Origin of the sequence: Vibrio sp. La 4.2.2 (genome assembly GCF_027586995.1) — a bacterium.
GTDB lineage: Bacteria > Pseudomonadota > Gammaproteobacteria > Enterobacterales > Vibrionaceae > Vibrio > Vibrio mediterranei.
Window position 1 is genome coordinate 345,612 of record NZ_JAPPTJ010000005.1, and the last position, 214,584, is coordinate 560,195.

Here is a 214,584-nt window from a genome sequence, read left to right on the forward strand (position 1 = left end):
TATCGAGCGATTTTTGCGCCTTTACATCACGAATATCGCCTTGGATTTTATTTACGATATGCTGTCTTGTAAAGAATGGAAGCCGATTAAATATCCACTGCAGCCAAGGCATATGAACCTTGGCTCTGAATGCTTGATACTTGTGATCTTCAGTGCATAACGTATCGCCGTGAAGGATCACGGTTTTGCGACCATAAAGATCGATCACGCTATGTTCATCGAGTAGTTTTATCCCTGTTTCTTTGCAAAAACGTCTGTTAAGCAAAAAATCACGATTTCCCTGGATGAAATAGCAGGAGACACCTGATTGAGTGAGAGTTTTGAATTCGGCTTTGATCGCTTGAGCAAAATCAGAGGGGTCATCATCGCCAATCCAAAATTCAAACAGATCGCCTAACACATAGAGTGCTTCTGCGTGAACTGCTTCTTCGCGCATAAACTTAACGAAACAATCCGTTATTTGGGGCTGAGAGGGAGAAAGATGAAGGTCGGAAATAAATAGTGTAGTCATAGTTGAGTTAGGGAGGGCAATGCCCTCCCTCGAACGATTATTCGTGAATCGTAGTACCAGTGATGATGACCTCTTCTAGTGGTACGTCTTGGTGCATACCCATCGAGCCTGTGCTCACGCCTTTGATCTTGTTGACGATGTCCATGCCCTCAACAACTTCACCAAATACACAGTAACCCCAACCATCTAGGCTTTCTGAGCGGAAGTCTAAGAAAGTGTTGTCGTTTACGTTGATGAAGAATTGAGAACTAGCAGAATGTGGTTCCATTGTACGAGCCATTGCTAAAGTGCCTACTTTGTTGCTCAGGCCATTGTTAGCTTCGTTTTTAATTGGCGCGCGAGTTGCCTTTTCTTTAAGGCCAGACGTCATGCCGCCACCTTGAATCATGAAACCATCGATAACACGGTGAAATAGTGTGTTGTCGTAAAAACCATCGCGGCAGTACTGAGCAAAGTTAGCACTCGTTTCTGGTGCTTTTTCTTCATTTAGCTGAATCTTAACGTCGCCGAAATTAGTATGAAGGGTGATCATGATGAATACCTATTCTGTGTTTTTATGTTAGAGACAACGATTCTAGCCTAACTGCTGTCACAAGCAAACGTCGAAATCCGGTTATCTGGCATTATTGAGCTCGTTTTTATGCTGACTCGATTGGAGTTAGCTCATTCTTCACGCAAAATGCAAGATTTATTCGCTTAATGACTCCATTATGACAAGGATTATGGTTATAATCGCCGTTACTTTTTAAACGTAATAATCCAGATAGAGATCATGTTAAAAATATACAACACACTGACGAGACAAAAAGAGGAATTCAAACCTATCCATGCGGGCAAAGTCGGCATGTATGTCTGTGGGGTCACTATTTACGATCTCTGTCATATCGGCCATGGTCGTACTTTTGTATCTTTCGATGTGGTTTCACGTTACCTTCGTTACGTTGGTTACGATTTGAAATTCGTGCGTAATATCACGGATATCGATGATAAAATTATCAAACGTGCTAACGAAAATGGTGAATCGTGCGAGTCGTTGACTGAACGCCTTATCGGTGAAATGCACGCGGACTTTGATGCGTTAAATATGAAGCGTCCAGATGTGGAGCCTCGCGCTACTGAATTCATTGCGGAAATCATTGAGCTGGTTGAAAAACTGATCGAACGCGGCTTTGCTTACGTTGCCGATAACGGTGACGTTATGTTTGAAGTATCGAAGTTCGATGAATACGGTAAGCTTTCAAAGCAAGATCTTGACCAGCTTCAAGCAGGTGCTCGTGTAGATGTTGAGAGTGCGAAGCGTAGCCCACTGGATTTCGTACTTTGGAAGATGTCTAAGCCAGGTGAACCTACGTGGGAGTCGCCATGGGGACCTGGACGCCCAGGTTGGCACATTGAATGCTCGGCAATGAACTCATCGATTCTAGGTAATCATTTTGACATTCATGGCGGTGGTTCAGACCTTCAATTCCCACACCATGAGAATGAAATTGCTCAATCTTGCTGCGCACACGACACTCAATATGTGAACACTTGGATGCACAGCGGTATGGTGATGGTTGATAAAGAGAAAATGTCTAAGTCTCTTGGCAACTTCTTTACGATTCGCGATGTATTGGATCATTACGATCCAGAAACGGTTCGCTATTTCTTAATGTCAGGTCACTACCGTAGTCAACTGAACTACAGTGAAGACAACTTAAATCAAGCTCGTTCAGCACTTGAGCGTCTATACACTTCACTTCGTGGTTTGGATTTAGATGCAGAACCAACGGGTGGCGAAGAGTACGTGACTCGCTTTACCGCAGCCATGAACGATGATTTCAACACACCTGAAGCGTACTCAGTGCTATTTGATATGGCACGTGAAATCAACCGTCTGAAAACGGTGGATTTAGGTCAGGCGAGCCAACTTGGTGCGCTAATGCGTGAATTGGCTGATGTTATCGGTATCCTTCATCAGGATCCAGAAGCTTTCTTGAAAGGTGATGCAGGCGATAACGATGAGGTGGCTGAAATTGAAGCTTTGATTAAGCTACGTAACGATTCTCGTGCATCTAAAGATTGGGCGAATGCTGACATGGCACGCGACAAGCTAACGGAAATGGGCATTGTTCTAGAAGATGGTCCTGAAGGCACTACGTGGCGTCGTAAGTAATTTCTCGTAGCCCTTGCATGCAAGGGCTTCTTTTTAAGTTTTGAATTTGGTGTATCACTTTGGCTCAGATGTACTTCTATTACTCAGCAATGAATGCGGGTAAGTCGACAACTCTCCTTCAGTCTTCTTTCAATTACCAAGAGCGAGGAATGAATCCTCTAATCTTCACTGCCGCACTTGATGATCGCTATGGCATTGGTAAGGTTAGCTCACGTATTGGGCTTCAGTCCGAAGCGCAGCTTTTCCAGCCAGACTCCAATTTGTTTGATGAAATCGCAACGCTGAATGCCGAGACTAAACGACACTGTATCCTCATTGATGAATGTCAGTTCTTGTCAAAGGAACAAGTTTATCAACTTACAGAAGTGGTTGATAAGCTGAATATTCCAGTTCTTTGCTACGGTTTGAGAACAGACTTCTTGGGTGAGTTATTTGAAGGCAGTAAACACCTACTGGCGTGGGCGGATAAATTAGTCGAGCTAAAGACAATTTGCCACTGTGGTCGTAAAGCCAATATGGTAATCCGAACCGATGAAGACGGTAAAGCTATCGCAGAAGGTGACCAAGTAGCGATTGGTGGTAATGATAAATATGTCTCAGTTTGCCGTCAGCATTATAAAGAAGCGCTGGGCAAGTAAAGCACATAATGAAAGTAAAAAAGGAAGCATAATGCTTCCTTTTTTAGTAGTGGACTATTCAGTAATCTATAGCGCATCAAGCGTATGATGGAATTTGAAGTGATAACCCAGACCTTGCAGTTTTTCACTAGAGATGGTTTTGTCTGGCTCTGAGTTCACTAAATTCAACGAGGTATCTAAACCTACCGAACGCAAGGCAGCACGATAAAAGGTCACTTTGTCGCAGGTCTCTGGTGTGGTGGCGTTTACCACGCTCGCATCCACATGTTCTAAACAAAAAATAATTGCGCCAACAGCGTCGTCAAGGTGCAGCATATTTGCGGATGCTTGATCACTCACAGTCTTGAGTTTCGAGGCAAATCGAGATGGATGACGATTTGGACCAAACAAACCACTGCAACGCACGATGACATAATCTAAAGTTGAGTTTCTAACGTGTTCTTCTGCAGTGAGCATAATAATAGACTTAGCGCTAAAGTCTTCTCTGCCTTTTGCTATCGGTAGCCTAGCCATATCTTCAGTCATGATTTCGGCTCGTTCTGGATAAACAGAGCTAGAGCTAATCATGATGATCTTTTCCACACCAATTCGTTTTGCCACTTGAACAAGCTGCGCCCATTGAGAAGCGTAAAGCGCACCGCCTCCTTGCCTAAAGCCTGGAGGAAAGCAGCCAATAATCACATTTATCTGCTTCTTGATGAGTTGATCTGTTAGTGTCAGCTCCTCTTCTTCTGAACGGATAGCATTCAGATCCAAGCAAAGGCTATCCACGCCAGCTTGGGAGATTTCAGCTACGCCTTCAACGCTGGTTCTTGTTGCTATAACCTTATAGCCTCGGCTTTGCAAAGCATGGGCCAGCGGTAGGCCAAGCCAACCTGCCCCTACGACGAGTATTTGCTTTTCTGTCATGTTATACATCCTCGAAACGGTGTCGAAGTAATTCTCGCAGTCGCTTATGACCGGCATCTTTACTCTTACTTGAGTGTTGGATTAGATCGATGTTGGTGATTGCGGATATCTTTTCAAATTCTATCGGAACCTGCACTAACTTACCTTGAGCAAGCGCTTCTTTTGCCATATAAGAAGGAGCATAGGTCCATCCAAATCCTGCAAGGCACCATTCTATAATCATAGCGTAGCTATCAGAGTACCAAACATCAGGACTAAGCACTTGATGAAAGCTACTCTTTTGAGAACTTCTCGAGCTGACGACAAGCTGTCGGTGCAAACTCAACATTTCAAGGTGGGGAGTGATAGTTTTAGCGAGCGGGTGCTCTGAAGACACAAAAATGTCGAACTCGAAATCCCCAACATGTTCAAAGTCTAATGAGAAGGGGATAACGTGCTCGCCATAGACTAAACCTGAGGTTGCTCTGCCTGATTGAACCATTTCTATAATATCGACACTGGAGGCAAGCAAACATTCCAATTGTAGAGAGGGGAACTCTTCCGAGAGTGTTTTGAGTATTGGAGTGATTCTTTCCAGTGGAATACCTTCATCTACTGCTAAAACGATAGGTTGTATCTCATCATGTCCTAGTGTGTCGACTAAATCCGCAAGTCGCTGGTGTTGGGTAATTGCTGCGCGAGCATAGGGAAGTAGTTTATTACCAGCATCGGTAAGAACTGGATAACGACCGCTTCGGTCAAAAACATCAACACCACAATCGATCTCAAGATTCATGATGTTCTGACTAACAGCAGATTGGACCTTGCCAAGCTTTCGTGCTGCAGCGGAAAAAGAACCGGTTTCAACCGTAGTAATAAATGCTTCTAATTGTTCGATACTAAACATATCAGGTTTCCTGATGTTATCTCGTTTCCGTCTTTCTAAAGCATAACGGATAATTACTTTATTGGTAAACGATGTTTCATATTTACAAGGTAACTTTATGAATAATAAAGAAAGAATGTTTCATGCCGTTCTGTTTGAGGCGTTAGCATTAGCTATCATAATTCCTATTGCATCTATAGCTACAAGTAGTAAATCAATGGAACTAATGGTTGTAGGTGTCGGTATGAGCTTATTCACCGTAGTATGGAACTATCTCTATAATGTATTGTTTGATAGATATATTCCTGGTGAGAGGAGCAAGCGTTCCTTGCTTTTGCGTATCGGTCATGCAGTAGGATTTGAAGCAGGGTTGATTGTCATGACCATACCGGCCATAGCATGGTTCTTGCAGGTTTCACTACTGACAGCCTTGATTATTGAGGCTGGTTTCCTAGTGTTCTTTTTCTTTTATACGACGGGATTTAACTGGGTGTATGACAGATGGCAACCCTATCGTCGACTTTTTGTAGCCTAAAAGGTAGGAGTATATTGCAGCGGCAATGAGGTGCCGCTGCTAGAGACATTTCACGTTAGCGCTAAGACGTTAAGACACGAAGAACTCTATCTGCGTGTTCTGCCACTTCAATTCCCTCATCCGTTAGGTAGCCACCGTCAGGTAGGGTACATAGTCCTTTGTCAAATAATCTTTGGACTGCTTCTTGCATCTCTTTACTTGCATCGTGATGGACCTTGATGCCTGTTGCCGCACTGCTTAAGTCAAATTGCAATAACAGGTTCATTTCAGAAAGATGCGTTGGAGTGAATTTCATAGATTTGCCTCTTGGTTGAGATTCTCCACTCAACATAGTGGGGATTGAATGAGTTGACAATCACACAGTTAATAAAGTGTTAGCTTGCGCCGCCTTCTAAAGGAAAACGGTAAATTTTTGTTATTAAGTGGATGAAATATAATCACTTAGGGCTCTATGTGATGTATTTTAGTGAGTAATTTGAATATAGTTCGTAGGTTATGGCCTGTCGATTCGATAGGACGATTTTTCTTGGTTCATATGATGAAACCAGGTTATTAGGAGAGTAGATGTCTACACGCAATTTGGCTGTTGTATTAATGTGTGTTTTGGGGCTTGCATCGTGTGCGAGTACCCCAACGGCTAATGAGTCCCATGCCAATTTGACGCCGGAAGAGGTTCGTCAAACAAGAAGTAGGGTATTTAGCGAGATTTCAGGCACCTATGCCGTATGGTCGAAGAAATTGGAAGGTGCGGATGCACTTCGAATTTATGCGCCAGAAAACTACCGCGATATGATGTCATCTTGGAAAAGTGCGCATGATCTATTCATAGAAATGCGTAAAGACCCGACGCAAGTCGATGCGAAGCATTCCGTCTTTTCTAGTGAGACGTATGCGGTTGGTTTCCGAGATCGCATTAATTCTGTGGAGTATAATTATAAGGCAATTCAAGGACTCAAAAAGCAAGCGGATGTCTTGCTCGCACCTGCGATGAGTCAAATGGCCTACCTTAATAAAATAGAAGCAGGCAAGTATTTCAGACATGCGATGAACAATTTAAATCGTGATTATCAGCGCTTGTTTGAGTATCTAGTCGTATCTGAAACTGAGCATGCTGAAAGCTATCAAGAGACATTCCTCAATAACGCTGTGGCACTTGAAGTTCGCGTTATTGATGCCATGTACGTCAAGCCATTGGAGCAGCGACTGTCAGATCTAAGTCGGTTAAAATACAATACATTGGCACCAGTGAGCTATGGCTATGTAGAGCAGGGGACCGCTGAATTGGCGAAGTATGTTGCCAAGTCACCACGAAGTTTTTCCGAGATAGAACATCAAGTCGATCAGATCAACTTTCAGTTCCGACGTCTCGAGGCGGTTGTCGCTGAAGTAAACAAGTTGATTAATGTCGAGAAATCTCAATTTGAACCCATGGTGCTAGAGGCTGAATCACGTTTGCACAAGATATCTTCGGTGGCAAAGGGTAACGATTATCGAGATCAATCTCTTACAGCACAGTCTGAACGTATTGCTCATGATGTTGAGCAATTGAGGAAGGCGGATCGTTCTGAAGCGCTACAGAAAGAAAATCAACTACTGAAACAGCAAATAGCTCTGTTACAAGAGCAAAATACCGAAGGACATTCAGAGGATACTCAAGTAGCACTAGACCGAGCCGAGCAGAATCAGGCAGACATTGAAGCCTTGAAGAAATTGGTGTCCGCACTTCAAGAGAAATCAGACAAATCTTAATGGCTTGTTTTAAAGTCTCGCATCTTTCAAACCAACGCCGCTTCATGCGGCGTTTTTTTATCAGTTATCTTTATTACCGATATTCAAGTTCAACATTTTCAATAGTGAAATATAAACACTTATTTTTGAAAATCGACGAGTGATCCTTGTCACATAAACCTTAATGCGGATTCATTTTCCACCTGTCAAGAAAAACGCGATTAAAGTGATAAATAGATCTTGCTTTATCTATTGATTGGAGCGATTATCCGCGCCCAGTTGACATGTAACCAAATATGTATAGAGCAAAATGGAAATGAATCAGTTTGATGCCTTACTGCCACCACAAATGGCAGAACGTGCGGCCGAGGCCGGTGTAGGTAAAGCAACAAAAGACCCAATGAAGTCTTTTCTTTTGGCGATTACTGCAGGTCTGCACATAGGTATCGCATTTATATTTTATACAACCATTACAACGGGTGCTGGTGATCTCCCTTGGGGTATCACTCGCTTTCTTGGTGGACTGGCGTTCAGTTTAGGTTTAGTACTGGTCATTATCACTGGTGGAGAACTCTTTACCAGTTCGGTACTGACGTTAGTTGCTCGTGCCAGTGGCAAGATTACATGGCGTTCATTGTTCAAGAACTGGTTCGTTGTTTATTTTGGCAATATGCTAGGGGCGCTACTTCTTGTTGGAATCATGCTTACAGCAAAACAATATATGTTTGATGCAGGGCAGGTGGGACTGAACACCATGCATATCGCTCAGCACAAACTGCATCATGGTTTCTGGCAAGCGGTTGCACTTGGTATTATGTGTAACGTACTGGTGTGCGTAGCTGTCTGGATGACATTCAGTGGTAGAACCTTAACTGACAAAATCATTGTGATGGTTTTGCCAGTGGCGATGTTTGTCTCTGCGGGCTTTGAGCACTGTATTGCGAACTTATTTCAAGTACCAATGGCGATCGGTATTAAGAACTTTGCGTCACCAGAGTTTTGGCAAATGATTGGCGCAAATCCTTCCGACTTTGCAGATTTGAATGTTGCTACGTTTGTCGTCAACAATTTAATTCCGGTAACACTGGGCAACATTATCGGCGGTGGTGTTTTCGTCGGTATGCTTTACTGGTTGATCTACCTAAGAGATTAAATAACGGACTCATTGTAGAAAAGCGCCTTTTGGCGCTTTTTTTGTGTCGGTCTAAATGGCTTTAAGATATAACCACTCTTTTGGTACTGCTGCCTTCCATAAAAAAGGGAATGTCAGCCATTATGTCCTTAAGCTCTTCAGGTTCGTGAATGAGCCAGTTTTTAGCCTCGTTATCTATACCGTCTTCAAAATCCATGTTATTCGGCATGGGTTCCTTCCTCTCTCGATAATACGAGCTGGGTTAAGCCACTGCCCGTGTGTGTTTCTATATAGTAGGAGTGACTGTTTAGAACACAAAATAACCAGAAGGTATGACAATAAGATGAAGAAATCTGATCCAGTATGATCAGCACACCATATGTAGTAGTGATAACCAATAATTATACTAAACTCAATAGCTTGGTTATCCACATAAGCTGTGGATAACTTGGTTTAAATTTGGTGAGTAACAATGAAAGTTGAAGATCTATTGAGGATCAATAAATCGAATTTTCGGCTTGCCGGCTTCGTTGAAACTTCGGCGTACTACTAAGTTAAGACTGATGGTTATTGAGATCGTCATCATTACAAAAATCGCAATCATAATGACAAGCTGATATTTGATCGCTATCAGCGGGCTAGCACCGCCTAAAATTTGACCAGTCATCATGCCAGGGAGAGAGACTAACCCGGTTGTCGCCATAGTCGCTAAAATAGGAGCTAAGGACTTCTGGAGTGCGACCTTAATAAAAGGCAGGGTCGCTAGAGGAATCGGTGCTCCTAACGCGATAGAGGCTTCATATTCGCTCCATCGGTTTTCTAGAGAGCCAAAAAAGTTTTGTAACGCGACGATATTGCCACTTAGGCTGTTTCCTAACAGCATACCCGCCAAAGGAATGACGTATTGAGCACTGTAAAATGGTTCTGGTTGGATGATGGCAATGCACAGTAATCCGACAATAGGAAATAGACCGACTACTAGACCAATGCTGACGAAGCCCATTAATGGATATTTAGGCAGCTTTGCTTTATTAACGATAGCGTTTGAGCCTACCACTATCATCACCGCTAACCATATAAGATTGATGACTAAACTATTTAAATAAAACAAGTATTCAAGGTAGAGGCCGACTAATGCCAGCTGTACCGTCATTCTCACCAAACCGATAATGGCATCGCGTCCAATGTTGATTTTGTAGTAGCTATTGATAGAAAACGGGATCAGCAGAGTGAGTGAAAACAAGAGTATTTGCCACCAACTTATATCGACGACTTGCTGCATATTGACCCTATTTAGTGGTGTTTGAGAGGCTAAATTCTACCGCAAACTGAATGCTTAACCACCTATTTTTAAATGAGAAAAGATACATTTCATTAACAAATGTGTTGTTTAAATCTAAAAATATCACGTCAAAAATCGAATTTCCGAGCTTACTCTAAAGGGTTAAAGTTGCAAAGTTGTAATGTGTTTTACATACTTATAACGATATTATTTTTTCATAACTGTTAACAAAATTACACATCGATTTTTAATTAAATACAACTCTGGATGAACTCAAAAAACGGTTGATTAATAAGGTATGAATGGTCGGAATTGATTGAACCACACGGTTAGTATGGTTTAGCATTTTCCAATAGAGATATTAAATAATTGAGTTGCAAACTAGTGCAATTCGCAAACTATACACGATACAAAATAGGCAAATGTATGAGTGATGTTAACAAAGTTGAGAGTGCTGAAAAGCATGGTATGGAGTGGAAATCATTTTTCTTCATCTGCGCCGTCTTCTTCCCTCTTTTGAGTGTAGCTATCGTAGGTGGTTACGGATTTATCGTTTGGATGCTTCAAATCTTCGTATTTGGTCCTCCTGGTGTACACGGCTAATTCCATAGCCCTTTATTCATTTACGATATTCAAGAGAGTTAGTCATGAAATCCTTTTTAATCAAACTTTGGCGTACTATCAGTCGCCCAGCAGTTCACATCAGCTTGGGTGTGTTGACTGCTGGTGGTTTTATCGCAGGTGTTATTTTCTGGGGTGGTTTTAACACTGCGCTAGAAGCAACAAACACAGAAGAATTCTGTATTAGTTGTCACACAATGCGTGACAACGTTTACGTAGAGCTGCAAGAAACCGTTCACTGGAAAAACCACTCTGGTGTTCGTGCTACTTGTCCAGACTGTCACGTTCCTCATAACTGGACGGACAAAATTGCACGTAAGATGCAGGCTTCTAAAGAAGTATTCGCGCAAGTATTTGGCGACCTAGATACACCAGAGAAATTCGAAGCGCGTCGTTTCGAACTTGCTCGCCACGAGTGGGATCGTTTCTCTGCCAACAAATCTTTAGAATGTAAAAACTGTCACAACTATGAGTCAATGGACTTTGAGCAAATGTCTCCAACGGCTCGTATCCAAATGAAATCAGCGGCTGAACGTGACCAAAGCTGCGTTGACTGTCACAAAGGTATTGCGCACAACTTGCCTAAAGATATGGCTAAAGCAAGCGGTATTGTGGGTGACCTAGAGCAAGTTGCAAATAGCACGTCTTACTCTAAAGGCGGTGAAGTGGTGTCCATTCGTCACTTACCTCTTTATACAGACGAAACGGGTACAACTGAAGCGGGTCTACTAAGCCCTGCAAGTAAAGTTGAAATCCTAGATGTGAAAGGTGACATGATTAAAGTTGAAATTGATGGCTGGCGTAAGGCGAAAGGCTTCGGTCGCGTTATTCAAGAAGACTTTGGTAAGAACATTTCTACCGCGATTCTAACTCGTGAAGTATCTCAGAGCAGTGACGTTCATGTCGGCGAGAAGAAAGAAGATGAGTTAACGGGTCTTCCTTGGGAGAAAGTTGCTGTGGATCTTTGGATGAAACAAGGTTCTATGGTGTCTGACTTCAATCCAATTTGGGATGCAGCTGGTGAAGCGTATCAAACCAACTGTTCTACATGTCACACACAACCGGATGTTGCGCACTTCAGTGCTAACGGTTGGGTAGGTATGCTAGACGGTATGATCGCATTCGTGAACTTCGACACAGATACAGAAGCGCTTGTTCTTAAGTATCTACAGAAGCACTCTTCAGATTATTCTGAAGGTCACCACTAATAGACGTCAATTGGAGTAATAAAATGGCAATTACAAGAAGAAGCTTCCTTAAAGGCGCAGCTGGCTCAAGTGCAGCAGCACTGATTGGACCAAGTTTGCTGGCTTCGGCGTCTGCAAGTGCAGCGGAAACTGATGGTACTTGGAAGACATCTGGTTCTCACTGGGGCGCGTTTCGCGCCCGTGTATGGGGCGGAAAAGTTCAAGAAATTAAACCGTTAGAACTTGATAAGTACCCAACTGACATGCTTAACGGCATTAAGGGTATTATTTACAGCCCATCACGTGTGCGTTACCCAATGGTTCGCCTTGATTGGTTGAAGAAGCACAAATATGCTGCTGAAACTCGTGGTAACAATCGTTTTGTACGTGTGACGTGGGATGAGGCACTTGACCTGTTCTACCGTGAACTAGAACGTGTACAGAAAGATTACGGTCCATGGGCACTGCACACAGGTCAAACAGGTTGGCGTCAAACAGGTCAGTTCCACAGCTGTACTAACCACATGATGCGTGCCATGGGCCTACACGGCTATTCTGTTAAGAAAGTGGGTGACTACTCAACTGGTGCAGGTCAGACAATCCTACCTTACGTGCTTGGCTCTACAGAAGTTTACGCACAGGGTACGTCTTGGGAACTGATCCTTGAGAATAGTGACAACATTATTCTTTGGGCTAACGATCCAGTGAAAAACCTGCAGGTAGGTTGGACTTGTGAAACACATGAGTCGTTTGCTTACCTAGAACAGCTTAAAGAAAAAGTAGCGAAGAAAGAGATCAATGTTATTTCTGTTGACCCAGTTAAAAACAAGACTCAACGCTATCTAGAAAACGAACACCTATATGTGAACCCGCAAACAGACGTGGCGTTCATGCTAGGTATGGCTCACACTCTTTATAACGAAGACTTGTATGATAAAAAGTTCATCGATACGTATTGCCTAGGTTTCGAAGACTTCATCAAGTACGTTCAGGGTGAGACCAAAGACAAGGTTGAGAAAACTCCAGAGTGGGCTGCAGACATCTGTGGTGTTCCTGCGGACAAGATTCGTGAGTTTGCACGTATGCTGGTTCAAGGGCGCACTCAAATCCTATTTGGTTGGTGTGTACAACGCCAAGAACATGGTGAGCAACCATACTGGATGGGTGCCGTACTTGCCTCAATGATCGGTCAAATCGGTCTGCCAGGCGGCGGTGTATCATACGGTCACCACTACTCAGGTATTGGCGTACCATCAACAGGCTTCGCAGCACCGGGTTCATTCCCATTGAATATCGACCAAGGTCAAAAGCCTAAGTACACCAACCAAGACTTCAACGGTTACAGCCGAGTTATTCCTGTAGCGCGTTGGGTAGACAGTCTTGTGGAGCCGGGTAAGAAGATTAATTCAAACGGTTCTGTTGTGACGCTACCAGATCTTAAGATGATGGTGTTTAGTGGTAACAACCCTTGGCATCACCATCAAGATCGCAACCGCATGAAGAAAGCGTTCCGTAACCTTCACACTGTTGTCGCTGTTGATTTTGCTTGGACGGCAACGTGTCGTTTCTCTGATATCGTATTACCTGCTTGTACTCAGTGGGAACGTAACGATATTGATGGTTATGGTGCATACTCTGGCCGTGGCCTAATCGCGATGCATAAGCTGGTCGACCCGCTATTCCAATCGAAGACAGACTTCGAGATCATGACTGAGCTTACTCGTCGTTGGGGTCGTTCAGACGATTACACTCGTGGTATGTCTGAAATGGAATGGGTTAAGTCGCTTTATAACAACTGTAAAGAGGCGAACAAAGGCAAGTTTGAATTACCAGAGTTTGAAGAGTTCTGGGAAAAAGGCTTCCTTGACTTCGGTACTGGTAAACCTTGGGTTCGCCACGCCGACTTCCGTGAAGATCCAGAGATCAATGCACTGGGTACGCCTTCAGGCTTTATCGAAATTACTAGCCGCACCATCGGCAACATGGGTTACGAATATTGCCAAGAGCACCCAATGTGGTTTGAAAAGTCTGAGCGTTCACATGGCGGTCCTGGTTCTGACAAGCACCCGTACTGGCTACAATCGTGCCACCCGGACAAGCGTCTTCACTCACAAATGTGTGAATCTGAAGAATTCCGCGCGACTTATGCTGTACAGGGGCGTGAGCCAATCTACATCAACCCTCAAGATGCGAAAGCAAAAGGCATTAAAGACGGTGATTTAGTTCGCGTATTCAATGACCGTGGTCAGCTTCTAGCGGGTGCTGTGGTTACTGATAGCTATGCACCTGGTGTGGTTCGTATTGAAGAGGGTGCTTGGTATGGTCCTCTAAACGAAAAAATCGGTGCGATCGATACCTATGGTGATCCAAATACGCTAACTCAAGATATTCCTTCTTCTGAGCTGGCACAGGCGACATCTGCAAATACTTGTCTTGTAAACTTCGAGAAGTTCACAGGCAAAGTGCCGCCAGTGACGTCGTTCGGTGGACCGATCGAAGTAGCTTAATTGCAATTGGTCTCCCATAGTTTTAACTAGTACACAAAACCCATCCATTAGGATGGGTTTTTTTTTACCTAACAATATACTTAATAAGCAACTTCCTAATTTATGGTCGAGGGTTCAATGACCGAATATATCCCTGTATCTCAAGAGCTTGATGCATTGGCTATCAATCCTGAAATTAAGGTAACCAAACAAGGCAAAGAGCTGCATTTTGAAAATGTTAGTCTTCATTTCTCTCCTTTGTCGTCCCGTACCGCATTAGTGCAGTTTGAAAATCAGATCGAATCTGGAGCGTACGTTCTTGGTGATGGTTTCCAAATGCTGTGCCAAACCGCAGGAAAACTTGATGGCTTTATCGATATAGGCCGATGCCCAGACAACAACAGTAGTTATCGAATATATCCTGAAGATGCGCCGCGCCGTTTCTACAATTATCTGGTTGTTGAGCAGTCTACTGGCTTTCACCTATATGGTTTTACCTCATGTCATCGCTTCGCCGGTTATTTTGAACTGCAACATACCGGTCATGGCGTAGACATTGTGGCCTTGATTGATGGTGAGGAAAGCTCTCCGCAGCATTGGGAAAACAACCAATTGGAATCGCTAACGGTCTTGCATGGCGATAGCCTAGAGTCGGTCTACAACGAATACGCTAACCTCATTTCAAATCATCATCCCACTAGAATTGGCGTCTCAGGTGACAGTCCCATCGGTTGGTGTTCTTGGTACGCATACTATGCCGATGTAACTAAGCAAAACGTGCTTGAAAACGTCGAAATCATGGCTGATAAGATGTTTGACTTGGAGTGGGTGCTGCTTGATGACGGTTACCAATCTTTTATGGGAGACTGGTTAACACCGTCGGAAAAATTTGAAGGTGGCGTAAAATCACTGATCAACAATATTCGTGAAAAAGGAAAAAAACCGGCCATATGGATGGCACCATTTATCGCTCAAGCGGAATCGGAAGTATTTAAAAATCACCCTGAATGGTTTCTAAAGCATGACAATGGTGAACTGCTTAAGGCGGAGGATATTACTTATGGAGGTTGGCGCTGTACGCCATGGTACATCCTTGATGCGTCACATCCAGAAGTTCAAGAGCACTTAACTCGTGTTGTTAAAACCATGAGAGAAGAGTGGGGTGTGGAGCTGTTCAAGCTGGATGCCAACTACTGGGGAACCTTAAAAGGTCAACGTTACCAGAAAGGTGTCACTGGTGTTGAAGCTTATCGCCTAGGTATGGCAGCAATAAACGAAGGTGCTGGCGACGCCTTAGTTCTGGGTTGCAACGCACCAATGTGGCCTTCACTTGGGTTGGTTGATGCAATGCGTGTTTCTGATGACGTAGAACGCGATCCACATCGATTTGAACAAATTGCCAAGGAGACGTTCTATCGTAGTTGGCAACATCAGAGGTTGTGGTTGATTGACCCAGATTGTGCCACGTTTACTTCACTACCTAATCAAGGCACCGATAGAGCCAGTTACGAATTCCATCGTAATGTTCTGTTGGCGAGTGGCGGGTTGTTGTTATCGGGAGACCCATTACCAGAACTCACACCATTTGCTGAGGAAACGCTCGCACGTTTGGTGTCACGCCAGCGACACTCGACCAATGCGTCAACATTTACATCACTATCGATGAATCACGCAACGTTGAAGCTGTCAGAAGATCGCAGAGTGCATTGTTTGTTCCACTATGACGATGATGTAACGGAGTACACCCTGACCGCTGAGTTACCTTGTGACTGGTTCGATTACTGGACGGGAGAGAAACTTAATAAAGAACCGGTTCAGATCCAAATTATCCCGGTTAATCGAGGCTTAGACAGTCGTGCAATCGTATCGGTCATGCACTTAATTAATTGACCAAGTTATAGTTCAAACAACCAGTAATACCCGTAGCCGACGATGATTGCGGGTATTGCCGAGTAAAATGTAGCGGCTAACGCAGCTTTAGGAGCGAGTGCAATTGCAGGAAACAGAGCATCCCCATCGTTAGAGATGGCATTCGAAATTTGTGCGGACATTGGCATCGCACCAGTAATATAAAGACTAGTTACCAAAATTTGCGGTCCGCAACCCGGTAGTAGACCAACCAGCATCCCTACAAGAGGCATATAAATGCCATAACCAGATAGCGCAGAACCTAAATCGATATGTGCAAAGTGGACACTTAGCTCAAAAAACAAAAATGCCACTATGACCCAAGCACTCACAAAATGAGTGTCTTGCGCTGCTTTTTGCATTGGGTGTGATGACGCGATTTTAGCGTCTTCCGCGACCGTGCTTTGATAGTCGTTGATTTCTTTGGTGAAGGCCCACAAAAACATCATTACCACGGCTAAGACCGCACCAGTCCACTCAATACTGTTGGCTGGCAAACCAAGTACTTGGTTTATGTCGACCTGAAATGACATAGCAAAGGCAACTATCAAAGCGGGCACAATAATCCACTTCCAGAATAGTCCTTGTAGATTGATCGCTGCTCTTTGAACCCCCGTTGATTCCTGTGTGGCTTTACATGTGCAATCGGTATTATCTGTGTTATTTACTTGTGAGACGCGTTTTGCCGAAGGATTAGCGGATTTCGGGCGCAGGAAATCGGCAGCGTGTATTTTGTTTACAATTAACCCTGAGATCATCCCGACAACGACACCCATCGCGACAAGGCCTAATCCCACGCTAGGTTTACTCGCTAGAATCAAGAATGCGGCATCACCCATTGTTGCCGTTAATACCGCGACGACGGAACCGAAGCCAACTCGACCGGAAACAAACTGCGTCGTAACAATTATCGCGCCACCACAGCCGGGTAGAGCCCCTAACAACGAAGAAAAGACAACTTGATGTGTTGGTGAGTGGTGATAAAGCTCGACGAGTCGGTTTTGACTAGATATCAGTTGAGATATTTGATGATAAACGACTAAGGTAAATACGACATAGCAGGAGACGGCCCAGAAAGCATCGGAAAGCGCATTTATTGTGACTTCTCTTGTAACACTAGAGGCGAGTAGGGCAGCCATAGCATTAGGTAATATTAGACGCTTATACTTTGGTGTGAACTGGTCGATAGTTAATCCATTCACGATAGCGAGGTTCTTTACCTGTTGCATACACTTTACCGATATCAAATGAGAATTATTATCATTATACATATATGAGAATAATTCTCAATGCTATTAATGTGGTTTTCTACGCGAAGAAATAGAACGAATCTGACATCAACCGATGACAAATTTAGAAATTCAGGTAAAGTAACGACCTTTGTGAGATGTAAAGCAGGCGCATGAGCCTGATGATCAGAATTAGTTAGGAAGCAAAATGATTTTAGTTGTCGGTCATAAAAACCCAGATAGTGATAGCATTTGTGGTGCACTCGTTGCAACAGAACTTCTAAAAGCTCGTGGTCTTGAAGCACAGCCAGTTCGCCAAGGTGAAATTAACCGTGAAACTCAACATATCCTTGCAACAGCAGGTGTTGACCAACCAGAACTTCGCACTAGCGTTGCTGGTGAAAAAGTATGGTTAGTTGATTATACCGATTTAGCTCAAGCACCAGATGATATCAATGAAGCTGAAATTCTAGGTATTGTTGACCACCACCGTTTAGGTGACGTCATGACCGTTAACCCTCTTGAAGCTTGGATTTGGCCTGTGGGTTGTACATGTACTATCTTGTTCAATCTATTCAAGATGGAAAACGCTGAGATCACTCGTCCTCTCGCTATCCTAATGATGTCTGCAATTTTGTCTGACACTGTAGGCTTCGCTTCACCAACGTGTACTCAAAAAGATAAAGATGCAGTAGCGGAACTAGCAGAGATCGCTGGTGTTGAAGATCTTGATGCATTTATCAAAGATCTTCTGATTGCAAAAACAAACATTGAGGGCCTGTCTGCTGCTGAGCTAGTAGAAAAAGACCTTAAAGCATACCCATTCAATGGTCGTGACGTGGTTGTTGGCCAAGTTGAACTTGCGACACTTGAGCAAGTAGATAGCATGATTGACGCGCTTGAAGCAGACTTAACTCGTCGTTGTGAAGAACAAGGTCTAGCGTTTGCAGCGGTAATGCTAACGGATATCACAACAGCACAAACTCGCCTAATCTACAAAGGTGAGTGGGCTGAGAAACTGGTTAAGCACGAAGAAAACGGCATGCTTATGATGGAGAATACACTAAGTCGTAAGAAGCAAGGTTGGCCTTGGCTTCAGAACGAGCTGGTGTAATTATTCACTAAGTTTGAAAAAAGCCCTAGTATCTAAGGTACTGGGGTTTTTTAATTTTCGAATCTACATAAAGGTGTTCAGTGATGGCATTAGAGCAACAGCAAATCGATGAAATCTCCAGCTATGACGAAGAGAAACGGCTGAAGTACAGTGTGAAGACTATGGTTCAAGAACGTCAGATTTGGATTCTGACCGATGAACATGGTTGTGTCATGTTAAACACGGAAGATGAAGATTGTGTTCCAGTTTGGCCGCACCAAGAACTAGCTGAGCAATGGGCTACAGGAGAGTGGGATCACTGCAAAGCAGAAGCAATCTCTCTAAATAAATGGCATAGCCGCTGGACCTATGGTTTGGAAGATGACGAATTGGCTGTGGTCGTGTTCCCAAATCAAAATGAAGAAGGGGTTATTTTATTCCCTGATGAGTTTGATTTCGAGCTAAAGAAGCAGGCGACTAAGCTTTCCAGAAAATAAGCTTTCCAGAAAGCAACTGAGTATTGAAATAGTAAATAGACATTGCATGACGTATTCATTTTCCTGAAGTTCAGGTAGACTCTTTGCCAGTTTTCTTACGGTAAGTTTCTGTCATGCAACGTTTCTTTCTATTAATCTTGGGCGTACTTATTAGCTCGCTGGCGTCTGCCTCTAATAAGGATAACTGGGATTTATTCAGCGATATTGGCGCCTATGGATTGGTTGGTTTAGCGGCGGGGTTACCAGCCTACCAAGAAGATTGGGAAGGTGTTTGGCAGGCAGGTTTGAGTATTGGCTCTGCCTCGGCTATCGGTTTGGTAGGAAAACATACGATCGATGCACCGAGACCGGACGGTAGCGATAACAAAAGCTTTCCATCAAACCATACGGCAAATGCATTTGCTTCTGCAACTACCTTACACATAAGGCATGGGTGGCAGGTCGGCTTACCCGCATATGGAGTCGCAACTTTAGTAGGCGTTGGCCGTGTACAAGCGGACAAACACTATTGGCGCGATGTTGCTGCGGGTGCGGCTATCGGTGTCTTTACTGGCTGGATGTTTACCGACAAGTTGGACCCAAATGTTCAACTGTTGCCGTGGGCTTCATCTCAGGGTGCCGGTATTTCTATGACCTATGTTTGGTAGTGATTTATGTCAGTACTCAATACTTAGCGTAAAACAAAAAGCTCAGCGTTTGCTGAGCTTTTTTAATGGATGGAAACCAACGATTAATCGCGCTTCCAAAGGATATGACAGAACTTATTCTCTGGATCACGGCTTACCAATAAGCGCGCGAACACATCATCAAGAACATCGTCTTCTTCGTTTACCAACCCAATACGCACTTCTGCGTAGGTTTCATCAACGTCGAATCCTACCTGTTCAGCCCAATCCAAACCTGTTTCTACAACCTCAGCAGCCCCACGGTCGTCGAACTGTGCGGTGAAAAGAATGACATCTGCAGGTTCAAGATTATCAGGGGCCATCTCTAGGAAGATGTCGTAGGCCGCTTCGATAACGTCATCGTATGAAATCAGTTCTGACATAACTTATGCTCTGTTCATGTATTTACGTTCTGCAGTGTTGATCACTACACGGTCACCTGTTGCGATGTACTCAGGTACTTGTACGGTTAGACCTGTTGACAGACGAGCTGGTTTTGTACGAGCAGATGCTGATGCGCCCTTGATTGACGGGTCAGTTTCTTCGATAACGAGCTCGACAGATGAAGGGAGTTCAAGACCCACAGCACTGCCGTTTACTAGAATAACTTGTACACCTTGAGTGTCTTCATTGATGAACAGTAGATCGTCTTCAATTTCGTTATGTTTGAACGTGAACTGGCTGTAATCTTCGTTATCCATAAAGATATACTCATCACCATCAACGTAAGAGAATGTCACGTTACGCTTGTTCATTTCAACGGTTTCTAGAGTATCATCAGACTTGAAACGCTCATCAACTCTTGAGCCTGTTGCCAAATCAGTACAACGCAATTTATAGATCTTTGCACCGCCACGACCGCCTGGAGTCGTTACTTCGATATCTTTGATTAGCAACGTTTTGCCATTTGACTCAATCGCAAAACCTTTTTTTAGCTCACTTGCCTTAGGCATGGGAATATTTCCTTCGTTTTTTGTTTAGACAGACAATTATACGTCCGAAGTCGGGCTTTGCTCAAGAAACATGTGATGCTGGCTATGATTCATTTGAGCATTGAATCTCGACATTTCGAAACGTAGAATAGTTCTATCCGCAGTACTCTAAATCGATATCGTGCATACTCCGAATTCACTTTCATCGCTGGTAGCTCAACCTCAATATGTTGATGTCGTCCAGGACCTATTAGCTTGTTTGAAAGCTGGGCTTAAAGACAATCTCCACAGCGTTTATATCTATGGTTCCGTGGCGCAGGGGCGAGCCATCCCTAGCATATCCAATCTGGATGTTGTTGTGGTTACTCATCAATCATTCAGTGACAGTCGAACGTCTCTTTTCAACAGTATTAATTGGCGCTTTCAAAAAGAGTTTCCCTTTGTGCGAGGTATCTCGATACGTACTGCGCTCGTAAAGCAAGTGGTATCACTTGATGCATTGTTTACGTGGGGTTTCTTACTTAAGCAGTGCTGTATTAATGTGTATGGTGAAAATTTGGCCGAGTGTTTTGGCGAGTATATTCCTAGCTGGGAAATTTCTAAGCAGTGGAATATGGATATTGCAGAGAGCTCTATCAATCTGCGTAGCGAAATTGCGCAAGCAACAACAAAAGACCAAATGCTAATGGCGCAGCGCCAGATGGCGAAGAAACTCTTACGTGCTGCTTATGGACTTGTTCTACATAAACACAAGAAGTGGATAGATGAACCCAAGGAGTGTGGTTTGCAATTCTTAAACTATTTTCCGGAGCGCCAGCAAACTGTTGAACGTCTTGGGATCTTGTTAGGTAATCGAGTCATTCCCAAACGTTCAGTGGTGGGTATCTTGGATGAATTTGGCACATGGATTGCTAATGAGTACAAGAAAACAGAATTCAAAATTGGCTAACTTTACTATTAGAAGAGCCCCATTTGAGGCGCACTCAAATCATCAAAGCTTTGACCAATAAAAGGTAATATAGCCTCAGCAATCGGCCGCAGTTGCTTATCAATGTAGTGTTGATAATCAATGGGTGAACGCTGATACTCAACCGGCTCGGGTCCATTTAAAGTAATGACATACTCTATTCTTCCCTTGTTTTGGTATTGCAATGGTCGTCCCAATTGTTGGTTGATGTCGTCTGCCATGCGAGCCGCTCGTACTTGAGGGGGAATATTCTTTTGATACTCATGCAGCTTTCTGCGCAGGCGCTTTTGATAGACTAATTGGTCATCAAACTCACCTCGTGAAGTGCTTTCCACAAATGAACGGACATAGTCAGATGGATCTTGGTTTTTGAACACCATCATATAGAGTTTTTGCTGAAACTGTTGCGCCAGTGCAGTCCAGTCGGTTCTGGCACTTTCCAATCCTTTGAAGATCAGTCGTTCCTTGTCACCATCTCCAATTAACCCTGCATAACGCTTTTTAGATCCGGTTTCGGAACCTCTTATTGTTGGCATTAGAAACTTCTGATAGTGGGTTTCATACTCCAATTCCAAAATGGACGTTAAGTTGTACTCGTTCTTGAGATGATCGGCCCACCACGTATTCAGATAGTCGATAAGTTGGTTACCAATATTATCCGCACTTTGAGCATCGAACTTACCATTCAATGAGACAAAGGTTGAATCGGTGTCACCATAAATAACTTGATATCCTTTTTCTTCAATCAAGCGTTTCGATGTTTTCATTATCTCATGGCCACGCATGGTAATTGAGGAGGCTAGACGAGTATCGAAAAATCGACAGCCTGATGAGCCCAAAACACCATAAAACGAGTTCATAATGATCTTGATGGCTTGAGAAAATGCTTTTTCATTGTTGGCTTTTGCGACATCGCGCGCTTTCCATAATTCTTCGATTAAATTTGGAAGAAAATGCTGCGTCCGATGGAATTGACCTCCTCTAAATCCTGCTACAGCTTGGTCGTCATTTTTACCAATTTCCAATTTCAAGCCTTCAATCAGTCCCATAGGATCGATCAAGAAGGAGCGAATAATGGATGGATAAAGGCTTTTAAAATCGAGCACAAGTACTGAATCATACAACCCTGGGATGGAGTCCATGACGTAACCGCCTGGACTTGCTACCCAGTTCTCAGGGTGCAAATTAGGTGCCGCGTAATGAGAGCGATGTAGACGAGGGAGATAAAGATTAGTGAAAGCTGCTACCGACCCGCCTACTCGGTCAAGCTCAACGCCTGTTAATTTGGTACGTTCAATGGCGAATTCTAGCAAGTGGGTGTGTGCAAAGATGCGGTTAACCAACACACAGTCTTGCAGGTTATACTTAGCGAGTGATGGCTTGTCTTGGCGGAACATGGTGTTAATTTCTGCCATTCGGTCATGCACGTTATGAATCGCTTTTCCTTCGCCTAACAGTTCTTGAGAAACCGACTCTAGAGACCAAGAGCGGAAACCGTAAGTGGCGGTTTTTAAGGTATCAATACCGTCTAACACCACACGTCCCGGAATAGTGATAAAGCTTTGCTGACTAGAAGGTAAGGTACGAAAGTATATATTCTGATCGCCTCGACCCAAACTGAGCTTCACATGGTTCAATTCTGCTCGTTTATTAAGTAACTTAAAATCAAAATCAATGACACTCCACCCTACGATGACATCGGGGTCGAACGTTTTAAACCAGTCATTTAACGCTACAAGTAAGGCTTTTTCATCGTTGACCCATTGAACTTGGGTCGCGCACGCCTGCGCTTCACCTACCATAATAACGCGACTATCCCTCGCGCTATCAAGGCCAATGGAATACAACTGGCCTTTCTCAGAGCACTCTATATCCAGAGAAACTACTTTTAATTCAGGCGTGTAGTCGTAGGCTTTGCACTTGGCATTAGTGATTCGAATGTACTGGTTGCAAGTGTTGGCATTGATCACTTCACAGTTACCAGTGACCGCTAAACTGCCTTGGATAAAACGCTCCATTAGAAAGCGATCTGCTAACTTAATATCTGCTTCAAGAACCAGAATGTCATTATTCAACAAGAGTTCGTGAAGCTTGCGCGCACCGGAAATTGATTGGCTGTAGACCGCGAAGAGGTCTTCACCCTCAAAACTTTTTAGTTCTACAGGCTTGAGGGCAATAGGAAGTCGAGCATCAGATGCTAAGTCATCGACCAGCTCTGCAAAATGTCGTGGCACGAAGAAAACTGGTTTCTGACCCTCAATTAGAATTTGGACGGGCCCATTCACAGTGGAAATCCACAACTCAATCTGTGGTCCTTGACGCGTGTCTCTTGATTGTCGGGTTAATAGAAACCCTTTATGGATGTCCAACTCAGTTTTTTCCTACCGGCATAATGGCTTTGCGTAAATTTTAAGCAAAATATCATTGGTTGATAATCACATGTAAGGAAGTAGTGTAACAAAGGCTTACCAACCGCGAAAATCTATGAATATGCGCTAAACTTTAGTAACGAACAGTATAAATTAGAATAGTGATTTATATCGAGTTTTTGTGATTTTTTGGCATATGATGTGTACTGGGTTTCATAGGTGAACATTGGGAAATAATCGTAGTAAAACGAGGAGTTACGTTTAAGCACTAGGATGAGTGACTAATTTGTAACCTAATGATTTTAAAGTTTTTATGATTGACGACGCTTCATCTTCATCGTAATGTGTTTGCCAAAGTTTGCGCTTGTGCACGATTTGTACGAGAGCAATTTAGTTTCAAATGAGGTAAGATAGCTAGCCATGCTGCTATCCACTAACCTCAAGTGGTCGCAGAGCCAATAGACAAGTGTGGAGATACAAGTTTGATTAATGTTTTCCTTGTAGATGATCACGAACTGGTTCGCACAGGGATACGACGTATTATCGAAGACGTCCGTGGAATGAATGTAGCAGGAGAAGCTGACAGTGGTGAAGAAGCCGTAAAATGGTGTCGTAGCAACCATGTTGACGTCATTTTAATGGACATGAATATGCCTGGTATTGGCGGTTTAGAAGCAACAAAGAAAATTCTACGCCACAATCCAGACATTAAGATCATCGTGTTAACTGTACATACGGAAAATCCGTTTCCGACGAAAGTAATGCAAGCGGGTGCCGCCGGGTACCTAACCAAAGGTGCAGCGCCTGATGAAATGGTCAACGCTATTCGACTCGTCAATAGTGGTCAGAGATACATTTCTCCTGAAATTGCTCAGCAAATGGCACTTAGCCAATTTTCATCAGCGTCTGAAAACCCGTTTAAAGACCTTTCTGAACGTGAACTTCAAATCATGATGATGATCACCAAAGGACAGAAGGTAACAGATATTTCAGAGCAACTGAGCTTGAGCCCGAAAACAGTTAATAGCTACCGATACAGACTTTTTAGTAAGCTGGATATCAATGGTGATGTTGAACTGACTCATTTAGCTATTCGACATGGAATGTTAGATACTGAGACATTGTAGTGTCGGAACACATTTTTGATTCAACATCATTTCTAAAGACTGTAACAAACCAACCCGGCGTCTACCGAATGTACGACGCCGAGTCGGTCGTTATTTATGTCGGTAAAGCCAAAGACCTCAAAAAACGCCTTACTAGCTATTTTCGCAAACGAGTCGATAGCGAAAAGACACGTGCCTTAGTCAGCAATATTGCGAAAATCGATGTAACTGTTACTCATACAGAAACCGAAGCACTGATCCTTGAGCACAATTATATTAAGCAGTACTTGCCCAAATATAATGTACTGCTGAGAGACGATAAGTCTTATCCCTATATTTTCTTATCTGGACACAAACATCCACGGCTCTCGATGCATCGAGGGGCACGTCGTAAGAAAGGGGAGTATTTCGGTCCTTACCCTGACTCTGGCGCTGTTAGGCAAACTCTTCACCTTCTTCAAAAGATCTTTCCGGTTCGTCAGTGTGAAGACTCGGTCTATGCTAACCGTAGCCGTCCATGCCTAATGTATCAAATCGGCCGTTGTGCTGGCCCGTGTGTCAGCAGCATTATCTCCGATGAAGAATATGCAGAATTGGTGGGATTGCTACGTCTCTTCCTGCAAGGCAAAGACAGTAACGTATTGCAAATGCTGGTGGAGAAAATGGATGAGGCAAGCCGTAATCTAAAATTCGAAGATGCGGCTAAATATCGTGACCAGATACAAGCGATTAGACGGGTTCAAGAGCAGCAGTTCGTCTCCGAAGACAGCGATGATGACATGGATGTGCTTGGTTTTGCTCAAGAGAAAGGTGTCGCTTGTGTCCATATTCTAATGATTCGCCAAGGCAAAGTACTCGGTAGCCGCAGTCATTTCCCTAAAATCCCAAGTAACACCGACCGAAAAGAAGTGTTTTATAGTTTCTTAAGCCAATACTATCTGAATCAAACAGAATCTAGAACCATCCCTACGCGAATCATCCTCAATGATGACCTTGTGGAGGATATCAGTACGTTAGGTGAAGCGCTGTCTGAAATTGCTGGAAGGAAAGTTATTTTCCACGTCAACCCGACGGGATCCCGTGGTCGTTACCTTAAACTATCAAACACCAACGCATTAACGGCAATTACCACCAAAATCAATCATAAGATGACAATCAACCAGCGCTTCAAAGCCCTTCAAGAAGAACTTGAGTTGGAGAGCATAACTCGCATGGAATGCTTCGATATCAGTCATACGATGGGTGAAAGTACGATTGCATCTTGCGTGGTGTTTAATCAAGAAGGGCCGTTAAAGCAAGAGTATCGTCGCTACAACATTACTGGTATTACTGGCGGTGACGATTACGCTGCTATGGGACAGGTGCTTGAACGTCGCTACTCTAAGCAAATCGACGTAGATAAAATTCCTGATGTTATTTTTATTGATGGTGGTAAAGGGCAACTCAACCGTGCGGTTGAAATCGTTTCTCAGTATTGGGGAGAGTGGCCTAAGCATCCATTACTAATTGGTATCGCTAAAGGGGTGACTCGTAAACCGGGACTAGAAACTTTAATTACCCCTGAGGGGCGTGAGTTTAACTTACCAAGTGACGCTCCAGCACTTCATCTAATTCAGCATATTCGAGACGAGAGTCATGATCATGCGATAGCAGGCCATCGAGCCAAACGTGCTAAAACAAGACGTACCAGTCCGTTAGAAGGGATTGAAGGAATCGGTCCTAAGCGTCGTCAAGCCTTGCTGAAGTACATGGGTGGTTTGCAAGAACTTAAGCGAGCCAGTGTAGAAGAAATCGCCAAAGTACCCGGAATTAGCAAATCTTTGGCAGAAAACATCTATCAAGCATTGAAACACTAGAGAAAATCCCGCAACATAAAGGCGCAGTAGAAAAGAGCCGATAATAATATGCGTTTAAACATACCTAACATTCTGTCTTTGTTGAGATTATTTCTCATCCCCGTATTCATTGTAGTTTTTTATCTCCCATACAGCTGGGCGCCGTTTGCTGCCGCAATGGTGTTTTGGGTGGCCGGTTTTACCGACTGGTTAGATGGGATGTTAGCAAGGAAGCTGGGTCAAACCTCTCGATTTGGCGCTTTCATCGACCCTGTCGCTGACAAAGTGTTAGTTGCTACTGCGTTGATTCTAATTACTGAACACTACCACAGCATTTGGGTAACTATTCCTGCTGTTACCATGATTGCACGTGAGATTATCATTTCTGCTTTGAGAGAGTGGATGGCTGAAATCGGCAAGCGCGCCAGTGTTGCTGTTTCATGGGTAGGCAAAGTTAAGACGCTGACACAGATGTTTGCTCTATGGGTACTTATCTGGCGCTATGACGATTGGATGGTATGGCTAGGCTTCGGTGCACTTTATGTTGCAACGGTATTAACCTACTGGTCAATGTTCCAATATCTAGCTGCTGCTAAAGATGATTTATTGAATGCAGATGATTAGAGATAATGAATAATAGAAGGCGAGCGATGAGCTCGCCTTTTTTGTCACTATTGAATGCTTTAATACTCGAAGAGAGGCACTTCGGTAAGTGATATCAGAGTTCTTAGGTTTTGTAGATATAAATACAACAACAAAGCAAAACAAGTTTTCTAGTGCTAAATGTGCATGTTTTTGCTAGAAAATTGAGCAAATTAGCGCTTTTTGGATGTTTCTTAGACAAACGATTCAAAATATAAAAAAACGTGTTGACTCATTTCTCTGATTGCGTAAAATGCCTCCCGTACTCAAGAGGAACTGCTTAAAGCAAAGCGATTAAGTTAGAGTCCAGAGTGACAAGACGGCGCCTTGGCAGAGTGGCTATGCAGCGGATTGCAAATCCGTGGACCTCGGTTCGACTCCGGGAGGCGCCTCCATTCTCTCTTAGAGAATATGCGACACTAGCTCAGTTGGTAGAGCGCAACCTTGCCAAGGTTGAGGTCACGAGTTCGAACCTCGTGTGTCGCTCCAAGTTTTAAAGATATGGCGAAAGCGGTATCTAGATGGTGTCTCCATCACAATGAATTTTGTGTGCCCTGGTGGTGGAATTGGTAGACACAAGGGATTTAAAATCCCTCGGCGTTCGCGCTGTGCCGGTTCAAGTCCGGCCCGGGGCACCATCTCAAATTAGTCTTAAAAGACAAATGCGACACTAGCTCAGTTGGTAGAGCGCAACCTTGCCAAGGTTGAGGTCACGAGTTCGAACCTCGTGTGTCGCTCCAAACAAGAAAGCCCAGCAACTATGCTGGGCTTTTTCGTTTTTCCTTTCTACTCTCTTTATCTTCTTGATTCTTTTTGTAATGATGTCTGTACTAAAGGCACTTCACTAGTGAAATGAGGCATCTATGTTTACGGGAATTATCCAATCTGTCGCGACAATCGACAAAATTACTGATCTTAACGGCATTCGTACCTTTGAAATCGATTTTGAATCTGGGTTTTGCGTCGATGTTGAAATTGGAGCCAGTATCGCTGTGGATGGGGTATGTTTAACGGTTACCGCAATTCAAAGTGAAACGCGTCTCTCTTTTGACGTCATGCTTCAGAGCCTGAACATCACCACATTGAGTGCATTTGAAGAAGGCCAGAGAATCAATGTGGAGCGTGCGGCAAAAGATGGCGCAGAGATTGGTGGTCATCCGCTTTCAGGACACGTGGACTTCAAAACGCCATTGGTTGCTATTCATCAACAAGAAGATAACTACCGTATACAATTTCAGTTGCCAAAAGAGTGGAAACCATACGTGTTCCCTAAAGGCTATATCGCTATCAACGGGGCAAGCTTGACGGTTTCAGAAGTAGATAAGCAAGAAGGGTGGTTTGATGTGTGGCTGATTCCAGAAACTCGCCGTATGACGACCTTTGAAGGCAAACTGGTGGGTGATGACGTTAATATAGAGATTGAGCGTGGCACTCAAGTTGTTGTTGATACCGTGCGCGATACAATTGCTGACACTTTAGGCCCACTGTTACCGATGTTTGAAAGATTCTTGGAACAAAATGGTGTTGACGTAGATACCATAGGCCAGGCGACCACCAAACGCCTAAGCGATCAAAAGGATAAGTAGCAAAATAAAATAACGCCGCCTCCCACGAGGCGGTTTTTTTATCTAACCAATTTCATATTTTTGGTAGTTGTTTCCATAAGTTAGACAAAACGTAACTGGAGAAAACGGTTGCGATGATAATGATTTCTATGTTACTTTCCCGCGCAATCTCGGAATGAATCTGGGGGAGACGCGTTGTGACCATTCAAGCTGATTGTGACACAACGTAGGGTAGGTACTGGTTATGCCAATAACCAGTAGACGGGATACTGATGCCTAGAAGGGCATGTTAATGGGAAACCCAACATTGAAACAGATTAACTCACACTCAAAAATCAGCTTTGTACTTCCAAACTGTGTATTGTGCTTAAACCGTAGTATCACAGAGCCTTGATTTCAAAACGCTAATACCTTTCTAAATGAAGCAGTTCATTTAGGCCTTTGTCACATCTGAAATACGGTGGGACTTGTTTTGCTATGCGCGTAGCGAGTGATTTCGCACGCCTAATCTAGGTTACAAAAATGAGTACAGCATTCGAATTTGATTCCAAAGAATTCGCGTCTTCAATTTCGGTACACGTTCCACACGTTGAAGGCACCTATGACCTGACACCTGATCAGGTTCTACTTGATCAAGCGGAGCACGAATCAGAAGTTCGTTCCTATCCACGTCGTCTGCCTATCGCCATCAAGCGTGCGTTTGGTGCTTTGGTGGAAGACACTCGTGGGCAAATCTTTCTTGATTGTCTTGCTGGAGCAGGCACGCTTGCGATGGGTTACAACCATCCTGAAATCAATCAAGCTCTCAAACAGCAGCTTGATTCAGGTTTACCGTACCAAACTCTTGATATTACGACAGAAGCGAAAGATCGTTTTATCAAACGAGTGAAAGCGTTTCTACCGCAAGAATTCGCTGACCAATCGGTGATTCAGTTTTGTGGCCCTTCGGGTGCCGACGCTGTTGAAGCCGCTATCAAATTGGCGAAGCAAACTACGGGTAGAAATACTATGTTTGCTTTCCGCGGTGCATATCATGGTATGACGAATGGCACCATGGGAATGATGGGTAACCTTGGCACCAAAGCGCGTCGTACTGGGCTGATGTCCGATGTTCACTTCATGCCATTTCCTTATAATCTTCGTTGTCCGTTTGGTCTTGGTGGCGATGCGGGCGCAAAACAGAGTATTCGTTATATCGAACGACTATTGAACGATGATGAAGCCGGTATCATGAAACCAGCTGCCATTATTGTTGAGCCAGTTCAAGGAGAAGGGGGCGTTATTCCTGCTCCGGCGTTTTGGCTGAAAGAATTACGCCGACTTTGTGATGAGCATGAGATCTTGCTCATTTTGGATGAAATCCAGTGCGGCGTAGGCAAAACAGGCTACCGTTTTGCATTTGAAGAAGCGGGGATTAGCCCAGATATTCTCTGTTTATCCAAAGCGATTGGCGGCGGCTTGCCGATGTCACTACTGGTATTTAACAAAAAAGTGGATACGTGGAACGCAGGTGAACACACGGGCACATTCCGCGGTAATCAACTGGCCATGGTTTCGGGCGAGAAAGCACTTGAGATCATCGAGCGCGACAATCTTGTTGAGCATGCCAGAGTCGCTGGAGAGTACTTACGTCTTGGCCTCAACAGAATAAAGCAACGTGTAAACTGTATTGCTGAGGTTCGCGGTAAAGGACTGATGCTGGGCGTCGAGATTGTCAAGCCAACGGGTGAACACAACAAGTTTGGTGAACCTGTTGCCGATGGTCAGCTTACCCTAGGCATACAGCGCGCCGCGCTAGAACGCGGTTTGATGGTTGAAAAAGGTGGGCGTGATGGTGCCGTTATTCGCTTTCTTCCACCACTAATCATCAGTTTCGAGCAGATCGATTTTGCATTACGCACCATTGAAGAGGCTATCGTTGTAGCTGGTGGCGGGCAAAAGTCACAGCAAGTTAACAAAGCAAAGTCGTGGAAAAAGTACTTCATCCATACGGGTGTGCAAGGTGCGACCGAATTTTCTCAGGTAATGAATCACACTACTCAAGCGATGAAAGAAGTGTTTGAGGGTGTCTCTAAACCGTATTCGGGGTTAGATCCAAAAGTGCTTGAATCGGCCATTAACAATGTCAATCTTGACGGTCGTCATCATGATCTACAACGTGTTGTTGATGAGACAGCAAGTTTGGTTGCAGAGCATTCAATATTCACTCAACACCCTAATTGTATTGCACATTTGCATACACCACCTTTAATGCCAGCTGTAGCTGCAGAGGCGATGATCGCGGCGTTGAATCAATCTATGGATTCTTGGGACCAAGCATCGGCGGCAACTTATGTTGAGCAGAAAGTACTGGATTGGCTTTGCGAGCGCTATGAGCTTGGTGCGTCAGCAGATGGTATTTTCACCAGTGGTGGCACACAGAGTAATTTAATGGGTCTTCTGTTGGCACGTGACCGAATTGCGGATGTGACGGATGGTCATTCTATCCAAAAGCAAGGTCTTCCGAGTTATGCCGATAGACTTCGTATTGTCTGTTCCGATAAGTCGCATTTTACGGTTCAAAAGTCAGCCTCGTTGTTAGGCTTGGGTGAAAAAGCCGTGCACTGCGTTGCAACCCACGACAACGGTACCATCAAAACGGATGCACTTATCACTGACTTACAAGCGATGAGAGCTGAAGGCTTGATACCTTTTGCTTTAGTCGGAACAGCAGGGACGACAGATCACGGCGCTATTGATGATCTAAACTCTCTCGCCACCATTGCTGCCGAAAACCAGCTTTGGTTCCACGTTGATGGTGCTTACGGTGGCGCCCTTATTCTAAGCAGTCACAAAAACAAGCTTAATGGTATTGAAAAAGCGGACTCTGTCAGCGTCGATTTCCATAAATTGTTCTATCAAACCATCAGTTGTGGCTCGTTGCTGGTAAAAGATCGCAGCAACTTTAAGTACCTGCTTCATCATGCGGATTACCTCAATCGAGAGCACGATGAGCTGCCAAACTTGGTCGATAAATCCATTGCTACAACCAAGCGTTTCGATGCTCTAAAAGTCTTCATGACGATGCAAAACGTTGGTCCACAGGCACTAGGTGATATGTATGACCATCTGATGGAACAAACGCAAGAGGTGGCCAAACTTGTTCAAGCGCATGAACGATTTGAGCTATTGGCACAGCCATCATTATCAACGGTCTTATTGCGCGTTATTAATCATGACGTCAACGATTTGAATGAGCTGAATAAAGCGATCCGTTTACAAGCACTAACACGTGGCGTTGCGGTGTTAGGGGAAACGGTAGTGAACGGTCAGTCAGCACTGAAGTTCACGATTCTAAACCCATGCTTAACGCTCTCAGATTTTGAGAGCCTACTGAATAACATTGATCAGTTAGCACTTGAGCTAGCTAACTCGTACTAACCGATAAACAGAATAAGGAAAGAAAATGGCAGTTTTACAGATTGGCGCTGGTGGTGTTGGTTGGGTAGTCGCTCACAAGGCGGCTCAGAATAACGATGTATTAGGTGATATTACGATTGCGTCACGCACCGTCGCGAAGTGTGAAAAAATCATTGAATCCATTAAAGGCAAAAACAACTTAAAAGACACGACTAAAAAGCTAGACGCTCGTGCCGTTGATGCGGACGATGTTGAAGCGCTGGTTGCCCTGATCAATGAAGTGAAGCCAGACCTAGTGATTAACGCGGGTCCTCCTTGGGTAAACATCACCATCATGGAAGCGTGTCTGCAAGCGAAAGTCTCTTATTTAGATACTTCTGTCGCTGTCGATCTATGCTCGGAAGGTCAGCAAGTTCCTCAAGCTTATGATTGGCAATGGGGTTTCCGTGACAAATTCAAAGAGGCAGGTATCACGGGTATTTTAGGCGCAGGTTTTGATCCTGGTGTTGTAAGCGTATTTGCAGCTTACGCAGTGAAGCATTTATTCGATGAAATCGACACCATCGATGTTATGGATGTCAATGCTGGCGACCACGGTAAAAAGTTTGCCACTAACTTTGATCCAGAAACCAACATGTTAGAAATTCAAGGTGACTCTTTCTATTGGGAAAACGGTGAATGGAAACAAGTTGAATGCCACACTCGTATGCTTGAGTTCGATTTCCCATTAGTCGGCAAACACAAAGTTTACTCAATGGCACATGATGAAGTTCGTTCTATGCAAGAGTTCATTCCTGCAAAGCGCATCGAGTTCTGGATGGGCTTTGGCGATAAATACTTGAACTATTTCAATTGCATGCGTGATATTGGTCTACTTAGCCCTGACCCTCTAACTCTACATGATGGCACTGTGGTTCAGCCACTACATGTGTTAAAAGCACTGCTTCCAGACCCAACTTCTTTGGCACCAGGTTACACAGGTAAAACTTGTATCGGGACTTGGGTTCAAGGTAAGAAAGACGGTAAAGAACGTTCTGTATTTATCTACAATAATGCAGACCATGAAGTGGCGTACGAAGATGTAGAGCATCAAGCCATTTCTTATACAACGGGTGTCCCAGCCATCACGGCGGCACTGCAATACTTCCGTGGTCAATGGGCAGACGCTGGAGTGTTCAATATGGAGCAATTAGACCCTGATCCGTTCCTAGAAACCATGCCTGAAATCGGTTTAGATTGGCATGTTCAAGAGCTGGAAGTCGGTGCTCCGGATATCAAGATTCTTAAATAAAGTGACAGACCCTAGGTAGCTATCTAGGGTCTTTAAACTTAGGTCTACAAAATGATTAAAAACGAACTCAAAACTCCATACTTCATGATTAATGAAGGCAAACTGATTGAGAACCTAGAGAAAGCAAAACACCTCAAAGAGGTCTCTGGCGTAAAGCTAGTGCTGGCGCTTAAGTGTTTCTCAACTTGGGGTGTGTTTGACATTATTAAACCATACTTAGATGGCTCAACCAGCAGTGGTCCATTTGAGGTAAAACTTGGTTACGAGACGTTTGGTGGTGAAACGCACGCATACAGTGTTGGTTATACCGAAGACGACGTACGCGAAGTGGCTGATATTTGTGACAAGATGATCTTCAACTCGCAGTCTCAATTAGCCGCTTATCGTCATATCGTTGAAGGCAAAGTGTCCATTGGTTTACGTCTTAATCCGGGGGTGAGCTATGCGGGACAGGACTTGGCCAACCCTGCTAGACCGTACTCTCGCCTTGGGGTGCAAGCCGATCATATCGACCCAACGATCTTCGATTCTATCGATGGTGTTATGTTTCACATGAACTGTGAAAATAAAGATGTGGATGTATTTATCGGTTTACTTGATGCTATTTCAGAGCGATTTGGTGCTCATCTAGATAAGCTCGATTGGGTTAGTATGGGGGGCGGCGTGTTCTTTACGTGGCCTGGTTATGATATCGATAAACTTGGTGCTGCATTGAGTGCGTTCTCGAAAAAGCATGGTGTGCAGCTCTACCTAGAGCCAGGTGAAGCGATCATAACTAAAACGACTGACCTTGTTGTTACCGTTGTGGACATTGTAGAAAATGAGAAAAAGACGGCGATTGTAAATTCTGCGACGGAAGCGCATCGTCTGGACACGCTCATATACGATGAACCTGCTTCGATTTTAGAAGCCAATTCAGAAGGTGATCATGAATACGTCATTGGCTCATGTTCATGTTTGGCTGGTGACCAATTCTGTGAGGCCAAGTTTGATGAGCCGTTAGAGGTGGGGCAACGACTGCATATTATGGATAGTGCTGGCTATACCATGGTGAAACTCAATTGGTTTAATGGTCTGAAGATGCCGTCAATCTACTGTGAGCGCTCAAGCGGTCAGATCGAAAAGCTTAATGAGTTTGGTTACGATGACTTTAAATGCTCATTGTCACGGTGGTCGATTAGCTAAGTTATTCTGACTAAGTTAACACTTGCCTGTGACACAAAAACACCCTACCTTTTAATAAGATAAAGCAGACTCAAAGGTCTGCTTTATTTTTCTCTTATTCCGATATTCTGAGAGTGCTACCCGTTATGAAAAACAGATTCGCCAAACTCCTCTGGGCTTCATCAGTGCTGTTATTGTCAGGTTGTGTGAGTTACAGCATCACTGAACAAGAAATGACGAATTATCTCAATGACAACCTACAACTCAACCAATCTATTGGTGTTGAAAACGTCATGTATGCCAAGCTTTCAGTCGATGATCTTCAGGTCAAAATTGGACGCTCTGACGCTGATCGTGTAGCGGTATTTGCCAACACCAAGGCTCAACTACAGTTGTTGGATGAACAAGATATTAACCTTGATTTGGATATAGAATTCAGTGCCATACCTAGATATGAACAAGAAAGTGGTGAGATTTTTCTACAATCACTCCGTCTAGAAAAAATTGACCAAGAAGGGCAGCTTCTAACACCAGAAATCAAGAAGCTGATAAAGCCCGCAGTAAGTATGATTGGTGCCGCTGTATCTACCTATCCTGTTTACAAACTCGATAGCAATACGGTTAAAGAGGCGCTACTGAAATCCTCTAATCCAGAAGTTGTGATTAAGAACAACCAGTTAGTAATAGAGTTTTTCGAATAGCTTCCGATAGCTCGTCAAATGATCACTCGTTAAACGACAATCAAATATGGCTGCGCTTTAACTTAGTTTAGGCGCAGTACTGTCTCTTACTTCGAGATGGTAGGGAATAAAGCTTACGTGGTCGGTCAAATCCAGATCGGGCTTTTCAATCAGCATATGCAGTAAATGTGCACTGGTTTTACCTGACTCCTCAAAGTCATAAACCAGCGAGGTAATCTTAGGGTTGTAATAACGAGACATATTACCACCACCAACGCCACACACGCTGACATCCTCTGGGACCTTAAAGCCATGTTCAAGTAAGTAGGTAATCGCACCAATAGCCATTTTATCGTTGGCAGCGAAAATAGCGTCTGGGCGCTGCATTCGCTCTTCATAAAGTTCCTGACAGGCGGTATAACCACTTTCTACAGAGAACTCACCATTGACCATCATATCGGCAGAAATGGGTAATCCATGCTTTTCTAAACTGTTTAAGTAACCTTGCTTTCGTTTCACACCCACAGATACGTCACTTTCAGATACACCGATAAGCGCAATATTACGATGTTGCGACGCTACAAGATAGTCAATGATCTCTTCCACCGCCGTCACTTCGTCGAACAGCACACAAGGTGTTCCATCGGTAGTGGATTGCCCCATAACAACAACGGGTTTGCCTACCTTTCTGATTTTTTCTTTGTGCTCACTCGTAATCGTAGTCGCGATTAGGATGATGCCATCGACTTGCTTTTCTGCAAATAAATCGAGAAATTCTAGCTCGCTTTTTATGCTGTGGTTGGTGTTACCTAAGATGATACTGTAGCCGTTATTGGCAAAGTATTGATCAATGCCAGCGATGTTGTCACCAGAGGAAGTGGCGTTTATTTTTGGAAGAATAACCCCGATAGTCTGACTGCGTTTTGAATGCAGTGCTTTGGCCAAGGCGTTGGGGCGATAGCCCGTTTCATCAAGCACTTTTTGAATGCGCTTTCGAACGGGCTCACTGACATAACCAGAACTGTTCAAGACACGGGAAACACTTGAAATTGAAGTTTCTGCTAACTTGGCTATTTCTTTAATTGTCGCCATTTCCCGTTATTCCTTTGGTCAGTAGTCGTATTTAATAAAGCGCTTGATTATACATGACTTTCCAGTTTCAAGTGTGATTTTTGACTGTTCGGCTTGCGGGAAAACGCGTGATGTAAACACGGCTTCACCATGATTGATGAAGACTTCAACAATAGACTGATCAAAGAAAATCTGCAGATTGAGGGATTGCTCACTGTCTACTTTGCACTGTCGTTTCCCCGGTAAATAGTCGGAGTTTGAACGATCTAAAGTGACTACGCCAGTCTCTGCTTGATAGTTTAATGCCAGCCAACGGTCACCTTCATCAGCTAACTTGATCGTGACATCATCAGTAATATGCTCGATATCAAGATTCAATTCAAAACAGTGGTTGCTGTCCAGAGATAAGTGATTCTGATTGGTAAGTTGCACCTCTTCAAACGAAGACATCGCACCGCGCAAAGATTCATGCTCGCGAGCGGGTTGTTGATACACCTTCCCATCAACGACGGAAAGCTCTCGCACTAAGGATAAAGCGTGAATCCAGTCATTGGTGACGCTAGGTTGTTCATCTTCCTCAGGAATACCAACCCAAGCACTCATCAGGCGGCGTCCATCATTGGACTCGGTGGTTTGCGGAGCATAAAACTCAAACCCATGATCAAGTGGCTCAAAGTCGCCGTGTGTATAGCACGTATTTAGGTAATCCATCTTACCTACAAAATAGCCATTATTATGGCGATTTTGGAAGCTTAATCCGTTGGGCTTAATTCCTTGTGGGCAACCTATCAAAACATCAGTGTTATCTAGGTGGAACAGATCTGGGCATTCGAACATATAACCAAAGTCGTGAAGTCCGTTGATCTGGTTGCCGGCAATTGGGCCGAGAAACGTCCAGTTAGAAGCATCTTTTGAGCTAAAAAGAAGCACCTGACCAAGTTCATCATTTGTCTGAGCACCAAGAACGCAATACCAAGTGCCATCGTGTTGCCAAATTTTAGGGTCGCGAAAGTGCGCCGTATATCCCTCAGGTTGTTTTGGGATAACCGGGCCTATTTTCTCGAAATGAATGTTGCGGTTATCAATAGATTTGGCGAGACATTGAGTAGTAAGACGAACACCGTCGTCGGTTTTTACATTTCCGGTATAGAAAAGATGAAGTCGATCATCCAATACGAACGCGCTGCCTGAGTAGCAGCCGTGGCGATCGTAGCTTTCGTCTGGGACTAATGCTTGACCTTGCAGTGTCCAGTTTACTAGATCCTGACTGGTGCTGTGTCCCCAATATTTTGCCCCGTGCTCACAAGCGTGTGGGTTCCATTGGAAAAACAGATGATACTGTCCATCGTATTCAATAAAGCCGTTTGGGTCATTAATCAGTCCGTACGGTGCAGTTAGGTGAAACCGTGGGCGCAAGTGGTCAGTGTTTGGTTGGTGCGACACTGAAGATTCGCTTTGTGAACACAGTTCTGTTGAAGTCATTGCTATTAATACACTCTGTAGTTGGACTTGTTGCTAACACTGAATTATTCAATGTTTTAAAACGAATCGTGGCGGTGACCCTAAGGTACACCGCCACGAGGGGAAGTTTACTTATCTAAAGCAACCGTCATCTTTGCTTCGTTGCGTGTTGGTTTTACTAGTAATTTAGTTAGCATTGCTGCGCTACCCATACCAATAACAATCATCACTAGGTACATACCAAGACCATTACCTAAGTAGGCAGGAATAGCTGGAATGAAAGTGACACCCATAACAGATGGTGCGATGTGCATGATGGTTGCGAATGCACCCGCAATGGCACCGCCGATGATACCTGATACAAATACACGGCTATTAGTTAGCGTCACACCAAACAGAAGTGGTTCAGTGATGCCGAAGAAACACGGTACGATTGAAGAGTAGTTAAGCGCTTTTTGTTTCTTATCTTTGATCGACATGGTGTAGGCAATCGCTGCGCCTGCTTGACCTGCCATTGATGCAGTAATCAGTGCATTTAATGGGTTGATCTTGATAGTCGATAGGAAGTTAAGCTCTACAACCATTAAGCTGTGGTGAAGACCCGTTACAGTTAGAACCTGTTGTAGACCGCCAAAGATTGCACCGCCGATGCCCATTGGTAAGTTAATAATTGATTCTGTAGAAACCATTACGCCATGTTCAACAATGTTGAATACCGGACCAATAATGAATAGACCTGCTAGCATGCCAATAGTGATCGTCAAAAATGGAGTAAAGATCAGCGAAACCACTGATGGCATCCATGAGTTAATCCAACGCTCTAGGTTAGCGCCCAAGATACCTACAATTAGAGCTGGAATTATGGTGCCTTGGAAGCCTTGAATCTTAAACATACCAATGCTCAGCATTTCTGCGTTACCGCTTGCCACATCCCATGCGTTTGGCAGCATCGGTGCGATAAGCATTAGACCCAGCACCATGCCGATAACAGGCGTACCACCAAAGCGTTTAAAGGCAGACCACACGACAAGCGCTGGTAGGAAGATGAATACCGTATCAGTTACAACTTGCGTCATAGTGAGTAGCTCAGGAGAGAACTCAAAGCCTAGCTGTTGGGCGAATCCGCGTAACCCCATGAACAGACCGGTCGCAACCAGCACGGGAATCAAAGGAATGAATACGTCTGCTAAAGAACGCAGGGCCTTTTGGAATGGGCTCATGTTTTCGTAAGCAGCGCCTTTCGCGCTCTCAAGTTCGCCATCTAGTTCTTGCTGGATAAGGGCGAAGACCTTGTTAACTAAGCCTGTGCCAAGGATGATTTGGTGTTGGCCCGATTGGAAGAAGTAACCAGCTACATTATCTGTTGATTTGATTTGGTCGACATCGATAAGTGCATCATCTTTTACAACAACACGAAGTCTTGTCGCGCAATGTTCTAGGGCTCGAATATTATTTTTTCCGCCGAGAGCCGCAAGCAAGCGGACCGCGATTTTCTTATTCATTTGTTCTATCCTGATACGTTTTAAGAAAAGGTTTTCACATAACATGAAAAGGTTTTCATGTTTCAATGTGGTAAGGTTTTCACATTTGCATCATTCGATCAACTTGATCAGTCGGATTAAGTATAGTTTTTATTTATGGTTTTGAAGTTTGTCACAATTGTTGAGCAGCTCAACGCAGCGTTTGTTATGTCGAATAAGCGCCAGAGTGCTATGCGTATTAATGAGCATCGTTGCTTTTGTTTTAGAGGACAATTGAAAGCATTGCTGTTGTTGGCGGGTCTATATGGCCAGTCTTCTTGATTGGAGGAGAGGCAAATGCAGCTGCGATTAACTCTTTTGGTCTTCATATTGTTGTCGTTTCCGATATCACTATTGGCGAAGGTGCTCAATGGATTCAACATAGACAATGCATCTGTGCCCTCACAATTCATTCAAAAAGGCGGGCCACCTAAAGATGGCATTCCGGCACTCAATCAGCCCGAGTTTATTAAAGGCAACGAGGCAAAATTTATGCATGCACAGGATATCGTATTGGGGTTGCAGGTTGGTGATGTGGTGAAGGCGTATCCTATTCGAATTCTCAACTGGCATGAAATCGTTAATGACCAATTCAGCGGAACACGTTACGTAGTCAGTTATTGTCCATTATGTGGCAGTGGAATGGCATTTCTTAGCCAGCCAACAGGGGAGCGTGAAGCTCTGGACTTTGGGGTTTCAGGTTTGTTATATAACTCAGACGTACTTATGTACGACCGCAAAACCGAATCGTTATGGTCACAAATTCATGGTGAGGCTATAGCTGGAGCATTAGTTGGCCGTAAACTCAAACAAGTGCCGCTTACACTTAGTCGTTGGTCGAATTGGCTAGCTCGTTACCCTGACTCGCTAGTTCTCTCCACCAACACAGGTTATCAACGCGATTACCAGAGAGATCCTTATGCAGGTTATGGAAAAAATGCTGCCATCTACTTTCCTGTAGCAAATCAAGCACCCAATGAGTATCACCCGAAAGAGATGGTATTAGGGTTTAAAGTGGAGCAGTCAACTATCGCGTTTCCATTTAGTGAGATATCTCAGTTAGCAACTCAGCAGCAAAGCTTTGAATTGGGCGGGGATCGCTATTATGTTCACTGGGATAGCAGCAACCAGTCAGCTTGGATAACTGATGAGAAGGGTGAAACCCAACCATCAACGTTATTATTTTGGTTCGCGTGGTACGCTTTTTATCCAGAGACCCAAGTCTATAAATGGCAATAGACAACAATACGTGTCGTGAGAACGTTGCGTTACGTTAACACGACACGAACGGTTACAGCTGTGACAAAAGTTAAGATAAAGCCGCTACGATCGCTTTTCCGACAGCGTGTGCGCTGGTTGGGTTTTGGCCTGTGATTACACGTTCGTCAACAATTACAAACTCTTGCCAAGGTTGTACTTTGCTGTACTGAGCAGCGGTGCGTGCCAGTGATTCCTCAAGTAAGAAAGGAATATCGCCGATAGTGCCGAAGTCGATTTCTTCTTCTCGTGTAAATCCAGTGACTGACTTCGATGCCAGTAATTTGTCGCCATTGCTCAGAGTAATAGGTAGAAGAGCTCCGGGGCCGTGACACACTGCTGCAATTACACCACCTTGCTCATAATGAGTAGCTGCAAGCGCAGCGAAATCCTCGTTACTTGATAGATCAGATAGCAATCCAAACCCTCCCGGGTAAAAAATAGCATCGTAATCATTGATATTGATTTGCGAGACAGGAATGGTGTTGTTAATACGATTCTGAAACGCCTCGTCCGTTAGGATTTCTGTATTGACACTGTCACCCTCGATGTCAGTACCGTAAAGTGGCGCTTTGCCACCTTTAATGGATGCGATGTCATAGTCATAACCTGCCGACTGGAGTTCACGTAAAGCGTGAGTGAGTTCTGGAGCGTAAGTTCCGTTTGCTTGGTCTGTCTCACCTAATGTTGCATGGTTAGTGACGGGAATAAGTACCTTTTTCATCGTTATGTCCTTCTGGCTGATTCGTTGTTGTAATTACCTTAGTTATACTAATTGCTAACTGATTTGGTGATAATATAGCTAAATGACAAAATATTATTGCTATATGACAAAGGTGAGATGTGGATAGCTTTGAAGGAATCAACGAGTTTGTAGCGGTAGCAGAAAGCCACGGTTTTTCTGCGGCAGCTAAGCAACTTGGTTGCAGCACAAGTCATGTGAGTCGACAGGTATCGCGTTTAGAAGAACGCTTGGGCGTCGCTTTGCTTGCCCGCTCCACTCGAATGGTGAATCTCACACAGGCGGGGCAGGTGTATTATCAGCAGTGCAAAGACTTAGTTATTGGACTTCAACAAGCTAACGAGCAGCTTAGTTCCGAGCAAATACAGCTAAATGGCACTTTAAGGGTGAGTGCCGCTGGTGCGTTTGCCGAAAACCACGTTGCTCCTGCATTGATGGAATTTGCGAAAGGGTACCCGGAACTAACGGTTGAGATGGATTTTGATACTCGAATGGTCAATTTCATCGAAGATGGTATCGATTTTGCGATTCGGTACGGCCGATTAAGTGATTCGGGATTAGTTGCCCGGAAGCTGGTGGACAGGCCAATGGCAGCCGCGGCCAGTCCTGAATATCTAGAACGATACGGAGTACCAACTCATCCTGATCAACTTCGACACCATAGTTGTATCATCGCGAATAATGACCATTGGGTATTTGAAGATAATGGCAAACCGATGGGGAGTATTCGAGTAGATGGACGTTGGCGCAGCAATAACTCCAGTGCTGTGGTCAATGCTTGTGAACAGGGGTTAGGCATTGTCTATATGCCAAAAAGCAGTTTTAGTGACGCTTTCCATAACGGGCGACTGGTTCCCGTCTTAATACCCTATTGGGGCAAAGGCTCTAGTAGTTGGATTGTTTATCAGAATCGACGGTTTTTGCCAATGAGGGCTCGTTTAGCGATAGACTACTTGGTTTCGCATTTCGCCAACTGGCAGGAGTGATGGAATCAGGTAGTACCCAGTTAAGGTCTCAAATGATAAACTGCGGGCAATTTCATTTGATATTGATAAAGGTAGTGAAATGAATCCAATAATTGCAATGCTAAAAGAGAACAACATCAGTGATGAGCAAATCAGTGAAATTTTTGAAGTACTGACACAGAACCCTCTTGCAGCAATGGCAACAATCAGCCAGCTTGGTTTGCCACAAGAGCAGCTTCAAGCGCTAATGGGTCAAGTTATGCAAAACCCTGCGTTGATCAAAGAAGCAGTTGAAGAGTTAGGACTTGATTTCGCAAAAGTTGAAGCAGCAAAAGAGCAACTTCAAAAGTAATCGTTTGAGATTCCTCGTCGCCGTTTCAGGGCCTGCAGGCTCTCAAATGGCGGCTTGACTTACAAAGCGCCCACAACATCCTTTTCCTTATCGATCCATTTCGCCAGCGTCATTGTCCATACTTAACAATACAAAATCTCAGTTGCTTCTGTGAAACGAAATTAATACCCTTTTAGGGTTATTTCTTACCCTTGTAGCCACTATGGACTCCATTAAATACTACGTATTGCAGCTCGAATCTCCGATTGTTTTTTATCCAAGCAAAAATAAGCTTGAAGTCGATGGTGCAGAACTGCATTTAGAACCATTGCAATCTCGTTTGTTGAAGTATTTTGTTGAAAACCAAGGGCAAGTCCTGACGACTCAACAAATCGCAGACAATGTTTGGCAGCGTAATCATGTGTCGGACAATTTGGTTCGCCAAGTGATTAGCTCATTAAGAGGCCAGCTTAAAGACAAAACGCGGCCTTACCGTACGATCAAAACTATCCCGAAGAAAGGGTACTTATTTGATCTTGAAGTGATTGCTCACATTGAAAAAGCACCACAAGTCGTCGCGGTTGAAGTCGATGATATTGAGGAGCCACAATTTTCGGAAAAAAGTGGGCGCAAAGGCGGTAACAACAAGCTTTGGGCTACCCTTGCTGGGTGTTTAGCGATATTGGCAATAGCGTCATGGATTGTCACTTATATTGTTGAAGAGAACACAGACATCGTGGCAGAAAATACCAATCCGCTTGGTACTGTGCCGGTTTATATCCATGATATTACTTCAGATTCGATGCAAGACTATCAACTGTCGGAAAGCGTTTACAATTATCTATTCTATGGCCTCAACTCGTCGCGAGCGTTAACCGGCTATCACTTTTCCCAGTTGTCTAAGGAGAGTAAAGCGGCATTAAAGCAACAGGGTATTGAGCTTAAAGGCTGGCTTAAAAAGAGCGGCGAGAGTGAGTTCTTACTTACTTTGATGATTCAGAACAACCAATTACCATCTAAGAATCAGCGTATTGAAAAATCTTTCAACAAAGAAGATTTTTTCACTGCTATTGGCGATGTAGTATTGGAAATTAAGGCGTTGGTAGAACCTAAAGAAGACGGGTATGAAGTGACCAGTCATCGTGTGAGTGCCATTAATAACTACGATGATTGGGAAGTGATTTCAGACGGTATTTCTCAGTTCTACTTAGGTGGCGGAAACGATGCCTTTGTAAAGCTCTCACCTATGCTAGAGAATATTCAGTCTCAAGGTCGCGGTAACTATTTAGTCAGTGCTTTACTCTCTTACTCAGCCTCCGTTGACTATTTGCAATCGGGTGATGCTCAGACACGCCTTGAGGGTCTTAAATTGGGACAAAAAGCGTTCGAACTTAACCCTCGTTGTGATATCGCGAACCTGACGTTAGGGCTTGCCTTGTTGTTAAACCAACGCGCTGACCAAGCCATTCCTTACCTTTTCTATGCTGCAGAGAGCACGCCAACTCCCATTGGCTACTACCTATTAAGTGTAGCTGACAAACAAGTTGGTAATCTAAAAGGTGCCGATTTTAACTACCAACACTATGTCGCGATGAAGAAAGAGAGTGGTGGGCAACTCTATGATTTAATTGAATCTTTACAAAAATCAAATTTAATTCAAACCTTGCCATAGTTCATAGGGCTACGGAGAATGGTTTATTTGAATTTACTTTGTAATTAACGCCGATTGCCTTGCATCAAGCGTCTTTAATAAAGACAAACTCATAATTGTTCTTGTGTTATTTATGCTAACAGGAACAAAAAATGTTAAAGAAGCTCGCCTTTCAAATCATTCCAGTGCAAATCTTTTTATTTGTATTCTGGTTTAAGAATGGCTTTATCGACAAGGTAATGGGCGTACTACTTGGGGCTGTCACTCCTGAGACGGCCTATGCGGGTGATACTTGGGCCGGATGGAAAGGCTATATTGTGGGGACATGGGATAAAAGTCAGGTTGGTCATGCTTTGTTAAGTCCAACATTCGACTTTATGTTTCCGATTCTGATTTTGTTGCAATGCCTACCTTTTATTCTCATTATTCGTTCGGTATTGAATCTAGAATTTATGACTGATAGAGAACGTCCTTGGTTGCTTTATTCGGCAATCGCCTCTCTTTTCGTCGCAGGTTGTATGGCATTTACTCAAACGATTTCGGGTGCTAGTGACGGTCAGTACCTATGGCAATTTATGGGCTTTAGTATGGTCGCAATTATGTATATCCGAAATGAGCAAAAGCGTTAAACTAATCGAATAATGATTTGATAAAGCAGTCAATGCACTGCGGTTTTGAACTCATGGCTTGCCATAACGAAACGTTAGGCAAGCCTTTGTTATTTTGTCAAACCGTTGCATTGGCTAGCGATCAACTCCTGCTTCGTCCTGAACAATGATGTCTTGCTCATGACTTGCTTGTATTAACCACGTTTTTATTGCGTCACTATTTAGCACTTTTTGTTGATACTGCTGCGCTAAAGGTGACAGTTCAATGCCATAGGTTCGGAAACGAAGTGCAACAGGAGCAAACATGGCGTCGGCAATGGACCAATCGCCAAATAACCATTGACCATCGTGTTTTAACATCTGCTCTGCCCATAAGGTGTTAATCCGTTGGATATCTTTTCTAGCTTCTGCAGAAAGTACGACCTGGCGCTTGGCTCGGCAGTTCATTGGTAATTCATTTCGTAGAGCCAAGAATCCAGAGTGCATTTCGCAGGCTACTGCTCTTGCCTTGGCTTTTCTCACGCTGTTATTTGGCCAGCAGCAACCATTGAGATATTGCTCATTCACATATTCTAATATCGCAAGAGAGTCCCAAACTGAGGTTTCGTCATCAATGAGCGTAGGAACCCTGGCTGTTGGCGTCAGCGTTTCAAGTGTTTGATAAAACTCGGTTGAAAACAGTTTGAGTTTTTCTACTTCGACCTCAAGCTGGTAATGCTCAAAGATAAGCCACGCACGTAATGACCAACTCGAGTAATTCTGATTTCCAATATACAGTTTCATATTTGCCTCCTTTGCCTGTTTGATTTTGATACTAATCAATGGTGAGATGAGTGACTAACGCAAAATTTGAATGTATTTCATCAATGAAATCGATGGATTGGGGGCGATATGGATATCGATGCGCTGAGAAGTCTTCTCGCTTTTTCCGAGACGGGGAGCTTTACGCGAGCAGCAAAACAAATAAACCGAACTCAATCTGCGTTTAGCGCGCAGATGAAAAAGTTAGAAGCCGAAACTGGGGCTGTATTGTTTGAGCGTGACGGCCGGAATATGGTGCTAAGTGAAGCTGGACTATCATTGAAGGCACATGCTGAACGCATACTCTCCTTACATGATACCGCCTTGCACCAGGTGAAACGCTATCAAAACAAGACTGCGTTGAGGCTTGGTTGCCCTGAAGACTACAATGACACTGTCCTACCGAAAGTGGTGGCGGCAATTAACGAAGTTGAACCTACTTGTTCAGTTCAAATATTCAGTCAGCCCAGCATTATGCTAAGAGAGTGGTTAGACGAGGGGAAGTTAGACGCAGCGATTGTGACGCGAGCACCTGACAGTGAAGAAGGTTATTGGTTAGAGTCAGACAAAGGCGTTTGGATTGCTGGGCATGATTTTGATACCGCCATCACCCCATTGCCGTTGGTACTGTTTCAAACCGACTGTAAGTACCACGCCGCGGCGTTGGATAGTTTAACCAAGCGTGGGATCGCTCATCGACTACTTGCTTGTTGCAATACTGCTTCAGCTCAGCGAGCATTAGTGGCTAAAGGAATGGGCGTCGGTGCGATGGGGCATCTAAGTACTAACAAAGACGTTAAGATATTAAACGGAATGCCACCACTCCCTAGTGTGGATATTGTACTGTTGACTGGCACTAATCCTCATCCAACGTTGGCGAACGTATTTATTAAACACCATTAAATGGTATTTTTCTTTGAGATCAAATGGTGTTGATATTCATTTATAAAATGGAATGCCTATCAATACGATAATTTGTCTTTCAATTAAATGGCAAATTATTTGTTTATATAAATGAGTGATTTAAAAACATTCCACCAAATGTCAGAGAATTGTCAATCCACTAACCATTAAGTAGTAGTGTTGATTTTTATCAACAGTTTCTAAAGGTTTCGTTAGTAACATTCGCTCGATGATGCATAACTATAATCGAGCATGTCTTTATGAATAATAAACTGAAGCAATTATTGACGCCGTCGCTGACGCGTAGAGGGTTCATAAAATCCTCTTCGGCCATCGGCGGTCTTGCTGCTGCAACCAGCGCCATTTCTCTTCCTTTTAAATCTGCCCAAGCGGAAAGCAAACCACAATCAAACGATGAAAAAGTGGTGTGGAGCGCTTGTACCGTAAACTGCGGCAGTCGATGCCCACTGCGTATGCATGTCGTTGACGGTGAAATAAAGTGGGTAGATGCAGATAATACCGGCAAAGATGATTACGCAAACAAAGATGTCCAGGTGCGCGCTTGCTTACGTGGGCGTTCTATGCGTCGTCGCGTGTACAATCCAGACCGCCTGAAGTACCCAATGAAGCGTATCGGTAAACGTGGCGAAGGCAAGTTTAAGCGTATTACTTGGGATGAAGCTTACACCGAGATCGTAAATAGCCTAGACCACATTAAGAAAGAGTATGGTAATGAAGCGATTTATCTTAACTATGGTACTGGCACATTAGGCGGTACGGTCACCAAGTCATGGCCTCCTGGTAGCACGTTAATCGCGCGTCTGATGAACCTAACGGGTGGTTATCTGAATCACTATGGCGATTATTCGACGGCTCAAATTGCCAAAGGCCTGAGTTATACTTATGGCGGTTGGGCGAACGGTAACTCTTTCTCAGATACCGAAAACAGTAAGCTCATTGTTCAGTTTGGCAATAACCCAGCCGAAACACGTATGTCTGGCGGTGGTTTGATTCATCACTTGATTGAAAGCAAAGAGAAATCCAACGCAAGAATGATCATGATTGATCCACGCTATAACGATACTGCGGCGGGTCGTGAAGATCAGTGGATTCCTATCAAACCGGGTACTGATGCAGCGTTCATAGCAGCAATGGCCCACGTGATGATCAAAGAAGACTTGGTCGACCAAGAGTTCTTAGATACCTACTGTGTTGGTTACGATGAGAAAACCCTGCCAGCATCTGCGCCAGCAAATAGTGATTACAAATCTTATATTTTAGGTTTGGGTGAAGATGGTATTGAGAAAACGCCAGAATGGGCGGCACCAATTACTGGTATTCCAGCGGATATCATTATCAAGACAGCTCGTGAGATTGGTTCAACTAAACCTTGTGCAATCTATCAAGGTTGGGGTCTTCAGCGTACGCAAAATGGTGAAATCGCGTCACGTGCGATTGCCATGCTAGCGCTCTTAACCGGTAACCTAGGCATTCATGGCGGTGGTTCTGGTGCTCGTGAATCGGATTATAACATTCCGTTTGTGCGCTTCCCAACCTTAGAAAACCCAGTGAAAACGTCGATCTCTATGTTCCTGTGGACTGATGCGATTGTTCGTGGTCCTGAGATGACTGCGACACGCGATGGTGTGCGTGGTAAAGACAAACTCGATGTGCCAATCAAGTTCATTTGGAACTATGCGGGCAACTGTGTCATTAACCAGCACTCAGATATCAACCGTACTCACGATATCCTTCAAGATGACAAAGCATGTGAAATGATTGTCGTGATCGATAACCACATGACGTCTTCAGCAAAGTACGCCGACATCATTTTGCCTGACCTCACTACGTCTGAGCAGGCAGATTTCTGTATGGATGGTAAAGCGGCAAACATGCCTTACTTTATCTTTGCTGACAAAGCGATCGAGCCTCAATTTGAAGCACGCAGCATCTATCAAATCTGTTCTGATTTGGCAGAGCGCATGGGTGTGGGTCAAGCATTTACCGAAGGTCGTGACCAAGAAGGTTGGCTGCGTCACTTATATGCTGAAACATTGAAGTTAGACCCGACATTGCCAGATTTCGAGACGGTACGTCAGCAAGGTATCGTCAAACGTAGCGACCCTAATGGTCACTATGTCGCTTACCAAGCTTTCCGTGCAGATCCGGTGAATAACCCGCTTAACACACCTTCAGGTAAAGTAGAGATCTACTCGGAAGAGTTAGCTCGTATTGCCGCTGAGTGGGAGCTGCCAGAAGGTGATGTGATTCATCCACTACCTATTTACGTGAGCACATCAGAAGGCTGGGATTCACCGAAACGCGATAAGTATCCATTACAGTTAACGGGCTTCCACTTTAAAGCACGTTGCCACTCAACTTACGGTAACGTCGATGTGTTGAAGCAGGCCGCACAACAAGAAATGTGGATCAACCCTGTAGATGCTGAACGTCGCGGAATTAACAATGGTGACCGAATTAAGATCTTCAACGACCGTGGTGAAGTTCGAATTAACGCTAAAGTCACGCCAAGAATGATGCCGGGAGTTGTGGCTCTCGGAGAGGGAGCATGGTATGCGCCAGACGGCAACAAGGTTGACCATAATGGTTCGATCAATGTTCTGACGTCTCAACACCCAAGCCCGTTGGCGAAAGGTAACCCTCAACACACTAACTTAGTTGAAGTTCAACTGGCAAATAAGGCGTAAGGACTAACTCATGAAACAATACGGTTTTTATATCGATTCGAGTAAGTGTACTGGTTGCAAAACCTGCCAGTTAGCTTGCAAAGACTTTAAGGATCTTGGTGTTGATCGCAGCTTCCGTCGAGTTTACGAATACGCTGGTGGTAACTGGATCGAAGATAACGGCACTTACCGTCAAGACGTGTTTGCCTATTACACCTCTATTGCATGCAACCACTGTGACGAACCGGCGTGTGCAAAAGTGTGTCCATCGGGTGCAATGCACAAACGTGAAGACGGCTTTGTGGTCGTGGATGAAAAGGTGTGTATTGGCTGTAAACACTGCGCTAACGCTTGCCCTTACGGTGCGCCACAGTACAGCAAAGAAAAGGGTCACATGACGAAATGTGACGGTTGTTTCGAGCGCGTAGCAGAAGGGTTTGAGCCAATCTGCGTCGGTTCTTGCCCACTTCGTGCGTTGGAGTTCGGCCCTATTACTGAGCTTCGTGCCAAGTATGGAACCAACGCTGACGTAGCGCCACTTCCATCATCAACGTTAACGAAACCAAATATCGTGATCAAACCAAATCGTCATGCGCGTCCAACGAATGACACCACTGGTCACCTAGCAAACCCTAAGGAGGTTTAACATGGGATGGCATGAATGGCCTCTGATTTTCTTTACTGTATTTGCTCAAACAGCAGTCGGTGCGTTTATCGTAATGGGCTTAATCACATTATTTGGTAAGGCGGATGCACACGTTAAGACAGCGATAACTCGCAATATGTTCTTTATTTGGGTTTTCATGGGACTTGGCTTTATGGCGTCAACCATGCACTTAGGTAGCCCAATGCGTGCAATCAATGCGTTAAACCAAATTGGAACATCTTGGTTATCGCGTGAGATCCTATTTGGTTCGATGTTCTTTGGCTTAGGTGGTTTATATTGGCTATTGTCTGTCATCAATAAAGGCAGTGAATCGATTCGTAAAGGGTTGATGGTAGCGGCGATGGTGATCGGCGTGGTCTTTATGGTCGCCATGACGAACGTCTACATCATTGATACGGTTCCAACTTGGGATACTCCGTTTACGGGTCAATCATTTACGCTTACGGCTGTCATTTGTGGCGTGATGCTGTCACTTATTTTGATGCGTGGCGCTAAGTTGGAATGTCCACGTTTAGGCAAAGTCACGGCGATTGTGGCAAGTGTAGCCGCAGTGACAATGGCAATGGTCACTATGTCAATGGTCGCCAACTTGCCTAATATTCATTCTGCGATTGTTGCAGCTAGTGAGTTAGTGCCAAATATGGCAGAGATTCAAAACTTACGTTTTGTTCTAGTGTTCGTTGGCCTAGCTGCATGGATGTGGGCGATGCGCTCTGAGTCTCGTTCTATGCCGATTGCCGTCATTGGCTTTGCGATGGTGTTAGTTGCGGAACTCATCGGACGCAGCGTGTTCTTTGGTCTGCACATGACAGCAGGCATGTAGCAAAGATAAGAGCAGGCTGACCGGCCTGCTCTCATTTATTGGTTCAACTTAGTCATTTTTGAAATTTGGTAAATTCATGTCAGAAAATCAATCTATCGATCTACTTAGTCTACAAACCATGGCAAAGGTATTCGGTTCGCTGTTTTATTTCCCGCTTACCGACAACAACAACCAGACCTTATTGACTGCGTTGCTACAAGATGAAAACTTAAAAGACAGTGATCTTCAGGCATGGTGTCATCAGGTTAAAGGAGAAAGCAACGAAGCACTAAATCAAGACTTCTTCTTACTTTTTGAAGGAGGAGAGGCGATGCTGGCACCACCGTGGGGCTCAGTCTATATGGATAGAGAAGAGGTGATTTTTGGTGATACCACAGTAGCGTACCGTCAGTTTCTTCGAGATCACGATATTGCCTTAGATACTGGGATGAGAGAGCCAGAAGATCAAGTTGGCTTAATGTTATTTGCAGTGAGTCAATTGGTTGAGCAAGAACACGACATTGAGTCGGTCAAGGCGCTGTTTTCACAGCACTTACTGACTTGGTGTTACCGTTATTTCGAGTTGGTTGAGAAGCATGCTTCAACTCAAAGCTACAAACAACTAGCTGCCTTGGTATCGCAATGGTGTGAAGCCGTTCAGGAGCTGTTAAATATTACGCCACTTGCCGTGAAACTGTATCGTTAGGGTTGGTAAGCGCTCATGACCAGAGATGAAAAATACTACAAAGCGTATATGGAGCACAAAACCATAAGTCGTCGTGGTCTTTTTCGCGCTTTGGCGAATGGCAGTACGCGGAATTCACCTGTAATGGCCAGTGATGACTCATTAGCTGCTAAGTTAGATTGTCAAGAAGTATCACGAACAATCCCTAGACCACCAAAAGCTGTTGATGAGTTGCTCTATCAACAGATTTGTAATGCTTGTGGAGATTGCGTCAAGGCTTGTCCTGAGCAGGTTATTGCTATTGAAGATGAACTGGCTCGGCTTGTACTTGATTATGGGTACTGTAGCCAATGTGGAGAATGTAGCCAAGTATGCCCAACAGGTGCATTGCATGGACAGGACAACGATACTGGTTTAATTCCGCAGTTCTCGGATGGATGTCAAAATGCACTGTTTAGTGATTGCCACTTATGCCAAGAAGCCTGCCCAAAACAGGCGATAAGTATCAAGTCGTACAGCCTACCGGAGTTGGATAAGAAAGCTTGTGATGGCTGCGGACGTTGTAAGCAGGGATGTCCTTTTTCCGCTATATCTATGGCGTTATCCATGCAGTAGCGAATACAAAAACAGCTCTATGTATTAACGAAGAGCTGTTTTTGATGGAGTTGAAGGTTAAGCTTTGATGATTCGAGCGCGGAAGTTTCGGCCCTTCATCTTGCCATTGGTAATCTTACCTAACGCTTGCTTAGCTATCGCTTTCTCGACAGCCACATAAGCACTCATTGGGAACATATTGATCTTACCAATTTGATTGCCGGAGAGTGTCTTATCACCGGTTAGCGCCCCTAAAATATCACCAGGGCGCAATTTTTGCTTCTTACCGCCTTGAATTTGAATCGTCACCATTTTTGCTTGAAATGGTTGGTTGCTTGACTTTGCAGGCAATTCGCTTGGTTCAATCGGCATATCCATGTACTCATCGATACGCGCTACACGATAGAACTCTTTCTCGCTATAGAAGCTAAAGGCTAAACCTTTATTACCGGCGCGCCCAGTACGACCAATGCGATGTACGTGTACTTCTGGGTCGCGAGACAGATCATAGTTGAATACTGCATCGAGGTTATCGACATCGAGACCACGAGCTGCAACATCCGTTGCCACTAAAATAGAAACACTTTTATTGGCGAACTGTACGAGTGCTTGGTCTCGATCTCTTTGCTCTAAATCACCGTGGATATCGATCACGCTAAAGCCACGATGATGCAGTTCATCCGCAACGTTCTGAACTTCTTTTTTAGTATTACAGAACACCACAGCAGACTCCGGTTGGTGAGTCAGAAGCAAGTTTTCAAGTGTATTATCACGTTCTTTGAGAGTGTTAGTTTGATAGAAGAACTGTTTGATGCTTGAGTGATCGTGCTTACTCTCGACCTTCACCACTTCTGGTTGCTTCATAACTCGAGCTGCAATGGTTTGGATTTGCTCAGGGAATGTAGCGCTGAAAAGCAGCGTTTGTCGCTCCTTTGGAGCTTGGTCGATAATAGCGTCTAAGGCATCTTTGAAACCCATATCTAGCATACGGTCCGCTTCATCAAGTACCAGAGTATTCAGTTCGCTTAGGTTGATACGACCTTTTTCTAGATGATCAAGGATGCGACCAGGCGTTCCCACTAGAATATGCGCACCGTGTTCCAGAGAACCAATTTGTGGTCCCATTGGCATACCGCCACACAGTGTTAGTACTTTGATATTGTGAATACCACGAGCTAGGGTGCGAATCTCTTTAGCAACTTGGTCCGCAAGCTCACGAGTTGGGCAGAGAACAAGAGACTGCACACGGAAGCGCTTTACTCTTAAGTTGCTAAGTACGCCGAGAGAGAAGGCTGCGGTTTTTCCTGAACCTGTTTTTCCTTGGCCGATAACGTCCTTACCCGCCAAAATCTTTGGTAGTGCCTCGGCTTGGATTGGCGTCATAGAAGCGTAACCAAGACTGTCTAATGTGCCGAGTAATTCAGATGGTAAGTTTAAGGTAGAAAAGGCTGGAGTGTTCAAGAGCTGTCCTCAGTCGGTATGCAGAGCGGGTATTATCAACATTCCCGCTCTAGATGCTACTTTTATCTACGCTTTTGTAGATTTAGTAGTGAGGATAGCAGCTGAAGATTATTTTGCCGTTGGTTGTGCTGTACTCATCCAATCGCGATATTCATTGGCGCCATCTTCACCTTCTGCTGGAGACCAAGGTGCGAAATCTTCTTGAGGAGTAGGGATGTATGCGCCTTCCTTGATTTCAAGGCCGACCGTGCCCGATTGCATACAAGCGTAACCATGCCAAGTGCCTGGTGGGATTTCGATAGCACGGTTAGTTTCTGGTGAGAGACTGTGACGCTCTGTGAGGTTGCCTTCATCATCAAAAATCAATAAATCCAGTTGCCCTTTAAGAACAAGGAATAATTCCCATTTGTGCTCTTCACTATGACGGTGAGGGCGCATGTAGGTTTCTGGCTCTGTAGAGATGAACAAACGTTGAACGCCAGCGTCCAATTGCTCGTGTAGGTTATGATGACTGCGTTTGCGTGGCGCTTCTTTTGCGTTTTGCGCAAATGTATCGAAGTCTTGGTTGCTGATGATTTTTAACATGACATTGTTCTTTGAAGTGTAAAGTGTCGATATTCTACCGCCTCGATAAAAAAGTTCAGTAACAAATTGCCGCCTTCGTCCGCTGTGGGATAAAGTTTAGAAAATTCTAGGTAAAAACCAGTTAGATTGTGATGGCAGTTCCAGAAATGTTTGAAAAAGCTGTACGATCTGATCAGAGTGGTATTATCGCATTGTTTAGGAAATAACCCGTAAGTAAGGTGGTACAGCAGTGGAAGCAGTCATCAGCCAACTCAAAAAAGACTTTTATGCACACCTTAAATCTGCCAATGGTGCGAGCTCGGGTGAGTCTTCCCAGACCATCTCTCTATTAACAAAAGAAGAGTTAGCGGAACTGGAAAATGTGTGGGTCCAACTCGCTGTATGGAAACAAAAACAAGCGTAAGACCTATCTTTTTATCGCCTAACTAAATGATTTTTATGGGCCTCGAGTATTGATACTCGGGGCTTTTTTAGTTTCTTATATATAGTAATTGTTATAATATAACAATTACTATATTGATCTTATTGTTGAAAAGTCGAGTACTAGCCCCCATAGTTCACTTTATGGAGAATAGAGCGATGGCTGAGATAAGTTCATTACTAGCCTCAGATAATCTAGTGAGAGAGACTATGGCGGAAGTACGTGCCAGAATACAATTAAAAGTCGGTTCCAGGAGTGATATAGACGCAGAGATGCTGTCGTTTCGTGGACTCAAGACAGATAAAGAACATGTAGCGATTATTTTTAAATCATCTGACAAGACCCAATCTTTACCTTTGGTAAGGATGCATTCAGAGTGTCTTACCGGTGATGTCTTCCACTCGTCACGTTGCGATTGTGGTGAGCAATTGGAAGAAACCATTCAGAAAATGGGCGAAGAAGGCGGCATCATCCTGTATCTACGCCAGGAAGGGCGAGGAATCGGTCTTTACAACAAACTAGACGCCTACAAGCTTCAGTCTGATGGTATGAATACGTATGAAGCCAATAACCATTTAGGGTTTGGCGATGACTTACGTGACTTTACTGAAGCCGCTCAAATGCTTAAAGCGCTGGACGTACACTCTATTCGTCTGGTCACTAACAATCCTAAGAAAGTGCGCGAGCTTCGCGAGCACGGCATCAATATTGAAGAAGTTGTGAATACGCACGCTCATATCAAAGATGGTAATGAAAACTACCTTAAAGCAAAGGTCTCTCACGGTAAGCACTACCTTAAGCTTTAGTCATTAATCTAGGTCACCAATCATAAAATTGTTAGTAAAATGATAGAAAAGCCTCACTTTTGTGAGGCTTTTTTGTATTTATTCTTGAAAATAAATTGTAACTGAGTATTATCGCACTTCGTAGTATAAATGATAATAATTCGCACTACTGATAACTATTAAGCTCAACAAGGATGCTTTTCATGAATGTAACAACCATGGTGAAGGGTGCAGTGGCAGCCTCTCTTGTAATGACTTCAAGCGCTGCATTTTCTGCAGTTACTAAAGACCAAGTGGTAGAACACTATGCTGATCTGGCTCACGCGGTATTCGCAGATGCACTAATTACAGCAAAAGATTTAGACACATCTATTAACACATTCTTGGCAAACCCTTCAGAGAAAGGTCTTGCCGATGTTCAACAAGCATGGCTGGCGTCTCGCGTACCTTATCAGCAAACGGAAGTATTCCGTTTTGGTAATGCTATCGTTGACGATTGGGAAGGACAGCTTAACGCATGGCCACTTGATGAAGGTCTTATCGACTATGTGAGTGCGGATTACCAATATGAGCTAGGTAATGAAGGTGCACAAGCGAACATTGTTGCTAACAAGAGCCTAAAAATCGGCGCGACAACTCTTGACGTTAAAGAAATTACACCTGAAGTCATTGCTAACCTTAATGAAGTTGGTGGCTCTGAAGCAAACGTAGCATCAGGTTATCATGCGATTGAGTTCTTACTGTGGGGACAAGACCTTAACGGAACCAACGCAGGTGCAGGTGAACGTCCTTATACTGACTATGTTGTCGGTGAAGGTTGTACTAACGGTAACTGTGAGCGTCGTGCGCAGTATCTTCAAGCTGCATCAAAACTGTTGATTCAAGATCTTCAATGGATGGAGAAACAATGGTCAGCTTCCGAGAAAGGCAACTACCGCTCTGAACTACTCGCTGACAAAGCTGACAACGGCATTCGTAAGATGCTATTTGGTATGGGTTCACTTTCTCTAGGTGAGCTTGCGGGTGAGCGCATGAAAGTGGCTCTAGAAGCCAACTCTACTGAAGATGAGCACGATTGTTTCTCTGATAACACGCATAACTCTCACTATTACAACGAGCAAGGTATCTATAACGTTTACACGGGCACTTACGTTCGCGTTGATGGAACGTTAGTTGACGGTCCAAGTATCGCTAACCTTGTTGAAGCAAAAGACAAAACAGCAGCGAAAGAGATTCAAAAGCAATTTGATCTTGCACGCGCGCAAGTTGGCAAACTTGTTACCTCGGCAGAAAAAGACAACCAACACTTTGACCAGTTGATCGCGTCTAATAATCCTCAAGGTAACAAACTAGTGAATGAGACCATTGTTGCACTTGTCGCGCAAACTGGTTCAATTGAGCGTGCCGCTGGCATCATCGGTATTGACAGCCTAAATCCAGATACTGCTGACCACGAATTCTAAGCACAATAACCATAATAAATAGGGGGCTACTGCCCCCTTTTGTCGATCTTTTTGTGAGCGCTGTATGTCAAGATCTTATCCTTTTTTAGCCACGCTACTATTTCTTTTTGTCGGCTCGGTGTTTGCCGGGTCTGAGTCTTCTCATCTGTCGGGCGGTAAAACCACAGTAAAAAAAGAGGGGCCTAACGCTTACTCAATGCCTGCAGCCAACTTGCCTATGTCAAAGCGACTAGATTTTAGCGTCGGTAACAGTTTTTTTAGAAACCCCTGGGTTCAAGCTCCCGCTTCCACAGATGCGAGGGATGGACTTGGACCACTATTTAATACCAATGGTTGTCAAAACTGTCATATTAAAGACGGTCGTGGTCATCCTCCTGAAGAAAATGACCAACATGCCGTATCTATGTTGGTTAGGTTGAGTATTCCTGCTGTGACTGCGCAGCAGAAAGCGGCCTATGAGCTTGACGGTGTAATACCTGAGCCGACGTATGGCGGTCAGTTGCAAGATTTTGCTTTGCCGAACATGCAGCCAGAAGGACAAATTGATATTACTTATGATGAGGTTGCGGTAAGTTTTAAAGATGGCACGGTCGTCATGTTACGCAAACCTAATCTCAAGATTGTTGAACTAGCCTACGGCGATATGCACCCCGACGTTTTAATGTCGGCACGAGTTGCTCCGCCAATGATTGGCTTAGGGTTGCTCGAATCGATTCCAGAGTCGACGATTTTAGCATTTGCTGAAGCGCAGAAAGCGGACAGCTCATCAGTAACAGGAAAGCCGAACTATGTAATGGATGTGCGCACCCAAAAGATGGCATTGGGGCGCTTTGGATGGAAAGCAGGCCAGCCTAATTTGATGCAGCAAAACGCGGCCGCTTTCAATGGTGACGTAGGCTTGACAAGTTCGCTGTTTCCGAATGAGAACTGTACCAGTAATCAGGACGTTTGTACGGCACAGCATAGTGGCGGAGACCCTGAGGTGAGCGACAAAATTCTCAACTTCGTCGAGTTCTATACTCAGCATTTAGCGGTGCCTCAACGACGTAATATCGACGACCCTTTGGTTGTCGCAGGTGAGAAGCTATTCAACAATGTTGGTTGCCAAAACTGCCATAGAACAGGCATTCAAACCGGTACACAAGAAGGGTTACCTGCCATTTCGAACCAGACGATTCACCCTTATACCGATATGCTATTACATGACATGGGAGAGGGACTATCAGACAATCGACCAGAATACGCAGCCTCAGGCCGTGAGTGGCGCACAGCACCGCTGTGGGGCATTGGTTACACGGAAGAAGTTAATGGTCACACCTACTTTCTTCATGATGGGCGAGCGAGAAATCTCACCGAAGCGATTTTATGGCACGGTGGCGAAGCAGAAGCCGCAAAACAAAACGTGTTAGCTTTATCTAGATCAGAACGTGATGCGCTATTGGCGTTTCTAAATTCACTGTAAGGAGAGCAACGTGAATTACAAACTTTCATCTATAGCGTTGAGCTTGCTTTTTTTAACGGCTTGTCAATCGAGTAGTGTGACCCAAGCCCCTGAGCCAGAAGCTACAACACACCTTAGCCAAGCAGTATATGAAGTTGAATTTGACTCTGCGTTGAAGTTCAAAACGGCAATGATGAACTTGCAATCGCAAACTGCACATTTTTGCCAAGAGGAATCGGACCTGACGCAGGTGTCTGCAGCATGGCAACAAGGAATGTCTCGTTGGATGTGGTTGCAAGGGCAAGAGCGAGGCCCTGCTATGGCACTGGAGCAGAATTGGAATGTTCAGTTTTGGCCAGATAAGAAGAACACCACCGGTAGGAAGATGTCGCAAGCGGTTAAAACCGACGCGTGGAGCATGGAGTCAGTACAGTTGCAAAGTGTCACCATTCAGGGACTAGGAGCAATTGAATGGCTGCTTTATGATGATGCTTCAACACTAGCAAAGGGCTCACGAGAGCATTGCTCATTGGCGACTGCCATTACCGCTTCTCTTACCGATCGCGCCGACACGATATTCATGGCATGGCAAACCAATCCATGGTCCTCTTTAGACAAAGAGGGGTGGGAGTCAGAATATCTGGCTTTGCTGTCTAACCAGCTGGATTACAGCATGAAAAAACTGTCTCGTCCGTTAGCAAAAATCGGTGCTCCGCGACCTTATTTCTCTGAGTCTTGGCGTTCGAAAACGTCGATGAGCAATTTAAAAACCAACGTAGAAGCTATGCAAGCACTCTATCTGGCGAAAGGAGAAGGGCTAGATAAGCTTTTGCGTGATGAAGGTCATGCACCTTTGGCGGATAGTATCGTTCACCAATTTGAAGATACGTTGGAAACTTGGCCGAGCGAAACCAGCCTATTTGTGCTTTTGCAATCTAAACAAGGCTATCGAACAGTGCTGTCGCAATTCAATAAGCTTGAACAAATTAAGTATCTTATCAATGAAGAGGCTGCGGTTCAGTTGGGAGTAGTAATAGGATTTAATGCGACTGATGGCGATTGATATTTCTAGACGCAACTTCACAAAGTTGGCAGGCATCACGGTGATGTCGCCTTCTTTGCTTACGGCTTGCGCTTCCACGACGAAAATGGCTCAGGAAGCTTTGATAGGCGGTTCGGTTCGCAACAAGGGTGACTACGAAGTTATTGTTTCTACCGAAAATGCTACTGCTATGCATCGACTGCCTTTACCAGACCGTGGCCATGGCATTGCTGTATCGCCGAATACTCATCACGCGGTGATGTTTGCTCGAAGGCCAGGTAGCTATGCCATGGTGTTTGACTATCGTGAAGGAGAAGTAAGAAAGCTCATTTTAGCGCCAAATAACCGACATTTTTACGGGCATGGCGTGTATTCAAATGATGGTCGATGGTTGTACGCTACAGAAGGGGAGCGGTCGAGCAGTCGCGGAATTATTGGCGTTTATGATGTTGCGAATGACTATAAAAAAATAGAAGAGTTTACCGGTTTCGGGTTAGGTCCTCATGAAGTGATCGTGATGGCAGACGATTCGTTAGTCGTTGGAGTCGGTGGCGTACATACCAATGGCAGGCAACCTAAAAATCTTGCAACCATGCAACCTAGCTTGAGTTATCTTTCTCCTCAAGGAAAGCTTCTAGAGCAAGCAACGCTTGGCGACCATCATAAGAGTATTCGCCACCTTGCTCATGATGGTGACACTACGGTGTTAACAGGTCAGCAATATCGGGGTGAAGCAGAGGAATACGTCCCACTCGTAGCCATTCATCAGCGAGGTTCGGTGATGGAAGAATTGGGTGGAGAGCCAGAGCAGTGGGCAAGATTTAATCATTATATTGCCAGTATTGCAGCGACAGAAACGCATATTCTAGCTACATCACCGAGAGGAAGCTGCTACGGTATTTGGGACAAGACAACACGTGAATTACTAGAAATTAATTCGCTCCCAGATGCTTCAGGAGTGGTAGTCAGGAATGGCGACTTTCATGTGAGTTCTGGTGCGGGGCAAGTAATCAAAATTAATCCACAATTGGACAAACAACGCTTTTATTCTGGAATTCAGTGGGATAATCACTGGAGTGCCATCACATAAATGAGACGGTAGCTGGTTTAGTATAAAATTGTCCGGTTGATAGTGTGATTTCTGCCATACTTAAGATCCTTGGTTGAAAGGAGGTTGGTAGATGCGAAACTGGCTACTCTCATTGTGTGTTGGTTTATTCTCTCTAGCTACAACCGGATTGACGGTTGCCGCGCCAGATCAGCTTGTCTCAAATTCGACCGAGCTCACCTCTTATTCTGTAAAACACATCAAGCCAATTCTTCAGCAAGACAATACAAAAGGCTCAACTGAGCTTATAGATAATACCCAAGACGCGCTTCTCTATCCCTCGTTAGTTGACTACTTATATTCCAGACTGGATGCTGAGCGTATATGGAGCGGCAATGAGCTTAACGCTCAGCTAAATCTGCAACTAGATATGATGAAGCTCGCTGGCTTTAGTCCGCTGTTCCAATCAAGAGTCGAACTCCTGCAACAGTATTATCAACAAGGGGAGATGGATCGTTATGATAGAGTGGCTTCGGATACTTTCTTACTTTATTTAAGCTATGTTGCAGCGTCTCAAGAACTTGGTAAAGAGTGGTATTTTACTACCGATTTAATTGAACCTCTTCCGCGTCCTTCAGCAACGGAAGTGGATCTGATGGTAAAAGCTTTCGAAGCACAAGATGCACTGGCTTACATCACCTCGTTTGCGTCGCCAATGTTACAGCAAGATGGATTCGAGAATGCCTACATCGACTTAGTGTCGAAATCGCAAATGACCAAAATAGAGTATCAGCAAGTTGGGCTCACGAGACTCGGTGATACGTTACCTCAAGAAGCATATTTAATTCTTATTGAAAGACTGTCCGAATCCAATGTCTTCATTACCGCTAGGGAAGACCGGTATTTCGACGAACTGCTCGACCTTGCTATTAGAGAATTCCAGACCATTTACGGGTTAAACGATGATGGCATTATAGGTCCCAATACCATCGAATGGTTGAACAAGTCCGCGTCCGATAAACTGCGTATATTGGCACTCAACTCGGAACGTTCTCGTTTGTGGCCACAACAGCGCGAAAACATCATTGTCGTCAATGTGCCGAATTTTCAGCTTGAATATTGGGATGAAGGAGAGGAACGATTTGAGTCTCGCGTAATTGTAGGTAGAGCGTCGCGTCAAACGCCTTTACTGGAAACTAAAATGGACTCGCTTATCCTAAATCCTACTTGGAATGTGCCTTGGAAAATTATGGTTAAAGACATCATTCCTAAAGTAAAACAGAATCCAACTTACCTATTTTCGCAACGAATTGAAATTTTAGAAGGTTGGAACAATCAGGCGCGTATCGACCCTACGATGATTGATTGGCAAGAGGTAAATGCGCGGCGCTTCCCGTATCGTATGCGTCAGCAAGCTGGGGAGTTAAACGCGCTTGGCCAGTACAAGTTCAACACACCCAACGCGCAAGCCATCTTTCTACACGATACACCCAGTAAGCATCTCTTTGATGAGAGTTTACGTGCATTCAGCTCTGGTTGTGTAAGAGTGGAACACGCTGACCAGTTCGCTCAAGTGCTGCTCGAAGCACAAGGGAAAACACTAGAAGATGTCGCAACGGATCGCCCAAATAAAGCGATAGCCCTTAAGCAGCGAATTCCGGTTCATATCATTTATCAAACCGCTTGGATGTCTGATGGGAAGGCACACTTCCGCGGCGACGTATACCAATACGATGCCAAACGAGAAAGTATGAACAGTGCGGCATTTTCAAAAAATTGACACAAATTTGAACAATCTAAAAAACGCTTTCTGCTCAAAGGTTAACCACTAATGGTTGCAAAAATAAGCGCTTTTCGCTCATCTCTGCATTTGAACTGGGCTTGAGAAACACGTATCTTGCGCCGCAATTCCGTAGTTTCCTTTCTTTGAGTAGTATGATCCAAACAAACATTTCTAGACGAGACGCCCTCAAACTTGCTTTGTGTGGTGCAACGGCGTCATTGGTGCCTTCATTATCTTTTGCAATGCCTTCTTCTGCACCAAGAACATTAGCAATGAATAACTTACACACAGGAGAGAGTTTAGACAGTTGTTACTTTGACGGTGCTAAGTATATTCAAGCTGAACTTGCTCGCCTCAATACACTTTGTCGTGATCATCGACGTAATGAAACCCATAGCATGGATAAGCGTTTGTTCGACCAGATATCAGAGATTCAGAGCCTATTAGGCGTTAAATCAGAGGTGTTGATCATTTCTGGCTATCGATCTCCTGAAACCAATGCTTCATTGCGTTCAGGCTCTAATGGAGTAGCGAAAAAAAGTCTTCATATGTTAGGCCAGGCTATCGACTTTAGATTAGATGGAGTAAAACTCAGTCATCTTCACGAGGCGGCGCTAACCATTAAGGCAGGTGGAGTTGGTTATTACCCAAGAAGCCAGTTCGTCCATATTGATACGGGCCCTGTGAGAAACTGGTAACACTTGTCATTCCGCTAGCGTGATGTCATAGTCCCGCTAATTGCAAAATTAATAGGGTTTATGATGAGTCTTCAATATCAAGTAGTGCCTGTCACTTCATTTGCGCAAAACTGTTCTATCGTTTGGTGTGACGAAACCATGAAAGGTGTGGTTGTTGATCCTGGCGGTGATGTAAAACAACTAGAGATGCTGATCAAAGAACTTGGAGTCCAAGTTGAACAGCTGGTACTCACCCATGGGCATTTAGATCACGTTGGCGGAACTGAGCCACTTGCAGAGGCGCTTGATGCCAACATTGTTGGTCCTCATAAAGCTGATAACTTTTGGTTACAAGGGTTAGAAAACCAGAGCCAAATGTTTGGTTTTCCGTTGACTAAAGCGTTTGAACCCAATCAATGGTTAGATGATGGTGATACTGTAGAGTTTGGTAATCAAACTCTTAACGTCATTCATACGCCGGGTCACACTCCAGGTCACGTAGTGCTGTTTAATGATGAATCAAAAGTCGCCTTTGTTGGTGATGTTCTCTTTAATGGTGGTATTGGACGCACAGATTTCCCTCAAGGTGACTACGCTACTTTGATTAACTCGATTAAGACAAAGTTGTGGCCGCTGGGTAATGACGTAACATTTGTACCGGGTCACGGCCCACAGTCTACCTTTGGTCATGAGAGAGCCTCCAATCCGTTTGTTGCCGATGAGATGCCGCTTTACTAACAGGCGCCTAAGAGAAGCGTACTGACAGTAAGCGATTAAAAGTAACGCTTCTCTAGGACAACTCTCTATCCGCCGCAGCTAAATAGCGGCGGGTAAGACCCACAAACTCGTCCGCAGACCTGTCTAAGTCGGCCTCGGCTACAAATACATCGAACCCATAAAACTCTCGCTGATAACGCATTCGATTTGCCAACATGGCGAGAAGTCCTCTGTACTCTTTTCCCTCATTGGTAACGTATGCCTCAGAGTCCAATACTATGTCTTCAAAATTAAGTGCTGGTGAGGTTTGCTGGGCACCCAAATAAAGCAATGCACGTTGGCTTAGCAAAAGGTCGGTGGCCACTCTAGGACAGATGGCATCTAAGTAAGGTTGATAGTGTTTAAGTCTGATTCCAATCCAAGGCAGTGGTTTATGCCAACCTTCTTGGTGATGTGTGCATACGCCGATTCGTTCAATATTACTCCATTTAACGACCCAGCCACCTTTGAATACGTGTTGCTGGAAATGAGTCGCTGTCAGTGTGAAGGTGACACGGCTTTTGATAAGCATAAAGTAAGCAAAGGTCATGACCGCAGCGACGAGCGTAATAAACACCAACGCTTGTTGCCAATTGGGTGACAGTAGAAGAAAACTAAAACAGGCCAACCCTCCGACCGCAGCGACCACTTTAATGGTCGGAGATTGCCAAGTGTAGTTATGATTGCTGAAATGTAGTGTATCCATAATGACGACTGTTTTTTAACCCTATCTGGTTCTTTATACCGATGAAGCGATAATAAAGTTTATTGTTTAAATAATAGCCATAAACGTCCTGGGTCTGCATTTTTGACGCCACTTTGTGTCAATCCTCTACAAAAGCTATCAAAATTTTGGTATAAAACGCGCTTCGAATTTTGACCACTGTCTTGGTGCAGTGAATTGGAGAGAAAACTAAATGAGACTTGCTCATAAGCGCAAAGTGCAATCTAAGTTGCAAAAGCGCGTTAAAGCGGTAGTTGCCAACACAGCAGCTGCAACAAAAACAGAAAAGCCTGTTGTAGCGAAAGCGCCTGTAGTTGAAACCGCAACTGCGACAAAAAAAGTTGATGTAGCCTTAACTCCTAAGCAGCAACAAGTGCTAGACATCGTTGCTAAAAATGCTGACGGTATCAATCCAAAAGGCATCGGCCTAGAAGCTGGCCAAGAAGAAGCGAAAGCAGCATCTTGGGCGACTGGCGCACTTAAGAAGCTTCTAGAAGAAGGCTTAGTGGCTAAAGAACAGCTTGCGGGCAATAAAGTGATCTATAAAGCGCTTTAAGCGTTCACTTTACCCATTCTCAAAAAGACCCCTTATTCAGGGGTCTTTTTGATCCAGAAGACTAAAATGCACTAATGTTAGCGACTGATGTCACAAAAGTAGCGATTGTGTAATTGGTGCCTGATAATAAATGCCTAAGTACTTTTACTATCTCCTTTCTAACCCTGCTCAATTAACTTATTGATTTATCGACATTAAGGTTTTTGTTGTAGTTATTTCTTACGTATTTCTACGTAATACCAAGGTCTGATAACGCTAATTAATGGTTTTATCACTGCGTGCTCTCACTAATACCCGTTATTCAGAATTGCATCCATAGTTGTGTGGAATGTGAAACTTGGAGTCGCGACAGTGACTTCAACAGGGAACCTACTCAAGGAACTGAATAATGAGTCTAATCAAGAAATCAGTAACACGTGTCATGAAGAGCACGGCGATTGTTGCAGCAACGTGTTTAGCGTTTGTTGCAGGTACCGCAAATGCAGCCGATAAAGTTTATCGTTTAAAGTTAGCCGAAACATGGGGGCCAAACTTCCCTATCTTTGGTGACGCAACGAAGAACATGGCGAAAATGGCAGAAGAAATGTCAAACGGTCGTTTACAAATTCGCATTGACTCTTCGAACAAGCACAAAGCGCCTTTCGGTGTGTTTGATATGGTTAAATCTGGTCAATATGACATGGGTCACTCAGCGTCGTATTACTGGAAAGGTAAAGTGCCAAATACCCTCTACTTTACGACAATGCCTTTTGGTATGACGGCACCAGAACAGTACGCTTGGTTCTATCACGGTGGTGGTATGGAACTAATGGAGAAAGTGTATGCACCGCATAACATGATGTCTTTCCCTGGTGGTAACACTGATGTTCAGATGGGCGGATGGTTCCAAAAAGAAATCAATAGTGTAGATGACCTACAAGGTCTGAAAATGCGTATCCCAGGTTTTGCCGGCGAAATCCTAGCAGAGGTTGGTGCTAAGCCAACAAACATCGCTTCAGGTGAGCTGTATACCTCTTTAGAACGTCGTACCATCGATGCACTTGAGTGGGTGGGACCATCACTAGACCTTCGTATGGGCTTCCACAAAATTGCGCCTTATTACTACACCGGTTGGCATGAGCCAGCAACAGAGCTGCAATTCCTAGTAAACAAACGTACTTGGAACAAACTTCCTGACGATTTGAAAGCAATTCTACAAATCGCTATGAAGACAGCTGCGTACGACATGTATATCCAATCGACTCATGAAAGTGGCAAAAACTGGGCAACTATCCAAACAGATTACCCAGATGTGAAAGTTAAAGACTTCCCACGTGAAGTAATGGATGCACTGCGTGATGCGAATGACAAGTTGCTAAAAGAGCACGCAGCTAAAGATGAGATGGCAAAAGAAATCCAAGCTTCTCAAGCCGCTTATCTACAACAAGTGCGCTCTTGGACTGATATTGCGTCTAAAGCTTACCTAAATAAGTTCGACAATTAATACCCCCTTTAAGTGGCGCGGCTCCTGCGCCACTTTTTCCCAAAAAATGGTCATACGCCCTTAACTAAAACAATGAACTAAATATGGCGGATAGGCGGAAAGTTGTATGCGTAGTTTAATTTACATTGAAAGACTGTTTAACAAGGTAGCGGATTTGCTAGGTTGGTTATCCAGTATTTTGTTTTTGCTCTTATTGGTGAATGTTGTTTATGACGTAGTGATGCGCTACGTATTTAATGATGTTTCTATCGCCTTCCAAGAAATGGAATGGCATTTGTTCTCAGCGGTTTTTTTACTAGGCGTCCCATACGCGATTAAGGCGGGTGGACATGTACGAGTAGACGTATTCTACGAGCGTTTATCTATCAAAGCTCAAGCCATCATCGACCTACTAGGCACTTTTGTTTTTCTTTTCCCATTTTGTTTATTGGTCGCTTGGTTTGGTATCGATTTTGCCAAAGAAAGTTACGCGCTAGGAGAAACCTCTGGTGACCCTGGTGGCTTACCTTATCGCTGGATCATCAAAGCGATGATTCCTCTTTCATTCTTCTTTATGGCGATTGCTGGTGTTGGCTTAGTTCTGCACTCATTGAACAAACTGTTCAATCCACACCTCATTTACGCTAAGTCTTCCGGCTCAAACGAATAAGGACATTCTCATGATCGGTATTGTGATGTTTTTTGTAGCCTTATTCGCGCTACTACTTGGCTTTCCTGTTGCTTTCACTTTTGGCGGTATCGCGCTGATCTTCGGTGTGTGGGCTGAAGGGATAGAAATGTTTGCGTTTATGCCATATCGCATACAGTCCATTATGGAAAATACGGTATTAATGGCTGTACCTCTGTTTGTTTTTATGGGGTTAGTTTTACAAAAGACTCGACTAGCTGAACAGCTTCTTGAGTCGATGGGTCGTCTGTTTGGTGGTGTTCGTGGTGGTATCGCTATTTCAACGGTACTCGTGGGTGCATTGCTTGCAGCATCAACGGGAGTTGTAGGGGCATCCGTCGTCGCCATGGGGCTTATCTCACTGCCAGTGATGCTAAAGTACAACTATGATAAAGGGTTGGCCTGCGGCACCATTTGTGCGTCAGGTACTCTAGGGCAAATTATCCCACCATCCATCGTGCTTATTCTTTTGGGTGACGTGTTAGGTGTTCCAGTAGGGGATTTATTCCAAGCTGCGTTATGGCCGGGCTTTGTCCTAGTTGGCGCTTATGTCGCTTACATACTCATTTATGCAAAGTTAAACCCAGAGAGTGCTCAACCGATTCCAAGAGATGAAACTATTTCACGCTCAGAGGAAGTAAAAACGGCGTTGAAAGCGATTATTCCGCCGTTAGCACTAATTGTTGTGGTATTAGGCTCTATCTTTGCCGGTATTGCGACGCCGACGGAGTCTGCTGCTCTCGGTGGAGCGGGTGCAATTGTTCTATCACTTATGTATCGCCAATTCAGTTGGGGCATGCTCTATGATGCGTCTAAAGAAACGGTGAAAGTGACGGCGATGGTATTTGCGATTCTGCTTGGTGCAACAGCGTTCTCAATGGCGTTTACTTACACCGGCGGTGATATGCTGGTAGAGGAATGGATGCTTGAACTGCCTGGTGAGAAATGGGGCTTCCTAATCATTACCATGGTAGTGATTTTGATTCTTGGTTTCTTTATCGACTTCGTAGAAATCTGTTTCATTATCGTACCGATGATTGCCCCTGTGGCAGAGCTAATGGGTATCAATATGACGTGGTTTGCTATTTTAATTGCGATGAACCTGCAAACATCGTTCTTAACCCCACCATTCGGTTTTAGCTTGTTTTATTTGAAAGGCGTAGCCCCTAATGGCGTGACCACAAGAGATATTTACCGAGGCGTAATGCCATTTATCGCGATACAAATAGTCGTCTTAGCGTCGATACTTATGTTCCCAGAATTTTATGGAATGTGATCGAAGCTGCGTTAGCTCGGCATAGTGGTTCATTTCTATTTTAGACATTGCTACTGTTTACAATAGGAAACAATAAGCTACATCCAATGCAGCTTAGAAAAAGGACTTCTATGCCGCTCAAAGCAAAACTTATCTTACTGACACTCATCCCACTTATCATTGTGACGGCGAGTGTTAGTTGGATAACTCTTCACCAAGCAAAAGCCCTCGGAGAAAATGAAATTAACATTTTCCGAGAGAGCCTTATTCGCTCAAAAGAATCTGCTCTTAAAGATAGCGTCGAAATGGCCTTTGATGCCATTGAGCAGGTCTATAACAACTCCTCATTAACTGAAACTGAAGCTCAAAGCCAGGTCAAAGAAACGCTCAATCGTCTACGTTATGGAACCGATGGCTACTTTTTTGCCTACGACAAAAACGGCACCAACCTTGTCCACCCAATTCTTCCGCAGCTTGTCGGTCGAAACTTGTTAAAACTTCAAGACCAAGATGGTGATTACCTGATTGAAGCTCTGTTGTTTCAAGCTCAATCAGGAGGGGGCTATCACCAGTACTTATGGCAAAAACCTTCTACTGGAGAAACGGTCACCAAACTTAGTTATGCAGCTTGGCTGGATAAGTGGGACTGGATGATAGGGACCGGGCTGTATATCGAAGATGTGGCGCAAGAAGTGGCAATATTAAGGGCCGCCATTGATAACAATATCGAGACCACGATATTTTCTATCGTGACAATTTTCGCAGTAACAGTAGCGGTGATTATTGTACTGACCTTAGCGGTTAATTGGCACGAACATAAATTAGCTGATAAAAATCTAAAAGAGCTCGCCCATAAAACGGTGATGTTTCAGGAGGATGAACGTAAGCATTTAGCCAGAGAGCTTCATGATGGGGTAAATCAATTGCTGGTGTCGAGTAAATGTCATCTTGAGTTGATGGACACGAGAAGCGTTGATGATCGTTCTATGGGGCACTTACAGCAATCTCAATCTTCATTGTCAGAAGCAATAATGGAAGTTCGTCGAATTTCCCATCACTTACGTCCTAGTGCTTTGGATGATATAGGTTTGGAAGCAGCGATTACCACTCTCTTGCAAGATTTTAAAACTTACTCCATGGCAAGTACTGAACTGGTTTTAGACTCCAATGCCTCGAAACTCAAATCTGAAGTGGCGACTACACTCTATAGAGTGGTTCAAGAGTCTCTTAATAATATCGAAAAGCATGCTCAGGCGACCAAGGTCACCGTGTTCTTGAAGCAATTTGGCGGTGTACTACAGTTGATCGTCACCGATGATGGAGTTGGATTTGATGTTGGAAATGCGATGAATAGCCGTGGGATTGGATTAAGAAACATGCGCGAACGAGTGGAATTCATCGGGGGAGAGTTCGAGCTGATTAGTGAATATGGAAAGGGAACAGAAATTACCGTGTTGTTAAAGGTAGAGGAGGCAGTGTAATGGATGCCAAGATCCGAGTCGTCATTGTCGATGATCATCAGGTTGTTCTTGAAGGTTTTATGGCTAGGCTAGAGCGGGAACCGGAAATCGATGTGGTTGCAACTGCAAGCAATGGTGTAGAAGCTATTGAGGTCGTCAAAAGCACTTTGCCGGATGTGGTTTTAATGGATGTAAGTATGCCGATAATGAACGGCATTGAGTCCACGCAAGTGCTTAAAGAAGAGCTTCCCAATATCCGAGTTCTAATGTTAACGATGCATGATAATCGTGAATACATTATGAAGGTAATGCAGGCAGGAGCGGTAGGTTACATGCTAAAGGAAATCTCCGCAGAGAAAATGGTGCAGGCAATTAAGACTGTGCATCAAGGGTCGACCTACTTTTGTGAGTCAGTCACCCAAACATTATTCTCTCAAGAGATTACCCCAGTCGTTGCAAAGTCCAACCCATTGAGTCGACGTGAAGAGTCTGTGCTCAAGCTAGTAGCTCAAGGTTGTAGTAGTAAGAAAATAGCTCAGATGTTAGACATCTCCTATCGAACTGTGGAGACTCATCGTCAAAACATCAAACATAAACTGGATCTACATTCGACGGCAGAGTTGGCAAAATACGCTCTAGAAAATGGTTTGTCGTAGGGTGCTTAAACGACTTGGTTTAATATGCTCCTAACGAGCATAAAATAGGCGTGAAGCTAGATTTAGCGAGGGTTTAGGTTGTTTAAGTGGACAAAAGCTGTGATCAATTGAGACTTTTACTAAAATCACGACGCATTCTGTTTCGCGTTCTGTTATAAAGAGCGCGCTAACTCTTTGAAAGACTGGATTGGAAATTGGAAAAACACGAAGAAGTATTGGTGGCGTTACGCCAGATTATCCGCGCGATTGACCTACACTCTAAAAAGCTTAAGAAAGAGTGCGGCTTGACGGGGCCTCAGCTTATTTTGATGAAAGCTATCAAAGATATGGGTGATGTGACAATTCGTGAACTTTCAAACTCAACCAATATCAGCCAAGCCACGGCAACGACGATCATAGACCGCCTTGAAGCTCAAGATTATGTCCAACGTATTCGGAGTCAGCAAGACAAACGCAAAGTGCACGCAACTTTGACTGAGAAGGGGGAGGAAGTATTAAAAGATTCTCCTTTACCACTTCAGGATAGTTTTGTTCAGAAATTTCAGCGTCTAGAAAGTTGGGAGCAAACTTTATTGCTGTCGTCGATCCAGCGTATTTCGTTGATGATGAATGCCGACGATATTGACGCGTCTCCGGTTCTACAACTCGATAGTAATATTTCAAAGAACTAGTATTTTATTGGAATAGTGGCCTCATCAATTTGGGGCCATATGTCTCTTCTATTTTGGCCCTTAAACTCCCGCCCACTCCGATTTAATTCGAGTTCTAATCGTTAATTGTCTCAGTTCCATTTGGTACGAATTGTCTGACTTTCCTAACATTTTGTGAAATTCCGCTTATAATTTGGTAAAATACAGCGTTTGCAAAGCAGATATCGTTAAGGGTCAGCTGTTCGTTGTAGTCCAGCATTCATAGTTTTGACCTAAAATGCTTTGAGTTGAAAGGAATGGGTCATAGAGAGGATTAATGACAAAGGGTATTGATAAGTACAGTATTGATAGTACTGACTACACTATTGGGCAAGATAATGTCCAGAAATGGGGGTTTGATGTTCACAACCCTGTTTTCGGGATTAGTGCGGGATTTATTGCACTACTTCTCTTACTAACCGTCATTGTTGACGCGGATACCGCAAAATCTGCTCTTGATGGTATCAAACTAGCAATCATTGATAAATTTGATTGGCTATTCATGTGGTCTGGGAACATATTTGTTGTTTTCTGCCTAGCATTGATAGTGTCTCCATACGGTAAAATCCGCCTTGGTGGTAAAGATGCGGTCGCGGATTATTCGTTTATGTCATGGCTTGCCATGTTGTTCGCTGCTGGTATGGGTATTGGCTTAATGTTCTGGAGTGTAGCTGAGCCCGTGGCTTACTTTACTGGCTGGTTTGAAACTCCACTAGGTGTAGAGCCAAACACTGCGGCGGCAAGAGAGCTTGCAATGGGTGCTACTATGTTCCATTGGGGTCTACACCCATGGGCAATCTATGGCGTTGTTGCTCTTTCACTTGCCTTTTTTGCCTACAACAAAGGTTTACCTTTGTCGATGCGTTCAATTTTCTATCCGATTCTTGGCGACAGAGCTTGGGGTTGGGCAGGTCACATCGTTGATATTCTTGCGGTATTGGCGACATTGTTCGGCTTAGCTACATCTCTTGGTTTAGGTGCGCAGCAAGCAGCGAGCGGTATTCATCACGTGTTTGGTGTTGAGTCAGGAATGACTTTGCAAATAGTCGTTATTGCGGTCGTAACATTATTAGCGGTTGTTTCCGTATTACGCGGTATTGATGGCGGTGTTAAGGTTATTAGTAATATCAACATGATCATCGCCTTCTTGTTGCTTATATTAGTTGCTTTTATTGGTTATGCCGTTACATTTGCCGCGATTCCTGAGACGTTGTTTGCGTATATTAAGAACATTATTCCACTAAGCAACCCTCATGGACGCGAAGATGAAGTATGGATGCACGGTTGGACTGTGTTCTACTGGGCGTGGTGGATTTCATGGTCCCCATTCGTAGGTATGTTTATCGCGCGTGTATCGAAAGGTCGTACTGTTCGCCAATTTATTACAGCAGTACTTATCGTACCTACCGCAGTGACCGTGGTGTGGATGTCAGTATTTGGTGGCATGGCTATTGATCAAGTGATTAATCAAGTTGGCTCACTGGGTACTAATGGTTTAGGTGATGTTCCATTGGCGATGTTTGAAATGTTCGATGAATTGCCTATGGGTACGATGCTCTCTATCGTTGCTGTTGTGCTTGTTTTGGTGTTCTTTATTACGTCGTCAGACTCAGGCTCTTTGGTAATCGATAGTATTACAGCGGGCGGTAAAGTCGATGCACCAGTTATTCAGCGCGTATTCTGGGCGTTTATGGAAGGTGCTATCGCAGTTGCGCTACTTTGGATTGGTGGTAATGAGGCGATTGCAGCACTGCAAGCCGGTGCGATTTCATCTGCATTACCGTTCACCATCATTTTGCTGATGATGTGTGTGAGCCTATTGCTTGGTATGAGAACTGAAAAATACTGATTGCAATCTGAGCAGATAAGAAAGAGCGGCTAATTAGCCGCTCTTTTTGTTTATCGATGTTCAAATTATGATTGCTATTAACGGCTTTCATAGAGTGTGTGAGCACTTTCAAGTGCATCGATATCGCTGGCGCTAATGAGGTGTCGTAGCGCCTCGAATTTTTCTTCACTCCATTGATAGATATTGAGTGTTAGCAAACGCTTTATGCTGTCGGCATCAAACCTATGCTTAATGACCTTTGCTGGGTTACCGCCAACAATGGAATAAGGCGCTACATCTTTCGTCACCACGCTATTCGCCGCAACTACTGCACCTTCACCAATAGACACTCCTGGCATGATCATCGCTCGCATACCAATCCATGCACCATCAGAAATAATGGTATCGCCTTTCGATTGATAAGCTTGTTCGACATTGTCTAAAAATGGATAGAGTGAAAACCAATCGAGTCGATGAGTGTGGTTGCCACCCATAAGTATTACTGCTTCCGCTCCGATACAGACATAATCGCCTATATATAGTTGGTCAATGTCCCATGGCGGCGACTTATGTCGAGTTTGCTCGTCGCCATGCAGGTAGCGGACGACAGACGACTCGAAACCATTGTCGTAAGCGTCGCTGTAATAACTATGCGTACCTTTAACGTGGATATTAGGGTTAGTCACAGTTTGATGGAGTAGTTCAAACCGAGTCCAATGTTTGGAGTTCATAGTGAACCTCTAAAATTAGCCAAAGTGAATGTTGAGAAATTCTCCCGAGTTTTTGAGTGCTGTCAGAAAAAAAGTCAACATTAGCTAATGAATGTGAGGTTGCTTCAAGTAGGCAATGGCCTCGACAACTGCATATTGTCTTTGGTAGATCTTTAACATGTCGAGCCCTAAAGAAATGGAGTGATCAGCCGATTATAGTGGAGTTGATTAAATCTCCAGCATAATACAAATAAAAACATTGTTTGTAAAATTAGTGGGGTCAATGAAATGTCACTACAAAATGCTTATAAGTCAATATATTGGCGCTCGATTTTGCTGCTGAATATGTATATTATTCGCACGCCACGTAGTGGTTAACAATAAAAATAACAACCAAAATCCGACAAAGACAGAATAATAAACTATGAACTTATCATTAAGACAAAAGCTTATTGCTGCCACACTCAGTGCGGTGGTGCTCATGGCGGTCGCGTTGACCATTCTTGCCGCTAATCAATTATCCTCGCAAACTAATGCTGCAATCAGTGCACGTGCGAACAACGTCTCATACGCTGCTGTAGAAGGCATTAAAAACTGGGTCGATATTCGCAAAACTATCGCCACTGCGTTCAACGGTTTTGTTGATCAAGAGGATAAAGTTCCATATTTACAGCAAGCTCGCATAGCGGGTGGCTTTGACGACATTTTCTTTGGCACTCCGGCTGGTGAAATGTTCCGCTCTCACCCTGAGCGTAATCGTGCTGATTATGATCCTCGTACCCGTCCTTGGTATCAAGAGGCTCAGGCTGCGAATAAACAGATTATCACTGAGGCCTATCAAGATGCCATTACCAACGCACTGTTGGTGACAATTGCAGAGCCAGTAAAACAGCATGGCCAACTTATGGGGGTCGTTGGGGCCGATGTTCTCATTGACCAATTAGTTAACGATGTAATCAGCTTAAACGTCGGTAATAATGCGACAGCAATGCTCATTGATCTGACTAATGGCACTTTCTTAGCGCACCCTAACAAATCGCTACTTCTAAAGCCTGTGACGGCATTGGGTCAGAGTTTTAATATCCAAACAATTCAGCAAAAAGCGTCCGATAACTCAATGCTGGAGCTTAAACTAAACGGTACTGAGAAGCTGATGTTCTTCTCGAAGGTTCCCGGAACAAACTGGGTGTTTGCGGTTGAACTTGATAAAGCGACAGAACTAGCGGGTCACAAAACGGCATTAACTCAACTGATTATTACCTCTCTGATTATTGTTATTCTGGTTGGTATTGTAGCGTCGTGGTTGATGAGTTTCTTAGTGAATGACCTCGCTCGCGTGTCAAAAGCATTGAAAGAGATTGCTTCTGGTGAAGGTGACCTAACTCAGCGTTTAGAACCGCGTAGTAAAGATGAAGTAGGGCAGTTGGCTAGAAACTTCAATACGTTCGTCAGCTATATGCATGAAACGGTCATGCACCTGAAAGATGTATCATTGGCTCTATCGGAGCAAGCTAAAGATACGGCAACGCATGCCCGAGTGCGTAGCCAGCGTATTCAAACACAGCAAGATGAAATCAACATGGTAGCGACAGCGATTAACGAGATGGCTGCGGCCACTCAAGAAATCGCAAGTAATGCCGACATGACAGCATCTAATTCGTCAGAAGCGGTTGGTGCGAGTAATCACGGTGCTGGCCAAGTTTCTCAAACTCAAGGCTCTATTCAAAATCTGGCGGCAGAAGTTCAAGTGGCGACGGGCGTAATTCAAGAGCTTGAGACGCACGGTAATAGCATCAATACCATTCTTTCGACTATTCAAGACATCGCTGAACAAACGAACTTGCTCGCTCTTAATGCAGCAATTGAAGCAGCGCGTGCAGGAGAGCAGGGTCGTGGGTTTGCGGTTGTAGCGGATGAGGTTCGTGTGCTTAGTCAGCGTACTCATGCGTCAACTCAAGAAATTCAAAGTACGATTGAAACCTTGCAAGCAACCACTGCAAAAGCGGTGGGTATTATGAACGATAGTCGAAAACTGGCTGACACTAGTGTTGACGATGCGAACTGTGCAGCAGCGAGCCTAACGCAAATTCATGCGGCTGTTGAACAAATCAGTGATATGGCTGCGCAAATAGCTACGGCAGCGGAAGAACAAGCGTCTGTGACCTCTGAAATCACTCGAAATACCCAAGGTATACGTGATGTGTCTGATGAGTTAGCTGAAGAAGCTCAGGAAGCTGCACAGCAAGCCGTTGACCTATCTAATTTATCTCAGAAACTAGAGAAAGAGATTGGTCGCTTTAAGATCTAATCTTATTTCCCCTCTGACCAAACGTGGTCAGAGGGGAATGCAAAGTTATAGCCAAATCTCGCTAATCGTATGTTTGCCTTCGAAATGATAAGCAAGCTGAGCTTGCAAAAGTTCTGCTGTCGCGATGGCATCGGTCAGCGCATGATGAGGTGGGTAATCAGGTAAACCATATCGACGTCGGCTTTGGCCAAGTCTCACAGAGTCTGCTCGTTTCCCTTTTAGTTTATTAATAATGCCTCCGGTCAGGCGCGATTGATAATCCGATTCGATTTGCATGGTATCGACAACCGGAAACTCAATGCCTTCTCCAATCATTCGCTTAAGCGCACTATTTAGAAAGCCTCTCTCAATGGGTCGATAATGGACAACGATAATTTTTCCCGCTAGCGCTGAAAGGACATCGCCCAATACTTCATCCAATGTTGGGGCATCAAGAATGTCGTTGTGCGTAATCCCGTGAATGACAACGGATTCTTCTTCAAGCTTAGCTTTGGGTCTGATGGTCCAATGCGCTGCTTGCTTGAGACGAATACGAGACGCGTTAAACGGCACTAAACCGATCGAGAGAATTCCGTCTTTGTCCGGATTTAGTCCAGTGGTTTCGAAATCCAATGCAACGAACTCTAACTCATTCAATGGAGTGTCTGCAGCAGGCAGTCCGGCAGAGTAAAATGCGCGTAGGCGCTCATCATTAACTCGTTCTGCCAAGGTCGCAAATTTGTTTGCCCATTGAACGGAAGGGGGCTGAAGTAATTTCTTAATCATTTGAACCTACTTTAACGCGTTATTTGCTTGGTAACGGAATTTGAGGAAATTTTGACCGTTACTTAAGATCTGGAACGCGTCTTTTAAGTTTCGACGCTCAAAGTCAGAAAGATTTTCAGGCTCGATATTGTTATCTGGTTCTATTCCTTGCTCTACGTCGATAGCTTGGTGGCTAATGCGTACCATAGAGATAAACTCAAGCGCGTCTTTGAGATCTCGGGCACGGCCTTTGGGTAATATTCCCGCTTCATGAATGTCGTCCAGTCGTTCAAATGAATTAGTAGAGCGAGAACCTACCGCCAACGCGTGTACTCGAATTAGGTCGACCAAAGGTGCAGTACCACGACGTTTGAGGTTGATGGAGTTGTTATGTTGACCATCTTTTTCCATCACAAAATCTTTAAAGAAACCGAGAGGTGGTTTTCGGTTTAAGGCATTTCGTGCTAAACAAGCAAGGAATCGGTTGTTACGACGGGCACGACGGACAATAAAGCTATTTAGTTGCTCGGCCCATTTCAATTTGCCGTACACACCATCGAGGTCAAAGAAGATCGATGCATTCAACAGGGCTTTCGGGTTAGGATCATCAATCCAATCAGAGAAACACGCTTCCCACTCTTTGCGAGTCATGCGCCATTCCGGATTGGTGGCCATGATGTCACCCGTGCAGTAACTGTACCCACAGTCCGCCAGAGCATCACAAATGAACTTAGCAAAGGCTTCGAAGTACTTCCCATGTTTCTTCTCATCGTAGCTGTCATCAAGAATAATGGCGTTATCCTGGTCTGTGACGACAAGTTGCTCGTCTCGTCCCATTGAGCCAAGTGCTAAGAAGCAGTAAGGGATAGGCGCGCTTCCGAGTTCTTCTTCTGCAAGTTCAATTATGCGCTGCTTAAAGCTTCGGCCAATGACCGACATGGCGGTTCCTACCATGTGAGCATTAGCATCTTCGTTAACTAAACGGACAAAGCTGTCTCCAACTTGTTCGGAGAGCGATTTAAGCTCTTCAACGGACTGTTGTTGAAAAATACTGCTCACCAGTAGTAGCGAGTTCTGCGATTCGTAACGGACGATATCGGTAGTTTCTATGATGCCGATAGGCTGTTTGTTTTTGAGTACCGGCAAGTGATGCACGTTATAACGAAGCATGGTAAGCATGGCTTCGTAAACATAAGCATTGTGGTCGAGAGAAATCACATCTGTAGACATCACGCTACCCACTTCATCTTGTGGGTCAAGGCTCTCTGCTAGCACACGAGTACATAGGTCCCGATCAGTGATTATGCCGAGGACCGGAGAAGTGTCTTCCTCATCATTGTCTACAATTTCTGGGTCAATGATCAGTAACGATGATACTTGTTCGTCCGCCATTAATCGTGCAGCGTTTTGGATGGTACTGGAACGCTCAATAGTTGGAGCGTCACGCGTTAGTAAAGTTCTTACTTTGGATGTGGTCAGGTCATTCTCATTGGTGTTGTTGGATACCGCTTGGCGTAGACGTACCGTATCCTCTACTTCTACAAAATCAGCAAATGAGTCGAAGCCGTCATAGAGCTCCTGGAAGATCTCGGCTGACAAACAGTAAACTAACGTGTCTTCGACAGCTTTTGCAGGAAAACGGACTTTGTTGTTGGTTAGCAGTCCCATCTGTCCAAATAGGTCTCCCTCATCTAGGCGATTGTAGAGCTCTCCTTTTCGACGGTAGATTTCAACCACACCACTGCGAACCATATAAAGGTCGTGAATATCATCACCAAAGTGGATGATGGGTGTATCTTGTCGGTAGTAAGCGATTTCCATATGTTGAGAGACATAAAGTACGGTCTCTTCTGGAAGTTCGTCAAAAGGAGGGTGGGAGGCTAGGAAGTTTTGAATTTCCAAGATTTCTGCGTCCATGTGCGGCCTTAGCTGTCGGTCAATGCTTTAATACTACACGCAGATACAAAAAAGGTCAGCCGAAGCTGACCTATTATTTATGCCTTATAGTTGCATTTGTTCAATGCTAACGTCTTGATTCTATGAGCTAGAGCTTATAGAACTGCGGCGATACCTTTACATAGCGGACCCATGTTTGACTTTGTCATACCAGCAACACTGATACGGCCAGAACCAACGATGTAAATACCGAACTCTTCTTTTAAGCGGTTAACTTGCTCTTTAGACAGGCCTGAGAAAGAGAACATGCCATTTTGGCGTTCGATAAAGCTGAAGTCTGCGTCTACGCCTTTGGCTTTAAGAGTCTCTACGAATAGTTCACGCATTTCTTGGATACGGTCGCGCATTTCTGCCACTTCTTGTTCCCATTCCGCGCGTAGAGCTTGGTCATTTAGAATGTGAGTTACTACTGCAGAACCGTGTGCTGGTGGGTTAGAGTAGATTGAACGGATGATGCTCTTAACTTGAGAGAAAGCCGTAGTTGCCACTTCTTCGGAAGTCGCAACCAATGTGAACGCACCAACACGCTCGTTATATAGACCAAAGTTCTTAGAGAAAGAGCTTGCCACTAGAATCTCTTTGTTGTGTTTAGCAAACGCACGTAGACCTTGAGCGTCTTCTTCTACACCTTTAGCAAAGCCTTGATAAGCAAAGTCAAATAATGGGATTAGGCCTTTCTCTGCAACAAGTTTAGCTAATTGGTCCCACTCATCGGCAGTAGGATCGATGCCTGTTGGGTTATGGCAGCAACCGTGTAGCAACACAATATCGCCAGCCGACGCTTGTTCAAGATCTGCAACCATGCCTGCAAAGTCTTTATCTTTAGTTTCAGCGTCGTAGTAACGATATTGCGCCGTTTCGATACCTGCAGCGCTAAATACGCCGTTATGGTTCGCCCAAGTAGGGTTACTGATCCAAATTTTCACTTCACCAAGCTGACGCTTGATGAACTCACCAGCAACACGAAGTGCGCCAGTACCACCTGGAGCTTGAGCTGTTTTGGCACGTTTTTCGGCAACGATCTCTGAATCAGTGCCGAAAAGCAGTTTTTGAACAGCTAGACCGTATTCAGCTGTCCCTTCAATCGTTAGATAAGATTTGGTTTTCTCAGTCTCCAGCAGTGCCGCTTCTGCTTTCTTAACAGTCGCTAGAACGGGAGTTTCACCTTGTTCATTCTTATAGATACCAACACCTAGGTTAATTTTCTCTGCGCGAGTGTCTTTTTTAAACTCTTCTGTAAGACCAAGGATTGGATCGGCGGGTGCTGCAACAACTTTTTCAAACATATTCTTCATCCATGTTAATTGAAGGGGCAATCAAAACGTTTGTTAACAAACGACAACAGCCTATTTATACCTTTCAAGGCTATAGGAGACAACCACATTAAAGAAGAAAACAGAAAATTATTTTGATTTGAAACAGAAAAGGACTCTAATTCATTATTTTGATGAGTTAAGTGGTCTAAGAGTTGAGGTTAAAGGAAGGGTAACTAACGTTAATGCTGGCTTTCATATAAAGAAGGTACACTTATTGTAGGAAATGTACCTTCTAACTCAGAAGTGATATCTAACTCTATTTATCTACTTTTATTTTCTCTGTTGGAACATCTACGTAGCTGGGTTCACACAGTTCTGTATATGAGATACCTAAAGTACTTTCTGCAATCTGATTCCAGTTGCCACTGAGATAACATGGTTGGCTAAAACATCTTCCCCAACCTTGGTTGATGTATGACTGACCAAAATAATGCATACCGTGTCTAGCAGATTCGCGACTCATAAAACCTCCTGTTAGGGCCACAATGTTCATATCTACTATATATATCCAAAGGTTTGATTTGGAAATTATTCGTAACCTTTATTGATAACATGACATCATATTGATAATCGATAATTTGTGGTGGAAAGAATATTTTGGAGGGGTGGATGGGTAAAGCCTGAATGCAGATTATAGCGACTTGCAATGAAAAGAACGTGTACTTGGATGAGGCCGAGGAGAACTAACATACCGAGTGATATACTTTCATCGATATGTTAGCTGCTTAAGAAGTCGAATTAGTCATCATGACCTTTAAGTTCATGTTCCGATTCAACAGCTTGAGTTTCTAGATCTGGATTTTGCGTTAGCTTGTCTTTTAGCCATTCGTTGAGATGTTTAACAATAGCGGTTGTTGCATGCTCTTTTGTTGCGCTTTCATTGTCATCCACTTCTAGCGCTTGTTTTGGGTGCAATCCGGTTTCATCTTCGGCAACATGTAGCCAATCAGGATGCCAGTAATATGGTTGACCACTTGAAGCTTGCCATTTATGAACGCCGTCTGATTCACCATAGTATTCAATGTCTTTTACTGTAAATTTTCCCATCATGAGACCTCGTTCTATATAAAGTTTACACTCTAAATGTAGTGCTAATAGAATGAATTACCAACTGAATATTCGATTCGAATTTGCAAATTAAGCATTCAGTTATCCGCTCTTGAATTGGCATATGATGAAACAAAAAAGACCACCATAAGCGGTGGTCTTTAAATTGGATTCTATCTCTGCTCGTAAGAGCAAAATGAGTAAGAATTAGAAGTTCGCGCTGCGAGGTGCACGTGGGAACGGAATAACATCGCGGATGTTTGCCATGCCAGTCACGTAAGATACTAGACGTTCAAAGCCTAGACCAAATCCTGAGTGAGGTACTGTGCCATAACGGCGAAGATCGCGGTACCAGCTCATGTGCTCAGGGTCGATACCCATTTCTACCATACGCTTGTCTAGAAGTTCTAGACGTTCTTCACGTTGAGAACCACCGATGATTTCACCAATGCCCGGTGCCAGTACGTCCATAGCCGCTACTGTTTTACCGTCATCGTTCATACGCATGTAGAACGCTTTGATGTCTTTCGGGTAATTCTTAACAACAACTGGTGCGTTGAAGTGCTCTTCCGCTAGGTAGCGCTCATGCTCAGAAGACATATCGATACCCCATTCAACAGGGAACTCGAACTCTTTACCTGAATCAAGCAGGATTTGAATTGCGTCAGTGTAGTCTACCTGCGCGAAGTCAGATTCTACAAACTTCTCTAAACGAGTAATTGCTTCTTTGTTGATGCGTTGAGCAAAGAACTCAAGATCATCACGACGTTCTTCCAATACCGCTTTGAACACATATTTCAGCATGTCTTCAGCCAGTTTCGCTGCGTCATCAAGGTCTGCAAACGCGACTTCAGGCTCAACCATCCAGAATTCCGCTAGGTGACGGCTAGTATTTGAGTTTTCAGCACGGAAAGTTGGGCCGAATGTGTACACTTTGCTTAAAGCACAAGCATATGCTTCAGCGTTAAGTTGACCAGATACCGTCAGGAATGTTTCTTTACCGAAGAAATCTTCGTTGAAGTCTACATCGCCTTGCTCTGTCAATGGCAGGTTAGCCATATCTAGCGTAGAAACGCGGAACATCTCACCGGCACCTTCTGCATCAGAAGCCGTGATAAGTGGTGCAGACATCCAGAAATAGCCTTGCTCGTGATAAAAGCGATGGATAGCTTGAGATAGGCAGTTACGTACACGCGCAACAGCACCAATAACATTGGTACGTGGACGCAGGTGAGCAACTTCACGCAGATACTCGATTGAGTGACGTGTTTTCGCCATCGGATAAGTATCAGCATCTTCAACCCAACCAACAACCTTAACGTCTGTCGCTGCAAGTTCGAAGTCTTGACCTTTTGCTGGAGACTCTACGATGGTACCTGTTACTTCAACAGAACAGCCTGTTGTTAGCTTCAGTACTTCATTCTCGTAATTATTAAGATTATTAGGGACCACGGCCTGAATCGGGTCGAAACAAGAGCCGTCGTAGATGGCAAGGAAAGAGATTCCAGCTTTGGAATCACGACGTGAACGGATCCAGCCGCGTACAGTGACTTCACTGTCAACAGCTAGCTTACCGCTTAGTACGTCAGTTACAGGCGCGTAAGTCATGTTATTAATCTTCTCCATGGAGGTAACAATACAACCCAATGACTTTGGCTAACATTTAGCCAATTCATTGGGTTGCTACTAAATTTCTTTTCAAAGGGACATATTACCTGTCAATTTTTACGGTTCAACCTTTATTGTGGTTATTCAGCATAAATTGATTCAGTAACGTATCGAGTTGGTGGGAGAGTTGCTGCAAATCCATGCTAATTTGGTGAGTTTGAGTCGCCGAGTCCGAGGCTTCATTGGCATGCTCACTAATTACGACGGTTTTTTGACCAACGTTTTCGCTGGTTTCTCGGTTAGCTTGTATTTGCTCTTGCACTTGACTAGCGATGTCAGTCGTAGCCTCAATTTGAGATACAACGGTCTGCATTTTATCTGCCAGTGCTTGAACCTCATCCGCTCTTTGGTGAGCTGTTTCGGAGACGTTTCGAACCGCTTGAACAGAATGGCTACTGCCTTGTTGGAATTTGGCAATGATATCTTCAATATCATTAGTCGCTTGCGTGGTTCTGCTAGCAAGAGAGCGAACTTCATCTGCTACAACCGCAAAACCACGCCCTTGCTCCCCAGCTCGCGCAGCTTCAATAGCAGCGTTGAGTGCAAGCAAGTTTGTTTGGTCTGCGATACCTTTGATTGTCGACAGAATTGCTGAGACTTGCTCTGTCTGTTCATTAAGCTCAGAGATATGAGTGGAGACTTGAGTAATGTCTTGTACCAACGACTCGATATCATTACTTGCAGATTGAGCTTCGGTGCTGCTCGCCTTTGTCAGTTCACACGTCTCTTGCATCAACTGCGATGCACGTTCGGTTGCGTCACTGACTGTAGCCTGTTGCTGTTTCAGCATCTGCATGTTGGATTCTACTGCTGCGGTTTCGTCAAGCTGACGTTTTGCGACAGACTCGTTGCTTTCCGCAATGTCTGTTAGTTTGTCGGCATTTGCGCTGACGGTTTGCGCTGTAGTTTGTACTTTAGTCAGGCTGTCTGAGACTGTGTCCAGAAATGCATTGATGTCATTGGTTAAATCACCGACTTCATCATTTTGTCTTTGCGATAATCTAATGGAGAGATCCTTGCTGCCACTAACACGAGTCATAAATTTGGACGTGGTCTGCACGGGTCCAACAATAAACCGACGAGCAATAAAGATCGTTGCTAAGTAACCAAGAAACGCGATGGCGGCCATAATAGCGACAGCAATAGCGGTTCGCTTATTAATGAATCCATTGACTTGATTCAAGTTGTATTCGATGCGAATGGCACCCAATACTTCGCCTTCTTCTGTCATGTGGCAGGTAATGCAATTAGTACCTCGATAGTTGGTGCTTGCCTCCATTGGTAGGGCAACGACTAGGCCGCTTCCCCAATCTGCTTGGAACGGCTCTATAACCGTTTCGCCATTGAGGGCACGTTTATCGATGTCATCGACCGCCACTTGGTTTTCTAAACCTTGTCCATATAGCTTGGAAACAGCATCTCCTCTAAGAACACGAACGTTTTCAATATTCTCCTGAGCTAGTGCTTTATTTCTCAGCGTTTCCTTTTGAGCCATGGTACCTGTGAGCATCATCATGTTTAAGCTATCGAAATAGTTACTTGCTTTGTCATGAAGTTGTTCACTGAGGACTGAATAGATGAGATCCCTTTGTTGGTTATATTGATAAGTTGTCGAAATAATAACCACTGTTCCAAAGACCAATATAAGCGCTATTAAAAGTTTATTTGTAATTGTTAGACGCATAGTTTTTATTGTTAATGATATGGGCTGACAGAGTGAATATTAAGTTAACTTACCGGTGCTCTGGAAGGCATTTATTGGTAAAACCTCGAAAAGCTCATGGTTTTTTATGCAACTAATCTTGGAATTGAGAAATGAGACAAATATAAGTTGAGTTGGTATTTGTTGGTATGAGTTTAAATCGACGATGAAATACAAGGTGTGGATGAGTGGTGGTTTGTACCCTAAGTTTAATTATCGGTTGATCAAATCTTAATGAGCTTCTGACTAAATGTTGACAGTCTTTCCGTTAGGCAGGAGTAAAACATCATGAAATGTAACTAGTTGTAAATTAATTATGACCGAACAAAATCTCGAAAACACAACGTCTAGAGGCAATGTTAAAGGTAAAGAGTGTCGACTTAGAATAGGTCTAATTGCCATTCTGATTACGTTGTCTGGCTACTATTTGTGGGTTTTATATTTAGCGGCAACACCTAATGTAACGGTGGGCTATCAAACGTATTACATTGATAAAGCCACGCTTTTTTGGGGCAAGGATAATAACAACTTAGTGCTGCCATTGTCAGGGATTATTGAGCCCGGAGAGCAGTCCCCATTTATTAGTCGTGAAGGCTGGAACTACGACTTACACACCGAGCTTGAGCGTAATAAAAATGAAGGTAGGAGACTGGTTCATTCTGGCGGTGTGTATTTTAACTTTGACCAAAACCCAACTCGTTCCGTGTATGTAAAAATTGATCTAGCGAAAAGCATTACTGAGCCCGTTTACGTTTCCATCGATGGTGAACATAAGACACGATTGGAGCCTATCGGTCAGCTGTCTCTTGCAGCTACATTGCCCGCAGCAAATATCGATGCGGCGCGTCCCATCCAATATATGCAATTTGAAACTCCGGCGAGTCTAACGGTCACCAAAATAACGATTAAGGACGGGGCTGATGAAAAGTAGCAACGAGTTTAGTTTATCCATATTAGTTCCTGTGTTTAATGAAGAAGAGTCGATCATACCGTTTATTGATGCGCTGGATAATGCCCTCAATGGAATGCGTCATCAATTAGATATTGTTTTCGTCAATGATGGTAGCTCTGATAGAACTCGCACGGTTATTGAAGAATTGATAGGCAAAGATAAACGGGTCACTTTAGTGAATTTGGCCCGAAATTTCGGTAAAGAAGCGGCGATGACAGCAGGTCTTGATCATGTTAGAGGTGATGCGTGTGTCATTATGGACGTTGACCTTCAAGACCCTCCTGAACTCATATTAGAGTTTGTTAAAGAGTGGCAGACAGGTGAGTGGGACACTGTTTATGGCGTGCGCGAAGATAGAAGCAAAGACACGTGGATGAAACGAGTCTCTGCTGGTGGCTTTTATCGAGTCTTCAACTGGCTCGCATCAGAAACAACCTTGCCGGAAAATGCAGGTGACTTTCGTTTGATTGATCGAGTAGTGATAGAGGCGATGCGTCAACTACCGGAGAGAAATCGCTTTATGAAAGGCTTATTGGCTTGGGGGGCATTTCGTTCTAAAGGGATTACTTTTAAGCGTCCTGAAAGACATGTTGGTGAAACCAAATTTAATTACTGGAAGTTGTGGAATTTTGCAGTAGACGGTTTACTGAGTTTTACTGCATGGCCGTTGCGAATATGGGGATTTGTAGGGTGTGTGATTTCTCTACTCGCTTTTCTGTTTATGCTAAAGATAGTGATTGGCGCAACCTTCTTTGATATTAAGACTCCGGGATATGCCTCGACTATTAGTGTTGTACTTTTCTTAGGTGGCATTCAGTTGATCTCGCTTGGCATTATCGGCGGCTATATCAGCAGAATGTATCGTGAAATGAAACAGAGACCAATTTACCTTGTAGAAGGAATATATGGTCAATATGACAAGAGAAATAACCCAGAACAACCCCCTCTATCCGGGACACAGCAAGTCGAGAAAGTGAGTTCAGTCCATGCATAATCCAAACTCTTCAATAATGTTAACCAAAGACCAATGGATAACACTCTTGCTGGCAGTGATCACTAGTCGTATCGTTTTTGCCGCTTTTGGTTTAATAGGAACGTACTCATTCAACCCTGAAGCGATCAAGGACATCGATATTTGGCATCAAATGTGTCGCTTTGACTGTGTATGGTTTAGGCGAATAGCGGAAGATGGTTACGCGCTAGTGCCTAGCTATATGAGGCAAAGCAACGGAGCTAACTGGGCGTTTATGCCCATGTCCCCTTATCTCGCGAAAACAGTGAATTACGTCGTTAATAACATCAACCTGTCATTGGTCTTAGTGTCTAATGTGACCCTCATTGCTGGCACTGCTGCTTTAGTGATGGCATTGAAACAGATGAAACTCAGCAATAATGCGCAAGATACGGCAATATGGTTAATGTGCTTCTCGCCTTATACGGTTTATTCATTAGCGGGCTATTCTGAGCCGCTGTATATTGCCTTGGTAGCAGGACTCTTCATTGCTTGTTATCGCCAGAATTGGGTATTGGTCGCTGTACTAGGGATGTTAGCTGCAGTGACGCGAAATCTAGGTGTGATGTTAGTATTCTCTGTACTCATTATTGGCATCCAGCACTATGGGCTAAGTAGTTTTTATCGATTTAAAACTCGCGGTTTGGCGGTTATTGCGGCTATTTGGGTCATCCCATTAGGTTTCTTTACTTACATGGCTTATTTGTACTTCCATATGGGAGATGCATTGGCATTCGGTCATATTCAAGTGGCGTGGGGCAGAACCTTTAGTAATCCATTTGTTTGGTTGGAATATGGATTTGAAAGAGGTGGTCCAAAGCTCTATCTCACCATTGTTTCTTTACTTGGCTTCGCACTTAACGGCTATCTAATCTACAAAAAGCGTTATGCTGAAGCGCTATTTATGTTTATCAACTTAGTGATACCTTTATCATCGGGTGTCAATGCGATGCCACGTTATATCTTTGGTTTGTATCCTACTTATCTGGCGATTATCTTGTTGCTTGAATCTTACCCAAGAGCAAAAATGCCAGTACTGTTGTGCGGTGCAGCCATGTCGACATTTATATCTATCGGGTTTTTCTCGTCGTCGTTCTTTACGGTATAGCTTGAGATAGAGCTCGGTTTTCAGTAGGATTGCGTGTCATTTTTTAACAGAGATATCCTATGAAAACTGAGTTGTATAAAGAGTTCATGTTCGAAGCTGCACATCATCTTCCGCATGTGCCAGAGGGCCACAAGTGCGGTCGTCTGCATGGACACTCTTTTTTAGTGCGTCTCTATGTTGAAGGTGAAGTCGATCCGCATACTGGTTGGGTAGTCGATTTTGCAGAGATCAAAGCAGCATTCAAACCAATTTACGATCGTTTAGACCACTACTACTTGAACGATATTGAGGGACTAGAGAACCCTACCAGTGAAGTACTGGCCAAATGGATTTGGGGGCAGCTTAAGCCTAACCTACCGCTATTAAGTAAAGTAGAGATCAAAGAAACGTGTACTGCAGGTTGTATCTACAAAGGCGAATAAACCGCTAGCTGCTAAACGTTACTATGACCATAAAAAAACCGAAGCTCAGGCTTCGGTTTTTTGTTATTGGAATTTACCTATTAGCAAACAACCTTGATTGCCAAACCGCCTTGAGAGGTTTCACGGTATTTAGCATTCATGTCTTTACCCGTTTCAAGCATAGTTTCGATAACTTTATCCAATGACACACGAGGTGCAGAAGCACGACGAAGCGCCATTCGAGTCGAGTTAATTGCCTTAACCGCAGCAATACCATTACGTTCAATACATGGTACTTGAACTTGTCCTGCAACAGGGTCACAAGTTAGACCGAGGTTGTGTTCCATTGCGATTTCAGCTGCCATACAAACTTGCTCAGGGCTTCCACCCATAAGTTCAGCAAGACCTGCCGCCGCCATAGAACATGCAACACCAACTTCACCCTGACAACCTACCTCGGCACCAGAAATCGATGCATTTTGCTTGTACAGTCCACCGATTGCGCCCGACGCAGCAAAGTAGCGGATGTAGTCTTTTTCAGTCACGGTTTGGATAAACTTGTCGTAGTAAGCAAGTACCGCTGGAATGATGCCACAAGCACCATTGGTTGGAGCGGTAACAACGCGACCACCTGCTGCGTTTTCTTCGTTTACAGCAAAAGCAAACATGTTCACCCAGTCAACTACCGACATCGGGTCAGTTGTGGTTTTTTCTGATGTGATCAATTGTTGGCGAAGTGCTGCTGCACGACGTGGAACACGCAGTGGACCAGGCAGAATGCCTTCAGTGCTCATGCCGCGTTCCATACACTCACGCATTGTTTTCCAAATATTAGCGAAGTACGTACGAGTCTCTTCATCTGAGTGTACAGCGTGCTCATTAGCCATAACCAGTGTGCTGATTGATAGGCCATTTTCTTTACACAGTTCTACCAGTTCTTCTGCTGAGTTGAACTCATAAGGAGCTTTTAATGCTGATACTTCTTCTTTTCCGAAGTGCTCTTCATCAACAATAAAGCCGCCGCCAATAGAGTAGTAAGTTTTTGAATACGCTTTTTCGTCATCGATCCAAGCGTGGATCTGCATGCCGTTTTCGTGAAGCTCTAAATTAGTGGAGTGGAAATTCATGCCGCCGTCACGAGGAAATGAAACGGTGTGACAGTGCATGCCAACTGGAAGACGCTCTGTTTCTTCAACACGGGCAATGAAACTTGGGATTGAGTCGATGTCGACTTTTTCTGGTGAGTTACCAGCCAAACCCATAATGATTGCGATATCTGTGTGGTGACCTTTCCCTGTCAGTGATAGTGATCCATAAACATCTACAGTGATCTTGGTGATGTCTCTTAGCTTACCCATTGAACGCAGGTCGTCGATGAACTCTTTACCAGCTTTCATCGGGCCTACGGTGTGAGAGCTTGAAGGTCCAACACCAATTTTGTAGATATCAAAAACACTGATCATACTGATTTACCTCTAGAAAAGCCCCCAAAGTACATGGAGGCTTATATTATCGTTATTGTTTAACCGAGATGTTCAACTGACGAAGTCAATTAAAAAGCGCCGTAGATTACAGAAGTAATCGCTGCAATACCACAGATTGCTGTAAAGATTTGTACAGGTGCTGAAGTTTGGAACTTAGCCATAGCCGGAACTTTCTTCATTGCATATACAGGCATTAGGAATAGGATTGCCGCAATCATTGGCGCACCCATTGTTTCAATCATGCCTAGGATGCTTGGGTTGATGATAGAAACAATCCAAGTAGTAATAACGATGAATAGTAGAGATGCTTTCTCGATCTTAGAAACTGGTGCTTTAGAACGAGACTTACCTAGACCTACAAGACCTTCGTGTGCACCTAGGAAGTGACCAAAGTAGCTTGAAGTGATTGCGGCGAACGCAACAACAGGGCCAAGGATAGAAATCAGTGGAGATTCGTGAACGTTAGCTAAGTAAGAAAGAACAGAGATGTTTTGCTCTTGTGCAATCGCTAGTTGCTCTGGAGATAGAGATAGAACAACAGAGAATACGAAGAACATTACAAAACCCATTAGCATCATCGCTGCACCGCCAGTGATCATGTCAGTCTTCTTAACCGCATCTTCACCGTATACACGACGCTGTTCTTTAGAGAACTGGCTAATAATTGGGCTGTGGTTGAAAGAGAAAACAATGATTGGAATCGCTAGCCAGATAACTGCTGGCATTGAACCCCAGTCAGGGCTAACGCTCATCATTGAAGTATTCCAATCTGGGATTAGGTATACAGATAGAGCAAGTAGGATGAATACTAGTGGGTAAACCATCGCGGAAGTCGCTTTCAGCATAAGCTCTTTCCCGAATACTACACCACAAGTCATCGCTGCAATCAGACAGCCTGAAAGCAACCAGCGTGGGATAGATTCCATACCCATTTGGTTCACTAGGAATGAATCAACTGTGTTTGTGATACCTACACCGTAGATTAGAACGATTGGATAGATAGCGAAGAAGTATGCAAAAGTGATGAGGTTCGCACCAGTTTTACCAAAGTGTTCTTCTACTGTGTCGGTAATATCCGCTTCTGGGTTCTTAGCAGAAAGAACGAAGCGAGCTAAGCTTTTGTGTGCAAACCAAGTCATTGGTGCTGCAATTAGGGCTAGGATAACTAATGGCCAAAAGCCGCCAGCACCTGCTTTAATTGGAAGGAAAAGTACACCAGCACCAACCGCCGTACCGAATAGAGAAAGAGCCCAGGTGAAATCCTTATAGGTCCACTTAGACGAAGAACGGCTCGTTGCCGTAGTAGTTGTGGTAGTCATAGTTTGTTACTCATTTTGGGAACAGGAAATAAGTCGTGGGCATTTTGCATGCTTTTCTCACGTGAAAATTAGATCTAGGTCATGATTTGTAGCGGGATATTGATACTAATGATGGATTCGTTATTTGGGTCACGTTTTTTACGTGCCAGAGATTAGATTGACTATTGCGATGCATTAGTAAAACTAATGAAAAATAACGCAATCGATTGGCTGGTGTTGGTGGTCTGTTAACTAAGTTGCAGCTGTGTTTGTAAACTTTCAATAATTTGTGCGGTCACGCCCCAAATGAAGTGCTCTTTATATGGAATAGAGAGAACGCGGTGTGGTTTTCCACGTACAGTAAATTGCAATGCTGACATGTTTTCTGGATGAGCGAGAAACTCAAGTGGTACCTCAAATAGAAAGTCCACTTCATTAGCATCTATCGAAGGGCGGTAATTACTATCCACAAATGCAAGAACAGGTGTAACGTTAAATTGGGTAACGGTGACCAGACGAGGAAGATGGCCAATGACGGATACTTCATCATAGCGTAAGCCTATTTCCTCTTCAGCCTCGCGAAGAGCAGTGAAGGTTGCGTCTAGGTCATCTTCTTCAACTTTTCCTCCGGGAAAACTAATTTGTCCCGGATGATGCTTCAAATGGCTAGCGCGTTTCGTCAATATGACATGCAGACACTGATTTCTTTCAACTAAACCAATAAGAACGCTCGCTTCCCTGAGCGCTGATTTATCAAGATGTTCCGTCCTTGATTTAGAACCATCATGATAGTCTGCTAACTGATGTAACTGGAATCGTTCTAAAAACTCGTGCTTAGTCATTGGTGCCTTACTGTTTAGTTACACGGCGGAAGCGAGATATTCATTGATTTGCCCCTTGATAACATCGAGCTCTTGAACAACAAACTGAATATCTTCGCTGTTAGGAGCATCACTGTTTCTGGTTGAACCTTCTATAGCTTCGAGTTTTTCGACGGCCTTAGTCTCACCAAAGCTGGCTAGTATGCCTTTTAATGAATGGGCGGTAATAAATAGCTCACTCCAGTTTTGTTCGTTGAACAAGGCTTGGATTTTTTCCGCACCATCCTCGTGTTCTTCCATAAATGCCATGAATACCGCAGCGATGATATCGTCGTCATTATCCATGTAGCCGCGCAATACCTCAAAATCTATCATTGTAGCGTCCCTGTTGTTGTAAAGAGTGAATAAGTAGTGTTCCTAAGTAGATTACCTACCAACTTCAGATAGTTACCAAAATAGTATAGTTCATAGAAAATTAAAATCTGCAGAAACACACGATCTAAACTTGAACGACCATGAAACTAAATTTCTAATACTTTTATACTATTTTTAAGAGAATTTAGCTTATTCGATAGGACTAAATTTTGATGCATAGCATAAACGCGTCTATGCTTATTCGTGCGACTTAGATCACACCAATAATAATTAATTGGCTAGGAGTAGCGCCATACAAAGGAGCTAATGATGAGCACAAGGACAGAAAGGCTTAACAAACAGTATGAAGAGCGTGGTACAGATTTCTATTCAAAGTATATCCATGACGTCGTGGGTATCGACTTGCTATCGCCCGAGCAAGAGTATCATTATGCGACGTTAGCACGCCGGGGTGATAAGGCTGCTCGAGACGTATTAATCGAATCTAACTTACGATTGGTAGTAAAAATCGCCAGAAATTATACGAAGAGAGGGTTGAGTAATCACACGATTCTTGATCTCATCGAAGAAGGGAATTTGGGACTTATTAAAGCGATTGACAAATTCGAACCAGAAAAAGGTTTTCGCTTTAGCACTTACGCAGTTTGGTGGATTCGTGAAAGCATCGAGTCTTCACTAATGAACACGGGACGAACCGTTCGCCTGCCAGTTCATGTTATTAAAGAAATAAACCGATTATCGAAGCAAACTAACGAGATTATTGCTGATCTTCAACGCCCGCCATCTGTTAAGGAAATCGCTGAAAAAACCGCGAAATCTCAAGCTCAAATCAGTGATTTGATCCACATGAGTGGCTTTATTGAGTCGAGTTCATCTGTTGATACTATTGATAAAGAATTTCAAAGTTTAGAAACTTGTAAGTCAGAGGCTATCCCAGAGCCATACGATATATGTCACAACGAGAAGTTATTGCAGAGTCTAGAAAGTGTGGTCTTGTCTCTTCCAGAAAAATACCGTGACATTGTGATTCATCGGTTTGGTTTGTTTGGCAAAGAAGTGCTAACACTGGACAATCTGGGAGAAATGTTTGGGCTATCGAAAGAGCGAGTACGTCAGCTTCAACAGGAAGGGATCAGCAAGTTGCAAAACAAACTTAAATTTGACGGTTGGATCAACTAACCAGGCGAAGTGAGTTAGTGAACTTTTAAGACGTTTTCTACTTGTTCCAGCAGAAGCATTAATCGATCTTTTGAGCTCGATGGCTTCATAGCTGTCATAAGACGTTTGAACGCGGCTCTGTAAACTCGGTTTTTGATAACCAGTAATAGAGTCGCTTCTAATTTCCGTAATCGTGTTGCACTGTCCTCAGCGTCAATCGAAAGTTCGTCAATTTTGTTGGATGAACTCAGTTTGTGTTTTTCAAAACAGGGTACATACCCTGATAAATACCACGCTTCAACCATCTCTCTAACTTCAATTTCCTCAAGTGGAACCTCATTCTCAGTGAAAGTCACTTGATCAGGAAGCGATTGATTATATTCCGTGTCGAATATGTCATTTACATATTTATACATACGTATCTACGGTAGCAGTATGGCTAACGTCCGCTATCTATTGATAATATTAAATATAAGCTAACAGGATGAAAATTAAAAGTAATTGTATTAGTTGCATATCTATTCGTGTGACTCTAATCCAATATGCTTTGTTAGCAAATATTCCAAATATGCTTTCTCGATAGACCCGCGTCGCCATATTGTTGCGACACGCTTTGCAGCAAAATAGTAGGCTTTGTGTTTTAGCAGAGTATTCAAAGTACAGCTAAGCCGTGAGAAGTTATCTGCATGTGTCCAGAAATCCATTTTGATATCTGCAGCGGTTTGAAAAGGAGATAGCCCTGTTTCCATCCAGCAACGTAAAATCTCTCTTATTTCAAGTTCTTCTTCCGGAATATCGCCGCTAACGAGGTTAACTTTAAGGGGAGGTGATATTCGATATCGTTCATCGTATACGTCATCTACATACACATATCGCATGACTCGCTCCTTGCTCCTAAATCTAGTCAACAAGCTAGGAGGGAATCTGAAGTATTCAACTTTAAATTCTCAGCTAAGGTTAACTTGATTTCATATTCCTATTGCCTAGTTTACTTCTGTACACGTTGTTGGCAGATAACTATAAGAAGTGAGAGGCGAATGCTTTCTACCACACATGACGAAAATAAAACATTTTGGTCGGAAGATCTCTCGGAGATTACGTCGGTAATTTCCAAAGGCGAGTTCTGGCGTAATGTGCTGTGTTGTGAGGATAAGTTAATCACAGTTCAACCTCCGTCGATTGATTATGTTAACCAAATCTTGCTGTTGATCCGTGATGTTCAGTTTAACGGTCTACCTGCAGCTGTGCCCATTGCACTTGAAACAACAACCGAAGATCTGTTTATTGTTAAGTTCGAAATCTATCTGATTTTGGACAACAAAGTGAAAGGTAGTGTTGAACTACTGTCACAATCACAGGCTCAGATTAGTGTGTTCTCAATGATTGAACATCTGCTTGATGATCCACATCGTGGTGTTTTAGTGACTAATCATGAACATAATGTGTTATTCACCAACAACCGCTTGTGCTACGAACATAATGTATCGCCCATTAGTGTGTTGGGTAGAAACATTTCTGACATACAATTGCTCCAAAGTGATAGTAGTCATATGGAAGTGTTTAAAAGTATGATTTCTCAGGCTTCACGTTGGCAGGGCGCTGTTATCACGAGAGCTCGCGATTCCCATGCTCGTCTTGAGACGATCAGTGTGAAAAAGATCGAGTTGTCAGACGGCAAGCATATCTTTGTGTACATTTTTTTTGGCGATAATTTTACAGAGAAGAGCACGGATAAATCAGCGCATATCAATTTTAAGCAGGAGACAGCGCAGGATGAAGCCTCTTTTAGAAAAAGTGCCAGTGAGTTATCCAAAAAGAACGGAAAATATATTGTTATCAGCTTCAAGCCGCACTTTTATAGTGAGTTAGAAAAAGAGTCACGTGGCAAAGTCCTTGCTGCACTAAAGTCATCACATGACAAATCCAGCTTTGGGTATTTGGGGCGCAACACGTTCATTGCACTTGTCAAAATTCGACAAAGTGACGTCGAAGATCTGGCGACTATCAATCTATGCATCAAGCAGTTTTTCAAGGGCATGAGAAAATACCTCGATGACCATTTGGTTAATGATATAGCCGACGGTCAGGTTGGTGTTGCACTTCATGGATTCAATGGCTGTGGTATTGATGAAGTTATCTCTCAGTCGGTACAAGCTATGTTCGTTCATGACTCAAGCGGCAGTAGCGTCAATTTTTACGATGAAAAGCTAGTTCAAGGCAATATACGCAGAAAGCGCTTAGAACAGCTTTTGATAGATGCAATACGAAATAAAGCTATCGACGTCAACTTCCAACCAATTGTCGATACGCATACGGGGGAAATAGTAAAGCTTGAGGCGCTTTGCCGATTCCGTTTTCAAGATATGTCGTACACGGTTCAAGAAATGATCCACCTAGCAGAAGAACTCAAACTCATTTCTGCACTGGATCTAATGGTCGCTGAAAGAGCCATTGAGGAGTTTGTTAGCATAAACTCAGGTGTCTCTAAAAAACTATCGTTGTCACTTAATTGCTCAATTGCTGAATCGGGTCAACCTTCGATTCATCTCCTGGATTTATTCGAACTTATTAAACGGTCTCCAGTCGACAATGATGCGGTGACAATTGAAATAACAGAAACGGCCTATTTCGAAAATAATGTGAACAATGCCAACCTGTTAGAGAAAATTCGCTCTGCTGGTATTAAGATTGCGGTTGATGATTTTGGTACCGGTAGTTCGTCCTTTTCTTATTTTAACGACTTCCATTTTGATGAGCTAAAAATCGATCGTAAGTTCATTACCAATATCAATGAGGTTAAACAGAAATATTTTGCCGTAAATATGCTTCGGCAGCTTTCTCACGACTTGAATATTAAAGTCGTCGCTGAAGGGGTAGAGAAAGTCTCTGAGTTGGAAACGCTAAAGTCTATTGATGTCGATTATATCCAAGGCTATTTCTTTTATCGTCCATTGTCCTCTAGTCAGGTTCGTGAAGTTCTTAAGTATGCTTCTGACGCTAAGCGACATTGATTTTATTCAGACGGGTAGAGTATGTGATGAGTGTAGATAGCTATCGACATCAAATCGTTGAATTTCAGTCTGGCTTACTCGTGTTTTCGAGAGATTACCTAATAACTCATATTGAAAAACTCAACGGAATAACACCGGAGCAAGTTCTTTGTGACAGTGGTGTAGGTATCTTTAGAGACTATGGAAATGGTGTCTATGCTTACTTACCGAACAAAGAGTTTGGAGGAACACTGGAGCTCCGCTGCTTGATCGAAGGTGTGCCATTGCGAGTGCAATGTAATCTTCTATCGGTGCCTCACATCGTGGTTCCCGAACAATTTCAATTAGCGCAATCCAAGAGCAGTCCAATTGGTTATTCAGTCCTTTCGGACGGAACCATAGCTATCAGCCGAAGTGCTCTTGTCAAATTTGTGAATAAGAGCGCGGGTCATTCAGATGCCTCGATACAAGGAAGTGAGTTCCAAGTTAGGTCAGTAATGACTGCCACAGCAAATTATCAAAGTAAACTGACGAAAGAGTTTTGTTTTATTTCTCCACCGTATACACATTCCAACAATAGTTTTCAGCCCCTGTCTTGTGAATTGTTAGTTGAGGCGCTCAATCTTCACAGCGAGCAGAGTTTGGACTTAGTTCTGCGTTTTGATTTTACTTTGTTGAAGGACCTAATAGTAAAGACAGAGAACGGTATGTGTTCACGAAAAGCACTTGAACAAAAAGATCTTGTTGGTTCTCCTACACAGTTTGCAAGTCCGATAGTGTATGTTGATGCTGTTTATTCATTTTCAAATCAGAGCTTTTTACGTCGTTTGCCGAATGGTTCTTTCAGTCAACCCAAAACTGAGTCGGAAGGATATATTTACTTATTGTCTGATGCGGTTGACTACATTGCCACTGGAATTTTCATGCCACACATGCAAGCGGCACCGATTCAGACCAGCCTTAAAGCGTCGAACAAGTGGTGTGATATCGAAGTAAATAAAAAAGATCTTATTTCCAACTCGGTTAGCCGGCAATGTGCAAAATCTATTCACCAATTAGCGTTCGAGCATTCTGATTTAGTTCAAGTAAAATCAGAAAGCGAGGGTGACCTAACCTTGTCGTCTGTTAATCGTAGCAAAGGACTCGGAAAACTCTCTTTGTCAGGTGATGATGGAGAAAGTAGTGAAGGCTATTTAACTTTCGATCTGGTCTTTATGCCTAACTTGATTTTCGATAACTGTATTCAAACTAAAAGCGGCAACTATTGGGAAGTTTCGACTCGCGAGATTAAAGCACTGCTGAGCCGAAGAGTTCGCAAGCGTATCGCACATATTGATGTTAATTGCAGTGATGGGTTAGTGACTGCCAACAACATTAATACATTTACGTTATGGTCTGTGAACTGCCAAGCACAAACACAACTGAACTTAACCTTGAGTTTTGATGATGGAACATTGGGCTTTTCATCAATAACCATTTAACTAGGTTATTGATTGTGAACACGTATTAACTTGGATTTAGTGTGAATATTGTTCTAGAACTTAACTAAGAGGATTAATTATTCATCGAGCCTACCAATGATTAGGTTCAATATCGAAAAGAGAGTACCTCAACTCTCAATCTTGGGGAGATTGGCTATGAAAGGAATCATTTTTACCGAGTTTATGGAGCTCGTTGAAGAAAAGTTCGGCTTAGAAGTATTGGACGAAGTTCTTGAAATGTCAGGGGATGAAGGTATCTATACAGCTGTTGGGAGTTACGATCATAGAGACCTTGTGAAGCTAATTGTTAACCTTAGTAAGAAAACCGATATTGCGCCTGATACATTGCAGCAAGTGTTTGGTCAGACCGTGTTTAAAGCACTACTGGCATCTATTCCGGACAGTGCCAGTATTGGCCAAAGCACATCTACATTTCAGTTCATTCGCCACGTAGAAGATTACATTCATGTTGAGGTGAAAAAACTCTACGCGGATGCAGAACCTCCTAAATTTCATTTCATTAGTGAGACAGAAACAGAAATGGTCATGGACTATCAGAGCGCTCGCTGTATGTCTAACGTATGCTTGGGGTTAATAGAAGGGTGCGCAACCCACTTTGGGGAAACCGTAGATGTCAAAATGAGTCCTCAAACAGAAGACGGAAGCGTGGTCAGGTTTAGCTTATCTTTAGTGTGAATTGACTATGACGAGTAGTGCGGCGATTGAAAGGAAACTCAAGCGTGAAATAGCGGCCAGAAAGGCGGCTGAGAGTTTACTCGAAGCTAAAAGCTTAGAATTGTTTAATGCCAATCAACAATTAGAAGTGGCTCTAAAACAAGTAGAGCAGCGCTCAGAGGCTAGCTTTAAACGGCTGGAGTTTCAGCAGCATATTGAGCGAATTCTAATTCAGTTTGGAAGAACCTTTTTACGTAGCAACCTTGATGATGTACTACTTGCGGATTTAGTCAAACAATTAACGGATGCTGCTGAGGGCATCTCTTATAGTATTGAGTTGACTGAAAACCTTATACCTACCCTTAAACATAATCTTTTCAACTCAACTAAGGTAATAAATGAAGCCAGCACGTCTCCGGCCTTACAAGCTTCTATACCAATTCAAGTCGAACAGAAAAACGTTGGGAAATTGGAGGTTAACCTTGTTGGTGAAGATTTTGACTTGGCCTTTATTGAAAGCCAAATGTCATTAGTTTGTGAACTGTTGTCGAGCTCCATAACACGCCAGTTAATCAACTTAAGACTTGTTAAATCGAAAGAGCGCGCAGAAGCGTCGGAACGTTCGACTCGTGAGTTTCTGGCAATGATCAATCATGAATTGAGGACTCCTTTAAATGGATTACTAGGGAGCGTTGAGTTGTTGGCAGATACTGATCTGAAAGGTGCTCAACAAGAGCTTCACAGTAATTTAAGTCAATCTGGTCAACTACTTAGGTCGATTATTAATGACCTCTTGGATTTCAGTAAGATTGATGCAGGAATGTTAGAGTTAATCGAATCAACATTCAAATGGACCAACCTTCAATCAACGTTGTGCAGTATTTTTGAGCACAAAGCGGCGGAGAAGCAAATTGGATTTACAATTTGCGCTGACGGCTTCTCTAACAAGAACTTCAAAGGCGATTTAGAACGTATCACACAAATTTTCGTCAACCTTATTGGTAATGCAATTAAATTCACCGATGAAGGAAGTGTTAAAGTTACGCTAACCTCGCAGGAAGGTGGGATTGGCTTTTCAGTAACAGACACGGGAATTGGTATCAGTCAGACGGCTCAGAAGAAACTGTTTCAACCGTTTATTCAAGCAGACAGGTCTAGTTCACGTAACTACGAGGGAACAGGGCTCGGATTAGCCATCTGTAAAAGACTTGTCGAGCTAATGGGTGGCTCAATTTCGTTAACCAGTGAGTTAGGGCAGGGTACAACGTTTTATGGTTTTTTACCGTTGCAGGTTGAAGATGTTGACGATAACGAACGGATAAAACAGAACCTTGATACTGTGGTACAGGATTTTTCTGCCCTTAAGATTCTGGTCGTTGACGATATCAAAATGAATCAGGTCGTGATTACCAAAATGCTGAGCAAAGTCGGTATCACACCTGATCTTGCTGTTAATGGCCTTGAAGCGGTTGAACATGCGACCAATCAGCAATACGACATCATATTTATGGATTGTAGAATGCCAGTGATGGATGGATTTGAAGCAACGAAACGACTACGAGACGCAAGTTACGCCAAACCCATCGTGGCGCTAACCGCAGGCACAACACGAGAAGAACGACAAACTTGTTATGATGTGGGTATGGACGACATCCTATCCAAACCTTATACCGCAAAAGACTTGACCCTCACACTCTCTAAATGGGGGCCAAGCTCTGGTTTAGATGCGCTCTGACTAGAGGTTGCCAAGGGTTGGCAAAATTCTACCTAATTTATCGAAGGTTTCTTGATACTCTGCATCACATTCGCTATCGGCGACGATACCGCCACCGGCCCAAGCATAGATTTTACCTTGTTTTGCGATGAGTGTTCGAATGGTAATGCTGGTGTCCATAACGCCATGAGCACTGATGTAGCCAATGCTACCGCAATATACACTGCGAGTGTGAGGTTCTAGTTCCTCAATGATTTCCATGGCTCGTATTTTAGGTGCGCCAGTTATTGAACCTCCGGGGAAACAAGCTCTAAGAAGGTCTGTAGCGCAGTATTCTGGAGCTAACTCGCCAGTTACCGTGCTTACCAAGTGATGAACTGCAGGGAAGCTTTCGATATCAAAAAGCTTAGGCACTTTAACACTGCCTGGAGTTGCTACTCGTCCGATATCATTGCGGAGCAAATCCACAATCATCAAATTTTCTGCCTGATCTTTGGTCGCTGCTTTTAGCTCTTCTGCGTACGCTTTATCTTGTTCCACATCGACTGATCTTGGTCGAGTACCTTTAATTGGTTTGGTTTCAATACAGTTTTGATGAAGCTGTAAGAAACGCTCAGGGGAAACACTGATTATCGCGCTATCGTTGGTTCGGATAAAGGCACTAAACGGTGCTTGATTCTGGTTGTCCAATAGATTAAATGCCTGCCACTCACTACCAGTATATTGAGCTTGATGTCGTTGCGCTAAGTTAATCTGATAGCAGTCTCCTGCAGAGAGATAGTCTTGCACCGAAAGAAATTTGTCTTGGTATTGTTGTTTGGTCATGTTGGACTGCCAATTCGACACCAACGTAAACGGATCTTCTTGAGGGGAGACCTTACGTTCTAACCATTGCTTATGAAATTCAGGGTTGTTACCTACGATGGCAGCTCGCTGTTCTTGATGGTCAACGACTAATGCCCAATCATAAATACCGATAGACATATCGGCGGCTTGGATGTCGTTTTCTGCTTTTATTGGCAAACGTTCCACTCTGCGTCCTAGATCGTATGCGAAGTAACCAACCGCACCTCCAATGAATGGCCAGTTGGTAGAATCTTTCCTGAAACCAACTAAGTTCTCTATCAAATCATTAACGATGGCAAATGGATCTTGGTCACTTTCTGACACTTCGTCTCCAACTATAACTTTGGTGATAGCACCAAACGTTTCGACGGTTGCGACTGGTTGAGAGACCAAAATATCAAATCGGCTGTTCTCATGACTGGCGTCTGACGATTTCAGTAGCATCGACCAAGGAAGTTGCTCAATCTCAGCAAACTTGTCTCGGGCTAGGTCTTGGTAATAAGGAAGGTCAACGAATTGAATAGATAGTCTTTCTTTTGTGTTCATTTGCTTAAATTGTGACAGAAACGTTGTCGCACTCATGGCGCATAGTGGAAAGCAAGAGTATCATATTTTCACAATAAAAAGTCGGACAATTATCCCTGAAAATACTGCGGGTTAAGGCGTGGTACAGGTTCAAAGAAAGTTCGTAATTCTGGAAGCTAAAATTATAAAGAGGTATTCAATGGCGGTTATTCGTAAAGAAGATGTGATCAGTAGTGTTGCTGATGCATTGCAATACATCTCGTATTACCATCCCCTCGACTTTGTTCAAGCCCTAGATAAAGCTTATCAAAAGGAAGAAAGCCAAGCGGCAAAAGATGCCATCGCGCAAATTCTCATTAACTCGCGCATGTCCGCAGAAGGTCATCGACCAATTTGCCAAGATACAGGTATCGTTACCTGCTTTGTGAACATTGGTATGAATGTCCAATGGGACTCTGATCTAACTGTTCAAGAGATGATCGATGAAGGCGTTCGTCAAGGTTATACCAACCCTGACAATCCGTTGCGTGCATCTGTGCTAAAAGATCCAGCAGGTAAGCGTATTAACACCAAAGACAATACGCCAGCTGTGGTTCATATCAATATGGTGCCAGGGGATAAAGTTGAAATTCAAATCGCAGCGAAAGGCGGCGGTTCTGAAAACAAAACCAAAATGGTCATGCTTAATCCATCTGACGACATCGCAGAATGGGTAGAGAAAACCTTACCTACTATGGGGGCAGGTTGGTGTCCACCAGGTATGTTGGGTATAGGTATTGGCGGTACGGCTGAGAAAGCGGCAGTACTTGCAAAAGAATCTTTGATGGAGCATATCGATATTCAAGAGCTTATCGAACGTGGTCCTTCTAATGCAGAAGAAGAGCTTCGCCTTGATATCTTTAACCGTGTCAACAAACTGGGCATTGGTGCTCAGGGTTTGGGCGGCTTAACGACCGTCGTCGATGTTAAAATCAAAACCGCACCAACTCACGCAGCTTCTAAGCCTGTGTGTATGATTCCAAACTGTGCGGCAACCCGTCACGTTCACTTCACTCTCGATGGAACCGGCCCAGCAGAGCTTACGCCACCAAAATTGGAAGAGTGGCCAGATATTACATGGGAAGCTGGCGAAAATACTCGTCGAGTGAATCTTGACACTATCACTAAACAAGACGTTCAAGAGTGGAAAACAGGTGAGACTCTATTGCTCTCTGGGAAAATTCTGACAGGTCGTGATGCAGCGCACAAACGTATTCAAGGGATGTTGGAGAGTGGTGAAGGTTTGCCAAAAGGTGTCGACTTTAAAGGCAAATTTATCTACTACGTCGGTCCAGTAGACGCCGTTGGCGATGAAGCAGTAGGACCGGCTGGCCCAACAACATCAACTCGTATGGATAAATTTACTGACATGATGCTGTCTGAAACTGGACTAACTGGCATGATTGGTAAAGCGGAGCGTGGTCCTGCGGCGATTGAGTCTATTAAAGAGCACAAGGCTGTGTACTTAATGGCTGTCGGCGGTGCGGCATATTTGGTAGCTAAGGCGATTAAGAAAGCCAAAGTGGTTGCGTTTGAAGACTTAGGTATGGAAGCTATTTACGAGTTTGAAGTTGAAGATATGCCTGTGACTGTCGCGGTAGATTCAAGCGGAGCGAATGCTCACAAAATTGGTCCAGATACGTGGAAAGTTAAGATAGCGGAAGCAGAAAAAGTTTCTTAATCCGCTTAGAAAAAGTGGGTGTGTGAACGCATACTCACTTTTTTTTATCTATAATTCAGGCGTATACTAAAAAACATACTAGAAAAAGAACCAAGGAGAGAGCAACAATGCCTCGATTCATACAAATATTACAAATTGCGTTATTGCTAGTAGTGGGATTTTTCGTTGGCTACGATTTAATACTGCACGGTATCAGCATCTTTAATGAAAAATACGTCACCATGGCTTGTGTGCTGACGGTTCTGTTGGAAATCGCACTGTTCGTCATTTATAAGTTAATTGAAGACGATTAGGACGCTCTCAAAGTTTCACGTAAACCCCTGAATATTTTCAGGGGTTTTTTGTTCATGTTTCGTTAATCTCGTATAGTGCAAACTTATCCCATTAGTTTTATTGGAGTACGTTAAATGAGCCGAATTGGTCAAGAAGTATCTGATCTTCTGCATCGTAGTATGGACTCTCATGTTCGAATTGCCGTGACGGGTTTGTCGCGAGCAGGTAAAACGGCGTTCATCACTTCACTGGTTAATCAACTGTTGCATACCTCTACGCACGAGAATTTACCTCTGTTGGACTGTGCTAGAGATGGACGATTGATCGGCGCCAAGCGTGTCCCGCAGTCTAACTTAATGGTTCCACGTTTTGCTTATGATGACGCGATGAGTCAACTGCATGCAATGCCACCAAGTTGGCCTGAGCCTACGCGCGATGTAAGTGAAATACGATTAGCGGTTAAGTATAAGCCAGCAAAAGGGGCGAAACGTTTAATCAGCAAAACGTCGACTCTGTATATTGATGTCATTGATTATCCGGGAGAGTGGTTACTCGATTTACCACTACTCGATTTGACCTTTGAGCAGTGGAGTGAGTTGCAGTTTGAGAATCTAACGGGCATTCGCCGCGAATGTGCCCAAGACTGGCTGACTAAACTTGAGCAGTTTGATGCCACTGGAGAAGAAAACGAAAAGCAAATAGCCGACATTTCCGAGAGCTTTACTCAATATCTGTATGCCTGCAAGGAGCGTGGATTACATTGGGTGCAACCAGGGCGCTTTGTTCTTCCGGGTGAATTAAAAGGCGCACCAGTACTGCAGTTTTTCCCTTGTCAGGCTCCGTCAGACAAAGTCACGAAAACGAGCGGCTATGCGATGCTCAAGCGCCGCTATGAAGAGTATCAAACCAAAGTAGTGAAGCAATTCTACAAGAATCACTTTGCGACATTTGATCGTCAGATTGTGCTAGTGGATTGTTTACAGCCACTAATGGCAGGCTCAGAAGCGTTTCATGATATGAAAGATGCGCTGCAACAAATTATGAAGAGTTTCCGTTATGGACAATCTAGCTTACTACGTCGCTTGTTCTCTTCACGAATAGATAAAATTCTGTTTGCCGCCACAAAGGCTGATCATGTCACACCAGATCAGCACAACAACTTAGTGAGCTTGTTACAGCAAATGGTACATCCAGCGTGGCAAGATACTGCGTTCGAAAATATAGAAATGAGCTGCATGAGCGTCGCTTCCATCAGAGCGACCGAAGCAGGATTTGTAGGTAAAGGAAATGAGAGCAGTGCTGCGCTAAGAGGAACGACCTTGGATAATGAAACCATGACCTTGTATCCCGGTGATGTGCCAGCCCGCCTCCCAAAGGCTGAGTATTGGAAAAACAATCAGTTTGAGTTTACCTCATTTAGACCGCTTGAAACGGCGGTTGACGAACCTTGTGGGCATATTCGACTTGATAAAGCACTGCAGTATTTGATTGGAGATAAACTTCGATGAGTGATATCAAAGGTAGAAAAGTCTTCACTGAGGATACTTCCGAAATAGAATCTTCAGTGGATATAAACAGCCAAAAGCTGTTTGAACCAGAACAGGCGTTCATACCTGTTGAACATGAAGCAAATGATCAACAGGACGAGCTAGAGCTTGAAAGAGTAGTCAAAGGAAGCAGCAAAAAAGGCTGGATTGCCACTACTTTATTAACGGCATTTGCAGGCTTAGTTGGTTGGCAAGCGATAGATAACGTCGTGACTGCTGCCAATACCGGAGACTGGTTGTCTTTAGGTTGGTCAGGCTTGATTACCGCAGTAGCGGCAATGGGTATTGGGGCGTTTGGTAAGGAGCTGTATAAGCTTCGCAAACTGAAAGACCACTTTTCGGTTCAAGAACAGGCCGAAGCACTGATTGCCAACGATGGAGTGGGGCAGGGTGAGAAGTTCTGTCAAAAGCTAGCTGATGAGGCGGGGATACAACCTGAAAACCCTTCGTTTGACCGCTGGAAGAACAGTATTCACAGTGCGCATAGTGATGCTGAAGTGCTAAATATGTACCAGTCCATGGTACTGAAAGAGCAGGATAAGCAAGCACTGGCCGCAGTGTCGAAGTTATCGGGGGAAGCGGCAATTTTGGTGGCTCTGAGTCCATTGGCTATTGCTGACATGCTTCTCATCGCATGGCGTAATTTCCGAATGATCGACAAATTATCAGAGGTTTACGGCGTAGAGTTAGGTTACTGGTCAAGACTTAAGTTGTTCAAACTCGTATTAATGAACATTGCATTAGCGGGTGCCAGTGAACTTGCCATTGAATCAAGTGCGGATATATTGTCGATGAACTTGGCAGAAAAACTTTCAGCCCGAGCTGGACAAGGTCTTGGTGTGGGGCTGCTAACAGCTCGTTTGGGTTTGAAAACGATCAGTCTAATGCGACCAATCCCGTTTCCAAATGAGGAGCGTCCAAAACTGGGTTCAATTCGTAAGTCTGTATTGGAAAGTTTGAAGAGCAAGCTTGGTTAAGCGTTTGTTCATTTGAATCAACTAAAATAGTAACGGCAGTTCTTGTCACGAGAACTGCCGTTATTCGTCTTAAAACTCTAAACCCAATTCTCGAAGTACATTCTCCGCTTGTTGTGCGTCGCTGAACTGAATGGCATGCAGTCCACATTGCACTGCGCCGTCGACGTTGTATGGCATGTCATCCAAAAATACGGTCTCTTTCGCGATAAGATTGTTGCTGTTGAGTAGCGACTGATAAATGTCAGCAGAGGGTTTGAGTACACCCAACTCAGCCGATACGGTAGCAGCTTCGAATAGTGGCCAGAAGTCATAACGATGCTTTAAGTGCTCGACAATTTCATGGACGTTGTCCGTTAATGCATAAATGTTATAGCTGGCTTGTTTCAGGCGCTTAATGAGATCGACCGTACCAAAAATCTGAATTTGGGTTTCTTTGATGTAGTAGAAGAGTCTCTCACACTCAGCCTCAGATAGCCCCAATGCAGTTTGATATTCTTCTTGTGCTTGATGTTCGGTCAATAGACCCTTGTTAAGAGCCATCCAAATATCATGTTGAAAAATAGCTTTAGCCTTTTGCTCTGCTTCATGAGCACTATACCCAAATGTTAGTCGAACGATCTCAACGGGAGACCAGCGAACAATCACGTTGCCAACGTCGAAGACCACGTTGCGAATTTTACTTGTGTTCAATTTGATACCTCGTAGTAGGGACAATGTATCCATGAAAAGAACCGCCATCTAGTTATAGCTGCTTGGTTTTTTCTATCAAAAAATCAATCAATACACGGACACGTTTAGCCTTTTGTGTGTTTTTATGAAAGTAGACATAAAGTCCAGAATATGGGTACCAATAGTCTTCTAAAATTGGTACCAGTTGCTTTTGGGCGATATGTGATTGAATCATAGGTTCGACAAGTCTGCCTATTCCCAAACCTTTTATGGCAGCATCTACCATTAAGTTCGTGTCATTAACAACCATGGAGGTAGGCATCTCCACCGAAAGCATCTCTCCCTGTTTGTTTAGCAATAGAGGCGCAATTTTGTTTGATGAGATGAATCGATACTGTATCAGCTTGTGATGTTTCAAATCATCTGGGCATGATGGTTGTCCATAGTGTTCTATATAGGCAGGGGACGCAAAAAAGGCTTCTTTCATAGAAGTCGTAAGTGGTCTAGCGACCATGCCTTCTTCCACTTTATCACCAAAGCGGATGCCAAGATCAAAGTTCTCGTTAAGTATGTCGATTGTGGCGTCAGAAACTGAAATTTCTAGTTGTATATGAGGGTATTGCTGACAGAATTCCGCGTAAATGGGCTCGATTAAATACTGATAGACAAAGCGTGGCATGGTGACGCGAACCGTGCCAGTGGGTTCTCGGCTTAAATCGCTGACACTTTCGAAAGCCAAACTCAACTCGGAAATAGAATGCAAGGTGCGTTCATGCAGTAATCTACCTGCTTCAGTGACTTCAATGCGTCGTGTTGTACGTGTAAACAACGGTAGACCTAATTCTTGCTCTAAAGCTTTCAACGCATTGCTGACTGAAGGAGGTGCCATTTCGAGCTTTTGAGCCGCTCTGGTAATGCTACCTTCCTGAACGATCGTATTAAATACAATCAGTTGGTTGAATATTGTTCCGTTCATGATTAGGACCTAATACTATTATTAGCTTTAAGCTAATAATTATTTAGCTAAAAGTCATCTAAAAATTATCAATGATACTAATTACACTACTCACATGTTAAGTCAGTAACCGATGAGAAAGTCATTATGAGCCAGGTTTTAGTTATTTCAGGTCATCCAAATTTGGACGCGTCAAATACCAATAAAGTTATTTTGAACCAATTAAGTGATCATTTTGATGACATTGAAGTGCGTCAACTAGACCGTTTATACCCTAACTATCAGATCGATGTAGAGGCAGAGCAAGCGGCTTTAGTGAAAGCTGACGTTGTTGTACTGCAGTTTCCGTTCTACTGGTACTCCATTCCTGCATTGCTGAAAAAATGGATTGATGATGTATTCAGCTATAACTTTGCTTATGGCGCTAAAGGCGACAAGTTAAAAGGCAAAGATTTGGTGCTATCGTTCACAATCGGTGGTCCTGAGGAGTCTTATACCCCGCTTGGCTATAACCATTTCTCAATTGAAGAGTTGTTAAAACCTTTAGAGCAAACCGCTTATCTTGCAGGAATGAATTACGTTAAGCCAATTTACACTCATAGCATGGTTTACATTGCAGGCGTGTACAACAAACTGGAGGAGGTAGAAACTCGTGCTAGGAGTCATGCTGACCGCTTGCAAACGAGGATTGAAGACCTTATTCAATCACCAGAAAACCGTATTAGTAAGTTTGTGACTCAATGGTTCGCCCAGTTTGATGAACTTCCTGAGTCGACTGATGACTTTACGCGTTATTTAAGCATGGATATCAAATGGTCAGCGCCAGAAGGAACATTTTCAGGTCATGATGGGTTTAGAGATTGGTATTCTATCGTTAAGCGCACCTTTAAACCGGATTGTCATCATCAAATCGAGCAAATAGAAGTGCGTAGAGAAGACAATAATTACGCAGTCGAACTCAGAATACGCTTACTTGCAGACACCTATCCCGAGTCAACGCTACGTGGTGAAAGCATTAACTTGCTGGTTAACGAAGTTTGGAAAGTAAGCTTGGATGACACCAGAATCACAATTCATGATTATCATGTCGATCCAGTGAGTTAATATAAAAACAATCCAAGTGGAGCAAGGGAAGCTTATCTTAACCCTTGCTCTCTTAGGCGTTTGTACAATGTATTGCGACTGACATTAAGCGCCTTTGCAGTTGCCGAAATATTCCTTCCACATTCCTCATAGATATCAAGCCACTCTTGATTGTTTGATACTTGCTCTGTGACCTGTTCAACCAAATTTGGGGCGGCTGATAAGTCTGATGCGGTAGCGCCCAATATAGGTTGAATCGGCGCACTTTCATAAGGTTTGAAGTCATTTATGAAGTCATCAGGTAAGTGTTCTGAGGTGATGGTTTCATCGCCCGCCATGGCGGCTGCAATTTGAATCACGCTAACCATTTGTCTGATATTGCCAGGCCAAGGGTGTTGTTTGAACATCGCCAATACTTCCACGCTTAGATTTGGTACCTCGTTGCCGTATGCGTATTTTCTTAGAATGAATCGGATCAGAGCCTCTTTATCCGTTCGTTCCCTCAAAGCAGGGAGCGTGATGTTAAGACCTGTTACTCGATAATAGAGATCTTGGCGAAACGTACCGCGCTCTACGTCAGCTTTTAGGTTCCGGTTGGTTGCGGAAACTAACTTAAAATCAACTGGGTAAGAGGTTGTGGAACCAAGTGGCGTCACCTTGCGCTCTTGCAGTACTCGAAGCAGTCGAGCTTGAACATTTATCGGCATGTCGCCAAGTTCATCGAGAAACAGTGTTCCTTTATCGGCTTTTCTAATTAATCCCACATAGCCTTTAGTATGAGCACCGGTAAATGCCCCTTTCTCGTATCCAAACAGCTCGGATTCAACCAGTTCAGAAGGAATAGCGGCACAGTTTACTGCAATGAGTGGGGCGTGACTGCGTCTACTTGATTGGTGCAGTGCGTTAACAAAAACTTCTTTACCCACCCCGGTTTCGCCATGGATCAAAATGGGTATATCGGTATCAAGAATTCGACTTGCTTGATTAATCGCTTTCGCCAATCTTGGGTCACCGGTATTCAACTGTTCTAAATCAAGTGGTCTGTCCGTAGGCGCAGCTATATCTGTGGTTTGTGGTGCCAACCTAAAATCGAGTTGACGACCTTTTGGAATCGTTGGAGGTATGGTCAAGCCAAAATAATTAGACTGGCTGCGAGAAGTTAGAGGAAATGGCGTAAAAGGAGGGTGCGATAGCACTTGCTCCATCTTTACATCGAACAATTGTTCCAAACGCTGCAGCGCAAGATTCTGACCAAGTACCACTTCAGCGCGACGGTTTGCTGAAACAATAATGCCTTCATCGTTAAACACCAACAATGAAGACCATTGACTGTCAATGTTTTCAGGAGAAGTATTGAACCAAAATAGGTGATGGGTCGCTTGAAATCGACTAGCTATTAATTGGTTCTCAATGGCCTGTGACATCAGTTTTACCATACCAAGTGTATGAGAAGAGGGCATATAAGCGTCACTAGATATCGACAAAACGCCCGTCATTCTTCTGTCTGCATCAAACAAAGGTGCTGCGGAACCTGCCATAAATCGGTTTGAACTAAGAAAGTGTTCATCGTGAAAAACTTGCACAATGGAGCCCGTCTCTAAAGCCGTGCCTATGGCGTTCGTGCCAATTAACTGTTCCTTCCATTGCACGCCATTTTGAAAGACTTGTGGTTGATGTTGGGTAAAAAAACGTTGTTCTCCCCAGCTATTCAAGACCTGGCCTTTAGTATTTGCCAAGGTAATGAGGCAGTTACTGTTTGCCAATAAACTGTCGTAAAACGGCAACACTTTTTGTTGTGTAGTTTCTATTAAACCGGAGTGCTCTTCTGTTGTTCTCGCCAGTGAGGAGCCTGTCTCCATCTCTATAATGGGAGCACTGCTGTGTGACAACCCAGCTTCTCTACATCGTTGCCAAGAGTTTTTAATGATCGTGCTGTGTTTACTGTTCATTTCTACGACCAGCCAAATTAGAGTCAAAATACTAAAAGCGCGTTTGCGAACAAAGATTGTTCACCAATTGCTCAATAAACATATCACTGCTCTGAACAGTTTGAACACATTTAGTTAACAAATGTTACTTGGATCATAAAACGTTTTTGTAGGATAAGTGCTTTCTTTATATGGGTTTAGCGTTTAAAACTATGCTCATTCAATAGTTTATCGCATGCATTGTAATTAAATTGTTACAATTTTCGCAAGTTGGCATGACTCTAGCAATCATGAGCAATATCGAAAACGACATTGTTCGAGATGAAAGGAGTTTTTAGTGTCATTAACACTTGAGCAGGTAAGCAAAGTAGTCGACGGCGAGCATCACATATCCGACGTGAACCTCACCTTTGAAGCAGGATCGTTTAACGTTTTGCTTGGGCGAACACTCGCAGGTAAAACCTCATTGATGAGATTGATAGCAGGTTTGGATAAACCTACATCAGGACGAATTCTGGTTAACGGCGTTGATGTAACAGGGGTTTCGGTAAGAGAGCGAAACATCTCGATGGTTTACCAGCAATTTATCAATTATCCCAATCTAACGGTATTTGAAAACGTCGCTTCTCCACTGCGACTTGCTGGTACACCTGAAAAAGAAATCATCGAGCGTGTGCACGCAACAGCAGACATGCTTCGCATTACTGAACATCTAAAAAAGCACCCATTAGAGCTCTCTGGTGGTCAGCAGCAAAGAACCGCAATGGCAAGAGCACTAGTCAAAGATGCTGAAATTATTTTGTTCGACGAGCCTCTCGTGAACTTAGACTACAAGCTTCGCGAGGAACTGCGTCAGGAAATGCGTGAGTTGTTCAAAACACGTCACACGATCGCTATCTACGCCACTACAGAGCCTAACGAAGCGCTAGCCCTTGGCGGAACGACAACCATTCTCCATGAAGGAAAGGTCATTCAGTCAGGCCCGACCGCAGAGGTGTATCACACACCAGATTGCGTGACCTCAGCCACTCTGTTTAGTGAGCCTCCTATTAACTTATTAAAAGGTGACGTTACTGAAAGTGAAGTCACCTTTGATCAAAGTGCTCACTTCCCGCTTAACCAGTCGTTAAGCAAGCTTGAAAAGGGTAGCTACAAGTTTGGTATTCGACCTAGTCATCTTAGCTTGTTACCGAAAAACGACGACGATGTTGAACTGACGGTTCAAGTGGAAGTCGCCGAAATTAGTGGCTCAGAGACATTTCTTCATGTTCGTAATGCGCATTTTGAGTTGGTGCTTCACTTGGCTGGCGTTCACAGCTATGAAGTGGACGAAACCATCAAAATCTACATTCCAATCCACAAATTCTATGTATTCGGTATGGACGAAAAACTGATTCATGCTCCGATTAATGATGTGAGAGGTTAGTCAGTCATGGTCCAAATTACACTCAATTCACTGGCTCATACTTATGACAAACAGCCAAGCGAGTCGTCGCTGTATGCCATTAAAGAAATGAACCACGTTTGGAAACAAGGTGGAGCATACGCGTTATTAGGTCCATCGGGCTGCGGAAAATCGACACTACTCAACATTATTTCTGGGCTCATGAGTCCTTCGCAAGGTGAAGTGCTTTTCGATGACATGAAAGTGAATGAACTGCGCCCTCAGGATAGAAATATTGCTCAGGTTTTCCAGTTTCCGGTGATATACGACACTATGACGGTGTACGACAACTTAGCGTTTCCGCTGCGAAATATGAAGGTACACAAAGCTAAAATTCATTCTAAAGTGACGGAAATTGCCGAAATTCTCGAGCTGACCGCCGTGCTGAACAAAAAAGCAAAACACCTTACTGCGGATGAAAAGCAAAAGGTGTCGATGGGAAGAGGGCTGGTTCGTGATGATGTCTCGGCGATTCTATTTGACGAACCACTAACGGTTATCGACCCGCAGCTGAAGTGGAAACTAAGACGCAAGCTTAAGCAGATCCACCAACAGTTCAATATCACCATGATTTATGTGACCCATGACCAACTGGAAGCGTCGACGTTCGCAGATGAAATTGCGGTTATGTACAACGGGCAAATTGTGCAATTCGGTACACCAAGAGAGCTATTCGAAACCCCAAATCACACCTTTGTCGGTTACTTCATTGGCAGTCCTGGAATGAATCTAATGGAAGTGACACCAACTGAGGTTGGAGTGCGATTTGATGATGTCGATGTGCCGTTGTCGTCAAGTTATCGAGACGCTATTGCAAAGGCATCGAGTAACAATATCAAGATTGGAATAAGACCGGAATTTGTTCATGTATGGGAGAAAGAGAACCCTTCTGCTTTAAAAGCGCAGGTATTGCATGTTGAAGATTTGGGTACTTACAAAATTCTTACTTTAAAGCTGGGTGAACAGCACATCAAAGCACGCCTTCAAGAAGACCAACATGTACCGAAAAGTGTCGCGTACATCAGCTTTCCAGAGCAATGGACAATGCTCTATGTCGATGAATTCTTAGTTAATGTAGGAGGCCACTAATGGACAAGGCAGTCAACAACAAGGCATGGTTTCTAGTTCTTCCGGTTTTCGCCTTGGTGGCCTTCAGTGCCATCGTGCCATTGATGACGGTAGTGAACTACTCGCTACAAGATATCTTTGACGCTAATACCGCCTACTTCGTTGGAACGGAGTGGTATCGAGAAACGTTAAATGATGAACGACTACACGGAGCGTTGCTGCGTCAGTTTGGATTTACGTTTACGGTGCTGATGATTGAAGTTCCCCTTGGGATTATTGTGGCACTCACCATGCCAACCAAAGGCAAGTGGTCGGTGTTTTGCCTAATCGTATTGGCTATTCCATTGCTTATCCCACTTAACGTCGTGGGTACTATCTGGCAGATCTTTGGTCGTGCGGACATTGGCTTATTTGGTTGGGCTCTAAACGGGCTTGGCGTTGATTATAACTATGCAGGTAATCCGGTCGATGCTTGGTTGACTGTGATTCTGATGGATGTATGGCACTGGACGTCACTCATCGCCTTGCTGTGTTATTCAGGTCTGCGCGCTATTCCGGATGCCTACTATCAAGCGGCCAATATTGATCGCGCCTCTACATGGTCAATCATCCGTTACATTCAGCTTCCAAAGTTGAAGAGTGTGTTATTGATTGGCGTGTTAGTGCGCTTCATGGACAGCTTTATGATTTACACCGAACCCTTTGTGCTTACGGGAGGGGGGCCAGGTAACTCAACCACGTTCTTAAGCCAAACCTTAACCAAGATGGCCATCGGACAATTTGATATTGGTCCTGCTGCGGCTTTCTCCATCATTTACTTCTTGATCATATTACTCGTCAGTTGGGTGTTCTATACCGCGATGACGCACGGTGAGAATAAATAAAGGGATTTAACCATGACGAAGTCAAAATACACACGCTATACCCAAATTGTAGGCTTAGCACTTTATATCATCTGCTTGATGTTGCCGATTTATTGGTTGCTCAATATGTCGTTTAAAGAAAACCAAGAGATATTGGGAAGCCTAAGCTTCTGGCCCGAGAACTGGACATTTAAGAACTATCAGACCATTTTCTCCGACCCAAGTTGGTATATGGGATACGTCAATTCCATCATCTATGTGGTCATGAATATGTGTATTACGTTAGCAGTGGCACTGCCTGCAGCGTACGCCTTTTCACGCTACAAATTTGTCGGCGATAAACACTTGTTTTTCTGGCTGCTGACCAACCGAATGTCACCGCCTGCAGTGTTTCTGTTGCCGTTCTTCCAGTTGTATTCATCAGTAGGCCTGTTCGACACCCATATTGCGGTCGCGCTTGCTCACTGCTTGTTTAACGTACCGTTGGCGGTATGGATCCTTGAAGGCTTTATGTCAGGTGTTCCAAGGGAAATCGATGAAACCGCCTATATCGATGGTTACAGCTTTCCAAAGTTCTTTATGAAGATATTTCTGCCAATGATCCGCTCAGGTATTGGTGTGACGGCGTTCTTCTGCTTCATGTTCAGCTGGGTTGAGTTGCTGCTTGCTCGAACACTTACATCAGTTGATGCTAAGCCTATTTCTGCGGTGATGACGCGAACCGTCAGTGCCTCGGGAATAGATTGGGGCGTGTTAGCTGCGGCTGGGGTACTGACTATCGTACCGGGCATTCTTGTCATTTGGTTTGTTCGCAACCACGTTGCGAAAGGTTTTGCACTGGGTCGAGTTTAAGGAGACACATTATGGCTTGGATGGCATGGACGACTCCGTCTGCACTGTTTTTTATTGGCATCGCACTGATTTTGTTAACGATGACCATTGCTGAAATTAAAGCGCCATGTATTGAGCGCAAAGGGTTTCTCCCAATCAGTACAACACGGGGAGACCGACTGTTTATTGGCTTGCTGAGTTCAGCCTATATACACCTTGGGTTTGTGGGACTAACGGAGCTCTCTATTTGGGTGCCGTTTGCGATTTCCACGGTTTGGATTTTGACCGTTTTAAAATGGGGGTAATAACAACTTTCACCGATAAGTGCCTAACCATGCTCAACATGTTGTATTTGGCTTCAATGCCATAGGGCTCGCTTAGGTGTGACTAATAACGTACGAAACAAAACACTCATAATTGGAGTAAAACAATAATGAAAAAGGATATGAAGAAGTCTTATCTTACCCGCTGCGTTGCTTTATCTATTGCATTCGCAGCACTCTCGCCAAACGCGTTTGCCGATATGGACGCGGCTAAAAAGTGGATGAGTGAAGAGTTCACTCCGACGACGTTGACCGCTGATGAGCAAGCGAAAGAGATGCAGTGGTTTATTGATGCTGCCAAACCTTTCAAAGGCATGGAAATCAACGTTGCTTCGGAAACCATCACTACCCACGAATATGAAGCAAAAGTTCTTGCTAAAGCGTTCTATGAGATAACCGGCATCAAAGTGAATCACGATTTGATTCAAGAAGGTGACGTGGTAGAAAAGCTGCAAACGCAAATGCAGACAGGTCGCAATATCTATGATGGCTATATCAATGACTCAGACTTGATCGGTACCCACATTCGATACGGAAAAGTGGTACCAATCTCTGACTTTATTGAAGGTGACGGTAAGAGTGTGACTAACCCATATTTGGATCTTCCCGACTTCATTGGCTTGGATTTCACCACAGGTCCTGACGGTAAGATTTACCAGCTGCCAGATCAGCAGTTTGCGAACCTATATTGGTTCCGTGCAGACTGGTTTGAGCGCGACGATCTTAAAGCCAAGTTTAAGAAGGAATACGGTTACGAGCTAGGAGTGCCACTTAACTGGTCTGCATACGAAGACATTGCAGAATTCTTTAGTGAGAAGGTGAAAATGATCGATGGCGAACGTGTCTACGGTCATATGGACTACGGCAAAAAAGACCCATCACTAGGTTGGCGTTTCACTGACTCGTGGTTCTCCATGGCTGGTGCGGGTGATAAAGGGATTCCTAATGGTTTACCAGTTGATGAGTGGGGGATTCGTGTAGAAGGCTGTAGCCCTGTCGGTTCCGATGTAGCTCGCGGCGGTGCGACAAATGGTCCAGCGGCGGTGTATGCGACCACCAAGTATGTGGATTGGCTAAAACAATATGCGCCACCTGAAGCTCAAGGGATGACGTTTGGCGAAGCAGGTCCGGTTCCCGCACAAGGTTCTATCGCGCAGCAGATCTTTTGGTATACCGCGTTTACTGCTGACATGACCAAGCCAGGGCTACCTGTGGTTAATGAAGATGGCACACCGAAATGGCGTATGGCTCCATCACCTCGTGGCCCATACTGGGAAGATGGCATGAAGCTTGGTTATCAAGATGCGGGCTCGTGGACATTCCTAAACAGTACGCCAGTGGATCGTCGTCAAGCCGCTTGGTTGTATGCTCAGTTTGTCGTGTCTAAGTCTGTGAGCTTGAAGAAAACACTGGTTGGTTTGACGCCAATTCGTGAGTCAGACATTAACTCTCAAGCGATGACAGATGCTGCTCCTAAGCTGGGTGGTTTGGTTGAGTTCTACCGCAGTGATGCACGTAAACAGTGGACCCCAACTGGTACCAACGTGCCAGACTATCCAAAACTTGCACAGCTATGGTGGCAATATGTTTCTGAAGCGGCAAGTGGAGAAAAAACACCACAAGAAGCTCTGGACGGCCTAGCAGCAGCTCAAGACAAAGTGCTTAAGCGTCTAGAAAGAAGTGGTGCTCAGGGTGATTGTGGTCCAAAACTGAATCCTAAGAAGGATCCAGAATATTGGTTATCACAACCAGGAGCACCTAAAGCTAAGCTCGCTAATGAGAAACCTCAAGGCAAGACTATCGCTTACAAAGACTTAATCGCGCAGTAATATCGTTAAGTTGTTCATCAAAAAAGGCGACCTCTGGTCGCCTTTATTTGTTTACTTGCACATTTATTCACAAGGCGGAGCCAAATGAATTAGCGCCAATCCACCTTGCGAGGTTTCACGGTACTTCTTATTCATATCTTTGCCTGTCTGATACATAGTATCGATGACTTTATCTAAAGAGATGAGACACTTACTGGTTCGCTTAAGCGCCATGCGCGAAGCATTGATTGCCTTCATTGCACCCATGGCATTGCGTTCGATACAAGGGACTTGAACCAAACCGCCGATAGGGTCGCAGGTCATACCGAGTGAGTGCTCCATGGCAATCTCTGCCGCGATACACATTTGCTCGTTACTACCACCTCGTAGTGCGGTTAGGCCAGCCGCTGCCATGGATGATGATACGCCTACCTCACCTTGACAGCCCACTTCAGCACCGGAAATGGAGGCGTTGGTTTTGTAGAGGATACCGATGGCTCCGGAAACCGCTAAAAAGTCTTTGAGCTGTTTGGTATCAAGCTCTTTAATAAAACGATGGTAGTACATTAATACGGCTGGAATAACGCCCGCAGCTCCGTTTGTTGGAGAGGTGACCACTTGACCGCCCGCAGCATTCTCTTCACTTACGGCAAAGGCAAACAAGTTGATCCAATCCATAATTTCCATCGGATCATTTTCGATGGCGGCATTTGCTTCCAGCTTTTTCAGTAGATTAGGAGCACGACGGGTGACGTTTAGACCGCCATCCAAGATACCTTCAGTTTCAAAACCGCGCTCCATACAACGTAACATGACTCGCCAAATCTGCTCGGCTTTATCATTGATTTCTTCAAGATCTTTGAACGCCAATTCATTGCGAAGTACCATACCACCGAGGCTCATACCGTGTTCTTCTGCTAGCTCTAACATTTCGTCAGCGCTGCTAAACGGGAATTCGACACTGACGTCTTCTTCGTCTTTACCGTTTTGCAATTCATATTCTGTGGCAATAAAGCCACCGCCGATGGAATAGTAAGTCTCAAAGCCAATGCGTTCACCTTGTTTATCGAATGCAGAAATGGTCATGCCGTTTTCGTGTAAAGGCAGATTGTCTTCATGAAACAGCATGTCTGTTTCGTAGTTAAACGGAATATGGTGAGTGCCTGAGAGAGGTAACACACCATCTTCGATAGCATTTCTCATCGCTTGATTTGCGCTCGAAATCTTAATAGTGTCAGGTTTGTTGCCCAATAAGCCTAAAATAGTGGCACGATCAGTGTGGTGACCGATGCCTGTCAGTGAGAGTGAGCCGTATAAATCAACTTGAACTCGAACCACATTTTCTAGTGAGTCTGCGATCAACTTAGTGAACTGATAGCCAGCAATCATTGGACCATTAGTGTGAGAACTAGATGGGCCGACGCCAACCTTATAAATGTCGAAGATGGACAACATAACCTATTACCTTATTACAGCAGTACTGAACCAAGCCAGTCGGGGATATATATACAAATGACCACTGTGAACGCAGCGAAGGCAAATAGCCCGTAATGACTGGCTTTCGGTTTAGCGATCAAGTGCTTCTGTTTATGAATAAAGTCTAGCTGCTCGGGCGTTACTTCGCCCCATTTATAGCTAGCGGTCAATCCTACGACCAAAAATACCAATGTCCCTATTGGTGCAAACCACGGCCACGCGATGTTCATTCCTTTAGCAGCAAACACTACAACCATGCTAACAATACTTCCGAGAATAATGCCTTTTTCGTTGGCTTTCTTAGACGCTATTCCTAACACAAAAGAGCCTAGACGAATACCTACAAAAATTGAGGTCAGACTAGCGATCGTCTTTAATACGGATTCGTTGGATACCGCCAAAATTGCCGGTACGACCACCGAAGCTGCTGCAACTAAACTCATCTTTCTCGCGGTACTTTCATAATGAGCATCTTCAGCATCGGTTTTAATAAAGCGCTTATAAATATCAAATGTCGCTACGGTTGCCATTGAGTTGTAGGTTGAATCCAGTGTCGACATCGCTGCAGCTGCTAATGCTGAAATGATCAAACCGATAATAATTGGATTGGTGTGGTTGAACACAAAATCTAAGATGACTTCATTTTGGTTATCAAATACTTGACCATCGTAGAACAAGTTAAGAAGCACACCTAAAATGGAGAACAGTAGATAGATAAAAAACGCCCCGTAACCGCAAAGCAGCATCGACTTTTGGGCTGAATTAATGCACTTGGTTGCAAGAGTGCGCTGGATTATCAGTTGATTGGTGCCGTAGACGCTGAGATGTAGAAAGGCAACCGCGACTAGCCCTGCCCAAAGTGTAGTATCGACACTTGGATCCATACTCAGGTTAATGACGTTGAGCATCTCAGGTGTCGATTTCACGCCGCTATCTATGTCGAAAATTAAAATAAAGAAAATAGCGATAGTACCAATAACTAGGATCAGCGACTGAAGCATGTCTGTCCATATGACCGTCGAGATACCGCCCGCATAGGTGTAGATAGCGGTAAATACGCTTATACACAAAATCGCTTGGGTAATGGTGATGGGTAAAACCTGGACCAAAATCAATGACACCGCATACAAAATCACACCTGCAGAGATACATTGCACCACAAGAAAAACGATTGAGTTGATGGTTCTGGCATAGATACCAAAACGCATTTCTAGATACTCATAGATAGAAGTCAGTTTGAGCTTGTAGAAGATAGGAACGAAAAACACCACGGTAAAAAAGATCACCAAAGGGTAGTTGAGGTGGATCGCCATCGCTTCCATCCCTGTTCCATAGACCCAACCTGGCATTCCAATGAAGGTCATTGCACTTATATAAGTCGCGAGAATGGAAACTCCCGCAGTAAACCAACCGAATTGACGTCCACCTGTCGAAAAGTCTCCACCCGTTTTCAGCTTCTTATTTACTAAGTAGCTGATAAATATGGTTGCTGTAATGTATAGGGCGATTACAACGAGGCTTGAGTACGTAACCATTATTGATTGTTCCAAAACATATTTTGCTTCAAATTCGAGTGGATTCTATCGTCATTGTAGGCGAATGATACAGTTCTGAGTCAATAAATGTGAGATTTATCGACTAAATTGACTATAAATACATCGAAGTGGCGAATTTTGCACGTTTGCGTGATCGTTGTCACCAAAATTTGCATAATGGGTGCGTATTCATTGGTTTTTGATATGGATCACGGATCTTTAAACCACAAAAAAAGTAAGATTCATCTCGCAGAACGGGGGCAGTCAAATAAAGTTTAGAAACACTGTGCTCGCCATTAAAAATACTATACCTAATTAAAATAAGGGTTTAACGGCTATGACCGCTAAAAAACACATGAGCGAAGTTCCAATGATCCAAAGGGTGGCTGCCTACTTAGCTATCTTGGTTGGTTACTTCTTTTACTGTTATAACTTTGTAATTATTGACTACGTACGCCCCTATATCGTTGAAGCGTACGACGGAATTAGCTTGTCGGATACGGCTCAGTTCTATACATGGCAGTCAGTTGGTGCCCTGATTGGTGCATTAAGCTGTGCTTGGTTCGCAACCAAGTTTGGTAAAAAGAACACCTTGATTGCTATTACGGCACTAAACGGTGGCGCAACCATCATCAATATGATGTTTACCGACTACGCAACATGGGCTGCAATGCGTTTCATCATCGGTCTATCGTTGGGTGGCTACTTCACGGTTGCTGTTTCATTGATGATTGGTCTATTCACTCCAACAGTGCGCGGTAAGTTGACTGCCTTTGCATCTTCTATGTTCTCTGTCGCTTTGATGGTAATGGGTGCGTATGCGGCATTTATCACAAGCATCGATGCTCCATGGCAAAGCCTCATGTGGGTTGGCGGTGTGCCACCACTAGCGGCAGCTGTGTTAATGATCTTCGTTCTACCAAGTGATAAGAAAGTGATTGCTTATGGTGAAGAAGAGCAAGCGAAGGCTGAGGCTTCAGCAGACTCTAACGTGACAGCGAAGAAAGGTTCTTGGGGCGAGATGCTAAGTAAGCCTTACCGCACTATCACAATTACCTGTTTGCTACTTGCCGGCCTAAACTTCTACGGTTTCCAATTCTTTGGTGGTTTCGTAACGACTTATCTACGTGAAGTGCGCATGTTTGATGGTGCAACAATCGGTCTTATCTTCTCTATCTCAGCATTTGGCTCGCTATTCGGTGCTTGGTTCTGGGGTTGGGCAGCAGATAAGTACGGTCGTAAGGTGAACGCATTTGGTTTTATCCTAGCCGGTATCATGGTGTCAATCTTCTTCATCGCACCGGGTGACAAGGTCATTGGCGGCCTGAACATGCTTGCTATTCTTGGCTTGATTTATAACTTCGGTCTGTCTTCATCAGCAGTATGGGGTGGTTACTTCTCAGAGCTATTCCCAGCACACCTTCGCAGCTACGGTGCAGCATTGTTCCACGGCGGTCGTATCCTAGGTATGTGGGCACCAATGGTACTTATCTTTATCCAAGAGCGTACCGACCTTCAAACGGCAATGTGGGGTTCACCAATCGTATGGATCATCGCAGGTCTTCTATGGCTAACATTGCCTGAGACATTAAAAGGCGGCGTGTTCCATAAAGAGAAGAAAGTAGAAAAAGCGAGCGCTTAATCAAAGAGCCTAGTCTTTAACGAATTTAGTCGACGGGTAAATTCTCTCCGGTATCTGAAGATACCTGTCGACGACCTAACTTAATTACGAGTCCTGTTCCAACAATGACTCATCATTAATAAGAGAGATGATTATGTCTAAATATCAAGAAGCAAAACGCGTTGTACGTGATTACTTCGACGCAATGGAAAACGCAACGCACGAAAACGTTGCTGAAGTACTAAAAGCTCACACTTCAAAAGATTACCTATGGCGTGGTGTTTACCCATTCCGTGAGCAAGAAGGTGCGGAAGCTGCTGCAGAAGTTTTCTGGGCTCCTTTGATGAAATCTATGACTCGCATGCAACGTCGCCAAGATATTTTTATCGGCGGTGAGAACGAAGTAACGTCAGGTGAAATCTGGGTTATGAGCATGGGTCACTTCATGGGTCTATTCGATGCTGAATACCTAGGTATGCGTCCAACAGGCAAAATCATGAACATCCGTTACGCTGAATTCAACTGCGTAGAGAACGGTAAAATTACTAAAACAGGTCTTTTCCTAGACCTACTAGGTGTAATGGATCAAGCGGGTTGCTACCCACTTCCACCATCAACTGGCAAGCACTTTACTTACCCAGGTCCACGTAACCATGACGGTCTTCTATTCGAAGACGCTGCGCCAGAAGAGGGAGTTGCAACACTAGCACTAGTGAACAAGATGGTTGACGATTTATCGGCACTTAACGACAGCGGTGCTATGGGGTGCCCACCAGAAGTACTAGCGAAGAGCTGGTCTGAAGATATGATCTGGTACGGTCCATGTGGTATCGGCGCGTCTTACACAATTCCTCGTTACCAACAGCAGCACCAACTGCCGTTCCGTAACAACCTAAAAGACAAGAAGTTTAACGGCCACGTATGTCGTTTCGCAGAAGGCAGTTTCTCTTGCTTCTTCGGTTGGCCAAACCTATCAAACACGCCAATCGGTGGTTTCCTAGGTATGACTGGCGGTGAAGTTCGTGCGGACATGCAAGTCGTTGACGTTTACTACCGTGACGGCGACAAGCTATCTGAGAACTGGGTACTGATCGACCTACCTTACTGGCTAAAACAGCAAGGTCTAGACGTGTTCGAGCGTACTTCAAGCATCCTTAACCCTTCTCTATAAGAGCAATACATACGGCTTGAGCGTCCTCTCAACCTCAAGCCTGCTCCCAACCGATGCCACAGGGTGTGGCATCGTTTTTCCTGATTATTATTTTTAACGGGCTGTTAGGCACGGAGGCTTTCTATTGCCTGTAAAGTAGGAAGCAAATGAAAAAGTCTGTATTAAGTGTACTAGTGGTAACTGCACTTACTTCTGCCTCTGCAATGGCCGCACACACTTTTACCAATGAAAATGGTGACTCTTTAACTATTGATGGTCGTTTTGAAGTTCGCTACCAAAACAAGGCACGTAATTTTGATGACAACGCTGGTGAGTATGAAGCTCGTACTGATGAGTTCAACAGCGGTAGCTCTCGTTTCGGTTTTAAAGGCGTTAAGCAACTTGAAAATGGTTGGCAAGGCTTTGGTCACGCAGAGTGGGGGTATAACTCTTCTTCGACTGCTAACGACATCTACAGTCGTCTTCTATACGCAGGTATAGAGCACGAAAAATGGGGTAAAATCGCTGCAGGTACTAAGCAGTGGAGTACTTTCTATGATGTGGCTTGGTACACCGACTTAGGTCGTACCTATGGTTCACGTGGTACTGGTTATTACAACCTAGCTGATTGGGGTATTGCATCAGGCACGGGTCGTGCAGAAAACTCCATCACTTATCGCAACAACTTGGGTGGAGACTGGAAATACGGCTTTACTTACCAAACAACACGTAACGATGTTGCTCTATCTGGCAATGCAACAGCAACATTGAAAAACGGTATGGGCGCTTCTACCTCTTACTCTTTTGAAAATGGTCTAACGCTTGGTTTGGCTTATCACCAGAATGAACTTACTGATATCAAGAATGCGTCAAACATCAATGATGGGGACATTCAACGTATCGCGTTGCTTGGTGCGAACTATTCACTAGGCGGTTTCTATGTTGGTGCGACATACAGCGAAGGCTCAAACTGGGAAGTAAACGACAACGCTGAGTTTTATGATTCGCGTGGCGCAGAACTTTACACCTACTACCACTTTGAAAATGGTCTTCGCCCAACCCTTAACGTTAACTATCTGACTAGCACAGATGACAATGGTAGTGGCTACGAGCGTCAAACCATCATTCCAGGTCTAGAATATCACTTTACAAAGAATACCTTCCTTCTTTGGGCTGAATACCAGTTTGACCAAGGTAATGATCAATACGTTCAAGACCACTATGATAACCGCGATAACCAATTCTCTGCGGGTATTCGTTACTACTTCTAGTGGTTTGTTCCCGCAACCTTCAGTAATTTGGGAACAGGTAATTGCCGGAGGTTGATGGGTACAACCCATTTTATATGGTATCTAAGCACTAAAGCCTTACATTTAAACGATGTAAGGCTTTTCTATTTATGCATACGTACCAATTTATGCTACATTTAGCGCAACTGGCTAGATGAATTAAACAAAATAAATGAATATTCCAAAACAGACGGTCACGTCAAAAGATGTCGCTAAACTTGCAGGGGTCTCACAATCGACGGTATCTCGCGTCTTTGTTGAGGGAAGCTCTGTTTCAGAGAAGACCAAACAAAAGGTGTTTGAGGCAGCAAAAGCGCTCAACTACCGCCCCAATGCGTTCGCACGAAGTCTTACGACTAATCAGTCTAAACTTATCGGTCTAGTCTTCCCAGATGCGGATTATCCCATCCACATGAAAACGCTGCAGCTCATCAGTAGCGAGCTGCAAAAAATTGGTTACTCAGCAGTGCTAATACCGTGGCAAGTTGATGGTGAGAATCAACACTCGATTCCTAATATTTTCCAATATCGAGTAGACGGCGTCATTGCCGCATCCGCTACGTTCAACACAGCGCTTTATGAAGAGTGTGAAGAGTTTAATATTCCTATCGTGCAATACGCCCGTGTCGTCGAGGGAACTAAGAGTAGTTATGTGATTAGTGATAACTACTCTGCAGGGCAAATCGCCGCACAGCGCTTTGCGGATAGCAAGTTGTCTGACGTCGTTTATCTAACGGGTGAAGTTCCTACTTTTACGAACCAAGAGCGTGTCAATGGTTTTTGCGATGAGTTTAAATCGCTGACAGGTAAGAATCCAAAAGTCGTTGAAGCCAACTACGATTATGGTGGCGCTCTAGAAGAGATCCGTGCATTGCTGAAGAGTGGGGCAAAGCCACAAGGTGTGTTCTGCGCGACAGACAACCTTGCCATGGCTTTTATGGACATCGCCCGTTTTGAGTTTGATTTGAAGATCCCGGAAGATGTTCAGGTGATTGGTTTTGATGATATTCCACAGGCTACTTGGCTAAGCTATGAGCTGTCGACCTTCCGCCAAGATTTTACACGTCTTGCGAGAGAGTCAGTAAAAATCATTTCAAATCAAATCAAAGAAAAGGACTCAAGTTTGGTTCGCTTGATGGTTCCAGTACGCTTTATTGAGCGAAATAGCACTAACTAACCTCTAATATCTTTAAACTGACTATAATAGTCGTGGTCAGACCTTATCATTTGAGTGAATTTGCCTATCCTTTGGATAGGCAAAACTTATTTTCTTTTTCTCTAGCACGCTGTTAACATTGCGTCCGCTAAACAATTGCCCCCATTGTCTAAGGAAAAAAGATGGTAATACCTGAAAACAGCAGCATCGTGATTTTTGGTGCTTCAGGCGACCTTACTTATCGTAAGTTGATCCCTGCACTTTACCATTTGTATGCTAGCGACCAGCTACCTAAATCTTTCGCAATTCTTGGTGTAAGCCGCACTCAATACAGCGACGAATCATACCGAGAAAAGCTAAAACACTCCCTTCAGGAGATGGAAAAAACAGAACCTGAAAAACTAGAAGCCTTCTGTAATCATCTTCACTATCAAGCCATTGATACTTCTGATACTCAAGACTACGCGAAACTGGCAACCCGCCTTGATGATGTTGCTGACCAATATGGTTTCGAGCAACGTAATACGCTTTTCTATTTGGCGACACCGCCAAGCCTTTATAGCATTATTCCTGCAAGTCTTGCTGCTCACGGTCTCAATGATGAAGCTGATGGCTGGAAGCGTTTGATCATCGAAAAACCATTTGGTTATGACCTAGCGTCTGCGCGCCAATTGGACAAAGAAATTCACGAGCATTTCCAAGAGCATCAAATCTATCGTATCGACCATTATCTGGGTAAAGAAACGGTACAAAACCTATTGGTTTTACGTTTCTCAAATGCCATGTTCGAGCCACTTTGGAATCACCAGTATGTCGACTATGTTGAGATCACAGGTGCCGAGTTCCTTGGTGTGGAGGAGCGCGGTGGCTACTATGATGGTTCTGGCGCGGTACGTGATATGTTCCAAAACCACTTATTGCAAGTGTTAGCAATGGTCGGTATGGAATCTCCAGCTCAAATTAACGCTGACGCTATTCGTAACGAAGTAGTTAAAGTGCTGCAGTGTTTGCGTCCTCTTTCTGATGAAGACCTGCGTAACAACCTTGTACTCGGGCAGTACACAGAATCTAACGTACGTGGTCAATTCCTACCAGGCTATCGCAACGAACATGGTGTTGCTGACGACTCTCGCACAGAGACTTACGTTGGCTTGAAAATGTTTATCGACAACTGGCGTTGGAACGGTGTTCCTTTTTATGTTCGTACAGGTAAACGATTGCCGACACGTGTGACAGAGGTAGTGATTCACTTTAAACAAACGCCGCACCCAGTGTTTGGTAAAGATGCGCCAGAGAATAAGCTGATCATCCGTATTCAACCGGATGAGGGCATTCAAATGAGCTTTGGTTTGAAAGAACCAGGTGCTGGTTTCAATGCAAAAGAAGTAAAAATGAATTTCCATTACGCATCACTGCAAGAGACACAGATGCTTACAGCTTATGAGCGTCTATTACTTGATGCACTTAATGGTGATGCTACGCTGTTCGCACGTAGCGATGCAGTTGAGGCATGTTGGGAATTTGTTCAACCAATTCTGGACTACAAGCAAGATCCGCAATCCCTGTTTGGTTATGCGTGTGGTACTTGGGGTCCACAAGAGTCAGATCAGCTACTACATAATGATGGTCGCGCGTGGCGCTTCCCATGTAAAAACCTGACTGATACCGATTACTGCGAACTGTAATCACAAATAATGTCGAGCTAGGAGAGCTGCACAACTTGGCTCGACGAAAAGATTTCAAAGCAGCAAGTTAAGTTGCCGAATTGATGGAGAGAACAATGAAAGGTGATATTGGTGTAATTGGTCTGGCGGTAATGGGTCAGAACCTTATCCTAAACATGAATGACCACGGCTTTAAAGTAGTGGCTCACAACCGTACTGCTGCAAAAGTTGACGAGTTTCTGGAAGGTCCAGCAAAAGGCACGAACATTGTTGGTGCATACTCGCTAGAAGAACTCGTTGAGAAGCTAGAAACGCCACGCAAAGTGATGCTAATGGTACGTGCTGGTGATGTTGTAGATAAGTTCATCGAAGCGCTAGTACCACTACTAGACAAAGGCGACATCATCATTGATGGCGGTAACACAAACTACCCAGACACAAACCGTCGCGTTGCTGAGCTACGTGAAAAAGGTATCCACTTTATCGGTACTGGCGTTTCTGGTGGTGAAGAAGGCGCTCGTTTCGGACCTTCAATCATGCCAGGCGGCGCAGTTGAAGCTTGGGAAGCAGTTAAGCCTATCTTCCAAGGTATCTCTGCGAAAACTGATGCTGGCGAGCCTTGCTGTGATTGGGTTGGTAACGATGGTGCAGGTCACTTCGTTAAGATGGTTCACAACGGCATCGAATACGGCGACATGCAGTTGATTACTGAAGCGTACCAGTTCATGAAAGACGGTCTAGGTATGTCTGCAGATGAAATGCAGGCTGTATTTGCAGATTGGAACAAGACAGAACTAGACAGCTACCTAGTAGAAATCACCGCTGATATTCTTGGTTACAAAGATGAAGACGGTGAGCCACTAGTAGAGAAGATCCTTGATACTGCTGGCCAAAAAGGTACGGGTAAATGGACAGGTATCAACGCACTTGACCTTGGTATTCCTCTAACGCTTATCTCTGAGTCTGTATTCTCTCGTTGTCTATCTGCTCTTAAAGACCAACGTGTTGAAGCTGAATCTCTATTCGGCAAGACTATTACTCCAGTAGAAGGCGATAAGCAAGAGTGGGTTGATGCACTGCGCCAAGCACTACTTGCATCTAAGATCATTTCTTACGCTCAAGGTTTCATGCTAATGCGTGAAGCGTCAAACGAGAACGGTTGGGATCTAAACTACGGTAACGTAGCATTAATGTGGCGTGGTGGTTGTATCATCCGTTCTGCATTCCTAGGTAATATTCGTGATGCTTACGAAGCGAACCCAGATATCGCATTCCTAGGCTCAGATGATTATTTCAAAAACATCCTGCAAAGCAGCCTAGCGGCATGGCGTAAAGTAGCAGCGAAATCTCTAGAAGCGGGCATCCCAATGCCATGTACGATTTCAGCGCTATCTTTCCTAGACGGTTACACAACAGCACGTCTACCAGCTAACCTGCTTCAAGCTCAACGTGACTACTTTGGTGCTCACACTTATGAGCGCACTGACCGTCCACGTGGTGAGTTCTTCCACACAAACTGGACTGGTACAGGTGGTAACACGGCTTCAACGACTTACGACGTGTAATTCGTTTGTGAAATGACAAAGGCCTCGCTAATTAGCGAGGCCTTTTTGTTTGGTGTGAATTAGAGTGATGTCGGCTCTGGTTTAATGCCAAAGAATAGGGCATAGAATAGAGGAATCACCACCAAGGTTAAGATGGTAGCAAACAGCAAACCAAACATGATGGTTACCGCCATACTCTTGAAGAAAGGATCAACGAGCAGCGGAGCAACACCAAAGATGGTAGTGAGCGCGCCGAGTAGAACCGGTCGTGCACGACTGGTTGCCGCGTCAATAATCGCTTGGTAAGGCTGTTTACCTTGTAAGATCTCCACATCGGCTTGATCTACCAACACAATCGCATTTTTCACCATCATACCTATTAAGCTCAAGAACCCTAGGATTGCCATAAACTCAAACGGAGTTTGGAATGCAATCAGGCCAACGGTCACACCGACGACAGCCAATGGCGCTGTTAACCAAATCACGAGAGGCTGACGTATCGCGTTGAACATAAATATGACCGACAAAATCATCGCAGCAAACCCGTAAGGTGCAGAAATGACAAGACCTTCATTGGCATCTTTAGACGCTTTATATTCACCGTACCAAATCAACTCATAACCCGGTGGCAATTCGATGGTTTCTATTTTTGTACGAATCTGATTGAACGCATCAGAGGTCAAGACGCCCGGAGCTGGGTCCGCTTGAACCAAAATAGTAGGTACTCTATCGATACGGCGCAAAATCGCATCCTGCCATACCAAGTCCACCGAATCGACCAACTGACTGACCGCAATGAAACCATTTACGTTTGAGGCATAAACCTCAGTATTCTCAACGGCTCGCTGGTGGTCACGTTCTGATTCTGGAGAGCGAACCACAATAGGAATTAGATCGTTCCCTTCACGGTACACACCCACATTGCGGCCACTTAGCGTCTGAGCAATCGCTTGGTTAATTTCTTGAGTTGTCAAGCCAAAACGTTGCGCTTTTTCTGCTGAATAAATCGGACTCAACACCGGCACTTGCTGGCGCCAGTCGTCTTGAATCGCGATGAGGTTTCCGTCTTCAAGCATAATCGCCTTTGCCTGTTCGGCTAAAGAACGGAGTACCTGACTATTGGGCCCCTTAAATCCAGCTTCGATTTTCTTACCGCCCCCGCGGCCCAACATAAACTTCCAAACCTTAATCGAAGCGTCTGGGTATTTAGCAGACAGCTCGTCTTGCAGCTCACCAATTAATGGCGCGATTTTTCTATAGTCGTCAACATCGATTAATAACTGCCCATAGCTACCGTTACGTGGCTCAGGGGAGTAGGTCAACATAAAGCGTAAACCGCCACCGCCAATGAAGCTGGTGATATTGGTCACACCGCTTTTCGCTTTCACATCGTGTTCAATATTAGCGACCACACGTTCTGTGCGTGAGATATCCGAACCTTGTGGTAGATATACATCGACAACAAATTGCGGGCGCTGTGAATCCGGCATAAAACCCGGAGGCACATATTTGAGGCTATATATCGCTACCACCATTATTGCTAGCAACATACCAAGACTCATCCAACGATGGCTTAGTACCCAATTAAGTGCCGCTTTGTAGGTCGTCATAATGCGGCCGGGCTTAGCACCTTTTTTACTCGCTTCGGCTTTTAAAAAGTCGAAACACAGCATTGGCGTCACTGTCACAGCGAATACCCAACTCAATAGCATGGAATACAAGATAACCCAAAACAGTGACCCAGCGTATTCACCCATATCTGAAGGAGATAAGCCAATAGCACTAAACGCACAGATACCAACGACAGTGCCTCCTAGCAGTGGCCATTTTGTTGCATCGACCACTTCAGAGACGATCGTTTCTTTATCTTGCTCTGGATTGTTTTGCAGTCGTACCAAGATGCCGTCAGTAACCACAATGGCATTATCGACAAGCATACCTAGAGCAATAATCAGCGCTCCGAGAGAGATACGTTGCATGGCAATGTCATCGATAAACATGATGCAAAGCGTACCCGAAACCGTCAGCAATAGGACAAAGCCGATAATTACGCCGGAGCGCAGCCCCATGAAGACCAACAACACGACAAATACGATGACCACTGCAGCGATAAGGTTGTCGATGAAGTTTGCTACCGATGCGCGCACTGAATCAGACTGCATCGAGATCGTGTGCAGCTCCATACCAATCGGTCGCTGGCTATCAAGCTCTAGTAGCCTTGCTTTAACCGCGTCGCCCATTTCAACGACGTTGCCGCCATTGACGTTAGAAATACCAAATCCGACAGCACGCTGACCGTTATAGCGCATAAGCATACTCGACGGTTCTTGATAGCCTCGAGTCACTGTTGCGATGTCGCCAAGTTGCATGACAGCATTATTTTGCCCAATGCCCACTTGAAGATTGCGCAAGTCATCAAACGAATGAATGTTTGAGCGTGGAATCACTGGGATGCGCATGTCTTTCGTATCGATAGCTCCGGCAACAGTGACTAAATTCTGCTTCTGCAGTACTTGAAACACTTGCTCGGCAGAGAGGCCAAATTTAGCCAGGCGTTCACCTGAAACTTCAACAAAAATGGTCTCTTGTCGCTCAGCTAAGGTTGCGGTTTTTGCAACCCCAGGAACCAGCACGAGCTCACGTCGCAGTTGATCGACATAGTCTTGTAGCTGTTTGTCGGTGTAGCCTTCCCCAGTGACTGCAAAGAATAGAGCATACACGTCTGAGAAGTCATCATTAACCATGGACGCCCCTGCTCCTGGAGGCAGCAAGCGTTGTACGTCGCTAACTTTTCGTCTCAGTTTGTCCCAGACTTGCTGTAGCTCGGCGCTGCTATTAGCGAACTCAAGTTTAATCTCAACGGTCACTTCAGACATGCCTTGTTTTGAGACGGACTTGACTTCCTTCAGTTCCTGTAAGGTTTGTACTGCACCTTCAATCACATCCGTAACTTCGTCGGAAACTTCCTGAGCGGTCGCGCCAGGGTAGGAAGTATTAATCACCGCCTGACGAATGATGAACTCAGGATCTTCAAAGCGACCTAACTTTAGGTAGCTAATGTATCCACCTAGCAACGTCAGAGCGATTAACACCCAAACACTGGTGCGTTTAGCGATGGTGTAACGAACAATGTTCATTGTTGAACCTCTTGACTGCCATTGCCGACAGACAGCACTGGGCGTACTTCCATACCTTCATGCAAGCTAGAAACACCCGCGATGACCACTGACTCACCCACTGTCAGCCCCTGGCTGATTTCCAATCGATCTTGGCTAAGTGCGCCCACTTGAACATAACGACGAGTGATAAGGTTATTGTCGTTCACCAACCACACGAATTGTCTACCTTGGTTATCAGGAACAACAGAGGTGACAGGCAGCGTAATGTATTGGCTTCCTGAGACAACGTGATCGTCAACGGGTCTCACTTTTGCGGTCATACCCGGTAGTAAGCGAAACCCTTTCAAATCATCAAACCGCAAAACCACAGCGTAGCTCTGACTGATAGGGTCAGCTTGAGTAGCGTGGGTCCCTAAGCTTAGATCGAACACTTGTGAGGGGATGGCGGTAATTTCAGCGATGGCTTTGGTACTTTTAAGTCCTGACATCATCACGTTGTCAGGAATATGAATGACCACCTCCATCGTGTCGAGGTCATGTAATGTAAATATGGCCTCATTCGCCTGGATCTGCATGTGGTTGTCGACCCATTTGCGTCCGATTACGCCATCAAAAGGAGCTTCAACTTTGGTGTATTCCACCTGACGAAGCGCTTCATCACGGCGATTTTGTGCCAAGTTGTAGCGGGTCGTTAGCTCATCAAGACTACTCTTAGAAATGGCGTTGCTTTTCTCATAAATAGTCAGAGCTCTTTTGTACTCAGCGGCCAAGTTATCCAATTCTAATTCGGCAGAAGCTAATGCTATTTCTGCGTCTTTTGAATCCAATGTTGCGAGTAATTGACCACGTACAACTCGATCGCCTTCTTCAACCAGTATGTCAGTGAGTCGACCGTTGATACGAAAAGATAAATCTGCACGTTCAGCAGCTCGAACTACACCGTTAAAACTCAGATGATCGTTTTTGTGTGCTGAGACTGATTCAACAAGAGCAGGGCGAACGACAGCCGTCGTTTCGACTGTTTTTGATTGAGAGTTGCAGCCCGTTAAAAGTAATCCTGTTAGAGAGATACCAAAAAGCCATGCCATTGCTTTTGGCTTATTACGAAAAGTGGCAGTGCGCGTATCGTTCACGTTGTGCTCCAAAAAGAAGATAGATAAAAGAGTTCATCAATATAGAGGTAAACTCATGGGTTTATTTTTTGGATTCTATTTGAGGTTTTTTAAAAAGTAAACCTTAAAGTTTACCTGCGATAATTGATTTGTTAGACTCGGTATCAATGAATAGGAGATAACGAATGACTCGCTCAGAACAAAAGCGAAAAGCAATCCTTGATGCAGCAAAAAAAGAGTTTATCGACAACGGTTTTTCAGCTGCGAACATGAATAACGTTTGTACGTCAGCAGAAGTTTCTAAACGAACGTTATATCGACACTTTGAGAGTAAAGAAGTTTTGTTTGAAGCAGTGTTGGCGATCGTACAAGATGGTATCGAGAGAGCGGGGCATTACCCCTACAACGGCGACAGCAGTTTGCATCAACAGTTGATGGCGATTACGGTCAATGAGGTCAATATTTCTTATGATGTTTACGGTATTGCTTTTTCGCGCACCATCATTATGGAGTTTTTCCGTCAGCCAGACTTAGCTAAGAATATCAGTCAACGAATCTATGAAACACGTGCTGTTACTCGTTGGTTCGAGCAAGCGATTGCTGATGGTAAATTGTGTGCTAAAGATGCTCAGACTATTACAAGCTTTTACCTCAGTGTTCTGCAAGGTCTACTGTTTTGGCCGCAAGTGTTAGATTTGGCGTCTAAACCGGATGAAACAGTTCTCCAAGAAAAAATTGAGCTCATTGTTGTTTCAGTACTAAAAACATTTGCACCTGAAAGTTAATCGGCAACACTTGAAAACTTAAATACCTCTAAAACTATATAGTTTTAGAGGTGGCGCACACTTTGTGATTCTGAGTTATAGTAAGTTTTAACTTTGACTCTTGCTGGATAAGAGTGTCCACCGAATATATTCAAGGAAAAACTATGTCTCTTTCTATTCCAACTCTTGGCGCTGGTACTTTTCGTTTAAAAGGCGACGATGCTTATAAGTCTGTTGAAATGGCATTAAATGCTGGCTATCGCCACATTGATACCGCTCAGATTTATGGCAATGAAAAAGAAGTGGGGCAAGCGATAGCAGATTCCGGAATTCCTCGTCAGGAGCTTTATATAACCACCAAAATCTGGATGGATAAACTGGGAAAAGACTCATTTATACCGAGCTTACAAGAGAGCTTAAAAGACCTTCAAGTAGACTATGTGGATTTACTTCTTATTCATTGGCCTCTTAAAGATGAAGCAGTATCAATGGAAGAGTACCTTAAAGAACTTAAACAAGCTCAAGATAGTGGACTCGCTCGTCATATTGGCGTATCTAATTTCACTGTTGCTCAAATGAAACAGGCAATCGAAATCTTGGGCGATAACGTGCTTTATACCAACCAAGTTGAAGTTCATCCTTACCTTCAGAATCAACCAGTAGTGGAGTATTGCCGTCAACAAAATATGATTGTGACTGGTTACATGCCATTTGCGTATGGGGATGTACTTAAAGATGGTTCAATAAAACATATTGCCGACAAACATCGAGCGACGCCTGCTCAAATCGTATTGGCTTGGATGGCGAAATGTGGATTTGTGACTATTCCATCATCGACTAAGCAAGCGAACATCGAAAGTAATTTAGCGTATGTTCACGTTAAATTAGACGATGAAGATATGGAGAGTATCTCGAAACTGGATAGAGGGCATCGATTAGCCAATCCAGACTTCGCTCCTGAGTGGGACTAAGTTTCGAATGGGTGAAACAAACGTCAGGGTAAGCCCTGACGTTTTTCGTTTAACGCGCTTACTTTTTCTTCATCATATTTGCTAAGTCTGCAAACGGATTATGCGTAGCGGCCTGATGGTTATCTTCTCCTGGTTTTACTTCGCTACCGTATAAATCGTGCTCAGTATATTTTGAGTGCTCATGATCATGGCAGTACAAACATAGAAGTTCCCAATTACTTCCGTCATCTGGGTTATTCGTGTGGTCATGATCTTTGTGATGGACCGTTAGCTCTCTCAGGTTTGAATAGACAAACTCCCTAGCGCAGCTTCCACATACCCACGGATAAAGCTTAAGGGCTTTCTCACGGTAATCGCTCTCTTTTCGTGCGTAGGCTGCACTGGTTCCAAAGTAGTCTGAAGACATATCGATCCTTTCATCGTATTAACCGAAACAACTAATGCTGAATGTACCACAACAAAAGTGGGTTCTAACTTGATTTCGGTAGCGTTTATCGCAATGTGTGAAACCCTGAATAAATGCGAGTGAACGTTGTAAACCAGCACGCAGCCCCGAAGACGAACGCAATGGTAGCAAAATGTTCAGGTAATAAGCATAAAAGAACAAAGCAACCGATGGTCTCGGTGCCTTCGGTAAGGCCACTCATATAGTACAAAGATTTATGACGATAAACTGGATTCTCAATACCGCGTTTACCTGCCATCACAGCGAATGCCAAAAAGCTAGTTCCCGTGCCGATAAAAGAGAAAATCAAAAAAGCGCCAGCAATGGCATTCTGCTCCGGGTTGGCAATAACAAAACCAAACGGTATCAGTGAGTAGAATAAGAAATCCAAGCTTATATCTAAAAAACCTCCGGCATCTGAAATCCCTTGAATACGTGCTAGAGCACCATCAAGACCGTCGCAAATTCGGTTTAACAAAATAAACATCAGGGCGATGGAATAATGCTCAAACGCTAAAGCAGGAAAAGCAAGGCAACCCAAAGCGAAGCCAAATAGTGTAGTTTGATTGGCTGTTATCCCTAATCGGTTAAGCACACGTGCCGATTGAGATAACGGCCAGCGAATAACTTTGATACTAATGCTGTCTAACATGCTGCACTCTCCCAAGGCCATTTAAGGACTTGGCTGCCATCCGGAATATCATCCTCATCATGTGTGACCATTAAAGCGGGAATATTGGCACTGCGAAGCTGTTCCACAACCCAATCTCTGAACTGAACCCGCAGCTCTTTATCGAGTTTACTGAATGGCTCATCAAGTAGGGCGGCCTTTGGTTCAGCGAGCAGCATTCGTGTTAAGCTGATACGGGCACGTTGTCCTCCGGATAATTGCTCTGGGTAATGATTAGCCACACCATTGAGTTGAATACTAGCAAGAGCGTTCATTGCATGTTCTTGTCGTTCAGCTCCTTTAATTCGATTAGGCAAGGCGAAGGCAAGGTTCTCCCATACATTGAGATGAGGAAACAGCAGGTCATCTTGAAACAAAATTCCGACTTTTCTCTTGTGTGGTTCTAGCATGTCGATACGTTTGTCTTCGAGTAGAACTTGTCCTTGGTAGACAAACTCTGACGACAGATGACCCGCAACGACGTCAAGCAGCGTGGATTTTCCACAACCACTTGGGCCCATTAGCGTCAATATTTCGCCCTGTTTTACGTTGAAACTGCAGTCAGAAAACAGCACCTCGCCTTCCTTCTTACGGATGGTGAGGTTTGCCAGCGATAGTGTCATTAAATAAAAGTCCTTTGATCTTGATTCGTCGATAACGAGAGTGAATGCGATTAACCAATACGGCAACAGAGAAAAATAGTAGTGGTAAGAAAGCCTGGAAGAGTGCATAGATGGCGGTGACTCTGCGATCGAATCCACTCGATAAGGCTACCGCTTCGGTTGTAATAGTGGCAACTCGACCTGCTCCTAATACCAGCGTAGGTAAGTATTGAGCAAGGCTCACACTAATGCCTACCGCCCATGCAAATACCATTGCAGGGAAAAGAAGCGGCAATTTGACATGCAGCCAAGTATGAATAGGGCTCTTCCCAAGGCTCAGTGATACCTGGGTAAACTTACTATTGAAGCCGCGCCATGGTCCATCTAGTGCAAGGAAGACAAACGGGAAGGCGAAGAATACATGTGACCAACAAACCCAAAGCAAATAACTCGAGTCACTAAGCAATAGCGTGGTAACTTGCAATCCAAACAGGATACTTAATTGCGGCAATAGCATGGGAATCGCAATGACGTAACCTGGTATATGTAAGCGATATTTATTGCGATACTCATGTCCTACAACAGCAAGTATGAGAGCAATCGTTGCCGAGATAAGCCCGATGGTCAAGCTCTGTGCCATCACTTCAAAAATACCGTCCCATTCGTACTCCCAGAAACGCAATGTATAGCGGCTTGGTAAGACGTCCGGAAAACGCCAACGCTGCGCAAATGTCCAAATAACCGTCAGCGGTATCATGGCGGCAACAATGGATACAAGTACGGTGAATATTGGTTTGCCAGGAATGCGCAGCGATGTACGACCTGAATATTGCCATTGATTGCAAATGGCAACGACGAGATGCTCGATGAGACGAGCGATACCAATCAAGATTGAAGCAATAGCAAATAGCACAACAGCACCAGCACTGGCGCGGGGAAGCAAGCTCAGGTCGGGGTCATTGAACCATTGCCAAACTAAGACAGCGAAGGTTGGTGGGTTAGTTGGTCCGATAATTAAAGCAACGTCGACGACAGATAAACTGTAGGCAATCACTGCGAGCATCGGGAATCGAATTTTAGTAAACCATTGTGGCAGTATGATCTTCCACCAAGCTGCACTTTCAGTGTATCCGAGTGATGTAGCGATACGCAGTGACTCACTGACTCTAAGTTGTCGTAGTATTGGGATGCTCATCAGCAGTATAAACGGTACTTCCTTGAGGGCTAGCATCAACGTCAAGCCAACGCCATAAGGGTCCTTGACTAGCCAAGCTGAACTGGCAGAGTTTCCGCTTAGATCCATTCCCAAAAGGTCAACTAAGGCTCTCGCGCCAAATCCGGTAGGAGAAAACAGAAAAGCAAAACCAATAGCAAAGGCGACGTGAGGCAGAGCAAGTAAAGGAGATAGCGATAGTTCGATTCGTTTCCACCAACTACTGTTCCAACAAGAGGCAATAATGGCAAAGGATAAGAAGCAGGCGAGATAGCTGCTCAGTATTGCGGAGCTAAACGTCAGCAAAATAGAAGTTTCTACGCCTTGCCATGCAAAGACCTGATTGAATCCGGCTAAATCAAAATGATGTAGACCTAAAGGGGGGATATAACCCAAAGAGGATATCACCACCCCAAGTAAACCAGGTACTGTAGGGAAAATGCAGACAACGACTAAACAGACGTACAACAGTCTAAGCATAATCTTATTATCTCGTAAGCCGTTAGCTGCCGTAGCGCTTGAGCCACTCTTGCTCAAGGGCGCTCTGCCAGCTTGGGTGAGGTTCGGCGACAGACTTAAATTGTTGAGTTTTCGCTGCACTGCCAGTGAGATATTGCTTGCTGAGTACCGAAGGGTCACCCCAAATTGCGATATCACCTTTTCGCGATTGTGCTTCTGGACTCAGTAGGAAGTTAATAGCGACTAGAGCCCCTGCTTTAGCATTAGCATTCCAAGGGATTGCAAGAAAATGAATGTTGGACAATGCACCACTATCCATTGCATACACGGTAGTGGTATCGCTAAGGTTACCATTCGCTTGAGCAGAGTAGACAGCGTTTGGATTGAAAGTAATAGCTAGATCAAGCTGACCATCGTCTAGTAATTGGATTGTTTCAGCGGTTCCGGCAGGGAATTGCTTACCAGCCCGCCATGCAACCTTATGAAACTCATCCAGATAATCCCAAAGCGGCTTGGTGACGCCTTGAAAGTCAGCTTCTGAAACGGGTTTTGCTAACGCAGGATCGTTATCTGTAAGCTCAATTAACAGAGACTTCAAGAAGCTAGTACCATGAAACTCTGGCGGTTTTGGGTAGCTTAACTTATTCGGAAACGCTTTAGCGTAGTTGAGCATCTCCATATAAGACGTCGGTGGGTTATTGAGAGTTTGTGTATCGTGAATAAACACGAGTTGACCCACTCCCCAAGGTGCTTCAAGCCCTTCCGTTGGTTCTGAGAAGTCGCTGTCAACGGGAAGCGATTTATCGACGTATTGCCAGTTCGGAAGGTTGGATACAAAAGGTCCATAAAGTAGGGCGTTGTCCTTCATGGATTTGAAGTTCTCACCATTAATCCACACCATATCGACACTGCCACCGTCATTTTTTCCTGCTGCTTTTTCAGCGAGTAAACGAGAGCCAGTTTCGGCGATGTCGGTGACTTTTACGTGATTAAAGTTAACGCCATATTGGTCTTTTAGTTCTTTACCTGCCCATTGGAGGTAACGGTTAATTTCTTGGCTACCTCCCCATGCGTGGAAGTATACTGTTTGTCCATTGGCTTGTTCTAATACCGAATTCCATTGAGTCGTGTCGAGTGTTTCGCTAGAGACGTCGAGTGTTTCGCTAGAGACAACGGTTGACCAAGAAGAGACCGTCATTGCGAGAGTGGAAAGCACTGCAGATTTGAACATCTTATTATTCATTATGTTATCCATTTTATACTGTTTGTGGCGAACCTTGCCCTGTTGTTAACAATTGATACTAAAGGTTGAGACACGATAATCAATAGTCTTGAGGCTATCTATTGAGGTCGTCCAAAAAATATCGGTTCAAAGCACTAGACCGCTAGACAAGATATTAAATTTCAAGATGTTGATATTTAATTTGTCAGTAATAGAAGTGGGTAAATCAATAGAAATAGAAAAGGAAGGGAGATTCACATCCGTGTGACAATATTATCGGAAAATACGAGTGATCGTGCTTAGTTAACAAGACCGTTTCGAACCAATCCTCGTCTTACACTAGAACACAACTTTCCAAACCTTCTGAGTTCTTCAAAGTTGGGTGTAATTCCACGTGATAATGCCGATTCCCAGTAGCTTACTTCGGTCTCTACTAATTCCATTAACTTTTTAGGACAGCCGATACAAGAATTATCAGGACCACAAACAAACGTATCCTCGGAGTAAAGAGGTAATTGTTTCTTAACGTCGGAAATGAGTTGCAGAGTAGCATCAGTAAGACTAGGTTTGGAGGTCATTGGCAAAGTACTTGTGGTTTAACTGGGGAGAATAATAAGCCAGTCACTCACGCGATAGAATGCCACTTTATAGGTAGATAAAACGCCTGTACGACAATGTCTCATTTTTGAGTAATTGATTAATAACACCATTCTATCGGGCAAGATTAAGCATATTCTGTTTAAGTTTTGGCTATAGTTTCTGAACAATAATCAAAAGACAGTCAGCATTGGTGATACATATTTTAATGTTCTGGGCTGTGTACAGTAGTGACATGTTGGCTAGCTTTCACGTGTTACGACTATAGAAAAGCGGGGATGGTATGGATAAAAATTCCGCTCAAATGGACAACTCTATTCGTCGGCTATTCGATATAACGCCGATACCAACAGCGATTAGCTTACCAACAGGTAAGTTGGAATATACTAATGCTGCTTTGCGTAAACTGCTCGGCTATTCGGAAGCCGAGTTAATGTCTGACAGTGTTGTTATTACTCACCCGGACGACCTTGCGCTAAATAAGCGGATAAGGGCGCAACTTCTTGAAAACCCAACTGACTCCGTTCAAACCCATAAACGGTATATTCACAAAGACGGCCATTCAATATTAGCTCTACTCAATATGTCTGCTGAATGTGATGATGAAGGAAATATTACCCGTTTAGTTTCGCAAATAATTGATTTGTCTGGGCCAAGACAATCTCAAGCCGCTGAATTATTACTTGACCAACTAGTGCGTAAATCACATGACGCGATTTATGTCGTCGATATGGAATTTGGTCAGATCTTGAACTGCAACGAACTTGGTTATCAACGTCTAGGCTACACCAAAGAGGAGCTGTTACGTCTAACTGTGCCAGATATCAACCCTTTGTTTAATAGAGAAATAACTTGGAAAGACCACGTTGAAAAAATGAAACAAGCTCAAAATCGTTTCGTCGAAGCAACGCACAAACGTAAAGATGGAGTTGAGATCCCTATCGAGGCTAACATCAGTATGGTGGAGTTTAATGGTGAGAACTATTTTTTGGCTATCGTCCGTGATATTTCTGAACGAAAGGCTAGAGAGCAACTCGTCATAGAAAAGCAGAACCTTGATCCTTTGACGAGTCTTCCCAACCGCCGCCTTCTAGACGTGAAACTTCAAGAAATGATCTGCCATTGCTGGAATCGTTCAGAGAAAATCGCGTTTATGTTTCTAGATATCGACAATTTTAAGGTGATCAACGATACCTATGGTCACGTGATAGGAGACGAAATATTGGTAGCGCTTGCCGAGAGATTGCAGGATTTCACTAGACAAACGGACGTGGTATCAAGATTAGGTGGAGATGAGTTCTTGGTCGTATTACCTGGACTTAATAGTCGAGAACATGTTCTAAGTATCGCTAATCATCTATTGCAAGTCTCATCTCACCCCATCGATGTTCATAATGGTGATAAGGTAACGCCAGAGCTCAGTATAGGTACCACACTGTGTTTAAGTGGACATATTGACATTCAGCAAGCAATACATATCGCTGATACTGCAATGTATGAAGCTAAGAAAACTCAAGGTTCCTCTAGCTACTTTATTGATTATAAAAAGAAAAGCCTAATGTAAATTTGCTGAGTTAAGGCCGTTAGCGACTGAAACACCATTCTGTCTCCCTAAACGCGTTTATTTAGGACCACTCTCAAACTCGTCCCACATCCCAGAGTGTCATACTTTGATGGTCAAATTCATTATTACAAATCTGTATAAGTTAATATGAATTTAGCTGGATTATCATAATAAATCGTTCCAATACAATGTCGCCATTCTGTTTGATGTCAGGCGTTGGGTTTGCGCAAACAATTGGTTTTAGAGCGCAATCTAGATTGGTTGTACAGTTATTGGAGCATACGATGTCAAAAGTCGTGGTAGTAGGCGGCGGTGCAGCCGGCCTTGAATTAGTTACTCGTTTAGGAAGAAGTTTTGGCCGTGTAGGTCAACACGAGGTCGTACTGGTGGAGTCCGCTAGTCACCATTATTGGAAGCCGCGTTTACATGAAATTGCTTCTGGTACTTTTGATTCGGAGCTTGATGCGGTGAGCTATTTACAACATAGCTATTGCAATCAATATCAATACGTTCAGGCATCGATGAAATCGCTAAATCGAGGTCAAAAGACCATTGAGATTCAAGATCAACAAGGTATGGTCTCTGAGTTGGCTTACGATTATTTGGTGATCGCCGTTGGTGCGGTGAGTAATGATTTCAAAACAGAAGGTGTTAGTGAACACTGCTTATTTTTAGACTCCGCTTTGCAAGCACAACAAGCATGGGATCAGATAAATCCATTGTTACGTACGCAAGGTGAGCAAAGAATCTCGATCGTCGGTGCTGGAGCAACCGGTGTGGAACTGGCGGCCGAATTGGCAAAAGTCAGTCAGAAACTGACACGTTATCGCCATGACATGAATCTCACCATTACTCTGATTGAAGCGTCAAGTCGAGTCTTGCCTGCTGGCCCAGGATGCATGTCAGAGAAAGTGCGTAAGGCCTTGGTAAGAAATGGTGTCGAAGTGAAAACGGAGACCCGCATTAAACGTGCCGACGCGGGTAAATTGGTGACTGATAGCGGTGAGGTTATTAACGCTAACTTGCAGCTATGGGCGGCTGGTATCAAGTGTGCACCATGGCTGGCAACGCTTGATGGTCTAGAAACCAACGCGCTAAATCAATTAAAAGTAGACGCTAATCTAGTCACCACTCTTGATGATGCCATTTTCGTGATTGGCGATAGCGCGGAATGTCCTCAGCCCAACGGCAGTTTTGTCCCGCCTCGCGCACAGGCAGCTAATCAAGCTGCAGGACATTTAGCGAATCAGATCAAACGACTGCTGAAAGGCAAAACCATTAAGCCGTTTATTTTCAAAGACGGTGGGATGGTTATCGCGGTGGGCCACAACTACGCGGTGGGTACTTTGATGAACAATAAACTGATTTTACGTGGGCGATTAGTTCGCAATCTCTACGATACTATTTTCAGACTTCACCAGCGTATCTTATTTGGGTGGGGTCGAGTCACGGCATTGGTGGTTCTGAAGCGACTAAAAAGTGCTTTGAATCCATTTTATAGAAACAACATCTCTTAATTGTTACTAGCACCAAGGTTCAAAGATGAGAAGGCCAATGAGCCTTCTCGTTACTCGTTTCATCGTTTATGGATATCACCATCATGTGGGCAAAACTGCGTCTTTCTCTACCACTGCAATTGTTGTTTGCTGCGTTTCTCGCTTGGAGTATAGCGACCTTTCTACCGTTACCTAATAACCTGACTCAGACGAGTTGGTATCAGCTGATTATGTTAGGTAAAGTCACCTATATTGGCTTGTTAAAAATGGTTGTAGGTATCGTGGTTATGCTGTCGCTACTACAAGGCATTACGAGTATAGGCTCGACGGTCAAACTGAAGAGCATCGGACGCCACACACTACTGTTTTATACTTCCACAACACTTCTAGCGGTCAGCTTAGGTCTTGGTGCTTCGCTATTGTTACCAGCATGGCAACCGCTCATTAGTCATGTGCCTTTAGAAAGTCATGTCCAACTCATTGACACAGAGTCCACAACGGGGGGCGCCATTGTGGAAAAGCTACTGAATATGGCGTTGGTGAACCCTGTAGCAGCTTTAGCTCAAGGGAATCTGCTAGCAATTGTAACATTCTCATTTTTACTAGGTATTGCATTGCTGGTTTCGTTGCCAGAGAAACACAGTATCTTTGAGTCCTTGTCTGGACTGAACAAAGCCGTCAATACGGTAGTCAGTGGTATCATTAAATTGGCACCAATCGCTGTATTTTCCATCGTGTTTGAGTTTACCACCAACGGCAACAGTGGCTTGTTTCATCAACTGATCTTATTTGCTTTACTCGTGTTCTTATTGACGGTGTTCCACGGTGCAGTTGTTCTGCCAGCAATCGCCAAGTTGGTGACGGGAATCAGTTATAGAACTCTGTTTAAAGCGATCTATGCACCGATGGCGATGGCATTTGCGACGTCATCCAGTTCGGCTACGTTACCACTCTCGATGCAAGTAGCAGAACAAGAGCTTAAAGTATCACAAAGCACGAGCAGTATGGTGTTACCGTTAGGCGCAGTTATGAATATGGATGGAACGGCTTTATTTGAGGGCGTTGCGGCAATCTTCTTAGCACAATTGTTCGGTGTTGATTTAACCACCACGGGCTTGGTGATGATCTTTATTATGGCGATGATTTCATCAATTGGGGCACCCGGTATGCCTTCTGGTTCTATGTCTGGGATGCAGATGGTTTTATTGGCGGCGGGAATCCCGCTCGAAGCAATAGCCATTCTGCTCATTATAGAACGTCCCCTTGATACTTTCAGAACGGCAGTAAATGTAGAGGGTGATTTGATTGCATCACTGGTCGTGGAAAAGTGGCATCAAGCAGATGATGTTAAGGGGGTACGTTCACCTGAAGCGATGTAAAGAAGGGGGGACCGAGCATACTTAATAACATCGGTGCATGACCCAACAGGGCAAACGGCGGCGATTAGATAGGTTTCAGATGGCGCATTGTTACAAAGTATGTACTCAATAATCATAAACTCGATGTTTGAACTTTGATAGAGATGTTTTTGTGTTGCTTTTTACCGTATTACTGACATACCAAAATAAGTAGGTGGCTATAAAACAATATAGTAAACGTGAGGTGAGTAAAGGAGAGAGTTGCGTAAAGTAGGCGATAATTGTAGCGAGCAATACCCCGAAGAGTGATTTCGAGATGCCGTAATAAATCTTACAAAAATTCTGAGCTAACTTGCGAATATTATTCTAGTTTGTGGGTAGGGGGAAAGAAATCTTTCTGCTCCGTGTTGATGCCGATGTTTCAAATGACGAGTTGTAGTCAAGATTCCCTAAATCGGTGGTTCAACGGAGTGCTCACAGAATAAGGAGTCCGTGAGATGAATAAAACTATGTCACTGCTGTTTGCGTCTTTAGCCTTGAGTTCATCGGTGTCTGTCGCGGCGTTGGTGACACCAAACCCACCCACTCTTAATGCCAAAGGCTACGTGCTCATGGACTATCAGTCTGGAGCTATACTCGTGGGAGGCAACCAAGATGCCGCTTTAGCACCTGCTAGTTTAACAAAATTGATGACTGCCTATGTAGTTGGCAAAGAAATCGAAAATGGCCGTACTTCTTGGGATAGTAAAGTAGCGGTCAGTGAGAACGCGTGGTCAGTTAAATTTCCAGATTCTTCCAAAATGTTCATTAAGCCGGGTGACAACGTCACGGTCGCAGACTTGTTGCGTGGTTTGATTGTTCAATCAGGAAATGATGCCGCGGTCGCACTTGCTGAACATGTAGCCGGAACGGAAAGTGGTTTCGTTGCCTTGATGAATCAGTGGGCAGTGAACTTGGGTATGAACAATACTCAGTTCATTAATGCACATGGCTTAGACGGGCAAGGTATTCACACTACGCCAAACGATATGGCAATATTGATGAGAAAGATCATCGAAGATGTGCCAGAGGTTTATGAAATATACTCAGAAAAACGCTTTGTTTGGGCGGATATTAAGCAATACAACCGCAATCGACTGCTATGGGATAACTCTCTTAATGTCGACGGTGGAAAAACTGGATATACCTCAGATGCAGGGTACAGCCTAGTCAGTTCAGCGACACAAGGACAGATGCGTCTGATTTCCGTAGTCATGGGGACACCAAGTACTCAAACTCGCGTGGAAGCATCAAGACAACTTCTCAATTACGGTTTCCGTTTTTATGAAACAGACCAACTTGCCGTAGCGGACGAAAGTGAAGCGACGATTAGAGTTTGGAAAGGGAAAAACGCCAATATTGACGTGGGGTTTGATCATGATGTTTATGCGACTTACCTTCGCGGTAACAGCCGTGGAGTGACAAAGGAAACCGAAATCTACGCACCGTTGGTTGCTCCCGTGAAACAAGGAGATATCATTGGTAATGTCACTTGGAGTGTTGGTAATGATGAAATTGCCTCAGAGCCTCTGATTGCCATGTCTAATGTAGAGCAAGGCTCTATTTTTAAACGAGCATGGGACTCAGTTGTTCTTTGGTTTAAGTCGTTGTTCTCTGATACAAAAGGACTTTGGGAGAGTTAATTCTTTGGGATTAGTTTGAACACAAGTGCCGGTACTTACTCTTTGAATAGGTAGGTACCGGAATGAAATAGGTAGGCAAATAGGTCATTGCTGCCTAAAAAGGGGTTTCCTCAACTTCGGCAAATCCTGGAATCACATACGGAGCTTTCATGTAAGTACACCCCATCCATTTGCTCCCGACCTTTTGGCCTCCAATAACCGTCGCTCCAGCTATCATTGGTGGTAGCAACCCGTTAGGTAGAAGTGATTCTGCTCCAATATACTGTGGCATTGGGTCAGGCGCCATTGTCATCCCTGTATGCATTTGAGCTGGCACAATAACTTTTAGCATCAGTTTTCCCATAGAAGCTCCTAGAATCGTTACTTGATAAGTCATAATGACAATAATGTCACTATGGCGTCTTGTTTAGGATAAGAGAGAAAACACGACTTTTCCTGTCAACTGAGAGAAATGTGAAGTAAACGGGAACAATAAGTTGAAGCCGTGCAATGCACTAGTTGTTACATTGCACGGCTATTTTATTGCTGAGCGTCTAAATTAAGAATGGTGATCGCGTTGGCGACGCTAGTCGCTAGTATGTCTACCGCTCCTGTACGCAAAGCTCCAACAATTGACAGTGGTTTACTGCTTTCTGCAGCAATAGCGATTACCTGTGGGATTTTTTGGTAGTCAGCGATGGTTAGTCCGATTACACGGTTACTCATTTTGGTATCTTGGACGTTGCCTTTAATATCGTAAAAATCATAACCGCCGACTTCACCGACTACACCTTGCTGGATTCGTGCTTCGACCATTTCCTGAACTGAAAACCAGCCTAGGTTCACCATATAGCTACTTTCATTCAAGTCACCAATTCCGACTAATGCCACATCGGCTTTTTTTGCGATGTCCATTGTTTGCTGAACGGTTTCGTCTTCAAGCAAGGCTCTACGAAGATCGGGGTTGCGAACATAAGCAGGAGCGTACAAGGTTTCACTAACGCCACCAAAAGTTTTTGCAAAGCGCCGCGAGATATGGTCCGCATTGAGCATGCCACCACGGGGATGAATACCTCCAATACTAGAAACGAATGTACATTTTTTCGGATTAACGACGCCGATATGCTCAGATACAGACGAGACGTTACGTCCTTGACCGATTGAGACAATCATGCCGTCCTTTAACGTTGAGGAAAGGTAGGTAGAAACGACACCGGCTAATAGTGCGCGTTGCTCATCTTCGGTCGGTTGATCTAGTGCTATTAAAGCTCGCTTTAAACCAAAGCGTTCTTTGAGCTGCTCCTCGAGCTTAGCGCCAAAAACAGGATGGTACTTGACTTTGATTTCGACAATGCCTTGATCTCTAGCACGTTTGAGTAAGCGTCCTATTTTGACACGTGACAGACCAAAACGTTTTGATATTTCTTCTTGTGTTGCACCATCTTGATAATAGGCTACGGCAATCTCAGTCAGAAGGTTAGTTTCTTCTGTTTGTTCTATGTTGGTTAAGTCCATTCTGTTCCTTTAAAGGCGTATCACTGCAAGCAATAGATTGCTAAGCAATAAGCTTAAGTAGTTCTTTATTGGTTTTATTTAGGTCGTGATTAGACTTTATCATTCTAATCGTTCTGTTGTGACCTTGTATAAGTAAGGTTTCAGTTGTGAGGTACGACCCATGTTTTTGAACACCATCAAGGAGGTCACCTTTGGTAATACCCGTTGCGCAGAACACAATGTTATCGGTTTTCACCATGTCGTTGAGCGATAAGATAACATTTTCACTTACCCCCATCTCCTGACAGCGTTGGCGCTCTGATTTGGCATGTTTGATATTGGCTAAGGTTTCGCCTTTGACTACATCACGCGTTAATAATCGAGCCTGCATGTCTCCATCTAATGCACGTATTACCGCTGCTGTTACAACACCTTCAGGTGCTCCACCAATACAGTACATCATATCAACATCACTTTCTGGCATGCATGTGAGTAGGGAAGCGGCGACATCCCCATCTGGGAAAGCATAGACTCTGACACCCATCGATTGCATAGTGTGAATGATGGCATCGTGTCTCGGTTTTGCGAGCGTTGCGACAACAATATCTTGTACTGGTTTATTGAGTTTCTTAGCGACAGCGAGAATGTTCTCTTCAATAGGGAGTGTTAAATCTAACGCACCTTTCGCCTCTGGGCCGACAACTAATTTTTCCATATACATGTCGGGAGCTTGAAGCAATGTACCTTTTTCAGCGGCAGCTAACACCGCGAGGGCATTCGATTGTCCCATAGCCGTCATTCGTGTGCCTTCAATAGGGTCTACAGCAATGTCAATAGCAGCTCCGCCTTTTCCTAACTGTTCACCAATATACAGCATGGGAGCATCGTCGATTTCTCCTTCCCCAATGACAATAGTCGCGTCGACATGTGACTCGTTAAGTTGATGTCGCATTGCAGCTACCGCTGCGTCGTCTGCTTTGTTCTTATCTCCACGCCCAAGCCATTTGTATCCAGCTAGTGCTGCTGATTCAGTTACTTGAGAAAGCGTTAAACCTAATTCGTTATGCATTTTGGCAAGTCCTTTTGTTATAGGTGTTGTTCATATGTTCAGTCAATATAACATCTGAACAATGCATTTAGAATGTTCGCGTTCTCATTTCTTTGTTTGTGTGAACAAACTATCAAACTGGGTGTTTTACAGTTATAGAGTAGAGCTTATGCTCTACTAAGCAAGTGGTGATAATTTTGCTAATTGATTTTAAGTTATTGAATAATTTAAAGATAAATTCTCTTCAAGATCTAAGGTATGTTCTGTTTTATAAAAGCTACAGGCATTTATTAAATTGGAATTTAGGCTAGGTTGATCACGATAATGTTAATAAATTGTATTGTTTTGGTGACTGATATCTCATTTGAAAGATGTTCATCTGTAACTTTTAGGAATAAAAGTTCAATATCATTTGCAATCTCGATGGACAAATGAACATAAGGATAGCGACATGATTGCAATTGGATGTGATGACGCAGCAGTAGATTTGAAGGAGTGCTTGAAAGCTCATTTAGCTGCGAAAGGTATTGAGTATGTCGACTACGGAATCGACCCAGAGAACGCATCACTATATCCGGATATTGCCAAAGAAGTCAGCTTAGCAGTGAGTGCTGGAAAGCATGAACGCGGCATCATTCTTTGTGGTACCGGAATCGGTGTATCTATTGTGGCAAATAAAGTACCAGGTATTAGAGCTGCACTTTGCCACGATACGTTTTCTGCTGAGCGAGCTCGTAAGAGCAACGACGCGCAAATTATCACAATGGGTTCTCGCGTGATCGGTTCTGAGCTCGCAAAAGCGATATTAGATACATGGTTAGATTCAGAGTTTTCTGACGGACCCTCGACCCCTAAGGTAAATAGAATTAAGGAGATAGAGAAAGAATTTATCGGATAACCCTCCCTCAATGTTTAATGGAATAACGTGGAAACTAAAATGAAAAAAACAACACTTACTTTTACTGCACTCGCTGTGTCTGCTGTTCTTTCTTCAGCGGCATTTGCCAAAGACCTAAAAGTGGCGACTAGCGCGCAGGTAGGTTCACTTCAATACAACACGACACAATATTTTACTGAAGTGGCAAACGAAGAATTCAAAAAACAAGGTATTGACTACAACCTTAAGTTCTTTGGTGCAGCTCAATTAGGTAAAGATAAAGATGTGCAGCAGAAGTTGAAGCTTGGCACAGTAGACTTGGCTCTACTCACTTCAACACTACCAACGCATGTATCAGAAATGGCGTTGTTTGAACTACCATTTTTAGTCTCAGATCGTGACCATGTCGCTAAGATCGAGGAGCAAGTATTCTGGCCATATATCGCGCCGGCTGCTGAAAAGAAAGGTTATAAAGTCATCGGTTTTTGGGAAAACGGCTTTAGAAACATCACTAATGCGCAGCGCCCGGTTAACACACCAGAAGATCTTGATGGTTTGAAAATTCGCACACCAAACAGTTCATGGCGCGTGAAGATGTTCAAAAACTGGGGGGCTAACCCAACGCCTATGAGCTTCAGTGAGGTATTCATTGGTCTACAAACTGGTGTTATCGATGGGCAAGAAAACCCGTATACCAACATCTATGCAGCGAAATTACATGAAGTGCAAGGCTACTTGAGTGTGACAAACCACGTGTACACACCAGCATACCTAACTGCAGGTGCACGCCACTATGGGAAATTCCCTGATGAAGTTCGAGCAGTGCTTGAAGACTCTGCTAAGCAAGCACAGCAGTGGGGTTATCAAGAAGCCGCGAAGCTAGAAGGCGAACTGAAAGATAAGCTGGTTGCTGGCGGTATGAAGCTTAACGTAGCGAACCGTCAAGCCTTCGTAGATGCAAGCCAACCTATCTACGACGATTTTGTGAAAAACGTAAACAACGGCGAAGTCATGCTAAATAAAGCAATGGCAACAGCTAACTAAGAAGTTCCTTGGCTGCACCTTGGGTGCAGCCACTCATGTGTTTTTCGCGAGGGTTTATGATGTCTTTTCTAGCTGTGTTAAATAGAGTTTCTAGCGTTCTAGAAAAAGTGTTGATCGCTATTTCAATGACGATCTTACTCGCACTCAGCACCATTATCATTGTTGCGGTTTTTTCACGCTTTAGTGGTGCTTCTCTTTATTGGTACGACGAAGTCTCCGCTATTTTGTTGGCTTGGTTGACCTTCTATGGTTCAGCGCTTTGTGCAATCAAACGATCTCATATGGGCTTTGGCGGTTTAGTGGCGAGCATGACGTTGCCATTACGTAAAGCGCTGTTCTTATTTAGTGAACTGGTGGTGATTGGATTCTTTGCAGTGATTGCTTGGGCCAGTTACTACATTTTGGAGATTTTTGGAGAAGAGACATTAACGAGTCTCGACTTTATTACACTTTCCTTTGCTCAATCCGCGTTACCTATTGGAGCGGTGCTGTTTATCGTGGCACAAATCTGCTCATTGCCAAAAGCATGGAACTTACTCTGTGATGGTTCAACGCAAGAAGACGAAGAAATAAAAGAAGCAATTCGTGATGCCAAAAAGGATATGTCAGAAGCAATGGAGGCTGTGAAATGAGTGCGTTAGTCGTTTTGTTTTGTTTGATCGCTTTAGTAATGATTAATGTACCAATTGGTGTTGCTATCGGAGCGGTTGCTATTGTTGGGATGGTCGCGACGTCAGGCATTGACGCAATTTACAACGCTGCGCTGGCAATGTTTGAGGGTGGCTCTAAATTCACGCTACTGTCTATTCCATTATTTGTCTTCGCTGGTGCACTAATGAACACCGGTGGTATTTCTCTTCGATTGATCAATTTCGTTAACGCTATTGTAGGCTTCGTTCGCGGCGGCCTATCTATGGTAAATGTTGGTGTCTCGATGATTTTTGCTGAGATTTCTGGCTCGGCAGTGGCCGACGTTGCCGCGCTAGGTTCTATCTTGATTCCAGCGATGAAAAAACGTGGTTATTCAGGAAGCTTCTCTGCGGCGGTCACATCGTCTTCAGCTTCTTTAGCGGTGATCATTCCACCATCGTTACCAATGATTATTTACGGTGCGATGGCAGATGTGTCGATTTCACAGCTGTTTGTGGCAGGCATCGTGTCGGGTCTCCTAGGCGCAGCTGGCATGTTTGGAGTGTGTTACTACTACGCGGTCAAATACAACTTGCCAAGAGAAGAGTCGTTTAGCCTTCGTAAGCTTTGGGTAGCATTTAAAGATGCATTTTGGGCGCTAACGCTGCCGTTCGCTATTCTTGGTGGCATCCTTTCAGGCTTTATGACCGCGACCGAAGCAGCGGGCATCGCGGTGTTACTAGCGTTAGTAATCAGTATCTTTATCTACCGTGAGATGGATCTAAAGCTGTTCTATAAAGCGATGATGGAAGGGGTGACAGGTACATCAGTAGTTATGCTTCTTGTCGCAACCTCGGCAGTACTAGGTCTGTTCCTAACCGAGCAAGAAGTACCACAACAAATGGCAGCTGGCATCTTAAGTATCTCTGAAAACAAGTACGTTGTTCTCATGATGCTTAACGTGATGCTTTTAATTGTTGGTGTATTCCTGCACGGCGCTGCGGCCATCATTCTAACTGTACCTATCGTACTCCCACTGATTCATGAATTAGGTATCGACCCAATCCACTTCGGAATTATGCTGGCATTGAACATCTCTATCGGTCAGCAAACGCCGCCCGTGGCAAGTGTACTTATCACGGCCTGCTCTATTGCGAAACGAGACATTTGGCAGGTAACAAAAGTCAACGCACTGTTCATTGGAGTACTGTTCTTTGTACTGCTACTGGCAACGTATGTACCCGCGCTCTCTGTAGGTTTTGTGGACTTCATTTATAAATAACTTTCAAGGAATTAAAACATGACTAAACCGACTATTGCTCTTGTATTAGGTGACCCTTCCGGAATTGGCCCTGAAGTTGCGGTTAAGGTGCTCGCTGACGAGGCAAACAGACAGCAAGCCAATATTCTTATCATTGCTGATGAATACGAACTTCGCAAAGGCATGGATATTGCGCAGGTGACATTTGATTACGATGTGGTGGATTCATTCGAGCAAGCCAATTTTGTCGACAATAAGCCTGTTCTACTGAAATTTAGCAGCTCTCATGCCGAGCCTATTGAGTACGGTAAAGCCACGGCGCAAGGCGGAACTTATGTGCTTGAAACACTCAAGATAGCGGTTGATTTAACCCTAGCCCATAAAACCCACGGTATTTGCTTTGCGCCTTTGAATAAGCAGGCGATGAGCATGGCAGGTTTGGCTCACCGTGATGAACTGTCGTGGTTTGCAGAGCTAACTGGGTATCAAGGATTTGGTTGTGAAGTCAACGTTGTTGACGACATTTGGGCTGGTCGCGTTACCTCTCATATTCCATTCAAGAATGTTGTCGATAACCTCACGGTTGATTCGGTTTTGGAAACCATTGAGCTGATGGACAAAACATTGCGATCTGCAGGTTTTGAGTCGCCACGAATTGCCGTTCAAGCTCTTAACCCACACGGTGGGGAAGGTGGACTGTTCGGTGATGAGGAAATTACCACTATTACACCGGCAATTGAAAAAGCGAAGCAAAAAGGCATCGAAGCATTCGGGCCATTCCCTGGTGACACGACTATGTGGGTTGTAGAGAAAGAATCGATGAATTCGATTGTTTCTATGTACCACGACCAAGGCGCGACAGCGCTGAAAATGATGGGCTTTGATCGCGGTGTAACAGTTCAGGGAGGAATCCCAATTCCAATCGCAACCGCTAACCACGGCTCTGCCTTTGATATTTACGGCAAGAATGTTGCCTCAACGCCTGCAATGGAAAATGCGCTGAAGCTGACCACAAGAATGGCGACTAGTTATCAACTAAAACAACAATAAATCAAATGGTGAACCCCATGAGAAAGCCAAAAAAACTGATTAATGATCCAATGGCGGTGGCAAGAGAGCAATTTGATGGTCTCTTAGTTGCGATGAATGGCAAGCTGGAAGGCTTACCGGGTATTACCGCAGCAATGCGTACCGAATTTCCTCAGGATAAAGTCGCTATCGTGACAGGTGGTGGTGCAGGTCACGAGCCATTATTTGCAGGCTACGTCGGCAAGGGGCTCGCGGATGCCGCGGCTCTGGGCGATATTTTCGCCGCTCCTGCTCCTAACGTGATTTTGCAGACGACTGAAGCGGTCAACAATGGCAAAGGCGTGATTTACATTTACGGTAACTATGCGGGCGACAATATGAATTTCGATATTGCTGCCGAACTTGCGGACGATGATGACATCAAAACTCACACCATTCGTGTTTGGGATGATGTGGCTTCTGCACCGCTAGAAAAAATCGAAGAAAGACGCGGTACAGCGGGTGATTTATACGTGCTAAAAATCGCGGGTGCAGCGTCTGAAAAATACGATGACTTTGACCAAATTGTGGCAGTGACTGAACGCGCTCGCGACTACACCCGCTCAATTGGCGTGGCATTGTCGGCGGGCTCAGTACCACAAACCAATACCTTTAACTTTGAACTGCCAGATGATGAGCTAGAAATTGGTATGGGGTTGCATGGTGAACCGGGCGTATCCCGCGAGAAAATGACCTCTGCTGACGAAGTCGTCACCCGTCTCATTAATGATCTGTGCACTGATCTTCCGTATCAATCTGGCGATGAAGTGTGTCTTTTGGTTAATAACCTAGGCGCATCGACTTATATGGAACTTCTTATTGCTACCAAGCAAGCGCATGCGCTTCTGGCAGAGCGCGGCATCACTGTTCATGACACGTTAGTCGGTAACTACTGTACGTCTCAGGAAATGTCTGGCTACTCAATTACTTTATTAAAACTGGATGATGAGCTGAAAGCGCTCTACGACCTACCTTGTGAATCATTTGCTTTGAGGAAATAACAATGGATGTATTAACAGCGAAAAACATGATGGCTTATGTGGCAAAGAACATGGTCGATAGCGAACCTATGCTGACTAAGTATGATCAAGCGATTGGTGATGGTGACCACGGCATAGGTATGGAGCGAGGCTTTCTAGCCGTTCAGACGCTGCTGACGGACGAATTTCAACCAGAAGATGTCAGTAAGCTGATGCTGAAAATTGGCTCTACTATGATGGCTACCATGGGCGGGGCTTCTGGGGCGATCTTTGGTACCTTGTTCCGTAGCGGTGCTAAGTCCATCAAAGGTGCAGAGCAACTAGATACCGAAACACTGGCGACATTCTTAGCCGGCGGCTTGCAAGGTGTTTATGACCGTGGTGGTGCAAAACCAGGGGACAAGACGATGATTGATGCCCTAGTAGCAGCTGTTGAAGCATCTGAAAAACTTTCTGGTGACTTGACGAAAAACCTACCTGCAATTGCTGCTGCCTCCAAGCAAGGTGTTGAAGCAACTAAAGATATGATTGCCACAACTGGTAAAGCGAAAACTCTTGGCGAGCGTTCACTGGGTCATCCAGACCCAGGCGCGGTTTCTATGTCTCTTATCTTACAGTTCATGTCTGAGTATGCGTGCGAGCAGGTTCCAGCATGAAGAAAATCTGGGTCGGCACAAGCTGGAAAATGAACAAAGACGCTGCCTCGGCAGAGTCATGGGCAGCGGCAGTGGAACAGGCGGTCGAACGGTCAGATGGCCGAATTCAACCTTTTGTTATTCCGCCATTCCCTTACCTTTCTCAAATGGCACAAACGATAAATGCAGATGCGATCAAACTTGGCGCACAGAATATGTGCTGGCAAGACAGCGGAGCATTTACCGGTGAAGTGTCACCATTGATGCTGAAAGATTGTGGTGTCTCTATTGTGGAGATCGGTCATTCTGAGCGACGCGCCATGTTTGGCGAGACGGACAAAACCGTCAATCTTAAAGTACTCGCGGCTTTAAAGCATGGCCTAACGCCACTGGTTTGTGTCGGTGACACCGCAGAGGAAAAGATGTGGGGCGTATCAGTAGAGTCTGTTGTGCGTCAGGTTAAAATTGCGTTGTATGACGTTCCTCTAGATAAAGTAGCCAACGTTGTTCTTGCTTATGAGCCTGTATGGGCAATTGGGGAAGGAGGCACTCCGGCAACCAAAGAAGAAGCCGAAAAGGTACATTGCGCAATCCGTGATGCACTGGTGGAGTGCTATGGTCAAGAGGTCGCGGATAATGTGGTACTTCTATACGGTGGCAGCGTCAATCTAACTAATGCCTCAGAGCTACTAGACCAAGCCAATATTGATGGCGTGTTTGTTGGTCGTACGGCATGGAATGCCGAAGGCTACGTTGAACTGCTCAGTATTGCCAATAGCAAGTTGGAGCACTAACTATGGAGCAAGTGAAGTTACTATCACTCATTGTGTTTGGACTGTTAGTCGCCAAAACGTTACCAATCATGACGAAAAGTCGCATTGATTGGAGTAGAAATGTGGCTTTCAGTTATCTCACGCCTTGTTTGTTCTTTACTTCACTTGTTCAGGCTGACCTCTCTCAACTTCCTTCACCAAAGCTACTAGCTACTTATGGTTTGGGATTGGGAGGTTTATTTTTCGCCGTCCGTTTTTGGCTCTCCGTCAAAGGCAATGACACTGCTGCGGCGGCGACGATCAAATCGATTTCTGCGCTGTACCCTAACGCCGTTGGTATTGGGGGGCCATTGGTGTTCTCACTGTATGGTCCAGAAGCTGAATTGATCTTGATGGGAATTATCGTGACCAATTTGGTCGTGGTGTTGCCCATGGTCAACATACTTATGATTCGTTCGGGGGAGCCGGGTTTCTACTCTTATAAAAAAGTCGTGACCGACCCGATTCTACTCGCAATTGCCACAGGGTTATTGATTAATGTATGGGGCATTACTCTTTATCCGGCAGTTGTTGATGGCCTCGCGCTCATTGGCTGGGCCGCTCTTCCGGTTATTTTATTTATTCTTGGTGCAAGCCTAAGTTGCTATCCGTTCCGCTCATTAATGCAAGAGAAAGTGTTACTTCTTCTTACTGTGAAAATCGTCGTATTTCCACTAACAATGCTGCTCTTCGCAAGCTTGGTATTTGAACTTTCTCAAATTGAAGTTCAAGTCCTGGTGATTCTAGCCAGTCTACCAACGGGTATTAACGTGTACTTATTGTCTGAGCGATACCAGGTGGCAAAAGAAGCAACGGCGAGCGTGATACTGTTCACCACTATGCTCTCGTTGGTGTCGCTAGTGACATGGGAAAAGGTGCTCCAAGTAACATAATTAAGGGATTAATGTGATGGGAATATTAGATAGATTAGCCATCAATACGGCGATTTTTGATGGACATGATTTAAAAACGTCGTTGAAAACAATCAGTCAATTGGGCTTAGGTAAAGTCGAATTTGCCTTCAACCAAGGCTATGTTGGTCAACTTGATAGTGACATGTTCTCCGAGAGCCATGCTCAATACTTATTGTCTCTTTTAGAGAAAGAGCAACTTAAATCAGATGCGCTGGGCTGTACCATGAATTTGGCGGCACCGAGTGCGATAGATGACTTTATGATGAGAATCGATTTTGCTCATCATCTAGGAGTGACTTACCTTAATACCTGTACTGGTCCCATTGCCGATCGTGCAACCATTATCACCAATCTTAAAGTGTTATCGGAATACGCCAAAGACAAGGGCTGTGTCATCTGCATTGAGAATGGTGGTGATCATAACTTTAATGCGTTTGCGACGGCTCACGATGGTGTTCGAATGCTTTCAGAAGTTAATCATGATGCGTTAGCGCTAAATTTCGATCCGGGTAACTCAGTCTCTCTTGTACCCAATTTAAGCCCGAGTGAAGAAGCTAAGATGGCGTTGCCTTTCTGTCAGCATTTCCACATTAAAGATGTGCAAATTCATGATGACAAGTTTACGTTCCCAGCGCTAGGGCAGGGGGTAATTAACTTTGAGCCAATTATCCAGACGCTTGCTAACCGTCAACTGCCATTCAGTATTGAAAAGCCCCTGCGTATGTATCGACGCAAAGACACCTTCCCAATTCGTGGGCGCTCGCCAGAAAGTATGGAAAACATTGTAGCAGCACTACAATCTAGCGTGTCCTACATTCAACAACTTGCCGAACAATAACATAGGTTTTCTTATGCCAATTAGCTGTATCAAAGATGTCATTGAAGACTATAAACAAGGAAAAATGGTCATCCTAATGGATGATGAAGATCGTGAAAATGAAGGCGATATTATGATGGCGGCTGAGTGTATCTCAGCCCAAGATATCAACTTTATGGCAACCCATGGTCGAGGGCTGATTTGTCTCACATTAACGCAGCAGCGTTGCCAAGAGTTAAATTTGTTCCCTATGGTTCAAAATCCTACTGAGCCTTGGGCAACCGCGTTTACCGTATCGATTGAAGCAGCGCAAGGTGTCACGACTGGTATTTCTGCTGAGGACCGAGCAGTGACTGTGCAGGCTGCTGTTGCCAAAGGTGCGCAACCTCAAGACTTAGTACAACCGGGGCATATTTTCCCGTTGGCGGCCAAAGATGGCGGGGTGTTGGTTCGCGCTGGGCATACAGAGGCAGGCTGCGATTTAGCGAGATTAGCTGGTCACGAGCCAGCTTCAGTTATCGTTGAAATCCTCAATGACGACGGCACGATGGCTCGACGTCCGCAATTGGAAGTGTTTGCTGAAAAGCACGGCATTAAACTAGGGACGATTGCCGATCTTATCGAATACCGAAACGCGACAGAAACGACCATTAAACGCGTTGCAAGCTGTCAGATCCCGACAGAATTTGGTGAGTTCTCAATGGTGACTTATAAAGATACCGTGGATAACCAAATTCATCACGCCATGGTGAAGGGGAGTATTGATGAGCAGCCGACTAACGTTCGAGTTCATGTGAAAGACACTTTCCAAGATGTGCTGTTCTCTACTCGCGAATCTCAATCATCATGGACACTAAACAAAGCCATGGCCACCATTGCTGATCGAGGAGGGGTATTGGTGATCCTAGAAGGGCAGGATAGTACCGAGTCGCAGATAGCAAAAGTAAAACGTTATCAGGCGTTAGACCAAGGGGAAAACTACCCACAAAGCAAGAAAACCAGCTCATCACGACAGGTAGGAGTTGGTTCCCAGATCCTTGCTGACCTCGGTGTCTCCAAGATGAATCTCCTGTCTTCGGCAGACAAAAAATACCACTCGCTGTCTGGCTTTGGTCTGGAGGTTGTGGATTATATTGAACCCATTTAATCGTTAACCATGACACTAATAATCAAAAAGCAGCTTTCGGCTGCTTTTTTGCTTGTTGGTTTAGAGCAGTTAGATTGGCAGAACCATCTTATGGCTTTCAAAAAGGGACTTCTATAGAATGGCGACAAACTTAACCTAGGATGCGCTAAAAGCGGATGAATAGTAGTCTCAAATACATTGCGGGGTATCCGCAAAACCTTATTGAACAAGTATCTTCACTAATAGAAAGCGGACGTTTTGTCACGTGGTTTGAAAAGCGTTATCCCGAACGTCATCAAATCCAAAGTGAAAAAGCCTTATTCGACTACACCATGGATATCAAGCAGCGCTACATGAAAAAAACAGCGCCGATTTCAAAAGTCATTTGGGACAACAAAATTCACTTGATAAATAACGCGCTTGGTTTGCACACCTATGTGTCCCGCTCTCATGGCGGCAAGCTAAAATCTAAGAACGAAATTCGCATTGCTAGCGTGTTTAAGCATGCGCCGGAGCCGTTGTTGCGGATGCTAGTGGTGCACGAACTTGCTCATATCAAAGAAAAAGAGCACGACAAATCGTTTTACCAATTATGCTGTCATATGGAGCCTGACTATCACCAGTTAGAGTTCGATGCGCGCCTATTTATGATCTATCAGGAACTTAAGCATGAAGCCCGACAACAATAAACGTGCTCAGAGCAAATCGGGTCACACTAAGAAGAACAAAAAGGTGAGCTCAGAAACCACGCTAGTTAAGCGTCATGCTGAGGGTCTTCACAAAGACAATTTACACCATGGACGCTACGATTTTGTAGAGCTCACGCAGGCACTCCCTGAACTGAAGGACTATGTTATCAGCAATCCTAAAGGGGAGGCGACGATTATGTTCTCTGATCCTGCTTCGGTTAAGCTCCTCAATCGCGCTCTGCTCAAGGCCTACTATGGTATAAACTTTTGGGACATTCCTGAGAGTTACTTGTGTCCTCCTATCCCCGGCAGAGCAGATTATGTACATCGACTTAATGAGTGGCTGCAATATGACTTAATGCGAGAGCAGTCTGAGAAAGCTCGTCTTAAGGTTAAAGCGCTTGATATTGGCACTGGCGCAAACTGCATCTATCCGATTGTTGGTGCGACGCGTCATCACTGGAATTGGATAGGGTCGGATATCGACCCTGTCTCGGTGAGTTGTGCCAAAGAAATCGTCAATAATAACGACAAACTGGCGCGGAAAATTGAGATTCGTCATCAGCAAAACAGCAATCATATCTTTGCTGGTGTGATTGCTCCTGATGATTTCTTCGTCGCGACCACTTGCAATCCGCCTTTCCATAAATCGATGGAAGACGCGCAAAAAGGCACAGAGCGAAAAAACAACAATCTCTCGAAAAACCAAAAGTCGCGTGGTCAGTCCGGTGCAACCAAGTTGAATGGGAAGCTCAATTTTGGCGGACAAAATGCAGAACTGTGGTGTCCCGGAGGAGAGGAAGCATTTGTCCTCAATATGGCTCAGGAAAGTAAAGACTTTGCATCACAAGTGATTTGGTTTAGCACCTTACTGTCCAAAAAAGACAATATCCGCCCACTTAGAAAGCGTCTAGAAAAACTAGGTGTCTCTGAAATTGTGATTCAAGAAATGGCACAAGGGCAGAAGAAAAGTCGTTTCTTGGCATGGACGTTCATGTCGGCAGAAGAAAGACAAGATAGGGTCAAAGCACTACTTTAATACGTTAACTTGCTCAAGCAGCGCTTGGTACTTGTTGACTAACATCCAGTTCTCCGATTTTCGCTCAAGCTCGATTAATAACACGAGGTTGTTTCGCTGATAACCATAACGTTGGCTAAAGTCGAGCAATCTCAATCGAGCTTGATGCAATTGGTCCTGTTCTATTTCTAACGCCGCTAATTGCAAACTAGAGATTGGACGCAGCGGTTGGTGTTCAACTGACTTGCTGAAATAGTATTTGGCTTGATGACTTTTTCGCGCTTTTAGAGCGCATAACCCCGCATTTTCATAGGTTTCGGCGACAGCATAATAATTAGGCTTGTCGATCGCTTGATTAAATAAGACATCAGCCCTTTGAAATTCCCCTTGCTTACACAAAAAAGTACCATAGTTATTGTAAACCTTGCCGTTGTTTGGATGTTCATCAAGTGTTTTCTTGTATAGCTCTGCCGCTCTATCAACTTCTCCGACTACATCGAGATAGTACGCTAAAGACAAACTGCTTTTGTAGTAGTGGGGTGCATATTTCATGGCTTTTTCTAAGCTTTGACGTGCTTTGGAATACTGTTCAAGTTTGACGTAGTTAAGACCCAAAGCAATACGTGTATCAGCCATATCTATGGGGCTGTGTTGAGCATTGCTATTATCCTCATGAACGGTAACACAACCACTTAATGTCATCGATGCGAGCATTACGATATGAGTATGGATTTTCATAGTTCTGTCCCAAATTCCTAAATGTCATACTGTGATTTTGTTTCGATCATCATAAGTAGATGCCGGAACTAACGTAGGAAAACGGGGTAACTGTGCGAGCGAATCGTCAAAACTCAATGATGGTTGTGAAGTGCGTGCAAATCATTTTGCTTATAAAGTAGCCATTTAAGATAGAATAATGACTCTAATCTATATCTATTGTGTGAACTTCGTTAGAGTACTCGAGACAAAATAAATAGGTGTAATAGCAATGAGCACAAATAACAAACCTTGGTTAAAGACGTACCCCGATGATGTTCCTGAGTTTGTCGATATCGACCAATACACCAACATCAATGAGATGTTCGTTAAGCCGTTCGAGCAATTCGCGGACAACACAGCGTTTGTCAACATGGGACATTCACTCACGTATCGCGATTTAAACGAGAAAAGTGATGCCTTTGCTGCCTATCTTCAGAACGAACTTAGGGCGAAAAAGGGCGATAGAATTGCTCTGATGATGCCGAACTTACTGCAATATCCGATCACCATTCTTGGTGCATTGAAGGCAGGACTTGTTGTGGTTAACGTCAACCCACTTTATACGCCAAGAGAACTTGAGCATCAGTTGCGTGACTCGGGTGCAACGATCATTGTGGCAGTGACTAACTTTGGCAACAGCTTACAACAGGTGGTTGCTAAGACCAGCATCAAGCATGTCATCTTGACGAGCATTGGTGATGAACTTGCACCACATAAACGAACGCTAGTGAATTTTGTGGTTAAGTACGTGAAAAAAATGGTGCCTAAGTACCATTTGCCAGGGGCGATTTCATTGAGACGTGCGCTTACTGACGGTAAACGTATGGACTTTAACCCTCCTGTGATTGAAAGCAGTGACCTTGCTTATCTGCAGTACACTGGCGGCACCACAGGTCTTGCGAAAGGCGCAATGCTAACCCACAGAAACATCATTGCGAACGTGCTGCAAGTCTATGGCCATTTCGGTCCTAGAACCTCGAAAGACAAAGAGCGTGCGGTAACTCCTTTACCGCTTTACCACATCTTTGCCAATTCAGTCAGTATGATGTTGATGATGTACATGGGTGGTAGCAATCTTTTGATCACGAATCCTCGTGATTTGAATAGTTTTGTCAATGACTTAAGTAAATATCCGTTCACGATGATATTTGGTCTTAATACGTTATTTGCTGCATTGAACAATCACGCCAAATTTAGAGAGTTGGATTTCTCCAATGCTGAGTTCACCATTGCTGGTGGCATGGCTACTCAAAAACACATCGCAGACGAATGGCAAAAGATTACAGGGATGCCAATCATTGAAGGCTACGGTTTGACGGAATGCTCGCCTGTAGTCGCAGGTGGTGTTCATACGCAGCAGTCCTACGTGCCTGCGGTAGGAGTGCCCTTGCCAAGTACCGAACTGCGTATCGTAGATGAAAACGGTCAGCCACTGGGTGTAAATGAAGTCGGAGAGATTCAAATCCGTGGTGACCAAGTAATGAAAGGCTATTGGAAGCAAGAAGCGGAAACCAACGCTATCTTAACCAAAGATGGCTGGTTGTATTCGGGCGATATTGGTCGTATGGACGAAGACGGTATCTTTTATATCGAAGACCGTAAGAAAGATATGATTTTGGTTTCTGGATTCAATGTGTTCCCAACGGAAATTGAAGAGGTAGCGACGCTACACTCGAAAATTGTTGAGGCTGCAGCGGTAGGCGTGCCTGATGATGTAGCTGGGGAACGCGTCAAGTTAATCGTAGTGACTAGTGGTCCAGTTACCGTTGATGACATTAAAAAGCACTGTCGTCAACACCTCACAGGATACAAGATCCCTAAAGTAATTGAGTTTAGAGATGAGCTGCCAAAAACCAACGTAGGTAAAATTTTACGTCGAGTTCTACGTGATGAATAAGATCGGACAGCTCACGCAATAGTCGGATAAAATTGGCGCTCTGCATATTCATAAGCCACACTTTTAGTGTGGCTTTGTTTATTAGGAGGCAGCGATGAAAAACGAACTGGACCCCGGAAAAGTACTTCAAGCCTACGACAACATAATGGAACATGGCGCTGATACAGAGTTTGGCAAGATCTATGGCGGTGTTGAAGCGTTCTCAGATTATGATGGTTATAACGTGTATATGAGAGGTAATGGTGTAGAGCTGAAAGTGGGCTTTCACAATACCTATCATTTGGAATACGACCAAGAACACTTGCGTGATAGCTTTTTGAAAAAAGTAGCGTTATTGGCGAAGTAAAATCGTAGGAAAGCAGATGATATCTCCCCAATAGCTGGGGAGATAGGTAGATATTGCCGCAATAGGATTTAGAAAGTAGGTCGCAAGACTGCCTTACTCGTCTGTGGTAAACGCATCTGCACTGAAGTGTTCCAAATCGTAAGGCGTTTGCTGGTATACACAGTAGTTGAGCCAGTTGGCAAACAATAAGTGCCCATGACTTCGCCAGCTCGCAATAGGTTTATTATCAGGGTTGTTGTTCGGATAATAATTGACCGGAATTGCGGGCTCCATACCTTCACCAAGGTCACGGACATACTCGCCGTGTAGAGTGTGTGAGTCGTACTCAGGGTGACCTGTCACAAATACATTTCGTTTGTCCTTGGTTGCCGCAAGGTAGACACCTGCTACATCTGAGGTCGCTAGGATATCTAGATCCGTATGTGACTCCAGATACTCGGGCGAGAAATCCGCATAGCGCGAATGGGGGGCAAGGAAAGAATCATCAAAACCACGCAGTAGCGGGTGGTATTGATGCTGAATAGTATGGTGGTAAACACCGGACAATTTCTCTTTGCGAGTTCTTTTCGGCAGGTCGAATAACAGCTTCAGTCCCGCTTGAGCCGCCCAGCACACATACAAGGTAGAGGTCACGTGCTTGTTGGCCCAATTCATAATGGTTTGCAGATGTTCCCAGTAAATCACGTCTTCAAATTGAACTAGACCGAGTGGTGCTCCGGTAATAATAAGTCCATCGAAGTTACGATCTTTGATCGTTTCAAACTGACGGTAGAAGGTATCTAGGTGTTCCGTTGGTGTGTTCTTGCTTGGTCTGTCATCAATGCGCAGCAGCTCGACATCAACTTGTAGTGGACTATTCGAAAGCAATCTTAGGAACTGGGTTTCCGTTTCAATTTTCTTTGGCATCAAATTGAGGATCAGTACTTTGAGTGGTCGAATTTCCTGCGTGGCAGCACGCGTCTCCGACATCACGAAGATATTTTCGTTTCTCAATACGTTGGATGCAGGCAGTTGATCGGGAATCTTAATTGGCACAGCTTTCTCCCTAAGCTAATGTTTGGTCATCTGGACGTCTATACATCTAAAGTTAACGCAAACGTTTTTGCTTGTCGATAGTTAATTTTAGTTCAATTCGAGTATGACCAACGAATCAAACCGTGTACTGAGCCTGAAATTGGGTACAATGCTTGGTTCTATATGTTTGAAGGTACCAGCAATTGAAATTGACGCTAATCCGTGGCTTACCTGGCTCAGGAAAAACAACGTTAGCAAAGACATATGATGCACAACATTTCGAAGCCGACATGTATTTTGTTAATGTTCACGGAGACTACTGCTATGATCCTGACTTGATTGAACAAGCACATTTGTGGTGCCAGAAGCAGGTCGAACTGGCTCTTGCCAAAGGTGAGAATGTAGTAGTGGCAAATACCTTCGTGCGACGTTGGGAAATGAAGGCGTATAAAACGCTAGCGCAGCAATTCAATGCGGATTTGGAAATTATCGTTTGTAACGGTAAATACCAAAATATCCATGGAGTTAGTGATGCTGTCATTGCTAAAATGCGTGCTCGCTGGCAAGACTGAACGCATGAAATGTAGCGCAGTGTCGTGATAATGATGTATCAAATAACGCTGATCAAATTAAAGGCTCAATGGGACAATGGCTAAACGTTCACCCGTCATCGAAATGACGTCTTATGGTATTTATTCCACTTGGGATTCCGGCTCTAAAGAGCTGCCTAAAATTCAAGATTTCACCACCATAGTGCCAGCCGATGAGCACATTGAATTTGGCTTTATTGTTAATATCAAAAAGGCCAAAGGGGAGCGCGTTCGATACTGTATTTACCATCCTGGCATCCTTGGTAAGAAAGGGCAGGTGTTGGAACCTTTTGATGGTGAAGAGCATATCGGCAGTAATGATTGGGACTTCTATCTGGGGGACACCATTCAGCTGTTTCACCCTATCGATGGCTTTGAAAGCAATCTAGGGGAGTGGCGCATGGTACTTGAAATGCAAGGACGTGTGGTTGCGGAGAAGAAGTTCAAAGTAACAGCAAGAGATGAAGGTCAGTTTTGGAAAAATCGCGGCTTTTAATATCAGTTCGTCTTAATAGCTTCGTCCATCGAGTTGAGGATAAAGCACAGGTTATCGCAAGCGCTTCCCAATCCGGATGCACGCTCAAACGCATCCGCCGCTCACGCAATTGGCTCGTTACTGGTCGCAAAGAACAACTGGCGTCGTTCGCATTAGATGCCAGAGTAGGTTGGATATCGGTTGCGATAGAGAAAGTGTTATCGGAGTATAAGTCACCCATTCAACAAGTATTAGAGCGAAACCCTGAAGTAACCATTGCAGAATTGATGCATGAGTCGGGTTGTACTTTAGTGGAAGCTCGTGCAGCCATTGATGAATATGAGGGGCTATAAAAAACGCTGCATTCCACAGGTGTGAAATGCAGCGCTAAGTTCTATTGCTAGATTTAAGCCGTTACGTAGCCAATAACGAAGTCAGTGATTTTCACCATATCGTCAATAGCGATGTACTCTTCAGTAGTATGAACTTTTGCCATACCAGTAGAAAGGTTTACAGTTGTTAGACCTTTACCGTTGAAGTTGTTCGCGTCACTACCACCACCAGTATGTTTTGTGTTGGCTTCGATGCCGTTTGCTTCAAAGACTTGTTTAACCTTCAGAACGTGTGCGTCGTCTTCTGCGATAACAAAAGCGTCGTAGGCACGTGTTGATTCGATCTCGACTTCTGCACCGAATTTCTCAGCCGACGCTTGGAAAGTATCAACCATATGCTTAACTTGAGCGGTTAGCTTGTCGCTGTTTAGTGAACGTGCTTCGGCAACCACAGTTAGCTCTGGCATTACGATGTTAGTTGCTTGGCCACCGTTAACAGAACCGATGTTTGCTGTAGTTTCTGAATCGATGCGAAGCAGCTTCATGTTTGCGATAGCATCTGCGGCAACCATTGCTGCGCTGATGCCTTCTTCGGGAGCTAGACCTGCGTGAGCTGGGCGACCTTTGATTTTAGCAACAATTTTTTGTTGGCCCGGAGCACCCGTTACGATGGTTCCGATTGGGCCACCAGTATCAAGTACTATCGCGTTGTTTGATTGGATGTAGGACATATCGAAGTGTTCCGAACCGAACAGGCCACCTTCTTCGTGAACGGTGAAAGCGACTTCGATAGTTTTATGTTCACGGTTTTGCTCTTTAAGGCAACGTACCGCTTCCATTACTGCTGCAATACCAGACTTGTCGTCTCCACCAAGAATCGTATCGCCCTTTGAGCGAATAATACCGTCTTCAATGATTGGCTCGATGCCAATACCTGGAGTTACTGTGTCCATGTGAGCACTGAATACAATGCTACCGTCAAGCGTACCTTCAAGGCGACCATATACATTAAACCCATTGGTATACTGTTCTGGTACAGGAAGTTTGCTTACGGCGAAACCTAGCTCACCCAGCTGTTCAGCAATAGCTTCAGCAATGGCTTTTTCATTGCCAGATTCGCTGTCGATTTTAACAAGATCAAAGAAGTGGTTAACAAGGCGGTCGGTATTTACTAGTGTCATAGGATTACTTCACGTTATGAAACAGGGACACTCACTTTACACCCTATGTTTACGTGCTAGACCTGAGGTAAATCAAAAAAAGTGCCGCATTTTAGGTAAATCGACTGACATCAAGGCTGTTTGTGCTTAGAAAATTGGTAACAAGCTGCAACAGTGGTGGAAATGATAAGAAAACTACCCAACCATTGAAGGTTTGTAAGTTGCTCTTGCAAGAAAATTGCCGCGAAAATCAACCCAAATAGTGGCTCTGTGCCCATCAAAAGTGATGCTTGACTTGCGTGAAGAAACTTGACGGCGTAGTTCTGCAGGAAAAACGCCATAAGGGTACAACCTAAAGCAAGGTATATTAAGCAACTCGAGGTGACCCAATCAAGTTGCATCATAGTTGTTGTAAACTGGGTAGCCGACCCTTCTTTGAACATTAATAACAAGCTTACGACAGTAACAACCGAGAGTTGAATAAAAGTAATCAGTTCGGTATTCAACTCGTGTCCCGTGAAGGCTTTTCGGCAGGTAACAACCATGATCGCTCTGAGTACGGCTGCGATTAGAACTAATGCGACTCCCAAATTGAAGGTAAAGTCCTGTTGAGTCACGTTGGAAAGCAAAGCGACACCTACCACCCCTATAAAACAGTATCCTACCAAGCCTTTAGGCAATGAAACCTTAAGCCATACCTTTTCCAAGAATGGAGTGAACAGGATACAGAGACTGATGAGGACAGCAACTTGTCCTGCTTGAGCGAGCATCACAGCCCATGTTTCGGTAATGAATATGCAGCTCAAGATAGCACCAGTAAGTAATCCTACTTTTAAATAGCCAATTGCGTTGTTAGTAAATTCAATGAAGAGCTTTTTCTTATATAGGATTACGACTAGTACGGCACAGCTTAAAGCGAAACGGGCGAACAATAGTTGTGGGACACTAAGTGTTTGAAGAACCTGTTTTGACGTTCCGTAACTGGTACCCCAGACGATTGATACCGCGAGTAACCCTATAACCGCCCAATTCACTGTGAAACTTTGTGCGTAATTCCTATCCATTTGTAATTGCTCTTAAATATTTTTTGTGAATAATTCTATCGATATGCTAACTTATGAATAACAAAGTGATAATACTTCCGAAATGCATAGGACTTATGACTGATGGACACAAATAAACTCATGGCACTTTTGCCGGATATTGCTGCGTTTGTGACAGTTGTTGAAGCTGGGAGCTTCACCGCCGCCTCGCAGAGGTTGGGTATGACGCCATCAGGAGTAAGCCGCCAAATAAGTCGACTTGAGGCTGCGCTTAATGCTGATCTACTTGAACGAACAACGAGAAAACAGGTAACAACGGACACTGGCAAGGTAGTGTACGAGTTCAGTAAGAAAATCATGGAGTCTGCTTCTGATATCGCCAATATTGCCAGTCAGGAAGGGGGAGAAGCCCAAGGCGAACTAAGGATTTCAGCTCCCAAAGCTTTCAGTCGCCACATTTTAGAGCCATTAATGCTGCCGTTTCTCGATTTGTACCCGAAGGTAAAACTTCGCCTATTGGTTAGTGATGAGTTCGTTGACCCTTTTGGTCACAACCTAGATATCGTTTTCGAGCTGACACACTTCCCAAGAGAAAATTTGGTAGCAAAAACACTTGGTGAAATCAAAGCCGTGCTGTGTGCGAGCAAATCGTACCTTCAAGAGCATGGTATTCCGTTCCATCCAAATAACTTATTGAATCACAATTGCTTATTTCTCAATGAACAACCAAACGATAATGTATGGCTTTTCAACAAGGATGGAGAAAACGTTAAAGTTCAAGTTGACGGCCGTTACTCAGTTAACCACTCCGAGATGCGGTTAAATGCAGTGAAAAGTGGAATTGGTATTGGTATCTTCCCAGAATTTGTGGTGGAAAAAGCTTTGAGAGAAGGTGACGTCTTACAGGTGTTACCGGAATGGCATATTAATTCTCGGTATCAAGGGGAAATAGTGATGCAATTTCCCCAGTCAAAGTTCATGCCCGCCCGAAGACGAGCATTTATTGACTATATGGTTGCGTCAATGAAGCCCACTAAAGTAAGTTCATAAATCGCTGCGGGTAGTCACTGAAAATTGCATCAACTTGTTGTAAATGCTTAAAAGATTTCGGGTTATTAACGGTATAGCACCAGATCTGTAAGCCACGCTCTCGCAACGTTCTAATGTGCTTTTGGGTAAGCCAACGATAATTGAGATGGCAGCTGAATGCCTCTACCTCATCAATAGTTTTTAAAAGACGGTTATTAAGCCGGTTACCTAGCACACCTAGGCGCACGCCAAGTTTTGCTTGATACAGTGCAAGCATTACCTCACGACTAAAACTTGAGATAAGCAACTGATTTCGGTCTATCTCACAGGCATTGAGCCGTTCTGCAAGTAGAGCAACGACGTGCTCCGCATCATGTTTATCAACCTTGACCTCAATATTGATGCTCAGCTGGTTAGTCTGACAGTAATTGAGTAATTCATCGAAGCTCATCAGTCGCTCACCAGCAAACTGTGGTGCTTTCCATGACCCAAAGTCGAACTGACTAAGTTGTTCGAATGTTAATTCATCGATTCTGCCAGTGCCATTACTGCATCGGTTAATAGTGTGGTCGTGACAAACCACTAGTATGTCATCTTTAGTCGGTTGAACATCCACTTCAACCCAGGTGAGGCCCGCTCTTTTTGCTGCTTGAATACTTGCTAGGGTGTTTTCTGGATGGGTTCCAGCAACACCGCGATGACCCGCAATTAATGTGCTCATAAATATTCCTAGACACTTATCAATTCAACATAGATGAATGATGTTTATGTTGCAAAAATGTTACCTGAAGGCTATCTTGGTGAAAAGACATCAGACCAGTCAGTGAAAGATGAAGATTCATCAAATTAAAGGATATATACAACAAATCTATTTGGTTGAGTACCCAGATAAATTGCTCTTGTTAGACGGTGCAAGCCGAGCTGACGTGGGCACTATACTGCGTTTTATCACCGATGATTTACAGAGGCAAGTTTCTGATTTAAAAGTTATCGTCGTGACCCATATGCACCCAGACCACGCTGGAGCTGCTCATCGGCTCAAAGCTATTACAGGAGCTAAAATTGTCTCTGCGGCGAAAGAGCGTGATTGGTATTCCGGGATAGATGGCTTTTTGATGCATGTTACAGACTTAGTGTTGGCTTGGTATATGGCGAAGCGGTTAGGGCAACCTAGAAAAAACCTATGGTACAACAAGGCATTAAATGCGGATTACCAACTGATTGATGGTGATACTGTACCGTTATTTGCTGACTGGCAAATACTTGACACGCCGGGTCACACAGACCGAGATATCTCGGTCTATAACCCTAATGAGTCGATTGTTTATGTTGCGGACTTAATGGTGCAAGTGAAGCAGCATCTCATCGCACCATTTCCTATATTTCATCCAAATCAATATCGAAGATCAGTGGAGAAAGTGTACAACTTAAACGCTGAGCAGATTCTGTTGGCGCACCGAGGCCCTGTGGTTTTTGATGAGCGTGCAAAAGAGCATATTCTTGACACCGCGCCAATGAGACCAGTGACTCATTGGCGGGTAACGAAAATCAAACTTAAAGGGATGTTTAAGTCCGTGCTGACTGCGCGTTAATTTTGCTTAGGCTTATCGTGTTTAGGGAAGATAAGCGCCGATGTGTCGAATCCGGCTTCATAAGCGATTTTCAAATACTGGTCTAACTTTGCTTCCTTGATGGTAGGTGTTCTCGATAAAATCCAAAAGTAATCGGAATTGTAGCCACTGACTAGTGCAGCAGAATAATCTGGTTCTAAATAATAGACTACATAGCTTCCATAAAAAGGTCCGAAGAAAGACACTTTAAGGTGCGCGATATCGGGTGACGAGACAAATTTTGCTTTGCCTTCCGCTTCCGACCATTCCTGCTCTTTCGTGTCCCAACCACGATTTAGCACTTTTACAGAGCCATCGTCATTCAATGAGTAGGTAGCGGACACATTGTCTAGCCCCCGCTCGAAGCTATGGTCCAGTCGAGCCACCTCATACCATCTGCCAAGATAGCGGTCGAGATCGAAACCTGTAACGGGCTGTACTTTGTCGGGAATGCCAGTACAACCGAGTAACAACAGTGGTAAGCTCACCACAAAATAGCGAAGAATTGTTTTTATCAAGGTAGACTCCTTTTAATACCTAACTGACTCTTTCTAAATAGAATATACGACAAAAATCAGAGTTCAGCTTACAATGATTGCATCTATATCCTATTGCGAATACTCTGGAAACGAACATGTTCATTAATTCTAGGTATTACTGCGTCAATGTTTGAGATATTCATTGTATTAGCGTTACTGGTGGGGTTGTTCCTTGTTGCTCAGAAATACTTTGTAAAGCAGGAAGACACAAGATCGTATCAGTACAAAGTGAAGGGACCAATTCTCTCTTCGGCACAAACAGCTTTCTATAATGCATTAAAAGAAGCTGTAGGGGAGCATGGTGTCATCTTAACTAAGGTCAGCATGGCTAATGTAGTGACTCCTCAGAACATTAGTAATAAGAAGCAATGGTTCATTGCTAATAACGTGATTGCCAAAAGCTACTTCGATTTTGTTATTTGCGATCCGAGAACGATGCAACCCAGAGTCGTGATCGAGTACGACAACGGTCAAAAGTTGGATAAAGGCAAAGTTGAACGTCAAAAGCTGATTATGCAAGTGTGTAAATCTGCAAATATCCCACTCATAGGTGCATCTGTTAAGTTGAGCTACCAAGTCAGTAAGATAAGACGTTTGCTTGCTGCACATATTGATCTTATTGAACCCGAAAAAGAAGTCCGTTTCTGTAAACGCTGTGGTAGCCCTATGACGATAAAGACGGCAACGCAGGGTGATTTCAAAGGACGACGTTTCTTTACTTGTAGTCGTCAACCATTGTGCCAATACACCGAAAACTACAACGTCGTTTTCGATGATGAGGAATAAATACGTAGTACCATTAGGTTCAACAAACTGATGTAATTCACATTTTTACTGGTTAAAAGCATAAAAAAGAGTCGAATTGATGGCTTCTAAGCCAAACGATACCAAAAACACAAAAATCTACTTGCACAGCTTGGTATCTCTCGTTAATATCCATCTCGTTCCAAAGACGATGGGTCCGTAGCTCAGTTGGTTAGAGTACTACCTTGACATGGTAGGGGTCGGCGATTCGAGTTCGCCCGGACCCACCATCCTCACTTTGAATCACGATTCAAAGGGAACACAAAATTTGGGTCCGTAGCTCAGTTGGTTAGAGTACTACCTTGACATGGTAGGGGTCGGCGATTCGAGTTCGCCCGGACCCACCAAATTTTCGAAAGCCCGCTTCTCTGAAGCGGGCTTTTTCGTATGTAAAAAACTCATGTTCCAAATAGTAACTGTTTTAAGCCTAACCGTGATTTATTTGTTATCCCCAAGATAGATAACCATAATTCACATAACTTAGATACTCTTCAAATAACTAACTATGCCGTTCTTTTTTGGCAAAGTTCCCCTTCAAAAACGCTGAGAAGTACGGCTCGCCCTCAATGATCTTTAGTTTTTACATGACACCATGTGGTTATATATATCCAAATATGAACATTATATTTACCAGAATACATAGTTCTTATGGTGAATGTGGACTATTTTTAATTTTTCTTAGGCTATTAACTGTTAATTATTCAGCATTCCATACGGAAGTTTTTATTTCTCTATGACGTAATATTACTTATTCCGACACTCCATTACCTTTTGTTCTAACATTGGTTTAAATTGAGCTGCTATTGATTTTAATGTTATTAGTGTGGTGGTGTAATGTGATCTGTGTTTATTTTTAACTCGCACTTTGTTCCTGCCCTAAAATAGAATTCTTGCTCTAAATAATAATAATCATTAAACGTCATGTCAGTTGGTCTGTTTGTTAGCATTTTCGCTTACGGGGGAGTAACTAATGGAATGTCTTAAAAGTCTTGAATGTTTTAACTGTATTCGAATTAAGAATATTGAGTACCGGTTTGATCTTCAATTAGAGAAGAGAAAGAACAAAGTAATAGACCGAAAAAGCAATCGAGTATGGAGTGAGACATGTTTAAGAATGCTTTGCTGCTTAAACCAAACACCTCAAGGTGTGGTTCTATCGAAAAATGAGATTGTTGATTTTGTTTGGGACGGAGAACCAATAAGCGAAAGTAGTTTGCTCCAATTGGTGTACTGCACGAGAAGGAATCTGGCAGATAAAAATATAAGGATTATAAGCATACGGGGCGTAGGCTACGCACTCGTAGAAGGGGAGAACGCCATTTATGTGTGTGCAAATTGACAGATTTATTAAAGGAATCAAGCATAGCAGCGCAAATTACCAGTACAAAATGCAAGGTATATATAGTGCAAGTGAGCAATGTATAGGGTATGAGGTTCTAATTGACCAAATAAGAAGTCGAGAAACTTTGCTTGGCCCCAATGTTCATAGTGACTTAACGTTTTCATCATCAGCTAATTATTTGCTAGAACGAATAAAAGTCGCCGTTGAGAATGGTAGGTTTGAATGTGATTGGTCTGGGAAGTATATCTTTCTCAACATAGAGCGAAGCAATCTATGTGATATTACCTTGTTAGCGAGACTTATTGAGTTAAATAGCTATCTATTAGAAAAACAAATTGGGCTAGTTGTGGAAATGACTGAACGAAACGTGTGTGGCAGATGCGTACGAATCATAGAGGGGCTTACTCTGCTAAAACAGAATGGCATAGTGACGGCAGCGGATGATTACGATATTTACAAGTCGGACTTTCGTGCTAATGAATTGGATATGAACTTATACGAGTTCATCAAAATTCAATCTCCCAGTTCGGCAAGAGAAGTGGATATGCTTGAAACCTTCGCACAGGTAAGGCCGGAAAAAATAATCATGGAACATGTTGAGTCTACGTCGATATTCAAAATGTTAGTTGGCTTAAATCGATTCTTTTGGGGATATCAAGGCTACTGCTTTGACAAAGGTACCCCAATCTATATTTAGCTGAGGGTTTAATTTTGACTGATATTGAGAAGTATGCAGAGACCGCTTCAAAGTTAGAGAGACAGCGTCAATTTAATGAAGCATCTATTTACTGGAAGAAGGCCGTAGAGCAAGCCACTGCCCGTCAGGATAAAGCGTGGTATCAAATAAGGTACCGTTTTTGTGCCAAGCAAAGGGAAAAATTATGAGTTCTTTCGTTGAACAGCATACTGAAACGATTACTGCTTCTTTGCAGGAGTTTGGGTTCACTGAAGTTCAGCGTGGGAGTGATGACTCTAACTTCTTTATTATAGGAAAACTTAAATATGTAAATATCTGTATATCTTGCAACTTGATAAGTAAGAGTTACGAGTGCGATATCCTAGCTAACAATGGCTATCACAACCTTGTATCAGATATTCCAACGATGGTTTTTTCGATTGATGCGCCATTGGAGGTAAATGTACTTGGTGCCATCAGGGTGGCTCATATCCAAGAGAGAGCCTTGGCGAAGTATGTACAGACGCGTGCTAAGTTCAGTGCTATTAACCAGCTAAAGAGGTTAAAAGAACAAAACCAAATAGGTTAACCTTAGAGTTTTGAAAGCTCGTGAGGCGTAAATTGCTTTACGAGTTTTGCTACATTATATTTTTCAGAAGTAAATGAAATTAACTCTATCCGTATATTTCATCTGGGTATCGAATTTATGGTTACAGTCGGTTAAAACTTAACGTTGAAATAACATGACTCCATTCCTTTAATTCGAAATAATCGTTCTGAAAATACTGAACATTCGAGAAATATTATCTAGAAGATTTTACGCTCTCGGGCTAAGCAAGAGCGCTTTGATGTAGTGACCTCAACTGACAAGTAGCTAAGTGTCATTCTTTCACGATAGCCTGTCAGTAATGAACTGTTGTACTTTACGAAATGAAAGAACGCGGCGATTCAGTCATCCGCGTTCTTTCATAATGCAATATGTTAAGCGTCTTCTGGTACTAAATTAGGAAGCTGCCAATCTCCGCCTAGTGATTTAAAGACTCCTACTGTCACTTGTGCAGTCTGCAACCTTGCCGCTAGTAATCTATCTTCCATAATACGCTGCTGGCGTTGTGCATCGAGCAATGCAAGATGGTTGATAAGGCCTGCTTTGTACAATGATTGTGCTTTACTTAATGCGTTGTCAGAGGCGTTTAGTGCTTCTTGAATCCGTTGCTCATTTTGCTGGCTTCGCCCATACGCAAACAGCATAGAGTCGACCTCGGTGATTGCAGTGTTGACCGAGTGTTCGTAGCCAAGTACTGCTGCGTCAAAGCGTGCTTCGTTCAACTCAACCAGTGCTTCGCCTCTTCCTCCATCAAACACGTTCCAGCTCACGCCAACCGCACCAGCCCACCCAACAGAGTCAGAATCAAATAAATCATCAAAGCTGCTTGCCGATACTCCCGGAGTTCCAGTTAGGAAAAACTTGGGGTAACGATTGGCAATGCTAGCTGCGACTTCTTCGTTTAACGCGGCCATTTCACGTTCAGCAATGCGTATATCTGGGCGACGTTTTAGAAGATCAGATGGCAGGCCAACGGGGATAACACCTTCTAGACTTGGCAGACCAGCACTGCTAGCAAGGCGAATATCGACTTGAGTAAGAGGTTCACCTAATAGAGTTGCCATCCGTTGTTTATGAACTTGTTGGGCGATTTCCAGTTGTGGAATAACCGACTCAGTTGCAGCCAGCATAGTTTGAGCTTGTGCTAAGTCGAGTTCAGAGCCATAGCCACTTTTTACCAGTTTCTTTACTAGCTCTAATGTCTTAGTTTGGTCGGCCAAGTTTGCGTCAATCAACGCCATTCTCTCTTGAGCGCCACGATACTGTAGGTAGTTGTGCACCAAGTCTGCGGTAATTAGGGTATTGAGCCCACTGCGGTAGATTTCTGCTTGTTCAACACGAATCTTGGCGGCGTTCGACTGTCTTTCGATACGCCCAAACAGATCCATTTCCCAACCTATGCTAGCGCCAGCAAACACGCCATCATGCTGATTATTTAGCAAGGTTGTGGAGTCTAAAGGTGTGCCAGTTGGCAGCGAGTCTCCGATAGGGTTTAATGCTGGACCTAATAGGGAATCATTCTTACTCAACTGATAGTTAAAGTAGCCCGCCCCAATGTTAACAGTAGGGACTTTAAAAGAGCTCACTACAGATTGATAACTGTTGGCCATTTTTATCCGCTCGGCTGCCATTTTAAGCGGGATATTTTGACGCTGCACATCTTGTACCATTTGATTTAGTGAGTCGTCGTTAAAGCTTGTCCACCAGTAATCGTTCTCAGCTTGTTGCTTGTTACTACCATATAAGTAAGTGTTTGATAGAGTCATCGTTGGTTCTGTGTAATCAGGCCCAACAGCACAGCCCGCTAATGTTATCGCGAGAGTCAAAGGAGCAAGTTTTATCGCCTTAAGTAGGCATTTACGTGAGTGATGCGTTTTCATGTTTTATGCCTTTTGTTCTGACGCGACGATAGTGCCGTGTGTCGATGATTTTGCTGTTGTTGGTGTCTCTTTGTAGGCCAAGCGATAAAGAGCTGGCATAACAAATAGTGACAACACCGTTGCGGCTGCCAGTCCACCAATAATGGTTGCGGCCATTTGATCAAATAACAGGTCACTGAGCAGTGGGATCATCCCCAAGGCCGTGGTCAATGCGCCCATAGATATAGCCATCGTACGATTAATCGTCGCTGACTTAATGGCTTCGGAAAGTCCCAAACCGTTCTGCCTTTCTAGTTCAATTTGATCCATGAGCACGATGCCATTTTTAATAATCATACCCATGAGCGTTACGGCACCGATGAGCGCCATGAAACCAAATGGCTTATCAAAAGCAAGTAGGGCAAAGGTGGCACCTGTTGCTGCTAATGGAATCGTAGAAAGAATAATCACAGGCTGTTTAAAGCCATTAAACATCGCGACGAGGATAATCACCATGATGAGCAGTGCTTTAGGCAGCTGCTTCAAAATGTCTGACACTGCTTTGTGTTCGTCGTAATACTCGCCACCCCACGTCATTGTGTAGCCAGGTGGCAACTCAATTGCTTCAATCTGGTCTTTAATGGCATTTCTAACTCTCGCAGGAGTGCTGGTACGTTCAACCCCCGCCTGAGCTGTGATGGTTTTCACGCGGTCACGACGCCAAATCATGCTCTCTTCGGCTTTTAACTCGAAGCCATCCACAACTTGCCCTAGTGGAACACTGTGCAATCCAAGAATGGACTTAACGGGTAATGTCTCTAGTGATGCCATGGTTTGTTCAGAACCACGAAGCTGAATGGTAATTAACTCATCATTGAGGTTCATTTGACCAAGTGGCATGCCATCCGAGGCGCGCTTCATGGCAAAGGCGATATCGGTTCGATTGATGCCTGCACGGCGCGCTTTATCTTGGTTAATAATTGGAGTCAGTACCTTACTTTGTTGGCGCCAATCGTCTCGTACGTACTTCGCTTCAGGGTGCTGGGCCATAATGGCTTTAGCTTGATTAGCGAGTTGGTGTAGTACAGCTTCATCTGGACCAGAGAAGCGAGCTTCGACCGCGTATTTATCAGCGGTGGCAAGCTTCAAGGCTCGGAATCGAGGCTCCGCATTAGGAAACTGCTCCTCTACCCAAGCATCACCACGTGCAACAAGTGCAGATATTGATTGGTAATCTTTGGTGTTAATTAGTATTTGACCGTAAGCTGGGTCAAACGGTTCTGGTTCAACCGTCACAGAGAATCGAGGAACGCTACTACCAATTGCTGTGGCGATGCTCTCCACTTCTGGTTGCTGTAACAGCCAGGATTCCATTTTCCTCATGTCTATTGAGGTTTGTTCTACTTTGGCTCCATTAGGTAGCCAATAGTCGAAGAATACAATTGGGCGATCTGATTGTGGGATAAAGTTAATAGCAATGTACGGAACAGCCATTGCGGTAACCGCAATTAATGGAATCAATGCTGCTAGCGCTTTTTTGGGATTATCGACTGTCCAGTTTACGCATTGTTTGTAGCGAGCCATTTTGTCTTCGCTGCTTTCTGAATTAGGTTTGATGAACAGCCAACACATGAGAGTGGTGAATGTCATAGCAACAAGCCAAGAGAGTATGAGTGAAGACGCTATGATATAAAATACTGAGCCTGCGAATTCGGCAGCGTCCGTTTTCGAGAATAGAACTGGACTTGCTCCCATGATGGCGATAAGAGTCGCACCCAATAAAGGAACACCAGTTTCCTTAACAGAGTCTAACGCCGCTTGTGTTCGCTCAACACCTTTATTTAACTTTGCGATCATCATGTCAGTGATAACGATGGCGTTATCTACTAGCATCCCAAGTGCTAAGATAAACGTACCTAGGGATACTCGGTGTAAATCTATATCGTTGATGTTCATATAGATAAGCGTTAACAGTATCGTCAGAAGAAGACTGCCGCCAACAATTGTTGCACTCTTAAAACCCATGAAGATCAGTAGCACCACAAAGACGATCGCCACACTTTCTAACAGGTTGCCGACAAAGTTGTCGATAGCTTTTTGTACTTCGTCAGGTTGAAATGCAATAGTCGAGATATCAACCCCAAGAGGCAAGCTCGCTTGGTAGTCATTGATAATATCTTGGATCGTATCGCCTAACGACACGACATTAATCCCCGGGACTGGACTTACTGCCAATGTGACCGAAGCTTGTCCGTTGTAGCGGTTTTCTGTAAGTGCTGGTGTTTGATAGCCCATGGTGACATCTGCAACGTCACCGAGTCGAATAAGCCCAGTGCCAAACTCACTGACCCCGCCTTTAATTACGAGATTACGAATATCGGCTAGAGATTGAAATTCACTACCTTGGTGGATTCGAATACGTTCTGAACCAGCATCGAATTTACCCGTTTCGAAGGTGGTATTGGTACTATTAAGTTGATTCCAAACTTGAGCTACAGACAAGCCATACTGAGCAAGGCGTTCATCGGGAAGGTCGATATAGACCACACGTGGTTGGACACCGTGTAATTCAATTTTCTTAATGCCTTTTATGGTTTTTAAACGACGTTGGAGTTCTTCTGAATAACGACGAAGTTCTTCCGGCTGAGCATCGTTGCTATGAATGGCAAACAACATGCCATAGACTTCGGAAAACTCATCTTGCACTAGGCTGATTTGCGCTGTAGCAGGGAGCTGCAGTTTTACATCTTGTACCTTACTGCGAAGTATGTCCCATTGCTGAGGTAAGTCTTGGGAGTTCAGACTTTCTTTAAGGTCTACGAATACCATGGACATGCCTGGGCGAGACAGTGATCGTAACCGATTTAGTTCCCCCATTTCTTGCAGCTTGGTTTCGACCGTATCGGTCACCTGTTTCTCGACCTGTTCAGCCGATGCTCCTGGATATAAGGTAACGACAACCGCGGTTTTTACGGTAAAGCTTGGGTCTTCTAGCTTACCAAGATCAAAATAAGAATAGATGCCAGCGATGATACTAAGCGTGATAAAAAACAACAGAAACGTTTTTTGTCGAATGGCGAATTCGGCGAGTTTAATCATGTTCTATGTCCTATAGATCCCTAAGTACAAGTTTGTCTGCTACATCACCATCTTTTAAATAGAAAGATCCGCTCACTACTACGTAGTCGTCGCCTTTCACATTTCCAGAGATACAAGCTTGATAAGCATCTAAAGATCTCAGTTCAACGGGTGTCGAGACCACCTCGTTATTGCGTACCACATTGATATGTAGTTCCTCTTTCTCTCCCACTAGCGCCGAGTAGGGAATACAGAATGAATCTTTAGCCACCGTTGTTTTTGATGACACCGTAACGGACTTGCCCGAGAAGAGATGTTGGTTTGCATTGTCCAATGTGTAGGTAACGGTATAGGTCTGTTTGATCAGATGAGGAAGTGGAGCTATCTCGGTGACATACCCTTTGATAGGAGTGTCTGATTGATACCAGCTAATAGAACCTGAATCGTTGATACTAAACTGGTCGATCATATTTTCTGGCACATCAATCTCAACGTCCAATGCGGAGTTATCTTGCATGGTTGCTACGGCAATACCGGGTAGAACCTGCTCATGGGCATCAAATTCTACGCTGGCGATAATACCGTCAAAAGGTGCGACCAACTGTGTATAGCCTAATGTGTCTTTGGCTCTCTGAATGTTTTTATTGACGACTTTCACTGCTGAAAGGCTACGTTCATAACCACTCGTGGCACGGTCTAAATTTACACTGGCAATCGCATTGTCAGCGATTGCTTGCTTAACCCGTTTTAACTCGGCTTTTGCTAGTTTGTGAGCTGACTTTGCTTCAAGCATCTTTGCTTCTAGTTCTTCGAGTGCTACTTGATAGTCATGAGGATCTAAGCGAGCAATTACGTCACCCTTTCTAACGCTATCGCCAGCTTGTACGTGAACTTCGCTCAGCGTACCGGGAACTCGAAATGCCAAGTTAGCGCTATCATGAGCACGGACTACACCACTAAAATGCTTGGTTGAATTATCTTCTAAGCTATTGAGTCTGATGACCTGTAAAGTGGTTTGTTTTGGTTCAGGTTGCTCTAGCACCTTGGCTTGATTGCATCCAAGCAACGCGATGGACGTTGCGATGCAGAGTGTGATTGTGTTTATTGTTTTCATAATAGATAGCTCCGTAATAATGGAGCTATCTTAATATTGAACAGTGTTCAAATAAGCCGTCTCTGATGAGACTTACTGTCATAAAAATTATGACAATTGATTGAGGCGCGGTATTTCTGAAGAGAGGTGCTCGATGAGCACTTTACTGGCTTTATTCAATGTTTTTGGCTGAGGGTAGAGTAGCCAACCATCTTCTTTTATGGCTGTTTCTTGAGGTAGCAAAGGCACGAGCGTTCCTTGTTTTAGCTCTCGTTGTATCATCATTGTCGGTAAGAAACTAATACCTCGACCCCTTATGGTCGCGCCTTTAATAAAGCCGACACTGTTGGCGATTAAACTTGCTTTGACAGAAGCGGTACCTGAATCAAAGTGCCACTGGCTGTCGATATCACCACTAGGCCAGCGAAAACAAATACACTTATGTTGGTCAAGTTCGTCTAACGACTCTAGAGCTCCAAACTCTTCAACATACTCAGGTGAAGCGACTAATGCTCGGCGATATTGAATCACTTTTCGGGCAACAATATCAGAGTCGAATATGGTTCCGCCGTGAATAGCGATATCTAAACCCTGCTGAAAAATCTCATTGAATCCGTTACTGATACTGCGGATGTCGAGTTGAATCTCAGGGTATTTGTCATGAAATTCGAACAAGATAGGCTGCAGAAGGTCATAAGTCTCGGGTAGGACTCCGAGCTTAATTTTCCCTGTAAGCATATCTCTAGAACTGGACAGTGATTGTTGAGCACGGTCGAACAACTCTATGGCTTGGGTAATTTCGTCAAAATAGGTGCTACCACTGTTTGTCAGCGATAGGTTGCGGGTTGTCCGGTGAAATAATTGCGACCCTACTGCCTTTTCGAGTTCATTGATTCGTCGACTGACATTGGCTCTAGGCAGATCAAGTGCATTGGCCGCGGCAGTAAAACTGCCTAGTTCTACTACTTTTGTGAACAGTTTTAGGTCTGCAATTTTCATATCAGAATCGTAGTGCTAAAAAGACGGAATTTTCGAGCGTATGATAGTAATTAAAAGATGAACAACATGGTCTAAAAAGGACTGATTGCCTCATTAGCTAGCGTGATATGAATAGATTGGTATGGAATATTGAAGAGGAAGGGTAGGTTGGTAGTATGCATTGACTGTATCGTTCGAGTTTGCCAGTTGCATACTACCTTTGTTGTTTTAGATAATACTTTCTAGACGAGAGAGTTATTTAGCCAGAGGCATAATTTCGAAACCTTGCTTAAAGCTATCTAGCGAACTAGCCAAATCTTTGAGCGTGTTCGCATCACCTTCAACTTGAGCTTTGTTGGACTTAATCAACTCATCAAGCGTAGTTTGACCTAACACCACCTTGGTCAAATCGGATTTGTTGATGCGTAGGGTGGTATCGGTATCTTTCACTATTTCATCGACTTCAAGGCTTGCCATATTGGCGTTAGACACTTCAACGTAATAGGTTTCTTGAACGTCAGGATGAACCACATTCATATTGAATTCTAAACCTAGTGTTTCCGCTTTAGGAGCATTGAGGCGCACGGCGATGAAATCTAGGAAACTCGAAGTTGGTGTGTTGGCGATAACATCCGCCGATGCTACTTTAGTTCCTTCACCGATTTGGTTGGTACGAAGCTCAACCGCAGCTTGTAAGTAGCTATTACGCCACGCCATGGTTTCTGACTGATAGCCTTGCTGCTCAAAGCTGTCAGCTAACAACTCGCGTGCTTGTTTGTTATCGGGATTACACATGACAACATCATTGAGCAGTTGAGAGGCTTGTTGATACTCGCCCGCCGCAAAATGTTCTTGGCCGACTTTCATGAAGGTATCGATACCAGCAGCGTTAACATAGGTACATGACTTATCAACTGTAGTCAGTGGATTGGTGTTAACTGGGTTCATGTCGTAATAACCCAAATACATGTTCACAACAGCACGTGCATTATGCGAGTAGGAGCCGTGGTAACCTCTTGAAGCCCAGTTGTTTTGCTGCGTTTTCGGAATGATCTTGTCAATTTCACGCCCAACATCATTAATGGTGACACCGTGGTTAGCAAGGCGCAGCGACTGGTTATGGACAAATCCATAGTTATCGCGCTGAAGGGTAATGTAGTCGGAAATTTCGTTCCCTTTATCATTCCACACCGGAGCAGAGTGAGCCGCGTGAATACTGTCGACTAATCCAGAGTCTACAAATCGCATTTTCAGCTCTGTCAGGTACTTAGTCCAGATTAACGAGTCACGGACTTTAGCACCGCGGAAGGTATAGATATTGTGTTGGCCGTCATAGGTCAGTTCTGCAGTATGCAGTGTGCGGTATTCTGGGATGTAATGAACAATCTCTGCGGGTGCTTCTGCTCCTGGCATATTGATAAAGTGGAACTCTAGCCCACCAATATCAACGGTCTCTTCTCTTTCTTCAATGTACTGAGTTGGCGCTACGAGCGTAACATTACCTTTTGATAAGCCCATGCCCAGTGCATTATCAACAATACCAGTGACATCGTTACCCAACTCTGAACCGTATTGATAAGCAGAACGACGTCCCATTGCGTTGCCCGCTAATACATTCTCGTCCGCCATTTCACGGATGAAATCTACCGGTGCGATAATAGGAGCACCTTCTACAAAGTCACCTGACTCGTAGATACCACGCGAGCCGCCGAAGTGGTCAACGTGCGTATGCGAGTAAATCATACCTACGATGTTATGCTTGCCGTTGATTTTTGGAAGATGCTTTTTCGCAAACTCCCAACCTGCTAGTGCGGTTTCAGCCGTTACCATAGGGTCGTGAATTATGTAGCCTGTTTTTGCTTTGTAGATAGTCATGTTTGAAAGGTCTGCACCACGAATCTGATACACACCTTCAGTGACTTGATACAGACCGCCTGACGTAAAGTTCATCTGTGCTTGTCGCCAGATCGAAGGGTTAACCGAGGCCGGGATTTCATCATCATCTAAGTGAGCCATGCGGTTTTTTAGCTCTCCTGCACGATGGTCACCAAACTCGGCTATTAGACCTCGCTTAGAACGATCAAACGCGGTGGTATCTTTCCATGGAAGTGTTTTGGCGAGCGCATTGTTGGCTTCGATAGTGTGTGAAGTTGCTGGTTTACCTTGGTAAGTCTCTACTGACTCGTAATCTGCAAATGCATGTGCAGAAACGATAGATAATACGGAAACAGCTAGAATGGATTTTTTCATAATGGCCTCATTATTTGTGGGCTTTTAGTGTCTGAGGCGCATTGTAGATAGCGAGCTAAGGACCAACAATGCAGTGGGAGCGATAGCTGATATCACAACGATAAATATCAGTATGTCTATTTGTGACAGAATAGTGATGTCAGGTGGGACTAATGGTTATGGGAAACAAGAGAGTGTATGAGGACTAAAAACAACAAACCTCCACTCAATGAACTGAGCGGAGGTTAATAGCGACTAACTGTATGTATGACGCGTAGAACGTCTACTTATATTTCTTAAAAATAATCGATGTATTGATACCACCAAAAGCAAAGTTATTGCTCATGATGTATTCAGCGTCGATATTGCGTCCTTCGCCGGTGATGTAATCTAATGCACCACATTCTTTATCAAGGCTGTTCAGGTTTAACGTTGGGCTAAACCAGCCAGAGTTCATCATCTCTAAACTAAGCCAGGCTTCAATAGCACCACAAGCCCCTAAGGTATGACCAAAATAGCTCTTAAGAGAACTGATAGGAATGTTGCCAAAGACATTGGCTGTTGCGTTACTTTCTGCGATATCACCACGCTCTGTAGCGGTTCCATGGGCAGAAACGTAGCCGATCTTATCGGCGGTGATACCGGCATCTCGTAACGCCATCTCCATACAGATTTGCATGGTCTCCATTTGAGGCTGTGTTACATGTGCAGCATCGCAGTTACTGGCAAAACCGATGATCTCGGCGTAAATAGTCGCACCCCTAGCAACGGCGTGTTCGTAATCTTCAAGGATCAATGTGCCAGCACCTTCGCCAATAACTAAGCCGTCTCTGCTTGAGTCGTAAGGACTCGGCGTGGACTTTGGATCATTGTTTTTTAAACTGGTGGCAAATAGCGTATCGAAGACGGCAGATTCCGTTGGGCAGAGCTCTTCTCCACCGCCTGCAACCATCACCGTTTGATAGCCATGTTTGACGGCTTCAAAAGCATAGCCAATCGCCTGACTTCCTGATGTACAAGCACTACTGGTAGGAATGACGCGACCTTTAAGGCCGAAGAAGAGGCCAACATTAACCGCGGTAGTGTGGGGCATCATCTGAACATAAGTAGTTGCGGTGATGGCCTTAGTACTCTTTTCATTGAGCATCACACCAAATGCACCAATGGCATCGGTACTTCCAGTAGAAGAACCGTAAGCAATACCAGTTTGCCCGTTGGTTAGAACGTCGTTGCCTATAAGCCCTGATTGCAGTAATGCATTTTCAGTAGCAACAGTAGCGAGCTTAGAAACACGCCCCATACCGCGCACTTGCTTACGTTTATAATGCTTTGGCAGTTCGAACTGATCAATTGGTGCGGCTAATTTAGTATTCAACCCGTCATATTGCTCGTAACTCGGCATATATTGAGTGGCGTTTTCACAGGCGCGAAGCTTCGGCTCGACCGCCGCCCAGTCGTTGCCAAAAGCGGTAACGCCAGACATTCCTGTCACAACAACACGGCGACTCATACTAGGCCTCCGTTGACAGAGATAACTTGGCGGGTGACATAAGAGGCAATATCAGACATCAGATAGCTTACCAGACCAGCCACTTCTTCAGGCTCACCCATTCTTCGGAGTGGAATTTGTGGCATCGCGTGCTCTTTCACGTGTTCGTCCACCATTCCAGTGTCAATCAAACCAGGTGCTACGCAGTTCACAGTGATTTTGCGCTTTGCCAGTTCTAGAGCAAGCGATTTTGTCGCGCCAATGACGCCAGCTTTTGCAGCGCTGTAGTTCGTTTGCCCGCGGTTACCCATGATTCCTGATACCGATGCAAGAGTGACGATTCTGCCGCCTTTGCGTTTTTGAACCATTGGCATTACACAAGGGTGAAGTACGTTATAAAAACTGTCTAGGTTAGTGTGAATAACCCCGTCCCATTCTTGTTCCGTCATTGCCGGAAAAGCGGTATCTCTAGTAATTCCCGCGTTGTTGACCACGCCGTAGTACGCACCATGCTCTTCAATATCTGCCTCAATTTGCTCACGACATTGCGCACGATTGCTGATATCAAACTGAATCAAGCGACCATTGCCGCCGTTCGCTTCGATGGTTGATAGCGTTGCTTGAGCGCCTTGTTTATCGCCCATGTAATGCACGGCGACGGTAAAACCATCATTAGCGAGTTGTATAGCAATGGCTTTACCAATACCTTTACTGGCACCAGTGACTAAAACTTGTCGGCTCATTGGGAGTTCCTATTTTTCATTTCTTCTAATTTTTGTTCAGATGGCACGTAAACATTGAGTTGGCATGAAGCAAGTTGAACTCCATCAAGCTCAAGTCGGGCAGAAAATACCGCCATTCCACTATCTTCAATCACTTTCTCTGCATAGACATCGAGAGTTTGTCCCTGCTCAAAACGGTCACAATCAACCTGGTAACGTCGGCTACCTAATAGAAAACCGATGGGAGGTGTCTCACCTTTTTGTTTGGCATGAAACCCTGACCAAGCAGCGATAGATTGTGCCATGAACTCGATACCGACGTATGCGGGAGTGGTCTTAGATTCGTTATCAAAAAACAATTGGTGCTCACCAATATCCACTTGGCAGTGCACAGACTCTTCTTGTACATCAATCAAACGGTCCACCAAAATCATCGGTGCATCATGAGGAAGCAGTTCGGCGATGTCTGGAAAATTAGTCATTCCATTCTCCAAAAATAAGACTGATGTTGTTGCCGCCAAAGGCAAATGAGTTACTCAATATTGCTTTTCCATTGAGTTTGAGGTCAGTCTCCACAAGGCTAACGTCGATGTCGGGTGCTTTGTTTTTGCAGGATTGCTTAGGCAAAGACAAATCCGATTTGAGTATGTGGTAAGCAATCGCTGCTTCTGTTGCACTGGCTGCACCAAGTGTATGGCCCGTGAATGGCTTGGTAGAGCTGACTGGCACGTTAGTACCGAAAACACGAGAAATGGCTTTGCTTTCCATACTATCGTTTAATGGTGTCGCGGTTCCATGGGCATTAATATAGCCAATATCTGCAGGGCTTAATTGAGCATCTGCTAGGGCTTTTTGCATTGCTTCTTCCGCACCACGACCTTCCGGGTGAGGCGCTGAGATATGATGGGCGTCAGAACTGTCACCAGCCCCTAGCAAAGCGATTGGCTTGTTATCGGTGTCTAATGGTTGATGACCAAGCAGCATAAAGGCGGCGGACTCACCAATATTGATTCCATCTCGATCTGCATCGAATGGACGACAAAGCGTATTGGATAGCGCTTCTAAGCTATTGAATCCGTTCAGTGTTAGTGCACATAGCGTATCTGCGCCGCCTACAATAACCGCATCTACCAGCCCTGACTTGAGTAGCCGTTTCGCTGTGATGAATACACGCCCACTGGAAGAGCAGGCTGTTGAAATCGCATAACAAGGACCTTTGATGCCAAAGTACTTAGCAATAAAGTCACTACAGTTACCCAGCTCTTGTTTGGTGTAATGATATTCTTTTGGAAATTGGCCTGTAGCCAATATTTCAGTGTAAGCCACCTCACCGTCGGAAATCCCAGATGTACTGGTCCCTACAATGACGGCGACGCGCTCTGAACCATAATGATTAATGGCGGCTCGCACATTGTCTTCTATTTGTTGCAATGCAGAAAGCGCCAATCGATTGTTTCTTGAATCGTAGCGGCTAAGCTTGGCGGGAAGCTCAGGTAGTGCTTCTTTAACGCGTCCTACGACAGTCTCTTTTCCCGAATTCAACAATCCATGGTCGCGTTCCATATGGTTGCAATAACCTTGAGACAAGCTCCGTCTTACACCTTCAGGTGTATGTCCTAGAGCTGAGTGGAACCCGCAATCTTGGATGAAAATGGGTATTGGGGGAATGCTTTGCTTCATACCTATCTATTATTTACTGCCGTTGAGTTGAAAGTTGAGCGTTTGGATTACGATTGAGTACCCCAATTGTTGGTGCTCAAAGTAAATTTTACCACGAAGTGGATCTGGGTTGCTGTAACGGATTGTGATTACCGTAGCCCCAGTCTCATCGATGAGCTGACGTTGTTGCGTGGAATCTTTGATTCGCCAACCTATTGCGCTAAGTGAGGCTTCCCAAGCGCTCTTTGGCCAGAGCGTCATCATGAGATTAAACAAAATTTGCTCCGGCTCAGGAAGTGTATTCTCCAAGCCGTTCAGTACGTTCGCCTCGATATCGTTATTCTGATAACTCAGAGACATAATGCGTGTTCCCCAAGAAGAGAACCCCGCGAGTACAAGTTTGTCTTTATCCACTTGCAACTGCACTGGCAGCTGTGAGGACTCTGGTCCCTTTGGAGTTTGCCAGGTCGCACTGATCAGTTGACTAGCGCTGAGCTGATACCCTAGTTGAGCTGGAGTCGGCAGTTCAACCGATGTATTTGGGTTTAATTGCACTTGTGTAGAGGCATCTTGTGGTTGTAAAGCACAACCTGTCGTCACTAGGAGAAAGAGCGTTGCGATCAGCATACCGATACGTTGCTTTAGCCTATTAATAATCTTTATCGGTGTGTGAGCCAGAGTAGGAGAAAAGGTTAAGGTCATTTCATTTCCTTATTATCAACAATGGCTAAAGGCGAGAGCAGCCAAGCCACGAAAATACCGACTAATACGGTAATTCCGAAGCTGTGAATAGCGTGTGTTTGACTCAAAGACAGCAAACCGAATGACAATAATGTCGTGATAGCAGAAAGCGTGATCGCTAGTAAGGTGCTTTGGCATCGCTGTTGTTCAGCAAAAAACAAGGTGTAATCGATGCCAATACCAATGATTAGAATCAGTGCCAGTAGGTTAAACAGGTTTAATTCTCCACCAGACAACACTGTCACAGCCAATCCTGCAACACATGCGATGAGTGAGGGTAGAAGGATTCGTATGCTGTGAGTCGGACCATAGCGCCACACTAAAACGGCGGCTATAGTTGCAATGGCAAAACCCAGCAACTCCATAATCTTGACTCGGTATTGAGCAAAAAGATCAGACACTTCTTCTGCCTTGTTCAGGTAGGTGATGTTGTTATGCTGGTGGGCTAGCTGTTTAATACTTTCAGCGCTAGACACATCTTTTAGTAAAATCACTGAGGCGACTTTACCTTCGATATCGCCGAGATATAAGAAACGAACTGGCTCAGATACCGCCTGTTTAAGGTAGTCAGTTAACGTGATCAATTGAGGCTGTTTCGCCATGGGCGGCAACTGACTTATTTGCAGCGCCGCTTTTAGTGGTTCGGCTTGATCTGCGTATAAATTCTGAATTAACTCAAAATCTTGTGCCTGTCTTTGCTGCGAAGGAAGGTAGCGGCTTAGACTTTGGTAACCGGTAATCACGTGATTGTCTTGCCACGAGTCCAATTGCGGCTCTAGCGATTCTAAAGTTTGCATTAGCGCTTCGTTGTTTTGAGCGGTAATCACTAACATCTGCTGAGAGGATTGCATTCCGGTTAAACCAGAAATAGTAGATTCTTGCTGTTTTAAGTCCGCTGGCATCGCCTGCAACTGATGGATGTCATCGTTATAGCGTACTTTGGTGACAGCGATAGCGCTTAGCAGCAAAACAACCAGAGGTAGGCCCAACCAGACACTTCGATTCTGCCAATAGCCAAGCCACAGCTGACTCAACTTCTGACCCGGCAGAGCACGCGGCTGACTTGGTGTTTTTGCTAAGATTGGGTACCACGCGACTACAGTGACATAGGCCGAGATCAGTCCAATTGCCGAGAACAATGCCAACTGTTGTAAGCCGGGGAAAGGGGCAATTAATAAACCTAGGTAACCAATTAGACTAGTGAGTAGCCCAAAAGTGATCGCTACAAAAATATGTTGCAACCCTTTAAGGCTGTTCCAATTATTACCCGCTGCTAAACGGTCAGTAAGAAAGTGAAAGGCATAATCAATAGACACACCAATCAAGCTAGCACCAAACACTAAGCTAAATAGGTGAACCTGTCCAAATATCGCTGTTGTCACTGCTAAAGCAACCAACAAACCCATGGATACTGAAAGAAGTGCTAGAGCAAGTGGCACGACACTTCGAAAAACGAGAACAATTAACAGCACTACGCCAACGAGCGAAAATACGCCAATTGTACTGATTTCGGACTTAGCACTGCGAGTACCGAAATCGGCATAAAAAAGTACACCAGTATGTGCAACATCAACGTCAAACTTGTGCTTGAGCTGCTGCTGCCAGTGCTCGATGTCAGGCACGGCTTTCTGCGCCTTCATACTATAAGGTGAGTCGTTGAGTTCAGCCGTCACCAGTAAATAGGTTTTGCCTTGATATTCTGTGGTTAAGAAACCGTTCAGTAATTGGAACGCTGAAGAAGAGTGACTTACTTGACTTAAATAATCGCGAAACAGTAGAAAGGGGTCATTCTCCAATTCGCTACCTGTAACACCAGAAAATGGGTTGTAAATCGCTTGAATAACTTGTTGTGTTTGGGCGCTAGGGTTAGTGGTTAGTCGCTCTCTTTGATCTTTGGTCAGTTGCTGCCAGCGGTGTTGAAAGTAATATTGAGCCCATTGCTTTTGTTGGTCTTGCGATATTTTCGCAGTGACCGAAGCAAAATAGGGACTGTCTTTCAGTTGATTAGCAAAAGTGTTTGCAGCGTTGAAGAGAGTAGAGTGCTCTTGTGAGTTATCGTCAGTCGATAGCACAAACACCACTTTGTCACTCATACTAGCTGTCACTTTATTAAATGCACTTTCCGCGATAGGGTTTTGCTGGTTGACGGGGAGTAGCTTTAGAATGTCAGTCTCAATTGGTGAGGTCGCTGAGAATCCCCATTGCTTGATCAGTAAGAAAACAGCAAATACAACGATGCTAGCCCACAATGTGGCCAGTTGATAACAACGTGTTTGAGTGAACTGTAGGCGGCGCATAATGTTAGAACTTGAATTGAGCTTGTTCGGCATCCGTTAAGCTTTCAGGTTGGTAGCTTTGGTTGCTGAAAAGGATGTCGGTTTTATCGCCACGGATCTCTTGCAGTGTTAAGCGCTCAAGGTCGCTTTTTCCACCTAGTGTGATGGTATTAAAAACGGCATTAAGTGGTGCGGCTTTAGGCGTTAAAGCTAAGGTCCATTGACCATTGTCGGCTTTAAACGTCATATCAAATTGCTGCTTTAGCTGTTCGGTATCACCATGAAACACGGCTAGGAATATATGGCTAAAGTAAAATGCCATCGGATTATCCTTTGCTGTGATAACTTGTGCAGGTTGGTCCGCGAACGTTTGGCGTAACTTGTCTTTTGTTAACACTAACTGCACCGTAAAGGGCACATCTTGCCGCCATAATAAACCGTGCGTTTTATCGAGTGTAAATTGACCCGTTGAAGTTAAAGGTTGGTCAAACATTGCGAGCGTGCGCTTCTGTTCAAAATCGCCACGTACGATAGGATGTTGAGCGAGTTGTTGTTGCAACTCTTCCATTGTGTTGACCTGGGCCAACGCAAAAGGAGAAGCAATGAGCAGCATCATTGTTGCTATAGTTCTTAAGGCTGAACAATAGCGTCTAACGTGGATATTTTGTCTAATTTTCATTATTGAAATGTCCTTGTTTATGCCATTGCTCAACTTTATCGGTGAAAATAGTTGGAGAGACGAAACACATCTCTTCAGTTTCAATTGCTACCGCCACCTGTGTGGTGTGCGCTTTACACATACGAGCACCAGTTTGTGCATCGTAAATCACGTAGTCGACTCTCAGACGGTTTTCCCACTCGGTTAATTCAGCCGTTACTCGGATCTCATGATTGAAGGGAATGGCTTTCACGTATTTCACTCGAGTATCAATGATCGGCCACGCATAGCCAGAGGCTTGCATGGCACGATAATCGTAGCTAATTTTACTCATCAAAACTCGGCGGGCTTCTTCGAAAAATCGAAAGAAATTCCCGTGATAGATGACGCCCATAGGATCCGCATCTTGAAAAGAGGTAATGATGTTGACCTCAGCTGTAAGCGGATGTTGAATATCAGTCATAACGATTCCTAATACTGTATAAACCCATGGGGTTAACTAAACAATTTAACCAGAGAATGATTTACGTTGTAACGGTAAATTTAGCTTAATAAAGAGACCAGTGGCGCTGTTGTATGCGCTGCATGAAATGGCGCAATTCCGCTTCTAAAGGACGATCTTCAATGACCATTTCAAACTCACTTAATATGGAGTCTCGAATTGCCTTCAGATTTTCGCTCATATGATGTTCATCTAACTCATTTTGGCGTTTTCTGAGTTCTATGGCTTGAATACCAGCTAACAAGGAAGCCGCGGCAACTTGCTCAGTGAGCTCTAACACGCGTAAACAATCACGAGCAGCAATGGTACCCATGCTAACTTTATCTTGGTTGTGACACTCGGTAGAGCGAGAGAAAACACTCGCTGGCATCGTGTGTTTTAGAGCTTCAGCTGTCCAAGCCGAGATACCGATTTGTACCGCTTTAAAGCCGTGGTTAATAGGCTTACGTTCACCTTCAGCGCCCGTTAGGTTATACGGTAAGCCATTGTTGAACTTGTAATCCATTAACTGTGCCATTTGACGATCAAGTAAGTCTGCGAGGTTGGCAACACCCGTCTTGAGCGTGTCCATTGCCATAGCTATATGTCCGCCATAGAAATGACCTCCGTGCAGTACGCGCTCGTTATCACCGTCAATGATCGGGTTATCGTTGGCGCTGTTAAGCTCGTTTTCAATCAGCTGTCGTAACCAAGGCAGTGAGTCTTGAACAACACCAATGACATGTGGTGCGCAGCGCAACGAATAGCGGTCTTGCAGACGGTCACTGTTACGAGGCGGTCGATCAGCCTGAAGATCATCACGTAGCCACGCTGCAATTTGCTGCTGACCTGGGTGCGGTTTTACAGCAAATAGTGCTTCATCAAAGTGGAAGTCATTGCCGTGGATCCCCACTGAAACCATCGCAGTGATCTTGGTGCACAGTTGTGCAAGGTATTCTGCACGCTTATACGCCAAACAAGCGAGAGCAGTCATCACAGAGGTGCCGTTCATGAGAGCCAAGCCTTCTTTGGGCCGCAGCGTGATAGGCTTGATGTTCAGTTCGTCAAAGACGTCTTTAGTCTCACGAATCTCGCCTTTATACAGTACATCTCGTTCACCGATGAGGGCCGCGGCAAGGTAAGACAGCGGTGTTAAGTCACCACTGGCACCTACAGAACCTTCTTGAGGAATTCTTGGTGCTATATCGTGATTGATCAGCGTTGTAATTTGGTTGAGTAGATCGTGAGAAACGCCTGACATACCTTGTGCTAACGAGCATAAACGGGTCGCAAGCACAGCGCGAGATTGTTCATGAGTGAGTATGTCGCCCAAGCCACAGCCGTGAAAACGAGTTAAATGAAGTGGCAGCTCATCGACAAGGTTTGGTGGAATGGCAACAGTACATGAGTCGCCATACCCTGTGGTGACACCGTAAATAACGCCTTCTTCTTTAAGAAGACGTTCTAAAAAAGCCACGCTGCGGTCAATTTTGGCAACATACTCAGGAGCGCTATTCATACTAGCCGTTGCGCCAGCAGAAATGGCGACGACGTCTTCAATAGAAAGGCGCTCTGCGCCGAAGGTGATGTTATTTTTCTTGGTCATTGTGCTTACTTAGCGTCCAAAAGTTGAAAAAGTTGTACCACTGTAGTGGCGACTTTACGGCATAGTGCTCTAAGCGGTTCGCATACCGCTGGACAACGTGTTCCAAAGCGTCTTGTCGATTGTTACGTGGTAAGGCTATTTTGTCACTAAAGTGCTCAAAATAGACATTAAAGTGTGGTTCTTTGCGGCTATCGTCTCGAAAACCAAAAATAAGGTAGACCGGAGCTTTGAGCACCGACGCCAACATAAACGGTCCTTGAGGAAAAGGAGCTGGTTTATCTAAGAAGTCGGCCCAGACGCAGCGTTGCTCTTTGCTTGTCGATGTTCTATCGCCAACAATAACGACCCATTCACCTTGCTCGATTTTTTGTTGCAGCATGATCGCCGTATCTGGGCCCATCTGACTGACCTGAATTAGGTTAAGGTCAGAGTTTGGATTAATTGCTCTCATTACTGAGTTAAATTGCTCAGCATGTTCTGTGAAAACTAAGGCATTAATTTTGATATGAGAATAGCGCTGGCTGAGAGCACGGCACAACTCAATATTACCAAGATGAGAACCCAATAATAAAACACCCCGTTGGCTATCAATCAAAGGCTGAAACTGCTCTTGGCCATGAATCGTTAGATTATCTAGAGAGAAATCCCCTTGCCATGCTGCCAGTTTGTCGAGCATGGTATGACCGAACGACAATAGGTGTTTCTGACTGGTTAAATCATCTGGCAAAGCAATGTTGCGACGTTCCGCGTAGTGCCTTAAATTGGCGAGGTATTGCTGCGAAGCATTACGCGCTCGGGCATTGGTTAAATGGTAGTAACCAATAACCATGGGTAAAACGAGATTGAAAGCTCGACGCCCCAGCAAACGGTAGACCCAAAGTAAGGTTTTGATGCCGACAATGGTGCCACGTTCTTTTTGTGTTGACCAATGAGCACCCGATTTGTCTGAAGAGCCATGAGGCGTGTTCACATTTTGGTTGTGAAAATGGCGGGCGATCAACTTAGGGCTACGCGGTAACATGCCAAAGAACAACTTCGTATGCATCTTGCTTATCTTTACGTTGTCCCACAAGGCATCAAAGTGAGAGATACCACCCTCTGGGTACATAACGCGGGTATCAATAAACTGAATGTCACAACCTTCCCAATACATACGAACCAAGATCTCAATATCAAAATCCATTCGCGTGCCGATATTGTATCGATTGAGAACATTGAGAGTAGCCTCAACCGGATAGGCTCTAAAGCCACACATGCTGTCTTTTATTGACAGCGAAAGTGTTTCAACCCAAACCCAAAAGTGCGTGATATAGCGCCCATACAAACGGGATTTGGGGACGCTACTGTCATAAACCGGTTTGCCAGAGATAAGCGAATATGGCTGGTTTTGTGATGTTTCGATTAAAACAGGCAGTGACTCTAAATCGTGTTGACCATCAGAGTCAATTTGTATGGCGTGAGTGAACCCAAGCGAACTTGCATGACGAATTCCTGCCATCACGGCGCCACCTTTCCCTTGATTTTGTTCAAGGGTAATAAGGTGCACGTCATGAGCGATAGCCACGGCGTTAAGCGCTGTTTGTGTAGTCTGGTCACTGCCGTCGTCGATAAGGATGATTGCAAAACCATATGGCTTTAACGATTTCACTACACTTTCAACAGTAGAGCCATGATTAAAACATGGTATGAGAAAGCAAGGCTGATACTGACGGCCTTGTTCTTGGATGCTCTCTGCATGTCCACGTTCTTTGCTGTTACTCACTCGAACTACCTAGTTTCATTTTACCGGAGGAATGCACGACGATGTCTTCTCCAGATATTGACGTATATTTAAACGCTAACTTTTGCGTCTCTTCATTCCAATTCAGAGTCAGTGTGATGATTGCATCAGGCAGAATAGGCTCTTGAAATTTAATCACTTCCATTCCTTTAAATGCAGAAGGAACGTTAAGGTACTCAACAGCGTAGTAGAGTGCCCAATCAATTTGAGTTACACCAGGAAGTAAAGGGAAGTGATTAAAGTGACCGCAAAAATCCAGAATATCGGCGTCTGCTTGAATACAAAGCGTTGCAGACGCTGATTGTACATCAGAATTTAGTACGGTCGGTTTTCTTTTTGTCATGGTCGTGTCGGTCTTAGTCTTTTAAATGTAAGTCGTGTAAATGTAAGCAGTGCTCTTTGAGATAAACGAACTATAGCGAGTCGGCAAAAAGCTTCTCGAGTTCAGATACTTGCCTTTTACCTTGGCTGTTCAATGGTATTTCTGCAACGACTCGAAAACGTCGTGGAACAGCGATTGGCTCAATCCATTGCCTCAATTCCGCGCGCAGCAGTAGCCAAAATTTGCCTTTCCCTAGGGATTTAAGCTTATCAAGACCCGCGGGCGTGAGTACGATAGCAGCATTGAGTGACAAGCGTTGTTGATCGTGACAGCAGAATACGGCACTTTCGTAAATCCAGTCTAGCTGATCGAGACGTTTTTCAACTTCAACTAACGAAATGCGCTTTTCTTCTATTTTGACAATACGGTCGGTTCGTCCTTTTAATTCAAAGCGTTGTGCATCATGAAATACACAAGCATCCGCAGTTTGGTACCAGTTGTCAGCATCAATATGTGGTGATTTGAGCTTTAAACATTGTTCGTGATTTAGCTCAGCTTCGATGCCGGGAAATAGTCGCCAAAATTCACTTGGACTGTATTGTTGCTTATAGGCAATACCACCAGTTTCCGTGCTTCCGTAGACCTCGATAGGTAATTGTCCAAAAAGTCCGTGCGCGTGTTTCGCGGCGTCGTAAGGTAATGGTCCTCCTGATGAGAACAAGGCGCGTATCTCAACAGGGTCTGTCTGGGTCGATAACCGCTTGAGTAGAGCTGGGCTGCTCACTAGCACACGATTGGCCGATGCATGAGTCATCACTTGCTCAGGATACTCTAGGTTTCGGCAAGCAAATGCACGCCCAGTGCATAGTGGCCAAAGTACGCGAAACAACAATCCGTAGATATGTTGATGAGAGACCGTGCTTTCGACTAGGGCATTGCCCAGCAGATCGCCCCAAATAGATTCTAGGATGGCAATTTCTGTATCTAAGTGCTCGAGTGTTTTAACAATAGCTTTAGGTGTTCCACTCGAGCCAGAAGTAAATAAGATGATTTCAACTTGCTTTAAGTCAAGGGCGGAAAATGATTCTAGGTTCTCAAGGTGAGAATCAATAGCGACCTTTTCGCATGGCTTGGTCGCAATGGGTTCAATGCCAGCGTCATGGAGTAATAAATCGAATTGGGATGAAAGCTCAGTCAATGCCGCATTTTGGTAGTTACCGGGAAGGACCACACTTTTGCCCGCATAGCAGCAGGCTAAGAATCCAACGGCAAATTGATAGCTATCTAGTGTGCACACTGCAACGCGCTGTGAGGTCGAGTGTTCGAGCATGTCACTCGTGGCACGAATGTCGTGTAAAAATCGCTGCCAAGTCCACTGTTTTTCCATATCGAATGCGACAATGTCTTCACCGATTTTAGAGGTGCAGAGCAAGTGCGCAAGCGTCTGGTGTGTGTTGTTAGTGCGGTTCATCTGCTCAACATTTGCCATATTGAATTAATCCTTGCGTACAAACTGTCTGATTATCCACTCACCTGCAAAAAGACTTCCGGCTGCTAGATAGCTAATCAATCCGTTGTACAAAGTCCAAACCTCTAGCGTTTGAAAGCAAGTGTAGAGAGCAATGCCCGCGTTGATAATAAAAAAGGCACACCATACTTTGGTAACATTTCGAGTATAAGAAATGGCACTTGCGGGTAAGTCGGGTTCCTGAAGACGAGCAAAACGCTCGATGATGGATTGTGGCTGCGTTAAACTGATGGCGAAAACGGCCAACATACAAAGATTAACGACGACGGGATAAAAGGTTAGCCATCCGTGCTGTTTAAATAGAGCACCTAATACACTAAGCGTGATTCCAGTGAGGCCACTTATCCATGCGAGCTGTTTGAGTTCCTTGAACTTTGCCTGCTTGCTAGAAATGATTCTTACCACAAATACTGTGATAAGAATCAGACTGATAGCTTGGAGACCAAATCGTTCTGCACCGAAGTAGACGGCAAAAGGATAGGCAAAAATTACGATTGCAGACAGTATGGTCAGCAAAGCTCGCATTATTTATCTTTCAATAGCTCAGTCACAGAGACCACAACGTCATTAACGGTGCGTACAGCTTTGAACTCTTCAGGCTTGATTTTTTTGCCCGTTACTTTTTGCAAGTGAACTACTAGATCAACAGCATCAATGCTATCTAAATCAAGATCTTGATAAAGGTGAGCTTCAGGTTGAATATCCGCTTCGTCAATTTCAAACAGCTCCACGAGAGCGTCTTTTACTTGGTCAAATACTTGCTGTTGGTTTAATTCTGTCATGCTGATATCTATCGATTAGTTGCTAGTTTGAGACGAAATGTACTTTGCAAGGTTTGCTACAGATGCAAAGTGTTCACGTGTATTGGTATCGTCCGCGTCAATTACGATATTGAACGTTTTCTTAATGGCTAAGCCGAGTTCAAGAGCATCAATGGAATCTAGGCCTAGACCATCACCGAACAGTGGTGCATCAGTTTCGATATCGTCAATAGTAATATCTTCAAGGTTTAGGGCGTCAATAATTAGTTGTTTGATTTGGTTTTGTAGTGCTTCCACAGGGTCCTACTTATTGGTGTTCATTTTCGGGGAAAATCGCTTCGGCCAAATAACGGTTTAGTTTTCTTGCCGCTAAAGTCGGAGAATTAGTTTGCTCAATAAAGGGCGTGATTTCAATCTTACCCTTTATTTCGACATGGAAAAAGGGCTTGGTCTCTGGAACTTGGTACCACTTTTTTTGTTTCGTGAGAAAAGAGGGAGTTACAGTAATGTGAACTACCCGCAAATCACGCTGAGTACGCACGGCAATTTGAGCCGCACCTCGTTGTAGCTTTGATTCGACACCAGGAGTGGTGCGTGTTCCTTCAGGGAAAACGAGTAACACGTTGCCTTGTTCAAATCGTTGCTCGCAAATTGTAATAACATCATCTGGGGCTTCATTAGGAATATAGCCTGCCGCTTGGACGATGTGCTTCATAAACGGGTTACGCCATATTGCACTTTTCACTAAGCAATCACATTGCTTAAGTTGCGAGGCAATCAAAACGTAATCAATTAGACTTGGGTGATTAGCCACAATTAGGCAATTGCGGTCGTTTTCTAACACATCAGCGCCAGTTATCTTGTAATCGATAGCACCAGTAAATTTCATTAACCGACAAAATACATGGAAAGAAGATTGAATCAATGCCTGTACGCGATGTTCTCTTAGTTCTGTCTCAGATGTGGTTCGGATAATGAACGGAATTAGCACAAAACTAAGCACTAATCCCCCAATGCCAAACACACTAAAGCAAAAGCCTGTCGCAGCAATACGCCAGAACTGATTAACTTTTAGATATAGAGACTTCACTATCATGCGATTATTTTTAGGTTATGACTGCGTTGAGGCTAAAAGATGTCGAAGAAAGTCCAAAGCTTGCGGTTGATTAGACGCCTTTACGGGAGGGACTTGTATCGAATTTCCGCGAGACAATACCAAACCAAGGCTATAGCCGCAAAACTCTTGATCTTTGAATTGTTGATAAATCTCAGGTAGAGGTTCATCAAAATCTACAACTAAGACTCGATGTTCAGGGTTTTCTTCTAAGTAACTCCACGCTTCAATTAATGCACTATTAAACGTATTGTCCGATGCTGCAATGGAAGTGACTGGAATGGCCTTCTTTGCTGCAATGGTAGTGAGTCCGGCTGCCGTATTGTGTACAGATTGAGAAAACGCCATTGGAGACGCGTCGTCACCACTGACAATAGTTTTAATTAATTCGGAACTGCGTCGTAGCTCACCATGTCTACTAGAAAAAACAATATAATCAATATCCTGTTCTTCCATAAGCTCAAGTGCACATTGGACGGCCAGCTTACTTAATGTACTCATACGACGGCGCATCATGGCAGGTATGCGGTTCACTTCTAACGTGCCTTCGCTAGGGCAGTTGCCTGTGTGGTACCAATCTTGCCAATCAGAAAAAGTATGCAGACCGTTTGATTTTGCACTCCATGCGTCAAGGTGAAAGGAAATTAATGGAGTTGAATTTGACATAAGGTATTGATTTATTTAGATACGACTGGATAATTATATCGTTTTATAAACTAAAATGTAAGGAATTAATATGAAAGCGTTAAAGTTCGCGATGGCAGTTGTTTTAGCATTGGTTGTAGTAGGTTGTGGAAGAGTCCAACCTGTACTGAATTTTGACAATGAGCCGGTAACATATGATTTGACCGCAGCACAAGTCAAGTCGGCGATTACCGAAGCTGCGACGAATCGCGGTTGGGTGATCACTGAACCTGAAGAAGGCGTTTTAAAAGCAGCAATTCTGGTTCGTAGCCATGAAGCTGAAGCTAAAATTCCTTACACTAATAAATTCTATTCAATTACTTATGTAAGCTCTAAGAACCTAAAAGCTGCAGACGGCGAAATTCATAGAAATTACAATCGCTGGATCAACAATTTGAATACTGATATAAGAAAGCAACTTGCCGCTATCGCAGCAGCAAAATAATTGAACAGAACAACCACCAGGAATTGATGTGTCAAAACAAAATATTGATCCATACAATGCATTTGAAGCAAAGACAGCGGCTCAAGAGCTGTCTTTTGCCCCAATTGTATTTCAAGCCGCTCGCACTTTACGAGACCTAGGGATTTTAGCTGAGCTCGATAAAGCGGGAGAGCAGGGACTAAGTGCTCCTGAAATTGCCCAAGCAACTGGTGTCTCTGAGTATGGTGTCAAAGTACTACTCGACATGGCAATCAGTGCCCATATCGTATTGTGGAACAAACCTAACTATTCGCTAGCTAATATGGGCTTCTTTTTGCTTCATGATGGTATGACTCAGGCAAATATGGATTTCACAGCTGATGTTTGTTACGCCGCTATGATGCATTTGACGGAATCGATTAAAGAAGGCAAACCAGCGGGTTTAAAGGAACTTGGTGAATGGGAAACCATATATCAAGGCTTGTCTCAGTTGCCAGAGAAAGCAAAAGAGAGTTGGTTCAAGTTTGATCATTTCTACTCGGACAGATCGTTTCCTATTTTATTGAAAGAAGTGTTTAGCCAAGAGCCGAAACATATTGTGGACATTGGTGGTAACACCGGTAAATGGGCGATGCAATGTTGTGGCTACAATAGCGATGTTGAAGTAACAATAGTCGATTTGCCTCAACAGCTTAATGTGGCAATGAAGAATGTGGCAGACAATGGCTTTGCGCAGCGTGTACATCCTTTCCCTGCTAACATGCTGGACAAGTCTCAAGCCTTACCTGAGAAAGCAGATGTCTGGTGGATGAGCCAGTTCTTAGATTGTTTCTCTCCAATGGAGATTCTAACGATTTTAAGAAATGTTCGTTCTCAGCTGACTCCAGATTCAACGGTCTATATTCTTGAGTTATTTTGGGATGCACAGAAATACGATGCGGCGTCGTTTAGTTTGAACGCGACGTCTCTATATTTCACCTGTCTAGCAAACGGTAATAGTCGTTTCTATCGCAGTGAAGACTTTTTAGAAATTGTCGAAGAGTCCGGATTAGAAGTGGTGGAACGTACTGACGATATTGGTTTAGGTCATACTTTACTGAAATTAAAAATAAAGTCGTAATAGTACGTGATTCATTTGCACCAACTTTTAAAGTTATAAAATGCAACAAGCCCAGCTATCGAGCTGGGCTTTTTTACCTGTGAAGTTCGCTGCTGTTAATCGCGAATTATCATCTGGTCACGCTCTGGACCAACGGATACCATGCGTACAGGCACACCCATTAAGCTTTCGATACGTGTCACATAATCTTGAGCTGCTTTTGGCAACTCCTCGAAACTACGACAGCCGGTGATGTCTTCATCCCATCCTTCCATTTGCTCGTAGACTGGAGCCAGTGCAGCCGTTTGAGGCCAAATAGGGTTTTCAGTATGTTCGCCATCGTATGCGACGCAGATTTTTAAATCTTTTAAGCCCGTCAAACAGTCGATTTTCGTGAGTGCAATTTCTGTGGCCGCTTGTAGCTCAACGCCGTTTTTGGTGGCTACGGCATCAAAGAAACCCATGTCACGTGGGCGACCCGTTGTTGCACCGAACTCGTTAGCGCTTTCACGGAAGTTATCTTGCTCTTCCATCGCTGTAACCAATGTACCTGTCCCAACGGATGAGCTAAATGCCTTAGCTACCGCGATCACGCGTTCAGGTCTAAGGGCTGGTAGACCACTGCCGATACCTGCATAAGCGGCTGTTACGTTAGATGACGTTGTCCAAGGATATTCACCGTATACTAGGTCGCGACCTGCACCTAACTGTGCTTCAAACAACAAGTTCGCATCTTTAGCTTGCAGTGCTTTTAGTGGCTCGGTGACATTACAAATAAATGGACGCCAAGATTTGGTCACCTCTAGTAGCCATTCAGTGATTTCTTTTGCGCTTTGTGAATAGTCACATTGTGGATAAAGCGCTTTTAGCTGAGGCATTTTCCAATCGAGCATAAATTGAAGGCGTTGCTCTAGGACTTCAGGCTGTTGTAACCAACCGACTAAAATACCTTTTTTCATCACACGATCGCCGTAAGCTGGTGCGATACCTTGTCGAGTTGAACCGTAAGCGGCATCGCCTAGACGTTGCTCTTCTAAAGTATCCTCAAGAGCGTGAAGAGGCAGACATAATGTCGCACGGTCTGAAATACATAGATTAATTTTAACGCCTGCTGATTCGACCTCAGCTATTTCTTCACTTAGTGCGGCAGGGCTGATGACCATACCCGGGCCAAGCACAGCGGTACAATCAGGATTAAAAATGCCACTAGGAAGTTGGTGCAGTTTGAAGGTACCGAAGTCATTGACTACAGTGTGACCGGCATTGTTTCCACCTTGAAAGCGAATGCTTGCAGACGCGTCTGCAGCTAGAAAGTCAACGATGCGGCCTTTGCCTTCATCACCCCAGTTAGCACCTACAACAACGATAGACGACATAATAAGTTCTCCTAATTGATTAGGGAGTCAGCTTAACCCTGTAGTGTGAATAAGAAAAATTAATTATAATTATTAAGTTAATAAGGAACTCATATCGGAACTATGATTATTCTATTGACTAACTCACGCATTAAGAGGGAAGAAAAATGTTAGATATTCATTGGTTAAAGACGTTTGTAACGTTGGCTGAATACAAGCATTTCGGTAAAGCGGCCAATGCGTTGCACATGACTCAGCCTAATGTGAGCTTACAGTTAAAACAGTTAGAGCAAACAACAGGCGTGAAGCTGTTAGAGCGTAATCCTTTTCATCTCACGCAAGCGGGTGAGCGTTTACTACAAAGCAGTATCAAGACGTTGGAAGAGTTACAGGTGTGTCAATCCGATCTGAATGCACTTAATGAGTTAGACAAGGGAACCATCACCGTAGCAGCAAGCGATATAATTTCACGTATGCTACTTATTGGTGCGTTTAAACTGTTCAGAAATGCTTATCCTGGAATGGATATCGTGCTTTTAAATACCACGTCATCTCAAGCAGCAGATTTAGTTAAAAAGGCCGAGGCCGATGTGGGATTTGTTATTTCCCAACAGCAATCTCAGCCGTTGCACTTTGTAGAGTTACAACAGGTCAAATGGGTGGCGTTTGGTGAAGGGTTTCAACAAGCTATCGCCAATCAAAGCGAAATTACTTTGATTCTACTTGGCCATGACACCCGAACGCGGGATCTAATTGATGACGCGTTACCCAGATTAAATCTTTCGAATTATCGTGTGATGGAAGTAGGGAGCGTTGATGCACAAATTGATTGGGCTGAAGCTGGTTTTGGGGTGGCAATTATCCCTGAGTTTGCGCTGTCAACGAAAAGAAATATTCAGACAGATGTTACGCCGTTATCTGATTTCCCGACAACGAACCTTGGTTATATTGTTCGTCAGAATCAAATCTTGTCTAAAGCGACTAAACAATTACTTCAATGGGTCGGAGATGAGATTATTATTTTACAGAAATAAGGGTTTATGTGAATTGCAGTGTAATTTATATGTTAACTTGAAATCCTAAATTCATGAATAAAATCACATTTCCATCGTTGTGGTGATAACAATAATGCAACAAATGACGTGTTATTGAACGCATTTGATAACAACGTAAATATACCTTCAAGTACCTTTTTAATTATTTAATATCAATTAGATAGTAATACTATCTCGCCTCAGTTCTTACTATCACATCCCGTTGTCTAACTTGATTCACGCAAGCTTAGATTTCAAATACGACAGATGTGCTTCACATTTTATCTACGCATAATGCACTTGCTGTAACAATATATTTCAAAGTGTAACAATAAATCCATGTTTGAAGCATGGGTTTTACGCTTCACCTTGATGATTTTGCTTACACACGCTCAACAAAAACATAATTCTAACTAATGGGTTTTGACAACGAGTTCCGACAATGTAGTCAAGCCCGAATATACTCGAGAAAGTTAATGAAAGCCTCAAGATATCAAAGCATCTTGCTTAGGGGAGGTGTGGCGACTGCCATACTTACTCTTTCTGGATGCAGTTCTGCTTTACTTGACCCCAAAGGTGCAATTGGCGTTCAAGAAAAAGAGCTGATCATCACTGCTCTTTTGCTGATGTTGATAGTTGTCATTCCTGTGATTCTGATGACGGTTTATTTTGCTTATCGGTATCGTTCAACTAACACCGAAGAAGAGTACGCTCCAGACTGGGCTCACTCGACCAAAATTGAGGTGGTGGTTTGGACTATCCCGATTATTATTATCGCGATTTTGGCGGTTATCACTTGGCGTTCTACTCACGCTTTAGAGCCATCTAAACCCATCCCACATCCAGAAAAACCTTTAACAATCGAAGTGGTTTCACTCGATTGGAAGTGGCTGTTTATCTACCCAGAACAAGGGATAGCAACGGTTAACTATGTAGCCTTTCCTAAGGATGTTCCGGTCACATTCAAAATCACTTCTGACAACATTATGAATGCGTTCTTTATCCCGAGGCTCGGCTCTCAGATCTACGCGATGCCCGGCATGGTGACGCGACTAAATCTGATTGCGAACCATCAAGGAGATTACAAAGGCTTTGCTTCTAGCTACAGCGGTAAAGGGTTCTCCGAAATGAAATTCACTGCCGCCGCTTTGGAAAACAAACAGGCCTTTTCTCAATGGGTGGACAAAGTGAAACACAGTCCAAAACAGATCGAAAACTGGCAGCAATATCGAGCGCTGGCAGAACCGAGTGTGGCTGATCCTGTCAGTCTTTATTCGAGTGTCCCTCCCGCGCTGTTTAATGATGTTGTAACTCAGTATCCAGGTTCGATGAACCGTTTACCCGAACACGAAGGATAAACGTTATGTTTGGAAGATTATCGCTCAATTCGATTCCATACCATGAGCCGATTATTGTTGTCACTTTAGTCGTGATTGCGCTTGCTGGATTAGCATTAGTCACGGCCATTACTAAAGCTAAAAAGTGGCAATATCTTTGGAATGAATGGTTTACCACAGTTGACCATAAAAAACTGGGATTCATGTACATCGCTGTGGCAATGGTGATGTTGATTAGGGGCTTCTCTGATGCGGTGATGATGCGCAGCCAACAACTGCTGTCGTCTGCTGGTGAAGCCGGGTACTTGCCACCCCACCACTATGACCAGATTTTTACTGCACACGGCGTGATCATGATATTTTTCGTTGCCATGCCACTTGTGATTGGTCTTATGAATATCGTCGTTCCTTTGCAAATAGGAGCGCGAGATGTCGCCTTTCCTTATCTAAATAATCTCAGTTTTTGGCTGTTTATTGTTGGCGTGATACTCACCAACCTATCGCTTGGTGTTGGTGAATTTGGTCGCACAGGTTGGTTGGCGTACCCACCATTGTCAGGGATTGATGCAAGCCCCGGGGTCGGGGTCGATTATTGGATATGGGCGTTACAAATATCTGGTGTCGGAACAACCTTAACCGGTGTGAACTTCTTTGCCACTATATTGCGCATGCGAACTCCATCTATGCCGTTAATGAAAATGCCGGTATTCACTTGGGCATCTTTGTGCGCCAATATTCTGATTATTATTTCATTCCCCATCTTGGCGGTTACCATTGCGCTGTTGACTTTAGACCGTTACTTAGGAATGCATTTCTTCACCAATGACTTTGGCGGCAACATGATGATGTACGTCAACTTGATTTGGGCATGGGGACATCCAGAGGTGTACATCCTAGTACTGCCAATTTTCGGTGTCTTTTCGGAAGTCACAGCGACGTTCTCACGCAAAAAACTGTTTGGCTATACCTCACTAGTTTGGGCGACCATTGCGATCACTATCTTGGCGTTTGTCGTTTGGTTACATCACTTCTTTACCATGGGATCTGGTGCAAACGTCAATGCATTCTTCGGCATTGCGACCATGATTATCTCGATCCCTACAGGGGTGAAGATCTTTAACTGGTTGTTCACTATGTACAAGGGACGAGTACGCTTTACCACGCCAATGTTATGGACACTAGGTTTCTTGATTACCTTCTCGGTCGGCGGGATGACTGGTGTATTGATGGCGGTACCGGGTGCTGACTTCGTACTACACAACTCGGTCTTCCTAGTTGCGCACTTCCATAATGTGATTATCGGTGGTGTGGTGTTTGGTTGCTTTGCTGCTATCACTTACTGGTTCCCGAAAGCAACAGGTTTCATGATGAATGAGACGTGGGGCAAACGAGCATTCTATCTCTGGATTATTGGCTTCTTGATGGCGTTCTTACCTTTGTATGCGCTGGGCTTTATGGGGATGACGCGACGTCTTAGTCAAGATATCAACCCTGAATACTTCCCATTACTTGCTGTTGCAGCAGCAGGAACTGCCGTAATTGCACTCGGCGTTGTGTGCCAGTTCATTCAAATCTATGTCAGTGTTCGTGATAGAAAAGCGCATCTCGATCTCACTGGAGACCCGTGGGGCGGCCGTACCTTTGAATGGGCAACCTCGTCACCTCCGCCGTTCTATAACTTTGCACATTTACCAAAAGGCGACCAAATTGATGCATTTTGGTATCAGAAAGAAAGCGGTGAGTTTGATCCAATGAAGAAAGTGGAATATCAACGTATTCACATGCCGAAAAATTCGCCGACAGGTATCTATATTTCAGCTTGGGCACTGGCCTTTGGCTTTGGAATGATTTGGTACATGTGGTGGTTAGCGGCCATTAGTTTCGTTGGCATTGTCGTAAGTTGTATCAAACATAGTTACAACGATGATGTGGATTATTACGTCGAGGTTGAGGAAATCGAAGCCATCGAAAACGCTAGACGACAGCAGCTTGAACTAGCCAAGCAACACACTCATGCCGACGGAAATAAGAAGGACGATATGGAGGTGAATTATGCAGGGTAGTGTGAGTGCACCAGTTCATGATAGCCACGATCATAGTGATAACAAGCTGTTTGGTTTCTGGATTTACTTGATGAGTGACTGCGTGCTTTTCGCAACGTTGTTCGCTACTTATGCGGTACTTGCCAGTAACCCTATGACGGGGTCATTAGCGAGAGAACTGTTTGAGTTGCCGTTTGTCTTCGTAGAAACCATGTTGCTGCTACTGAGTAGTATCACGTTTGGTTTTGGCATGATTGCGATGAAGCGTCAGGATATTACCAACCTCAAGTTGTGGATGAAAGTAACCTTTCTGCTTGGGCTAGGTTTTATTGGCATGGAAGTGTATGAGTTTCATCACCTGATAGTTGAAGGATATGGACCTCAAACCAATGCTTTCTTGTCAGCATTCTTTACTTTAGTTGGGACTCACGGCCTTCATGTGACATTTGGCTTGATCTGGATGGCGGTGTGTTATCACCAGCTGTCGAAGAAAGGGTTAAACAGCAACATGACGATGCGTTTTAGTTGTTTAAGCCTGTTCTGGCACTTCTTAGATATTGTTTGGATCTGTGTATTTACCATCGTTTATTTACTGGGAGTCATGTCATGAGCAGTAATACAGATATAGCTGCATCAGACTACATCAAAGGGTTTTGTGCGGCTTTGGTACTGACCGTAGTACCGTTCTATTTGGTTTGGGCACAATCTCTGCCAGCGAGTACAACGTATTTTGTTTTATTTGCTTGCGCGATTGTTCAGGTGTTTGTTCACTTCAAATACTTCCTACATATGGAAGCGAAGACCTCTGATGGGCAGTGGAATTTGGTTTCGTTGCTGTTCACCATCGTTGTGGTGTTTATCCTCATCGCCGGGTCGCTGTGGATAATGTACAACATGAATATGAACATGATGATGTAGAGGCAGTATGCTCAAAAATTATCTGACGATTACAAAACCAGGTATTATTTTTGGCAACATGGTCTCAACAGCGGCAGGGTTTTTCCTTGCCGCTAAAAGTGAGCATGTCGATATTACCTTGTTCTTTGCAGCACTCGTTGGTGTGGGGCTAGTCATAGCGTCAGGGTGTGTTGTGAACAATATTTTCGATAGGGATATTGATCAGAAGATGGAGCGAACTAAACATCGCGATTTAGTTCAGGGTTATGTCAATATGGATGTCGCGTTTGTTTACGCGCTATTCCTCTTGCTTGTTGGTACAGCGTTGTTATATCAGATGACCAATCCACTATCTGCGGTTGTTGTGCTCATCGGCTATGTCTTCTACGTGTTCTTTTACACCATGTGGTACAAGCGACATTCAGTGTATGGAACCTTGATCGGAAGTATCTCAGGAGCAGTGCCTCCACTTGTCGGTTACTTAGCGGTCACTAATTATTTGAGCGTTGAATCTGTCTTATTGTTCCTGTTGTTCTGTCTTTGGCAAATGCCACACTCTTACGCTATTGCGATTTTTCGAATGGAAGATTATCGTCAAGCAGGTATTCCTGTTTTACCTGTTAAGGAAGGCCTGAATAAAGCGAACCAACATATTCGACACTATGTGTTGGCATTTTGCGCGGTTGCTGCCGCACTTTTCTTTGTTGGTGAGGCGAACTACGAATATCTGATTGTAGTAGGAGCGATGAGTGCGTTCTGGGCTCGAGTTACATTCCGCGATATGAATAGCAGCAATTATATTGATTGGTCCAAAGCGGTATTTAAAGTTTCGTTGCTGGTGGTGACAAGTTTCAGCGGAGTGCTAGGACTAGAGCTACTACCGCTTCATTTCTAATTGACAGGTTCACAGTCGTGATTGACGATTCGTGAACCTTTTATCCTTAAACTTTTCAGATTGTTTATTGAATGGACTGCACATACGCCAAGATATCAATAGCATCTTTCTCGGTAAGTACTCCCTTAAAAGCAGGCATACCTTCGTCTATTTTTCCCGCTAACACTTTATTCGCAATTTGGGTGGGTGTTTTGAAAGGTTTGTTGATCTTCTGAGCGATATCGGCTGGTTCATTTGGCAGAGCGTTAGCCGCTACACCATCACCATGCCCCTTAGAACCATGACAGGAGATACACAGCGCCTCGTATTTTTGTTTTCCATTAGCGACGTTGCCGTCAATGGGTGGCTTTGCTGCTGAAACGAAAGTGAAACTGCCAATGAAAAGCGCCATTGCACCTAATAATGTTGCGAAGAGTAATTTCAATTTGACCTTCATATTGTGTACTTCCTATGTGTTTTCTCGAATCCTAACGACATAAGAATGAATAGTGGGTGAATATAAAGTTATATTTATATTCATCAGTTAGTTATGTGAATATTCTCAGTGGATAGACTAGCAATCAAAAAGCAGAAGGGTTGAGACGCGGCTTATTACTTCCAAGAATAAAGAAATCAGCAAACACAATCGTGGAAGAATAAAGTGAAGTGTAAAGTTACCTGAAACTGAGAAACAAATTATTGTTGCTTTTATTAATTTGGTGAAAAGCGTGCTACTAGTGACTGGAATCGGCTTTAAAGTGCTTATAAGTAATGATCTCTATATCACATAAAAACGATCGTCAACATGGATAATGTGATCAACTTCAATATTTATGCATTTTAAGAAATGTCAAAAAATGATGCATTTATCAACTTTGTTCTATTGACTTGTAATTAAAATAAAATATTTACCAAAACTTTCAATTGTAATTTGTTAACTTGATCATTACTTGCCTATTGACAGGTGATTTTTGGTGACTTGTGTCACAATTAGTGCGGAATTGCATGTCCCCAGGAAAAGAACTCATAATGAACTCAACGAAACGACATTCATTATGGGACAAGACAATGCTGTATGACTTAATCGACCATGACCTAGTAGACGTTGTAGAACATGATAACACATCATGGGAACAGGCTGTAAGAACGACAACACAATACCTCGAAGAGAAGGGCTATGTGACGTCGAATTACGCTGATGCCATTATTCAGTCTACCATCGACAATGGTCCTTATTACGTTTTGTGCCCGGGCATCGCGATGCCGCATGCTCGCCCTGAGGCCGGTGTATTAAAAACCGGTTTAGGCATTCACATCTTCCCTGAACCAGTAGACTTTGGTTCAGATCTTGGCCCCGCTAACGTACTGCTAACCTTAGCTGCCAAGGATTCAGATACTCACATTCAAGTAATCCAATCTTTAAGTGAAATGCTTGTCGACGAGACAAATATAGAGAAGCTCGCAGCAGCAAAATCGAAAACAGAAGTATTGGATATTATAAAAACCTGCTAATAAGGAATGTAACGTGACTACAAATATGAGAGCGAAAGTGCAATCATTTGGCGGACATCTTACCGCCATGGTATTGCCCAATATAGGCGCATTTATTGCGTGGGGTTTTATCACTGCGCTATTTATCCCAACAGGCTGGATGCCTAACGAAGCGTTTGGCAGCATTGTTGGCCCAATGATCACTTACTTGTTACCGCTGTTAATCGGTTACACCGGTGGTCAACTTGTTGGTGACAAGCGTGGTGCAGTAGCGGGTGCTATCGCTACGATGGGTGTCATCGTAGGTGCTGACATTCCAATGTTTGTTGGTGCAATGATTATGGGCCCGCTTAGTGCATGGGTTGTGGTGCAAATGGATAAGCGAATCCAACACCGTATCCCGTCTGGCTTTGAGATGGTCGTGAACAACTTCTCACTGGGTATCGTAGGTATGCTTTTGTGCCTATTTGCTTATGAGATTGTTGGTCCTGCTGTGACTGCTGCAAACTTGTTCGTTAAATCAGGCATTGAAGCTTTGGTAGCAACAGGTTTCTTACCTCTACTTGCGATTATCAATGAACCAGCAAAAGTATTGTTCCTAAACAATGCAATCGACCAAGGCATTTATTACCCTCTAGGTCTTCAAGCTGCGGCTGAAACTGGTAAATCCATCTTCTTTATGGTGGCGTCTAACCCAGGCCCTGGTCTAGGTATGCTACTTGCGTATGCAAAATTTGGTGAAGGTTTGTCGAAGCGTTCAGCGCCAAGTGCCATCATCATCCACTTCTTCGGAGGTATCCACGAGCTTTACTTCCCATATGTGTTGATGAAGCCAATCATGATCGTAGCAATGATTGCTGGTGCAGCGACAGGTATCGCAACCTTCAATCTACTTGATGCAGGTCTAGTCGCGGGTCCAAGTCCAGGTTCTATCTTCTCTTACTTGGCGCTAACGCCGAAAGGAAGCTTCCTAGCGACTATCGCTGGTGTGACAACAGCAACAATTGTTTCTTTCTTGGTAGCGAGTGCCATTCTGAAAATGTCCAAGAGCACAGAGTCCGAAGAGGACTTCGAGCAATCAGTCACCAATATGAAGGACATGAAAGCGGAAGGTGCTATCAACACAGCGGCTGCAACTCAAGCTACGGCTGAAGGCAAAAACATCAAGTTCGTTGCATTTGCTTGTGATGCTGGTATGGGCTCAAGTGCTATGGGAGCGTCTACCTTCAAGAGAAAACTGACACAAGCGGGCTACGATGTCGAAGTGAAGAACTTCGCTATCGAAAAAGTACCTAGCGACGCAGATATAGTTGTGACTCATGAGAGCCTAGAGAGTCGAGCAGTGAAAGCAACAGGGTTGCCTGTAATTACTATCAAGAACTTTATTAATGACCCAGCACTAGATGAGCTGCTGGTGACTATCGAACAACAAGCTTAATAACTATTATTTCGGGGGCGTCTCGGCGCCCCTATGAGGAGAGAGAACATGGTTGAAACTACGGCAGCTGTCATCTGCGGAGAAAAGAACATTCAACTTCGCACTTTTGACCTACCAGCTATTTCGGCGGATGAACTACTGGTCAAAAACATTTCTAACAGCGTTTGTTTATCAACGTATAAAGCAGCGCTTCTAGGTAGTAAACATAAGCGTGTACCAGAAGATATTGCAGAAACACCAGTTATCACGGGTCACGAGTATGCCGGTATTATTGTTGAAGTTGGTGACAACCTAAAAGACAAGTTCAAGCCAGGTGACTCTTTTGTACTCCAACCAGCAATGGGCTTACCATCTGGTTATTCTGCCGGCTACAGCTACGAGACATTTGGTGGTAACGCTACTTATTCAATTATCCCGAAAATCGCTATCGACCTTGGCTGCGTGCTTCCTTATGAAGGGAACTACTTTGCTGACGCTTCGCTAGCAGAACCAATGTCGTGCATTATTGGCGCCTATCATGCGAGCTACCATACAACTCCTTACGTGTATGAACATGATATGGGTATCAAAGAGGGCGGGTCACTCGCGCTTCTCGCTTGTGCTGGTCCAATGGGTATCGGTGCTATCGACTACGCGATCAATGGTCCAGTAAAACCTAAACTACTGGTTGTTACTGACATTGATGCAGAACGTCTCGCACGCGCCGAGAGCTTAATTCCAGTAAGCACAGCGGCGGAGAATGGTGTTGAGCTTCACTATGTGAATACGGCGAATGTGGAAGATCCGGTTGAGTACCTTAAATCACTGAACGGCGGATTAGGTTACGATGACGTTATGGTCTACGCTGCTGTATCACAAGTATTAGAGCAAGCGGATGAGTTGCTAGGTAACGACGGCTGTTTAAACTTCTTTGCTGGTCCTACAGATAAGAAATTCAAAGTACCGTTTAACTTCTATAATGTGCACTACGAAGCGACTCACATTGTCGGGACGTCAGGTGGCTCTACCGGAGACATGATTGAGTCTCTAGACCTTTCTGCAAAAGGGAAGATCAATCCATCGTTCATGATTACCCATGTAGGCGGCCTACAAGCAGCACCAGATACGATTCTGAACCAGCTCGATATTCCGGGTGGTAAGAAGCTGATTTACCCTCACATAGACTTGCCTTTAACAGCAATCGACCAGTTTAAGACTCTAGAAGACGGTGACCCATTCTTTGGGGAATTGGACGCGATTTTGCAGCAAAACAACTATGTTTGGAATGCAGAAGCAGAAAAAGCGTTACTGGAGTTTTATGACGTGAGTTTGACGGTTTAGTCGAAGCTTATTTATGTGGTAGCCTCACAGTTACCACATAATCAAAAGGTTAGAAACTTTGTCACGAATTGAAGATTTATTGGAGAAATTGGATGAGTGCGATAACGCCACCGCCTTTCTTCAAGTTTCAAACAAAATTATAAACCTCAAATTAAAAGCCATACTTCCATCGGTATTCGTACAAGACGAACTAGTGAAGGAGTATGCTGTGGACCCGTTGCTGAAAGAAGATGGGCCTCTCGTGACCACAGATGTGGTGTCAAAGTTAGTATTCGCAATGGGTAAGATTTCGCTAGAAACCTATTCGGATATCGGCCTTTACGACCAAGTGCTGGAGTACGCCTTGTCTAGGCCAGAAAAAGTGTCGTTTAGTGATGACATGATTTATGACTTTATCGAGAATCAAGCCATTTTATCTTCGCAACAAGATAGCTTTTATATTGAATCTCTAAAACAACTTAAGTTCTCTTCATTTGAGACGTTTTCACAGATGAGATACGAATCTCTCATCATCACAGTCCTTAAACTGTCTTGTGAAATGCTCATTCAAAAAATAGAAGAGGAGATCCATCAGTAAGGTGTCACTATGAAAGTGAATTTAAACGTTAGCGGCTTTGAAACCCAAGCTGAATTTCCCAATAGCGACGTTGAACAAATCCATAAACCCCTAGTCGAAAAATTCTCCAAACTCTACAAAGAAAAACAAGACCGAGTCATTATCTTTCTTGCTGCGCCACCAGGCAGTGGAAAATCCACACTTGCAGCATTTTGGGAACATCTGTCAGAGCAAGACGAAGCCCTAGAAACCTTGCAAGTATTACCGTTTGATGGCTTTCACTTTCCAAATGAAATCTTAGACAGCAATAGCACGACTCGAAATGGTAAAGAAATACTACTTCGCTCAATAAAGGGTGCTTATGAGACCTTCAATCTGACTGAACTGGTCAGAAAACTAAGACAGTTAAAAGACCCTGCGCCTAAATGGCCCTATTACGACCGAAATCTTCACGATCCCGTGGACGATGCGTTGATTGTCGATAAGAACATTGTAGTTATCGAAGGAAACTATTTATTGCTAGATCAACCGGTTTGGAATGGGTTAAAGAATTTTGCTGATTTCACGGTGTTCATCGATACCGACCCTCAGTTCTTACAAGATCGTTTGGTGAACCGTAAGATTCGCGGTGGTACATCCGAGGAAGATGCCTTGGACTTCTACTACAAGTCAGATGCTATCAACGTCGATAACGTACTGAACAACTCTCAAAAAGCAGACTTGAACCTATATCTAAACCAAGATGGTTCCTTCAAGATTTAAGCGATAGAGGACGAGAGTTATGAAAATAGTCATTGATACCCATACTCATACTATCGCTAGCGGCCATGCTTATAGTACGGTCCTAGAGAATGCGTTAGCAGCAAAAAATAAGGGGCTGGAGCTTCTTTGTATTACGGATCATGCTCCTGAAATGCCAGGTGCCCCCCATTACTGGTATTTTAACAATCAAAGGATTCTGCCCCGATTTCTCCATGATGTCGGCATCTTGCGTGGTGTCGAAGCCAACATTCTAAATACAAAGGGAGAAATTGATCTTCCTAACTCCAGTGACCAACATTTGGACTGGGTTATTGCCAGCTTTCATGAACCCGTGTTTTCACCGTCCACGGAAGAAGCGCACACAGAAGCGCTGATCAACGCTATGCAAAGTGGGCGAATTGATGTGTTAGGGCATACAGGGAACCCTAACTACCCGTTTGATATGCGCAAAGTTTTACAGTGCGCGAAAGACTTAAACATTGTTGTCGAAGTAAACAACACCTCACTAACTGGTAAAAGCCGTAAGGGCAGTGACAAGCGTTGTGACGAAATTGTCCGTCTAGGAAATGAAATAGGTGTGTATTTCACCACGGGTTCAGACGCGCACTTTTGTGAGGAAATTTCAAAACTCGACAAAGCCATAGACCTGCTCACTAAACACCAAGTACCGGAAGAGAGAATTATATCGACATCGTCGAGCCGCTTTCTAAATTTCCTGCGTCTACGCGGCAAAGCAACAATCCAAGAATTTGAACATTTATATTAATTTTTGAGAGTTAAAATGACTGAAACAAACAACAGAAAAAAACTCGCCAATGCAATCCGCGCGCTAAGCATGGATGGTGTTCAACAAGCTAACTCAGGTCACCCAGGTGCA

At 44.1% G+C, this 214,584-nt stretch carries 201 protein-coding genes, 6 tRNA genes and 2 pseudogenes (1 of these 209 cut by a window edge); 129 read left to right on the forward strand and 80 right to left on the reverse strand.

All coding sequences use genetic code 11. From position 1 onward, the window contains the following. Together lpxH and OH456_RS13560 are read right to left on the reverse strand one after the other, a co-directional pair. Window positions 1–511, reverse strand: partial view of a UDP-2,3-diacylglucosamine diphosphatase gene (gene lpxH, locus OH456_RS13555; protein WP_038222973.1) — the 5' portion only. It extends 215 nt beyond the left edge of the window; the window shows 511 of its 726 coding nt (coding positions 1–511); the start codon lies at window positions 509–511; its stop codon lies beyond the left edge, outside the window. A gap of 37 nt (window positions 512–548) precedes the next feature. After that, window positions 549–1,043: a peptidylprolyl isomerase gene (locus OH456_RS13560; RefSeq protein ID WP_006074416.1), complete on the reverse strand. Its 495-nt coding sequence runs from the start codon at window positions 1,041–1,043 to the stop codon at window positions 549–551. A 240-nt stretch (window positions 1,044–1,283) separates the two neighbouring features. Here OH456_RS13560 and cysS point away from each other — a divergent pair, with 240 nt between their 5' ends. Together cysS and OH456_RS13570 are read left to right on the forward strand one after the other, a co-directional pair. Beyond that, window positions 1,284–2,666, forward strand: a complete 1,383-nt coding sequence (gene cysS / locus OH456_RS13565) for a cysteine--tRNA ligase (RefSeq protein ID WP_038225968.1) — start codon at window positions 1,284–1,286, stop codon at window positions 2,664–2,666. A 59-nt stretch (window positions 2,667–2,725) separates the two neighbouring features. Next, entirely contained in the window at window positions 2,726–3,304 is a 579-nt protein-coding gene (locus tag OH456_RS13570) for a thymidine kinase (protein WP_006075116.1), read from the forward strand. Between the two features lie 66 nt (window positions 3,305–3,370). Here the strand turns inward: OH456_RS13570 and OH456_RS13575 are convergent, their stop codons facing one another. Then, window positions 3,371–4,213, reverse strand: coding sequence for an NAD-dependent epimerase/dehydratase family protein (locus OH456_RS13575; RefSeq protein WP_198558033.1), 843 nt, complete (start codon window positions 4,211–4,213; stop codon window positions 3,371–3,373). A gap of 1 nt (window position 4,214) precedes the next feature. After that, entirely contained in the window at window positions 4,215–5,099 is an 885-nt protein-coding gene (locus OH456_RS13580; RefSeq protein WP_124939949.1) for a LysR family transcriptional regulator, read from the reverse strand. Between the two features lie 97 nt (window positions 5,100–5,196). Between OH456_RS13580 and OH456_RS13585 the strand changes: the two genes are divergently transcribed. After that, a complete protein-coding gene (locus tag OH456_RS13585) occupies window positions 5,197–5,613 on the forward strand; it encodes a PACE efflux transporter (protein ID WP_006075119.1) in 417 nt (138 codons plus the stop codon). 61 nt (window positions 5,614–5,674) lie between these two features. Here OH456_RS13585 and OH456_RS13590 read toward each other — a convergent pair whose 3' ends face one another. After that, complete coding sequence (locus tag OH456_RS13590; protein ID WP_006075120.1) at window positions 5,675–5,908, reverse strand: TIGR02647 family protein; 234 nt, start codon at window positions 5,906–5,908, stop codon at window positions 5,675–5,677. A gap of 269 nt (window positions 5,909–6,177) precedes the next feature. On the opposite strand from OH456_RS13590, the gene OH456_RS13595 reads away from it, so the two are divergent. Continuing rightward, window positions 6,178–7,362 carry a hypothetical protein gene (locus OH456_RS13595; protein WP_252038175.1) on the forward strand — a complete coding sequence of 395 codons (1,185 nt, stop codon included), beginning with the start codon at window positions 6,178–6,180 and terminating at the stop codon, window positions 7,360–7,362. Between the two features lie 289 nt (window positions 7,363–7,651). Next, window positions 7,652–8,494: a formate transporter FocA gene (gene focA / locus OH456_RS13600; protein WP_031496119.1), complete on the forward strand. Its 843-nt coding sequence runs from the start codon at window positions 7,652–7,654 to the stop codon at window positions 8,492–8,494. Window positions 8,495–8,555: 61 nt separating this feature from the next. On the opposite strand, the gene OH456_RS13605 is transcribed toward focA, so the two are convergent. Then, window positions 8,556–8,702 (reverse strand): hypothetical protein, encoded by a 147-nt coding sequence (locus tag OH456_RS13605; RefSeq protein WP_006075124.1) that lies wholly within the window; start codon window positions 8,700–8,702, stop codon window positions 8,556–8,558. A gap of 258 nt (window positions 8,703–8,960) precedes the next feature. Then, window positions 8,961–9,755 carry an ABC transporter permease gene (locus OH456_RS13610; protein WP_270033664.1) on the reverse strand — a complete coding sequence of 265 codons (795 nt, stop codon included), beginning with the start codon at window positions 9,753–9,755 and terminating at the stop codon, window positions 8,961–8,963. A 426-nt stretch (window positions 9,756–10,181) separates the two neighbouring features. Between OH456_RS13610 and torE the strand changes: the two genes are divergently transcribed. The 4 genes from torE (at window position 10,182) to OH456_RS13630 (ending at window position 15,939) form a co-directional block, all read left to right on the forward strand. Continuing rightward, entirely contained in the window at window positions 10,182–10,358 is a 177-nt protein-coding gene (gene torE / locus OH456_RS13615) for a trimethylamine N-oxide reductase system protein TorE (RefSeq protein WP_006075126.1), read from the forward strand. A gap of 44 nt (window positions 10,359–10,402) precedes the next feature. Then, entirely contained in the window at window positions 10,403–11,584 is a 1,182-nt protein-coding gene (gene torC / locus OH456_RS13620) for a pentaheme c-type cytochrome TorC (protein WP_006075127.1), read from the forward strand. A 23-nt stretch (window positions 11,585–11,607) separates the two neighbouring features. Next, on the forward strand, window positions 11,608–14,070 hold the full coding sequence (gene torA / locus OH456_RS13625) for a trimethylamine-N-oxide reductase TorA (protein WP_006075128.1): 2,463 nt from the start codon (window positions 11,608–11,610) through the stop codon (window positions 14,068–14,070). Window positions 14,071–14,187: 117 nt separating this feature from the next. Then, complete coding sequence (locus OH456_RS13630) at window positions 14,188–15,939, forward strand: glycoside hydrolase family 36 protein (protein WP_038226068.1); 1,752 nt, start codon at window positions 14,188–14,190, stop codon at window positions 15,937–15,939. A gap of 5 nt (window positions 15,940–15,944) precedes the next feature. Here OH456_RS13630 and OH456_RS13635 read toward each other — a convergent pair whose 3' ends face one another. Then, window positions 15,945–17,186, reverse strand: a complete 1,242-nt coding sequence (locus tag OH456_RS13635) for a putative manganese transporter (protein WP_270033665.1) — start codon at window positions 17,184–17,186, stop codon at window positions 15,945–15,947. A 208-nt stretch (window positions 17,187–17,394) separates the two neighbouring features. Between OH456_RS13635 and OH456_RS13640 the strand changes: the two genes are divergently transcribed. From OH456_RS13640 to OH456_RS13650, 3 genes are all read left to right on the forward strand, one after another. Next, window positions 17,395–18,300, forward strand: coding sequence for a manganese-dependent inorganic pyrophosphatase (locus tag OH456_RS13640; RefSeq protein WP_270033666.1), 906 nt, complete (start codon window positions 17,395–17,397; stop codon window positions 18,298–18,300). 83 nt (window positions 18,301–18,383) lie between these two features. Continuing rightward, on the forward strand, window positions 18,384–18,776 hold the full coding sequence (locus tag OH456_RS13645) for a DUF2750 domain-containing protein (RefSeq protein ID WP_006075132.1): 393 nt from the start codon (window positions 18,384–18,386) through the stop codon (window positions 18,774–18,776). Window positions 18,777–18,889: 113 nt separating this feature from the next. Further along, window positions 18,890–19,423, forward strand: coding sequence for a phosphatase PAP2 family protein (locus OH456_RS13650; protein ID WP_006075133.1), 534 nt, complete (start codon window positions 18,890–18,892; stop codon window positions 19,421–19,423). 83 nt (window positions 19,424–19,506) lie between these two features. Here OH456_RS13650 and OH456_RS13655 read toward each other — a convergent pair whose 3' ends face one another. Both OH456_RS13655 and efpL read right to left on the reverse strand, forming a co-directional pair. Beyond that, window positions 19,507–19,824: an HI1450 family dsDNA-mimic protein gene (locus tag OH456_RS13655; protein ID WP_006075134.1), complete on the reverse strand. Its 318-nt coding sequence runs from the start codon at window positions 19,822–19,824 to the stop codon at window positions 19,507–19,509. 3 nt (window positions 19,825–19,827) lie between these two features. After that, on the reverse strand, window positions 19,828–20,394 hold the full coding sequence (gene efpL, locus OH456_RS13660; RefSeq protein ID WP_006075135.1) for an elongation factor P-like protein EfpL: 567 nt from the start codon (window positions 20,392–20,394) through the stop codon (window positions 19,828–19,830). Between the two features lie 160 nt (window positions 20,395–20,554). Here efpL and OH456_RS13665 point away from each other — a divergent pair, with 160 nt between their 5' ends. Next, a complete protein-coding gene (locus OH456_RS13665; protein ID WP_124939942.1) occupies window positions 20,555–21,322 on the forward strand; it encodes a nucleotidyltransferase domain-containing protein in 768 nt (255 codons plus the stop codon). 8 nt (window positions 21,323–21,330) lie between these two features. Here OH456_RS13665 and OH456_RS13670 read toward each other — a convergent pair whose 3' ends face one another. Beyond that, window positions 21,331–23,709, reverse strand: a complete 2,379-nt coding sequence (locus OH456_RS13670) for a DNA polymerase II (protein ID WP_240206110.1) — start codon at window positions 23,707–23,709, stop codon at window positions 21,331–21,333. A gap of 482 nt (window positions 23,710–24,191) precedes the next feature. Between OH456_RS13670 and uvrY the strand changes: the two genes are divergently transcribed. The 12 genes from uvrY (at window position 24,192) to OH456_RS13730 (ending at window position 35,412) form a co-directional block, all read left to right on the forward strand. Continuing rightward, the gene (gene uvrY, locus OH456_RS13675) at window positions 24,192–24,836 is read left to right on the forward strand and encodes a UvrY/SirA/GacA family response regulator transcription factor (protein ID WP_006075673.1); all 645 of its coding nucleotides are present in this window, start codon (window positions 24,192–24,194) and stop codon (window positions 24,834–24,836) included. After that, window positions 24,836–26,671 carry an excinuclease ABC subunit UvrC gene (gene uvrC, locus OH456_RS13680; RefSeq protein WP_198558023.1) on the forward strand — a complete coding sequence of 612 codons (1,836 nt, stop codon included), beginning with the start codon at window positions 24,836–24,838 and terminating at the stop codon, window positions 26,669–26,671. Before uvrY ends, uvrC begins: the two co-directional genes overlap by 1 nt. Before the next feature lie 48 nt (window positions 26,672–26,719). Next, entirely contained in the window at window positions 26,720–27,274 is a 555-nt protein-coding gene (gene pgsA, locus OH456_RS13685) for a CDP-diacylglycerol--glycerol-3-phosphate 3-phosphatidyltransferase (protein ID WP_038225942.1), read from the forward strand. Window positions 27,275–27,613: 339 nt separating this feature from the next. Continuing rightward, window positions 27,614–27,687: transfer RNA gene (locus tag OH456_RS13690), tRNA-Cys, on the forward strand. Window positions 27,688–27,705: 18 nt separating this feature from the next. Continuing rightward, a tRNA-Gly gene (locus OH456_RS13695) sits at window positions 27,706–27,781 on the forward strand. Between the two features lie 62 nt (window positions 27,782–27,843). After that, window positions 27,844–27,930, forward strand: a tRNA-Leu gene (locus OH456_RS13700). Window positions 27,931–27,956: 26 nt separating this feature from the next. Continuing rightward, a tRNA-Gly gene (locus OH456_RS13705) sits at window positions 27,957–28,032 on the forward strand. A gap of 123 nt (window positions 28,033–28,155) precedes the next feature. Continuing rightward, a complete protein-coding gene (locus OH456_RS13710; RefSeq protein WP_270033667.1) occupies window positions 28,156–28,878 on the forward strand; it encodes a riboflavin synthase subunit alpha in 723 nt (240 codons plus the stop codon). A 501-nt stretch (window positions 28,879–29,379) separates the two neighbouring features. Next, window positions 29,380–32,277 (forward strand): pyridoxal phosphate-dependent class III aminotransferase, encoded by a 2,898-nt coding sequence (locus OH456_RS13715; RefSeq protein ID WP_270033668.1) that lies wholly within the window; start codon window positions 29,380–29,382, stop codon window positions 32,275–32,277. 25 nt (window positions 32,278–32,302) lie between these two features. Next, the gene (locus tag OH456_RS13720) at window positions 32,303–33,547 is read left to right on the forward strand and encodes a carboxynorspermidine synthase (RefSeq protein ID WP_006075494.1); all 1,245 of its coding nucleotides are present in this window, start codon (window positions 32,303–32,305) and stop codon (window positions 33,545–33,547) included. 51 nt (window positions 33,548–33,598) lie between these two features. Further along, on the forward strand, window positions 33,599–34,732 hold the full coding sequence (gene nspC, locus OH456_RS13725; protein ID WP_270033669.1) for a carboxynorspermidine decarboxylase: 1,134 nt from the start codon (window positions 33,599–33,601) through the stop codon (window positions 34,730–34,732). 125 nt (window positions 34,733–34,857) lie between these two features. Next, entirely contained in the window at window positions 34,858–35,412 is a 555-nt protein-coding gene (locus OH456_RS13730; RefSeq protein ID WP_006075496.1) for a DUF1439 domain-containing protein, read from the forward strand. Between the two features lie 57 nt (window positions 35,413–35,469). On the opposite strand, the gene OH456_RS13735 is transcribed toward OH456_RS13730, so the two are convergent. The 3 genes from OH456_RS13735 to OH456_RS13745 form a co-directional block, all read right to left on the reverse strand. Beyond that, window positions 35,470–36,483, reverse strand: coding sequence for a LacI family DNA-binding transcriptional regulator (locus OH456_RS13735; RefSeq protein WP_006075497.1), 1,014 nt, complete (start codon window positions 36,481–36,483; stop codon window positions 35,470–35,472). 18 nt (window positions 36,484–36,501) lie between these two features. Beyond that, window positions 36,502–37,944, reverse strand: a complete 1,443-nt coding sequence (locus tag OH456_RS13740) for a glycoside hydrolase family 32 protein (RefSeq protein ID WP_270033670.1) — start codon at window positions 37,942–37,944, stop codon at window positions 36,502–36,504. A gap of 107 nt (window positions 37,945–38,051) precedes the next feature. After that, window positions 38,052–39,425 carry a PTS transporter subunit EIIC gene (locus OH456_RS13745; RefSeq protein ID WP_124939932.1) on the reverse strand — a complete coding sequence of 458 codons (1,374 nt, stop codon included), beginning with the start codon at window positions 39,423–39,425 and terminating at the stop codon, window positions 38,052–38,054. A 315-nt stretch (window positions 39,426–39,740) separates the two neighbouring features. On the opposite strand from OH456_RS13745, the gene OH456_RS13750 reads away from it, so the two are divergent. Then, window positions 39,741–40,682: a DUF3179 domain-containing protein gene (locus tag OH456_RS13750; RefSeq protein ID WP_270033671.1), complete on the forward strand. Its 942-nt coding sequence runs from the start codon at window positions 39,741–39,743 to the stop codon at window positions 40,680–40,682. 70 nt (window positions 40,683–40,752) lie between these two features. Here OH456_RS13750 and OH456_RS13755 read toward each other — a convergent pair whose 3' ends face one another. Next, complete coding sequence (locus tag OH456_RS13755; protein WP_006074860.1) at window positions 40,753–41,424, reverse strand: type 1 glutamine amidotransferase domain-containing protein; 672 nt, start codon at window positions 41,422–41,424, stop codon at window positions 40,753–40,755. Between the two features lie 119 nt (window positions 41,425–41,543). Between OH456_RS13755 and OH456_RS13760 the strand changes: the two genes are divergently transcribed. From OH456_RS13760 to OH456_RS13775, 4 genes are all read left to right on the forward strand, one after another. Beyond that, on the forward strand, window positions 41,544–42,428 hold the full coding sequence (locus tag OH456_RS13760) for a LysR family transcriptional regulator (protein ID WP_198558013.1): 885 nt from the start codon (window positions 41,544–41,546) through the stop codon (window positions 42,426–42,428). Between the two features lie 79 nt (window positions 42,429–42,507). Beyond that, entirely contained in the window at window positions 42,508–42,759 is a 252-nt protein-coding gene (locus tag OH456_RS13765; protein WP_031497056.1) for a DUF2999 family protein, read from the forward strand. Window positions 42,760–42,961: 202 nt separating this feature from the next. Beyond that, window positions 42,962–44,410 (forward strand): winged helix-turn-helix domain-containing protein, encoded by a 1,449-nt coding sequence (locus OH456_RS13770; RefSeq protein WP_270033672.1) that lies wholly within the window; start codon window positions 42,962–42,964, stop codon window positions 44,408–44,410. 131 nt (window positions 44,411–44,541) lie between these two features. Next, window positions 44,542–45,018, forward strand: a complete 477-nt coding sequence (locus tag OH456_RS13775) for a hypothetical protein (protein WP_006074864.1) — start codon at window positions 44,542–44,544, stop codon at window positions 45,016–45,018. A 114-nt stretch (window positions 45,019–45,132) separates the two neighbouring features. Here the strand turns inward: OH456_RS13775 and OH456_RS13780 are convergent, their stop codons facing one another. Further along, complete coding sequence (locus OH456_RS13780) at window positions 45,133–45,780, reverse strand: glutathione S-transferase family protein (RefSeq protein ID WP_270033673.1); 648 nt, start codon at window positions 45,778–45,780, stop codon at window positions 45,133–45,135. 108 nt (window positions 45,781–45,888) lie between these two features. Here OH456_RS13780 and OH456_RS13785 point away from each other — a divergent pair, with 108 nt between their 5' ends. The 6 genes from OH456_RS13785 (at window position 45,889) to OH456_RS13810 (ending at window position 52,157) form a co-directional block, all read left to right on the forward strand. Beyond that, complete coding sequence (locus OH456_RS13785) at window positions 45,889–46,701, forward strand: LysR family transcriptional regulator (RefSeq protein WP_270033674.1); 813 nt, start codon at window positions 45,889–45,891, stop codon at window positions 46,699–46,701. A gap of 260 nt (window positions 46,702–46,961) precedes the next feature. Further along, window positions 46,962–49,409, forward strand: a complete 2,448-nt coding sequence (locus OH456_RS13790) for a DmsA/YnfE/YnfF family dimethyl sulfoxide reductase (protein ID WP_006074867.1) — start codon at window positions 46,962–46,964, stop codon at window positions 49,407–49,409. Between the two features lie 10 nt (window positions 49,410–49,419). Next, window positions 49,420–50,034 carry a DMSO/selenate family reductase complex B subunit gene (locus OH456_RS13795; protein WP_006074868.1) on the forward strand — a complete coding sequence of 205 codons (615 nt, stop codon included), beginning with the start codon at window positions 49,420–49,422 and terminating at the stop codon, window positions 50,032–50,034. Window position 50,035: 1 nt separating this feature from the next. Then, window positions 50,036–50,878 (forward strand): DmsC/YnfH family molybdoenzyme membrane anchor subunit, encoded by an 843-nt coding sequence (locus OH456_RS13800; protein ID WP_031494042.1) that lies wholly within the window; start codon window positions 50,036–50,038, stop codon window positions 50,876–50,878. A 76-nt stretch (window positions 50,879–50,954) separates the two neighbouring features. After that, entirely contained in the window at window positions 50,955–51,563 is a 609-nt protein-coding gene (locus tag OH456_RS13805) for a molecular chaperone TorD family protein (protein WP_270033675.1), read from the forward strand. A 15-nt stretch (window positions 51,564–51,578) separates the two neighbouring features. Continuing rightward, the gene (locus OH456_RS13810; protein WP_171388604.1) at window positions 51,579–52,157 is read left to right on the forward strand and encodes a ferredoxin-type protein NapF; all 579 of its coding nucleotides are present in this window, start codon (window positions 51,579–51,581) and stop codon (window positions 52,155–52,157) included. A 57-nt stretch (window positions 52,158–52,214) separates the two neighbouring features. Here the strand turns inward: OH456_RS13810 and dbpA are convergent, their stop codons facing one another. Then, window positions 52,215–53,597, reverse strand: a complete 1,383-nt coding sequence (gene dbpA / locus OH456_RS13815; protein WP_270033676.1) for an ATP-dependent RNA helicase DbpA — start codon at window positions 53,595–53,597, stop codon at window positions 52,215–52,217. Between the two features lie 108 nt (window positions 53,598–53,705). Continuing rightward, window positions 53,706–54,182, reverse strand: a complete 477-nt coding sequence (locus OH456_RS13820) for a WbuC family cupin fold metalloprotein (protein WP_006074874.1) — start codon at window positions 54,180–54,182, stop codon at window positions 53,706–53,708. A 229-nt stretch (window positions 54,183–54,411) separates the two neighbouring features. Here OH456_RS13820 and OH456_RS13825 point away from each other — a divergent pair, with 229 nt between their 5' ends. From OH456_RS13825 to OH456_RS13865, 9 genes are all read left to right on the forward strand, one after another. Further along, a complete protein-coding gene (locus OH456_RS13825; RefSeq protein ID WP_006074875.1) occupies window positions 54,412–54,585 on the forward strand; it encodes a hypothetical protein in 174 nt (57 codons plus the stop codon). Window positions 54,586–54,761: 176 nt separating this feature from the next. Continuing rightward, window positions 54,762–55,409: a GTP cyclohydrolase II gene (locus OH456_RS13830; RefSeq protein ID WP_006074877.1), complete on the forward strand. Its 648-nt coding sequence runs from the start codon at window positions 54,762–54,764 to the stop codon at window positions 55,407–55,409. A gap of 182 nt (window positions 55,410–55,591) precedes the next feature. After that, entirely contained in the window at window positions 55,592–56,851 is a 1,260-nt protein-coding gene (locus tag OH456_RS13835; RefSeq protein ID WP_006074878.1) for an imelysin family protein, read from the forward strand. A 64-nt stretch (window positions 56,852–56,915) separates the two neighbouring features. Next, complete coding sequence (locus OH456_RS13840) at window positions 56,916–58,313, forward strand: di-heme oxidoreductase family protein (RefSeq protein ID WP_270033677.1); 1,398 nt, start codon at window positions 56,916–56,918, stop codon at window positions 58,311–58,313. A gap of 10 nt (window positions 58,314–58,323) precedes the next feature. Next, the gene (locus OH456_RS13845) at window positions 58,324–59,355 is read left to right on the forward strand and encodes an imelysin family protein (protein WP_270033678.1); all 1,032 of its coding nucleotides are present in this window, start codon (window positions 58,324–58,326) and stop codon (window positions 59,353–59,355) included. Further along, window positions 59,336–60,424, forward strand: a complete 1,089-nt coding sequence (locus OH456_RS13850) for a DUF1513 domain-containing protein (RefSeq protein WP_270033679.1) — start codon at window positions 59,336–59,338, stop codon at window positions 60,422–60,424. Before OH456_RS13845 ends, OH456_RS13850 begins: the two co-directional genes overlap by 20 nt. A 91-nt stretch (window positions 60,425–60,515) precedes the next feature. Continuing rightward, entirely contained in the window at window positions 60,516–62,162 is a 1,647-nt protein-coding gene (locus OH456_RS13855; RefSeq protein WP_236109472.1) for a L,D-transpeptidase family protein, read from the forward strand. Between the two features lie 155 nt (window positions 62,163–62,317). Continuing rightward, window positions 62,318–62,863: a YcbK family protein gene (locus OH456_RS13860; protein ID WP_270033680.1), complete on the forward strand. Its 546-nt coding sequence runs from the start codon at window positions 62,318–62,320 to the stop codon at window positions 62,861–62,863. Window positions 62,864–62,926: 63 nt separating this feature from the next. Then, complete coding sequence (locus OH456_RS13865) at window positions 62,927–63,580, forward strand: MBL fold metallo-hydrolase (RefSeq protein ID WP_038223099.1); 654 nt, start codon at window positions 62,927–62,929, stop codon at window positions 63,578–63,580. A 52-nt stretch (window positions 63,581–63,632) separates the two neighbouring features. On the opposite strand, the gene OH456_RS13870 is transcribed toward OH456_RS13865, so the two are convergent. Beyond that, complete coding sequence (locus tag OH456_RS13870; protein ID WP_006074885.1) at window positions 63,633–64,304, reverse strand: DUF2982 domain-containing protein; 672 nt, start codon at window positions 64,302–64,304, stop codon at window positions 63,633–63,635. A 211-nt stretch (window positions 64,305–64,515) separates the two neighbouring features. Between OH456_RS13870 and OH456_RS13875 the strand changes: the two genes are divergently transcribed. From OH456_RS13875 to OH456_RS13910, 8 genes are all read left to right on the forward strand, one after another. Then, window positions 64,516–64,878, forward strand: coding sequence for a MarR family transcriptional regulator (locus tag OH456_RS13875; RefSeq protein WP_038225886.1), 363 nt, complete (start codon window positions 64,516–64,518; stop codon window positions 64,876–64,878). Window positions 64,879–65,266: 388 nt separating this feature from the next. After that, window positions 65,267–66,361, forward strand: coding sequence for a TRAP transporter substrate-binding protein (locus OH456_RS13880; RefSeq protein WP_006073745.1), 1,095 nt, complete (start codon window positions 65,267–65,269; stop codon window positions 66,359–66,361). Window positions 66,362–66,467: 106 nt separating this feature from the next. Further along, window positions 66,468–67,010, forward strand: a complete 543-nt coding sequence (locus OH456_RS13885; RefSeq protein WP_062457260.1) for a TRAP transporter small permease subunit — start codon at window positions 66,468–66,470, stop codon at window positions 67,008–67,010. A 10-nt stretch (window positions 67,011–67,020) separates the two neighbouring features. Next, complete coding sequence (locus OH456_RS13890) at window positions 67,021–68,304, forward strand: TRAP transporter large permease (RefSeq protein ID WP_006073742.1); 1,284 nt, start codon at window positions 67,021–67,023, stop codon at window positions 68,302–68,304. Between the two features lie 110 nt (window positions 68,305–68,414). Beyond that, window positions 68,415–69,764 (forward strand): cache domain-containing protein, encoded by a 1,350-nt coding sequence (locus OH456_RS13895; protein WP_270033681.1) that lies wholly within the window; start codon window positions 68,415–68,417, stop codon window positions 69,762–69,764. Beyond that, entirely contained in the window at window positions 69,764–70,399 is a 636-nt protein-coding gene (locus OH456_RS13900) for a response regulator transcription factor (protein WP_006073738.1), read from the forward strand. The genes OH456_RS13895 and OH456_RS13900 overlap by 1 nt, the downstream gene beginning before the upstream one ends. Window positions 70,400–70,593: 194 nt before the next feature. Then, entirely contained in the window at window positions 70,594–71,070 is a 477-nt protein-coding gene (locus OH456_RS13905) for a MarR family winged helix-turn-helix transcriptional regulator (RefSeq protein WP_006073734.1), read from the forward strand. Window positions 71,071–71,365: 295 nt separating this feature from the next. Next, window positions 71,366–72,937: a BCCT family transporter gene (locus OH456_RS13910; RefSeq protein WP_006073732.1), complete on the forward strand. Its 1,572-nt coding sequence runs from the start codon at window positions 71,366–71,368 to the stop codon at window positions 72,935–72,937. Between the two features lie 77 nt (window positions 72,938–73,014). Here the strand turns inward: OH456_RS13910 and OH456_RS13915 are convergent, their stop codons facing one another. Next, a complete protein-coding gene (locus tag OH456_RS13915) occupies window positions 73,015–73,647 on the reverse strand; it encodes a CatB-related O-acetyltransferase (RefSeq protein WP_270033682.1) in 633 nt (210 codons plus the stop codon). Between the two features lie 460 nt (window positions 73,648–74,107). Between OH456_RS13915 and OH456_RS25975 the strand changes: the two are divergent. Together OH456_RS25975 and OH456_RS25980 are read left to right on the forward strand one after the other, a co-directional pair. Then, window positions 74,108–74,764 (forward strand): annotated as a pseudogene (locus OH456_RS25975) (cache domain-containing protein); the annotation flags it as partial. Then, window positions 74,762–75,934 (forward strand): annotated as a pseudogene (locus OH456_RS25980) (methyl-accepting chemotaxis protein); the annotation flags it as partial. The pseudogenes OH456_RS25975 and OH456_RS25980, both read left to right, overlap by 3 nt. 45 nt (window positions 75,935–75,979) lie before the next feature. Here the strand turns inward: OH456_RS25980 and OH456_RS13925 are convergent. The 7 genes from OH456_RS13925 to OH456_RS13955 form a co-directional block, all read right to left on the reverse strand. Beyond that, complete coding sequence (locus tag OH456_RS13925; protein ID WP_038222837.1) at window positions 75,980–76,696, reverse strand: 3'-5' exonuclease; 717 nt, start codon at window positions 76,694–76,696, stop codon at window positions 75,980–75,982. Between the two features lie 9 nt (window positions 76,697–76,705). Then, window positions 76,706–78,595: a putative nucleotidyltransferase substrate binding domain-containing protein gene (locus tag OH456_RS13930; protein ID WP_038225878.1), complete on the reverse strand. Its 1,890-nt coding sequence runs from the start codon at window positions 78,593–78,595 to the stop codon at window positions 76,706–76,708. A 134-nt stretch (window positions 78,596–78,729) separates the two neighbouring features. Further along, on the reverse strand, window positions 78,730–79,920 hold the full coding sequence (locus OH456_RS13935; RefSeq protein ID WP_270033683.1) for an amino acid aminotransferase: 1,191 nt from the start codon (window positions 79,918–79,920) through the stop codon (window positions 78,730–78,732). A 286-nt stretch (window positions 79,921–80,206) separates the two neighbouring features. Next, entirely contained in the window at window positions 80,207–80,413 is a 207-nt protein-coding gene (locus tag OH456_RS13940; protein ID WP_270033684.1) for a hypothetical protein, read from the reverse strand. A 275-nt stretch (window positions 80,414–80,688) separates the two neighbouring features. Continuing rightward, window positions 80,689–80,997 carry a hypothetical protein gene (locus OH456_RS13945; RefSeq protein WP_038226055.1) on the reverse strand — a complete coding sequence of 103 codons (309 nt, stop codon included), beginning with the start codon at window positions 80,995–80,997 and terminating at the stop codon, window positions 80,689–80,691. A gap of 207 nt (window positions 80,998–81,204) precedes the next feature. Continuing rightward, on the reverse strand, window positions 81,205–82,605 hold the full coding sequence (gene asnS / locus OH456_RS13950) for an asparagine--tRNA ligase (protein ID WP_006073720.1): 1,401 nt from the start codon (window positions 82,603–82,605) through the stop codon (window positions 81,205–81,207). A 124-nt stretch (window positions 82,606–82,729) separates the two neighbouring features. After that, window positions 82,730–84,349, reverse strand: a complete 1,620-nt coding sequence (locus OH456_RS13955) for a methyl-accepting chemotaxis protein (RefSeq protein ID WP_270033685.1) — start codon at window positions 84,347–84,349, stop codon at window positions 82,730–82,732. Window positions 84,350–84,683: 334 nt separating this feature from the next. Between OH456_RS13955 and OH456_RS13960 the strand changes: the two genes are divergently transcribed. The 4 genes from OH456_RS13960 to queD are packed head-to-tail and all read left to right on the forward strand — an operon-like array spanning window position 84,684 to window position 87,861. Beyond that, on the forward strand, window positions 84,684–85,298 hold the full coding sequence (locus OH456_RS13960; protein WP_270033686.1) for a hypothetical protein: 615 nt from the start codon (window positions 84,684–84,686) through the stop codon (window positions 85,296–85,298). Further along, complete coding sequence (locus OH456_RS13965; protein WP_031494411.1) at window positions 85,288–86,313, forward strand: glycosyltransferase family 2 protein; 1,026 nt, start codon at window positions 85,288–85,290, stop codon at window positions 86,311–86,313. Before OH456_RS13960 ends, OH456_RS13965 begins: the two co-directional genes overlap by 11 nt. Further along, a complete protein-coding gene (locus OH456_RS13970) occupies window positions 86,306–87,439 on the forward strand; it encodes a membrane protein (protein WP_006073714.1) in 1,134 nt (377 codons plus the stop codon). Before OH456_RS13965 ends, OH456_RS13970 begins: the two co-directional genes overlap by 8 nt. A 59-nt stretch (window positions 87,440–87,498) precedes the next feature. Beyond that, window positions 87,499–87,861 carry a 6-carboxytetrahydropterin synthase QueD gene (gene queD / locus OH456_RS13975; protein ID WP_006073712.1) on the forward strand — a complete coding sequence of 121 codons (363 nt, stop codon included), beginning with the start codon at window positions 87,499–87,501 and terminating at the stop codon, window positions 87,859–87,861. 80 nt (window positions 87,862–87,941) lie between these two features. Here queD and OH456_RS13980 read toward each other — a convergent pair whose 3' ends face one another. The 4 genes from OH456_RS13980 to OH456_RS13995 all read right to left on the reverse strand — a co-directional run bounded on the left by OH456_RS13980 (window position 87,942) and on the right by OH456_RS13995 (window position 91,818). Beyond that, window positions 87,942–89,303 carry an L-serine ammonia-lyase gene (locus OH456_RS13980; protein WP_006073710.1) on the reverse strand — a complete coding sequence of 454 codons (1,362 nt, stop codon included), beginning with the start codon at window positions 89,301–89,303 and terminating at the stop codon, window positions 87,942–87,944. Between the two features lie 89 nt (window positions 89,304–89,392). Then, a complete protein-coding gene (locus OH456_RS13985; RefSeq protein ID WP_038225865.1) occupies window positions 89,393–90,643 on the reverse strand; it encodes an aromatic amino acid transport family protein in 1,251 nt (416 codons plus the stop codon). A gap of 227 nt (window positions 90,644–90,870) precedes the next feature. Then, complete coding sequence (locus OH456_RS13990; protein ID WP_006073708.1) at window positions 90,871–91,464, reverse strand: CoA pyrophosphatase; 594 nt, start codon at window positions 91,462–91,464, stop codon at window positions 90,871–90,873. Window positions 91,465–91,482: 18 nt separating this feature from the next. Further along, window positions 91,483–91,818, reverse strand: a complete 336-nt coding sequence (locus OH456_RS13995; RefSeq protein WP_006073707.1) for an Hpt domain-containing protein — start codon at window positions 91,816–91,818, stop codon at window positions 91,483–91,485. A 309-nt stretch (window positions 91,819–92,127) separates the two neighbouring features. Here OH456_RS13995 and OH456_RS14000 point away from each other — a divergent pair, with 309 nt between their 5' ends. Continuing rightward, window positions 92,128–92,997: a sigma-70 family RNA polymerase sigma factor gene (locus tag OH456_RS14000; RefSeq protein WP_031494304.1), complete on the forward strand. Its 870-nt coding sequence runs from the start codon at window positions 92,128–92,130 to the stop codon at window positions 92,995–92,997. A 14-nt stretch (window positions 92,998–93,011) separates the two neighbouring features. On the opposite strand, the gene OH456_RS14005 is transcribed toward OH456_RS14000, so the two are convergent. Further along, the gene (locus OH456_RS14005; protein WP_006073701.1) at window positions 93,012–93,392 is read right to left on the reverse strand and encodes a hypothetical protein; all 381 of its coding nucleotides are present in this window, start codon (window positions 93,390–93,392) and stop codon (window positions 93,012–93,014) included. Window positions 93,393–93,494: 102 nt separating this feature from the next. Then, entirely contained in the window at window positions 93,495–93,854 is a 360-nt protein-coding gene (locus OH456_RS14010; protein WP_198557992.1) for a hypothetical protein, read from the reverse strand. A 159-nt stretch (window positions 93,855–94,013) separates the two neighbouring features. On the opposite strand from OH456_RS14010, the gene OH456_RS14015 reads away from it, so the two are divergent. From OH456_RS14015 to OH456_RS14030, 4 genes are all read left to right on the forward strand, one after another. Continuing rightward, entirely contained in the window at window positions 94,014–95,987 is a 1,974-nt protein-coding gene (locus OH456_RS14015) for an EAL domain-containing protein (RefSeq protein ID WP_006073697.1), read from the forward strand. 26 nt (window positions 95,988–96,013) lie between these two features. Next, window positions 96,014–97,447 (forward strand): hypothetical protein, encoded by a 1,434-nt coding sequence (locus OH456_RS14020; RefSeq protein ID WP_198557991.1) that lies wholly within the window; start codon window positions 96,014–96,016, stop codon window positions 97,445–97,447. A 156-nt stretch (window positions 97,448–97,603) separates the two neighbouring features. Further along, window positions 97,604–98,143, forward strand: a complete 540-nt coding sequence (locus OH456_RS14025; protein ID WP_006073693.1) for a heme NO-binding domain-containing protein — start codon at window positions 97,604–97,606, stop codon at window positions 98,141–98,143. A gap of 7 nt (window positions 98,144–98,150) precedes the next feature. Beyond that, window positions 98,151–99,857 (forward strand): ATP-binding protein, encoded by a 1,707-nt coding sequence (locus tag OH456_RS14030; RefSeq protein ID WP_198557990.1) that lies wholly within the window; start codon window positions 98,151–98,153, stop codon window positions 99,855–99,857. Here the strand turns inward: OH456_RS14030 and pabB are convergent, their stop codons facing one another. Continuing rightward, the gene (gene pabB / locus OH456_RS14035) at window positions 99,858–101,228 is read right to left on the reverse strand and encodes an aminodeoxychorismate synthase component I (protein ID WP_240206086.1); all 1,371 of its coding nucleotides are present in this window, start codon (window positions 101,226–101,228) and stop codon (window positions 99,858–99,860) included. It abuts the gene before it with no gap. Between the two features lie 178 nt (window positions 101,229–101,406). Between pabB and OH456_RS14040 the strand changes: the two genes are divergently transcribed. The 4 genes from OH456_RS14040 (at window position 101,407) to OH456_RS14055 (ending at window position 105,724) form a co-directional block, all read left to right on the forward strand. Next, window positions 101,407–102,927: a fumarate hydratase gene (locus OH456_RS14040; RefSeq protein WP_270033687.1), complete on the forward strand. Its 1,521-nt coding sequence runs from the start codon at window positions 101,407–101,409 to the stop codon at window positions 102,925–102,927. Window positions 102,928–103,034: 107 nt separating this feature from the next. Beyond that, a complete protein-coding gene (locus OH456_RS14045) occupies window positions 103,035–103,220 on the forward strand; it encodes a hypothetical protein (RefSeq protein ID WP_006073687.1) in 186 nt (61 codons plus the stop codon). A 114-nt stretch (window positions 103,221–103,334) separates the two neighbouring features. Beyond that, window positions 103,335–104,708, forward strand: coding sequence for a YcjX family protein (locus tag OH456_RS14050; RefSeq protein ID WP_038225843.1), 1,374 nt, complete (start codon window positions 103,335–103,337; stop codon window positions 104,706–104,708). Further along, window positions 104,705–105,724: a YcjF family protein gene (locus OH456_RS14055; protein ID WP_240206084.1), complete on the forward strand. Its 1,020-nt coding sequence runs from the start codon at window positions 104,705–104,707 to the stop codon at window positions 105,722–105,724. The genes OH456_RS14050 and OH456_RS14055 overlap by 4 nt, the downstream gene beginning before the upstream one ends. 69 nt (window positions 105,725–105,793) lie before the next feature. Here the strand turns inward: OH456_RS14055 and OH456_RS14060 are convergent, their stop codons facing one another. Continuing rightward, window positions 105,794–106,414, reverse strand: a complete 621-nt coding sequence (locus OH456_RS14060; protein WP_270033688.1) for an HAD family hydrolase — start codon at window positions 106,412–106,414, stop codon at window positions 105,794–105,796. A 52-nt stretch (window positions 106,415–106,466) separates the two neighbouring features. Continuing rightward, window positions 106,467–107,369: a LysR family transcriptional regulator gene (locus OH456_RS14065; protein WP_088875824.1), complete on the reverse strand. Its 903-nt coding sequence runs from the start codon at window positions 107,367–107,369 to the stop codon at window positions 106,467–106,469. 126 nt (window positions 107,370–107,495) lie between these two features. Between OH456_RS14065 and OH456_RS14070 the strand changes: the two genes are divergently transcribed. After that, window positions 107,496–108,452, forward strand: coding sequence for an NAD(P)H-dependent oxidoreductase (locus OH456_RS14070; RefSeq protein WP_124939907.1), 957 nt, complete (start codon window positions 107,496–107,498; stop codon window positions 108,450–108,452). Window positions 108,453–108,484: 32 nt separating this feature from the next. On the opposite strand, the gene OH456_RS14075 is transcribed toward OH456_RS14070, so the two are convergent. Continuing rightward, window positions 108,485–110,380 carry a sigma-54-dependent Fis family transcriptional regulator gene (locus OH456_RS14075; RefSeq protein ID WP_270033689.1) on the reverse strand — a complete coding sequence of 632 codons (1,896 nt, stop codon included), beginning with the start codon at window positions 110,378–110,380 and terminating at the stop codon, window positions 108,485–108,487. A gap of 316 nt (window positions 110,381–110,696) precedes the next feature. On the opposite strand from OH456_RS14075, the gene OH456_RS14080 reads away from it, so the two are divergent. The 6 genes from OH456_RS14080 to OH456_RS14105 all read left to right on the forward strand — a co-directional run bounded on the left by OH456_RS14080 (window position 110,697) and on the right by OH456_RS14105 (window position 116,717). Then, entirely contained in the window at window positions 110,697–111,785 is a 1,089-nt protein-coding gene (locus OH456_RS14080) for an ABC transporter ATP-binding protein (RefSeq protein WP_006073675.1), read from the forward strand. A gap of 6 nt (window positions 111,786–111,791) precedes the next feature. After that, window positions 111,792–112,892 carry an ABC transporter ATP-binding protein gene (locus OH456_RS14085; RefSeq protein WP_006073674.1) on the forward strand — a complete coding sequence of 367 codons (1,101 nt, stop codon included), beginning with the start codon at window positions 111,792–111,794 and terminating at the stop codon, window positions 112,890–112,892. Next, window positions 112,892–113,755 carry a carbohydrate ABC transporter permease gene (locus tag OH456_RS14090; protein ID WP_006073672.1) on the forward strand — a complete coding sequence of 288 codons (864 nt, stop codon included), beginning with the start codon at window positions 112,892–112,894 and terminating at the stop codon, window positions 113,753–113,755. The genes OH456_RS14085 and OH456_RS14090 overlap by 1 nt, the downstream gene beginning before the upstream one ends. Window positions 113,756–113,767: 12 nt before the next feature. Next, on the forward strand, window positions 113,768–114,586 hold the full coding sequence (locus OH456_RS14095) for a carbohydrate ABC transporter permease (protein WP_006073671.1): 819 nt from the start codon (window positions 113,768–113,770) through the stop codon (window positions 114,584–114,586). A gap of 11 nt (window positions 114,587–114,597) precedes the next feature. Next, on the forward strand, window positions 114,598–114,870 hold the full coding sequence (locus tag OH456_RS14100; RefSeq protein WP_006073669.1) for a DUF2160 domain-containing protein: 273 nt from the start codon (window positions 114,598–114,600) through the stop codon (window positions 114,868–114,870). A gap of 128 nt (window positions 114,871–114,998) precedes the next feature. Beyond that, window positions 114,999–116,717: an ABC transporter substrate-binding protein gene (locus tag OH456_RS14105; RefSeq protein ID WP_038222822.1), complete on the forward strand. Its 1,719-nt coding sequence runs from the start codon at window positions 114,999–115,001 to the stop codon at window positions 116,715–116,717. Between the two features lie 63 nt (window positions 116,718–116,780). Here the strand turns inward: OH456_RS14105 and OH456_RS14110 are convergent, their stop codons facing one another. After that, window positions 116,781–118,151: an L-serine ammonia-lyase gene (locus OH456_RS14110; protein ID WP_006073665.1), complete on the reverse strand. Its 1,371-nt coding sequence runs from the start codon at window positions 118,149–118,151 to the stop codon at window positions 116,781–116,783. A gap of 14 nt (window positions 118,152–118,165) precedes the next feature. Then, window positions 118,166–119,707, reverse strand: a complete 1,542-nt coding sequence (locus tag OH456_RS14115; RefSeq protein ID WP_038222829.1) for a sodium:solute symporter family transporter — start codon at window positions 119,705–119,707, stop codon at window positions 118,166–118,168. A gap of 337 nt (window positions 119,708–120,044) precedes the next feature. On the opposite strand from OH456_RS14115, the gene OH456_RS14120 reads away from it, so the two are divergent. From OH456_RS14120 to gnd, 6 genes are all read left to right on the forward strand, one after another. Next, window positions 120,045–121,349 (forward strand): MFS transporter, encoded by a 1,305-nt coding sequence (locus OH456_RS14120; RefSeq protein WP_031494084.1) that lies wholly within the window; start codon window positions 120,045–120,047, stop codon window positions 121,347–121,349. 133 nt (window positions 121,350–121,482) lie between these two features. Next, window positions 121,483–122,499, forward strand: a complete 1,017-nt coding sequence (locus tag OH456_RS14125) for a nuclear transport factor 2 family protein (protein ID WP_006073842.1) — start codon at window positions 121,483–121,485, stop codon at window positions 122,497–122,499. Window positions 122,500–122,645: 146 nt separating this feature from the next. Next, the gene (locus OH456_RS14130; RefSeq protein ID WP_006073841.1) at window positions 122,646–123,749 is read left to right on the forward strand and encodes a porin; all 1,104 of its coding nucleotides are present in this window, start codon (window positions 122,646–122,648) and stop codon (window positions 123,747–123,749) included. Window positions 123,750–123,939: 190 nt separating this feature from the next. Continuing rightward, on the forward strand, window positions 123,940–124,944 hold the full coding sequence (locus tag OH456_RS14135) for a LacI family DNA-binding transcriptional regulator (protein WP_038225819.1): 1,005 nt from the start codon (window positions 123,940–123,942) through the stop codon (window positions 124,942–124,944). Window positions 124,945–125,105: 161 nt separating this feature from the next. Further along, window positions 125,106–126,608, forward strand: a complete 1,503-nt coding sequence (gene zwf, locus OH456_RS14140) for a glucose-6-phosphate dehydrogenase (RefSeq protein ID WP_088877605.1) — start codon at window positions 125,106–125,108, stop codon at window positions 126,606–126,608. 95 nt (window positions 126,609–126,703) lie between these two features. Continuing rightward, a complete protein-coding gene (gene gnd, locus OH456_RS14145) occupies window positions 126,704–128,152 on the forward strand; it encodes a decarboxylating NADP(+)-dependent phosphogluconate dehydrogenase (protein WP_006073836.1) in 1,449 nt (482 codons plus the stop codon). Window positions 128,153–128,211: 59 nt separating this feature from the next. Here gnd and OH456_RS14150 read toward each other — a convergent pair whose 3' ends face one another. Continuing rightward, entirely contained in the window at window positions 128,212–131,268 is a 3,057-nt protein-coding gene (locus tag OH456_RS14150; protein WP_270033691.1) for an efflux RND transporter permease subunit, read from the reverse strand. Continuing rightward, the gene (locus OH456_RS14155; RefSeq protein WP_443088636.1) at window positions 131,265–132,338 is read right to left on the reverse strand and encodes an efflux RND transporter periplasmic adaptor subunit; all 1,074 of its coding nucleotides are present in this window, start codon (window positions 132,336–132,338) and stop codon (window positions 131,265–131,267) included. The genes OH456_RS14150 and OH456_RS14155 overlap by 4 nt, the downstream gene beginning before the upstream one ends. 209 nt (window positions 132,339–132,547) lie before the next feature. Between OH456_RS14155 and OH456_RS14160 the strand changes: the two genes are divergently transcribed. Further along, complete coding sequence (locus tag OH456_RS14160) at window positions 132,548–133,147, forward strand: TetR/AcrR family transcriptional regulator (protein ID WP_270033693.1); 600 nt, start codon at window positions 132,548–132,550, stop codon at window positions 133,145–133,147. 143 nt (window positions 133,148–133,290) lie between these two features. Continuing rightward, window positions 133,291–134,097 (forward strand): 2,5-didehydrogluconate reductase DkgB, encoded by an 807-nt coding sequence (gene dkgB / locus OH456_RS14165; RefSeq protein WP_270033694.1) that lies wholly within the window; start codon window positions 133,291–133,293, stop codon window positions 134,095–134,097. A 58-nt stretch (window positions 134,098–134,155) separates the two neighbouring features. On the opposite strand, the gene OH456_RS14170 is transcribed toward dkgB, so the two are convergent. The 6 genes from OH456_RS14170 to OH456_RS14195 all read right to left on the reverse strand — a co-directional run bounded on the left by OH456_RS14170 (window position 134,156) and on the right by OH456_RS14195 (window position 139,286). Further along, window positions 134,156–134,503, reverse strand: coding sequence for a YajD family HNH nuclease (locus OH456_RS14170; RefSeq protein ID WP_006073826.1), 348 nt, complete (start codon window positions 134,501–134,503; stop codon window positions 134,156–134,158). An 85-nt stretch (window positions 134,504–134,588) separates the two neighbouring features. Further along, window positions 134,589–135,194, reverse strand: coding sequence for a CDP-alcohol phosphatidyltransferase family protein (locus OH456_RS14175; protein ID WP_270033695.1), 606 nt, complete (start codon window positions 135,192–135,194; stop codon window positions 134,589–134,591). Beyond that, on the reverse strand, window positions 135,188–135,835 hold the full coding sequence (locus tag OH456_RS14180) for an ATP-binding cassette domain-containing protein (protein ID WP_270033696.1): 648 nt from the start codon (window positions 135,833–135,835) through the stop codon (window positions 135,188–135,190). The genes OH456_RS14175 and OH456_RS14180 overlap by 7 nt, the downstream gene beginning before the upstream one ends. Beyond that, a complete protein-coding gene (locus OH456_RS14185) occupies window positions 135,801–137,507 on the reverse strand; it encodes an ABC transporter permease (protein ID WP_270033727.1) in 1,707 nt (568 codons plus the stop codon). The genes OH456_RS14180 and OH456_RS14185 overlap by 35 nt, the downstream gene beginning before the upstream one ends. A gap of 22 nt (window positions 137,508–137,529) precedes the next feature. Further along, on the reverse strand, window positions 137,530–138,729 hold the full coding sequence (locus OH456_RS14190; RefSeq protein ID WP_270033697.1) for an ABC transporter substrate-binding protein: 1,200 nt from the start codon (window positions 138,727–138,729) through the stop codon (window positions 137,530–137,532). A 278-nt stretch (window positions 138,730–139,007) separates the two neighbouring features. Next, on the reverse strand, window positions 139,008–139,286 hold the full coding sequence (locus OH456_RS14195; protein WP_006073815.1) for a hypothetical protein: 279 nt from the start codon (window positions 139,284–139,286) through the stop codon (window positions 139,008–139,010). Window positions 139,287–139,588: 302 nt separating this feature from the next. Here OH456_RS14195 and OH456_RS14200 point away from each other — a divergent pair, with 302 nt between their 5' ends. The 4 genes from OH456_RS14200 (at window position 139,589) to OH456_RS14215 (ending at window position 145,405) form a co-directional block, all read left to right on the forward strand. Further along, window positions 139,589–140,869: a sensor domain-containing protein gene (locus tag OH456_RS14200; RefSeq protein ID WP_006073814.1), complete on the forward strand. Its 1,281-nt coding sequence runs from the start codon at window positions 139,589–139,591 to the stop codon at window positions 140,867–140,869. A 284-nt stretch (window positions 140,870–141,153) separates the two neighbouring features. Continuing rightward, the gene (locus OH456_RS14205) at window positions 141,154–142,386 is read left to right on the forward strand and encodes an NAD(P)/FAD-dependent oxidoreductase (protein WP_198557983.1); all 1,233 of its coding nucleotides are present in this window, start codon (window positions 141,154–141,156) and stop codon (window positions 142,384–142,386) included. A gap of 83 nt (window positions 142,387–142,469) precedes the next feature. Further along, window positions 142,470–143,744, forward strand: coding sequence for a dicarboxylate/amino acid:cation symporter (locus tag OH456_RS14210; protein ID WP_270033698.1), 1,275 nt, complete (start codon window positions 142,470–142,472; stop codon window positions 143,742–143,744). 476 nt (window positions 143,745–144,220) lie between these two features. After that, window positions 144,221–145,405 carry a D-alanyl-D-alanine carboxypeptidase family protein gene (locus OH456_RS14215; RefSeq protein ID WP_006073810.1) on the forward strand — a complete coding sequence of 395 codons (1,185 nt, stop codon included), beginning with the start codon at window positions 144,221–144,223 and terminating at the stop codon, window positions 145,403–145,405. A 94-nt stretch (window positions 145,406–145,499) separates the two neighbouring features. Here OH456_RS14215 and OH456_RS14220 read toward each other — a convergent pair whose 3' ends face one another. The 3 genes from OH456_RS14220 to glpX all read right to left on the reverse strand — a co-directional run bounded on the left by OH456_RS14220 (window position 145,500) and on the right by glpX (window position 147,947). Beyond that, window positions 145,500–145,748, reverse strand: a complete 249-nt coding sequence (locus tag OH456_RS14220; RefSeq protein WP_270033699.1) for a hypothetical protein — start codon at window positions 145,746–145,748, stop codon at window positions 145,500–145,502. Between the two features lie 176 nt (window positions 145,749–145,924). Then, window positions 145,925–146,899, reverse strand: a complete 975-nt coding sequence (locus OH456_RS14225; protein ID WP_006073807.1) for a sugar-binding transcriptional regulator — start codon at window positions 146,897–146,899, stop codon at window positions 145,925–145,927. A 40-nt stretch (window positions 146,900–146,939) separates the two neighbouring features. After that, window positions 146,940–147,947 carry a class II fructose-bisphosphatase gene (gene glpX / locus OH456_RS14230; RefSeq protein WP_270033700.1) on the reverse strand — a complete coding sequence of 336 codons (1,008 nt, stop codon included), beginning with the start codon at window positions 147,945–147,947 and terminating at the stop codon, window positions 146,940–146,942. Window positions 147,948–148,377: 430 nt separating this feature from the next. Here glpX and rpiB point away from each other — a divergent pair, with 430 nt between their 5' ends. The 13 genes from rpiB (at window position 148,378) to rlmF (ending at window position 159,818) form a co-directional block, all read left to right on the forward strand. Next, entirely contained in the window at window positions 148,378–148,824 is a 447-nt protein-coding gene (gene rpiB / locus OH456_RS14235; RefSeq protein ID WP_006073804.1) for a ribose 5-phosphate isomerase B, read from the forward strand. A gap of 39 nt (window positions 148,825–148,863) precedes the next feature. Further along, window positions 148,864–149,847, forward strand: coding sequence for a TRAP transporter substrate-binding protein (locus OH456_RS14240; RefSeq protein WP_006073802.1), 984 nt, complete (start codon window positions 148,864–148,866; stop codon window positions 149,845–149,847). Window positions 149,848–149,903: 56 nt separating this feature from the next. Continuing rightward, on the forward strand, window positions 149,904–150,479 hold the full coding sequence (locus OH456_RS14245; protein ID WP_231892927.1) for a TRAP transporter small permease: 576 nt from the start codon (window positions 149,904–149,906) through the stop codon (window positions 150,477–150,479). Then, window positions 150,476–151,759 carry a TRAP transporter large permease gene (locus OH456_RS14250; protein ID WP_006073799.1) on the forward strand — a complete coding sequence of 428 codons (1,284 nt, stop codon included), beginning with the start codon at window positions 150,476–150,478 and terminating at the stop codon, window positions 151,757–151,759. The genes OH456_RS14245 and OH456_RS14250 overlap by 4 nt, the downstream gene beginning before the upstream one ends. Window positions 151,760–151,777: 18 nt before the next feature. After that, entirely contained in the window at window positions 151,778–152,788 is a 1,011-nt protein-coding gene (locus tag OH456_RS14255) for a 4-hydroxythreonine-4-phosphate dehydrogenase PdxA (protein ID WP_096443718.1), read from the forward strand. Between the two features lie 17 nt (window positions 152,789–152,805). Beyond that, window positions 152,806–153,807 carry a dihydroxyacetone kinase subunit DhaK gene (locus tag OH456_RS14260; protein ID WP_270033701.1) on the forward strand — a complete coding sequence of 334 codons (1,002 nt, stop codon included), beginning with the start codon at window positions 152,806–152,808 and terminating at the stop codon, window positions 153,805–153,807. Between the two features lie 2 nt (window positions 153,808–153,809). Continuing rightward, entirely contained in the window at window positions 153,810–154,442 is a 633-nt protein-coding gene (gene dhaL / locus OH456_RS14265; RefSeq protein WP_062457366.1) for a dihydroxyacetone kinase subunit DhaL, read from the forward strand. Beyond that, window positions 154,439–155,215, forward strand: a complete 777-nt coding sequence (locus OH456_RS14270) for a triose-phosphate isomerase (protein WP_270033702.1) — start codon at window positions 154,439–154,441, stop codon at window positions 155,213–155,215. The genes dhaL and OH456_RS14270 overlap by 4 nt, the downstream gene beginning before the upstream one ends. Before the next feature lie 2 nt (window positions 155,216–155,217). Then, window positions 155,218–156,126, forward strand: coding sequence for an AEC family transporter (locus tag OH456_RS14275; RefSeq protein ID WP_270033703.1), 909 nt, complete (start codon window positions 155,218–155,220; stop codon window positions 156,124–156,126). Window positions 156,127–156,142: 16 nt separating this feature from the next. Then, window positions 156,143–156,985: a sugar phosphate isomerase/epimerase family protein gene (locus OH456_RS14280; RefSeq protein WP_270033704.1), complete on the forward strand. Its 843-nt coding sequence runs from the start codon at window positions 156,143–156,145 to the stop codon at window positions 156,983–156,985. A gap of 13 nt (window positions 156,986–156,998) precedes the next feature. Further along, a complete protein-coding gene (gene ribB, locus OH456_RS14285; protein WP_124939890.1) occupies window positions 156,999–158,111 on the forward strand; it encodes a 3,4-dihydroxy-2-butanone-4-phosphate synthase in 1,113 nt (370 codons plus the stop codon). 155 nt (window positions 158,112–158,266) lie between these two features. Next, window positions 158,267–158,779 (forward strand): M48 metallopeptidase family protein, encoded by a 513-nt coding sequence (locus OH456_RS14290; RefSeq protein WP_031495766.1) that lies wholly within the window; start codon window positions 158,267–158,269, stop codon window positions 158,777–158,779. Continuing rightward, window positions 158,760–159,818 (forward strand): 23S rRNA (adenine(1618)-N(6))-methyltransferase RlmF, encoded by a 1,059-nt coding sequence (rlmF, locus tag OH456_RS14295; RefSeq protein WP_198557980.1) that lies wholly within the window; start codon window positions 158,760–158,762, stop codon window positions 159,816–159,818. Before OH456_RS14290 ends, rlmF begins: the two co-directional genes overlap by 20 nt. Here rlmF and pilW read toward each other — a convergent pair. After that, on the reverse strand, window positions 159,810–160,535 hold the full coding sequence (pilW, locus tag OH456_RS14300) for a type IV pilus biogenesis/stability protein PilW (protein ID WP_270033705.1): 726 nt from the start codon (window positions 160,533–160,535) through the stop codon (window positions 159,810–159,812). The genes rlmF and pilW overlap by 9 nt on opposite strands. A gap of 250 nt (window positions 160,536–160,785) precedes the next feature. Between pilW and OH456_RS14305 the strand changes: the two genes are divergently transcribed. Together OH456_RS14305 and OH456_RS14310 are read left to right on the forward strand one after the other, a co-directional pair. After that, entirely contained in the window at window positions 160,786–162,453 is a 1,668-nt protein-coding gene (locus OH456_RS14305) for an AMP-binding protein (protein WP_270033706.1), read from the forward strand. A gap of 94 nt (window positions 162,454–162,547) precedes the next feature. Then, on the forward strand, window positions 162,548–162,799 hold the full coding sequence (locus tag OH456_RS14310) for a DUF3081 domain-containing protein (RefSeq protein ID WP_006073778.1): 252 nt from the start codon (window positions 162,548–162,550) through the stop codon (window positions 162,797–162,799). 93 nt (window positions 162,800–162,892) lie between these two features. Here OH456_RS14310 and metA read toward each other — a convergent pair whose 3' ends face one another. Further along, entirely contained in the window at window positions 162,893–163,834 is a 942-nt protein-coding gene (gene metA, locus OH456_RS14315) for a homoserine O-acetyltransferase MetA (RefSeq protein WP_038225793.1), read from the reverse strand. Window positions 163,835–164,016: 182 nt separating this feature from the next. Between metA and OH456_RS14320 the strand changes: the two genes are divergently transcribed. The 3 genes from OH456_RS14320 (at window position 164,017) to OH456_RS14330 (ending at window position 165,231) form a co-directional block, all read left to right on the forward strand. Then, a complete protein-coding gene (locus OH456_RS14320) occupies window positions 164,017–164,385 on the forward strand; it encodes an ATP-binding protein (RefSeq protein ID WP_088877588.1) in 369 nt (122 codons plus the stop codon). 76 nt (window positions 164,386–164,461) lie between these two features. Further along, window positions 164,462–164,899 (forward strand): DUF3859 domain-containing protein, encoded by a 438-nt coding sequence (locus OH456_RS14325; protein ID WP_270033707.1) that lies wholly within the window; start codon window positions 164,462–164,464, stop codon window positions 164,897–164,899. Continuing rightward, a complete protein-coding gene (locus tag OH456_RS14330; RefSeq protein WP_270033708.1) occupies window positions 164,878–165,231 on the forward strand; it encodes a ribosome recycling factor family protein in 354 nt (117 codons plus the stop codon). The genes OH456_RS14325 and OH456_RS14330 overlap by 22 nt, the downstream gene beginning before the upstream one ends. Before the next feature lie 53 nt (window positions 165,232–165,284). Here the strand turns inward: OH456_RS14330 and OH456_RS14335 are convergent, their stop codons facing one another. Together OH456_RS14335 and OH456_RS14340 are read right to left on the reverse strand one after the other, a co-directional pair. Further along, on the reverse strand, window positions 165,285–166,391 hold the full coding sequence (locus OH456_RS14335) for a M20/M25/M40 family metallo-hydrolase (protein ID WP_062457403.1): 1,107 nt from the start codon (window positions 166,389–166,391) through the stop codon (window positions 165,285–165,287). Window positions 166,392–166,501: 110 nt separating this feature from the next. After that, complete coding sequence (locus tag OH456_RS14340) at window positions 166,502–167,434, reverse strand: DMT family transporter (protein WP_006073762.1); 933 nt, start codon at window positions 167,432–167,434, stop codon at window positions 166,502–166,504. A 102-nt stretch (window positions 167,435–167,536) separates the two neighbouring features. Between OH456_RS14340 and OH456_RS14345 the strand changes: the two genes are divergently transcribed. After that, complete coding sequence (locus OH456_RS14345; RefSeq protein ID WP_062457409.1) at window positions 167,537–168,463, forward strand: LysR family transcriptional regulator; 927 nt, start codon at window positions 167,537–167,539, stop codon at window positions 168,461–168,463. Here OH456_RS14345 and OH456_RS14350 read toward each other — a convergent pair. Continuing rightward, window positions 168,447–169,163 carry a glycerophosphodiester phosphodiesterase family protein gene (locus OH456_RS14350; RefSeq protein WP_270033709.1) on the reverse strand — a complete coding sequence of 239 codons (717 nt, stop codon included), beginning with the start codon at window positions 169,161–169,163 and terminating at the stop codon, window positions 168,447–168,449. The two genes, OH456_RS14345 and OH456_RS14350, sit on opposite strands and share 17 nt — an antisense overlap. Before the next feature lie 109 nt (window positions 169,164–169,272). Here OH456_RS14350 and OH456_RS14355 point away from each other — a divergent pair, with 109 nt between their 5' ends. Next, on the forward strand, window positions 169,273–170,034 hold the full coding sequence (locus tag OH456_RS14355) for an MBL fold metallo-hydrolase (RefSeq protein WP_124939882.1): 762 nt from the start codon (window positions 169,273–169,275) through the stop codon (window positions 170,032–170,034). Here OH456_RS14355 and OH456_RS14360 read toward each other — a convergent pair. Further along, the gene (locus OH456_RS14360) at window positions 170,031–170,570 is read right to left on the reverse strand and encodes a lipocalin family protein (protein WP_270033710.1); all 540 of its coding nucleotides are present in this window, start codon (window positions 170,568–170,570) and stop codon (window positions 170,031–170,033) included. The two genes, OH456_RS14355 and OH456_RS14360, sit on opposite strands and share 4 nt — an antisense overlap. 147 nt (window positions 170,571–170,717) lie before the next feature. On the opposite strand from OH456_RS14360, the gene OH456_RS14365 reads away from it, so the two are divergent. From OH456_RS14365 to OH456_RS14385, 7 genes are all read left to right on the forward strand, one after another. Beyond that, complete coding sequence (locus OH456_RS14365) at window positions 170,718–171,377, forward strand: DUF2726 domain-containing protein (RefSeq protein ID WP_038225778.1); 660 nt, start codon at window positions 170,718–170,720, stop codon at window positions 171,375–171,377. Between the two features lie 171 nt (window positions 171,378–171,548). Further along, window positions 171,549–171,625 (forward strand) — tRNA-Val (locus OH456_RS14370). Window positions 171,626–171,665: 40 nt separating this feature from the next. Continuing rightward, window positions 171,666–171,742 (forward strand) — tRNA-Val (locus OH456_RS14375). Between the two features lie 767 nt (window positions 171,743–172,509). Further along, a complete protein-coding gene (locus OH456_RS25985; RefSeq protein ID WP_373279024.1) occupies window positions 172,510–172,734 on the forward strand; it encodes a winged helix-turn-helix domain-containing protein in 225 nt (74 codons plus the stop codon). A 355-nt stretch (window positions 172,735–173,089) separates the two neighbouring features. Then, window positions 173,090–173,434, forward strand: a complete 345-nt coding sequence (locus tag OH456_RS14380) for a hypothetical protein (RefSeq protein WP_270033711.1) — start codon at window positions 173,090–173,092, stop codon at window positions 173,432–173,434. Between the two features lie 14 nt (window positions 173,435–173,448). Continuing rightward, complete coding sequence (locus OH456_RS25990) at window positions 173,449–173,622, forward strand: ANR family transcriptional regulator (RefSeq protein WP_006071884.1); 174 nt, start codon at window positions 173,449–173,451, stop codon at window positions 173,620–173,622. Beyond that, a complete protein-coding gene (locus tag OH456_RS14385; protein ID WP_006071882.1) occupies window positions 173,619–174,002 on the forward strand; it encodes a hypothetical protein in 384 nt (127 codons plus the stop codon). The genes OH456_RS25990 and OH456_RS14385 overlap by 4 nt, the downstream gene beginning before the upstream one ends. A 392-nt stretch (window positions 174,003–174,394) precedes the next feature. Here the strand turns inward: OH456_RS14385 and OH456_RS14390 are convergent, their stop codons facing one another. The 22 genes from OH456_RS14390 to OH456_RS14495 all read right to left on the reverse strand — a co-directional run bounded on the left by OH456_RS14390 (window position 174,395) and on the right by OH456_RS14495 (window position 199,060). Beyond that, window positions 174,395–175,900, reverse strand: coding sequence for an efflux transporter outer membrane subunit (locus OH456_RS14390; protein WP_270033712.1), 1,506 nt, complete (start codon window positions 175,898–175,900; stop codon window positions 174,395–174,397). A 3-nt stretch (window positions 175,901–175,903) separates the two neighbouring features. Beyond that, the gene (locus OH456_RS14395; protein ID WP_270033713.1) at window positions 175,904–178,978 is read right to left on the reverse strand and encodes an efflux RND transporter permease subunit; all 3,075 of its coding nucleotides are present in this window, start codon (window positions 178,976–178,978) and stop codon (window positions 175,904–175,906) included. A gap of 10 nt (window positions 178,979–178,988) precedes the next feature. Further along, window positions 178,989–180,071 (reverse strand): efflux RND transporter periplasmic adaptor subunit, encoded by a 1,083-nt coding sequence (locus tag OH456_RS14400; protein ID WP_270033714.1) that lies wholly within the window; start codon window positions 180,069–180,071, stop codon window positions 178,989–178,991. Between the two features lie 87 nt (window positions 180,072–180,158). Beyond that, window positions 180,159–181,049 (reverse strand): LysR family transcriptional regulator, encoded by an 891-nt coding sequence (locus OH456_RS14405; RefSeq protein WP_063603842.1) that lies wholly within the window; start codon window positions 181,047–181,049, stop codon window positions 180,159–180,161. 234 nt (window positions 181,050–181,283) lie between these two features. Next, complete coding sequence (locus tag OH456_RS14410; RefSeq protein WP_270033715.1) at window positions 181,284–183,278, reverse strand: alkyl/aryl-sulfatase; 1,995 nt, start codon at window positions 183,276–183,278, stop codon at window positions 181,284–181,286. A 262-nt stretch (window positions 183,279–183,540) separates the two neighbouring features. Then, complete coding sequence (locus OH456_RS14415; RefSeq protein ID WP_038225690.1) at window positions 183,541–184,767, reverse strand: beta-ketoacyl-ACP synthase; 1,227 nt, start codon at window positions 184,765–184,767, stop codon at window positions 183,541–183,543. Then, window positions 184,764–185,489 (reverse strand): 3-ketoacyl-ACP reductase FabG2, encoded by a 726-nt coding sequence (locus tag OH456_RS14420; protein WP_006071869.1) that lies wholly within the window; start codon window positions 185,487–185,489, stop codon window positions 184,764–184,766. The genes OH456_RS14415 and OH456_RS14420 overlap by 4 nt, the downstream gene beginning before the upstream one ends. After that, window positions 185,486–185,950 (reverse strand): hotdog family protein, encoded by a 465-nt coding sequence (locus OH456_RS14425; RefSeq protein WP_006071868.1) that lies wholly within the window; start codon window positions 185,948–185,950, stop codon window positions 185,486–185,488. The genes OH456_RS14420 and OH456_RS14425 overlap by 4 nt, the downstream gene beginning before the upstream one ends. Further along, a complete protein-coding gene (locus tag OH456_RS14430; RefSeq protein ID WP_270033716.1) occupies window positions 185,943–187,148 on the reverse strand; it encodes a beta-ketoacyl-[acyl-carrier-protein] synthase family protein in 1,206 nt (401 codons plus the stop codon). The genes OH456_RS14425 and OH456_RS14430 overlap by 8 nt, the downstream gene beginning before the upstream one ends. A gap of 9 nt (window positions 187,149–187,157) precedes the next feature. After that, window positions 187,158–187,754 carry a DUF3261 domain-containing protein gene (locus tag OH456_RS14435; RefSeq protein ID WP_164491464.1) on the reverse strand — a complete coding sequence of 199 codons (597 nt, stop codon included), beginning with the start codon at window positions 187,752–187,754 and terminating at the stop codon, window positions 187,158–187,160. A 71-nt stretch (window positions 187,755–187,825) separates the two neighbouring features. Further along, window positions 187,826–190,198, reverse strand: coding sequence for an MMPL family transporter (locus tag OH456_RS14440; RefSeq protein ID WP_270033717.1), 2,373 nt, complete (start codon window positions 190,196–190,198; stop codon window positions 187,826–187,828). Further along, window positions 190,170–190,760: an outer membrane lipoprotein carrier protein LolA gene (locus OH456_RS14445; RefSeq protein WP_270033728.1), complete on the reverse strand. Its 591-nt coding sequence runs from the start codon at window positions 190,758–190,760 to the stop codon at window positions 190,170–190,172. The genes OH456_RS14440 and OH456_RS14445 overlap by 29 nt, the downstream gene beginning before the upstream one ends. A gap of 52 nt (window positions 190,761–190,812) precedes the next feature. Then, window positions 190,813–191,265 carry an acyl-CoA thioesterase gene (locus OH456_RS14450; RefSeq protein ID WP_038225683.1) on the reverse strand — a complete coding sequence of 151 codons (453 nt, stop codon included), beginning with the start codon at window positions 191,263–191,265 and terminating at the stop codon, window positions 190,813–190,815. A gap of 85 nt (window positions 191,266–191,350) precedes the next feature. After that, complete coding sequence (locus OH456_RS14455; protein WP_270033718.1) at window positions 191,351–192,889, reverse strand: HAL/PAL/TAL family ammonia-lyase; 1,539 nt, start codon at window positions 192,887–192,889, stop codon at window positions 191,351–191,353. After that, complete coding sequence (locus tag OH456_RS14460) at window positions 192,873–194,651, reverse strand: glycosyltransferase family 2 protein (RefSeq protein WP_270033719.1); 1,779 nt, start codon at window positions 194,649–194,651, stop codon at window positions 192,873–192,875. The genes OH456_RS14455 and OH456_RS14460 overlap by 17 nt, the downstream gene beginning before the upstream one ends. Further along, entirely contained in the window at window positions 194,644–195,012 is a 369-nt protein-coding gene (locus tag OH456_RS14465) for an ApeI family dehydratase (RefSeq protein WP_031495227.1), read from the reverse strand. The genes OH456_RS14460 and OH456_RS14465 overlap by 8 nt, the downstream gene beginning before the upstream one ends. A 70-nt stretch (window positions 195,013–195,082) precedes the next feature. Then, window positions 195,083–196,462, reverse strand: coding sequence for an AMP-binding protein (locus tag OH456_RS14470; protein WP_270033729.1), 1,380 nt, complete (start codon window positions 196,460–196,462; stop codon window positions 195,083–195,085). A gap of 24 nt (window positions 196,463–196,486) precedes the next feature. After that, entirely contained in the window at window positions 196,487–197,044 is a 558-nt protein-coding gene (locus OH456_RS14475; RefSeq protein WP_006071852.1) for a hypothetical protein, read from the reverse strand. Continuing rightward, window positions 197,044–197,301, reverse strand: a complete 258-nt coding sequence (locus tag OH456_RS14480; protein WP_006071849.1) for an acyl carrier protein — start codon at window positions 197,299–197,301, stop codon at window positions 197,044–197,046. The genes OH456_RS14475 and OH456_RS14480 overlap by 1 nt, the downstream gene beginning before the upstream one ends. A 15-nt stretch (window positions 197,302–197,316) precedes the next feature. Continuing rightward, the gene (locus OH456_RS14485; RefSeq protein WP_006071847.1) at window positions 197,317–197,577 is read right to left on the reverse strand and encodes a phosphopantetheine-binding protein; all 261 of its coding nucleotides are present in this window, start codon (window positions 197,575–197,577) and stop codon (window positions 197,317–197,319) included. Between the two features lie 10 nt (window positions 197,578–197,587). After that, window positions 197,588–198,376, reverse strand: coding sequence for a lysophospholipid acyltransferase family protein (locus OH456_RS14490; RefSeq protein WP_270033720.1), 789 nt, complete (start codon window positions 198,374–198,376; stop codon window positions 197,588–197,590). Window positions 198,377–198,391: 15 nt separating this feature from the next. After that, window positions 198,392–199,060, reverse strand: coding sequence for a beta-ketoacyl synthase chain length factor (locus OH456_RS14495; protein ID WP_240206052.1), 669 nt, complete (start codon window positions 199,058–199,060; stop codon window positions 198,392–198,394). A 70-nt stretch (window positions 199,061–199,130) separates the two neighbouring features. On the opposite strand from OH456_RS14495, the gene OH456_RS14500 reads away from it, so the two are divergent. Together OH456_RS14500 and OH456_RS14505 are read left to right on the forward strand one after the other, a co-directional pair. After that, on the forward strand, window positions 199,131–199,523 hold the full coding sequence (locus OH456_RS14500) for a hypothetical protein (RefSeq protein ID WP_270033721.1): 393 nt from the start codon (window positions 199,131–199,133) through the stop codon (window positions 199,521–199,523). A gap of 28 nt (window positions 199,524–199,551) precedes the next feature. After that, window positions 199,552–200,622, forward strand: coding sequence for a class I SAM-dependent methyltransferase (locus OH456_RS14505; protein WP_006071841.1), 1,071 nt, complete (start codon window positions 199,552–199,554; stop codon window positions 200,620–200,622). 95 nt (window positions 200,623–200,717) lie between these two features. Here the strand turns inward: OH456_RS14505 and OH456_RS14510 are convergent, their stop codons facing one another. Then, on the reverse strand, window positions 200,718–201,977 hold the full coding sequence (locus tag OH456_RS14510; RefSeq protein WP_107307001.1) for an adenylosuccinate synthase: 1,260 nt from the start codon (window positions 201,975–201,977) through the stop codon (window positions 200,718–200,720). 146 nt (window positions 201,978–202,123) lie between these two features. On the opposite strand from OH456_RS14510, the gene OH456_RS14515 reads away from it, so the two are divergent. From OH456_RS14515 to cyoE, 6 genes are all read left to right on the forward strand, one after another. Then, window positions 202,124–202,990, forward strand: coding sequence for a LysR family transcriptional regulator (locus OH456_RS14515; RefSeq protein ID WP_270033722.1), 867 nt, complete (start codon window positions 202,124–202,126; stop codon window positions 202,988–202,990). 476 nt (window positions 202,991–203,466) lie between these two features. Further along, window positions 203,467–204,348 carry a ubiquinol oxidase subunit II gene (gene cyoA, locus OH456_RS14520; protein ID WP_124939862.1) on the forward strand — a complete coding sequence of 294 codons (882 nt, stop codon included), beginning with the start codon at window positions 203,467–203,469 and terminating at the stop codon, window positions 204,346–204,348. Between the two features lie 5 nt (window positions 204,349–204,353). Further along, window positions 204,354–206,390 (forward strand): cytochrome o ubiquinol oxidase subunit I, encoded by a 2,037-nt coding sequence (cyoB, locus tag OH456_RS14525; protein WP_252038117.1) that lies wholly within the window; start codon window positions 204,354–204,356, stop codon window positions 206,388–206,390. Continuing rightward, window positions 206,380–206,979: a cytochrome o ubiquinol oxidase subunit III gene (cyoC, locus tag OH456_RS14530; RefSeq protein ID WP_006071829.1), complete on the forward strand. Its 600-nt coding sequence runs from the start codon at window positions 206,380–206,382 to the stop codon at window positions 206,977–206,979. Before cyoB ends, cyoC begins: the two co-directional genes overlap by 11 nt. Beyond that, the gene (gene cyoD / locus OH456_RS14535) at window positions 206,976–207,287 is read left to right on the forward strand and encodes a cytochrome o ubiquinol oxidase subunit IV (protein ID WP_006071828.1); all 312 of its coding nucleotides are present in this window, start codon (window positions 206,976–206,978) and stop codon (window positions 207,285–207,287) included. The genes cyoC and cyoD overlap by 4 nt, the downstream gene beginning before the upstream one ends. A 7-nt stretch (window positions 207,288–207,294) precedes the next feature. Continuing rightward, entirely contained in the window at window positions 207,295–208,161 is an 867-nt protein-coding gene (gene cyoE / locus OH456_RS14540; RefSeq protein ID WP_006071827.1) for a heme o synthase, read from the forward strand. Window positions 208,162–208,225: 64 nt separating this feature from the next. Here the strand turns inward: cyoE and OH456_RS14545 are convergent, their stop codons facing one another. Then, window positions 208,226–208,597, reverse strand: coding sequence for a c-type cytochrome (locus OH456_RS14545; protein WP_270033723.1), 372 nt, complete (start codon window positions 208,595–208,597; stop codon window positions 208,226–208,228). Between the two features lie 611 nt (window positions 208,598–209,208). Here OH456_RS14545 and OH456_RS14550 point away from each other — a divergent pair. The 7 genes from OH456_RS14550 to OH456_RS14580 form a co-directional block, all read left to right on the forward strand. Further along, the gene (locus OH456_RS14550; RefSeq protein WP_038222468.1) at window positions 209,209–209,652 is read left to right on the forward strand and encodes a PTS sugar transporter subunit IIA; all 444 of its coding nucleotides are present in this window, start codon (window positions 209,209–209,211) and stop codon (window positions 209,650–209,652) included. 13 nt (window positions 209,653–209,665) lie between these two features. Then, the gene (locus OH456_RS14555; protein ID WP_086027628.1) at window positions 209,666–211,069 is read left to right on the forward strand and encodes a PTS mannitol transporter subunit IICB; all 1,404 of its coding nucleotides are present in this window, start codon (window positions 209,666–209,668) and stop codon (window positions 211,067–211,069) included. A 48-nt stretch (window positions 211,070–211,117) separates the two neighbouring features. Further along, entirely contained in the window at window positions 211,118–212,389 is a 1,272-nt protein-coding gene (locus tag OH456_RS14560) for a zinc-binding dehydrogenase (RefSeq protein WP_270033724.1), read from the forward strand. Between the two features lie 58 nt (window positions 212,390–212,447). Then, window positions 212,448–212,966, forward strand: coding sequence for an MltR family transcriptional regulator (locus OH456_RS14565; protein WP_006071819.1), 519 nt, complete (start codon window positions 212,448–212,450; stop codon window positions 212,964–212,966). 9 nt (window positions 212,967–212,975) lie between these two features. Next, window positions 212,976–213,707 (forward strand): nucleoside/nucleotide kinase family protein, encoded by a 732-nt coding sequence (locus OH456_RS14570; protein ID WP_270033725.1) that lies wholly within the window; start codon window positions 212,976–212,978, stop codon window positions 213,705–213,707. Window positions 213,708–213,726: 19 nt separating this feature from the next. Then, window positions 213,727–214,473 (forward strand): phosphatase, encoded by a 747-nt coding sequence (locus tag OH456_RS14575; RefSeq protein ID WP_107307003.1) that lies wholly within the window; start codon window positions 213,727–213,729, stop codon window positions 214,471–214,473. A 15-nt stretch (window positions 214,474–214,488) separates the two neighbouring features. Beyond that, window positions 214,489–214,584, forward strand: a 96-nt coding sequence (locus OH456_RS14580; protein WP_270033730.1) for a hypothetical protein, incomplete at its 3' end; no start/stop codon positions are given.

What these genes read in the sequence shown, in the direction of transcription:
- OH456_RS13630 (WP_038226068.1), top strand. Translation starts at nt 14,188, where the DNA reads ATGACCGAATATATCCCTGTATCTCAAGAGCTTGATGCATTGGCTATC.
- OH456_RS13940 (WP_270033684.1), bottom strand. Translation starts at nt 80,413, where the DNA reads ATGAGTCGCGAATCTGCTAGACACGGTATGCATTATTTTGGTCAGTCA.
- OH456_RS13880 (WP_006073745.1), top strand. Translation starts at nt 65,267, where the DNA reads ATGAGTCTAATCAAGAAATCAGTAACACGTGTCATGAAGAGCACGGCG.
- OH456_RS13740 (WP_270033670.1), bottom strand. Translation starts at nt 37,944, where the DNA reads ATGACTTCAACAGAACTGTGTTCACAAAGCGAATCTTCAGTGTCGCAC.
- OH456_RS14190 (WP_270033697.1), bottom strand. Translation starts at nt 138,729, where the DNA reads ATGAATAATAAGATGTTCAAATCTGCAGTGCTTTCCACTCTCGCAATG.
- OH456_RS13560 (WP_006074416.1), bottom strand. Translation starts at nt 1,043, where the DNA reads ATGATCACCCTTCATACTAATTTCGGCGACGTTAAGATTCAGCTAAAT.
- OH456_RS13780 (WP_270033673.1), bottom strand. Translation starts at nt 45,780, where the DNA reads ATGAAACTGTATATTGGAAATCAGAATTACTCGAGTTGGTCATTACGT.
- OH456_RS13605 (WP_006075124.1), bottom strand. Translation starts at nt 8,702, where the DNA reads ATGCCGAATAACATGGATTTTGAAGACGGTATAGATAACGAGGCTAAA.
- OH456_RS14115 (WP_038222829.1), bottom strand. Translation starts at nt 119,707, where the DNA reads ATGGTTACGTACTCAAGCCTCGTTGTAATCGCCCTATACATTACAGCA.
- OH456_RS13915 (WP_270033682.1), bottom strand. Translation starts at nt 73,647, where the DNA reads ATGAACTCCAAACATTGGACTCGGTTTGAACTACTCCATCAAACTGTG.
- dhaL (WP_062457366.1), top strand. Translation starts at nt 153,810, where the DNA reads ATGGATGTATTAACAGCGAAAAACATGATGGCTTATGTGGCAAAGAAC.
- OH456_RS14135 (WP_038225819.1), top strand. Translation starts at nt 123,940, where the DNA reads ATGAATATTCCAAAACAGACGGTCACGTCAAAAGATGTCGCTAAACTT.
- OH456_RS14090 (WP_006073672.1), top strand. Translation starts at nt 112,892, where the DNA reads ATGGACAAGGCAGTCAACAACAAGGCATGGTTTCTAGTTCTTCCGGTT.
- OH456_RS13765 (WP_031497056.1), top strand. Translation starts at nt 42,508, where the DNA reads ATGAATCCAATAATTGCAATGCTAAAAGAGAACAACATCAGTGATGAG.
- OH456_RS14095 (WP_006073671.1), top strand. Translation starts at nt 113,768, where the DNA reads ATGACGAAGTCAAAATACACACGCTATACCCAAATTGTAGGCTTAGCA.
- OH456_RS13805 (WP_270033675.1), top strand. Translation starts at nt 50,955, where the DNA reads ATGTCAGAAAATCAATCTATCGATCTACTTAGTCTACAAACCATGGCA.
- OH456_RS14195 (WP_006073815.1), bottom strand. Translation starts at nt 139,286, where the DNA reads ATGACCTCCAAACCTAGTCTTACTGATGCTACTCTGCAACTCATTTCC.
- OH456_RS13810 (WP_171388604.1), top strand. Translation starts at nt 51,579, where the DNA reads ATGACCAGAGATGAAAAATACTACAAAGCGTATATGGAGCACAAAACC.
- OH456_RS14025 (WP_006073693.1), top strand. Translation starts at nt 97,604, where the DNA reads ATGAAAGGAATCATTTTTACCGAGTTTATGGAGCTCGTTGAAGAAAAG.
- OH456_RS14175 (WP_270033695.1), bottom strand. Translation starts at nt 135,194, where the DNA reads ATGTTAGACAGCATTAGTATCAAAGTTATTCGCTGGCCGTTATCTCAA.
- OH456_RS13655 (WP_006075134.1), bottom strand. Translation starts at nt 19,824, where the DNA reads ATGTCAGAACTGATTTCATACGATGACGTTATCGAAGCGGCCTACGAC.
- OH456_RS13965 (WP_031494411.1), top strand. Translation starts at nt 85,288, where the DNA reads ATGAAAAGTAGCAACGAGTTTAGTTTATCCATATTAGTTCCTGTGTTT.
- OH456_RS13850 (WP_270033679.1), top strand. Translation starts at nt 59,336, where the DNA reads ATGCGACTGATGGCGATTGATATTTCTAGACGCAACTTCACAAAGTTG.
- OH456_RS14425 (WP_006071868.1), bottom strand. Translation starts at nt 185,950, where the DNA reads ATGACTAATTTTCCAGACATCGCCGAACTGCTTCCTCATGATGCACCG.
- OH456_RS14480 (WP_006071849.1), bottom strand. Translation starts at nt 197,301, where the DNA reads ATGACAGAATTAAACCAACAGCAAGTATTTGACCAAGTAAAAGACGCT.
- OH456_RS14430 (WP_270033716.1), bottom strand. Translation starts at nt 187,148, where the DNA reads ATGAAGCAAAGCATTCCCCCAATACCCATTTTCATCCAAGATTGCGGG.
- OH456_RS14420 (WP_006071869.1), bottom strand. Translation starts at nt 185,489, where the DNA reads ATGAGCCGACAAGTTTTAGTCACTGGTGCCAGTAAAGGTATTGGTAAA.
- OH456_RS14380 (WP_270033711.1), top strand. Translation starts at nt 173,090, where the DNA reads ATGACTGAACGAAACGTGTGTGGCAGATGCGTACGAATCATAGAGGGG.
- OH456_RS14205 (WP_198557983.1), top strand. Translation starts at nt 141,154, where the DNA reads ATGTCAAAAGTCGTGGTAGTAGGCGGCGGTGCAGCCGGCCTTGAATTA.
- OH456_RS13900 (WP_006073738.1), top strand. Translation starts at nt 69,764, where the DNA reads ATGGATGCCAAGATCCGAGTCGTCATTGTCGATGATCATCAGGTTGTT.
- OH456_RS13715 (WP_270033668.1), top strand. Translation starts at nt 29,380, where the DNA reads ATGAGTACAGCATTCGAATTTGATTCCAAAGAATTCGCGTCTTCAATT.
- torA (WP_006075128.1), top strand. Translation starts at nt 11,608, where the DNA reads ATGGCAATTACAAGAAGAAGCTTCCTTAAAGGCGCAGCTGGCTCAAGT.
- torC (WP_006075127.1), top strand. Translation starts at nt 10,403, where the DNA reads ATGAAATCCTTTTTAATCAAACTTTGGCGTACTATCAGTCGCCCAGCA.
- OH456_RS14250 (WP_006073799.1), top strand. Translation starts at nt 150,476, where the DNA reads ATGAGTGCGTTAGTCGTTTTGTTTTGTTTGATCGCTTTAGTAATGATT.
- OH456_RS14435 (WP_164491464.1), bottom strand. Translation starts at nt 187,754, where the DNA reads ATGCTGATCGCAACGCTCTTTCTCCTAGTGACGACAGGTTGTGCTTTA.
- OH456_RS13870 (WP_006074885.1), bottom strand. Translation starts at nt 64,304, where the DNA reads ATGGATACACTACATTTCAGCAATCATAACTACACTTGGCAATCTCCG.
- OH456_RS14465 (WP_031495227.1), bottom strand. Translation starts at nt 195,012, where the DNA reads ATGACAAAAAGAAAACCGACCGTACTAAATTCTGATGTACAATCAGCG.
- OH456_RS14075 (WP_270033689.1), bottom strand. Translation starts at nt 110,380, where the DNA reads ATGAACAGTAAACACAGCACGATCATTAAAAACTCTTGGCAACGATGT.
- OH456_RS13735 (WP_006075497.1), bottom strand. Translation starts at nt 36,483, where the DNA reads ATGGCGACAATTAAAGAAATAGCCAAGTTAGCAGAAACTTCAATTTCA.
- cyoC (WP_006071829.1), top strand. Translation starts at nt 206,380, where the DNA reads ATGCAGGGTAGTGTGAGTGCACCAGTTCATGATAGCCACGATCATAGT.
- OH456_RS13980 (WP_006073710.1), bottom strand. Translation starts at nt 89,303, where the DNA reads ATGATCAGTGTTTTTGATATCTACAAAATTGGTGTTGGACCTTCAAGC.
- OH456_RS14240 (WP_006073802.1), top strand. Translation starts at nt 148,864, where the DNA reads ATGAAAAAAACAACACTTACTTTTACTGCACTCGCTGTGTCTGCTGTT.
- dkgB (WP_270033694.1), top strand. Translation starts at nt 133,291, where the DNA reads ATGTCTCTTTCTATTCCAACTCTTGGCGCTGGTACTTTTCGTTTAAAA.
- OH456_RS13785 (WP_270033674.1), top strand. Translation starts at nt 45,889, where the DNA reads ATGGATATCGATGCGCTGAGAAGTCTTCTCGCTTTTTCCGAGACGGGG.
- OH456_RS14200 (WP_006073814.1), top strand. Translation starts at nt 139,589, where the DNA reads ATGGATAAAAATTCCGCTCAAATGGACAACTCTATTCGTCGGCTATTC.
- OH456_RS13970 (WP_006073714.1), top strand. Translation starts at nt 86,306, where the DNA reads ATGCATAATCCAAACTCTTCAATAATGTTAACCAAAGACCAATGGATA.
- OH456_RS14400 (WP_270033714.1), bottom strand. Translation starts at nt 180,071, where the DNA reads ATGAAAACAATAAACACAATCACACTCTGCATCGCAACGTCCATCGCG.
- pgsA (WP_038225942.1), top strand. Translation starts at nt 26,720, where the DNA reads ATGCGTTTAAACATACCTAACATTCTGTCTTTGTTGAGATTATTTCTC.
- OH456_RS14275 (WP_270033703.1), top strand. Translation starts at nt 155,218, where the DNA reads ATGGAGCAAGTGAAGTTACTATCACTCATTGTGTTTGGACTGTTAGTC.
- OH456_RS13865 (WP_038223099.1), top strand. Translation starts at nt 62,927, where the DNA reads ATGAGTCTTCAATATCAAGTAGTGCCTGTCACTTCATTTGCGCAAAAC.
- OH456_RS14110 (WP_006073665.1), bottom strand. Translation starts at nt 118,151, where the DNA reads ATGTTGTCCATCTTCGACATTTATAAGGTTGGCGTCGGCCCATCTAGT.
- OH456_RS14170 (WP_006073826.1), bottom strand. Translation starts at nt 134,503, where the DNA reads ATGTCTTCAGACTACTTTGGAACCAGTGCAGCCTACGCACGAAAAGAG.
- OH456_RS14255 (WP_096443718.1), top strand. Translation starts at nt 151,778, where the DNA reads ATGACTAAACCGACTATTGCTCTTGTATTAGGTGACCCTTCCGGAATT.
- OH456_RS14365 (WP_038225778.1), top strand. Translation starts at nt 170,718, where the DNA reads ATGTTTGAGATATTCATTGTATTAGCGTTACTGGTGGGGTTGTTCCTT.
- OH456_RS13585 (WP_006075119.1), top strand. Translation starts at nt 5,197, where the DNA reads ATGAATAATAAAGAAAGAATGTTTCATGCCGTTCTGTTTGAGGCGTTA.
- OH456_RS13895 (WP_270033681.1), top strand. Translation starts at nt 68,415, where the DNA reads ATGCCGCTCAAAGCAAAACTTATCTTACTGACACTCATCCCACTTATC.
- OH456_RS14065 (WP_088875824.1), bottom strand. Translation starts at nt 107,369, where the DNA reads ATGAACGGAACAATATTCAACCAACTGATTGTATTTAATACGATCGTT.
- OH456_RS14210 (WP_270033698.1), top strand. Translation starts at nt 142,470, where the DNA reads ATGTGGGCAAAACTGCGTCTTTCTCTACCACTGCAATTGTTGTTTGCT.
- OH456_RS14055 (WP_240206084.1), top strand. Translation starts at nt 104,705, where the DNA reads ATGAGTGATATCAAAGGTAGAAAAGTCTTCACTGAGGATACTTCCGAA.
- OH456_RS14290 (WP_031495766.1), top strand. Translation starts at nt 158,267, where the DNA reads ATGAATAGTAGTCTCAAATACATTGCGGGGTATCCGCAAAACCTTATT.
- OH456_RS14335 (WP_062457403.1), bottom strand. Translation starts at nt 166,391, where the DNA reads ATGACACTAGTAAATACCGACCGCCTTGTTAACCACTTCTTTGATCTT.
- OH456_RS14150 (WP_270033691.1), bottom strand. Translation starts at nt 131,268, where the DNA reads ATGAACATTGTTCGTTACACCATCGCTAAACGCACCAGTGTTTGGGTG.
- glpX (WP_270033700.1), bottom strand. Translation starts at nt 147,947, where the DNA reads ATGCATAACGAATTAGGTTTAACGCTTTCTCAAGTAACTGAATCAGCA.
- OH456_RS13945 (WP_038226055.1), bottom strand. Translation starts at nt 80,997, where the DNA reads ATGGGAAAATTTACAGTAAAAGACATTGAATACTATGGTGAATCAGAC.
- OH456_RS13860 (WP_270033680.1), top strand. Translation starts at nt 62,318, where the DNA reads ATGATCCAAACAAACATTTCTAGACGAGACGCCCTCAAACTTGCTTTG.
- cysS (WP_038225968.1), top strand. Translation starts at nt 1,284, where the DNA reads ATGTTAAAAATATACAACACACTGACGAGACAAAAAGAGGAATTCAAA.
- OH456_RS13890 (WP_006073742.1), top strand. Translation starts at nt 67,021, where the DNA reads ATGATCGGTATTGTGATGTTTTTTGTAGCCTTATTCGCGCTACTACTT.
- rpiB (WP_006073804.1), top strand. Translation starts at nt 148,378, where the DNA reads ATGATTGCAATTGGATGTGATGACGCAGCAGTAGATTTGAAGGAGTGC.
- OH456_RS13755 (WP_006074860.1), bottom strand. Translation starts at nt 41,424, where the DNA reads ATGAAAAAGGTACTTATTCCCGTCACTAACCATGCAACATTAGGTGAG.
- OH456_RS14550 (WP_038222468.1), top strand. Translation starts at nt 209,209, where the DNA reads ATGCTGTATGACTTAATCGACCATGACCTAGTAGACGTTGTAGAACAT.
- OH456_RS14385 (WP_006071882.1), top strand. Translation starts at nt 173,619, where the DNA reads ATGAGTTCTTTCGTTGAACAGCATACTGAAACGATTACTGCTTCTTTG.
- OH456_RS14410 (WP_270033715.1), bottom strand. Translation starts at nt 183,278, where the DNA reads ATGAAAAAATCCATTCTAGCTGTTTCCGTATTATCTATCGTTTCTGCA.
- OH456_RS14500 (WP_270033721.1), top strand. Translation starts at nt 199,131, where the DNA reads ATGAAAGCGTTAAAGTTCGCGATGGCAGTTGTTTTAGCATTGGTTGTA.
- OH456_RS13575 (WP_198558033.1), bottom strand. Translation starts at nt 4,213, where the DNA reads ATGACAGAAAAGCAAATACTCGTCGTAGGGGCAGGTTGGCTTGGCCTA.
- OH456_RS13720 (WP_006075494.1), top strand. Translation starts at nt 32,303, where the DNA reads ATGGCAGTTTTACAGATTGGCGCTGGTGGTGTTGGTTGGGTAGTCGCT.
- OH456_RS14010 (WP_198557992.1), bottom strand. Translation starts at nt 93,854, where the DNA reads ATGCGATATGTGTATGTAGATGACGTATACGATGAACGATATCGAATA.
- OH456_RS13930 (WP_038225878.1), bottom strand. Translation starts at nt 78,595, where the DNA reads ATGGACGCAGAAATCTTGGAAATTCAAAACTTCCTAGCCTCCCACCCT.
- OH456_RS14020 (WP_198557991.1), top strand. Translation starts at nt 96,014, where the DNA reads ATGAGTGTAGATAGCTATCGACATCAAATCGTTGAATTTCAGTCTGGC.
- OH456_RS14220 (WP_270033699.1), bottom strand. Translation starts at nt 145,748, where the DNA reads ATGGGAAAACTGATGCTAAAAGTTATTGTGCCAGCTCAAATGCATACA.
- OH456_RS14040 (WP_270033687.1), top strand. Translation starts at nt 101,407, where the DNA reads ATGGCGGTTATTCGTAAAGAAGATGTGATCAGTAGTGTTGCTGATGCA.
- OH456_RS14160 (WP_270033693.1), top strand. Translation starts at nt 132,548, where the DNA reads ATGACTCGCTCAGAACAAAAGCGAAAAGCAATCCTTGATGCAGCAAAA.
- OH456_RS13955 (WP_270033685.1), bottom strand. Translation starts at nt 84,349, where the DNA reads ATGCGTCTAACAATTACAAATAAACTTTTAATAGCGCTTATATTGGTC.
- OH456_RS14440 (WP_270033717.1), bottom strand. Translation starts at nt 190,198, where the DNA reads ATGCCGAACAAGCTCAATTCAAGTTCTAACATTATGCGCCGCCTACAG.
- OH456_RS14000 (WP_031494304.1), top strand. Translation starts at nt 92,128, where the DNA reads ATGAGCACAAGGACAGAAAGGCTTAACAAACAGTATGAAGAGCGTGGT.
- OH456_RS25985 (WP_373279024.1), top strand. Translation starts at nt 172,510, where the DNA reads ATGCTTTGCTGCTTAAACCAAACACCTCAAGGTGTGGTTCTATCGAAA.
- OH456_RS13885 (WP_062457260.1), top strand. Translation starts at nt 66,468, where the DNA reads ATGCGTAGTTTAATTTACATTGAAAGACTGTTTAACAAGGTAGCGGAT.
- OH456_RS14570 (WP_270033725.1), top strand. Translation starts at nt 212,976, where the DNA reads ATGAAAGTGAATTTAAACGTTAGCGGCTTTGAAACCCAAGCTGAATTT.
- OH456_RS14125 (WP_006073842.1), top strand. Translation starts at nt 121,483, where the DNA reads ATGTCTAAATATCAAGAAGCAAAACGCGTTGTACGTGATTACTTCGAC.
- OH456_RS14045 (WP_006073687.1), top strand. Translation starts at nt 103,035, where the DNA reads ATGCCTCGATTCATACAAATATTACAAATTGCGTTATTGCTAGTAGTG.
- OH456_RS13960 (WP_270033686.1), top strand. Translation starts at nt 84,684, where the DNA reads ATGACCGAACAAAATCTCGAAAACACAACGTCTAGAGGCAATGTTAAA.
- OH456_RS14475 (WP_006071852.1), bottom strand. Translation starts at nt 197,044, where the DNA reads ATGCGAGCTTTGCTGACCATACTGTCTGCAATCGTAATTTTTGCCTAT.
- OH456_RS13650 (WP_006075133.1), top strand. Translation starts at nt 18,890, where the DNA reads ATGCAACGTTTCTTTCTATTAATCTTGGGCGTACTTATTAGCTCGCTG.
- OH456_RS14070 (WP_124939907.1), top strand. Translation starts at nt 107,496, where the DNA reads ATGAGCCAGGTTTTAGTTATTTCAGGTCATCCAAATTTGGACGCGTCA.
- OH456_RS13750 (WP_270033671.1), top strand. Translation starts at nt 39,741, where the DNA reads ATGCAGCTGCGATTAACTCTTTTGGTCTTCATATTGTTGTCGTTTCCG.
- OH456_RS14325 (WP_270033707.1), top strand. Translation starts at nt 164,462, where the DNA reads ATGGCTAAACGTTCACCCGTCATCGAAATGACGTCTTATGGTATTTAT.
- OH456_RS13800 (WP_031494042.1), top strand. Translation starts at nt 50,036, where the DNA reads ATGGGATGGCATGAATGGCCTCTGATTTTCTTTACTGTATTTGCTCAA.
- OH456_RS14560 (WP_270033724.1), top strand. Translation starts at nt 211,118, where the DNA reads ATGGTTGAAACTACGGCAGCTGTCATCTGCGGAGAAAAGAACATTCAA.
- OH456_RS13990 (WP_006073708.1), bottom strand. Translation starts at nt 91,464, where the DNA reads ATGACTAAGCACGAGTTTTTAGAACGATTCCAGTTACATCAGTTAGCA.
- OH456_RS13830 (WP_006074877.1), top strand. Translation starts at nt 54,762, where the DNA reads ATGGCTGAGATAAGTTCATTACTAGCCTCAGATAATCTAGTGAGAGAG.
- OH456_RS14030 (WP_198557990.1), top strand. Translation starts at nt 98,151, where the DNA reads ATGACGAGTAGTGCGGCGATTGAAAGGAAACTCAAGCGTGAAATAGCG.
- OH456_RS14085 (WP_006073674.1), top strand. Translation starts at nt 111,792, where the DNA reads ATGGTCCAAATTACACTCAATTCACTGGCTCATACTTATGACAAACAG.
- OH456_RS13590 (WP_006075120.1), bottom strand. Translation starts at nt 5,908, where the DNA reads ATGAAATTCACTCCAACGCATCTTTCTGAAATGAACCTGTTATTGCAA.
- OH456_RS14100 (WP_006073669.1), top strand. Translation starts at nt 114,598, where the DNA reads ATGGCTTGGATGGCATGGACGACTCCGTCTGCACTGTTTTTTATTGGC.
- OH456_RS13935 (WP_270033683.1), bottom strand. Translation starts at nt 79,920, where the DNA reads ATGTTTGAAAAAGTTGTTGCAGCACCCGCCGATCCAATCCTTGGTCTT.
- OH456_RS14455 (WP_270033718.1), bottom strand. Translation starts at nt 192,889, where the DNA reads ATGACCAAGAAAAATAACATCACCTTCGGCGCAGAGCGCCTTTCTATT.
- OH456_RS14155 (WP_443088636.1), bottom strand. Translation starts at nt 132,338, where the DNA reads ATGGCATGGCTTTTTGGTATCTCTCTAACAGGATTACTTTTAACGGGC.
- rlmF (WP_198557980.1), top strand. Translation starts at nt 158,760, where the DNA reads ATGAAGCCCGACAACAATAAACGTGCTCAGAGCAAATCGGGTCACACT.
- OH456_RS13985 (WP_038225865.1), bottom strand. Translation starts at nt 90,643, where the DNA reads ATGACTACCACAACTACTACGGCAACGAGCCGTTCTTCGTCTAAGTGG.
- OH456_RS14185 (WP_270033727.1), bottom strand. Translation starts at nt 137,507, where the DNA reads ATGCTTAGACTGTTGTACGTCTGTTTAGTCGTTGTCTGCATTTTCCCT.
- ribB (WP_124939890.1), top strand. Translation starts at nt 156,999, where the DNA reads ATGCCAATTAGCTGTATCAAAGATGTCATTGAAGACTATAAACAAGGA.
- OH456_RS14305 (WP_270033706.1), top strand. Translation starts at nt 160,786, where the DNA reads ATGAGCACAAATAACAAACCTTGGTTAAAGACGTACCCCGATGATGTT.
- OH456_RS14545 (WP_270033723.1), bottom strand. Translation starts at nt 208,597, where the DNA reads ATGAAGGTCAAATTGAAATTACTCTTCGCAACATTATTAGGTGCAATG.
- nspC (WP_270033669.1), top strand. Translation starts at nt 33,599, where the DNA reads ATGATTAAAAACGAACTCAAAACTCCATACTTCATGATTAATGAAGGC.
- torE (WP_006075126.1), top strand. Translation starts at nt 10,182, where the DNA reads ATGAGTGATGTTAACAAAGTTGAGAGTGCTGAAAAGCATGGTATGGAG.
- OH456_RS13770 (WP_270033672.1), top strand. Translation starts at nt 42,962, where the DNA reads ATGGACTCCATTAAATACTACGTATTGCAGCTCGAATCTCCGATTGTT.
- OH456_RS13610 (WP_270033664.1), bottom strand. Translation starts at nt 9,755, where the DNA reads ATGCAGCAAGTCGTCGATATAAGTTGGTGGCAAATACTCTTGTTTTCA.
- OH456_RS13775 (WP_006074864.1), top strand. Translation starts at nt 44,542, where the DNA reads ATGTTAAAGAAGCTCGCCTTTCAAATCATTCCAGTGCAAATCTTTTTA.
- OH456_RS14310 (WP_006073778.1), top strand. Translation starts at nt 162,548, where the DNA reads ATGAAAAACGAACTGGACCCCGGAAAAGTACTTCAAGCCTACGACAAC.
- OH456_RS13875 (WP_038225886.1), top strand. Translation starts at nt 64,516, where the DNA reads ATGAGACTTGCTCATAAGCGCAAAGTGCAATCTAAGTTGCAAAAGCGC.
- OH456_RS13995 (WP_006073707.1), bottom strand. Translation starts at nt 91,818, where the DNA reads ATGATAGATTTTGAGGTATTGCGCGGCTACATGGATAATGACGACGAT.
- OH456_RS14245 (WP_231892927.1), top strand. Translation starts at nt 149,904, where the DNA reads ATGATGTCTTTTCTAGCTGTGTTAAATAGAGTTTCTAGCGTTCTAGAA.
- OH456_RS14355 (WP_124939882.1), top strand. Translation starts at nt 169,273, where the DNA reads ATGAAGATTCATCAAATTAAAGGATATATACAACAAATCTATTTGGTT.
- OH456_RS14005 (WP_006073701.1), bottom strand. Translation starts at nt 93,392, where the DNA reads ATGTATAAATATGTAAATGACATATTCGACACGGAATATAATCAATCG.
- OH456_RS14495 (WP_240206052.1), bottom strand. Translation starts at nt 199,060, where the DNA reads ATGTCAAATTCAACTCCATTAATTTCCTTTCACCTTGACGCATGGAGT.
- OH456_RS13745 (WP_124939932.1), bottom strand. Translation starts at nt 39,425, where the DNA reads ATGAATAAGAAAATCGCGGTCCGCTTGCTTGCGGCTCTCGGCGGAAAA.
- OH456_RS14415 (WP_038225690.1), bottom strand. Translation starts at nt 184,767, where the DNA reads ATGAGTCGCCGTGTTGTTGTGACAGGAATGTCTGGCGTTACCGCTTTT.
- queD (WP_006073712.1), top strand. Translation starts at nt 87,499, where the DNA reads ATGAAAACTGAGTTGTATAAAGAGTTCATGTTCGAAGCTGCACATCAT.
- OH456_RS14350 (WP_270033709.1), bottom strand. Translation starts at nt 169,163, where the DNA reads ATGAGCACATTAATTGCGGGTCATCGCGGTGTTGCTGGAACCCATCCA.
- OH456_RS14015 (WP_006073697.1), top strand. Translation starts at nt 94,014, where the DNA reads ATGCTTTCTACCACACATGACGAAAATAAAACATTTTGGTCGGAAGAT.
- OH456_RS13710 (WP_270033667.1), top strand. Translation starts at nt 28,156, where the DNA reads ATGTTTACGGGAATTATCCAATCTGTCGCGACAATCGACAAAATTACT.
- OH456_RS13595 (WP_252038175.1), top strand. Translation starts at nt 6,178, where the DNA reads ATGTCTACACGCAATTTGGCTGTTGTATTAATGTGTGTTTTGGGGCTT.
- OH456_RS13640 (WP_270033666.1), top strand. Translation starts at nt 17,395, where the DNA reads ATGATTTTAGTTGTCGGTCATAAAAACCCAGATAGTGATAGCATTTGT.
- OH456_RS13580 (WP_124939949.1), bottom strand. Translation starts at nt 5,099, where the DNA reads ATGTTTAGTATCGAACAATTAGAAGCATTTATTACTACGGTTGAAACC.
- zwf (WP_088877605.1), top strand. Translation starts at nt 125,106, where the DNA reads ATGGTAATACCTGAAAACAGCAGCATCGTGATTTTTGGTGCTTCAGGC.
- asnS (WP_006073720.1), bottom strand. Translation starts at nt 82,605, where the DNA reads ATGACTTACGCGCCTGTAACTGACGTACTAAGCGGTAAGCTAGCTGTT.
- efpL (WP_006075135.1), bottom strand. Translation starts at nt 20,394, where the DNA reads ATGCCTAAGGCAAGTGAGCTAAAAAAAGGTTTTGCGATTGAGTCAAAT.
- OH456_RS13730 (WP_006075496.1), top strand. Translation starts at nt 34,858, where the DNA reads ATGAAAAACAGATTCGCCAAACTCCTCTGGGCTTCATCAGTGCTGTTA.
- OH456_RS14470 (WP_270033729.1), bottom strand. Translation starts at nt 196,462, where the DNA reads ATGAACCGCACTAACAACACACACCAGACGCTTGCGCACTTGCTCTGC.
- OH456_RS13790 (WP_006074867.1), top strand. Translation starts at nt 46,962, where the DNA reads ATGAATAATAAACTGAAGCAATTATTGACGCCGTCGCTGACGCGTAGA.
- focA (WP_031496119.1), top strand. Translation starts at nt 7,652, where the DNA reads ATGGAAATGAATCAGTTTGATGCCTTACTGCCACCACAAATGGCAGAA.
- OH456_RS14445 (WP_270033728.1), bottom strand. Translation starts at nt 190,760, where the DNA reads ATGATGCTGCTCATTGCTTCTCCTTTTGCGTTGGCCCAGGTCAACACA.
- OH456_RS14130 (WP_006073841.1), top strand. Translation starts at nt 122,646, where the DNA reads ATGAAAAAGTCTGTATTAAGTGTACTAGTGGTAACTGCACTTACTTCT.
- OH456_RS14280 (WP_270033704.1), top strand. Translation starts at nt 156,143, where the DNA reads ATGGGAATATTAGATAGATTAGCCATCAATACGGCGATTTTTGATGGA.
- cyoE (WP_006071827.1), top strand. Translation starts at nt 207,295, where the DNA reads ATGCTCAAAAATTATCTGACGATTACAAAACCAGGTATTATTTTTGGC.
- OH456_RS14215 (WP_006073810.1), top strand. Translation starts at nt 144,221, where the DNA reads ATGAATAAAACTATGTCACTGCTGTTTGCGTCTTTAGCCTTGAGTTCA.
- OH456_RS13910 (WP_006073732.1), top strand. Translation starts at nt 71,366, where the DNA reads ATGACAAAGGGTATTGATAAGTACAGTATTGATAGTACTGACTACACT.
- OH456_RS14450 (WP_038225683.1), bottom strand. Translation starts at nt 191,265, where the DNA reads ATGACTGATATTCAACATCCGCTTACAGCTGAGGTCAACATCATTACC.
- OH456_RS14575 (WP_107307003.1), top strand. Translation starts at nt 213,727, where the DNA reads ATGAAAATAGTCATTGATACCCATACTCATACTATCGCTAGCGGCCAT.
- OH456_RS13855 (WP_236109472.1), top strand. Translation starts at nt 60,516, where the DNA reads ATGCGAAACTGGCTACTCTCATTGTGTGTTGGTTTATTCTCTCTAGCT.
- OH456_RS13835 (WP_006074878.1), top strand. Translation starts at nt 55,592, where the DNA reads ATGAATGTAACAACCATGGTGAAGGGTGCAGTGGCAGCCTCTCTTGTA.
- OH456_RS14405 (WP_063603842.1), bottom strand. Translation starts at nt 181,049, where the DNA reads ATGAAAATTGCAGACCTAAAACTGTTCACAAAAGTAGTAGAACTAGGC.
- OH456_RS13795 (WP_006074868.1), top strand. Translation starts at nt 49,420, where the DNA reads ATGAAACAATACGGTTTTTATATCGATTCGAGTAAGTGTACTGGTTGC.
- pabB (WP_240206086.1), bottom strand. Translation starts at nt 101,228, where the DNA reads ATGAACACAAAAGAAAGACTATCTATTCAATTCGTTGACCTTCCTTAT.
- cyoA (WP_124939862.1), top strand. Translation starts at nt 203,467, where the DNA reads ATGAAAGCCTCAAGATATCAAAGCATCTTGCTTAGGGGAGGTGTGGCG.
- cyoB (WP_252038117.1), top strand. Translation starts at nt 204,354, where the DNA reads ATGTTTGGAAGATTATCGCTCAATTCGATTCCATACCATGAGCCGATT.
- OH456_RS14510 (WP_107307001.1), bottom strand. Translation starts at nt 201,977, where the DNA reads ATGTCGTCTATCGTTGTTGTAGGTGCTAACTGGGGTGATGAAGGCAAA.
- OH456_RS14515 (WP_270033722.1), top strand. Translation starts at nt 202,124, where the DNA reads ATGTTAGATATTCATTGGTTAAAGACGTTTGTAACGTTGGCTGAATAC.
- OH456_RS13645 (WP_006075132.1), top strand. Translation starts at nt 18,384, where the DNA reads ATGGCATTAGAGCAACAGCAAATCGATGAAATCTCCAGCTATGACGAA.
- OH456_RS14225 (WP_006073807.1), bottom strand. Translation starts at nt 146,899, where the DNA reads ATGGACTTAACCAACATAGAACAAACAGAAGAAACTAACCTTCTGACT.
- OH456_RS14490 (WP_270033720.1), bottom strand. Translation starts at nt 198,376, where the DNA reads ATGATAGTGAAGTCTCTATATCTAAAAGTTAATCAGTTCTGGCGTATT.
- OH456_RS13840 (WP_270033677.1), top strand. Translation starts at nt 56,916, where the DNA reads ATGTCAAGATCTTATCCTTTTTTAGCCACGCTACTATTTCTTTTTGTC.
- OH456_RS13635 (WP_270033665.1), bottom strand. Translation starts at nt 17,186, where the DNA reads ATGCAACAGGTAAAGAACCTCGCTATCGTGAATGGATTAACTATCGAC.
- OH456_RS14345 (WP_062457409.1), top strand. Translation starts at nt 167,537, where the DNA reads ATGGACACAAATAAACTCATGGCACTTTTGCCGGATATTGCTGCGTTT.
- OH456_RS14270 (WP_270033702.1), top strand. Translation starts at nt 154,439, where the DNA reads ATGAAGAAAATCTGGGTCGGCACAAGCTGGAAAATGAACAAAGACGCT.
- OH456_RS14180 (WP_270033696.1), bottom strand. Translation starts at nt 135,835, where the DNA reads ATGACACTATCGCTGGCAAACCTCACCATCCGTAAGAAGGAAGGCGAG.
- pilW (WP_270033705.1), bottom strand. Translation starts at nt 160,535, where the DNA reads ATGAAAATCCATACTCATATCGTAATGCTCGCATCGATGACATTAAGT.
- gnd (WP_006073836.1), top strand. Translation starts at nt 126,704, where the DNA reads ATGAAAGGTGATATTGGTGTAATTGGTCTGGCGGTAATGGGTCAGAAC.
- cyoD (WP_006071828.1), top strand. Translation starts at nt 206,976, where the DNA reads ATGAGCAGTAATACAGATATAGCTGCATCAGACTACATCAAAGGGTTT.
- OH456_RS14120 (WP_031494084.1), top strand. Translation starts at nt 120,045, where the DNA reads ATGACCGCTAAAAAACACATGAGCGAAGTTCCAATGATCCAAAGGGTG.
- OH456_RS14340 (WP_006073762.1), bottom strand. Translation starts at nt 167,434, where the DNA reads ATGGATAGGAATTACGCACAAAGTTTCACAGTGAATTGGGCGGTTATA.
- OH456_RS13820 (WP_006074874.1), bottom strand. Translation starts at nt 54,182, where the DNA reads ATGTTAAAAATCATCAGCAACCAAGACTTCGATACATTTGCGCAAAAC.
- OH456_RS14260 (WP_270033701.1), top strand. Translation starts at nt 152,806, where the DNA reads ATGAGAAAGCCAAAAAAACTGATTAATGATCCAATGGCGGTGGCAAGA.
- OH456_RS14395 (WP_270033713.1), bottom strand. Translation starts at nt 178,978, where the DNA reads ATGATTAAACTCGCCGAATTCGCCATTCGACAAAAAACGTTTCTGTTG.
- OH456_RS14105 (WP_038222822.1), top strand. Translation starts at nt 114,999, where the DNA reads ATGAAAAAGGATATGAAGAAGTCTTATCTTACCCGCTGCGTTGCTTTA.
- OH456_RS14050 (WP_038225843.1), top strand. Translation starts at nt 103,335, where the DNA reads ATGAGCCGAATTGGTCAAGAAGTATCTGATCTTCTGCATCGTAGTATG.
- OH456_RS14390 (WP_270033712.1), bottom strand. Translation starts at nt 175,900, where the DNA reads ATGAAAACGCATCACTCACGTAAATGCCTACTTAAGGCGATAAAACTT.